The sequence below is a fragment of the Pseudomonas sp. B111 genome (assembly GCF_026428275.1).
Classification (GTDB): Bacteria; Pseudomonadota; Gammaproteobacteria; order Pseudomonadales; family Pseudomonadaceae; genus Pseudomonas; species Pseudomonas aeruginosa.
On the sequence record NZ_CP097857.1, the window covers coordinates 4958015 to 5167500 of the forward strand.

Annotated in this window: 193 protein-coding genes, 2 rRNA genes and 1 other RNA gene (2 of these 196 running past the window's edge); 81 read left to right on the forward strand and 115 right to left on the reverse strand. The window is 66.4% G+C overall.

The window, feature by feature from the left end:
• The 3 genes from M6E97_RS22950 to M6E97_RS22960 form a co-directional block, all read left to right on the forward strand.
• Nucleotides 1-1796, forward strand: the 3' portion of a protein-coding gene (locus M6E97_RS22950; RefSeq protein WP_033937898.1) for an FdhF/YdeP family oxidoreductase. It extends 526 nt beyond the left edge of the window; 1796 of the gene's 2322 nt are visible here — the last part of the coding sequence; its start codon lies beyond the left edge, outside the window; it ends in the stop codon at nt 1794-1796.
• Nucleotides 1797-2105: 309 nt separating this feature from the next.
• The gene (locus tag M6E97_RS22955) at nt 2106-2621 is read left to right on the forward strand and encodes a hypothetical protein (RefSeq protein WP_003096217.1); all 516 of its coding nucleotides are present in this window, start codon (nt 2106-2108) and stop codon (nt 2619-2621) included.
• 97 nt (nt 2622-2718) lie between these two features.
• Nucleotides 2719-3126, forward strand: a complete 408-nt coding sequence (locus tag M6E97_RS22960; protein ID WP_003096219.1) for a glycine zipper domain-containing protein — start codon at nt 2719-2721, stop codon at nt 3124-3126.
• A 68-nt stretch (nt 3127-3194) separates the two neighbouring features.
• Here the strand turns inward: M6E97_RS22960 and M6E97_RS22965 are convergent, their stop codons facing one another.
• The gene (locus M6E97_RS22965; protein ID WP_003096222.1) at nt 3195-3410 is read right to left on the reverse strand and encodes a carbon storage regulator; all 216 of its coding nucleotides are present in this window, start codon (nt 3408-3410) and stop codon (nt 3195-3197) included.
• A 223-nt stretch (nt 3411-3633) separates the two neighbouring features.
• Here M6E97_RS22965 and M6E97_RS22970 point away from each other — a divergent pair, with 223 nt between their 5' ends.
• Nucleotides 3634-4191, forward strand: coding sequence for a chorismate mutase (locus M6E97_RS22970; protein ID WP_003096224.1), 558 nt, complete (start codon nt 3634-3636; stop codon nt 4189-4191).
• On the opposite strand, the gene M6E97_RS22975 is transcribed toward M6E97_RS22970, so the two are convergent.
• The 4 genes from M6E97_RS22975 to M6E97_RS22990 are packed head-to-tail and all read right to left on the reverse strand — an operon-like array spanning nt 4173 to nt 8856.
• Nucleotides 4173-4616 carry an acyl-CoA thioesterase gene (locus M6E97_RS22975; RefSeq protein WP_003096230.1) on the reverse strand — a complete coding sequence of 148 codons (444 nt, stop codon included), beginning with the start codon at nt 4614-4616 and terminating at the stop codon, nt 4173-4175. The genes M6E97_RS22970 and M6E97_RS22975 overlap by 19 nt on opposite strands.
• Before the next feature lie 22 nt (nt 4617-4638).
• Nucleotides 4639-5802 (reverse strand): iron-containing alcohol dehydrogenase, encoded by a 1164-nt coding sequence (locus M6E97_RS22980; protein ID WP_033937901.1) that lies wholly within the window; start codon nt 5800-5802, stop codon nt 4639-4641.
• Nucleotides 5803-5828: 26 nt separating this feature from the next.
• Entirely contained in the window at nt 5829-7619 is a 1791-nt protein-coding gene (locus tag M6E97_RS22985) for an acyl-CoA dehydrogenase C-terminal domain-containing protein (RefSeq protein WP_023084671.1), read from the reverse strand.
• A 1-nt stretch (nt 7620) separates the two neighbouring features.
• Nucleotides 7621-8856 (reverse strand): 3-hydroxyacyl-CoA dehydrogenase, encoded by a 1236-nt coding sequence (locus M6E97_RS22990; protein ID WP_033937904.1) that lies wholly within the window; start codon nt 8854-8856, stop codon nt 7621-7623.
• 142 nt (nt 8857-8998) lie between these two features.
• Here M6E97_RS22990 and M6E97_RS22995 point away from each other — a divergent pair, with 142 nt between their 5' ends.
• Nucleotides 8999-9907 carry a LysR family transcriptional regulator gene (locus M6E97_RS22995; RefSeq protein WP_003109979.1) on the forward strand — a complete coding sequence of 303 codons (909 nt, stop codon included), beginning with the start codon at nt 8999-9001 and terminating at the stop codon, nt 9905-9907.
• 14 nt (nt 9908-9921) lie between these two features.
• Here M6E97_RS22995 and M6E97_RS23000 read toward each other — a convergent pair whose 3' ends face one another.
• On the reverse strand, nt 9922-10524 hold the full coding sequence (locus M6E97_RS23000; RefSeq protein WP_003109980.1) for a nitroreductase family protein: 603 nt from the start codon (nt 10522-10524) through the stop codon (nt 9922-9924).
• Nucleotides 10525-10777: 253 nt separating this feature from the next.
• Between M6E97_RS23000 and M6E97_RS23005 the strand changes: the two genes are divergently transcribed.
• The gene (locus M6E97_RS23005; protein WP_033937906.1) at nt 10778-11134 is read left to right on the forward strand and encodes a type 1 fimbrial protein; all 357 of its coding nucleotides are present in this window, start codon (nt 10778-10780) and stop codon (nt 11132-11134) included.
• 57 nt (nt 11135-11191) lie between these two features.
• Here M6E97_RS23005 and M6E97_RS23010 read toward each other — a convergent pair whose 3' ends face one another.
• Nucleotides 11192-12733, reverse strand: a complete 1542-nt coding sequence (locus M6E97_RS23010; protein WP_003109982.1) for a phosphoenolpyruvate carboxykinase — start codon at nt 12731-12733, stop codon at nt 11192-11194.
• A 115-nt stretch (nt 12734-12848) separates the two neighbouring features.
• Complete coding sequence (gene hslO / locus M6E97_RS23015; protein WP_003109983.1) at nt 12849-13742, reverse strand: Hsp33 family molecular chaperone HslO; 894 nt, start codon at nt 13740-13742, stop codon at nt 12849-12851.
• A 112-nt stretch (nt 13743-13854) separates the two neighbouring features.
• On the opposite strand from hslO, the gene M6E97_RS23020 reads away from it, so the two are divergent.
• Nucleotides 13855-14658, forward strand: coding sequence for a phosphatase PAP2 family protein (locus M6E97_RS23020; RefSeq protein ID WP_033937908.1), 804 nt, complete (start codon nt 13855-13857; stop codon nt 14656-14658).
• 37 nt (nt 14659-14695) lie between these two features.
• Here the strand turns inward: M6E97_RS23020 and M6E97_RS23025 are convergent, their stop codons facing one another.
• Nucleotides 14696-15091, reverse strand: coding sequence for an RNA-binding S4 domain-containing protein (locus M6E97_RS23025; RefSeq protein ID WP_003136003.1), 396 nt, complete (start codon nt 15089-15091; stop codon nt 14696-14698).
• A gap of 209 nt (nt 15092-15300) precedes the next feature.
• Here M6E97_RS23025 and M6E97_RS23030 point away from each other — a divergent pair, with 209 nt between their 5' ends.
• The 3 genes from M6E97_RS23030 to M6E97_RS23040 all read left to right on the forward strand — a co-directional run bounded on the left by M6E97_RS23030 (nt 15301) and on the right by M6E97_RS23040 (nt 17886).
• Nucleotides 15301-15735 (forward strand): ATP-dependent zinc protease, encoded by a 435-nt coding sequence (locus tag M6E97_RS23030; RefSeq protein WP_003123679.1) that lies wholly within the window; start codon nt 15301-15303, stop codon nt 15733-15735.
• Nucleotides 15736-15866: 131 nt separating this feature from the next.
• Nucleotides 15867-16772, forward strand: a complete 906-nt coding sequence (gene rimK, locus M6E97_RS23035; RefSeq protein WP_003096254.1) for a 30S ribosomal protein S6--L-glutamate ligase — start codon at nt 15867-15869, stop codon at nt 16770-16772.
• Nucleotides 16773-16962: 190 nt separating this feature from the next.
• A complete protein-coding gene (locus M6E97_RS23040) occupies nt 16963-17886 on the forward strand; it encodes an LD-carboxypeptidase (RefSeq protein ID WP_023876151.1) in 924 nt (307 codons plus the stop codon).
• A gap of 76 nt (nt 17887-17962) precedes the next feature.
• On the opposite strand, the gene amgS is transcribed toward M6E97_RS23040, so the two are convergent.
• Both amgS and amgR read right to left on the reverse strand, forming a co-directional pair.
• A complete protein-coding gene (gene amgS / locus M6E97_RS23045; RefSeq protein WP_003109988.1) occupies nt 17963-19282 on the reverse strand; it encodes a two-component system sensor histidine kinase AmgS in 1320 nt (439 codons plus the stop codon).
• Nucleotides 19283-19376: 94 nt separating this feature from the next.
• Nucleotides 19377-20120 (reverse strand): two-component system response regulator AmgR, encoded by a 744-nt coding sequence (gene amgR / locus M6E97_RS23050; RefSeq protein ID WP_003096259.1) that lies wholly within the window; start codon nt 20118-20120, stop codon nt 19377-19379.
• A 188-nt stretch (nt 20121-20308) separates the two neighbouring features.
• Between amgR and M6E97_RS23055 the strand changes: the two genes are divergently transcribed.
• The 3 genes from M6E97_RS23055 to gshA all read left to right on the forward strand — a co-directional run bounded on the left by M6E97_RS23055 (nt 20309) and on the right by gshA (nt 24839).
• A complete protein-coding gene (locus tag M6E97_RS23055; protein ID WP_003109989.1) occupies nt 20309-22648 on the forward strand; it encodes a Tex family protein in 2340 nt (779 codons plus the stop codon).
• Between the two features lie 38 nt (nt 22649-22686).
• Nucleotides 22687-23049 carry a PaaI family thioesterase gene (locus tag M6E97_RS23060; protein WP_042115369.1) on the forward strand — a complete coding sequence of 121 codons (363 nt, stop codon included), beginning with the start codon at nt 22687-22689 and terminating at the stop codon, nt 23047-23049.
• 206 nt (nt 23050-23255) lie between these two features.
• Nucleotides 23256-24839 (forward strand): glutamate--cysteine ligase, encoded by a 1584-nt coding sequence (gene gshA / locus M6E97_RS23065; protein WP_003141926.1) that lies wholly within the window; start codon nt 23256-23258, stop codon nt 24837-24839.
• A 42-nt stretch (nt 24840-24881) separates the two neighbouring features.
• On the opposite strand, the gene argA is transcribed toward gshA, so the two are convergent.
• Nucleotides 24882-26180 carry an amino-acid N-acetyltransferase gene (argA, locus tag M6E97_RS23070; protein ID WP_003096265.1) on the reverse strand — a complete coding sequence of 433 codons (1299 nt, stop codon included), beginning with the start codon at nt 26178-26180 and terminating at the stop codon, nt 24882-24884.
• A gap of 336 nt (nt 26181-26516) precedes the next feature.
• Here argA and M6E97_RS23075 point away from each other — a divergent pair, with 336 nt between their 5' ends.
• Nucleotides 26517-27218 carry a MarC family NAAT transporter gene (locus M6E97_RS23075; protein ID WP_003096266.1) on the forward strand — a complete coding sequence of 234 codons (702 nt, stop codon included), beginning with the start codon at nt 26517-26519 and terminating at the stop codon, nt 27216-27218.
• Here the strand turns inward: M6E97_RS23075 and argE are convergent.
• From argE to M6E97_RS23090, 3 genes are all read right to left on the reverse strand, one after another.
• Nucleotides 27191-28345: an acetylornithine deacetylase gene (gene argE / locus M6E97_RS23080; protein WP_033937909.1), complete on the reverse strand. Its 1155-nt coding sequence runs from the start codon at nt 28343-28345 to the stop codon at nt 27191-27193. The genes M6E97_RS23075 and argE overlap by 28 nt on opposite strands.
• Before the next feature lie 99 nt (nt 28346-28444).
• A complete protein-coding gene (locus M6E97_RS23085; RefSeq protein WP_003100079.1) occupies nt 28445-29713 on the reverse strand; it encodes an inorganic phosphate transporter in 1269 nt (422 codons plus the stop codon).
• A 46-nt stretch (nt 29714-29759) separates the two neighbouring features.
• Nucleotides 29760-30437 (reverse strand): TIGR00153 family protein, encoded by a 678-nt coding sequence (locus M6E97_RS23090; protein ID WP_003096272.1) that lies wholly within the window; start codon nt 30435-30437, stop codon nt 29760-29762.
• 113 nt (nt 30438-30550) lie between these two features.
• On the opposite strand from M6E97_RS23090, the gene M6E97_RS23095 reads away from it, so the two are divergent.
• From M6E97_RS23095 to M6E97_RS23110, 4 genes are all read left to right on the forward strand, one after another.
• Nucleotides 30551-31915 carry an inorganic triphosphatase gene (locus M6E97_RS23095; protein ID WP_009314472.1) on the forward strand — a complete coding sequence of 455 codons (1365 nt, stop codon included), beginning with the start codon at nt 30551-30553 and terminating at the stop codon, nt 31913-31915.
• Between the two features lie 37 nt (nt 31916-31952).
• On the forward strand, nt 31953-33737 hold the full coding sequence (locus M6E97_RS23100; RefSeq protein WP_003096276.1) for a GspE/PulE family protein: 1785 nt from the start codon (nt 31953-31955) through the stop codon (nt 33735-33737).
• Between the two features lie 221 nt (nt 33738-33958).
• Nucleotides 33959-34411: an NfeD family protein gene (locus tag M6E97_RS23105; protein WP_009314473.1), complete on the forward strand. Its 453-nt coding sequence runs from the start codon at nt 33959-33961 to the stop codon at nt 34409-34411.
• A gap of 131 nt (nt 34412-34542) precedes the next feature.
• Nucleotides 34543-34872, forward strand: coding sequence for a DUF2388 domain-containing protein (locus M6E97_RS23110; RefSeq protein ID WP_003096280.1), 330 nt, complete (start codon nt 34543-34545; stop codon nt 34870-34872).
• 34 nt (nt 34873-34906) lie between these two features.
• On the opposite strand, the gene gcvP is transcribed toward M6E97_RS23110, so the two are convergent.
• The 6 genes from gcvP to M6E97_RS23140 form a co-directional block, all read right to left on the reverse strand.
• Nucleotides 34907-37783 carry an aminomethyl-transferring glycine dehydrogenase gene (gcvP, locus tag M6E97_RS23115; RefSeq protein WP_031285798.1) on the reverse strand — a complete coding sequence of 959 codons (2877 nt, stop codon included), beginning with the start codon at nt 37781-37783 and terminating at the stop codon, nt 34907-34909.
• 173 nt (nt 37784-37956) lie between these two features.
• A complete protein-coding gene (gcvH, locus tag M6E97_RS23120; RefSeq protein WP_003107397.1) occupies nt 37957-38346 on the reverse strand; it encodes a glycine cleavage system protein GcvH in 390 nt (129 codons plus the stop codon).
• A gap of 46 nt (nt 38347-38392) precedes the next feature.
• Complete coding sequence (gene gcvT, locus M6E97_RS23125; protein WP_003136048.1) at nt 38393-39475, reverse strand: glycine cleavage system aminomethyltransferase GcvT; 1083 nt, start codon at nt 39473-39475, stop codon at nt 38393-38395.
• A gap of 150 nt (nt 39476-39625) precedes the next feature.
• Nucleotides 39626-41245: an ABC transporter permease gene (locus M6E97_RS23130; RefSeq protein WP_033937910.1), complete on the reverse strand. Its 1620-nt coding sequence runs from the start codon at nt 41243-41245 to the stop codon at nt 39626-39628.
• Nucleotides 41246-41312: 67 nt separating this feature from the next.
• Nucleotides 41313-42311 (reverse strand): extracellular solute-binding protein, encoded by a 999-nt coding sequence (locus M6E97_RS23135; protein ID WP_023111984.1) that lies wholly within the window; start codon nt 42309-42311, stop codon nt 41313-41315.
• A gap of 67 nt (nt 42312-42378) precedes the next feature.
• On the reverse strand, nt 42379-43293 hold the full coding sequence (locus M6E97_RS23140; RefSeq protein ID WP_003110664.1) for a LysR family transcriptional regulator: 915 nt from the start codon (nt 43291-43293) through the stop codon (nt 42379-42381).
• 96 nt (nt 43294-43389) lie between these two features.
• On the opposite strand from M6E97_RS23140, the gene M6E97_RS23145 reads away from it, so the two are divergent.
• Entirely contained in the window at nt 43390-44583 is a 1194-nt protein-coding gene (locus M6E97_RS23145) for an MFS transporter (RefSeq protein ID WP_003141948.1), read from the forward strand.
• A 38-nt stretch (nt 44584-44621) separates the two neighbouring features.
• On the forward strand, nt 44622-45443 hold the full coding sequence (locus M6E97_RS23150) for a hypothetical protein (RefSeq protein ID WP_003118038.1): 822 nt from the start codon (nt 44622-44624) through the stop codon (nt 45441-45443).
• 37 nt (nt 45444-45480) lie between these two features.
• Here M6E97_RS23150 and M6E97_RS23155 read toward each other — a convergent pair whose 3' ends face one another.
• From M6E97_RS23155 to M6E97_RS23175, 5 genes are read right to left on the reverse strand one after another with little or no spacing between them, the layout of a single operon-like run.
• The gene (locus tag M6E97_RS23155) at nt 45481-46698 is read right to left on the reverse strand and encodes a 2-octaprenyl-3-methyl-6-methoxy-1,4-benzoquinol hydroxylase (RefSeq protein ID WP_003110667.1); all 1218 of its coding nucleotides are present in this window, start codon (nt 46696-46698) and stop codon (nt 45481-45483) included.
• 28 nt (nt 46699-46726) lie between these two features.
• Entirely contained in the window at nt 46727-47209 is a 483-nt protein-coding gene (locus M6E97_RS23160; protein ID WP_003099189.1) for a hotdog fold domain-containing protein, read from the reverse strand.
• Nucleotides 47210-47213: 4 nt separating this feature from the next.
• Nucleotides 47214-48398: a 2-octaprenyl-6-methoxyphenyl hydroxylase gene (ubiH, locus tag M6E97_RS23165; RefSeq protein WP_003096305.1), complete on the reverse strand. Its 1185-nt coding sequence runs from the start codon at nt 48396-48398 to the stop codon at nt 47214-47216.
• 7 nt (nt 48399-48405) lie between these two features.
• Nucleotides 48406-49740 (reverse strand): Xaa-Pro aminopeptidase, encoded by a 1335-nt coding sequence (pepP, locus tag M6E97_RS23170; RefSeq protein ID WP_023876155.1) that lies wholly within the window; start codon nt 49738-49740, stop codon nt 48406-48408.
• A 9-nt stretch (nt 49741-49749) separates the two neighbouring features.
• Nucleotides 49750-50304: a YecA family protein gene (locus tag M6E97_RS23175; RefSeq protein WP_003099193.1), complete on the reverse strand. Its 555-nt coding sequence runs from the start codon at nt 50302-50304 to the stop codon at nt 49750-49752.
• Nucleotides 50305-50492: 188 nt separating this feature from the next.
• Between M6E97_RS23175 and M6E97_RS23180 the strand changes: the two genes are divergently transcribed.
• The 4 genes from M6E97_RS23180 (at nt 50493) to M6E97_RS23195 (ending at nt 51846) form a co-directional block, all read left to right on the forward strand.
• Nucleotides 50493-50702, forward strand: a complete 210-nt coding sequence (locus tag M6E97_RS23180; RefSeq protein WP_003096314.1) for a TIGR02449 family protein — start codon at nt 50493-50495, stop codon at nt 50700-50702.
• Complete coding sequence (locus M6E97_RS23185; protein WP_003096316.1) at nt 50699-51013, forward strand: cell division protein ZapA; 315 nt, start codon at nt 50699-50701, stop codon at nt 51011-51013. Before M6E97_RS23180 ends, M6E97_RS23185 begins: the two co-directional genes overlap by 4 nt.
• A 33-nt stretch (nt 51014-51046) precedes the next feature.
• Nucleotides 51047-51225, forward strand: a non-coding RNA gene (ssrS, locus tag M6E97_RS23190) — 6S RNA.
• 9 nt (nt 51226-51234) lie between these two features.
• Complete coding sequence (locus M6E97_RS23195; protein WP_003096321.1) at nt 51235-51846, forward strand: 5-formyltetrahydrofolate cyclo-ligase; 612 nt, start codon at nt 51235-51237, stop codon at nt 51844-51846.
• A 50-nt stretch (nt 51847-51896) separates the two neighbouring features.
• Here M6E97_RS23195 and M6E97_RS23200 read toward each other — a convergent pair whose 3' ends face one another.
• On the reverse strand, nt 51897-52028 hold the full coding sequence (locus M6E97_RS23200) for a hypothetical protein (RefSeq protein ID WP_003096323.1): 132 nt from the start codon (nt 52026-52028) through the stop codon (nt 51897-51899).
• 184 nt (nt 52029-52212) lie between these two features.
• Between M6E97_RS23200 and M6E97_RS23205 the strand changes: the two genes are divergently transcribed.
• Nucleotides 52213-52671: an EVE domain-containing protein gene (locus M6E97_RS23205; protein WP_003096326.1), complete on the forward strand. Its 459-nt coding sequence runs from the start codon at nt 52213-52215 to the stop codon at nt 52669-52671.
• Nucleotides 52672-52680: 9 nt separating this feature from the next.
• Here the strand turns inward: M6E97_RS23205 and M6E97_RS23210 are convergent, their stop codons facing one another.
• From M6E97_RS23210 to M6E97_RS23225, 4 genes are all read right to left on the reverse strand, one after another.
• A complete protein-coding gene (locus tag M6E97_RS23210) occupies nt 52681-53805 on the reverse strand; it encodes an ABC transporter permease (protein WP_003110669.1) in 1125 nt (374 codons plus the stop codon).
• Between the two features lie 3 nt (nt 53806-53808).
• On the reverse strand, nt 53809-56559 hold the full coding sequence (gene rbbA, locus M6E97_RS23215; RefSeq protein WP_003110670.1) for a ribosome-associated ATPase/putative transporter RbbA: 2751 nt from the start codon (nt 56557-56559) through the stop codon (nt 53809-53811).
• Nucleotides 56556-57629: an HlyD family secretion protein gene (locus M6E97_RS23220; RefSeq protein ID WP_003136086.1), complete on the reverse strand. Its 1074-nt coding sequence runs from the start codon at nt 57627-57629 to the stop codon at nt 56556-56558. Before M6E97_RS23220 ends, rbbA begins: the two co-directional genes overlap by 4 nt.
• Nucleotides 57630-57835: 206 nt before the next feature.
• On the reverse strand, nt 57836-58255 hold the full coding sequence (locus tag M6E97_RS23225) for a flagellar basal body-associated protein FliL (protein WP_003096328.1): 420 nt from the start codon (nt 58253-58255) through the stop codon (nt 57836-57838).
• A 154-nt stretch (nt 58256-58409) separates the two neighbouring features.
• Here M6E97_RS23225 and M6E97_RS23230 point away from each other — a divergent pair, with 154 nt between their 5' ends.
• Together M6E97_RS23230 and glpT are read left to right on the forward strand one after the other, a co-directional pair.
• Complete coding sequence (locus tag M6E97_RS23230) at nt 58410-59387, forward strand: NADPH:quinone oxidoreductase family protein (RefSeq protein ID WP_003096329.1); 978 nt, start codon at nt 58410-58412, stop codon at nt 59385-59387.
• A 249-nt stretch (nt 59388-59636) separates the two neighbouring features.
• Nucleotides 59637-60983: a glycerol-3-phosphate transporter gene (glpT, locus tag M6E97_RS23235; RefSeq protein ID WP_003096330.1), complete on the forward strand. Its 1347-nt coding sequence runs from the start codon at nt 59637-59639 to the stop codon at nt 60981-60983.
• 36 nt (nt 60984-61019) lie between these two features.
• Here glpT and M6E97_RS23240 read toward each other — a convergent pair whose 3' ends face one another.
• The 5 genes from M6E97_RS23240 to trxA all read right to left on the reverse strand — a co-directional run bounded on the left by M6E97_RS23240 (nt 61020) and on the right by trxA (nt 67421).
• A complete protein-coding gene (locus M6E97_RS23240) occupies nt 61020-61988 on the reverse strand; it encodes a CDP-6-deoxy-delta-3,4-glucoseen reductase (RefSeq protein ID WP_003096331.1) in 969 nt (322 codons plus the stop codon).
• Nucleotides 61988-63454 (reverse strand): 4-hydroxy-3-polyprenylbenzoate decarboxylase, encoded by a 1467-nt coding sequence (ubiD, locus tag M6E97_RS23245; protein ID WP_003096332.1) that lies wholly within the window; start codon nt 63452-63454, stop codon nt 61988-61990. The genes M6E97_RS23240 and ubiD overlap by 1 nt, the downstream gene beginning before the upstream one ends.
• 78 nt (nt 63455-63532) lie before the next feature.
• A complete protein-coding gene (locus M6E97_RS23250; protein ID WP_023094939.1) occupies nt 63533-65521 on the reverse strand; it encodes an acyltransferase family protein in 1989 nt (662 codons plus the stop codon).
• Between the two features lie 69 nt (nt 65522-65590).
• On the reverse strand, nt 65591-66850 hold the full coding sequence (gene rho, locus M6E97_RS23255; RefSeq protein ID WP_003096334.1) for a transcription termination factor Rho: 1260 nt from the start codon (nt 66848-66850) through the stop codon (nt 65591-65593).
• Between the two features lie 244 nt (nt 66851-67094).
• Complete coding sequence (gene trxA / locus M6E97_RS23260; RefSeq protein ID WP_003096336.1) at nt 67095-67421, reverse strand: thioredoxin TrxA; 327 nt, start codon at nt 67419-67421, stop codon at nt 67095-67097.
• 198 nt (nt 67422-67619) lie between these two features.
• On the opposite strand from trxA, the gene ppx reads away from it, so the two are divergent.
• Nucleotides 67620-69125 (forward strand): exopolyphosphatase, encoded by a 1506-nt coding sequence (gene ppx / locus M6E97_RS23265; RefSeq protein WP_033937938.1) that lies wholly within the window; start codon nt 67620-67622, stop codon nt 69123-69125.
• Here ppx and ppk1 read toward each other — a convergent pair.
• Nucleotides 69112-71322: a polyphosphate kinase 1 gene (gene ppk1 / locus M6E97_RS23270; RefSeq protein WP_003096343.1), complete on the reverse strand. Its 2211-nt coding sequence runs from the start codon at nt 71320-71322 to the stop codon at nt 69112-69114. The genes ppx and ppk1 overlap by 14 nt on opposite strands.
• Before the next feature lie 17 nt (nt 71323-71339).
• Nucleotides 71340-72353 carry a porphobilinogen synthase gene (gene hemB / locus M6E97_RS23275; RefSeq protein ID WP_003096352.1) on the reverse strand — a complete coding sequence of 338 codons (1014 nt, stop codon included), beginning with the start codon at nt 72351-72353 and terminating at the stop codon, nt 71340-71342.
• 243 nt (nt 72354-72596) lie between these two features.
• On the opposite strand from hemB, the gene M6E97_RS23280 reads away from it, so the two are divergent.
• From M6E97_RS23280 to M6E97_RS23290, 3 genes are all read left to right on the forward strand, one after another.
• Entirely contained in the window at nt 72597-73187 is a 591-nt protein-coding gene (locus M6E97_RS23280) for a DedA family protein (protein WP_003096354.1), read from the forward strand.
• Nucleotides 73188-73351: 164 nt separating this feature from the next.
• On the forward strand, nt 73352-74020 hold the full coding sequence (elbB, locus tag M6E97_RS23285; RefSeq protein WP_003099212.1) for an isoprenoid biosynthesis glyoxalase ElbB: 669 nt from the start codon (nt 73352-73354) through the stop codon (nt 74018-74020).
• A 95-nt stretch (nt 74021-74115) separates the two neighbouring features.
• Nucleotides 74116-74589, forward strand: a complete 474-nt coding sequence (locus M6E97_RS23290; protein WP_003096359.1) for a thioesterase family protein — start codon at nt 74116-74118, stop codon at nt 74587-74589.
• On the opposite strand, the gene M6E97_RS23295 is transcribed toward M6E97_RS23290, so the two are convergent.
• The 6 genes from M6E97_RS23295 to M6E97_RS23320 form a co-directional block, all read right to left on the reverse strand.
• Nucleotides 74574-75056: a YaiI/YqxD family protein gene (locus tag M6E97_RS23295; RefSeq protein ID WP_003136094.1), complete on the reverse strand. Its 483-nt coding sequence runs from the start codon at nt 75054-75056 to the stop codon at nt 74574-74576. The two genes, M6E97_RS23290 and M6E97_RS23295, sit on opposite strands and share 16 nt — an antisense overlap.
• A gap of 66 nt (nt 75057-75122) precedes the next feature.
• Nucleotides 75123-77024: a cytochrome c/FTR1 family iron permease gene (locus M6E97_RS23300; RefSeq protein WP_033937940.1), complete on the reverse strand. Its 1902-nt coding sequence runs from the start codon at nt 77022-77024 to the stop codon at nt 75123-75125.
• Nucleotides 77025-77128: 104 nt separating this feature from the next.
• Nucleotides 77129-77758, reverse strand: coding sequence for a LysE family transporter (locus M6E97_RS23305; RefSeq protein ID WP_003096365.1), 630 nt, complete (start codon nt 77756-77758; stop codon nt 77129-77131).
• 229 nt (nt 77759-77987) lie between these two features.
• Nucleotides 77988-78746 carry a TerC family protein gene (locus tag M6E97_RS23310; protein ID WP_003096367.1) on the reverse strand — a complete coding sequence of 253 codons (759 nt, stop codon included), beginning with the start codon at nt 78744-78746 and terminating at the stop codon, nt 77988-77990.
• Between the two features lie 6 nt (nt 78747-78752).
• A complete protein-coding gene (locus M6E97_RS23315; protein ID WP_003123700.1) occupies nt 78753-79331 on the reverse strand; it encodes a mechanosensitive ion channel family protein in 579 nt (192 codons plus the stop codon).
• A complete protein-coding gene (locus tag M6E97_RS23320) occupies nt 79331-81247 on the reverse strand; it encodes an ATP-binding cassette domain-containing protein (RefSeq protein WP_033937917.1) in 1917 nt (638 codons plus the stop codon). The genes M6E97_RS23315 and M6E97_RS23320 overlap by 1 nt, the downstream gene beginning before the upstream one ends.
• Nucleotides 81248-81292: 45 nt before the next feature.
• On the opposite strand from M6E97_RS23320, the gene M6E97_RS23325 reads away from it, so the two are divergent.
• Nucleotides 81293-81772, forward strand: a complete 480-nt coding sequence (locus M6E97_RS23325; protein WP_009314491.1) for a TIGR02444 family protein — start codon at nt 81293-81295, stop codon at nt 81770-81772.
• On the opposite strand, the gene algP is transcribed toward M6E97_RS23325, so the two are convergent.
• Entirely contained in the window at nt 81769-82815 is a 1047-nt protein-coding gene (gene algP / locus M6E97_RS23330) for an alginate regulator AlgP (protein ID WP_033989202.1), read from the reverse strand. The genes M6E97_RS23325 and algP overlap by 4 nt on opposite strands.
• Nucleotides 82816-82940: 125 nt before the next feature.
• Here algP and M6E97_RS23335 point away from each other — a divergent pair, with 125 nt between their 5' ends.
• Nucleotides 82941-83570: an FKBP-type peptidyl-prolyl cis-trans isomerase gene (locus M6E97_RS23335; protein ID WP_023092749.1), complete on the forward strand. Its 630-nt coding sequence runs from the start codon at nt 82941-82943 to the stop codon at nt 83568-83570.
• Nucleotides 83571-83631: 61 nt separating this feature from the next.
• On the opposite strand, the gene rsd is transcribed toward M6E97_RS23335, so the two are convergent.
• The 8 genes from rsd to algZ all read right to left on the reverse strand — a co-directional run bounded on the left by rsd (nt 83632) and on the right by algZ (nt 91086).
• Nucleotides 83632-84114 (reverse strand): sigma D regulator, encoded by a 483-nt coding sequence (gene rsd, locus M6E97_RS23340; RefSeq protein WP_003120370.1) that lies wholly within the window; start codon nt 84112-84114, stop codon nt 83632-83634.
• A 279-nt stretch (nt 84115-84393) separates the two neighbouring features.
• Nucleotides 84394-84885, reverse strand: coding sequence for a disulfide bond formation protein B (locus M6E97_RS23345; protein ID WP_003099230.1), 492 nt, complete (start codon nt 84883-84885; stop codon nt 84394-84396).
• A 179-nt stretch (nt 84886-85064) separates the two neighbouring features.
• Nucleotides 85065-86303: a heme biosynthesis protein HemY gene (locus tag M6E97_RS23350; protein WP_003096390.1), complete on the reverse strand. Its 1239-nt coding sequence runs from the start codon at nt 86301-86303 to the stop codon at nt 85065-85067.
• The gene (locus tag M6E97_RS23355) at nt 86300-87430 is read right to left on the reverse strand and encodes a uroporphyrinogen-III C-methyltransferase (protein WP_016254033.1); all 1131 of its coding nucleotides are present in this window, start codon (nt 87428-87430) and stop codon (nt 86300-86302) included. Before M6E97_RS23355 ends, M6E97_RS23350 begins: the two co-directional genes overlap by 4 nt.
• 26 nt (nt 87431-87456) lie before the next feature.
• A complete protein-coding gene (locus tag M6E97_RS23360) occupies nt 87457-88212 on the reverse strand; it encodes a uroporphyrinogen-III synthase (protein ID WP_033937923.1) in 756 nt (251 codons plus the stop codon).
• The gene (gene hemC, locus M6E97_RS23365) at nt 88209-89150 is read right to left on the reverse strand and encodes a hydroxymethylbilane synthase (RefSeq protein ID WP_003096396.1); all 942 of its coding nucleotides are present in this window, start codon (nt 89148-89150) and stop codon (nt 88209-88211) included. Before hemC ends, M6E97_RS23360 begins: the two co-directional genes overlap by 4 nt.
• A gap of 108 nt (nt 89151-89258) precedes the next feature.
• Nucleotides 89259-90005, reverse strand: coding sequence for an alginate biosynthesis regulator AlgR (algR, locus tag M6E97_RS23370; protein ID WP_003096397.1), 747 nt, complete (start codon nt 90003-90005; stop codon nt 89259-89261).
• Nucleotides 90006-90009: 4 nt separating this feature from the next.
• Nucleotides 90010-91086 carry an alginate biosynthesis two-component system sensor histidine kinase AlgZ gene (gene algZ, locus M6E97_RS23375; RefSeq protein ID WP_003096404.1) on the reverse strand — a complete coding sequence of 359 codons (1077 nt, stop codon included), beginning with the start codon at nt 91084-91086 and terminating at the stop codon, nt 90010-90012.
• A 224-nt stretch (nt 91087-91310) separates the two neighbouring features.
• On the opposite strand from algZ, the gene argH reads away from it, so the two are divergent.
• Complete coding sequence (gene argH, locus M6E97_RS23380; protein ID WP_033937925.1) at nt 91311-92705, forward strand: argininosuccinate lyase; 1395 nt, start codon at nt 91311-91313, stop codon at nt 92703-92705.
• 130 nt (nt 92706-92835) lie between these two features.
• Here argH and M6E97_RS23385 read toward each other — a convergent pair whose 3' ends face one another.
• The 6 genes from M6E97_RS23385 to M6E97_RS23410 all read right to left on the reverse strand — a co-directional run bounded on the left by M6E97_RS23385 (nt 92836) and on the right by M6E97_RS23410 (nt 102387).
• Nucleotides 92836-93978 (reverse strand): hypothetical protein, encoded by a 1143-nt coding sequence (locus tag M6E97_RS23385; RefSeq protein WP_223724265.1) that lies wholly within the window; start codon nt 93976-93978, stop codon nt 92836-92838.
• Nucleotides 93962-97486: a toxin VasX gene (locus M6E97_RS23390; RefSeq protein ID WP_033937927.1), complete on the reverse strand. Its 3525-nt coding sequence runs from the start codon at nt 97484-97486 to the stop codon at nt 93962-93964. Before M6E97_RS23390 ends, M6E97_RS23385 begins: the two co-directional genes overlap by 17 nt.
• Nucleotides 97483-98364: a DUF4123 domain-containing protein gene (locus M6E97_RS23395; protein ID WP_033937931.1), complete on the reverse strand. Its 882-nt coding sequence runs from the start codon at nt 98362-98364 to the stop codon at nt 97483-97485. The genes M6E97_RS23390 and M6E97_RS23395 overlap by 4 nt, the downstream gene beginning before the upstream one ends.
• Nucleotides 98354-100396 carry a type VI secretion system tip protein VgrG gene (locus M6E97_RS23400; RefSeq protein ID WP_087937111.1) on the reverse strand — a complete coding sequence of 681 codons (2043 nt, stop codon included), beginning with the start codon at nt 100394-100396 and terminating at the stop codon, nt 98354-98356. The genes M6E97_RS23395 and M6E97_RS23400 overlap by 11 nt, the downstream gene beginning before the upstream one ends.
• A 199-nt stretch (nt 100397-100595) precedes the next feature.
• Nucleotides 100596-101114: an Hcp family type VI secretion system effector gene (locus tag M6E97_RS23405; protein ID WP_003083317.1), complete on the reverse strand. Its 519-nt coding sequence runs from the start codon at nt 101112-101114 to the stop codon at nt 100596-100598.
• Nucleotides 101115-101406: 292 nt separating this feature from the next.
• A complete protein-coding gene (locus M6E97_RS23410) occupies nt 101407-102387 on the reverse strand; it encodes a magnesium transporter CorA family protein (RefSeq protein WP_003096411.1) in 981 nt (326 codons plus the stop codon).
• Nucleotides 102388-102488: 101 nt separating this feature from the next.
• On the opposite strand from M6E97_RS23410, the gene M6E97_RS23415 reads away from it, so the two are divergent.
• From M6E97_RS23415 to M6E97_RS23435, 5 genes are all read left to right on the forward strand, one after another.
• Nucleotides 102489-102764 (forward strand): hypothetical protein, encoded by a 276-nt coding sequence (locus tag M6E97_RS23415; protein ID WP_003114340.1) that lies wholly within the window; start codon nt 102489-102491, stop codon nt 102762-102764.
• Nucleotides 102765-102896: 132 nt separating this feature from the next.
• Nucleotides 102897-103664, forward strand: coding sequence for a substrate-binding periplasmic protein (locus M6E97_RS23420; protein ID WP_003096415.1), 768 nt, complete (start codon nt 102897-102899; stop codon nt 103662-103664).
• Nucleotides 103665-103706: 42 nt separating this feature from the next.
• The gene (locus M6E97_RS23425; protein WP_034005543.1) at nt 103707-103940 is read left to right on the forward strand and encodes a TIGR02647 family protein; all 234 of its coding nucleotides are present in this window, start codon (nt 103707-103709) and stop codon (nt 103938-103940) included.
• 148 nt (nt 103941-104088) lie between these two features.
• A complete protein-coding gene (locus M6E97_RS23430) occupies nt 104089-106941 on the forward strand; it encodes a class I adenylate cyclase (RefSeq protein ID WP_023127063.1) in 2853 nt (950 codons plus the stop codon).
• Between the two features lie 40 nt (nt 106942-106981).
• Nucleotides 106982-107680 carry a glycine-rich domain-containing protein gene (locus tag M6E97_RS23435; protein ID WP_003096422.1) on the forward strand — a complete coding sequence of 233 codons (699 nt, stop codon included), beginning with the start codon at nt 106982-106984 and terminating at the stop codon, nt 107678-107680.
• A 43-nt stretch (nt 107681-107723) separates the two neighbouring features.
• Here M6E97_RS23435 and rnk read toward each other — a convergent pair whose 3' ends face one another.
• From rnk to cyaY, 3 genes are all read right to left on the reverse strand, one after another.
• Entirely contained in the window at nt 107724-108128 is a 405-nt protein-coding gene (gene rnk / locus M6E97_RS23440; RefSeq protein ID WP_003096424.1) for a nucleoside diphosphate kinase regulator, read from the reverse strand.
• A 135-nt stretch (nt 108129-108263) separates the two neighbouring features.
• Nucleotides 108264-108473, reverse strand: coding sequence for a DUF1289 domain-containing protein (locus M6E97_RS23445; RefSeq protein ID WP_023910431.1), 210 nt, complete (start codon nt 108471-108473; stop codon nt 108264-108266).
• Nucleotides 108451-108786, reverse strand: a complete 336-nt coding sequence (gene cyaY / locus M6E97_RS23450) for an iron donor protein CyaY (RefSeq protein WP_003121284.1) — start codon at nt 108784-108786, stop codon at nt 108451-108453. Before cyaY ends, M6E97_RS23445 begins: the two co-directional genes overlap by 23 nt.
• Nucleotides 108787-109039: 253 nt before the next feature.
• On the opposite strand from cyaY, the gene lptM reads away from it, so the two are divergent.
• From lptM to M6E97_RS23480, 6 genes are read left to right on the forward strand one after another with little or no spacing between them, the layout of a single operon-like run.
• The gene (gene lptM / locus M6E97_RS23455) at nt 109040-109180 is read left to right on the forward strand and encodes an LPS translocon maturation chaperone LptM (RefSeq protein ID WP_003096430.1); all 141 of its coding nucleotides are present in this window, start codon (nt 109040-109042) and stop codon (nt 109178-109180) included.
• A 10-nt stretch (nt 109181-109190) separates the two neighbouring features.
• Entirely contained in the window at nt 109191-110438 is a 1248-nt protein-coding gene (gene lysA / locus M6E97_RS23460) for a diaminopimelate decarboxylase (protein ID WP_023876171.1), read from the forward strand.
• Nucleotides 110439-110448: 10 nt separating this feature from the next.
• The gene (dapF, locus tag M6E97_RS23465; protein ID WP_033939550.1) at nt 110449-111279 is read left to right on the forward strand and encodes a diaminopimelate epimerase; all 831 of its coding nucleotides are present in this window, start codon (nt 110449-110451) and stop codon (nt 111277-111279) included.
• A 30-nt stretch (nt 111280-111309) separates the two neighbouring features.
• Nucleotides 111310-112011: a DUF484 family protein gene (locus M6E97_RS23470; RefSeq protein WP_003096433.1), complete on the forward strand. Its 702-nt coding sequence runs from the start codon at nt 111310-111312 to the stop codon at nt 112009-112011.
• A gap of 19 nt (nt 112012-112030) precedes the next feature.
• Nucleotides 112031-112942 (forward strand): tyrosine recombinase XerC, encoded by a 912-nt coding sequence (gene xerC / locus M6E97_RS23475; protein WP_003096434.1) that lies wholly within the window; start codon nt 112031-112033, stop codon nt 112940-112942.
• Nucleotides 112939-113637, forward strand: coding sequence for an HAD family hydrolase (locus tag M6E97_RS23480; protein ID WP_003123715.1), 699 nt, complete (start codon nt 112939-112941; stop codon nt 113635-113637). The genes xerC and M6E97_RS23480 overlap by 4 nt, the downstream gene beginning before the upstream one ends.
• A 30-nt stretch (nt 113638-113667) precedes the next feature.
• On the opposite strand, the gene M6E97_RS23485 is transcribed toward M6E97_RS23480, so the two are convergent.
• Nucleotides 113668-114837: an MFS transporter gene (locus M6E97_RS23485; protein WP_033939548.1), complete on the reverse strand. Its 1170-nt coding sequence runs from the start codon at nt 114835-114837 to the stop codon at nt 113668-113670.
• Nucleotides 114838-114999: 162 nt separating this feature from the next.
• On the opposite strand from M6E97_RS23485, the gene M6E97_RS23490 reads away from it, so the two are divergent.
• Nucleotides 115000-116376, forward strand: coding sequence for a PLP-dependent aminotransferase family protein (locus M6E97_RS23490; RefSeq protein ID WP_023876172.1), 1377 nt, complete (start codon nt 115000-115002; stop codon nt 116374-116376).
• Nucleotides 116377-116400: 24 nt separating this feature from the next.
• Here M6E97_RS23490 and M6E97_RS23495 read toward each other — a convergent pair whose 3' ends face one another.
• From M6E97_RS23495 to glnK, 5 genes are all read right to left on the reverse strand, one after another.
• Complete coding sequence (locus M6E97_RS23495; RefSeq protein ID WP_033939546.1) at nt 116401-117315, reverse strand: fimbrial protein; 915 nt, start codon at nt 117313-117315, stop codon at nt 116401-116403.
• A 436-nt stretch (nt 117316-117751) separates the two neighbouring features.
• Nucleotides 117752-118069, reverse strand: coding sequence for a transcriptional regulator SutA (sutA, locus tag M6E97_RS23500; RefSeq protein WP_003096440.1), 318 nt, complete (start codon nt 118067-118069; stop codon nt 117752-117754).
• A gap of 77 nt (nt 118070-118146) precedes the next feature.
• Nucleotides 118147-118572 (reverse strand): secondary thiamine-phosphate synthase enzyme YjbQ, encoded by a 426-nt coding sequence (locus M6E97_RS23505; RefSeq protein ID WP_003096441.1) that lies wholly within the window; start codon nt 118570-118572, stop codon nt 118147-118149.
• A gap of 260 nt (nt 118573-118832) precedes the next feature.
• Nucleotides 118833-120161 carry an ammonium transporter gene (locus M6E97_RS23510; RefSeq protein ID WP_003109815.1) on the reverse strand — a complete coding sequence of 443 codons (1329 nt, stop codon included), beginning with the start codon at nt 120159-120161 and terminating at the stop codon, nt 118833-118835.
• A gap of 39 nt (nt 120162-120200) precedes the next feature.
• A complete protein-coding gene (gene glnK / locus M6E97_RS23515) occupies nt 120201-120539 on the reverse strand; it encodes a P-II family nitrogen regulator (RefSeq protein ID WP_003096476.1) in 339 nt (112 codons plus the stop codon).
• A gap of 439 nt (nt 120540-120978) precedes the next feature.
• Here glnK and M6E97_RS23520 point away from each other — a divergent pair, with 439 nt between their 5' ends.
• The 3 genes from M6E97_RS23520 (at nt 120979) to betT (ending at nt 124883) form a co-directional block, all read left to right on the forward strand.
• Nucleotides 120979-121239 (forward strand): accessory factor UbiK family protein, encoded by a 261-nt coding sequence (locus M6E97_RS23520; protein ID WP_003096478.1) that lies wholly within the window; start codon nt 120979-120981, stop codon nt 121237-121239.
• 40 nt (nt 121240-121279) lie between these two features.
• On the forward strand, nt 121280-122773 hold the full coding sequence (locus M6E97_RS23525; RefSeq protein ID WP_003457843.1) for a YifB family Mg chelatase-like AAA ATPase: 1494 nt from the start codon (nt 121280-121282) through the stop codon (nt 122771-122773).
• Between the two features lie 124 nt (nt 122774-122897).
• On the forward strand, nt 122898-124883 hold the full coding sequence (betT, locus tag M6E97_RS23530; RefSeq protein WP_003096496.1) for a choline BCCT transporter BetT: 1986 nt from the start codon (nt 122898-122900) through the stop codon (nt 124881-124883).
• 42 nt (nt 124884-124925) lie between these two features.
• Here the strand turns inward: betT and pchP are convergent, their stop codons facing one another.
• Nucleotides 124926-125975 (reverse strand): phosphorylcholine phosphatase, encoded by a 1050-nt coding sequence (pchP, locus tag M6E97_RS23535; RefSeq protein ID WP_003110458.1) that lies wholly within the window; start codon nt 125973-125975, stop codon nt 124926-124928.
• A gap of 150 nt (nt 125976-126125) precedes the next feature.
• Nucleotides 126126-127043, reverse strand: coding sequence for a LysR substrate-binding domain-containing protein (locus M6E97_RS23540; RefSeq protein ID WP_004352313.1), 918 nt, complete (start codon nt 127041-127043; stop codon nt 126126-126128).
• A gap of 148 nt (nt 127044-127191) precedes the next feature.
• On the opposite strand from M6E97_RS23540, the gene M6E97_RS23545 reads away from it, so the two are divergent.
• Nucleotides 127192-128658 carry a NorM family multidrug efflux MATE transporter gene (locus tag M6E97_RS23545; RefSeq protein WP_033939536.1) on the forward strand — a complete coding sequence of 489 codons (1467 nt, stop codon included), beginning with the start codon at nt 127192-127194 and terminating at the stop codon, nt 128656-128658.
• Here the strand turns inward: M6E97_RS23545 and M6E97_RS23550 are convergent.
• Nucleotides 128570-130246: a putative bifunctional diguanylate cyclase/phosphodiesterase gene (locus M6E97_RS23550; RefSeq protein ID WP_003121292.1), complete on the reverse strand. Its 1677-nt coding sequence runs from the start codon at nt 130244-130246 to the stop codon at nt 128570-128572. The two genes, M6E97_RS23545 and M6E97_RS23550, sit on opposite strands and share 89 nt — an antisense overlap.
• A 187-nt stretch (nt 130247-130433) precedes the next feature.
• Between M6E97_RS23550 and rep the strand changes: the two genes are divergently transcribed.
• The 3 genes from rep to M6E97_RS23565 all read left to right on the forward strand — a co-directional run bounded on the left by rep (nt 130434) and on the right by M6E97_RS23565 (nt 135031).
• Nucleotides 130434-132443 carry a DNA helicase Rep gene (gene rep, locus M6E97_RS23555; RefSeq protein ID WP_003110454.1) on the forward strand — a complete coding sequence of 670 codons (2010 nt, stop codon included), beginning with the start codon at nt 130434-130436 and terminating at the stop codon, nt 132441-132443.
• Nucleotides 132444-132576: 133 nt separating this feature from the next.
• Nucleotides 132577-134295 carry a ubiquinone-dependent pyruvate dehydrogenase gene (locus M6E97_RS23560; protein WP_003096506.1) on the forward strand — a complete coding sequence of 573 codons (1719 nt, stop codon included), beginning with the start codon at nt 132577-132579 and terminating at the stop codon, nt 134293-134295.
• A gap of 163 nt (nt 134296-134458) precedes the next feature.
• Complete coding sequence (locus M6E97_RS23565; protein ID WP_003110452.1) at nt 134459-135031, forward strand: xanthine phosphoribosyltransferase; 573 nt, start codon at nt 134459-134461, stop codon at nt 135029-135031.
• Nucleotides 135032-135038: 7 nt separating this feature from the next.
• On the opposite strand, the gene M6E97_RS23570 is transcribed toward M6E97_RS23565, so the two are convergent.
• The 9 genes from M6E97_RS23570 to M6E97_RS23610 form a co-directional block, all read right to left on the reverse strand.
• On the reverse strand, nt 135039-136898 hold the full coding sequence (locus tag M6E97_RS23570) for an acetyl-CoA hydrolase/transferase C-terminal domain-containing protein (protein WP_073654507.1): 1860 nt from the start codon (nt 136896-136898) through the stop codon (nt 135039-135041).
• Between the two features lie 209 nt (nt 136899-137107).
• Nucleotides 137108-137536 carry a c-type cytochrome gene (locus M6E97_RS23575; RefSeq protein WP_003096511.1) on the reverse strand — a complete coding sequence of 143 codons (429 nt, stop codon included), beginning with the start codon at nt 137534-137536 and terminating at the stop codon, nt 137108-137110.
• Nucleotides 137537-137739: 203 nt separating this feature from the next.
• Complete coding sequence (locus tag M6E97_RS23580; protein ID WP_003096513.1) at nt 137740-138288, reverse strand: cupin domain-containing protein; 549 nt, start codon at nt 138286-138288, stop codon at nt 137740-137742.
• 150 nt (nt 138289-138438) lie between these two features.
• A complete protein-coding gene (gene alr / locus M6E97_RS23585) occupies nt 138439-139512 on the reverse strand; it encodes an alanine racemase (RefSeq protein ID WP_033939533.1) in 1074 nt (357 codons plus the stop codon).
• A gap of 90 nt (nt 139513-139602) precedes the next feature.
• Complete coding sequence (locus M6E97_RS23590) at nt 139603-139956, reverse strand: RidA family protein (protein ID WP_003098273.1); 354 nt, start codon at nt 139954-139956, stop codon at nt 139603-139605.
• A complete protein-coding gene (gene dadA / locus M6E97_RS23595; RefSeq protein WP_003098274.1) occupies nt 139931-141229 on the reverse strand; it encodes a D-amino acid dehydrogenase in 1299 nt (432 codons plus the stop codon). Before dadA ends, M6E97_RS23590 begins: the two co-directional genes overlap by 26 nt.
• A 356-nt stretch (nt 141230-141585) precedes the next feature.
• Nucleotides 141586-141930, reverse strand: coding sequence for a YdbL family protein (locus M6E97_RS23600; protein ID WP_003096521.1), 345 nt, complete (start codon nt 141928-141930; stop codon nt 141586-141588).
• A 12-nt stretch (nt 141931-141942) separates the two neighbouring features.
• The gene (locus M6E97_RS23605; protein ID WP_003096523.1) at nt 141943-142134 is read right to left on the reverse strand and encodes a YnbE family lipoprotein; all 192 of its coding nucleotides are present in this window, start codon (nt 142132-142134) and stop codon (nt 141943-141945) included.
• A gap of 20 nt (nt 142135-142154) precedes the next feature.
• A complete protein-coding gene (locus M6E97_RS23610; protein ID WP_033939531.1) occupies nt 142155-144722 on the reverse strand; it encodes a YdbH domain-containing protein in 2568 nt (855 codons plus the stop codon).
• 153 nt (nt 144723-144875) lie between these two features.
• Between M6E97_RS23610 and dadR the strand changes: the two genes are divergently transcribed.
• The 3 genes from dadR to M6E97_RS23625 all read left to right on the forward strand — a co-directional run bounded on the left by dadR (nt 144876) and on the right by M6E97_RS23625 (nt 148535).
• Complete coding sequence (gene dadR / locus M6E97_RS23615) at nt 144876-145364, forward strand: transcriptional regulator DadR (RefSeq protein ID WP_003096535.1); 489 nt, start codon at nt 144876-144878, stop codon at nt 145362-145364.
• A gap of 176 nt (nt 145365-145540) precedes the next feature.
• On the forward strand, nt 145541-146860 hold the full coding sequence (locus M6E97_RS23620; RefSeq protein ID WP_004364667.1) for an NAD(P)/FAD-dependent oxidoreductase: 1320 nt from the start codon (nt 145541-145543) through the stop codon (nt 146858-146860).
• An 85-nt stretch (nt 146861-146945) separates the two neighbouring features.
• Entirely contained in the window at nt 146946-148535 is a 1590-nt protein-coding gene (locus tag M6E97_RS23625; protein ID WP_023092762.1) for a phospholipase D family protein, read from the forward strand.
• A gap of 3 nt (nt 148536-148538) precedes the next feature.
• Here M6E97_RS23625 and M6E97_RS23630 read toward each other — a convergent pair whose 3' ends face one another.
• Nucleotides 148539-149702, reverse strand: a complete 1164-nt coding sequence (locus M6E97_RS23630; RefSeq protein WP_003136250.1) for an MFS transporter — start codon at nt 149700-149702, stop codon at nt 148539-148541.
• Between the two features lie 146 nt (nt 149703-149848).
• Nucleotides 149849-151342 carry an aldehyde dehydrogenase gene (locus M6E97_RS23635; RefSeq protein WP_003098285.1) on the reverse strand — a complete coding sequence of 498 codons (1494 nt, stop codon included), beginning with the start codon at nt 151340-151342 and terminating at the stop codon, nt 149849-149851.
• Nucleotides 151343-151571: 229 nt separating this feature from the next.
• Between M6E97_RS23635 and M6E97_RS23640 the strand changes: the two genes are divergently transcribed.
• Nucleotides 151572-152906, forward strand: coding sequence for an aspartate aminotransferase family protein (locus M6E97_RS23640; protein WP_033939528.1), 1335 nt, complete (start codon nt 151572-151574; stop codon nt 152904-152906).
• A 65-nt stretch (nt 152907-152971) separates the two neighbouring features.
• Nucleotides 152972-153334, forward strand: a complete 363-nt coding sequence (locus tag M6E97_RS23645) for a cupin domain-containing protein (RefSeq protein ID WP_003096551.1) — start codon at nt 152972-152974, stop codon at nt 153332-153334.
• Between the two features lie 136 nt (nt 153335-153470).
• Here the strand turns inward: M6E97_RS23645 and rpmG are convergent, their stop codons facing one another.
• A complete protein-coding gene (gene rpmG / locus M6E97_RS23650; RefSeq protein ID WP_003096555.1) occupies nt 153471-153626 on the reverse strand; it encodes a 50S ribosomal protein L33 in 156 nt (51 codons plus the stop codon).
• Between the two features lie 11 nt (nt 153627-153637).
• Entirely contained in the window at nt 153638-153874 is a 237-nt protein-coding gene (gene rpmB, locus M6E97_RS23655) for a 50S ribosomal protein L28 (RefSeq protein WP_003096556.1), read from the reverse strand.
• A 355-nt stretch (nt 153875-154229) separates the two neighbouring features.
• Here rpmB and M6E97_RS23660 point away from each other — a divergent pair, with 355 nt between their 5' ends.
• A complete protein-coding gene (locus M6E97_RS23660; protein ID WP_003096557.1) occupies nt 154230-155810 on the forward strand; it encodes an ABC transporter substrate-binding protein in 1581 nt (526 codons plus the stop codon).
• Between the two features lie 262 nt (nt 155811-156072).
• Here M6E97_RS23660 and radC read toward each other — a convergent pair whose 3' ends face one another.
• A complete protein-coding gene (radC, locus tag M6E97_RS23665; RefSeq protein WP_003096559.1) occupies nt 156073-156747 on the reverse strand; it encodes a RadC family protein in 675 nt (224 codons plus the stop codon).
• A 139-nt stretch (nt 156748-156886) separates the two neighbouring features.
• Here radC and coaBC point away from each other — a divergent pair, with 139 nt between their 5' ends.
• The 4 genes from coaBC to argB are packed head-to-tail and all read left to right on the forward strand — an operon-like array spanning nt 156887 to nt 162123.
• Nucleotides 156887-158095, forward strand: a complete 1209-nt coding sequence (gene coaBC / locus M6E97_RS23670; protein ID WP_003098292.1) for a bifunctional phosphopantothenoylcysteine decarboxylase/phosphopantothenate--cysteine ligase CoaBC — start codon at nt 156887-156889, stop codon at nt 158093-158095.
• A gap of 7 nt (nt 158096-158102) precedes the next feature.
• Entirely contained in the window at nt 158103-158558 is a 456-nt protein-coding gene (dut, locus tag M6E97_RS23675) for a dUTP diphosphatase (RefSeq protein ID WP_003096567.1), read from the forward strand.
• 36 nt (nt 158559-158594) lie between these two features.
• Entirely contained in the window at nt 158595-161201 is a 2607-nt protein-coding gene (locus M6E97_RS23680; protein WP_033939527.1) for a phosphomannomutase/phosphoglucomutase, read from the forward strand.
• 16 nt (nt 161202-161217) lie between these two features.
• On the forward strand, nt 161218-162123 hold the full coding sequence (gene argB, locus M6E97_RS23685) for an acetylglutamate kinase (RefSeq protein WP_003096572.1): 906 nt from the start codon (nt 161218-161220) through the stop codon (nt 162121-162123).
• 44 nt (nt 162124-162167) lie between these two features.
• On the opposite strand, the gene sphR is transcribed toward argB, so the two are convergent.
• On the reverse strand, nt 162168-163238 hold the full coding sequence (sphR, locus tag M6E97_RS23690) for an AraC family transcriptional regulator SphR (RefSeq protein ID WP_003096573.1): 1071 nt from the start codon (nt 163236-163238) through the stop codon (nt 162168-162170).
• A 225-nt stretch (nt 163239-163463) separates the two neighbouring features.
• On the opposite strand from sphR, the gene M6E97_RS23695 reads away from it, so the two are divergent.
• Nucleotides 163464-164414: a SphA family protein gene (locus M6E97_RS23695; RefSeq protein ID WP_017001883.1), complete on the forward strand. Its 951-nt coding sequence runs from the start codon at nt 163464-163466 to the stop codon at nt 164412-164414.
• A 70-nt stretch (nt 164415-164484) separates the two neighbouring features.
• On the opposite strand, the gene M6E97_RS23700 is transcribed toward M6E97_RS23695, so the two are convergent.
• From M6E97_RS23700 to M6E97_RS23710, 3 genes are all read right to left on the reverse strand, one after another.
• Nucleotides 164485-165693 (reverse strand): DSD1 family PLP-dependent enzyme, encoded by a 1209-nt coding sequence (locus M6E97_RS23700; protein WP_003136259.1) that lies wholly within the window; start codon nt 165691-165693, stop codon nt 164485-164487.
• A gap of 82 nt (nt 165694-165775) precedes the next feature.
• Nucleotides 165776-167104 (reverse strand): D-arabinono-1,4-lactone oxidase, encoded by a 1329-nt coding sequence (locus tag M6E97_RS23705; RefSeq protein WP_079381507.1) that lies wholly within the window; start codon nt 167102-167104, stop codon nt 165776-165778.
• A gap of 77 nt (nt 167105-167181) precedes the next feature.
• Nucleotides 167182-167571 (reverse strand): c-type cytochrome, encoded by a 390-nt coding sequence (locus M6E97_RS23710; protein ID WP_003098306.1) that lies wholly within the window; start codon nt 167569-167571, stop codon nt 167182-167184.
• Between the two features lie 173 nt (nt 167572-167744).
• On the opposite strand from M6E97_RS23710, the gene M6E97_RS23715 reads away from it, so the two are divergent.
• Nucleotides 167745-168209, forward strand: a complete 465-nt coding sequence (locus M6E97_RS23715; protein WP_003096582.1) for an acyl-CoA thioesterase — start codon at nt 167745-167747, stop codon at nt 168207-168209.
• Here M6E97_RS23715 and M6E97_RS23720 read toward each other — a convergent pair.
• Both M6E97_RS23720 and pyrE read right to left on the reverse strand, forming a co-directional pair.
• Complete coding sequence (locus M6E97_RS23720; protein WP_003136264.1) at nt 168189-168806, reverse strand: hypothetical protein; 618 nt, start codon at nt 168804-168806, stop codon at nt 168189-168191. The genes M6E97_RS23715 and M6E97_RS23720 overlap by 21 nt on opposite strands.
• Nucleotides 168807-168826: 20 nt before the next feature.
• Complete coding sequence (pyrE, locus tag M6E97_RS23725; RefSeq protein WP_003096586.1) at nt 168827-169468, reverse strand: orotate phosphoribosyltransferase; 642 nt, start codon at nt 169466-169468, stop codon at nt 168827-168829.
• Nucleotides 169469-169548: 80 nt separating this feature from the next.
• On the opposite strand from pyrE, the gene M6E97_RS23730 reads away from it, so the two are divergent.
• Nucleotides 169549-170328: an exodeoxyribonuclease III gene (locus tag M6E97_RS23730; RefSeq protein ID WP_003098313.1), complete on the forward strand. Its 780-nt coding sequence runs from the start codon at nt 169549-169551 to the stop codon at nt 170326-170328.
• 58 nt (nt 170329-170386) lie between these two features.
• On the opposite strand, the gene M6E97_RS23735 is transcribed toward M6E97_RS23730, so the two are convergent.
• Together M6E97_RS23735 and rph are read right to left on the reverse strand one after the other, a co-directional pair.
• On the reverse strand, nt 170387-170758 hold the full coding sequence (locus M6E97_RS23735; protein ID WP_003096590.1) for a DUF4870 domain-containing protein: 372 nt from the start codon (nt 170756-170758) through the stop codon (nt 170387-170389).
• A gap of 46 nt (nt 170759-170804) precedes the next feature.
• On the reverse strand, nt 170805-171524 hold the full coding sequence (rph, locus tag M6E97_RS23740; RefSeq protein ID WP_003096595.1) for a ribonuclease PH: 720 nt from the start codon (nt 171522-171524) through the stop codon (nt 170805-170807).
• Between the two features lie 180 nt (nt 171525-171704).
• Between rph and M6E97_RS23745 the strand changes: the two genes are divergently transcribed.
• From M6E97_RS23745 to M6E97_RS23770, 6 genes are all read left to right on the forward strand, one after another.
• The gene (locus tag M6E97_RS23745) at nt 171705-172568 is read left to right on the forward strand and encodes a YicC/YloC family endoribonuclease (protein ID WP_003096599.1); all 864 of its coding nucleotides are present in this window, start codon (nt 171705-171707) and stop codon (nt 172566-172568) included.
• 58 nt (nt 172569-172626) lie between these two features.
• Nucleotides 172627-173238, forward strand: a complete 612-nt coding sequence (gene gmk / locus M6E97_RS23750) for a guanylate kinase (RefSeq protein WP_003098317.1) — start codon at nt 172627-172629, stop codon at nt 173236-173238.
• Between the two features lie 88 nt (nt 173239-173326).
• Nucleotides 173327-173593 carry a DNA-directed RNA polymerase subunit omega gene (gene rpoZ / locus M6E97_RS23755; protein WP_003096602.1) on the forward strand — a complete coding sequence of 89 codons (267 nt, stop codon included), beginning with the start codon at nt 173327-173329 and terminating at the stop codon, nt 173591-173593.
• A 65-nt stretch (nt 173594-173658) separates the two neighbouring features.
• Nucleotides 173659-175764: a bifunctional GTP diphosphokinase/guanosine-3',5'-bis pyrophosphate 3'-pyrophosphohydrolase gene (gene spoT, locus M6E97_RS23760; RefSeq protein WP_003096603.1), complete on the forward strand. Its 2106-nt coding sequence runs from the start codon at nt 173659-173661 to the stop codon at nt 175762-175764.
• A gap of 61 nt (nt 175765-175825) precedes the next feature.
• Nucleotides 175826-176206: a RidA family protein gene (locus M6E97_RS23765; protein ID WP_003096609.1), complete on the forward strand. Its 381-nt coding sequence runs from the start codon at nt 175826-175828 to the stop codon at nt 176204-176206.
• A 54-nt stretch (nt 176207-176260) separates the two neighbouring features.
• Complete coding sequence (locus M6E97_RS23770) at nt 176261-176992, forward strand: hypothetical protein (RefSeq protein ID WP_031757073.1); 732 nt, start codon at nt 176261-176263, stop codon at nt 176990-176992.
• A gap of 6 nt (nt 176993-176998) precedes the next feature.
• Here the strand turns inward: M6E97_RS23770 and M6E97_RS23775 are convergent, their stop codons facing one another.
• From M6E97_RS23775 to M6E97_RS23785, 3 genes are all read right to left on the reverse strand, one after another.
• Nucleotides 176999-177619: a LysE family translocator gene (locus tag M6E97_RS23775; RefSeq protein WP_003096613.1), complete on the reverse strand. Its 621-nt coding sequence runs from the start codon at nt 177617-177619 to the stop codon at nt 176999-177001.
• 66 nt (nt 177620-177685) lie between these two features.
• Nucleotides 177686-178486, reverse strand: a complete 801-nt coding sequence (locus M6E97_RS23780; RefSeq protein ID WP_003096615.1) for an AraC family transcriptional regulator — start codon at nt 178484-178486, stop codon at nt 177686-177688.
• On the reverse strand, nt 178486-179337 hold the full coding sequence (locus M6E97_RS23785) for an SDR family oxidoreductase (protein ID WP_003121310.1): 852 nt from the start codon (nt 179335-179337) through the stop codon (nt 178486-178488). The genes M6E97_RS23780 and M6E97_RS23785 overlap by 1 nt, the downstream gene beginning before the upstream one ends.
• Nucleotides 179338-179474: 137 nt before the next feature.
• On the opposite strand from M6E97_RS23785, the gene oxyR reads away from it, so the two are divergent.
• From oxyR to M6E97_RS23800, 3 genes are all read left to right on the forward strand, one after another.
• On the forward strand, nt 179475-180407 hold the full coding sequence (gene oxyR, locus M6E97_RS23790; protein WP_003096622.1) for an oxidative stress transcriptional regulator OxyR: 933 nt from the start codon (nt 179475-179477) through the stop codon (nt 180405-180407).
• Complete coding sequence (recG, locus tag M6E97_RS23795) at nt 180404-182479, forward strand: ATP-dependent DNA helicase RecG (RefSeq protein WP_033938975.1); 2076 nt, start codon at nt 180404-180406, stop codon at nt 182477-182479. Before oxyR ends, recG begins: the two co-directional genes overlap by 4 nt.
• Before the next feature lie 89 nt (nt 182480-182568).
• A complete protein-coding gene (locus M6E97_RS23800; protein ID WP_033938976.1) occupies nt 182569-183978 on the forward strand; it encodes an aminoacyl-tRNA deacylase and HDOD domain-containing protein in 1410 nt (469 codons plus the stop codon).
• Between the two features lie 71 nt (nt 183979-184049).
• Here M6E97_RS23800 and M6E97_RS23805 read toward each other — a convergent pair whose 3' ends face one another.
• The 9 genes from M6E97_RS23805 to glcD form a co-directional block, all read right to left on the reverse strand.
• Nucleotides 184050-184442 (reverse strand): hypothetical protein, encoded by a 393-nt coding sequence (locus M6E97_RS23805; protein ID WP_003096629.1) that lies wholly within the window; start codon nt 184440-184442, stop codon nt 184050-184052.
• A gap of 135 nt (nt 184443-184577) precedes the next feature.
• A complete protein-coding gene (locus M6E97_RS23810) occupies nt 184578-184850 on the reverse strand; it encodes an HU family DNA-binding protein (RefSeq protein WP_003096630.1) in 273 nt (90 codons plus the stop codon).
• A 201-nt stretch (nt 184851-185051) separates the two neighbouring features.
• The gene (gene alkT / locus M6E97_RS23815; RefSeq protein ID WP_003114369.1) at nt 185052-186206 is read right to left on the reverse strand and encodes a rubredoxin-NAD(+) reductase AlkT; all 1155 of its coding nucleotides are present in this window, start codon (nt 186204-186206) and stop codon (nt 185052-185054) included.
• 51 nt (nt 186207-186257) lie between these two features.
• A complete protein-coding gene (locus tag M6E97_RS23820; protein WP_003098329.1) occupies nt 186258-186425 on the reverse strand; it encodes a rubredoxin in 168 nt (55 codons plus the stop codon).
• A 183-nt stretch (nt 186426-186608) separates the two neighbouring features.
• Nucleotides 186609-186776, reverse strand: coding sequence for a rubredoxin (locus tag M6E97_RS23825; RefSeq protein WP_003098330.1), 168 nt, complete (start codon nt 186774-186776; stop codon nt 186609-186611).
• Between the two features lie 133 nt (nt 186777-186909).
• A complete protein-coding gene (locus M6E97_RS23830) occupies nt 186910-187311 on the reverse strand; it encodes a heme-binding protein (protein WP_003096637.1) in 402 nt (133 codons plus the stop codon).
• Between the two features lie 4 nt (nt 187312-187315).
• Nucleotides 187316-188542: a glycolate oxidase subunit GlcF gene (glcF, locus tag M6E97_RS23835; RefSeq protein ID WP_014604123.1), complete on the reverse strand. Its 1227-nt coding sequence runs from the start codon at nt 188540-188542 to the stop codon at nt 187316-187318.
• Between the two features lie 9 nt (nt 188543-188551).
• Complete coding sequence (gene glcE, locus M6E97_RS23840; RefSeq protein ID WP_003136272.1) at nt 188552-189631, reverse strand: glycolate oxidase subunit GlcE; 1080 nt, start codon at nt 189629-189631, stop codon at nt 188552-188554.
• On the reverse strand, nt 189631-191130 hold the full coding sequence (glcD, locus tag M6E97_RS23845) for a glycolate oxidase subunit GlcD (RefSeq protein WP_003136273.1): 1500 nt from the start codon (nt 191128-191130) through the stop codon (nt 189631-189633). The genes glcE and glcD overlap by 1 nt, the downstream gene beginning before the upstream one ends.
• A gap of 204 nt (nt 191131-191334) precedes the next feature.
• On the opposite strand from glcD, the gene glcC reads away from it, so the two are divergent.
• From glcC to ubiA, 3 genes are all read left to right on the forward strand, one after another.
• Nucleotides 191335-192090: a transcriptional regulator GlcC gene (gene glcC, locus M6E97_RS23850; protein WP_033938977.1), complete on the forward strand. Its 756-nt coding sequence runs from the start codon at nt 191335-191337 to the stop codon at nt 192088-192090.
• Between the two features lie 79 nt (nt 192091-192169).
• Nucleotides 192170-192706 carry a chorismate lyase gene (locus M6E97_RS23855; protein WP_015503856.1) on the forward strand — a complete coding sequence of 179 codons (537 nt, stop codon included), beginning with the start codon at nt 192170-192172 and terminating at the stop codon, nt 192704-192706.
• A 26-nt stretch (nt 192707-192732) separates the two neighbouring features.
• A complete protein-coding gene (gene ubiA, locus M6E97_RS23860) occupies nt 192733-193623 on the forward strand; it encodes a 4-hydroxybenzoate octaprenyltransferase (RefSeq protein WP_003096650.1) in 891 nt (296 codons plus the stop codon).
• Between the two features lie 23 nt (nt 193624-193646).
• Here ubiA and M6E97_RS23865 read toward each other — a convergent pair whose 3' ends face one another.
• Nucleotides 193647-194030, reverse strand: coding sequence for a hypothetical protein (locus M6E97_RS23865; protein ID WP_003096652.1), 384 nt, complete (start codon nt 194028-194030; stop codon nt 193647-193649).
• A gap of 176 nt (nt 194031-194206) precedes the next feature.
• Here M6E97_RS23865 and phoB point away from each other — a divergent pair, with 176 nt between their 5' ends.
• From phoB to M6E97_RS23880, 3 genes are all read left to right on the forward strand, one after another.
• On the forward strand, nt 194207-194896 hold the full coding sequence (gene phoB / locus M6E97_RS23870) for a phosphate regulon transcriptional regulator PhoB (protein ID WP_003096653.1): 690 nt from the start codon (nt 194207-194209) through the stop codon (nt 194894-194896).
• Between the two features lie 72 nt (nt 194897-194968).
• On the forward strand, nt 194969-196300 hold the full coding sequence (gene phoR, locus M6E97_RS23875) for a phosphate regulon sensor histidine kinase PhoR (protein WP_003136283.1): 1332 nt from the start codon (nt 194969-194971) through the stop codon (nt 196298-196300).
• Between the two features lie 102 nt (nt 196301-196402).
• A complete protein-coding gene (locus tag M6E97_RS23880; RefSeq protein WP_033938979.1) occupies nt 196403-197743 on the forward strand; it encodes a hemolysin family protein in 1341 nt (446 codons plus the stop codon).
• Between the two features lie 34 nt (nt 197744-197777).
• On the opposite strand, the gene M6E97_RS23885 is transcribed toward M6E97_RS23880, so the two are convergent.
• The 9 genes from M6E97_RS23885 to M6E97_RS23925 form a co-directional block, all read right to left on the reverse strand.
• Nucleotides 197778-198677 (reverse strand): peptidoglycan DD-metalloendopeptidase family protein, encoded by a 900-nt coding sequence (locus M6E97_RS23885; protein ID WP_003096656.1) that lies wholly within the window; start codon nt 198675-198677, stop codon nt 197778-197780.
• 116 nt (nt 198678-198793) lie between these two features.
• Nucleotides 198794-199696 carry a response regulator gene (locus tag M6E97_RS23890; RefSeq protein ID WP_003096657.1) on the reverse strand — a complete coding sequence of 301 codons (903 nt, stop codon included), beginning with the start codon at nt 199694-199696 and terminating at the stop codon, nt 198794-198796.
• Between the two features lie 118 nt (nt 199697-199814).
• Nucleotides 199815-200543, reverse strand: a complete 729-nt coding sequence (phoU, locus tag M6E97_RS23895; RefSeq protein ID WP_003142030.1) for a phosphate signaling complex protein PhoU — start codon at nt 200541-200543, stop codon at nt 199815-199817.
• A 95-nt stretch (nt 200544-200638) separates the two neighbouring features.
• Nucleotides 200639-201472: a phosphate ABC transporter ATP-binding protein PstB gene (pstB, locus tag M6E97_RS23900; protein WP_003096663.1), complete on the reverse strand. Its 834-nt coding sequence runs from the start codon at nt 201470-201472 to the stop codon at nt 200639-200641.
• A gap of 15 nt (nt 201473-201487) precedes the next feature.
• Complete coding sequence (pstA, locus tag M6E97_RS23905) at nt 201488-203164, reverse strand: phosphate ABC transporter permease PstA (RefSeq protein WP_003096667.1); 1677 nt, start codon at nt 203162-203164, stop codon at nt 201488-201490.
• Nucleotides 203165-203183: 19 nt separating this feature from the next.
• The gene (locus M6E97_RS23910; protein ID WP_079456542.1) at nt 203184-205217 is read right to left on the reverse strand and encodes an ABC transporter permease subunit; all 2034 of its coding nucleotides are present in this window, start codon (nt 205215-205217) and stop codon (nt 203184-203186) included.
• Between the two features lie 422 nt (nt 205218-205639).
• The gene (pstS, locus tag M6E97_RS23915; protein ID WP_003096673.1) at nt 205640-206611 is read right to left on the reverse strand and encodes a phosphate ABC transporter substrate-binding protein PstS; all 972 of its coding nucleotides are present in this window, start codon (nt 206609-206611) and stop codon (nt 205640-205642) included.
• Nucleotides 206612-207014: 403 nt separating this feature from the next.
• Nucleotides 207015-207130 (reverse strand): 5S ribosomal RNA (rrf, locus tag M6E97_RS23920).
• Between the two features lie 143 nt (nt 207131-207273).
• Nucleotides 207274-209486: ribosomal RNA gene (locus M6E97_RS23925) — 23S ribosomal RNA — on the reverse strand; it runs 678 nt beyond the window's last position.

Genomic DNA, 209486 nt, shown 5'->3' on the forward strand with positions numbered 1-209486 from the left:
GCACCAACAACTTCCCCGACTGCTCGAACATGTGCCACGAGGCCAGCGGCGTGGCACTGGGCCGCAGCGTCGGGGTCGGCAAGGGCAGCGTGACCTTCGACGACTTCGAACACGCCGACGCGATCTTCATCCTTGGGCAGAACCCCGGCACCAACCACCCGCGCATGCTCGAGCCGCTGCGCGAAGCAGTGAAGCGCGGCGCCCAGGTGGTCTGCTTCAACCCTCTCAAGGAGCGCGGCCTGGAGCGCTTCCAGCATCCGCAGAATGCGCTGGAAATGCTGACCAACGGCTCCTCGCCGCTGAACACCGCGTTCTTCCGTCCGGCACTGGGCGGCGACATGGCGGCGATCCGCGGGATCGCCAAGTTCCTCCTCGCCTGGGAGCGCGACGCCCAGGCCGAGGGCGGCGAGCCGGTATTCGACCACGCCTTCATCGCCGAGCACACCGACGGCCTCGAGGCCTACCTGGCCGAACTGGATGCCACCCCCTGGGAACACCTGGAGCGCCAGTCCGGGCTGAGCCTGGCGGAAATCGAACAGGCTGCGCGGATGTACCGGCGGGCGAACAGGGTCATCGTCTGCTGGGCGATGGGCATCACCCAACACCATCATTCGGTGGCGATCATCCAGGAAATCGTCAACCTGCAACTCCTGCGCGGCAACCTGGGCCGCCCGGGCGCCGGTCTCTGCCCGGTCCGCGGCCACAGCAACGTGCAGGGCGACCGCACCATGGGCATCAACGAGCGGCCGCCGGCGGCGCTGCTCGACGCACTGGAACGGCGCTTCGGCTTCGAAGTGCCACGCCACAACGGGCACAACGCCGTCGAGGCGATCGCCGCGATGCTCGCCGGCAAGTCGAAGGTCTTCATCGGCCTGGGCGGCAATTTCGCCCAGGCCACCCCGGACAGTCTGCGCACCCACGCCGCCCTGGCGTCATGCGACCTGACCGTGCACATCAGCACCAAGCTCAACCGCAGCCACCTGACCACCGGCCGCGACGCACTGATCCTGCCCTGCCTGGGGCGCACCGACATCGACCGCCAGGCCGAAGGCCCGCAGGCGGTCACGGTGGAAGACTCGTTCAGCATGATCCACGCGTCCTACGGGCAACTGGAGCCGCTCTCGCAGCAGATGCGTTCGGAGCCGGCGATCATCGCCGGCATCGCCAAGGCAACCCTGGGCAACCATCCGGTGGACTGGGACGCGCTGATCGCCAACTACGAGCGCATCCGCGAGCTGATCGCCGACACCATCCCCGGTTTCGCCGACTTCAACCGCCGCGTCCGGCATCCCGGCGGCTTCTACCTCGGCAACGCCGCCGGAGAACGGCGCTGGAACACCGCCAGCGGCAAGGCCAACTTCGTCGCCAACCCGCTGCCCCGCGACCTGTTGCCGGCACAGGTGCGCGACAGCGGCCTCGAACCCGACCTGATCCTGCAGACCCTGCGCTCCCATGACCAGTACAACACCACCATCTACGGCCTGGACGATCGCTATCGCGGAGTGAAGGGCCAGCGCGAAGTGGTATTCGCCAACGAGGCGGATATCCGCCGCCTGGGCTACCAGCCGGGCGACAAGGTCGACCTGGTCTCGCTGTGGAGCGATGGCATCGAACGCCGGGTACGCCGCTTCACCCTGCTCGCCTTCGACATCCCGGCCGGCCAGGCAGCCGCCTACTACCCGGAAACCAATCCCCTGGTGCCGCTGGAGAGCGTCGGCGTCGGCAGCCATACGCCGACTTCGAAGTTCATCGCGGTACGCCTGGAAAAGGCCACGGGCGACGGGCGCATTATCTGAAGCCCACGAAAAACGCCGCCTCCTGCAACAGGAGGCGGCGTCTTAAGGAAAAAGTCGATGAAAGGCCTTGAAGGCAGGCCGCTCGTCGGCGTTAGAATGGCCAGCATCCCGCCAGCAAAAATACCGATTTCGACCCTGAAATCGCGTTTCGCATTCGGTTTAAGACCGCCTCCGCCGAAGAAAGTTCCCCATAAAAAACAAGCACTTGGAATATTTCGAGTTTGTTCTACCAATCGTCGGCTGACGCTTGTCAGCGGTTTGGGCCAACCCCAGCATCGCAGCCGTCATCCCCACAGAGAGAAACTCTCTATGAAGTATTCCTCGATACTCCTGTTGTCCCTGAGTCTGGTCGGTGGTACCGCCTTCGCAGGCGACAACACCCGCGCGGCCATCGGCGGCGCCTTGGGCGGGGTGTTGGGTTCGGTCGTCGGCGATGCGGTCGGCGGCAGCACTGGCGCCGCGATCGGTAGCGGCATCGGTGGCGCTGCGGGCGGTGCAGTCGGCGCCGGACGCGGTAACAAGACCGAAGCGGCGATCGGCGGCGGCCTCGGTGCCGCAGGCGGCAACGTCATCGGCCGGCAGATCGGTGGCAGCACCGGTGGCCTGATCGGCGCGGCCCTCGGCGGCGCCGGCGGCGGCGCGCTGGGCAACCATTATGGCGACGGCAACCGCCGCTACGACGACGATGACGACTACCGCGACCGTCGCTACTACCGCCGCGCCGGCTATCGCGATGGCTATTACCGGCATGACAACGGCCATCACTATGGCCGGTACAAGAAGTGGAAGCGCCATAAGCATCATCGTCGCTACTACGACGACTGATTCCTCCGCTCCCCACGACGCAAAGGCCGGGCCTGATGGTCCGGCCTTTGTGCGAACGACCGTATTTCCCTCCTGATTCAACGATGAGGCACGCACGATGCGTAAATCTCTCCTGGTAATCGCGTTCGGCCTGCTGGGCGCACAAGCCGCGTTCGCCGGCGACTCCACCAAGACCGCCGTGGGCGGCGGCGTGGGCGGCGCCCTGGGCAACGTCGTGGGCAACGCCATCGGCGGTAGCACCGGTGCGGCCATAGGTGCCGGCCTAGGTGGCGCGGCCGGCGGCGCGATGACCGCCAAGGACGGGCGCAAGACCGAAGCAGCCCTGGGTGGCGGGCTAGGCGCGGCCGGCGGTTCGGTGATCGGCAACAAGCTGGGCGGCAGCACCGGCGCGACCATAGGTGCAGGCCTCGGCGGCGCAGCGGGTGGCGCGGTCGGTAACAACCTGGGCAAGGACAACGACAGCGGTCACCGCGGCAAGAAACACCGCAAGCACAAGCATCGTTGATCGGCATGCTTGCCGAAGCCGATGTGTAAAAGCCCCGCGACCGCGGGGCTTTTACTTTCTACCGTTCGTCAGCCTTTCGGTGCCGTCTTCAACTCGTCGCGAACGATCAGGACGCCACGCGGCGCCTCGATCCCGACCCGGGCCTGGTTGCCGATAATATCGGTGACCAGGATCCGGATGCCGCCTTCGCGCAATTGCCGAATCAGTTCCTCCGCCGGGTAGTCGGCCTTGAGGGACAGGGTGATGCCTTCGCCTTCTCGGCGGGAGAGTATCAGGAAACCCATGTTCCGCGTCCTTGCCAGTCATAGCAGGGGCAAACCGGCCCCTTTGGTGAATGAAATGGTGTGGAGGGATGGTCACAGAACATTGCTCCAGCGTCGAGACTGCAAACGTTCAATCAGAAATGTCCCATCCAGCGCTTCCTCATCGCCTCACGCCATGTCATGGATTGTCGCACCGGGCTCGCTTTGCTAGCGTGCCCGGCATCAATTCAATCGAGATTTCCAGATGCGCCCGTCGTTCGCCAGTTGGGGCCTGCTTGCCCTCCTGCTCCTGCAAGGCCCGCTGCTCCAGGCCCAGCCGCTGTCGCCGGCTCTCCAGCAACTGTTGAGCCTGAGCAGCCAGCGTTTGCAACTAGCCGATCAGGTAGCCCAGAGCAAGGCCCAGTCGGGCAAGGCGGTACAGGACAGCCCGCGGGAAGAACAACAGTTGCAGATGCTCGCCGGACAAGCCGGGAGCCACGGGGTCGGCGCCGAGCAGGTGCGCCTGCTGTTCGCCGCGCAGATCGAGGCGAACAAGCTGGTCCAGTACCGCCTGCTCAGCCGGCCGCTACCGGACGCTGGCCAGGCGGTCGACCTGGAGCGCATCCGCAACCGCCTCAATCAGCTCAACCTGGAGCTGCTGCGCGGCTACGCCCCGGCGCTCGCCGAACTGCGCGTCGACGACTGCCGGCCGAGGCTAAACCAGGCGCTGCAACGGCAGGTACGCGACGATCGCCTGGACGAACTGCACGCCATCGCCCTGTCACGGGCGGCGGGCGATCTCTGTCACTGGGCCGCGCTCTGAAGCGCGGCCAGCGCATCGCGTAGTCCCTGCGGAATGGCCACCGGGCGGCTGCTTCGGCGCTCCACGAAGACATGCACGAAACGCCCGGCCGCGCAGGCCTCCCGCTGCCCTTCGAGGAACAAGGCCAGTTCGTACTGCACCGAGCTGTTGCCCAGGCGCGCCACCCGCAAGCCCATCTCGATCCGCTGGGGGAAGGCCACCGGCGCGAAATAGTCGCAGCTGGAACTGACCACCAGGCCGATCACTTCGCCGCCCTGGATATCCAGGCCGCCGCGCTCGATCAGGTAGGTATTCACCGCCGTGTCGAAGAACGCATAGTAGGTCACGTTGTTCACGTGTCCGTAGATATCGTTGTCGTGCCAGCGCGTGGTGATCGGCTGGAAATGAAGGTACTGCTCGCGCAGCGGTCTCGGGGCGGTCGCCATGCCCGGTCCTCGTAGAAGGGATTCAGTATGCCGCGCGATAGATCGCCAGGGCGTCCGCCTCGCCGACCTCGCGCGGGTTGTTGACCAGCAGACGCTGCTGGAGCATCGCGTCGGCGGCCAGGCGCGGCAGCATCGCCTCGTCCACCCCGGCGTCGCGCAAGCGGCTCGGCAGGCCGTTGCGCGGACTGAGCTGGGCCAGTTCGTCGATCAGCTGCGCGGTAAGCGCGTCGCGATCGCCCGGACGCAAGCGGTCGCCCAGCAGCAGCGGCGCCAGCTCGGCATAGAGTCCAGCGGCAGCGGGAGCGTTGAAACGAATCACCTCCGGTAGCACCAGCGCATTGCTCAGGCCGTGGGGAATGTGGAAATGCCCTCCCAGCGGATAGGCCAGGGCATGCACCGCCGCCACCGGCGCATTGGCGAAGGCCTGCCCGGCCAGGCAGGCGCCCAGCAGCATGGCCTGGCGCGCCTCGCGGTCGCCGCCGTCGCCTACCGCGCGTTCCAGGTTGGCCGCCAGCAGGCGCAACGCCTCCCGCGCCAGCAGGTCGGACAGCGGGTTCTTCTTCAGCTTGCTGGTATAGCTCTCGATCGCATGCACCATCGCGTCGATACCGGTCGCCGCGGTGACCGCCGGCGGCAGCCCGAGGGTCAGGTCGGCATCGAGCAGCGCCAGATCGGGCAGCAGGTAGGGCGAGACCACACCCATCTTGGTGGTCTCGCCAGTGGTGACGATGGCGATCGGCGTCACCTCGGAGCCGGTCCCGGCGGTGGTCGGCACCTGGATCAGCGGCAGGCGCGGCCCGCGTGCGTTGCCGACCCCGAAGACCTCGCCGAGCCCCTGCCCTGCCTCTGCATGGGCGAGCAGCGCGACCAGCTTGGCCACGTCCATGGAACTGCCACCGCCGAAACCGACCACCAGCTCGGCAGCCATGCCCCGCGCCCGCCCGAGCGCGGCCTCGACCACCGATTCAGGCGGATCGGCGAGCACCTGGTCGTACACCTCGACGGCCAGGCCCAGGCGCGGGAAGCCGGGCAGGATCGCATCCAGCAAGCCGAGCCGGGTGATCCCCGGGTCGGTCACGATCAACACGCGGCGCGCCCTTCGCTCGCGGCAGAGTTCCGCCAGGCGGATGGCGGAGCCGGCCTCGCAGAGGATCTGCGCGGTAGTGGCGAAACTGAAAGCTTGCATATCGGTCTCCTTGGGCGAGACGCCCGTCAGAACGAGAAATGCTCCTCGGGCAGGGCCATCAGGCAGTCGGCGCCACCGAGCAAGGCTTCGCGGTGCATGCTAGCCCGCGGCAGGATGCGCCGCAGGTAGAAATCGGCGCTGCGCAGCTTGGCCCGATAGAAATCGCCCTCGCCGGAGCCGCCGTCCAGCGCTTCCTGGGCTCGTGCCGCGGCTTGCAACCAGAGGGCCGCGAGCAATACGTAGGCGCTGTACTGGAGGAAGTCCACCGAAGTGGCGCCGATCTCCTGGGGATCGCGCGCGCAGGCCTCGAGTACCTGGCCGGTGAGCTGCCGCCACTCCTCCAGGCGTTGCAGCACCGGCTCAGCCAGTGGCGCCAGCGCAGCACGCCCTTGCAGCGCCTCGCTGGCCACCGCCAGTTCGCCTTGCAGCGCCAGCAGTTCGCCGCCCTGGTCGCCGAGCAGCTTGCGGCGGACCAGATCGAGCGCCTGGATGCCATTGGTGCCTTCGTATATCTGGGTGATGCGACTGTCGCGCATCAATTGCTCCATGCCCCATTCGCGGATGAAACCGTGACCGCCATAGACCTGTACGCCGAGGCTGGCGACTTCCTGGCCGACATCGGTAAGGAAGGCCTTGACGATGGGGATCAGCAGCGCTGCACGGCGCGTCGCCGCGCGCCGGCCGTCGGCATCCGGATGGCCGTGTTCCAGGTCGAGTTGGCGTGCACAGCAGGCCGCCAGCATGCGGCAGCCTTCGACCAAGGTCTTCTGGGTCAGCAGCATGCGCCGTACGTCGGGGTGCACGATGATCGGGTCGGCGGCCTTGTCCGGTGCCTGCGGGCCGACCAGGGCGCGCGACTGCAGGCGCTCGCGGGCGTAGCCGAGGGCGCCCTGGAAGGCCCGTTCGGCGATACCCAGGCCCTGCAGGCCGACCTGGAAGCGCGCGTCGTTCATCATCGTGAACATGCAGGCCAGGCCCTGGTTCGCCTGGCCCAGCAGCCAGCCCCTGGCGCCGTCGAAGTTCATCACGCAGGTGGAAGCGCCCTTGATCCCCATCTTGTGCTCGATGGCGCCGCACCCCAGGCTATTGCGCTCGCCCAGGGAGCCATCGGGATTGGCGACGAACTTCGGCACCAGGAACAGACTGATGCCCTTCACCCCGGCCGGCGCGTCCGCCAGGCGCGCCAGCACCAGGTGGACGATGTTCTCGGTGAGGTCCTGCTCGCCACCGCTGATGAAGATCTTGCTGCCGCTGATCGCGTAGCTGCCGTCGGCCTGCGCCTCGGCGCGGGTGCGCAGGAGGGCGAGGTCGGTGCCGGCCTGGGGTTCGGTCAGGCACATGGTGCCGGCCCATTCGCCGCTCACCAGCTTGGCCAGGTAGTCGCGCCGCAACGCCTCGTCGCCATGCTTGTACAGGGCCAGCACGGCGCCCTCGGTCAGCCCCGAATAGACGCGGAAGGACAGGCTGGCGGCCATCAACATCTCGTGGAAACACGCGGAGACCATCTGCGGGAAGCCCTGGCCGCCGTACTCGGTGGGTCCGGTCATGCTCGCCCAGCCGTTCTCGCTGTACTGCCGGTAGGCTTCGCGAAAGCCGGTGGGGGTGGTCACCACGCCATCCTTCAGCTTCGCGCCTTCCTCGTCGCTGTTGCGATTGAGCGGCGCCACCACCTGGCCGGTGTAGCGCGCGCCTTCCTCGAGCACGCCGTCGATCAGTTCGCGATCGATGCCGTTGCCCAGCAGTTCGCAATGCGCGCCGACATCGAACAGTTCATGGAGAACGAAGCGCATGTCGCGCAAGGGGGCCTGGTAATCCATCTCAGCGCGCCTCCTGCAGGTCGGCGAAGGCTCCGCCCTCGGCGGCCAGGCGCTCGACCAGGGACGCCGGCTTCCAGCGCGCGCCGTGGCGCTGTTCGAGGAAACGCAGGCGTTGCAGCAGCTCGGCCGCGCCGAGGCGATCGGCCCAGGCCATGGGACCGCCCTCCGCGGCGGGGAAGCCGTAGCCGTTCAGGTAGACAGTGTCGATGTCGGCACTACGGGCGGCGATACCCTCGTCGAGGATCTTCGCGCCCTCGTTGACCAGCGCCAGCAGGCAACGCTCGAGGATTTCCTCGTCGGCGAAATCGCGCCGCGGGTAGCCCAGCGTCTCGGCAACCCGGAGCACCAGGGCATCCACCTCGGTATCGTGCTCCGCCTGGCGGCTGCCCGGCGCGTAGCGGTAGTAGCCGGCACCGCTCTTCTGGCCGAAGCGGCCCATCTCGCAAAGGCGTTTGTCCACCTGCACGGCCGGCTGGTCCTGGCCGACCCCGGCCAACTCGCGGGCGCGCCACTCCAGGTCGATACCGACCACGTCGTACATGCGGAACGGCCCCATGGCGAAACCGAACGCCTGGAGAGCCCGGTCCACCTGGTACGGCAGGGCGCCTTCCAGCAGCATCAGGCGGGCCTCGGTGGCGTAGGGGTCGAGCATGCGGTTGCCGATGAAGCCGTGGCAGTTGCCGGCCACTACGCTGACCTTGCCCATCCGCTCGCCCAGCGCCAGGGCCGCCTCCAGCACCGCCGGCGCGGTCTGCGCGCCGCGCACGATCTCCAGCAGCCGCATGATGTGCGCCGGGCTGAAGAAGTGCAGGCCGAGCACCTGACCCGGACGCGCGGTGACCGCGGCGATGGCGTCGATGTCCAGGTAGGAAGTATTGCTGGCCAGCACCGCGGAGGGCTTCAGCGCCGCGTCCAGCTCGCGGAAGATCGATTGCTTGAGTTCCAGGTTCTCGTAGACCGCCTCGATCACCAGGTCCGCCTCGCGCATCGCGGCGAGGTGCTGGACCGGCGTGATGCGGGCGCGGCGCGCGGCCGCTTCCTCTTCGCCGATGCGCCCCTGGCGCACGTTGTGCGCGTAGGTGTCGGCCACGGCGCCGAGCGCCTGGTTGAGCATCTGCGGGTTGCTGTCCAGCCACTGCACGTCGAGACCGGCGTTGGCCAGGCACATGACGATACCGCGACCCATGGTGCCGGCGCCGATCACCGCGGCCTGGCGGAAGGAAAAGTTCTGGCTCATGGTCTTGTCCTCGTTGTAGCGAGCGCAGGAGGAACGGTGGACGAAACCTGGGGCAGTCCGACCGCACAAAAAGCGACCACTACCTTAGGGGAAGGTCGTACTATTTTTGAAATTTAGTCTTGTGATAGCTGGAATTCAGGCAGTGAATATCCAAACCTTCGACCTCAACCTGCTACGCGTCCTCGACGCCCTGCTGCGCGAACGCAACGTCTCGCGCGCGGCGGAGCGCCTGGCGCTGAGCCAGCCGGCAGTAAGCAATGCGCTGAACCGCCTGCGCGAGCTGCTCGACGACCCGCTGCTGGTCCGCGCCGGTCGTGCGATGCAGCCGACGCCCCGGGCGCTGGCGCTGGAAGCGCCGATCCGCGCGGCGCTGCGGCAGATCGAACAGAGCCTGGGCGACGGCGAGGGCTTCGATCCCGGGCGCAGCCGGCAGCGCTTCACCGTAGCGGTGACCGACTACGTCGAACTGATCTGCATGCCCGCCCTGATGCGCCGCCTGAGCGAGCGTGCGCCGGGAATCTCCATCGCCATCCAGCACCTGACCCCGACCTTGCCGGCCGAGGCGCTGGACAAAGGCGAACTGGACCTGGTGCTAGGCCGCTTCGAAAACGTCCCGGCGCGCTTCCAGCGCCGCCATTGGGCCAGCGAGACCCTGCAACTGGTCGCCCGGCGTCAGCACCCGCTGCTGGCGCAGGCTCCCGACCTGGCCACCTTCCTGGAGCTGCAGCACCTGTGGGTGCACGGCGGGCAGACCAAGGGGATGGTCGACCAGTGGCTGGGCAGCCAGGGGCTCAAGCGGCAAGTGGCCTACACCACACCGAACTACCTGCAGGCAGCGCACATCGCCGCGTACAGCGACCTGGTCGGCGTCCTGCCGCGACAACTGGCGCACTACTTCAAACGATTGCTGCCCCTGCAATCGTTCGACCTGCCGTTCGACCTCGGCCCGTTCCACCTGGAACTGGTGTTCCTGGCCCAGCGCGAACGCGACATCGCCCTGCAATGGCTGGTCGAACAGATCCGCCAGGTCGGGGCCGCCGGACCGGACTAGGGGAATCCGGGCAGTCAGAAGCGGTCGCGGATGACCAGTTCTTCCCGCGGCAGCTTGCCGCTGCGCGGCCAGGGTTCAACGGCCTTTTTCCCGACCGCCACCATCAGGCCGATCACATGGTTGTCCGGCAGGTTGATCAGCCGGGCCACGGCATCGAAGTCGAAACCATCCATCGGACACGAATCCAGGCCCTGGCCGCGGGCGACCAGCATCAGGGTCTGCGCCAGCAGGCCGCAGCTGCGCATGGCTTCGTCGCGCTGTACCTGGGGCTTGCCGCGGTAGTAGGTGTCGATGGCGCCTGCCATGAACGCCTGTACCGCCTCGGGAGCACCGTCCCAGACCCGCTGCGCGTTGCGCTCCCAACTGTCGAGCTGGGCGCACACCACCACCAGCATCGCCGCGTCGGTGACCTGCGCCTGGTCCCAGGCCACTTCACGCAACTGCGCGCGCAATTGCGGATCGCTGACCTCGACCAGCCGCACGTGTTGCAGGTTGAAGGCGGAAGGCGCATGCAGCGCCAGGTCCAGGAGATGGTCCTTCTCTTCGCGAGTCAGGCTGAAGGATGAGTCGTAGCCCTTGATGGCACGGCGACTCCGAACGGCGTCTTCGATATGCATGGGGGAAATCCACTGCGAGGGAACAAAGGGGCGCCCACTCTAGGGCATTGGCGAGAAGATAAACCAGACTTCAATAAATCCGACGCAGCCCCACAGCAGCTACTTACAGAATCAGGACTAGGACTATTCCTAGGAAGGAATTTTCTTTAGGAATTGTCCTATATTCCACTCCAATGCCAGCGCCTGGGAGAGGGCCCCTCCCGGGACGCACGAACGCAGAAAAATAAGGATGAACTCACGTAGGAGTAAGCTCATGAACAGGATGGGCCAACTGGCTTTGTTCGGTCTTCTTGTAGGAACTTCCAGCAACCTGTTCGCCGCCCCCGGCAGCATCAGCGGCGTCATCCGCTTCACCGGCGCCATCGTCGAGCCGCCGTGCTCGATGAATGCCTCCAGGCAAGGCGAGGCCAAGGGCAGCTTCCACCTCAGTGGCTGTCCCATGCAGGCGCGCACCGCGGAAGTCAGCATCCGCTCGATGAAGACCGGCGAGGTGCAACACCTGCAACCCAGCGACCTGGTACTCGGGGAAAGGAATTTCTCGGCGCGCTATGAGCTGGCCGGAAGCGGTCGTCGCTCCGGCAACTACCTGATCACCGTCACCTACCCCTGACGTCCGGACATAAAAAAACCGCCCGAAGGCGGTTTTTTCATGGTGCCGAAACGTGGCTTACAGCTGCGGGCCGGCGGCCTTGATCGCATCGGAAACCTCGAATTTCTTGAAGTTTTCGATGAACTGCTTGGCCAGGCCCTTCGCCGCCTCGTCGTAGGCAGCCTTGTCGGCCCAGGTGTTGCGCGGGTTGAGCAGATTGGTCTCGACGCCCGGAACGGCCTTCGGCACGTCCAGGTTGATGATGTCCAGGTGCTCGGTTTCCGCGCCGATCAGCGCGCCGCTCTGGATCGCCGCGATCACGCCACGGGTGGTCGGGATGTTGAAGCGCTTGCCGACGCCGTAGCCACCGCCGGTCCAGCCGGTGTTGACCAGGTAGACCTTGGAGCCGAAGGCCTTGATACGCTTGATCAGCAGCTCGGCGTAGACACCGGCCGGACGCGGGAAGAAGGGAGCGCCGAAGCAGGTGGAGAAGGTCGACTTGATGCCGCCGCCGGAACCCATCTCGGTGGAGCCGACCAGCGCGGTGTAGCCGGACAGGAAGTGGTAGGCCGCCTGCTCGTTGTTCAGGATCGATACCGGCGGCAGTACGCCGGTCAGGTCGCAGGTCAGGAAGATCACCGCGTTGGGCTCGCCGCCGAGGTTCTTCTCCGAACGCTTCTCGACGTGCTCCAGCGGGTAGGCGGCGCGGCTGTTCTGGGTCAGGCTGTCATCGGCGTAGTTGGGCACGCGCTCTTCGTCGAGAACCACGTTCTCCAGCACGGCGCCGAACTTGATGGCTTTCCAGATGACCGGCTCGTTCTTCTCGGACAGGTCGATGCACTTGGCATAGCAACCGCCTTCGACGTTGAACACCACGCCCTCGCCCCAGCCGTGCTCGTCGTCACCGATCAGGTAACGGCTTTCATCAGCGGACAGGGTGGTCTTGCCGGTGCCGGACAGGCCGAAGAACAAGGTCACATCGCCCGCTTCGCCGATGTTGGCAGCGCAGTGCATCGGCAGCACGTCGCGCTCGGGCAGCAGGAAGTTCTGCACGGAGAACATGGCTTTCTTCATCTCGCCGGCATAGCGCATGCCTGCGATCAGCACTTTCTTCTGGGCGAAATTGAGGATCACGCAACCGTCGGAGTTGGTGCCGTCGCGCTCGGGCACGCATTCGAAGTTGGCGACATTGAGGACCTGCCACTCGTCCTTGCCGGCCGGGTTGTACTGCTCCGGCTCGATGAACAGGCAACGGCCGAACAGATTCTGCCAGGCGGTAGCGGTGGTCATCTTCACCGGCAGGTAGTAAGCCTCGGCGGAACCTACATGAACATGGGAAACGAAATGGTCCTGGGCGTTGTTGAACGCTTCCACGCGGGCCCACAGCGCATCGAACTTGTCGGCCGGGAACGGACGGTTGATGTTGCCCCAGGCGATCGCGTCCTTGGTGCTCGGCTCTTCGACGATGAAACGGTCGACCGGCGAACGGCCGGTGCGATGGCCGGTACGTACGACCAGCGAGCCGTTGGCGGCCAGTTCGCCCTCACCGCGGCGAATGGCTTCTTCTACCAGTTGGGCGGCGCTGATATCGGTGTACACGGCGTTGTTGGCTTGCGTCATGTGGTTCCCCGTCGGCCAGAGGCCGAGTCCTCCAAACTTCGTAGCGCTTCAAAAAACTCACTACAGGAAAAAAGTGGCGGGATTATGCCAGAAAAGCCCGCTGGATGAAAAATCGTCAGTGGCGGGTCTCGGAAGGCCCCTGGCTGCCAGCGCCAGCGAACAACTGGGCGACGTCGGAGGCGTCGAACAGGTAGCGCTGGTTGCAGAACTGGCAGTCGATGGTGATCGAGCCTTCCTCCTCCTCGAGCAGCCGCTCGCAGTCGGCCTGCCCGAGACTGACCAGGGCGTTGGCCGAACGTTCCCGCGAGCAACTGCAATGGAAGACCAGCGGTTGCGGCTCGAACAGGCGCACGGTTTCCTCGTGGTAGAGGCGGTGCAGGACGGTCTCGTTGTCCAGCGCCAGCAGCTCTTCGGCGGTCAGCGTGTCGGCCAGGGTGGTCAGGTGCTGCCAACTGGCCTCGCGGGCCTCGGGGTCCTTCAGGCGGTCGGCGGGAAGCTGCTGCAGCAGCAGGCCGCGGGCGCGGCGGCCGTTGGCGTTGAGCCAGAAACGGGTCGGCAGCTGTTCCGAGCTGGCGAAGTAGTTGGACAGGCATTCCGCCAGGTTCACCCCCTCCAGGGCGACGATCCCCTGGTAGCGCTGGCCCTTGACCGGGTCCACGGTGAGGGTCAGCACGCCTTCGGGCATCAGTTCCTGCATGCCGGCGTCGGCGCCGATGGACTCCGCCGAATAGCGGGCCAGGCCACGCACCTGGCGGTCGCTGGAACACTCCACCATCAACAGCGGCACCGCGCCGCTGGAACGCGCCTGCAATACCAGCAGGCCGTCGAACTTGAGCGTGCCGCAGAGCAGCGAGGCCGCCGCGAGCATCTCCCCGAGCAGTTGCGCGACCGGTTCCGGATAGGGATGTTTGGCCAGCACTTCGCTGTAGCTACGCTCGAGATCGACCATCTCGCCGCGCACGTCGGTATCGTCGAAAAGGAAACGCTGGCTCTGATCTGAATGGGACATGCGGGACACAACGCTACGAATGAGGGAATGACAAGTGAGTGACAAAGGCCTATAAAAGCGCGCTTCGTGACAGTCGTACGCCGACCCGGCGCCGATAGGGGGAAACGATTTTATGGATAATGCCTCTCCGTTCCAAGCGGCCTGGCAATGGCGCAAGTTCGCCACCTGTCATCTTCTGGCGCTCCTGCTGCTGATCCTGTGGCTCTGGGGCCCCACCCGCGAGCTGATGAACGGCTTCGACTTCTGGCTCTTCGACAAGCTCAACGGCTCCCTCGCCCTCAACGAAACCTGGCTGAAACTCTGGGGCCTGCTCAGTACCCGACCGTTCGACGCGGTGGTCGGGGTGATCCTGCTCTGCCTGCTGATTCGCGGCGACTGGCTGCTGCCAGCGAACCAGGTACGGCGGCTGACCTTCGGCTTCATCGTGACCCTGCTGATCCTGGTGGTGATCCGCGTGCTCTACGCCAAGATCGCCCACCACCTGCACTGGCAGCACGCCAGCCTGTCGATGCTGATGGACAAGGCCATCCACCTCAGCGACCACTTCCCTGACTGGGAACTCGTGTGGGAAATCAAGGACCGCTCCAAGCGCAGCTTCCCCGGCGACCACGCCTCGGTGCTGCTGGTCTGGGCGCTGTTCATGTCGCTGTTCGCCCGCCGCGCCGGGCAGTTCCTGCTGATCTGGGCCCTGGCCGTGCTGTTCATGCTGCCGCGCCTGGTAGCCGGCGCGCACTGGGGCCAGGACGACTACATCGGCGGCCTGCAGATGGCCCTGCTGGCCCTCGCCTGGGGCTGCTACACACCGCTGGCGGCGAAGGCCAGCGGCTGGCTGGTGCAGGTGACCGAACCGCTGTTCCGCCTGCTGGCGAAATTGCCGCTGATCGGCCGCCTCGGCGTGGTCCGCGACTCGGCCTGAGGCCATCCCGGTCTCCCCTGCGGGAGACCGGCGCTTCTCAGTCCTGGCCGCCGCGCAACTGGTGGATCTGCCGCCGCTGCTTCTTGCTCGGCCGCCCCTCGGTCTGTACGCCCAGCGCCCCGGCCTTGCGCATGGCCGCCGCGCGCTCGCGGCTTTCCACGCTGTCCGCGGTTTCCTCGTAGAGAGCCTGGGCCTCCGGCGCGCCACGACGGACTACGGAAAGCGCGCGAATCGTCACGGTTCGCTCGTCGAAGCCCGTACGAATGGTCAATTCCTCCCCTACCCTGGGTTCCTTGCTCGGCTTGCACCGCTCGCCCCGGCAATGCACCTTGCCGCCCTCTATCGCGGCCTTGGCCAGCGCCCGGGTCTTGAAGAAGCGCGCCGCCCAGAGCCACTTGTCCAGGCGCACCTTGTCGTCGTCTTTCTCGCTCACTGGCATTTCCCGTATCCGTTCCGCCGTTGTCTCGCGACTGTCATCGACAGCCGCTAGGTTCGTCTTCGGCATCCTCGGGCAGCCGTCTGGCGGCCGCCCATAGCCCTGCTAGAATGCCGGCAAAACGCCTGGAATGCCTACCCGTGAAGACATTCGACCAGCTTTCCGTCATCGGTCTGCGCGAGTGGATCGCCTTTCCCGAACTGGGCATGGTCGGGCTGCGCGCGAAGATCGACACCGGCGCCAGCACCTCCAGCCTGCATGCCTCGGACATCGTTCCCTTCGAGCGCGACGGCGAGAAGTGGGTGCGCTTCACCGCCCACCTCGGCACGCTGGTACAGCGCCGGCACCGTTGCGAAGCGCCGATGGTCGCGCGCAAGACCATTCGCAGCTCCAACGGCCAGGCCCAGACCCGCTACGTGATCCGCACCACCCTGGCGCTGGGCGATCGCATGTGGCCGGTAGAGTTCACCCTGGCCTGCCGCAAGTCCATGCGCTATCGCGTGCTGCTCGGCTCCAAGGCGCTGATCGCCGGGCAACTGGTGGTCAACCCGGCCCTGGCCTACGTCCAGGATCGTCCCGAGTCGCCGGCCGCCCTGCCCGCGGCGACGGGCATCAACCTACTCGACGGGAGTCCGGTTTGAGCCATTCGCCGGCAGCACCTGTCCAACCTCCATCCATTCCCGAAACGGCCGGTCCAATGCCTGCCGCGACGACAACCCACAGCCTCGCCGCCGCTGCCCGCCAGCCGGTCCAACCCATCCACAGGTGCTGAATGAAAATCGCCGTGCTGTCGCGCAATCCCCGGCTCTACTCGACTCGTCGCCTGGTGGAGGCCGGGCGGGAGCGCGGCCATGAAATGGTGGTCATCGATACGCTGCGCGCCTACATGAACATCGCCAGCCACAAGCCGCAGATCCACTACCGGGGACAACCGCTGGAGGGCTTCGACGCGGTGATCCCGCGCATCGGCGCCTCGGTGACCTTCTACGGCTGCGCGGTATTGCGCCAGTTCGAGATGATGGGCGTGTTCCCGCTCAACGAGTCGGTCGCCATCGCTCGCTCGCGGGACAAGCTGCGCTCGCTGCAACTGCTCTCGCGCAAAGGCATCGGCCTGCCGGTGACCGGCTTCGCCCACTCCCCGGACGATGTCCCGGACCTGATCGAGATGGTCGGTGGCGCACCGCTGGTGATCAAGCTGCTGGAGGGCACCCAGGGCATCGGCGTGGTCCTCTGCGAAACCGAGAAGGCCGCCGAATCGGTGCTCGAGGCTTTCATGGGGCTCAAGCACAACATCATGGTCCAGGAGTACATAAAGGAAGCCGGCGGCGCCGACATCCGCTGCTTCGTGGTCGGCGACAAGGTGATCGCCTCGATGAAGCGCCAGGCAGCGCCCGGCGAGTTCCGCTCCAACCTGCACCGCGGCGGCAGCGCCAGCCTGATCAAGATAACCCCGGAAGAACGCATGACCGCCATCCGCGCCGCTCGCGTGATGGGCCTGAACGTCGCCGGGGTGGACATCCTGCGCTCCAACCATGGTCCGCTGGTAATGGAGGTGAACTCCTCGCCGGGCCTGGAAGGTATCGAATCCACCACCGGCAAGGACATCGCCGGAATCATCATCCAGTACCTGGAAAAGAACGGCGGCCCCCACCTGGCCAGGACGAAGGGAAAGGGGTGAGCCGGACCAGACAACGCATGCGTTGTCCCAGCGCATCGGACGCACCGCATTACGCCGGCGATCCCGGCCTCGACAGAAGGTCCATGCCACGCTTGAATGAAGCACCGCCGCAACCGATGCCGGAAACCCCGCCGAACCCCGGGCTCTTCCGGCACTCGAATCCTTTCCTGACGCTTCATGGAATCGCCGCATGACCTCTCGTCCCTCCTCCGACCAGACCTGGCAGCCCATCGACGGCCGGGTGGCGCTGATCGCGCCAGCCTCGGCCATCGCCACCGACGTGCTGGAGGCGACCCTGCGGCAACTGGAAGTGCACGGTGTGGACTACCATCTCGGCCGCCACGTCGAAGCCCGCTACCGCTACCTCGCCGGGACGGTCGAGCAGCGCCTGGAAGACCTGCACAACGCCTTCGACATGCCGGACATCACCGCGGTCTGGTGCCTGCGCGGCGGCTACGGCTGCGGCCAGTTGCTGCCGGGCCTGGACTGGGGGCGCCTGCAGACGGCCTCGCCGCGGCCACTGATCGGTTTCTCCGACATCTCGGTGTTGCTCAGCGCTTTCCACCGCCACGGCCTGCCTGCGATCCACGGCCCGGTGGCAACCGGACTCGGTCTGTCGCCGCTGAGCGCCCCCCGCGAGCAGCAGGAGCGGCTAGCCTCTCTGGCCTCGGTCAGCCGCTTGCTGGCCGGAATCGACCATGAACTCCCGGTGCAGCACCTCGGCGGACACAAGCAACGCGTCGAAGGCGCGCTGATCGGCGGCAACCTCACCGCCCTGGCCTGCATGGCCGGCACCCTCGGCGGCCTGCACGCCCCGGCGGGGTCGATCCTGGTCCTGGAGGACGTCGGCGAACCCTACTACCGCCTGGAGCGCAGCCTCTGGCAATTGCTCGAAAGCATCGACGCGCGCCAGCTCGGCGCGATCTGCCTGGGCTCGTTCACCGATTGCCCGCGCAAGGAAGTCGCCCACAGCCTGGAGCGGATCTTCGGCGAATACGCCGCCGCCATCGAGGTGCCGCTCTACCACCACCTGCCCAGCGGGCATGGTGCGCAGAACCGGGCCTGGCCTTACGGGAAGACCGCGGTGCTCGAGGGAAACCGGTTGCGCTGGTAGGGACGGGGCGCGCCCCTCTCCGTAAGCGCGAGAGGGGTTGGGAAGTGCCGCTGGAACGGCACAAACCCGTCGAGTATCAGGCCGCGCCGCGCGGTAGCAGCAACCCCAGCGGCAGGCAGACCCGCGCTTCCAGGCCGCCGCCATCGCGGTTGCGCAGTTCGACGCTGCCGCCGTGCTGGGCGGCGATGCGCTTGACGATCGCCAGGCCGAGGCCGGTGCCCTTGCCGCCACGCGCCTTGTCGCCGCGGATGAAGGGATTGAAGATGCTGTCCACTTCCGCAGGATCGATGCCCTGGCCGCGATCGAGCACACTCAGCACCACGTAGGGCGCCGCGCTTTCGCCGGCCACGTAGCTGGCCACCTCAACCGAGCCGCCACCGTGGTTCAGGGCATTGTCGATCAGGTTGCCCAGCAGACGCTTCATCGACACCCGCCGCAACGGCATCGCCGGTACCGGCTGCAAGGCCATGCGCACCTGCTCGCGAGTCTGGTTGAACGGTGCCACCACCTCGCGCACCAGGTCGGTCAGGTCGCCCTCCTCCACCGGCTCGTCGCGGCCGTCGCGGATGAAGGCGAGGAACTGGTCGAGGATCGCATCCATGTCCTCGATGTCGCGGACCATGTCCTCGACCATCTCCCGTTCGCTCTCCGGCAGCAACTCCAGCGACAGGCGCAGGCGTGTCAGCGGGGTGCGCAGGTCGTGGGAGACACCGGCCAACATCAATTCGCGTTCGCGCCCGCCCTGCTCGATGTCCTCGGCCATCTGGTTGAAGGCGCGATACACCTCGGCCATTTCACTCGGCGTCTCCGGCCCCAGCGGCAGACGCACGCTGCGCCCCTGGCCGAACTGGCGGGCGGCGACCACCAGGCGCTTGAGCGGCTGGCTGAGCTGGCGGACGAAGATCCAGGCGGCAGCGGTGGAGAGCAGGCCGATGCCGAGGAACCAGCCGAGCACGCTCCAGATCCGTTGGCCACGCAAGGGATGCGGATACAGCGGCACCGCCAGCCAGCCTTCGCCGAGGCTCGGTGCGCGCACCCAGAGCTGCGACGGCTGGTGGATACGCAGGCGGGTCTCGGTGTCCGGCCCCAGCTCCATCTGCATCTGCCGCTGGAAGATTTCCGTGTACGGCCAGTGCTGCTCGCCGGGCTGGTCGGCGCTGCTCGGCACCCAGCGCAGGCCGGAAGCCTTGGCGATGGCCGCGCGCGACTCCTCGTCGGCAGCCCAGAACGCGCGGATGGTCAGCGCCGCGCCGTGGCTGTACTGGCGGTCGACGATCACGTCCTCGTTCATCAGCAGGTAGACCAGGGTCAGCGCCTTGGAGAACAGCACGACGATCAGCACCAGCCAGAGGGTGCGGGCGAAGAAGCTTTGCGGGAACCAGAGCGGCGTTTTCATCGATCGGACCGGTTGCGCGCCGGCGGACGGGGCCGACGCCTGTTGCGGGTAAGACGACGCGGCCGGTGCATCGCTGCACCGGCCGCGCGGAGACTCAGGCCTTGCGCGCGTTGCCATCCGGCACGAACACGTAGCCGACCCCCCAGACCGTCTGGATATAGCGCGGCTTGGACGGGTCCGGCTCGATCAGCCGGCGCAGGCGCGAGATCTGCACGTCGATGGAACGCTCCAGGGCATCCCACTCGCGGCCACGGGCGAGGTTCATCAGCTTGTCCCGGGTCAGCGGTTCGCGGGCGTGCTGCACCAGGGCCTTGAGCACGGCGAACTCGCCGGTGGTCAGCATGTGTACCTCGTCGCCCTTCTTCAGTTCGCGGGTGGCGAGGAACAGCTGGTAGTCGCCGAAGGTCACCACCTCGTCGGCACCGGCAGGCGCGCCGGGCACCAGCGGTGCCTGGCGGCGCAGCACGGCCTTGATCCGCGCCAGCAGTTCGCGCGGGTTGAACGGCTTGGCCAGGTAGTCGTCGGCGCCCAGTTCCAGGCCCTGGATGCGGCTGCCCTCGTCGCCCTTGGCGGTGAGCATGATGATCGGCACCTGGTTGTTCTGTTCGCGCAGGCGGCGGCAGGCAGTGAGGCCGTCCTCGCCGGGAAGCATCAGGTCGAGCACAACCAGCTGGAACAGTTCGCGGGATAGAAGGCGATCCATCTGCTCGGTGTTCTCCACCGCGCGGACGCGGTAGCCCTGCTCGTCGAGGAAACGTTCGAGCAGGCGGCGCAGGCGGGCGTCGTCGTCGACGACGAGGATCTTTTCACCTTCGGCCAGGGCGGCAGGGTTCGACATAGAAACTCCCAGAATGAGTCAGGCGGGCATTATCGCCCAGGTAGCGGCTGGGCCGGACTGTCCATTGTTAGCAGATTTTTCCCCGACCAGCCGCCCTCCAAGGCGAAACTTGGCAGGTATAATGCGGCGCTTTTGCGGCGGGGCGTTGTCTACACGGCCCGTTTTCGTTCGTTTTACCAGGTGGATCAATGGACAGCATCAACACCCGTATCGCCGAAGAGCTCTCCGCACTGCCCTCCGGCCGCGTTCAACCGCAGCAAGTCGCCGCTGCCGTCGCCCTGCTCGACGAAGGCTCCACCGTTCCCTTCATCGCCCGTTACCGCAAAGAGGTCACCGGCAGCCTCGACGATACCCAGTTGCGCATGCTGGAAGAGCGCCTGCGCTACCTGCGCGAACTGGAAGAACGCCGCGGCGCGATCCTCGCCAGCATCGAGGAACAGGGCAAGCTGACCCCCGAACTGGCCCGCGACATCAAGCTCGCCGACACCAAGACCCGTCTCGAAGACCTCTACCTGCCTTATAAGCAGAAGCGCCGCACCAAGGGCCAGATCGCCCTGGAAGCCGGCCTCGGCGCGCTGGCCGACGCACTGTTCGACGACCCGACCCTGGTCCCGGAAAGCGAGGCCGCGCGTTTCGTCGACGCCGAGAAAGGCTTCGCCGACGTCAAGGCGGTGCTGGAAGGCGCCAAGTACATCCTCATGGAGCGCTTCGCCGAAGACGCCACGCTGCTCGACAAGCTGCGCGTGTTCATGAAGAACGAAGCGACCCTGACCGCCCGCGTGGTCCCCGGCAAGGAACAGGAAGGCGCCAAGTTCAGCGACTACTTCGAACACGACGAGCCGCTGAAAAGCGCCCCGTCGCACCGCGCCCTGGCAATCTTCCGCGGACGCAACGAAGGCGTCCTCAGCGCCTCGCTGAAGGTCGGCGAGGAAGCGCCGGGCACCCTGCACCCATGCGAGGTCATGATCGCCGAGCGCTTCGGCCTGTCCAACCAGGGCCGCGCCGCCGACAAGTGGCTGGCCGAGGTGGTGCGCTGGACCTGGAAGGTCAAGCTCTATACCCACCTGGAAACCGACCTGTTCGGCGAGCTCCGCGACGGCGCCGAGGACGAGGCGATCAGCGTGTTCGCGCGCAACCTGCACGACCTGCTGCTGGCCGCCCCGGCCGGCCCGCGCGCCACCCTCGGCCTCGACCCGGGCCTGCGCACCGGGGTCAAGGTCGCGGTGGTCGACGCCACCGGCAAGCTGCTGGACACGGCCACCGTCTACCCGCATGCGCCGAAGAACCAGTGGGACCAGACCCTCGCCGTGCTCGCCGCGCTCTGCGCCAAGCACCAGGTCGAGCTGATCGCCATCGGCAACGGCACCGCCAGCCGCGAGACCGACAAGCTGGCCGGCGAACTGATCAAGAAATATCCGGGCATGAAGCTGACCAAGATCATGGTCAGCGAAGCCGGCGCATCGGTGTATTCCGCCTCCGAACTGGCGGCGAAGGAGTTCCCCGAGCTGGACGTGTCCCTGCGCGGCGCCGTGTCCATCGCCCGCCGCCTGCAGGACCCGCTGGCGGAGCTGGTGAAGATCGAGCCCAAGTCGATCGGCGTCGGCCAGTACCAGCACGACGTGTCCCAGCTGAAGCTGGCGCGTAGCCTGGACGCGGTGGTCGAGGATTGCGTGAACGCCGTCGGCGTCGACGTCAACACCGCCTCCGCCGCCCTGCTGGCACGCATCTCCGGCCTCAACTCGACGCTGGCGCAGAACATCGTCGCGCACCGCGACGCCAACGGCGCGTTCCGCACCCGCGACGAGCTGAAGAAGGTCAGCCGCCTGGGCGAGAAGACCTTCGAGCAAGCCGCCGGCTTCCTCCGCGTGATGAACGGCGACAACCCGCTGGACGCCTCGGCGGTGCACCCGGAAACCTATCCGCTGGTGCAGCGCATCGCCGCCGACACCGAGCGCGACATCCGCTCGCTGATCGGCGACTCGGCGTTCCTCAAGCGCCTCGACCCGAAGAAGTTCACCGACGAGACCTTCGGCCTGCCGACCGTCACCGACATCCTCAAGGAACTCGACAAGCCCGGCCGCGACCCGCGTCCGGAGTTCAAGACCGCAGAGTTCCAGGAAGGCGTCGAGAGCCTCAAGGACCTCAAGCCGGGCATGGTCCTGGAGGGTGTGGTGACCAACGTCACCAACTTCGGCGCGTTCGTCGACATCGGCGTCCACCAGGACGGCCTGGTGCACATCTCGGCGCTGTCCGAGAAGTTCGTCAAGGATCCGTACGAAGTGGTCAAGGCCGGCGACATCGTCAAGGTCAAGGTCATGGAAGTGGACATTCCGCGCAACCGTGTCGGCCTGTCCATGCGCATGAGCGACACCCCCGGCGAGAAGGTCGAAGGCCAGCGCGGCGGGCGTCCCGCCGGCGGCGGCCAGCCACGCCAGGAGCGTGGCGCCCCGCGCGGACAGAGCGCGCCGCCGGCGAACAACGCCATGGCCGCGCTGTTCGCCAACGCCAAGCAACTGAAGAAGAAGTGACGGAGCCGTCCATGAGCGAGATGCCCGCCCGCGAGCAGATGATCAGCGCCTACAGCGAACTGGTCGGCCTGGACCCGGTCAGCCTCGGCGACGGAGTCGCCGAGGTACGCCTGCCGATGGCCGCGCACCTGCGCAACCGCGGCGGGGTCATGCATGGCGGCGCGCTGTTCTCGCTGATGGACGTGACCATGGGGCTGGCCTGCTCCAGTTCCCATGGTTTCGACCGCCAGAGCGTCACCCTGGAATGCAAGATCAACTACATCCGCGCCGTCGCCGACGGCGAGGTGCGCTGCGTCGCCCGCGTCCTCCATGCCGGGCGCCGCAGCCTGGTGGTGGAAGCCGAGGTGCGGCAAGGCGACAAACTGGTCGCGAAAGGACAAGGTACCTTCGCCCAGTTGTAAACCGGCGAGGCCGCCATGCGGCAGAGTGGCGCGCAACGGCGATCCCGATCCGTGCCGGGCGCCCGCCTCGACGGCTCCCGCCGAAGGCGCGGCGACCGGCCCCCGGACGAAGCGAAAACGCATTTACGTCCTCCCTCTTGTAGACCGCTCGGTCCACCCTCATATTGGGGCGACCGATCTGGGACGCGATCACAAGGAATCCCGACTTGAGCGATCTTCTCTCCCGCCGCCTGGCTCTGCTCGGCGCCGCAGCCAACCTGCCCCTGCTGACCGAGTGCCTGCATGGCATCGAGCGCGAATGCCTGCGAGTCGATAGCGACGGCAAGCTGGCACTCACCCCCCACCCCCGGGCCCTGGGTTCGACCCTGACCCATCCGCAGATCACTACCGACTACTCCGAGGCCTTGCTGGAGTTCATCACGCCCACGGAAACCGACGTCGCCGACACCCTGGGCGATCTCGAGCGCATCCACCGCTTCGCCAGTTCGAAACTGGACGGCGAGTACCTGTGGAGTCCATCGATGCCCTGCGAGCTGCCGGACGAGGAGAGCATCCCGATCGCCCGCTACGGCAGCTCGCTGATCGGCCGCCTGAAGTACGTCTACCGCAAGGGCCTGGCGCTGCGCTACGGCAAGACCATGCAGTGCATCGCCGGCATCCACTACAACTTCTCCCTGCCGGAGAGGCTCTGGCCGCTGCTGCGCCAGGCCGAAGGCAGCGAGCTATCGGAACGCGACTACCAGTCCGCCGCCTACATCGCCCTGATTCGCAATTTCCGCCGCTACAGCTGGCTGCTGATGTACCTGTTCGGCGCCTCGCCGGCCCTCGACGCCGGCTTCCTGCGTGGCCGCCCGAGCCAGTTGGAGCGCCTCGACGAACACACGCTCTACCTGCCCTACGCCACCAGCCTGCGGATGAGCGACCTGGGCTACCAGAACAACGCCCAGGCCGGCCTGACGCCCTGCTACAACGACCTGCAGAGCTACATCGACAGCCTGCGCCAGGCGGTCAGCACGCCCTACCCGCCCTACGAGAAGGTCGGCACCAAGCAGGATGGCGAATGGGTGCAACTGAACACCAACATCCTGCAGATCGAGAACGAGTACTACTCGAGCATCCGGCCAAAGCGCGTCACCTACACCGGCGAGCGTCCGGTGCAGGCCTTGGCCGCTCGCGGCGTGCAGTACGTGGAAGTGCGCTGCCTGGACATCAACCCGTTCCTGCCGCTGGGCATCGACCTGGACGAGGCGCGCTTCCTCGACGCCTTCCTGCTGTTCTGCGCGTTCAGCGACAGCCCGCTGCTGAACGGCGAGTGCAGCGACGCCACCGACAACTTCCTCGCCGTGGTCAAGGAAGGCAGGCGGCCGGGCCTGCAATTGCAACGTCGCGGCCAGCCGGTGGAATTGAAGGTCTGGGCCAACGAGCTACTCGAACGAATCGCCGATACCGCGGCGCTGCTCGACCGCGCACGCGGCGGCGAAGCCCACGCGGCGGCGCTGGCAGCGCAGCGGGCTAAGGTGGCCGATGCGGAACTGACGCCTTCGGCGCAGGTGCTGAAGGTCATGCGCGAGCGCGGCGAGAGCTTCGAAGCGTTCTCCCTGCGCCAGAGCCGCGAACACGCGGAGTATTTCCGCCAGCATCCGCTGGCCGCCGAAGAGCAGGCACGCTTCGAGAAGATGGCCAGCGACTCCCTGGCCGAACAGACGGAGCTGGAACGCGACCAGGATGGCGACTTCGATACCTTCGTCGCCGCCTACCAGGCGAGCATCCTCGGCCTGATCAGCAACTGAGCGAAGCCGGCGCGCCCCTGCGCCCAGGGACGCGCCGGCGGATCACAGGCTCTTCTCGAATACCTGCGAATTGCGCTGGAAGTTGTACAGCGAGGCCCGCGCCGCCGGTAGCCGCTCTACGCTGCTGGGCTGGAAGCCGCGCTCGCGGAACCAGTGCGCGGTCCGCGTGGTGAGCACGAACAGGGTCTTCAGGCCGAGTCCGCGCGCGCGCTCCTCGATCCGCTCCAGCAGTTCGTCGCCACGCCCGCCGTGGCGGTACTCCGGGTTGACCGCCAGACAGGCCAGCTCGCCCGCCTCGGAATCGGCGATCGGGTAGAGCGCGGCGCAGGCGATGATCAGCCCTTCGCGCTCGACGATGCTGAACTGTTCGATCTCGCGTTCCAGCACCTCGCGGGAACGGCGTACCAGGATGCCCTGCTCTTCCAGCGGGCGGATCAGCTCGATCAGCCCGCCAACGTCCTCGATGCCCGCCTCGCGCAACTGTTCGAACTGCTCCTGGGCGACCAGGGTGCCGTTGCCGGTGCGGGTGAACAGCTCGCTGAGCAGCGCGCCGTCCTCGGTGTAGCTGACGATATGGCTGCGCTTGACCCCGGCCCGGCAGGCCTGCGCCGCGGCGTCCAGCAGCTCGGCCTGGTAGCTGTTGCCCAGCCGTTGCAGGTGCGCGGGCACCTGCTGCGGGCGCAGTTCGCGGACCAGCTTGCCGGATGCGTCCAGCAGGCCCTGTTCGGCGCCGTAGAGAATCAGCTTTTCCGCTTCCAGGTCGATGGCGGCGCGCATGGCCACGTCTTCGCAGGCCAGGTTGAAGATTTCCCCGGTCGGCGAGTAGCCCAGCGGCGAGAGCAGGACGATGCTGCGCTCGTCGAGAAGGCGGCCAATGCCCTTGCGGTCGATGCGACGGACCTCGCCGGTATGGTGGTAGTCGACACCCTCGACCACGCCGATCGGCCGCGCGGTGACCAGGTTGCCGCCAGCGACCCGCAGGCGCGCGCCCTGCATCGGCGAGGCGGCCATGTCCATCGACAGCCGCGCCTCGATGGCGATGCGCAGACTACCCACGGCGTCGATGACGCATTCCAGGGTCGGCGCATCGGTCACTCGCAGGTCGCGGTGATAGCGCGGAGCCAGGCCGCGCGCGGCCAGGCGCGCCTCGATCTGCGGGCGCGAACCGTGCACCAGCACCAGGCGCGCGCCGAGGCTGTGGAGAAGGACCAGGTCGTGGACGATATTGCCGAAATTGGGATGCTCCACCCCTTCGCCGGGGAGCATGACCACGAAGGTGCGGTCCCGGTGCGAGTTGATGTAGGGCGAAGCGTGACGTAACCAGTTGACGTAGTCGGGCATGGTGGGGAAAGCCTGTCGTTTCGTGAGCGAGAGCAAAGCGTGAGCGGCCGGGACGGCCCGAAGGGCGCCGTTATCGTCGTCGCAGCAACATCGACAGGCTTCTCCTCACTTTCTGGTTAACGAGACGGATGGATCACGCGCGAGTTTAAACCCTCGGCGGCCCCGCAGCGGCGGGATTCGACCATGGTACGGGGCCTGGGGCCGGAACGAACCGTTTTACCACTATTTCTGAAAAAAACTATCCGAAAACCCCGGTTAACTCGCGCAGCGCTTTTTCGCTAGGCTGCCTCGTTCGCCGTGCCGTCCGGCGCGCAACCACGCGAACGAGGAAAATCCATGAGCGAATACTTCCATCACGTCCTGGTCGGCCTGCTCGCCGTGCTCCCGGTAGCCAACCCGCTGACCAGCGTCTCGCTGCTGCTTGGCCTCGGCGGCAGCCTACCGCCGGCGGAGCGCAACCGGCAGATATTCAAGGCCAGCCTCTACGTGGCGCTGATCATGCTGGTCAGCTTCTACGGCGGCAGCCTGGTGATGCAGGTGTTCGGCATCTCCATTCCCGGCCTGCGCATCGCCGGCGGGCTGATCGTCGCCTATATCGGCTTCACCATGCTGTTCCCCGCCACCACGCCGGACGAGACCGAAGTCCAGCACGACCTGCTGTCGGACGAGGAAAAGATCACCCCGCACTTCCGCGACCTGTCCTTCGTTCCGCTGGCCCTGCCGGGTACTGCGGGGCCGGGGACCATCGCCCTGGTGGTCAGCTCGGCGTCGACGCTGCAATCCACCTACGGAAGCATTCCGCTGTTCATCCACCTCGCGGCGATCACCGTCACCCTGCTCACCGCGCTGATCTTCTGGATCGCCCTGCAAAGCTCCGGGCGCATCATGAAGTTCCTCGGCGAATCCGGGATCGACGCCATCTCGCGAGTGGTCGGCTTCCTGCTGGTGGCGATGGGCGTGCAGTTCGTCATCAACGGCGGCTTCGAGCTGGTCGCCGGCCACGCCGCGCTTCAGTCGGCGGCGGGCGTCAGGCAGTAATGCTGGATCAGCCGGCGCAGCACGCCGACCATCGGTTCGATACGCGCCAGTTCCAGGTGCTCGTCGGGCTGGTGGGCACAGGCGATGTCGCCGGCGCCGAGGACCAGGGTCTCGCTGCCCAGGCGCTGGAAGTACGGCGCCTCGGTACCGAACGCCACGGCCTCGGCGCGATGCCCGGTCAGGCGTTCGGCGACGCGTACCAGTTCGCTGTCCTGCGCCTGTTCGAACGGCGGCACGGCAGGGAACAGCGGCTGGTAGTCGATGCTCACCTTGTGCCGTTCGGCCAGCGACCGCAGGCGCTGGCGGATCGCCTCGCGCAACTGCTCGGGCTGCATGCCGGGTAGCGGGCGCAGGTCGAATTCCAGCGAACACTGGCCGCAGATGCGGTTGGGATTGTCGCCGCCGTGGATGCAACCGAAGTTCAGGGTCGGCTGGGGCACGCTGAACTGCGGGTTGTTCCAGGCCTGCTGCCATTCCCCGCGCAGCGCCATCAGCTCGCCGATGGTCGCGTGCATCGCCTCCAGGGCGCTGCGCCCGAGGTTCGGATCGGACGAATGGCCGCTCTGCCCGAGAATCTCGATGCGCTCCATCATCACCCCCTTGTGCAGGCGGATCGGCCGCAGGTTGGTCGGCTCGCCGATCACCGTGGCGCGCCCCAGCGGCCGCCCGCTTTCGGCGAGGGCACGGGCGCCGGCCATCGAGCTTTCCTCGTCGCAGGTGGCGAGGATCATCAGCGGCTGGCGGAACGGCTGGTCGAGCAGCGGCAGCAAGGCCTCGATGGCCAGCGGGAAGAAGCCCTTCATGTCGCAACTGCCGAGGCCGTACCAGCGGCCGTCGCGCTCGTCCAGGCGCAGCGGATCGCTGCTCCACAGCGCTTCGTCGTAGGGCACGGTATCGGTGTGGCCGGCCAGCACCAGCCCGCCGGGACCGCTGCCGTAGCTGGCCAGCAGGTTGAACTTGCCCGGCGAGACTTCCCGGATCTCGCAGCGGAAGCCTAGATCGCCCAGCCAGGAGGCCAGCAGGTCGACCACCGGGCGGTTGGTCTGGTCCAGCTCGGGCTGGGTGCAACTGACGGAAGACGCGGCGATCAGCGCGCCGAACTGGTCTTTCAGAGACGGCAACGGCATGGGACTCTCCACACGGATCGAGCCCCATCATGGCCTATCGCGGCGGTGGATAAAACCGTCCGTTCCGGTTCCGCCTGCGCCAGCCGACGAAGACCGCGCTCAGGCACCGAACAGCGCGCGCAGGACCAGGAAGAACAGGATCGCCAGCACCGCGCCGGCCGGCAGGGTCACTACCCAGGACAGGAAGATCGAGCCGATCACCCGCAGGTTGAGCGCGCCGATGCCGCGCGCCATGCCGATGCCGAGCACCGCGCCGACCAGGGTATGGGTAGTGGACACCGGCAGGCCGATGGCCGAGGCGCCAACCACCGTGGAGGCGGTCGCCAGCTCGGCGGCGAAGCCGCGGCTGGGGGTCAGCTCGGTGATCTCCCGGCCGATGGTCGCGATCACCCGGTAGCCATAGGTAGCCAGGCCGATGACGATGCCCACCGCGCCCAGCAGCAGTACCCAGGACGGCACCGGCGAACGGCTCACCAGATCCAGGTCGCCGCCGGCCTGGACCACCGCGACGACCGCCGCCACCGGGCCGATGGCGTTGGCCACGTCGTTGGCACCATGGGCGAAAGCCATGGAGCAGGCGGTGAAGATCATCAGCACCGCGAAGACCCGCTCGACGCTGGCGAAGCCGCCACGCGGATCGGCTCCGCCAGTGGGTCGGATACGCAACAGCAGGACGATACCCAGGCCCATCACCAGGCCGCCGGCGAGCAACGCCAGACCCAGCGTCTGGAGGCCGGAAAGCTCCAGGCCGACATGCTTCAGGCCCTTGCCGACGGTCATCAGCGCGACCATGAAGCCCGCCAGGAACATGTACAGCGGCACGTAGCGGCGCGCGCTGCGGAACGGGTCCTCGGCATGCAGTACCAGCCACTGCACGCTCCTGAACAGGGCGAAGGCGAGCAGCCCGGACAGCACCGGCGTCACCACCCAACTGGCGACGATCGGGCCGATCGCGCCCCAGTGCACCGCGTGCACCGAGACACCGACCGAGGCGAAGCCGATGATCGCGCCGACGATGGAGTGGGTGGTCGACACCGGCCAGCCCTTGATCGTCGCCAGCAACAGCCAGACCCCGGCGGCCAGCAAGGCCGAGAGCATGCCGAAGACCAGCAGGTCGGGGGTCATGTACTGCGGATCGACGATGCCGCTCCTGATCGTTTCGGTGACCTCGCCGCCGGCGAAGTAGGCACCGCAGAACTCGAAGACCATCGCCACCAGGATCGCCTGGCGGATGGTCAGCGCCCGTGAGCCCACCGAGGTGCCCATGGCGTTGGCGACGTCGTTGGCGCCGACGCCCCAGGCCATGAAGAAACCGAACAGGCAGGCGAGTACGAGGAAGGCGAAGCCGTGGTCGGCGATCAGGGACATGGGCGGGGATCCGTATGCGGGCAGAAGGCGGAAAGAAACCTGGCGCTCAACGCGCCAGCAATTGCTCCAGGCGGTTGCCGACCCGCTGGGCGCGGTCGGCGACATCGCCGATCCATTCGATGATCTGGTAGAGGAACATCACGTCCACCGGCGGCAGCTCGCTTTCCAGGCGGAACAGCTCGCGGCGCACCTCGACCTGGATGCGGTCGGTGTCGTTCTCGATCGCCTCGAGTTCCTCCACCATGCTCTCCACCAGACTGGTCTCGCGCCCGCCGAAGCCGGTCTCGAGCAGTTCGTTGAGTTCGTTGACTACCCGCAACGCCTGGGCGCTGGCGTCCACCGAGCGCTGCACGTAGGCGAGCATCTGGCCCTGCAGCGGCAGCGGGATGCGCATGCGCCGGCCGAGCATCAGCCCGGCGATGTCCTTGGCGCGATTGGCGACTTTGTCCTGTACACTGAGCAGCTCCAACAGATCGGAGCGCGGCACCGGAAGGAACAGGCTCTTGGGCAGGTGCATCCGGACGTTCTTCTTCAGCCGATCGGCTTCCTGCTCCAGTCGCACCATGTCCTGCTGAACCTGTTCGACCTGCGCCCAGTCCTCGGCGATCACCGCGCGGAAGAACGGCAACAGGCCGGCCGCGCATTCGTGGGCCTTGGCGATGTGCTGCTGCATCGGCCCGATCGGCGAACGGCCGAACAGGCTGATGAACGGATTGGTCGGCATGGAACGCCTCCCTGGTGGAAATGCCGAAAAGTATAGGCCACCCACCCCGCGCGCCTTTGATCTGGAACACCTTCACCCGCGGACGCCTGGCGTCCCGAGCCGGACATCGCCCCATGCAGAAAGAAACCGAAATCAAACTCCGCGTCAGCCGCGCCACCCTGGAAGCCTTGCAGGAGCACCCGTTGCTGAAGAAACGCAACAAATCGGGCTGGGAGCGCCGCGAACTGTACAACCAGTACTACGACACCCCCGGCCGCGAGCTGGCCCGGGCCAAGGTCGCGCTGCGCATGCGCCGCGACGGCGAGCAGTACATCCAGACGCTGAAGAGCCGCGGGCAGAGCGTGGCCGGGCTGTCCGAACGCAACGAGTGGGACTGGTACCTGGAAAAGAACAAGCTCGACCTGAAGAAACTCGACGACAAGTGCTGGCCGGCGGCCCTCAAGGACCTCGACAAGAAGCAGCTCAAGCCGATCTTCAGCACCGACTTCGTCCGCCAGCGCGCCGAGATCGCCTGGGGCCGCGGCAAGGCCAGGGTAGTCGTGGAGGCGGCGCTCGACCTGGGCAAGGTGGTCGCCGGCGACAACCAGGAGGAAATCTGCGAACTGGAGCTGGAACTGCGTCAGGGCGATGCCGCCGCGCTGCTCGAGCTGGCCGCGGAACTGGCCGCCGACCTGCCGCTGATGCCCTGCGACATCAGCAAGGCCGAGCGCGGCTACCGCCTGTTCGACCCGAACAGCTACGAGGTCGATCCCCCGGCGCAGAAACTGCTGGCGGAAACCCCGCTGGACGGTGCCTTCGCCGCCATCGCCTGGTACCTGCTCGGCAGCAGCCAGCGACTGGCCGAACAGTATCGCTTCAACGGCCACTGGCGCCTGCTGGAGGACTGGCTGCAACACCTGCAGGACCTGCGTACCCTGCTCGGCAGCCTCGGCCAGGCGGTGCCACGCGCCAGCAGTCGCGAGCTGCGCGAAGCGCTGGACGCTCTCCTCGCCGACTGGGCGCCGCGCATCGAGCGCGGCCGTGACGACGAGACGCTACGCCAGCAGGCGCCGCAACTGTTCCGCGGCGAACTCGACGAGACCCGCTGGGGCCTGTTCTCCCTGAATGCCTCGCGCTGGCTGCTGGCCAAGGCCTGGACCGAGTCGCGCAACGAGCGCGGCAACCGCCAGGGCGCCGCCGCGCTGGGCAAATGGCTGCTGCGCAGCCTTGCCGAAGAAGCCCAGGCCACGCCGCTGGCGCGCGCCCACCAGCATCCCGAGCTGCTTCCCGACCAAGCGCCGCGCCTGCAGCGCATGCTTACCTGGTTGCGCCTGGCGCGCGGCGTGCTCGACCTGCCGGAAGCCGACCGCCTCTACGGCGAACTGGCCAAGTTGCTGGAGCTGCTGCGGCAACCTGTCGATGCCGAGCGCCTGGCTGACCGCGCCACGCAGGCCCATACTGTGCTGACGCTCAAACCCTGGAAGGCGCTGATGAAATAAGCTTCGCCGCTACCGCCATCATCCGAAGGGAGTCTGCATGTCCGTGTTCGCCACCGCCGCCCAGGACCGCCTGCTGGACCTCGGCGACCTGCTCCGCGAGCTGGTCGCCCAGGGCCGGGTCGGGCAGGAGCAGGCCGAACAGTGCCTGGCGATCCGCCGCAGCGCGGTGCGCAACCAGCAGCATCCGCTGGAGTTCCTCGCCGCGCAGCAGGTCGAGGATCTCAAGCGCCCCGGACGCAAGCTCGACCTGGAGACCCTCACCCAGTGGCTGGCCGAGTACGCCGGCCAGCCCTACCTGCGCATCGACCCGCTGAAGATCGACGTCGCCGCGGTGACTCCGCTGATGTCCTACGCCTTCGCCCAGCGCCATGGCATCCTCGCCGTCGCGCTGAGTCCGGAGGAAGTCACCATCGCCAGCGCCCAGCCCTTCGTACAGGGCTGGGAAAGCAACCTGGTGCATGTGCTCAAGCGACCGATCAAGCGGGTGGTGGCGAACCCGGCGGACATCCAGCGCTACACCGTCGAGTTCTTCCGCCTGGCCCGCTCGGTCAGCGGCGCCACCTCGCCGGACCAGAAGATCAGCGGCGTCGGCAACTTCGAGCAGTTGCTCAACCTCGGCGCCGCCGACCAGGAGCCGGACGCCAACGACGCGCACATCGTCACCATCGTCGACTGGCTGTTCCAGTACGCCTTCCAGCAGCGCGCCAGCGACATCCACATCGAGCCGCGCCGCGAGCAGGGCACCGTGCGCTTCCGTATCGACGGCGTGCTGCACAACGTCTACCAGTTCCCGCCGCAGGTGACCATGGCGGTGGTCAGCCGCCTGAAGTCGCTGGGACGGATGAACGTGGCGGAGAAACGCAAGCCGCAGGACGGCCGGGTCAAGACCAAGACCCCGGACGGCGCCGAGGTGGAGCTGCGCCTGTCGACCCTGCCCACCGCCTTCGGCGAGAAGATGGTGATGCGCATCTTCGACCCCGAGGTGCTGCTCAAGAGCTTCGACCAGCTCGGCTTCTCCGCCGACGACCTGCGCCGCTGGCAGAGCATGACCAGCCAGCCCAACGGCATCATCCTGGTCACCGGCCCCACCGGCTCGGGCAAGACCACCACGCTCTACACCACGCTCAAGCAACTGGCCACTGACGAGGTGAACGTCTGCACCATCGAGGACCCGATCGAGATGATCGAGCCCTCGTTCAACCAGATGCAGGTCCAGCACAACATCGACCTGACCTTCGCCAGCGGCGTACGCGCCCTGCTGCGGCAGGACCCGGACATCATCATGGTCGGCGAGATCCGCGACCTGGAGACCGCCGAGATGGCGATCCAGGCGGCGCTCACCGGGCACCTGGTGCTCTCCACCCTGCACACCAACGACTCGCCCACGGCGATCACCCGCCTGCTCGAACTGGGCGTGCCCTACTACCTGATCCGCGCCACGGTGCTCGGGGTCATGGCCCAGCGCCTGGTGCGCACACTCTGCCCGCACTGCAAGGCGCCGATGCAACTGGCGGACAGCGACTGGCACGAACTGACCCGCCCCTGGAGCGCCCCGCCGCCCAGCGGCGCGCACCAGGCCGTGGGTTGCCTGGAGTGCCGCGACACCGGCTATCGCGGGCGCGCCGGCGTCTATGAAATCATGCTGCTCAGCGATAGCCTGAAAGAACTGATCACCGCCGACACCGACCTGGTCGCCCTGCGCCGCCAGGCCTACAAGGAAGGCACCCGCAGCCTGCGCCTGTCCGGCGCGCAGAAGGTCGCCGCAGGTATCAGTACGCTGGAGGAAGTACTGCGGGTGACCCCGCAGAGCGAACAGAAGTAGCGGCACATCCCGTCGGCGGAGTTCCGACGGTTGCACGGCACAACGCCGGACGGGCCTGCCAGGCCCACAGACAAGGATGTAGACGATGACGAGCGCTCCCCCCGCCGTCCCCGCGCCGACGCTCCCCAGCCCCGGCGCACCGCACCTGCGGCGAGCCGCGAGCGGCGTCCCTGGCCCGATGTGGCTCGGCCGGCCGCCGAGCCGGCGCTGAGGGCCGGCCGATGGAAATCCTGCTGCTACGCCTGGACTTCTGGGACTGGCTGGCCTTCGGTACCGTCCTCCTGCTCCTGGAAATCTTCGGTGCCGGCGGCTATCTGCTGCGGGTCGGCCTCACCGCCGCTTGTGTCGGTGCGCTCGGCGCGCTCCTGCCGGGACTGGCCTGGCCTTGGCAGGTAGGGCTGTTCGTCCTGCTCTCCGGGCTGGTCGCCGCCTTGCATCGACGCCGTCGCCGCAAGGCCGGTAGCGTCGAGGAAACGCCAGGGTTGCAGCGACGCGGCGACGACCTGTTCGGCCGCACCTTTCCCTTGCACCGGGCGATCGTCGGCGGGCTCGGCGAGCTGCGCGTCGAGGACGCGTTGTGGCTGGTCAGCGGTCCCGACCTGCCGCGCGGCGCCCTGGTCCGGGTCACCGGCCAGGACGGCGCCCTGCTGCACGTCGAGCCTGCCGTTCCCTGAATCGCTGTAGCTCCCGGCCGGCGGGGGCTGTACGGCAGCGGAAAAAGCGACCGGACGGTCATCCCCGCTGGAACTCCGGGACGGCAAACGCGATCTGATGTAACACGCAGCCCCCTATCAGGAGTTCCCCCATGCGTTCCGTCAAACTCGCCGCCGCCACCCTGGTCATCGCCGCCCTGCCGCTGGGCTCGGCCATGGCCGATACCTTCTGGCGCAACATCATTTCCTCGGGTGCCACCACGGCCTCCACCTACCTGACCTTCCGCCACGACCACAAGCTGATCGTCGCCGCGCAGGACGACGCCGGCAGCTACATCGCCAGCGACGGCGCGATCCGCGGGCCGTACCTGGAAGCCGCCCTGCAGAAGCTGCGCAACGACAACCCGGACCTGCAGGCCAGCGACATGGAACTGGCCAGCGCGATCCTCGCCGGCGGCGAGCAGTCCGCCGTCCAGCAGTAGGCCCCGGCGACCTCGCCTCCGCCCGGAGGCGAGGTCACTCGCGGTAGTCGTCCAGCGGCACGCAGGCGCAGAACAGGTTGCGGTCGCCGTAGACGTTGTCCACCCGGTTAACCGCCGGCCAGTACTTGAACGCCCGCGCATGTTCGCTCGGGGTCACCGCCTCGGCGATCTCGTAGGGTCTCTGCCAGATCCCGGTAACGTCGGCCAGGGTATGCGGCGCCCGTTTCAGCGGGTTGTCCTCCGCCGGCCAGTCGCCGCTTTCCACCTTGCCGATCTCGGCCCTGATGCTCAGCATCGCCTCGACGAAGCGATCCAGCTCCGCCTTCGACTCGCTCTCGGTCGGCTCCACCATCAGCGTGCCCGGCACCGGGAAGGACATGGTCGGGGCGTGGAAGCCGTAGTCCATCAGGCGCTTGGCCACGTCTTCCTCGGTGATCCCGGTCTGCGCCTTGAGCGGTCGCAGGTCGAGGATGCATTCGTGGGCGACGCGCTCGTTGCGCCCGCGGTAGAGCACCGGGAACGCCCCGTCCAGGCGGTTCGCCAGGTAGTTGGCGGAGAGGATCGCCACCTCGCTGGCGTCGGCCAACTGCGGGCCCATCATGGCGATGTACATCCAACTGATCGGCAGGATGCTGGCGCTGCCCCAGGGCGCCGCGCTGACCGCGTCGTTCAGCGGGTTCGGCCCTTCGACGCGGATCACCGGGTGGTTGGCGACGAACGGCGCCAGGTGCCGCTTGACCCCGATCGGCCCCATGCCCGGTCCGCCACCACCATGGGGGATGCAGAAGGTCTTGTGCAGGTTCATGTGCGAGACGTCCGCGCCGATGTCCGCCGGTCGCGCCAGGCCGACCTGGGCGTTGAGGTTGGCGCCGTCCATGTAGACCTGGCCGCCGTGGCGGTGGACCACTTCGCAGATCTCGCCTATCCCCTCCTCGTAGACGCCGTGGGTCGAGGGATAGGTGATCATCAGGCAGGACAGCCGGTCGCCCGCCTCGGCTGCCTTGAGGCGCAGGTCGTCGAGGTCGACGTTGCCGCGGGGATCGCACTCGACGATCACCACCCGCATGCTGGCCATGATCGCCGAGGCCGGGTTGGTGCCATGCGCCGATGCGGGAATCAGGCAGATGTCGCGCTGGCTATCGCCGCGGCTCTGGTGGTAGCGGCGGATCGCCAGCAACCCGGCATATTCGCCCTGTGCTCCCGAGTTCGGCTGCATGCAGATGGCGTCGAAGCCGGTGATCGCCCGCAGCCAGGCTTCCAGTTCGTCGATCATCCGGCGATAGCCCTCGGCCTGCTCGCGCGGCACGAACGGATGCAGTTCGGCGAATTCCGGCCAGGTGATGGGGATCATCTCGCTGCTGGCGTTGAGCTTCATGGTGCAGGAGCCGAGCGGGATCATCGCCTGGTTCAGCGCCAGGTCCTTGCCTTCAAGCTGGCGCAGGTAGCGAAGCATCTCGGTCTCGCTGTGGTGGGCGTTGAACACCGGATGCTGCAGGTAGGCCGAAGTGCGTTGCAGGACCGCCGGGATGCCGTCGGCCACCGCCCCGCCATCCAGGTGCGCGACATCCAGCCCGTGGCCGGCGCCGAGGAAGATCTCGAACAGGGTCGCCAGGGTCGCCGCGTCACAGGTTTCGTCGAGGCTCAGGGCCAGCCGCCGGTCGTCGACCACGCGCAGGTTGACCCGCGCCGCCCGCGCCCGCTCGAGGATCGCAGCCTGACGCTCGCCGACCTCGTAGGTCAGGGTGTCGAAGAAGTACCGGTTGAGCCGCCGCAGTCCCTTGCTTTCCAGGCCCGCCGCCAGCAGCGCGGTCAGGCGCTGGACGCGTTGGGCGATGCGTTTCAGCTCCTGCGGCCCATGGTAGACGGCATACAGCGAAGCAATGTTGGCCAGCAGCACCTGGGCGGTGCAGATGTTCGAGTTGGCCTTTTCCCGACGGATGTGCTGCTCGCGGGTTTGCAGGGCCATGCGCAACGCCGGGTTGCCGCGGGCGTCGCGGGAAACGCCGATGATCCGCCCCGGCATTGCCCGCTTGTACCCTTCGCGGGTGGCGAAGAACGCCGCGTGCGGCCCGCCGTAGCCCATCGGTACGCCAAAGCGCTGGGCGCTGCCGAGCACCACGTCGGCACCGAGTTCCCCCGGCGGGGTCAGCACCAACAGGGCGAGCAGGTCGCTGGCGACGCAAGCCAGCGCCTGTTGGCCGTGCAACGCCTCGATAAGCGGGCGCAGGTCGCGGATCTCGCCGCGACTGTCCGGGTATTGCAGCAAGGCGCCGAACACCGCGTGGGCGGCAAGATTGTCCGGCTCGTCGACGACCAGCTCGAAACCGAACGCCTCGGCGCGGGTACGCAACACCGAAACGGTCTGCGGATGGCAATGCGCATCGACGAAGAACCGGTTGCTCCTGGCCTTCGCCACCCGCCTGGCCAGGGCCATGGCCTCGGCGGCGGCGGTGGCTTCGTCGAGCAGCGAGGCGCTGGCCAGGTCGAGTCCGGTGAGGTCGATGGTCAGTTGCTGGAAATTCAGCAGCGCTTCCAGGCGGCCTTGGGCGATTTCCGGCTGGTAGGGCGTATAGGCGGTGTACCAGCCGGGATTCTCCAGCACGTTGCGGAGGATCACCGGCGGCGTCACGGTGCCGTAGTAGCCCATGCCGATCAGGCTGGTCCAGCGCTGGTTGAGCCCGGCGTAGCCGCGCAGGCGCGCCAGGGCGGCCTGTTCGTCGAGCGCGGCGGGCAGTTCCAGCGGCCGGTTGAGGCGGATCGCCGGCGGCACCGTCTGCACGATCAGTTCGGCGCGAGTGGAAACTCCGAGGAAATCCAGCATGGCCTGCTGTTCCGCCGGATCGGGGCCGAGGTGGCGGCGCAGGAAGGCATCGGCGGGCTGGAGCTGGGCGAGGGACGGCGTCTGCGACATGGCTTCGGTCTCGTTGAGGGCGGCATCGCCCTGCCAGCGATCGTCGCCGAACGGATATCGAATGAGAAAGCAACGACGGCGAAAACGCATTTCGCCGCTGCAAAAAGAACAAAGCCTCGAATGATCGAGGCCTTGTCCAAGGATAGCGGGTTTTGTCGCGACTACGCGGCGGCTCAGCCTTCCGCGTCGACGGCGGCCTGGTAGCCAGCGGCGTCGAGCAGCTTGTCCAGCTCGGCCGGATTGCTCGGCTTGAGCTTGAAGAACCAGGACGCGTACGGGTCGTTGTTGACGTCTTCCGGGGTGTCGGCCAGGGCTTCGTTGATAGCGATGACTTCGCCGCCGATCGGCGAATAGATGTCGGAGGCGGCCTTCACCGACTCGACCACGCCCGCTTCCTGGCCGGCGGCGAGGGTCTTGCCCAGCTCCGGCAGCTCGATGAAGACCACATCGCCAAGGGCTTCCTGGGCATGGTCGGAAATGCCCACGGTAACGCTGCCGTCGGCTTCCAGGCGAGCCCATTCGTGGCTCTGGGCGTAACGCAGTTCGGCGGGAATATTGCTCATCTTGTTTTCCTCGAAGTCGGGGGCGACGGCGGTCGCCATTGCCAGGTTAGATCAGGGGCTTGCCGTGACGCACGAAACTGGGCTGGACCACCCGTACCGGGTACCACTTGCCGCGGATTTCCACCTCGGCGCGATCGCCGGTGGCGGCCGGCACGCGGGCCAGCGCGATGGACTTGTTCAGGGTAGGCGAAAAGCTGCCGCTGGTGATCTCCCCCTCACCAATGCCAGCTACCCGCACCACCTGGTGGGCGCGCAGCACGCCGCGCTCCTCCAGAACCAGGCCGACCAGCTTCGGCTGGTCGCCGGCGGCCTTCTGCGCTTCCAGCGCGCGGCGGCCGACGAAGTCCCGCGCAACCGGCTCCCAGGCTACGGTCCAGCCCATGTTGGCGGCAAGCGGGGAAACGCTTTCGTCCATGTCCTGGCCGTAGAGATTGAGCCCGGCCTCCAGGCGCAGCGTATCGCGCGCACCCAGGCCCGCCGGGGAGATCCCGGCGCCAACCAGCTCGTTGAGGAAACCCGGCGCCTCGGCGGCCGGCAGCATGATTTCCAGGCCGTCCTCGCCGGTGTAGCCGGTGCGGGCGATGAACCAGTCGCCCTCGGCACGGCCCTGGAACGGCTTGAGTTCGCGTATCAGCGCGGCGCGTGCCGGGGATACCAGTTCGGAGCTGTGCACGCGGGCGTTGGGGCCCTGGATGGCGAGCATCGCCAGGTCGCCGCGTTCCTGCAGGTCGACCTTGAAGCCGGCGGCCTGCGCCTGCATCCAGGCGATGTCCTTGTCGCGGGTGGAGGCGTTGACCACCACCCGGTAGCCGTTCTCGGTCAGGTAGACGATCAGGTCGTCGACCACCCCGCCCTCTTCGTTGAGCATCGCGCTGTAGAGCGCCTTGCCGGTCTCGCCGAGGCGCGCCACGTCGTTCGCCAGGAGATGCTGCAGATAGGCCGTGGCCTGCTCGCCGGCGACGTCGACCACGGTCATGTGGGACACGTCGAAGACGCCGCAGTCACGCCGGACCTGATGGTGCTCCTCGACCTGCGAACCGTAGTGCAGCGGCATGTCCCAACCGCCGAAATCGACCATCTTGGCGCCGAGCGCGACGTGCAGCTCGTAAAGCGGGGTGCGCAATCCCATGGGTATTCTCCTTCCGGGCGTAGCGGGTGCCGTCGGCAGAGACCGCCGGCACGAAATCGCGCGCATTGTAGCCGCAAGCCCCGGAGCAGGACACCATGGAAGCGTGCCGCGATCTGTGCATAGACCCTACGGCCTGCATGGATACTAGGCTCAGCGATCGGAATGATGGGCAGAACGACGAATCAACCCGACCACCGGTAGCAGGCCGACCAGCACCAGGGTCAGGGCCGGCAGCGAGGCGCGCGCCCATTCGCCCTCGCTGGTCATCTCGAAGATCCGTACGGCCAGGGTGTCCCAACCGAAGGGACGCATCAGCAGGGTCGCCGGCATCTCCTTGAGCACGTCGACGAAGACCAGCAGCGCGGCGCTCAGCGAGGCCGGCAGCAACAGCGGCAGGTAGACCCGCAGGAACAGCAGCGGGCCGCCCACGCCGAGGCTGCGCGAGGCTTCCGGCAGCGACGGGCGGATCCGCGTCAGCCCGCTTTCCAGCGGCCCGTAGGCCACCGCCATGAAACGGATCAGGTAGGCCAGCAGCAGGGCGAACAGACTGCCCAGCAGCAGCGGCTTGCCGGCGCCGCCGAGGGCGCTGGAAAGCGGGATCACCCAGTGATTGTCCAGCCAACTGAAGGCCAGCATGATCGAAACCGCCAGGACCGAGCCCGGCAGCGCATAACCGAGGTTGCCCAGGCCCACCGCGCCGCGGATAGCGCGGGTCGGCGCCAGGCGCACGGCGAAGGCCAGCAGCAGGGCCACGGCGACCGTCGCCAGTGCGGCGATGCCGCCCAGCGTCAGGGTATGGCCGATCAGGTCCCAGTAGCGCTCGTCGAGGTCGAAACGGCCCTGGCGCCAGAACCAGACAACCAGTTGCGCCACGGGAATCACGAAGGCGCAGAGGAACACCAGCCCGCACCAGGCGCTCGCCGCCAGCGCCCTGGCGCCGCGCAGGCGGTACAGCGGCGCGCCGCGCGGACGCTCGCTGGCGGCCTTGGCCCGGCCTCGCGTGTGGCGCTCGCCGAGCAGCACCAGGCATACCCCGAGCAACAACAGGCTGGCCAGCTGGGCGGCGCTGGAGAGGCTGTAGAAGCCGTACCAGGTCTTGTAGATAGCGGTGGTGAAGGTATCGAAGTTGAACACCGATACCGCGCCGAAGTCGGCCAGGGTTTCCATCACCGCCAGCGCCAGGCCGGCGCCGATCGCCGGCCGCGCCATCGGCAGGGCGACCCGCAGGAACGCCTGCCAGGGCGACAGGCCGAGGACCCGCGCGGCTTCCATCAGGCCCTTGCCCTGGGCGATGAAGGCGCTGCGCGCGAGCAGGTAGACATAGGGATAGAACACCAGCACCAGGACCAGGATCACCCCGCCGGTGGAGCGTACGCGCGGCAACCGCAGGCCGCTGCCGAACCACTCGCGCAGCAGGCTCTGCACCGGTCCGGCGAAATCCAGCAGGCCGACGAAGACGAACGCCAGGACGTAGGCCGGGATCGCGAACGGCAACATCAGCGCCCAGTCCAGCCAGCGCCGCCCGGGGAATTCGCAGAGGCTGGTGAGCCAGGCCAGGCTGACCCCGAGCAGAGTCACGCCGATGCCGACGCCGAGCACCAGGGTCAGGGTGTTGCCGAGCAGGCGCGGCAACTGGGTATCCCACAGGTGGCTCCAGATTTCCCGGTCGATCTCCAGCCAGCTCAGCAGCAGCACGCTGAGCGGCAGCAGCACCAGCGCGGCAACGGTGAAGGTGATGGGGTACCAGCGGCGGGGAGCGGGATGGGCCACGAAATCCTCGGTGCGGAACGAACGACGCCCCGCTCGGACGAGCCGGGGCGCCGAGTATAACCGGCGGTCAGTTCCAGCCGGCGCGGTCCATCAGGCGAATCGCCTCGGCCTGGCGCTTGCCGGCGACTTCCACCGGGATGCTGTCGGCCTTGAAGCGGCCCCAGCTGGCGACTTCGGCTGACGGCGCGACCTGCGGGTTGGCCGGGAATTCCTGGTTGATCCCGGCGAACAGCGCCTGGGCGTCGGGCCCGGTCATCCATTCCACCAGCGCCTTGGCTGCCTCGGGATGCGGCGCGTGGCGAGTCAGGCCGATGCCCGACAGGTTGACGTGGACGCCGCGGTCGGCCTGGTTCGGCCAGAACAGCTTGACCCGCAGGTTCGGGTTCTGCTTGTGCAGGCGTCCGTAGTAGTAGGTATTGACGATGCCGACGTCGCACTGGCCGGCGTCCACCGCCTGGATCACCGCGTTGTCGTCGGCGAATACGTCGGTGGCCAGGTTGTTCACCCAGCCCTGGAGGATTTCCTCGGTCTTCTGCGCCCCGTGGGTCTCGATCAGGGTCCCGGTCAGCGACTGGTTGTAGACCTTCTTCGCCGTGCGCAGGCACAGGCGGCCTTCCCATTGCTTGTCGGCCAGGGCTTCGTAGGTGCTCAGTTCTTCCGGCTTGACCCGCTCGGTGGAGTAGACGATGGTCCGCGCGCGCAGCGACAGTCCGGTCCAGCTATCGGTGCTGGAACGATACTGCGAGGGAATGTTCCGTTCGATGGTGGCCGACTTGAACGGTTGCAGCAGGCCCATCTGCTCGGCCTGCCAGAGGTTGCCGGCGTCCACGGTGAGCAGCAGGTCGGCCGGGGTGTTCGCGCCTTCGGCCTTGATCCGCGCCATCAGCGGCGCTTCCTTGTCGGTGATGAACTTGACCTTCACGCCGGTCTTGCTGGTGTAGGCATCGAACACCGGCTTGATCAGCTCGTCGATGCGCGAGGAATACACCACCACTTCGTCGGCGGCCTGGGCCAGGCCGGTGATGCCCAGGGCCAGGGCGGCGAGTAGAGCTTTGCTTGCCTGCATGAAGAACAGCCTCGTCAGCGGAACGTAGGCACGAATGATAAGAAATCTCGCTTGCGAACCCGCGCGACTAAATGTGTCGGGGTGTTTCGCCTGCGTCCAGGCCGCCGAGGATGGCGAGAAACGCCTCCACCGCGGCGCTGCGGCCATGGCGGCGGGTGAAGACGAGGAAATCGGCCAGCGCCTCGGGCTCGGCCAGCGGGCGATAGACGACTCCGGCCCGGGCCAGCGCGGTGCTGCAACGCGGCACCAGGGCAACGCCCTGGCCGGCCGCGACCAGGGCGATGATCGAGGTGATCTGGCGTCCGGCCGGTCCCCTCGTCAGCGCCAGCCCGGCCTTCCGGTAGAGGCGCTCGATCAGTTCGTTGAGGCCGGAGCCGTAGTCCAGTGGAAACAGGATCAGCGGCCGATCACGCAGATCGTACAGGTCGATCCGCTCTTGCCGCGCCAGCGGATCGCCGTTGGGCACCGCCACCACCAGCGGCTCGCCGCCCAAGGCCAGCACCTCGATGCCAACCTGGCCTTCCGGCGGCGGCAGGCGCCCCAGCCCCACATCGATGCCGCCTTCGGCGATCTGCGCCCATTGCGCTGCCGAAGCGCCTTCGAGCAGCTCCAGTTGCACCTCCGGATGGCGCTCGCGGAACAGTCGGATCGCCTCGGTGAACAGGTCCGACAGGGCGATGGAGCTGGCGTAGCCCAGGGTCAGGTGGCCGGCCAGCCCCTGCGCCAGCTTGCGGGCGAAGCCGGCGGTGCGCTCCAGTTGGTCCAGCAGGCCGCGTGCATAAGGCAGGAACAGGCTGCCCTCGGCGGTGAGGGTCACCGCCCGGCTGGAGCGGTCGAACAGGCGAAAGCCCAGCTCTTCCTCCAGCGCGGATATCTGCCGGGTCAAGGGCGGCTGCGCCATGTGCAGGCGCTGGGCGGCGCGGCCGAAATGCAGGGTTTCGGCAACGGCTGCGAAGCAGCGCAGGCGGCGTAGGTCGAGCATGCGGTTCCTCGGTATCGATCGGTCCTGAATCGGTATTGGCCAGCCCGTCGGGAGCGCCCCTATAACAGGGGGTTTCTCGTCCAGGCAGAGCGTTCCATGAATTCGTCCCAGGGTTTCCCCCGCCTCGCGCTGTTTCTCTGCGGTTGCGCTGCGTTCCTCAATCTCTATACCACCCAGGGCATCTTCGACGAACTGGCGGCGAGCTTCCACATCAGCGCCCATCAATCGAACTGGAGCATCACCGCCACCACCCTGGCGGTGGCCCTCGCCGCGCCCTTCGTCGGCCGGCTCAGCGGCGGCCGCGAGCGCAGCCGGGTGATCGCCTTCGCCGCCAGCCTGCTCTGCGTGCCCATGCTGCTGGCCGCCCATGCCGGCAGCTTCGCCGCCTTCCTGCTCTGGCGCTTCGCCGAGGGGATGCTGATTCCCCTGCTGTTCGCCAGCAGCGTGGCCTACATCGGCGAGCGCTGGAGCGGCGGCGCGGTCATCGAGCTGACCAGCCTCTATGTCGCCGGGACCATCCTCGGCGGCTTCGCCGGACGCTTCCTCACCGGCCTGCTGACCGAGGAGTGGGATTGGCGCGTCGCCTTCCGGATCCTCGCCGGGCTGACCCTGCTCATCGCCGTCGCCATCCGCGCGCTGCTCCCTGCCAATTCTGGCAGGCACTCGCCCGCACCCGGGAAACGCCCCTTAGTATCCCGTGAACTGTTCCGGGCTCCGCTGCTGTCGTCCTACGCGGTGGGGTTCTGTGTCCTCTTTTCCCAGGTCGCCATGTTCACCTATATCGGCATCCATCTCAGCCGTCCGCCGTACAGCCTGGACACCGCTCAGCTCGGCTCGATCTACGCGGTGTTCCTCCTCGCCCTGCTGGTGATTCCCGCCAGCGGCCGCCTGGCCCGCGCCCGCCCGCACCGCCAGTTGCTGCTGGGCGCATCGCTGCTGGGCGTCTGCGGCTCGCTGCTGACCCTGGCGCCGGGCCTGCCGACGATTCTCGTCGGCCTGGCTCTCAGCGCCACCGGCGTGTTCCTCGCACAGTCCACGGTCAACGCTTTCACCGCCAGCAACGCCGGGACCGACAAGGCCGGCGCCGTCGGCCTCTACCTGACCTGCTACTACGCCGGCGGCAGCCTCGGCGCGGTGCTGCCGGCGCCATTCTGGGACCGCTGGGGCTGGCCGGGCTGCCTGGGCCTGATCCTCCTGGCCCAGTTGCTGCCGTTGCTGCTGACCCGCTACGGCTGGTCCGCACCACAGGCCGAACGCGCGGCCCTGCGCGCGTCGCAAGGAAGACCGTAACCATCGCAAGAACAACAAGAACCGACAGGAGGTTAGCCATGAACCATGTCATCACCCCCCACAGCAAGCTGCTCGGCGTCATCGAGCCAGTCCTCAACGACATGCCCGCCGGAACCCTGCGCCATGCGCTGTTCCGGGCCTTCTGGGACGAAACGGCGTCGTTGCTGGACATCGAGGACGCCTTCGCCCGGGTCACCGCCCGGCGCCAGGCGGTCGAGCCGCTGCGCAAGTTCTTCGCCAGTTGGTCGAAGACCAACAACTCGGCGGCCAGCGTTTCCGGGCTGGCCAATCGCCTGACCCTGCTGGCCCGTTCGGAACAGGGTTCGGCAGCGGCAGACCAGCTCTATCGAGCCTGCGGCAGCCTGCAACGGATCACCGACGAAGACCTCGGCGCCCTCGGCAACACCGTGCATGCCGATCTTTTCTACACCATGGCCACCACCCTTTGCGGCGACGACCGCTGGCTGCTGCGCGAGAACTGCCTGCCTTCGGCGCAGGCGTTCAAGGACTGGACCGACCGCCAGCGCCTACGCGAGCGCGACCTGATGCAGGGACTGCTGACCACGCTGGTACACGAGGTCTATACCCACGGCGAGGTGGAGTACATCCACCCGCTGTACAAGGAATGGTTCAGCCGCGACATGGGCGTACCCGCCGAACGCGCCCGCGCCACCGTGGCCTGGGTAACGGTGCACACCGGCGGCACCGAGAGCAATCACTTCGCCCACGCCACGGCGGCGGTGAACGCCTTCGTCGAGGCGATGGAAATCGAGGTGAACGAAGAAGCCGCGCGCAACCTGTTCGGGCTCTACCTGCGCAACAAGGCGCAGGTCATGCGTGACTGCGCGGCGCTGTTCTGAGGACTGGCGGCCCTCCCGTCAGGGGGGGCCGCCCCGCTCAGACTCGTGCCAGCGCCGGCAGGTCGCCGCTGAGGCCAAGCGCCTGGCGGACAAACAGCGCCTTCGCCTCGTGATGGCCGTCGACCAGGCGCAGGCCGGCGTTGCGCAGCCAGCGCAGCGGCAACCGGTCGGCCTGGAACAAGCGTTCGAAGCCTTCCATTGCCGTCATCATGCCCAGGTTGTGCGGCATCCGCCGCCGCTCGAAGCGACTCAGCACGCGTTCGTCGGCAAGCCGTTCGCCGCGCTCCAGGGCATGCAACAGGACCTCGGACAGCACCGCCGCATCGAGGAAACCCAGGTTCACGCCCTGTCCGGCCAGCGGGTGGATGGTGTGCGCAGCGTCGCCGACCAGCGCCAGGCCCGGCTCGACGTAACGCTTGGCGTGCCGCTGGCGCAGCGGGATGCACAGGCGCCGGTCGGCATGCAGGATGGCGCCCAGGCGCCGTTCGAAAGCTTCGCCGAGGGCAGCGCGGAAGCCATCCTCGTCCAGCGCCATCAGCCGTTCTGCCTGTTCCGGGGTGGTCGACCAGACGATCGAGCACCAGTGTTCGTCGCCGCGGTCCGGCAGGGGCAGGAAGGCCAGCGGGCCGTCGTCGGTGAAGCGCTGCCAGGCGGTTGCGCGGTGCGCGTTCTCGCAGCGCACGCTGGTGACGATGGCGTGGTGCAGGTAATCCCATTCGCGGGTGGCGCAGCCGGCCAGGCGGCGTACCGCCGAGTTGGCGCCGTCGGCGGCGACCACCAGCGGCGCGCGCAACTGACGGCCGTCGGCCAGGGTCAGCAGCCAGTCGTCACCGGAGTGGCGCATCTGTTCCAGGCGCGCGTTGGCCAGCAGGCCGGTGGTGGAATCGTGCAGGCGTTCCAGCAGGGCGTCCTGCACCACCCGGTTCTCGACGATATGGCCGAGCACCTCGGCGTGCACGCTGGCGGCGCTGAAGCCGATCCGCCCGGTGCCGGAGCCATCCCACACCTGCATCTCGCGATAGGGCTCGGCGCGGCGCGCGACGATGCCGTCCCAGGCGTGCAGGCGCTGGAGAATCCGCCGGCTGGCTTCGGACAGCGCGCTGACCCGCGGCTCGTAGGGCGCCTCCGGCTTGAACGGCGCCACGTCGAGCGAGCCGCCGTCCACCAGCAGCACCTCCAGGCCGCTGCCCTCCAGGGCCAGGGCCAGGGCGCTACCGACCATGCCGGCGCCGACGATGACCAGATCCGCGTGCATATCCTCGTTCTCCACTCGTGGGCCCTCTTCAGGCCGCGTTCCGCAGGCGCGGCTTGAGCCGCACGTACAGGGTTTTCTGAACCCGCGCCACCAGGGTGCCGGCGTCGTCGCGCACTTCGGCGTGCAGCCGGGGCAGGTACTTCTCGCCGCCGGCGGTCCGCTCACGGACCTCGTCGAGCAGCTTCTGGTCGATGCTGAAATGCGCATGCACCGGGCCCTTGCCCGGGCTGACGAACTCGATGTTGGCCGCCTTGTCCCAGACCACGTAGTCGCGGCCCAGGTTCTCCATCAGCATCAGCATGAAGAACGGGTCGGTCATCGCGTAGAGGCTGCCACCGAACTGGGTGCCTACATAGTTGCGATTGAGCCGGTTCAGGCCCATGCGCACCCGAACCTCGCGGAAATCGCCGGCGATGTGCCGCACACGGATGCCCGCCCCCAGGAAGGGCGGGTAGAGGTTCATGGCGAAGCGCAGCAGGCGGGCCTTGCGCGCCCTCGACCAGACCGGCATGGCGCTACAGCGGCCGCGCGCCGAGGCCCATGGCCTGACGGGCGAACCAGCGCTTGGCCGGCGGCAGCAGGTCGAGCCCGAGCAGGCCGAGGTTGCGCCCGGCGCCGAGCAGCGCGCGGTCGTTGGAGAACAGCCGGGTCACCCGGTCGGAGAAGCCGACGGTCATCTGCTGGTCCAGGCGCTGCCCATCGAGGTAGCGCTGCAGCACGGCGAACTCGCCCAGCGGGGCGTCGTCGTGGAGCAGGGCGTCGACCAGCGCCAGGGTGTCGCGCAACGACAGGTTGAAGCCCTGGCCGGCGATGGGGTGCAGACTGTGCGCAGCGTTGCCCAGCACCACCAGGTGCGGACGCACCTGCTCGCGGGCCTCGACCAGGTGCAAGGGGTAGCAGTGCCGTGCGCCGACCTGGCGGAAGGCGCCGAGGCGGTAGCCGAAGGCAGCCTGCAGCTCGCCGAGGAAGGCCGCGTCATCGAGGCCACGCAGACGTTCGGCGTCCTTGCCTGGGCGGGTCCAGATCAGCGCGCAACGGTTCTCCGGCAACGGCAGCAGGGCCATCGGACCGCTGGGGGTGAAGCGCTCGAAGGCCTGCCCGAGGTGCGCCTCGGAGGGCGATACGTTGGCGATCAGCGCAGTCTGCCGGTACGGCGTCTGCTCCACGGCGATGCCGAGTTGTTCGCGCAGCCCGGAACGACCGCCATCGGCGAGGATCGCCAGCTCGCAATCGAGTTGCGTCTCGTCGTCGAGGGTAAGCCGGTAACCGCCCTCCCGGGCTTCCAGGGTCTTCACTTCGGCCGGGCAGTGCCAGCGCACCACCTCGGGGTCGAGCGCCTTCCACAGGCACTGGCCGAGCCAGGCGTTCTCCACCACGTAGCCCAGCGCCGGCACGCCTTCCTCGATGGCGGTCAGGCGGGTGGCGCCGAAGCGGCCGCGGTCGGAAACATGGATATGCAGGATCGGCTCGGCGCGCTCGGCGATCGCCGGCCACAGGCCGAGTCGCTCGTAGATCTGCCGGCTGCCGTAAGACAGCGCCGAAGAGCGGGCGTCGTAGCTGGGCTGGTAGGCATTGCCGGGGGCGAAGGGTTCGATCAGCACGATCGACCAGCCGCGCTCCCGAGCGCCGGCCTGCAGGGCCAGCGCCAGCGAGGCGCCGACCAGGCCCCCGCCGATGATCGCCAGGTTGACCTTGCTCATCGTCACCTCAGGCTGCCTCGCTCTTGGCCGCGGCCATCAGCGCCTCGATCTCGGCGACGGTCTTCGGCACGCCGTTGGTCAGCACTTCGCAGCCATTGCGGGTGACCACCACATCGTCCTCGATGCGTACGCCGATACCGCGCCACTTCTTCGCCACCGAGGTATTGTCCGGGGCGATGTAGATGCCCGGCTCGACGGTCATCGCCATGCCCGGTTCGAGCACCCGCCATTCGCCGCCGACGCGGTACTCGCCGACGTCGTGCACGTCCATCCCCAGCCAGTGGCCAGCGCGGTGCATGTAGAAAGCCTTGTAGGCCTCGTGGGCGATCAGCTCGTCGACGTCGCCCTCCAGCAGGCCCAGGCGCACCAGCCCGGCGGTGATGACCCGTACGGTGGCCTCATGGGCCTCGTTCCAGTGGCGACCGGGGGCGATGTAGTCGAACGCCGCCATGTTGGCTTCCAGCACCAGTTCGTAGATCGCCTTCTGCTCGGCGCTGAAGCGGCCATTGGCGGGGAAGGTACGGGTGATGTCGCTGGCGTAGCAGTCGATCTCGCAGCCGGCATCGATCAGGATCAGGTCGCCGTCCTTGATCGCCGCATCGTTCTCGCGGTAGTGCAGGATGCAGGCGTTGCGTCCGGCGGCGACGATCGAGCCGTAGGCCGGCATCTTCGCCCCGCCCTTGCGGAACTCGTATTCCAGCTCGGCTTCCAGGTGGTACTCGAACAGCCCCGGCCGGCACACCTCCATCGCCCGGATGTGCGCCCGGGCGGAGACCTCGGCGGCGTAGCGCATGACCTTCACTTCGTTGGCGCTCTTGTACAGCCGCTGGTCGTGCAGCAGGTGGTCGAGGGCAACGAACTCGTTCGGCGGCTGCGCGCCCTGGCGGGCCTTGGAGCGGATCACGTTGATCCAGTCCATCAGCCGGCGGTCGAAGTCGGGATTGGCGCCAAGGGCGTAGTAGACCCGGTCGCGGCCTTCGATCAGGCCGGGCAGGATGTCGTCGATATCGCCGATGGGAAAGGCGTCGTCGGCGCCGTACTGGCCGATCGCACCGTCCTGGCCGGCGCGCAGGCCGTCCCACAGTTCACGCTCCGGATCCCGCTCGCGGCAGAAAAGCACGTATTCGCCGTGGGCACGGCCGGGAATCAGCGCCATCACCGCCTCCGGCTCGGGGAAGCCGGTGAGGTACTGGAAGTCGCTGTCCTGGCGGTAGACATGCTCGACGTCGCGATTGCGGATGTACATCGGCGCCGCCGGCAGGATGGCGATGCTGTTGGGTTCCATCTGCGCCATCAGCGCCTTGCGCCGACGGGCGTACTCCGACTTGGGGATACGGATCATGCAGAAACCTCAGTGCAGTGAAGGCTTGGGAGCGGGCTCCAGCGGCTTGCCGCACTCGGCGAACAGCAGCAGCGGAGCGACCCGCAGGTATTCCATGACTTCCATATAGTCCGTCTCGCCATCCTCGCTGTCTTCCAGCTGGCCCTGGACCTGGGCGATGGCGGCCATGTCCTGCAGCACTTCCTCGGCCTCGCCGGTCAGGCTGCCTTCGCGGGCGGTGAGGCCGAAGCCGGCGAGGAAACCCTGGCACCATTGGCCGAGCGCCTCGGTGCGCTGGGCGAGCGGGGTTTCGTCGTCGGGCAGGAGCATGACGACGGCGACCTCGCCGGCGGAAAAGTCCTGCCGGACCATGCCGAGCAGGCCGGACAACGCGGCCTTGAGTCGTTCGCCCGGCGCGCCGCCGAGCAGTTCGGCGGCAGCGTGTTGCCAGGCGGCCTCGTCGAAGCCGGCGCCGGCGCAGACCCGACCCAGCAGATGGCCGTGCAGTTCGGCCGGCGAGACCGGCATGGCCGCCTCGGCGAGAAGGGAGGAAAAGGCGCTGTAGGCGGAATTCTGAGTGGACATCTCGGGACCCTGACGGCTGGGCGCCATTGGGGCGCTACACGTGAAATGAAGATGGTTATCCTAGCACCGCCCGCCCCGGCAAGACCATGCGACCGGTTGCCGGCGCGCCGGCCCGGCCGGGGCATTGGCCCCGACCGGGGACGATCCTATATAGTTGTCCAATCACCCCAATTCCCAAGCGAGAGCCCATGGAAGACGCCGATCTGCAATTGTTGACGGCCAAGTTCGACCAGCTGCTCCAGAAGCTGGAACAGCTCAAGGCGGAGAACCGGCTGCTGCGGGCGAACGAAAAGTCCTGGCGCGAAGAGCGCGCTCATCTGATCGAAAAGAACGAAATGGCGAGACACAAGGTCGAAGCGATGATTTTGCGTCTGAAAGCCTTGGAGCAGGACACATGAGCCAGTCGAATACCCTCACCGTGCAGATTCTCGACAAGGAATACTGCATCAATTGCCCGGACGACGAGCGCGCCAACCTGGAAAGCGCCGCCCGTTACCTGGACGGCAAGATGCGCGAGATCCGCTCCAGCGGCAAAGTCATCGGCGCCGACCGGGTTGCCGTGATGGCCGCCCTCAACATCACCCACGACCTGCTGCACCGCAAGGAGCGCCTGGACCAGGAAAGCAGCTCGACCCGCGAGCGCGTGCGCGAACTGCTCGATCGCGTCGACCGCGCCCTGGCGAATCCGGCCGATGCCGGCGAAGCCTGACCCGGGCACGGCCAATTCGGGTATACTGGCCTCCGCTCCCTGGTGTGTTGGCCAGTCGGTGATGTCCCTGAGCCGATAACTGCAACAACGGAGGTTGCCAGTTGGACCGGTGTGCATGTCCGCACGACGGAAAGCCTTAAGGTCTACTGCAACCGCCACCTTGAACTTTCGGGTTCAAGGGCTAACCCGACAGCGGCACGACCGGGGAGCTACCTTTCCACATGATCGAATCGCAAGACCTCAGCCGCCCGGCCCTGCGCCGCAAGCTCCGCCAGGCGCGCCGCGCGCTCTCCCCCCTGCAGCAACGCCTCGCCGCCCGCGCCCTCTATCGACAACTGGCGCAGCATCCCCTTTTTCGCCGTGCCCGCCATATCGCCCTGTACCTGCCCAACGACGGCGAGATCGACCCGCGTCCGCTGCTGCGTGCGGCGCAGAAGCGCGGCAAGGCCACCTACCTGCCGGTGCTGGCGCCCTGGCCGCGGACGCGCATGGTGTTCCAGCGGGTCGGCAGCGGCGAACGCTGGACCCGCAACCGCTTCCGCATCAGCGAACCGCTGGCCGACGCCGGCCGCCAGCGCAAGGCCTGGGCGCTGGACCTGGTACTGCTGCCGCTGGTGGGGTTCGACGAACAGGGCGGGCGCCTGGGCATGGGCGGCGGCTTCTACGACCGCAGCCTGGCCTACCTGGCGAGGCGCAAAAATGGTCACAAACCGACGCTGATCGGCCTGGCCCATGAATGTCAGAAGGTGGATCGACTGGCGCTGGCCAGCTGGGACATTCCCCTGGCGGGAACGGTGACCGATGCGGGCTGGTACGTGGCAGGGAAACGCTAGGAAGGAGGGAGAACCCTGGGTACCGCGTTCCATGCGATACCCGGCGAGTCTTACGGCTGTTGCGTCACCTGGGCGGGCGTACTGGCCTGTCGTTCCCAGAGGCTCTGGGTATAACCGGTGGTGACGACCCCAAGTCCGAAGATGATGACCAAAACCCACAGCAAGTCTGGCTTGCGCTTCATCGATTGCCTCCCCCTTCCAGGCAATTTTCGAGGCCGGTCCTTGCGATTATCTTATCGCCTGAGCACCCTGCCCCGCTGAAAAACGGCATTTTCCGATAAGCTGAAGTCATACGCAATTACACCGGCGACCGGTGGTCACGCGCAGACGTTTCCTACGTACATCTACGAAAGAGGAGCAAAGTTCATGCCTGCCTACTGGCTGATGAAATCCGAGCCGGACGAACTCTCGATCCGCGACCTGCAGCGCCTCGGAACCGCCCGCTGGGATGGCGTGCGCAACTACCAGGCGCGCAACTTCATCCGCAGCATGAACCCCGGCGACCTGTTCTTCTTCTACCACTCCAGTTGCCCGCAGCCCGGCATCGCCGGTATCGCCCGCATCGAGGGCGAAGCCTATCCCGATCCCACGGCCCTGGATCCCGCCAGCCCTTACCACGACCCCAAGGCCAGCGCCGAGAAGAATCCCTGGAGCGCCCGCGACGTCAGCTTCGTCGAAGCCTTCGCCGAGGTCGTTCCACTGGCCCGGCTGAAGGCGCAGGACGCCCTGGCCAACCTCGCCCTGGTGCAGAAGGGCAGCCGTCTCTCGGTGATGCCGGTCAGCGCCGAGGAATGGCAGGCGATCCTGCCGCTGGCGAAACGCTGAAGCCATCGCTCAGGCCATCTGCGAGATGGTCCGGCGGAAACGCCAGAGCGCGCCGAAGAAGAACGCCGAACCGATCGCCACGATGCCGGCGAACTGCGGCCAGACGATGTCGAAACCGGCGCCGCGGAACAGGATCGCCTGGGCCAGGCTGACGAAATGCGTGGTCGGAGCCGCCAGCATGATGTTCTGCACCAGTTCCGGCATGCTTTCCCGTGGCGTGCTGCCGCCCGAAAGGATGTTCAGCGGCAGCAGCACGAGGATGGTCAACAGTCCGAGCTGCGGCATCGAACGCGCCACCGTGCCGAGGAATATGCCCATGGAGGTGGTGGCGAACAGATGCAATCCGGCGCCGAGCAGGAACAGCCCCACCGAGCCGCTGATCGGCACGTCCAGCCAGCCACGCACCACCCACTGCAACGAGAGCCCCGCCGCCACCAGCACCACCAACCCCATCGACCAGACCTTGGCCATCATGATCTCGAAGGCCGACAGCGGCATCACCAGCAGGTGCTCGACGGTGCCGTGCTCGCGCTCGCGGATCAGCGCGGCGCCGGTGAGGATGATCGACAGCATGGTGATCTGGTTGATCACTTCCATCACCCCGCCGAACCAGGCCTGGGTCAGGTTCGGGTTGAACTCCATGCGCACCTCGATCTGCGCCGGCATGCTCGGCTCCGCGCGGTAGCGGCTGACGAACTCGCGCACCTCGGTGGCGACGATGTTCTGGATGTAGCCCGCGCCGGAGAACGCCTGCCCGGTCTGGGTCGCGTCGACGTTGACCTGGATCGAGGGCTTGCGCCCGGCCAACACGTCGCGCTGGAAGTCCGGCGGGATATCGAGGGTGAAGGTATACAGGCCGACGTCCATGCCGCGATCCATCTCGGCATGCCCGATCATTTCCGGCGGCCGGAAGTACGGGGGCTGGAAGGCATTGACGATACGCGACGAGAGTTGCGAGCGGTCCTCGTCGACCACCGCGATCGGCGCGTGATGCAAGGTTTCCGGAATACCGGTAGCGGAACTGTAGACGCCCAGGGTGAAGGCCCAGACGATCAGTGCCAGCATCGCGTAGTCGCGGCCGAGGCTGCGGAACTCCTTGATGCCCAGGTTGAAGATGTTGGCCAGGCTGCGCATCGCTCAGTCCTCCTGCTTCTTCAGGCAGGCCACGCTGAGCAGGGTCAGCACCACGATGGAAGCGGCAAGCGGCAGGTAGTAGGCCCAGAGATCGGGCAGGCCCAGCGATTTGGAAAAGGCGCCGCGGCTGACCACCAGGAAATGCGAGGTCGGATAGAGCTTGCCGATCCAGGCCGCCGCACCTTCCAGCGAGGACACCGGGTGGATCAGCCCGGAGAACTGGATCGCCGGGATCATGGTGGCGATCGCCACGCCGAATACAGCGGCGATCTGGCTGCGCATGAACGTCGAGAGGAACAGCCCGAGGCCGGTGCTGGTGACCACATAGAGGAAAGCGCCGATGGTCAACGCCAGGAAGCTGCCCTTGAGCGGCACGCGAAATACCACGATGGCCAGGACCAGCATCAGCAGGAAGTTGATCATGCCCATGGCGACGTAAGGCAACTGCTTGCCGACCAGGAACTCCAGGCGCGTCACCGGGGTGACATAGAGGTTGGTGATCGAGCCCAGTTCCTTTTCGCGCACCACGCCGAGGGCGGTGAGCATGGCCGGGATCATGATCAGCAGCAGCGGGATCACCGCCGGCACCATCGCCTTCAGGCTTTCCACGTCGGGGTTGTAGCGATAGCGCACCTCGGTGCTGGCCGCCGCGCTGGCCTCGGCCCCACCCACCTGCCGCGAGAGGTCCGCCAGGTAGCTGGTGTGCAGGCCCTGCACGTAGCCGAGCACGGTGTTGGCACGGGTCGGCATCGCTCCGTCGATCCACACGCCGATGGCAGGATCGGAGCCACGCTTGAGATCGCGCCCGAAGTTCGGCGGGATCTCCACCGCCAGGCTCAGCTCGCCGCTGCGCAGGCGCCGGTCGAGGTCGTCCGGGTCGGTGATCGGCGCATGTTCGACGAAATAGCGCGAGCCGGCGATATTCAGCGCGTAGGCCTGGCTGGTGGTGGTCTGGTCACGGTCGAGGACCGCCCAGGAGAGGTCCTCGACGTCCATGTTGATGCCGTAGCCGATGATGAACATCAGCAGCGCGGTGCCGAGCAGGGCCAGGGTCAGGCGGATCGGGTCGCGGCGCAGTTCCATGGCTTCGCGGCGCGCATAGCTGAACAGCCGCAGGGGGCTGAAGCGTTGGCGTTGCGCCTGGCGCCCCTGGCCATCGCCGGGCTGCTCCGCGACGGCCGGCGCCTCGGCCGGTTGCGCTGGCGCGGCGGCACCGGCGGCTTCTTCCAGGTACGCGATGAAGGTCGCTTCCAGGGTCGGCAGGCCACGCTGGCGCACCAGCTCATCGGGAGTATCGCTGGCCAGTACCTTGCCGGCATGCATCAGCGAGATGCGATCGCAGCGCTGGGCCTCGTTCATGAAGTGGGTGGAAATGAAGATGGTCACCCCGTCGCGGCGCGACAGCTCGACCATCAGTTCCCAGAAGCCGTCGCGAGCCACCGGGTCGACCCCCGAAGTGGGCTCGTCGAGGATCAGGATCTCCGGCTTGTGGATCACCGCCACCGCCAGCGACAGACGCTGGCGGATGCCCAGCGGCAGGTCGTCGGGCAGCTCGTCGGCCACCTTCTCCAGGTCGAAGCGCCGGAGCATTTCGCCGACCCGTGCCGGGATACCATCCGCCGGTAGGTGGAACAGCCGGGCGTGCAGCACCAGGTTCTGCCGCACGCTCAGCTCGGCATACAGGGAAAAGGCCTGGGACATGTAGCCGACCCGGCGACGGGTCGCCATGTCGCTGGCGTCCACCGCCTGGCCGAACAGCGCGCACGTGCCTTCGCTCGCCGGCAGCAGGCCGGTGAGCATCTTCATGGTGGTGGACTTGCCGCAGCCGTTGGAGCCGAGGAAGCCGAAGATTTCCCCACGCTCGATACGGAAGCTGACGTGATCGACCGCGACGAAGTCGCCGAAACGACAGGTCAGGCCCTCGGCCTCGATGGCGATCCGCGGCGCGCCTTCGCTCTGCGGTCGCGGCGGGATCACCAATCGATGGTGGCCGGCGCGCTTGCTTTCCGGCAGCAGGGCGATGAACGCCGACTCGAGGCTCTGCGTCCCGGTACGCTCGCGCAGCTCCTGCGGCGTACCGGTGGCCAGGACCTTTCCGTCATCCATCGCCACCAGCCAGTCGAAGCGCTCGGCTTCCTCCATGTAGGCGGTGGCGACCAGCACGCTCATGCCTTCGCGGCCCGCGCGGATACGGCCGATCAGCTCCCAGAACTGGTTGCGCGACAGCGGGTCGACGCCGGTGGTCGGCTCGTCGAGGATCAGCAGGTCGGGATCGTGGATCAGCGCGCAGCACAGCCCGAGCTTCTGCTTCATGCCGCCGGACAGCTTGCCCGCAGGACGCTCGGCGAACGGCGCCAATCCGGTGCTTTGCAGCAGATCGGCGATGCGCCGCTCGCGCTCGGCCTTGTCGTGGCCGAACAGCCGACCGAAGAAGTCGACGTTCTCGAACACCGAGAGCGTCGGGTAGAGGTTCTTGCCCAGCCCCTGGGGCATGTAGGCGATGCGCGGGCAGACCGCCCGGCGGTGGCGGCGGTCGCGCATGTCGCCATCGAGCACGCGGATCTCGCCATCCTGCATCTTCCGTGCGCCGGCCAGCAGCGCCAGCAGGCTGGACTTGCCGACCCCGTCCGGACCGATCAGGCCGACCATGCGGTTGGCCGGGATCTCCAGGCTGACGTCGTCCACCGCGCGCGTCTCGCCGTAGCGCAGCGAAACGCCCCGGAGGCTCGCCACGCCGCTCCCGCCAGCGGTCATTGCGGAACCTTGATCTGCAGGTTGGCCGGCCACTCGACCTCAGGGTCCAGTCGCAGGTAGGCCATTCCGGGCACGCCGGTCTTGACGTAGGTGATGTATTTTTCCAGCAGCGCCGGATCGAGCCGCGCCTTGACCCGGAACATCAGCTTCTCCCGCTCGTTGGCGGTTTCCACCGTTTTCGGGGTGAACTGGGCGACGCTGGCGACATAGGAAACCTTGGCCGGGATCACGTAGTCCGGCACCGCGTCGATCACCAAGCGCACTTCCTGGCCCAGTCCGACCCTGCCGGCCTGCATGGATGGCAGGAAGAAAGTCATGTAGACGTCGGCCAGGTCGACCATGTTGAGCAGCTTGCCACCGGCCGGCAGCACTTCCCCCGGCTGTGCCACGCGGTACTGCACGCGGCCGTTGCGCGGCGCCTTGAGCAGGCTGTCGTCGATATCCGCCTGGAGCCGGGCGACGCTGGCCTTGGCCGCCTCGATGGCCGACTGCGCCTCGATTACCTGGGAACGCCCGGCCTCGATCGCCGCCTGCGCCGAAATCACTTGCGAGCGTGCCGCGGACAACGCCGCCTGGGCGCTCTGCAGGGTCGCCCGATCGTCGTCGAGTTGCTGTTGCGGCAGGGCATTGCGCTTGACCAGCGCCTCGGTACGGGTGAAGCGCTTCTGCGCCGCTGTCAGCTCGGCCTGGCGCTGCGCCACCACGGCCTGGGCGGTGCTCTTCTCGCTCTCGCGCTGGGCCACCAGCGAGGTCGCGGTGAGCTTGGCGTTCTCCGCCTGGCGCACCTGGGCCTGGGCCTGGGCCAACTGCGCCTCGAGCACCTGGGTATCCATCCGCGCGACGATTTCGCCGGCCTTGACGAAGTCGCCCTCGTCGACCTTGATCTCGGCGACCCGCCCGGGAAGCTTGGCCGCCACGTCCACCTCGGTGGCCTCGATGCGTCCGTTGCCGCTGGCGAATCCCTCGCCCAGGCCGGTCGGTCGCGATACCTGCCAGACCAGCACGCCTACGCCGAGCAGCGCCGCCACGACCAGGGCACGGCTCAGCCACCGTTTGCTTTCCTGTTTCATCCCTTCTCCTCGCACGTTCGGCCAGGCCGCGGCGATGACGCTCACGCTGGAAAGCGCGGCCGCCGCGGACTTCACTGGCTCGATTGTCCCTCCAGGGCGGCGCGCAGGTGTTGATGCACGTCAGACGCGCCCGACCGAACCTCACAGGAAAGCAGAATCCCCGGAGCCTCGCATCCGGGAGCGCGGGACAGAACGGATAGTTGACCTCAGGGCTGGACGATGAGGTTGTTGAACAGCAGGTCGGTCACCAGCGGCTTGCCCTCTTCCTGCTCGAGGGTCTGCTGGACCTGCTTCAGCGCCTCCTGGCGCAGGCTTTCCTTGGCCTCGACCGTACCCAGGCTCTGGTCGGTCTGCTGGGCGAACAGCATGATCAACTGGTTGCGGATCAAGGGCTCGTGATGCTCGACCTTGGTCGCCGCGTCCTTGTCGGCCACCTGCAGAGCGATGTCGGCCTTGTAGTACTGCAGGCGCGGCCCGCTGCCGTAGTTGCCGACCAGCGCCGGGGTCAGGTCGACGTAGACCGGCTTGTTCGCGCCCTCGCCTTCCGGCGCGGCCTCCTCGGCCGAGGCGAACGACGGGAACAGACTCAGGCACAGGGCCAGCGACAGGGCAATGGGGGTTCTCACGGGCGCATCTCCTCGACGAATGCCGGCAAGCATAGCCAGACTCTCGGCCGGGCCCAAGCCCGGGGTTTATGGACAACCATCAGTTGCGGCGATGCTGATTGACCCCCGGCGTCTCCCTCCTACACTGGCCGGACCGCAAACTGGAGCGTCCCCGATGAAAGCCGTCCTCTGCAAAGCCTTCGGCCCGGCCAGCAGCCTGGTCCTGGAAGAAATCGCCAGCCCGAGCCCGGCGAAGAACGAAATCCTCCTCGATGTGCACGCCGCCGGGGTCAACTTCCCAGACACCCTGATCATCGAGGGCAAGTACCAGTTCAAACCGCCCTTCCCCTTCTCCCCGGGCGGCGAGGCGGCCGGAGTGGTCGCCGCGGTCGGCGAAAAGGTCGCCCACGTCAGGCCCGGCGACCGGGTCATGGCCCTGACCGGCTGGGGCAGCTTCGCCGAGCAGGTCAAGGTGCCCGGCTATAACGTGATGCCGATACCCGAAGGCATGGACTTCGCCAGCGCCGCCGCCTTCGGCATGACCTACGGCACCTCGATGCACGCCCTGAAACAGCGCGCCAACCTGCAACCCGGCGAGACCCTGCTGGTGCTCGGCGCTTCCGGCGGGGTCGGGCTGGCTGCCGTGGAGATCGGCAAGGCCATGGGCGCCCGGGTGATCGCTGCCGCCAGTACCCCCGACAAGCTCGCCGTGGCCAAGGCCGCCGGCGCCGACGAACTGATCAACTACAGCGAAGGTAGCCTGCGCGAGCAGCTCAAGGCCTTGACCGGCGGCCAGGGCGTCGATGTGATCTACGATCCGGTGGGCGGCGAACTGTTCGAGGAGGCCTTCCGCAGCATCGCCTGGAACGGACGGATGCTGGTGGTCGGCTTCGCCAGCGGCAGCATCCCTTCGCTGCCGGCCAACCTGACCCTGCTCAAGGGCGCCTCGCTGGTCGGCGTGTTCTGGGGATCGTTCGCCCAACGCCAGCCGCAGGACAACGCTGACAACTTCCGCCAGCTGTTCGCCTGGCACGCCGAAGGCAAGCTGAAACCGCTGGTGTCGCAGCGCTTCCCGCTGGAACGGGCCGGTGACGCCATCGACGCCCTCGGCCAGCGCAAGGCGGTCGGCAAGGTGGTGGTGGAGGTTCGCTGAGCCACGAAGGCGGCGAGTATTGCCTCCCGCCCCTGCGGAGAAAGGCATGGCGGGCCGGAGCGATACACCGGCCGAGGCCCACGCTGTCAGATGTTTTTCCCCTATGAAGGCCCCGGTTTCCGACCGGGGCTTTCTTATTTCCGACCAATGCACTCAACCTGTAACATTTCCGCTATTTTTTCATTTACGAAAAATGTAGTGTTCGCAACCGCGTAAAAAGGCGCGACACAACAACAAGCGGAGCTCGCGATGTTCGGAATCTTTCGTCCCGCGCCACACCAGGCGCCACTGCCCGATGCCGAGGTGGACAGCACCTACCGGCGCCTGCGCTGGCAGATCTTCGCCGGTATCTTCATCGGCTACGCGGGTTACTACCTGCTGCGCAAGAACTTCTCCCTGGCCATGCCCTACCTCATCGAGGACGGCTACAGTCGCGGCCAGCTGGGCGTCGCGATGTCGGCCATCGCCATCGCCTACGGCCTGTCGAAATTCATCATGGGCCTGGTCTCGGACCGTTCCAACCCACGGGTCTTCCTGCCGTTCGGCCTGTTGGTGTCGGCGGCGGTGATGTTCATTTTCGGATTCGCGCACTGGGCTACCTCCAGCGTCGCCATCATGTTCGTCCTGCTCTTCATCAACGGCTGGGCCCAGGGCATGGGCTGGCCGCCGAGCGGACGGACCATGGTCCACTGGTGGTCGCAGAAGGAGCGCGGCAGCGTGGTCTCGGTGTGGAACGTCGCCCACAATGTCGGCGGCGGCCTGATCGGCCCGCTGTTCCTGCTCGGCCTGGCGCTGTTCGGCGACTGGCGCTCGGCCTTCTACGTGCCGGCCATCGTCGCCGTGGGCGTAGCCGTGTTCGCCTATTTCGCCATGCGCGACACCCCGCAATCCTGCGGCCTGCCGCCGATCGAGAAGCACAAGGACGACTACCCCGAAGGCTACGACGAACACCACGAGCGCGAGCTGTCGACCAAGGAGATCTTCGTCACCTACGTGCTGCGCAACAAGCTGCTCTGGTACATCGCCCTGGCCAACGTGTTCGTCTACCTGCTGCGCTACGGTGTGCTCGACTGGGCGCCGACCTACCTCAAGGAGGCCAAGCACTTCAACGTCGACAAGTCGTCCTGGGCGTACTTCTTCTACGAATGGGCGGGGATTCCCGGCACCCTGCTCTGCGGCTGGCTGTCGGACAAGCTGTTCAAGGGCAATCGCGGCGCCACCGGCGTGGTGTTCATGATCCTGGTGACCGTCGGCACCCTGATCTACTGGCTGAACCCGGCCGGCAACCCGGCGATCGACATGGCCGCGCTGATCATGATCGGCTTCCTGATCTACGGCCCGGTGATGCTGATCGGCTTGCAGGCCCTGGAGCTGGCGCCGAAGAAAGCGGCCGGCACCGCCGCCGGCTTCACCGGTCTGTTCGGCTACCTCGGCGGCTCGGTGGCGGCCAACGCCCTGGTCGGCTACACGGTGGACCACTTCGGCTGGGACGGTGGCTTCAAGCTGCTGATCGGCGCCTGCCTGCTGGCCATCCTGTTCCTCTGCCTGACCCTGCGCAAACCCGCGGTCCAGGCCGCGCCGCAGCAAGCCGGCTGATGACGCGGCGGCTCCGGCGCCAGGCCGGAGCCGCGTTCAGTCCCGCGGCGCGTAGGCGAACACGTCGGCGCGCATCTGGTGCGCGTCCATCCCTGCTTCGACCAGGGCATCCAGGGTCGCGTAGACCATCGCCGGCGAGCCGCTGGCATACACATGCAGGCTCGACAGGTCGGCGAAATCCTCACGCACCGCCTCGTGCAGCAAGCCGCAACGCCCCTCCCAGCCACAGAGGTCGCTGACCACCCGGTGCAGGAACAGGTTCGGCAGGCCTTCCCACTCCGTCCAGTGCGGCAGTCGGTAGAAATCCTCCGGACGCCGAACGCCCCAGTAGAGATGTACAGGATGGGCGAAGCCGGCGGCGCGACAGTGCTCGATCAGGCTGTGCATCTGCGACATGCCGGTTCCCGCGGCGATCAGCACCAGCGGACCGTCGGGCAGTTCCGCCAGGTGCGCGTCGCCGAACGGCAGCTGGATCCGTGCCAGGCGCTCGCGCTGCAACTGCGCGATCAGCGCGACGGCACTGTCTTCCTTGGCCAGGATGTGCAACTCCAGGTCGCGTCCCGCATGCGGTGCGGAGGCCAGGGAAAACGCCGCGCTGTCGCCGCCGTCACGCTCCAGCAACAGGTACTGCCCGGCGTGATAGCGTGGCGGCTTGCCGGCCGGCGCGCGCAGGCCGACCCGGTAGACGTCGCCGCCGACCTCTTCGCAGAAGCTCAACTGGCAGGTCAGCTTGCGCAGAGGCAGTTCACCCGGCGCCAGCACCCCGTCCCAATGCAGCACGCAGTCTTCCAGCGGCTCGGCGAGGCAGGTGAAGAGTTCGCCATGATCGCGTACCTCGCCGTTCTGGCGTACCCGCCCCTCCACCAGCAGCGCCGCGCAGATATGGCAGTTGCCGTTGCGGCAGCTCTGCGGACAATCGTAGCCGAGCCGCCGGGCGCCATCGAGGATGCGTTCCCCCGGCAGCAGCTCGAGGCAGGCGCCGGACGGTTGCAGGACGATACGCATCAGTCGATCCCGAGGCTCGACCAGAGCGCGTCGATGCGCCGTGTCACCGCTTCGTCCTTGACGATGGCGCGCCCCCATTCGCGGCTGGTCTCGCCCGGCCACTTGTGGGTGGCATCAAGCCCCATCTTCGAGCCGAGGCCGGAGACCGGCGAGGCGAAGTCGAGGTAGTCGATGGGCGTGTTGTCGATCATCACCGTGTCGCGCTTGGGGTCCATCCGCGTGGTGATGGCCCAGATCACATCGTTCCAGTCGCGCGCATCGATGTCATCGTCGGTGACGATGACGAACTTGGTGTACATGAACTGCCGCAGGAACGACCAGACCCCGAGCATCACGCGCTTGGCGTGCCCTGGGTACTGCTTCTTCATGGTCACCACCGCCATCCGGTAGGAACAACCTTCCGGCGGCAGGTAGAAATCGACGATTTCCGGGAACTGCTTCTGCAGGATCGGCACGAACACTTCGTTCAGTGCCACCCCGAGGATCGCCGGCTCGTCCGGCGGACGCCCGGTGTAGGTGCTGTGGTAGATCGGTTTCTGCCGGCGGGTGACGCGCTCGACGGTGAACACCGGGAAGCGATCGACCTCGTTGTAGTAGCCGGTGTGATCGCCATAGGGACCTTCGTCGGCCATCTCGCCGGGGTGGATCACCCCTTCGAGGACGATCTCGGCGCTGGCCGGCACCTGCAAGTCGCTGCCGCGACACTTGACCAGCTCGGTACGATGCCCGCGCAACAGGCCGGCGAAAGCGTATTCGGAAAGGGTGTCCGGCACCGGCGTCACCGCACCGAGGATGGTCGCCGGATCGGCGCCCAGCGCCACGGCTACCGGATAGGGCTGGCCCGGATGCTTCTGGCACCACTCGCGGTAGTCCAGTGCGCCGCCGCGATGGCTGAGCCAGCGCATGATCACCTTGTTGCGGCCGATCACCTGCTGGCGGTAGATGCCCAGGTTCTGCCGTTCCTTGTTCGGCCCGCGGGTAACGGTCAGGCCCCAGGTGATCAGCGGCCCGACATCGCCCGGCCAGCAGGTCTGGACCGGCAGCCGGCCGAGGTCGACATCCTCGCCCTCCTCGACCACTTCCTGGCAGGGGGCGTCCTTGAGCACCTTCGGCGCCATGGACAGGACCTTCCTGTACATCGGCAGCTTGGCCCAGGCGTCCTTGAGACCCTTCGGCGGCTCGGGCTCCTTGAGTTGCGCCAGCAGCTTGCCGATCTCGCGCAGCGCGCCGACGTCCTCGGCGCCCATGCCCAGCGCCACGCGCTCCGGCGTACCGAACAGGTTGCCGAGTACCGGCATGTCGAAGCCGGTCGGCTTTTCGAACAGCAATGCCGGGCCCTTGGCGCGCAACGTGCGGTCGCACACCTCGGTCATCTCGAGCACGGGGGAAATCGGCACCTGGATGCGCTTCAACGCACCGCGCTGCTCCAGCTGGGCGATGAAATCGCGGAGATCCTTGAACGTCATTGGCCTAACCATTCACTGCAAGACCCCACATCCTACCTGCTCCCGGCCCATCCGGCAGCAGGCAAACGCGGCATTCGGTCACTGCTGGCTGGCGATCCGCGAGTCGTCGAGGCTCTGTAGCATCGGCTCGAACAAAGGCCCGAGTTCATGGGCCCCCTGGGTCGAAAGGTGGTTGTTATCCATGTACAGCGACCAGCCATCACGTTCGGCGAAACAATCCCGGCCATCGCAGAGCACGCTGGAGGGGTCGATCACGCTCACCCGCGGGTTGCCTTCGGCCAGCGCATCGAACAGCGCATTCACGTAGGCGACGCGCGCAGTGTGCTCAGCGAAGGGAAAACGTGCGCGCCCGACATCCTCCCCGCTCAGACTCAGCCGCACCAGCCGCGCCGGTGCCTTGAATGGCAGCAGCGGTACGTCCTTGACCAGCCAGACATGTACGTCGGCCGCGTTCAGCCTTTCGATCATCCCGCTCAGGCGTTGCCGCAGCAGCGCCTCGGCGATCGAGCTGTCCGGCGTGTCGTCCGGCTCGCGGAGAATGTTGCGGGTACCGTCCTGCGAGTCGCCGTATATATACATGTCCCAGCGCCCGGCGAGGATCACCCCGCCCGGCCGCTGCTGTTCGACGAACTCGAGCATCTGCTGGTTGAAACGCAGGCAAGTGTCCTTTTCCAACATCCCCAGCAACGGCGGACAGCCCGCCAGCGAAGCCTGCCAGATCGGCAGTCGGCGACTGGTAGCCAGTTCGCGCAGCAGCGGGCTCAACGCCGCGGAATGGCTGTCGCCCCAACTGACCAGCAGCGGTCGTTCGGCAGCCAGTTCCGCCGGGAAGCGGCAGATGCTTTCCTGACTGAGCGCCTTCTTGTCGAACATGCAGTCGGTCTGCCCATCGCGCCATTTGGACGCCTTGGCATAACGCAAGGCTTCCTCGGAAAGACGCGACGGCACGCCGTCGTAATGCCGCACCAACTGGCCGACGACTCCCAGCAGCAGCAAGCTGCACAGCGCCGCGCCAAGCATCTGCCGGCGCCCGGCGAACAGCTTGCGCTCGCGGAACGGTGCCTCGACGTAGTACAGCGACAGTGCCGCCAGGCCGATGCTCGCCGCCAGCAACCCCAGGCGTGCCGGCAGGCCCAGGGTCTCCAGTGCGTGGTACTGGACGAAGACGTACAACGGCCAGTGCCAGAGGTACAGCGAATAGGAGATCAGACCGAACCAGACCAGCGGTTGCCAGCCCAGCAGGCGGCGAGCCCAGGTGTCGCCGGCGCCGTTGGCCCAGATCAGCAGGGCGGTGCCAAGCACCGCCGGCAGCGCCGCGAGGCCGGGGAAAGGAGTGTCGCTGTCGTAGAAGAACACCGGCAGGAGAATCGCCGCTATCCCGAGGGTGGCCGCCAGTTGCAGGGACCACTGCGAATGACCGCGGCTACCGCCCGGCAGCAATGCCAGCGCGGCACCCGCCAGGAGTTCCCAGGCGCGCATCGGCAGGAGGAAGAATGCACTGCCAGGTCGCTGGTTCACCGCCCAGACGCTGGCCGCCAGCGATAGCGCCAGGACCGCGAGGAGGATGGCGAGCCGCCAGCGCAGCAGACGCCCGGAGACCGCGGCCAGCAGTAGAGGGAAGAGAATGTAGAACTGCTCTTCCACCGACAACGACCAGGTATGCAATAGCGGCTTGAATTCGGACGCGGCGTCGAAATAGCCATCCTGCTTCCAGAACAGGATGTTCGAGGCGAACATCGTCTGGTAGCGAACCGAACGCCCTAACTCTTCGTAGTCGCGCGGCGCCATGAGGAACCAGCCGATCACCAGGCTCGCCGCCATCATCACGAACAGCGCGGGGAGAATGCGGCGTGCCCGGCGCGCCCAGAAGTCGACGAAGCTGAAACGTCCGGCCTGCTGCTCGCGCCGGATGATCGAAGTGATCAGGTAGCCGGAAATGACCAGGAAAACATCGACGCCCACATAGCCGCCGGTGATGCCCCCCAAGCCAAGGTGGTAGAACACCACCGGCAGAATGGCCAACGCTCGCAAACCATCGATGTCCCTTCGATAGGCCAGGCTCGACATCCACGTCCCTCCAGATATGCAAAAGGCGCCCCGGTCAACCGGAGCGCCTTTGTTTGGTACTCTCGAAGACTACTTTCGTTTCATCGAATCGAAGAACTCATCGTTGGTCTTGGTCTGCTTGAGCTTGTCGATGAGGAATTCGATCGCGGAGATCTCGTCCATCGGGTGCAGGATCTTGCGCAGGATCCACATGCGCTGGAGCTCGTCCTCGCTGGTCAGCAGCTCTTCGCGGCGGGTACCCGAACGGTTGATGTTGATGGCCGGGAACACGCGCTTCTCGGCGATCTTGCGATCCAATGGGAGTTCCATGTTGCCGGTACCCTTGAATTCCTCGTAGATCACCTCGTCCATCTTCGAGCCGGTTTCCACCAACGCCGTGGCGAGAATCGTAAGAGAACCGCCCTCTTCGATGTTCCGCGCGGCGCCGAAGAAGCGCTTCGGCTTCTCCAGGGCATGGGCGTCGACACCGCCGGTGAGCACCTTGCCGGAGCTGGGGATCACGGTGTTGTAGGCCCGCGCCAGACGGGTGATGGAGTCGAGCAGGATGACCACGTCCTTCTTGTGCTCGACCAGGCGCTTGGCCTTCTCGATCACCATCTCGGCGACCTGTACGTGACGGGTCGGCGGTTCGTCAAAGGTCGAGGCGACCACTTCGCCGCGCACGGTGCGCTGCATTTCGGTCACTTCCTCAGGGCGCTCGTCGATCAGCAGGACGATCAGGTGGCATTCGGGGTTGTTGCGGGTGATGTTGCTGGCGATGTTCTGCAGCATGATGGTCTTGCCCGCCTTCGGCGGCGCCACGATCAGGCCGCGCTGGCCCTTGCCGATCGGCGCGCAGAGGTCGATGACGCGGCCGGTCAGGTCTTCGGTGGAGCCGTTGCCGGCTTCCATCTTCATCCGCTCGTTGGGGAACAGCGGCGTCAGGTTCTCGAAGAGAATCTTGTTCTTCGCATTCTCCGGACGATCGAAGTTGATCGAGTCGACCTTGAGCAGGGCGAAGTAGCGTTCGCCCTCTTTCGGCGGCCGGATCTTGCCGATGATGGTGTCGCCCGTGCGCAGGTTGAAGCGCCGGATCTGGCTCGGCGAGACATAGATGTCGTCGGGGCCGGCCAGGTAGGAAGAGTCGGCGGAGCGCAGGAAGCCGAAGCCGTCCTGAAGAATCTCCAGCACGCCATCGCCGGAGATCTCTTCACCACTTTTCGCGTGCTTCTTCAGCAGGGCGAAGATGATGTCCTGCTTGCGCGAACGGGCCATGTTTTCCAGGCCCATGGCATCGGACATTTCCAGCAGTTCGGCAATCGGCTTTTGCTTGAGTTCGGTCAGATTCATAGGAAAGAGATAGGTACGCAGAAAGAGGAATTGGAGAAAGCGTCGAGCTTGGGAAAGCCGTGTCGCAAGGGGGCGACAGGAGCGCTAGAAAGTTCGAGTAGGAAGTGCGTCCGGGACGGCATGCAGAAGGCGACGGAAAAAACGTCGCGAACCCGAATTTAACACCGTGGCCGCGTGGCGTCTATAGAAACGCAAAAAAAAGCCCCGCGAATCGCGGGGCTTTCCAGCGAGGCCTGGGCCCGGCTCAGATATTGGCGTCGAGGAAGGCCGCCAGCTGCGACTTGGACAGTGCGCCGACCTTGGTCGCCTCGACATTGCCGTCCTTGAACAGCATCAGGGTAGGGATGCCACGCACGCCGTACTTCGGCGGGGTGTCCTGGTTCTCGTCGATGTTCAGCTTGCAGACCTTCAGCTTGCCCTGATAGTCCCTGGCGACTTCGTCCAGCACCGGCGCGATCATCTTGCACGGACCGCACCACTCGGCCCAGTAGTCCACCAGCACAGGGCCGTCGGCCTTCAGCACGTCCTGCTCGAAGCTGGCATCAGTAACGTTGACGATATGTTCGCTCATGAAATCTCTCCGTAGTCGGACGCGAATTGAAACGCGAAAGTGCCGACCATCATATCCCGCCTTGACCCTCGCCGGAAGGCGCAGCCGATTGAGAGTCTCTATCGTTGGTCGGCTGATTCCCGATTGATCGGCTGCCGCATTGGCGACCCTCGCCCTATCGTGGCAGGATGGCGCAGTTTTCCAATGGACTTGCAAAGCATGCCGCAAAAACCTGCCGAGGCATTCCCGCTGATTGCCGCCCTGGACCTGGGTTCCAACAGTTTCCACCTCTGTCTGGCCAAGGCCAATATCCACGGCGAAGTCCGCATCCTCGAACGGCTGGGCGAGAAGGTCCAACTGGCCGCCGGCCTCGACGAGGAGCGCAATCTCAGCGAGGAGGCCACCCAGCGTGGCCTCGACTGCCTACGCCGCTTCGCCCAGTTCATCAGCGGCATGCCCCAGGGTTCCGTACGCGTGGTCGCGACCAACGCCTTGCGCGAGGCGCGCAACCGCAGCGATTTCATCCGTCGTGCGGAAGAGGTTCTCGGCCATCCCGTGGAAGTCATCTCCGGCCGCGAGGAAGCCCGCCTGATCTACCTCGGCGTCGCCAACAGCATGCCCGACAGCGGCGGTCGCCGGCTGGTCAGCGACATCGGCGGCGGCAGCACCGAGTTCATCATCGGCCAGGGTTTCGAGTCCGAGCTGCGGGAAAGCCTGCAGATGGGTTGCGTCAGCTACACCCAACGCTACTTCCGCGACGGCAAGATCACCCCGGCCCGCTACGCCCAGGCGTACACCGCCGCACGCCTGGAACTGATGGGCATCGAGAACAGCCTGCGGCGCCTCGGCTGGCAACAGGCGGTCGGCGCCTCCGGCACCATCCGCGCAGTGGCGCTGGCGATCAAGGCCGGCGGCCACGGCAACGGCGAGATCAGCCCGGACGGACTGGCCTGGCTGAAGCGCAAGGTGCTCAAGCTCGGCGACGTGGAGAAGCTCGATCTGGAGGGGATCAAGCCGGACCGCCGGACCATCTTCCCGGCCGGACTGGCCATTCTCGAAGCGATCTTCGACGCGCTGGAACTGGAGCAGATGGTTCACTCCGAGGGCGCCCTGCGCGAAGGCGTTCTCTACGACCTGGTCGGCCGTCACCAGCACGAGGACGTGCGCGAACGCACCATCAGTTCGCTGATGCAGCGCTACCACGTCGATCCGGGGCAGGCTTCGCGGGTGGAGGCCAAGGCCCTCAAGGTGCTTGCCGAAGTCGGCGACGCCTGGGAGCTGAACGACGAACTGCACCGCGACCTGCTGAGCTGGGGCGCACGGGTCCACGAGATCGGCCTGGACATCGCCCATTACCACTACCACAAGCACGGCGCCTACCTGATCGAGCACTCCGACCTGGCTGGCTTCTCGCGCCAGGACCAGCAGATGCTGTCGCTACTGGTACGCGGCCACCGCCGCAACATTCCGGCGGATAAGCTGGCGGAGTTCGCCGCGGAAGGCGACAAGTTGGTGCGCCTGTGCATCGTGCTGCGCTTCGCGATCCTCTTCCACCACATTCGCGGCACCCAGGAAATGCCCTCGGTGCGCCTGAAGGCAGAGCCCAAGAGCCTTTCGGTGACCTTCCCCGAGGGCTGGCTGGAAGCCAACCCGCTGACCCAGGCCGACTTCGCCCAGGAAGCCGAATGGCTCAAGCGGGTCGGCTACAGCCTCAACGTGCGGTAAGCACCGGCGCGGCCAGCTTCTCCAGCAGGGTCGCCTGGGTATTGCGGGGGTTCTGGTTACCGGTGGGGCTGAGCCGCTGGTAGCTACCGTCGGCCTGCAACACCCAGGCCTGGGTGTTGTCGGTCAGATACGTTTCCAGTTCCTTCTTGACCCGCTGCACCAGCTTCTTGCCTTCCACCGGGAAGCAGGTCTCGACGCGCATGTCGAGGTTGCGCTCCATCCAGTCGGCGCTGGATAGATAGAGCTTCTCGTCGCCGCCGTTGAGGAAGTAGTAGATGCGGCTGTGCTCGAGGAAGCGTCCGATGATCGAGCGCACGTGGATATTGTGCGAGACCCCCGGGATGCCTGGCCGCAGGCAGCACATGCCACGCACCACCAGGTCGATCCTGACCCCGGCCTGGCTGGCCTTGTACAGGGCGCGGATGACCTTCGGATCGGTCAGCGAGTTGACCTTGGCCATGATGTGCGCCGGCTGGCCGAGCGCCGCCTGGGCCGCCTCGCGGTTGATCATTTCCAGCAGGTTCTTCTTCAGGGTGAACGGCGCATGCAACAGCTTCTTCATGCGCAGCGTCTTGCCCATCCCGATCAGCTGGTTGAACAGCTTGTGCAGGTCCTCGCAGAGCGCCACGTCGGCGGTCAGCAGGCTGTAGTCGGTGTACAGGCGAGCGTTGCCGGCATGGTAGTTGCCGGTGCCCAGGTGCGCGTAGCGGCGCAGTTCGCCGTCCTCGCGACGGAGGATCAGCATCATCTTGGCGTGGGTCTTGAAGCCGACCACGCCGTAGATCACTACCGCGCCGGCCTGTTGCAGGCGGCTGGCCAGTTGCAGGTTGGACTCTTCGTCGAAGCGGGCGCGCAGCTCGATCACCGCGGTGACCTCCTTGCCGTTGCGTGCCGCCTCGACCAGGGCGTCGACGATCTCCGAGTTGGCGCCGCTGCGGTACAGGGTCTGCTTGATCGCCAGCACGTTCGGATCCTTGGCGGCCTGGCGCAGCAGGTCGATCACCGGGGTGAAGGATTCGAACGGGTGCATCAGCAACACATCGAGCTTGCTGAGGACGTTGAAGAGGTTTTCCTTCTTCTGCAAAAGACGCGGGATCGCCGGGGTGAAGGGCGGGTACTGCAGCTCCGGATGGCTTTCCAGGCCGGTGACGCTGAACAGGCGGGTCAGGTTGACCGGGCCGCTGACCTTGTACAACTCGCTTTCGGACAGGCCGAACTGCTTGAGCAGGTAGTTGGTCAGGTTCTGCGGGCAGGTATCCACCACCTCCAGGCGTACCGCATCCCCGTAGCGACGCGAGAACAGCTCGCCGCGCAGCGCGCGGGCCAGGTCCTCGACATCCTCGGTGTCCACCGACAGGTCGGCGTTGCGGGTCAGGCGGAACTGGTAGCAGCCCTTCACCTTCATGCCGGGGAACAGGTCGTCGGCGTGGGCGTGGATCATCGACGACAGGAACACGTAGTTGTCGCCCTCGCCGCCAACGTCTTCCGGCAGCTTGATGATCCGTGGCAGCAGGCGCGGCGCCGGGATGATCGCCAGGCCGGAGTCGCGGCCGAAGGCATCCATCCCCTCCAGCTCGACGATGAAGTTGAGGCTCTTGTTCACCAGCAGCGGGAACGGGTGGGTCGGGTCGAGGCCGATCGGGGTGATGATCGGCGCGATCTCGTCGCGGAAGAAGCGCCGCACCCAGGTCTTGATCTTCAGCGTCCAGTGACGCCGGCGGATGAAGCGGATCTGGTGCTTGGCCAGCTCCGGCAACAGGGTCTCGTTAAGGATCCGGTACTGCCGCGATACCTGCTCGTGGACCAGCTCGCTGATCCGCGCCAGGGCCTGGTGCGGCAGCAGGCCGTCGGCGCCGGCCTGCTCGCGGGCGAAGGTGATCTGCTTCTTCAGGCCGGCGATGCGGATCTCGAAGAACTCGTCGAGGTTGCTCGAGAAGATGAGGAGGAACTTCAGCCGCTCCAGGAGCGGGTAGGACTCGTCCAGCGCCTGTTCCAGCACGCGGATGTTGAACTGCAACTGGGAGAGCTCGCGATGAATGTACAGGCTGCTGTCATCCACGCTGGGAACCACCGCAGGTGGCGTTTCCACCGGGATCGTTTCGGCCATCTTCACTTCTGCTTCGCTTTCCACGTTCGCCACTACGGTTTCGTCGGCGGCGATACGTTCGATCTCATCAAGTCCTTGCTGCGTATTCATTCATCTTCCCGAGGGGGTCAACGCCCCCGTCTTAATTGTTCTGCGGCCTGCTTGGCGAAGTAGGTCAGAATGCCATCGGCGCCGGCACGTTTGAAGGCGGTAAGGGATTCGAGGATCACCGATTCGGCCAGCCAGCCGTTCTGGATGGCGCCCATGTGCATCGCATACTCGCCGCTGACCTGGTAGACAAAGGTCGGGGCGCGGAATTCATCCTTCACCCGACGCACGATGTCGAGGTAGGGCATGCCCGGCTTGACCATCACCATGTCGGCGCCTTCGGCCAGGTCGGCGGCCACTTCGTGAAGTGCCTCGTCGCTGTTCGCCGGATCCATCTGGTAGGTGGCCTTGTTGCCCTTGCCGAGGTTCGAAGCCGAGCCGACCGCATCGCGGAACGGACCGTAGTAGGCGCTGGCGTACTTGGCCGAGTAGGCCATGATCCGCACATTGGTGTGACCGGCAGACTCCAGGGCCTCGCGGATCGCACCGATGCGACCGTCCATCATGTCCGAGGGCGCTACCACCTGGGCGCCGGCCTCGGCGTGGGACAGCGCCTGCCGTACCAGCACGTCGATGCTGACGTCGTTGAGGACGTAACCATCGTCATCCAGGATGCCGTCCTGGCCATGGGTGGTGAACGGGTCGAGCGCCACGTCGGTGATGATGCCCAGCTCCGGAAAGCGCTCGCGCAGGGCGCGGGTGGCGCGCTGGGCGATGCCTTCCGGGTTGTATGCCTCGGCGGCGTCCAGGGACTTCTTCTCCACCGGGGTCACCGGGAACAGCGCCAGCGCCGGAATGCCCAGGGCCACCCACTCTTCCGCCTCGATCAGCAACTGGTCGATGGACAGGCGCTCGACGCCGGGCATCGACGGAATGCTTTCACGCTGGTTGACCCCATCGAGGACGAACACCGGCAGGATCAGGTCGTCGACGGTGAGGACATTCTCGCGGACCAGGCGGCGGGAGAAGTCATCGCGGCGATTGCGCCGCAGGCGGGTGTAGGGATAGGCGCGGTTGGCGGGAGTGAAGCTCACGGTTTACTCCAGGGCCCAGATAACGGGCACAGTGTGACAGTTATAGTCCCTGATTATGACGGATTGGCAACAAGCGACGACAGTGACTCAAGGTCGCGGCATCCTGCCGCACCGCCAATCATCGCAAAAAGCCAGCGGCAAAGGCCATTCATTGCACAATCAATGACCTGGGCCGTGACGATCGCGCTTTCCCCGCGCCCTCAACCGAGTTAGGCTGCGCGTTCATTTCGCTTCGCTGCCCCGATGATGCTCCAACAATTCCTGCAGGACTTCGGCTATTTCGCCCTTTTTCTCGGTACTTTCTTCGAGGGCGAAACCATTCTCGTGCTGGCCGGGTTCCTTGCCTTCCGCGGCTACATGCAGCTGGATACCGTGATTCTCACCGCCTTCCTCGGCAGCTACGCCGGTGACCAACTCTGGTACTTCCTCGGACGCCGCCACGGCCGCCGGTTGCTGGCGCGCAAGCCGCGCTGGCAGAAGCTCGGCGACAAGGCGCTGGACCATGTGCGCCGCCATCCTGACCTGTGGGTGCTGAGTTTCCGCTTCGTCTACGGCCTGCGTACGGTGATGCCGGTGGCCATCGGCCTGTCCGGCTATCCACCGGCCCGCTATCTTCTTCTCAACGGCATCGGCGCCATCGTCTGGGCCGCCGCGCTGGGCTCCGCCGCCTACTATTTCGGCAGCGTACTGGAAGGCATGCTCGGCAACATCAAGAAATACGAACTCATGGTCCTCGGCGGCCTGATCGTGCTGGGCCTGCTGCTCTGGCTATGGCGGCGTTTCAAGACACCGCGAGGCAACGGCGCGGGCGGCAACGCCGACAAATCCGAGTGAACCCGCGCCGGCGCGACTGAACAGCCGGCCCCTTCGCACACTCCAACTCCTTGTACCCTCCGCTCCGGCTGGCCGCCGGGGCCGGCGGCTCGCTATGCTTGCGCGATACCGACCCCGGCCAGGCCCGTCCGGTCCGGATCCTGCGTTCCCAAGGAGTAAGCCTCATGCACAAGAAAGTTGCCGTCATCCTCTCCGGTTGTGGCGTCTACGATGGCGCGGAAATCCACGAAAGCGTGATCACCCTGCTCCGCCTCAGCCAGCGCGGCGCCGAGGCACAATGCTTCGCGCCGAACATCGCCCAGCACCATGTGGTCAACCACCTGACCGGCGAGGAAATGCCGGAAAGCCGCAATGTCCTGGTCGAGTCCGCGCGTATCGCCCGCGGCGAAGTCAAGGACCTGCGCGAAGCCCGCGCCGAGGACTACGACGCGCTGATCGTGCCCGGTGGCTTCGGCGCTGCGAAGAACCTCAGCGACTTTGCCATCAACGGCGCGCAATGCCAGGTGCAGCCGGACGTGCTGGCGCTGGCCAAGGCTTTCGCCGAAGCCGGCAAGCCAGTCGGGCTGATCTGCATCGCTCCGGCGATGGCGGCGAAGATCTACGGCGCCGGCGTCCAATGCACCATCGGCAACGACGCCGACACCGCCGACGCGCTGAAGCAGATGGGTGCCGAGCACATCGACGCGCCGGTGGACGAGATCGTCGAAGACAGCGCGCGCAAGCTGGTGACCACCCCGGCCTACATGCTCGCCCAGTCGATCGCCGAAGCCGCTTCCGGGATCAACAAGCTGGTCGACCGGGTGCTCGAACTGGTGGACCAGGACAAGGCCTGATCGGCCAAGCACGAGGGCGGTCGCGCCGCCGCCCTTTTCAAATCCGTGCCGCTACGCCAGCGTGCGTCTCGAAACCATCGAATCGAGACGCCGCGATGAGCGAAACGCCCTCCCCCGCCCTGCCTGACGACGTCCACCAACTGGTGGCGGATTTCTTCCAGCGCATCCCCTTCAACCGCATGCTCGGGATCCGCGTGGCGAGCCTCGGCCGCGAGCGGGTAGTCCTCGACCTGCCGATGAAGGACGAACTGATCGGCAACTTCGTCCAGGGCATTCTCCACGGCGGGGTGATCTCCAGCCTGCTCGACGTCACCGGCGGTGCGATGGCCCTGATCGGCGCCCTCGAACGGCATCGCGAACTGCCAGGCCACGAGCGCATGGCGCGGCTGTCGAAGCTCGGCACCATCGACTTGCGCGTCGACTACCTGCGCCCGGGACGCGGCCGGACGTTCACCGCCCATGCGGTGCCGCTTCGCTCGGGCAACAAGGTCGCAGTGGTGCGCTCGGAACTGCATAGCGACGACGGCACGCTGGTCGCCGTCGGTACCGGTACCTATCTGTGCGGCTGACTCGCGCGTAGATCGGCTTCCCGCTGCAGGCGGGTGAGCAGGCGGTCCAGAGCGTTGGCGAACGCCTGGCGGTCACGCTCAGCGTAGGGCGCCTGGCCGCCGCCCATCTGCCCCTGGTCACGCAGGTCGGCCATCAGGTTGCGCATGGCCAGCTTATCGCCCATGTTCCGCGCGTCGAACTCGCGGCCGCGAGGATCGAGGGCGGCAACCTGTTTCTTGATCAGCCGATCGGCCAGCGGTACGTCGCTGCAGATCGCCAGGTCGCCCGGCTCGGCCTGCTCCACCAGGTAATCGTCAGCCGCATCCATCCCGCTTTCCACCACCACCAGACGCACGCAGGCGAACGGCGGCTTGACCTGCGGCTGGCCGGCGACCATCCAGACTTCCAGCTTGCGCTTGAGGGCGAACTTGCAGACCAGTTCCTTGGCCGCCTTGGGGCAGGCGTCGGCATCGATCCAGATACGCATGAACGGACTTCCGTAGAAATGACGACGGCCAGTATCGCACTGGCCGTCGTGGTTGCGCGATCCCGCTCAGTCGGCGGCGTTGGCCGCCGCACGCCGGCGCTCGACGATCCGGCTACGCCCGTAGAGCAGCGCGATGGCCACCAGCGCCATGGCCTGGGCCGACAGCGAATAGGCGTCGGCCTTGATCCCCAGCCAGTCGAAGTCGAAGAACGGCACCGGACGGGTGCCGATCACCCCGGCTTCCTGCAAGGCGATGACGCCATGTCCGGCAAACACCACCGAGAGCACACAGAGCAACGCCGCGTTGATGCTGAAGAACAACCCCAGCGGCAGTTTCGCCGAGCCACGCAGGATCACCCAGGCCAGGCCGATCAGCAGGACCACGGCGGTCGCCGCGCCGCCGATCACGGCATTGTGCCCGGCCGGTCCGGCCTGCAACCAGAGGGTTTCGTAGAACAGGATGACCTCGAACAACTCGCGGTAGACCGAGAAGAACGCCAGCACTGCGAAGCCGAAGCGTCCGCCACCGCCCACCAGGCTGCTGCGGATGTAGTCCTGCCAGGCTGCCGCGTGGCGGCGGTCGTGCATCCAGACGCCGAGCCAGAGCACCATCACGCAGGCGAACAGCGAGGTGAAGCCCTCCATCAGCTCGCGCTGGGCACCGCCGATATCGATCACATAGGCGGCCAACGCCCAGGTGGCGAAGCCGGCGACGAAGGCCAGCCCCCAGCCGACGTGCACGCCACGCACGGCACTTTCCTGCCCGGTATTGCGCAGGAAGGCGAGGATGGCGGCAAGCACCAGGATTGCCTCTACCCCTTCGCGCAACAGGATCAACAGGGCGGAAACGAAACTGATGGAGAAACTCAGCGAGTCGCCGCCAAGCTGCTTGGCGGCCTCCGCCAGCTTGCCCTTGGCCAGCTCCAGCTGTTGCGCCACCTGGGTTTCCGGGAGGCCATCGCGCAACGCCTGGCGGTAGGCCATCAGCTGCTTCTCGGTGGAGCGGCGCAAATCGGCGTCGACGTTGTCCAGCGAGCTTTCCACCAGCTCGAAGCCTTCCAGGTAGGCCGCCACCGACAGGTCGTAGGCCTGGTCGCGGTCACCTTCGCGATAGACCGCGAAACTCTTGTCCAGGGTGGCGGCGGTATAGTCGATCAACTGCCCAGGACCGCGCTGCTCCAGCGGCGGATGCGCACGCAAGGCGCGGAAGCTCTCCGCAGCGGCCTCGCCGTCGTGCTCGGCGACTTCGGCCGGAGTCTGCGTGGCCAGGGTCGCCAGCGGGTAGGCATGGGCCTTGTCCGGCTGCGCACTGCCGGCGCTCAGGCCGGCCACATAGCTGGCCAGGTCCCAGCGCTGGCGTTCGTCGAGCTGGTCGGCGAACGCCGGCATGTCGGTGCCGGCCACGCCCAGGCCGATGACGTTACGCAGGTCGTAGAGGCTCAGGTGGTCGAGGCGCTGGCGATCGGTGAGGTTCGCCGGCGGCGGTTCCAAGCCGATGCCGGCGGGGCCGTCGCCCTTGCCCGCATCGCCATGGCAGATCGCGCACTGCTGGGCATAGATCGGCGCTGCGCGGCTCGGGTCGGGGGTGATCGCGGGGGTCTGCACCACCTGGTAGATATCCGCCACCCGTGCCTCGAGGTTGCGCGCCTGGAGGGCCACGTCCCTTCCCGGCAAGCGCTGCTCGATGGCCTGGCGCAGGCTGGCGACGCCCCTCTCCAGCTCGGCGCGCTCAGGGCACATCGGCAGGGTCAGGACCAATGCCTGCAGGTTGCCGACGAATTCCACCTGTTCCTGGTATTCGCTGGGGTCGACGATCTTGCCGTCAGCCACGGTCGGCGGATAGTCGGCCGCCAGGTAACTCAACAGATGCAAGGCTTGGGAGGGGTCGACGGCCGTGTCGGCAATAGCTCCAAGGCTGAACGCGCAGACCAGCGGCAGCAGCCACAGCAGGATTTTCGGAGGGTGCATGGCGAAGACGAAGTGAGAATGGAAGAGATTAAATTGTCCCTTCGCCTTCCCGCCCATGCAAGAAATACTCTGTAACAATCACGCCCGTCGGCGTGTCGGGCGGCTCAGAGCGGCGCTCGGCGTACCGTCGCCAGCAGCCCCGCGGCGCCGACGAACAGGCTGGCGAAGGTACGGTTCACCAGCTTCTGCTGGCGCGGCGAACGCAGTACGCGTAGCACGCGCGCAGCCAGTCCGGTGTAGCCGGCCATGACGATCAGGTCGACGACGATCATGGTGCCGCCCATGATCAGGTACTGCGCCAGCAGCGGCTGGTGCGGGTCGATGAACTGCGGCAGCACCGCGAGCATGAAGATCACCGCCTTGGGATTGCTGGCGTTGACCAGGAAACCACGCAGCACCAGGGTCAACGGTCGCCCCAGAGGCCGTTCGCCATCGGTGCTCAAGGCCTGTGGCGGCGCCTGCCACTGGCGCACCGCCAGGTACACCAGGTAGGCCACGCCGAACCACTTGATCAGGCTGAAAGCCAGTGCCGAGGTCGCCAGCAACGCACCGACGCCGGCGGCGACGATGGCGATCTGCAGGGCCAGGCCGATCTGCAGGCCCAGCGCGTTCCAGTAGCCTCGCGCAAAGCCGTACTGCAACCCGCAGGACATCGAGGCGATGGCTCCGGCGCCCGGCGACAGGCTGATGGCCCAGCAGGCGAGAAAGAAGGCGAACCAGGTACTGACGAGCATTGCACACCTCGGAAAGCGAACGCGGCTGGCGGCGGGAACGAAAAAGCCAGTGTGCACCAAGGCGGAGCAGCCGCACAGGTTTTCCGACCACGCGCCTCGCTCAACCTTTGCGGGCGCAACCTGGCGGACAGAAAAAACCCGGCAGATGCCGGGCTTTCCCGAGGATACGCGCTCAGCCATGTTGGGCGGACCACCGCGATGCGGCTATTCGCCCTGGCCCCGAACGCTCTCAGTCCGGCGAACCCTTGCGCAGCTTCACCGGCTCTTCGCCGCGCTTGCGCGCCATGGCCCCGCGCAAGCGGATGTTCAGCGCCTCCACCGCCAGGGAGAAGGCCATGGCGAAGTAGACGTAGCCTTTCGGCACGTGCACTTCGAAGGACTCGGCCACCAGCACGGTTCCGACCACGATGAGGAACGACAGGGCGAGCATCTTCAGCGATGGGTGTTTCTCGATGAAGTCGCTGATGGTGCCTGCCGCCAGCATCATCACGCCGACCGAGATGACGATCGCCGCGACCATCACCGGCACGTTCTGCACCAGACCGACGGCGGTGATCACCGAGTCCAGGGAGAAGATGATGTCGATGATCGCGATCTGGACGATGATGCCCATGAAGCCGTGGGCCTTGCCGCCGCTCTTCTGCTCTTCTTCCGCGCCTTCCAGGCTGTGGTAGATCTCCATGGTGCTCTTGAACAGCAGGAACAGGCCGCCGAAGAAGAGGATCAGGTCACGCCCGGAGATGCCCTGGCCGAACAGGTGGAACAGGTCGGTGGTCAGGCGCATGACCCAGGTGATCGAGAGCAACAGCAGGATCCGCGTGCCCATGGCCAGGGCCAGGCCGAAGAAGCGCGCCTTCGGTTGCTGGGCCGGCGGCAGGCGCCCGACCAGGATCGAGATGAAGATGATGTTGTCGATGCCGAGGACGATTTCCAGGGCGGTCAGGGTCAGGAACGCGACCCAGATTTCAGGACTGGCGAGCCATTCCATAGATGGTTATTTCCCGTTTTTTGTTGGAGTTGAAAAACCTGGCCCACGCCAGCGACGCACGGCTTTCTGGAAGAACAGGCTGTTGGGAACCTGCAGCAGCGGGCCCGGCGAGCCATCCTCGAGGGTTTCTTCCAGTGTCGTATACAAGAGATTGATGGCAACCACGCGTCCGGTGACGCCCGGTTTGTCGGCGCTATCGATCAGCTCCACGCGGTCGCCGATGCGGAACGGCCCGACGGTGAAGATCAGCAACGCACAGAACAGGTTGGAGAGCACGCTCCAGATGGCGAAGAAGGCTACCGCCGCCACCGCGGCGAAACCGGTCAGCGCGGTCCACAGCACTTCGGCGGACACGCCCAGGCGCTCCAGCACCATGATCAGTGCGCTGACCATGATCAGCCAGCGCAGGCCGCCACGCAGCGGCAGGAGCAGCTCCGGCGGCACCGGATAACGCTCGCCGATACGGGTCACCGTGCGTCGGACCAGGCGCTGGAGCAGCCAGGCGACCAGCAGGATGAGCAGGATCTGCAGCGCCACCACCAACGGCCCGCTCCAGGTCTGCGTCAACATCTGCAGGTTATCCATCACTCACTGGCCTCCAGTTCTTTCTGCAAGGCTTCGAGGGTTTCCAGGGCCTCCAGCCAACGTTCCTCCAGCTCGCCTTCGCGAACCTTCAGGCTCGATTGTTCGGACAGCAACTCGCGCAATTCGTCCTTTCGCGATACGTCGTACAGGGCGCTGTCGCCCAGCCGCGCCTCGATAGCGGCTAGCTTTTCGTGCAGGCCGCCGAGTTCGCGCTCCAGCTTGTCGGCCTCGCGCTTGTGCGGCGCCAGCTGCTGGCGCAGCGCGGCCGCTGCCTGGCGCTGGGCGCGCTTGTCGGTGCGTTCGGACGGCGCGCCCGGCGCGGTCTCGGCCTGCGGCGCCTTGCGCGCGCGATAGTCGACCAGCCAGCGGGCGTAATCGTCGAGATCGCCATCGAACGGCACCACGCGCCCATCGGCGACCAGGAGGAATTCGTCGGTGGTGCTTTTGAGCAGGTGCCGGTCGTGGGAAACCACCAGGACCGCCCCGGAAAACTCCTGTAGAGCCAAGGTCAGGGCCAGGCGCATTTCCAGGTCGAGGTGGTTGGTCGGCTCGTCGAGCAGCAGCAGGTTGGGCTTCTGCCAGGCAATCAGCGCCAGGGCCAGGCGCGCTTTCTCGCCACCGGAGAAGTTCAATACCGGCTCGTCCACCCGAACGCCGCGGAAGTCGAAGCCGCCGAGGAAGTCCTTGAGGGTCTGTTCGCGCTCGCCGGGGGCGATACGCTGCAGATGCAGCAACGGGCTGGCCTGTGGGTCCAGCGAATCGAGCTGGTGCTGGGCGAAGTATCCGATGGCCAGGTTCTCGCCGCGCAGCAGGCGGCCGCCCAATTCGGGCAGGTCCCCGGCCAGGGTCTTGATCAGGGTCGACTTGCCGGCGCCGTTGGGACCGAGCAGGCCGATCCGCGCACCGGGCACCAGTTGCAGCTTGACCTTCTCCAGCACCGCCTTGTCGCCATAGCCGAGACGGCCTTCGCCGAGATCCAGCAACGGCCGGGAGATCTTGTCCGACTCGCGGAAACTGAAATTGAACGGCGAATCGACATGTGCCGGCGCCAGTTCCTCGAGACGCTCCAGCGCCTTGATCCGGCTCTGCGCCTGGCGCGCCTTGGTGGCCTTGGCCTTGAAGCGGGCGATGAAGCTTTCCATGTGCGCACGCTGCGCCTGCTGTTTCTCGTAGGCCTGCTGTTGCTGAGCCAGCCGCTCGGCGCGGGTCCGCTCGAAAGCGGAATAGCCGCCGCGATAGAGGGTCAGCTTGCGGTTTTCCAGATGCACCACATGGTCCACCACCGCATCGAGGAAGTCGCGGTCGTGGGAGATCAGCACCAGAGTGCCGGGATAACCCTTGAGCCACTCTTCCAGCCAGAGGATGGCGTCCAGGTCGAGGTGGTTGGTCGGTTCGTCGAGCAACAGCAGGTCGGACGGGCACATCAGCGCCTGCGCCAGGTTCAGGCGCATCCTCCAACCGCCGGAGAAATCACTGACCCGGCGCTCCATCTGCTCGCTGCTGAAGCCGAGTCCGGCCAGCAGCTTGCGCGCCCGTGCATCGGCGGTGTAACCGTCGGCGTTGTCCAGTTCGGTATGCAGGCGCGCCAGGGCAGAACCGTCGTGCGCCGCTTCGGCGGCGGCCAGTGCCGCCTGGATCTCGCGCAGGCGACTGTCGCCGTCGAGCACGTAATCCACCGCCAGGCGATCCAGGGTATCGACCTCCTGGCGCATGTGCGCGATGCGCCAGTCGGCGGGCAACAGGCAGTCGCCGGCATCCTGGCCGAGCTGGCCGCGCAACAGCGCGAACAAGCTGGACTTGCCAGCGCCATTGGCCCCGATGAGACCGGCTTTCTGGCCGGCGTGCAGGGTCAGTTCAGCAGCTTCCAGGAGGCGCTGCGGCCCGCGCTGTAGCGTAAGATTGAGGAGTCGGATCATGGCGGCGGAGTTTATCAGTTTCGCCCTTGCGGAGCGTGAGGCTGTATGACTGGAAATGTCTGGAAATTCGCGGTGGACGTCTATGCCCGGCCGGGCGTGGAAACGGCTTGCCTCGCGCTTCAGGAGCAAGGTGCGGACGTCTGCCTGTTGCTGGTCGCCGCCTGGCTTGGCAGGCGCGGTGTGAGCTGCTCGAAAGAACGCGCCCAGATCCTGGAGAACGCCGCGCGCCCCTGGCGCGAAACGGTCATCGAACCCCTGCGCAGATTGCGTTGCGCCTGGCGCGAAGCGGCAACCCACGATGCCTGCCTGGCCGAACTCCGCGAGGAAATGAAGGCCCAGGAACTACGAGCGGAACGGGAACACCTGCAACGCCTGGCCGACCTGGCCACAGCCTGGCTGGAGGGCCAGGAGGCGAATCGTAATGCGGATGCCTGGCTGCAAGCCTGCAGCCGGGACATCTGCACGGAAGCAGAGCGCCGGGCTTTGCTGGTGCTTGGCTCGGCGGCTTTGCAGACAGCGCCTTAGGAGGCGCTGGTCGGGGCGGCGCCGTTGCTGCCCGCGGCAGGCGTTGCCGAAGCAGCGCTGGAGGCGGCTGCCGGGGCGCTGGGAGTCGCCGCAGGCTTCGCAGCAGGAGCGGTGGCGGGCTTGGCTGCGGCAGGTTTCGCGGCTACGGGTTTCGCCGCAGGCTTGGCCGCCGGTTTTGCCGCAGGCTTCGCAGCCGGCTTGGCTGCAGGCTTCGCGGCCGCGGGTTTCGCCACAGGCTTGGCCGCCGGTTTCGCAACAGGCTTCGCCGCCGGCTTGGCTGCGGGCTTCGCGGCTGCGGTTTTCGCCGCGGGCTTGGCCGCCGGTTTCGCAACAGGCTTCGCCGCCGGCTTGGCTGCGGGCTTCGCGGCTGCGGTTTTCGCCGCAGGCTTGGCCGCCGGTTTCGCAACAGGCTTCGCCGCCGGCTTGGCTGCGGGCTTCGCGGCTGCGGTTTTCGCCGCGGGCTTCGCCGCCGGTTTCGCAGCAGGCTTCGCCGCCGGCTTGGCTGCGGGCTTCGCTGCCGCGGTTTTCGCCGCAGGCTTGGCCGCCGGTTTCGCAGCCGGCTTGGCCGCAGGCTTCGCCGCTACGGTTTTCACCGCAGGCTTGGCTGCCGCCTTCGCAGCAGGTTTGGTCGCGGGTTTCGCCTTGCGGCTCTCCAGAGCCTTGCCAGCAGCTTCCTTCACCTTGCCGACACCCTGCGCCAGCTTGAGGCTTTCCTGTACGTCACGCTTGAGGCCGACGATGTAGGTACGGGTGTCCGCCTGCCGGGCCTTCAGGGTATCCAACGCTTCTTCCAGGTCGCTGATGGTCTCGCGCGCCTTGGCCTGTGCCTTGGTCTTGCCGGCCTTGGCAGCATCCTGCAGCTTGGTGCGAGCCTTGTGCAGTTTTTCCTGGGCTTTGCCACGTTGCTTTTCAAGTTTGGCCAGGAGCTTTTCCGAATCGACCAGCGCTTGTTTGCACGCACCTTCCAGGTGCTCGACAAGGCTGTGGGAAAGTTGCTGCAACAGGTGCAAGGGGGTGGTGACGGGCTTCTTGTTGGCCGACATGACGTGCCTCCAGGCGGACGTGGTTGCGCCCATACTAGACCCGCACACCCCCTCTCGCCAACGGGTTCGATGTGCTACAAGCGACGTGCGCCAGGATTGCCCGCCGATTCGTCTGGAGAAACCGCATGCCGCGCCGCCTTTTCATCGGTCTTTTTCTACTGCCGCTGCCGCTTTTCGCCGCGCCCCCCAAGGACGAACTGGCCTATGCCGTAGGCGCCCGCCTGGGCACGCGCCTACAGCAGGAAATGCCCGACCTAGAGCTATCCGAACTACTTCTCGGACTGCGCCAGGCCTATCGCGGCGAGGCACTTGAAATCCCCCCCGAACGCATCGAACAACTTCTGCTGCAACACGAGAACGCCACGACGGAAACACCGCGGATCACACCCGCCGAGGCCCGCTTCCTGGCCAACGAAAAAGCCCGCTTCGGCGTCCGCGAATTGACCGGCGGCGTCCTCGTCAGCGAATTACGTCGTGGCCAAGGTAACGGCATCGGCGCGGCAACCCAGGTACACGTCCGTTACCGCGGCCTGCTCGCCGACGGTCAAGTGTTCGACCAGAGCGAAAGCGCCGAGTGGTTCGCCCTGGACAGTGTGATAGAGGGATGGCGCACAGCATTGCGAGCGATGCCTGTCGGCGCGCGCTGGCGAGTGGTGATTCCTTCGGCGCAAGCCTATGGCCACGAAGGCGCTGGCGACCTGATCCCGCCCGACGCTCCGCTGGTCTTCGAGATCGACCTGCTGGGCGTCCGCTGAAATGCAAAAACGGCGCTCTCCCGCATGGAGACGCGCCGTTTCGTAACGACTCGCCGGTGAATCAGACCGGTACTGCCGAACCCTCTGCGCCGCTCTGGCTGTGGGCGTTGTGCAGGACTTCGATGAGGCAGTCCTCCAGCTCGAAGCGTTCGTGCAACTGTTGCCGCAGGACCTTCAGCTCCGCGATGAGGCAGGCTCCTTCACGGCAATCGCCGTTGTCGCAGCGATCGTTGAAGTTCAGCGCGGATTCGGTGATGGCTTCCAGCCGGGGGAAGATCTGCTTGGCCAGCTCCAGGCCACGCTGATCGCCGAAGGCCTTGCCTTCCGCCGTCAGTTGCTCGTAGACCTCGAAGTGTCCGGCAGATACGTAGTCCAGCAGCAATTGGCAGAAATGCTGGAGTTCTTCGGCGTTGGGCGCCGGTGCCTGAATACCGCTCAGGGCATCGAAGGCCTGCACCAGTTGCTGGCGCTCATGCAGCCAGCGATCGATCAGTTGGTGCACGCCCCCCCACCGCTCTTGGGCATTACGGCAGCTTTCGAGCATGTTGTCCTCGCTTCCCTCTTCGGACGTCCCGGAGAATCATCGTCCGCTCCGAGACGCATTGCTGACGCACTCTCTGCGCTCTGTGGGAGAACGCCTGTGCAAGGGGCGGACTCCGGCGCTACGGAAAGCCAGATTATGCCCCCGGGATGACCCCATCAAGACGCCCGTACAGAAAAATTCATACGGATGTTTGATCGGTATCCCGCATCCGCTCTGGTTTTCGCCAAATCGATACGGCCGACGCTCGAGAGCTGACGAAAGGCCACGGGACAGCCCGCGTCAGGCACGTCGGAGGAACTGCACGATGGAGAAACCGAGATAGGCAACGAACGCCAGCAAGCTCCATTCCGGAATGCTCAGGGTGAACAGCGTCCAGCTCACCTGGGCACAATCCGCGGTGCCATGCAGGACCAGGCGGATCACTTCCTGGAAGGGAAGCGCCTGCATCATGTAGTCGAGGCTGGGCAGGCAGGCCGGCAGTTGGTCCAGCGGAACGGTCTGCAACCATACCTGGCGGGCGGCCGTGGCCCCGCCGCCGAGAGCGAGCAGGAACACCAGCACGGAGTAGATACGCCGCCCACGCAGGCCGGGCCCCTGGATCGCGCCAGCGAGGCAGGTCAGGCCGATCAGGATGAAGAAGATCCGCTGCACGACGCACAGCGGGCAGGCCTCCAGGCCAACCACATGTTCCAGGTACAGCGCCCCGCCCATGATGGCGACGCAGGCCAGGAACGCGAGAAGGAAAAGCTGACGGGGGCTGGCCAGGGGCATGGCGGATCCACAGGTACACAGGGGAAAGGCCGCCTACGGTAGTGGAAAGCCTCCGGCCGTTTCAAGCCGCAAGGCAGCTCTGCGGCAAGACATCCCGAATCATTCCGGGCGCCCGCGACAAGCCGCCACAGTCCTGCCGATGGAGCCGAACGGGGAACGCCGGGTGGCGTTCCCCATGCTCAAATGCCCGCCACCACCACGGGCAGCCCCGGAGTACGCCGATCGAGCAGGACCAGGCCCTCCTGGAACAACTGGTTGCTGCGCTCGACCTCGCCGAGCTGCGCCAGCAGGCGTCCCAGCTCGGCGCAGGTCTCGGCACTGCGCTGGAAGCTCAGGCTGGCCTCCAGGTATTCCCGGGCCTTGCCCCAGAGCTTGTTGATCAGGCACAGGCGCCCCAGGGTCAGCAGCAGGCCGGGATCGTTCGGATGTTCCTTGAGCCAACCTTCCGCGGCCTGCAATTGCTTGCCCGGATCGCGCCCGCGCACTTGCCCGTAGAGTTGCACCAGGGTCGCGTCGAAGCCTTGCTTGAGCGCATGGCGGAGGACTTCTTCAGCCTCTTCCTCGGCGCCCAGGCGAAGCAGTTGGGCGGCATAGCCCGCGACGATCGCCGGGTCTGCACGCAGCGCCGAAGGCACGTTCTGCCAGCGCTGGGTCAGCGGCTGCAACGCCGTCTCGCCCTCGTTCAGTCCACGCTCGCCGGCTTCCTGCAAGGAAGCCACCCAGGCACGGCGTTCGAGGTCGCGCAGTTCGGAATCCTTCAGCACACGCTCCTTGCGCAGCTCCGGCAGCAGGACGCAAAGGGCCTGCCAGTCGTGCTGGGTGACGTACAGCTGCTGCATCAGCCGCAATACCGTGCGGTGCTGCGGCTGGAGCCCGTGCAGCTCTTCGAGGGTATTGCGTGCCTGCGGGTAGTCGCCGCGATTGATCAGCAGTTGCGCACGGGTCAGGCCGACCAGCAATTGGGCGTCCGGCTCGCGCTCGCGAGCCCGGTTCAGCAGGTCGTCGGCCTCGTCGTAGCGTTCGAGTTCGTTGGCGGCCCGCGCCGCGCCGAGGTAATGCATCAGCGGCCGCTCGCCCATCTCCGCCGCCCGCCGCAAGTGACGCAGTGCCTGCGGCCAGTTGCCTTCGCCGAGATCGCGCAGGCCGCTGTGCTCGGCCATCTGCACGCGACGCCGGCGGTTGTAGCGCGACCAGGGGTTGACCACCCGCCCCGAGCTGCCGAGCAGGCGCAGGACCAGTCGCACCAGCACCACCAGCAGCCAGACCACCGCCAGCAGGGCGAGGAACGACCACAGGCTGGATTCGTAACGGAAGCTCTTGTAGGCGATCAGCACATAGCCGGCCTGCTCGGAGATCGCCAGCCCAACCAGCGTGGCGACCAGCACCACCGCCAGAACCAGGAGGTAGATGCGTCTCATGGACGGCCCTCCGTGGCCGGAGCCGCCTGCGCCTCGGGCACCAGGTTGCCAGCGGCCTCGCGGCGCGACACGTAGGCCTGCAAGGCGCTCAGGGCCGGTGCGAGGTCAGGGACCTGCACGGTGACCGGCTGCTTCGCCAACTCATCGATACGCAACTTCAACGCGCGGCTGTCGGCCAGCTCTACGTTGAAATAGCCGTCCAGCACGTCCTGGGCCTGCTTCAGCGCCTGCTCGTAGACTTCCTGCTTGCCATTCAGCGCCGCCCACTGGGCTTGCTCCAGGGCCAGGCCGATGGTCAGGCGCACCTGCGCCAATTGCTCGCCGGCCAGCAGCGGACGAATGTCCTGGCCGGCATTGAAATCGATGCGGATGTAGCGCGAGATCTTCTCCCACCACAGCTCCCAGGTGCTGTTGCCGTCGCCCCAGGCGACATTGCTGGCACCGCTTTCGCCTTCCTTGAAGGTCGGCGTGAGCGGTTGCAACTGGTTGACCTGCTCGCGCAACGCCGCCAGTTGCACGAACAGCCCGGTACGGTCCGGCTCCGGCAACGCGCGCAGGGCCTCGAGGCTGGCCGCCAGCTTGGCGCGGGCGGCATAGGCGCCGGGATCGTTCTGCGCGCGCAGGATGTCATCGGCGCCCTGCACCAGTTCGGTGGCGCTGCCCACGTCCTGCAAGGCGGACAGGCGCAGACTGGCCAGACGCAGCAGGTGTTCGGCCTCGGCCAGTCGCCATTGCTGGCGGCTCTGGCCGAGGATCTTCTTCAGTTGCTCGCTAAGATGCTGCTGGTCGCCCTGCAGCTCCACCACAAGGCGTCGCCGGGCCTCCAGTTCGTCCGCGGTGGGCAAAGCGTCCAGGCGGGCAGCCAGTTGCTGGTTGCGCTGGGCCAGGGATTCGGTCTTGCCACGGGCATCTTCCAGCTGCGCCAGCTGGTCGCGCTCGGTGCCCTGCAACTGCTGGACCTGCCAGAAGCTCCAGCCACCCGCGCCAAGTCCCGCCACGCCAACCAGCAGGGCGAGCAACGCCAGGCCGGTGGCGGTACCGGAACGCCTGGATGCATCGGGTGCAACGGGAGAAGGGGTGGAAGTGGAAGTTCTTGCGTCGTCTTGGGGAGTGACTGCTTCGCTCACAGGTCCATCCTTTGGTCAAGAAAGTTCTAGGCGGCGCTCGTCAGGGCCGCCAGCAAGGCCGGCGCGCTCGCGCCCCGGCAATCAATCACCCGTTGCGCACCCAGTTCGCGCGCCATCTCGGCGACCCGCGGGCTGGGTACGAACAGCGGCAACCGGCCTATCTCGGGCCAATCGGCTGCCGCCAACTGATACAGATTTTGCAAACCCTGTCCACTGCTGACCACCAGGCCGTTCAGGCGTTCCGCCCGCACCCTTGCCAGCAGCTCTCCGGCCGGATAGTCCGGAGCCCGGCGCCGGTAGAGTGGCAGGTAGTCCACCTGCACGCCTTGGCCGCGCAGGCGCTCGGCGAGGAATTCTCGGCCACCTTCGCCGCGCATGATCAGCACTTTCGGATCGTGCACGCGCAGGGAATCCTGGAACGTCGGCAGCGCCAGCAACGCTTCGCTGTCGTCGCCCTGTTCAGGGTAGGTTACGTCGAGGCCGTAGGCCTCGAGGATCGCCGCGGTCGCCGCGCCGACGCTGCACCAGGTCTGCTGCGGCGGCTGCGGCCAGTAGCGGTCGAGCCGCTCCAGTCCCAGGCGCGCCGCCGGCTTGCTGACCACCACCACCGCGCAGTAGCGGTCCAGGTCGAGCATCAGCGTACGCTGCTCCGGGGTTTCTTCCAGCGGATCGATCGCCAACAGCGGCAGGCTGCTGCTATGGACGCCCGCCTCGCCGAGGCTGGCGGCCAGCGCCGCGCACTCCTCGTCGGGGCGCGTCAGCAGGAGCCGCCAGCCGATCACGGATGTCCGGCCTCGCCGTAGACGGCTTCGAGAATCGCTTCGGCGCCCTGTTCCAGCAGGTCCTCGGCCACCCGCACGCCCAGCGCCTCGGCTTCCGCCAGTGGCGCCCGCCCCTCGGCGCGCAGCAACTGGGTGCCATCAGGCTGGCCGACCAGGCCGCGCAGCCACAGCTGGTCGCCCTCGCGGATGGCGTAGCAGGCGATCGGCACCTGGCAACCGCCGTTGAGTCGCTTGTTCAGCGCGCGCTCGGCAGTGACCCGCAGAGCCGTATCGGTATGGTGCAAGGGTTCCAGCAAGGCATGCAGGTCGCTGTCGGCCGTACGGCATTCGATGCCGACGGCGCCTTGTCCGCCGGCGGGCAGGCTGTCGTCGACATTGATCGAGGAGCGGATGCGCGACTCGAAGCCGAGGCGGATCAGGCCGGCGGCGGCGAGGATGATCGCGTCGTATTCGCCGGCATCCAGCTTGGCCAGGCGGGTATTGACGTTGCCCCGCAGGAAACGGATCTGCAGGTCCGGCCGGCGCGCCAGCAGCTGCGCCTGGCGGCGCAGGCTGGAGGTGCCGACCACGCTGCCGGCGGGCAGTTGCTCGAGGCTGGCGTAGGTGTTCGAGACGAAAGCGTCACGCGGGTCTTCGCGCTCGCAGATGGTGTAGAGGCCGAGCCCCTCGGGAAAGTCCATCGGCACGTCCTTCATCGAATGCACCGCGATGTCGGCGGCGCCTTCGAGCAGGGCGGTTTCCAGTTCCTTGACGAACAGGCCCTTGCCGCCGATCTTCGCCAGCGGTGCGTCGAGCAGCTTGTCGCCGCGACTGGTCATCGGCAGCAGGGTGACGGTCAGGCCAGGATGAGCCTGCTCCAGGCGCGCCTTGACGTATTCGGCCTGCCACAAGGCGAGGGCGCTCTGGCGAGTGGCGATGCGGATTTCGCGGGACGACATGGGATATTCCGTGCACAGGGATGCGCCCATGATAACAGTTCGAACCCGAGTGCGCGGACGCTGGGCCCGATAGCCGCACCCGGGTCGCTGGCGAACCGCCGACCGCCGTCAGAGCTGATGCATCAGACGCCTGACCCCGGCCACGTGCCGCCGGCTGACGGTCAGTGCATCGCCGTCGAGGCCTTTCAGGTAGAGCTGGAAATGCCCCAGCGGCGTACGCTGCAAGCGTTCGATCCGTTCGCGGGCGACCAGCGCGTTGCGGTGGATGCGCACGAAGCGCTCGCCGAACTCGTCTTCCAGCGCCTTCAACGGCTCGTCCAGCAGCACCTCGCCCTGCGCATGGCGCAAGGTCACGTACTTGTGGTCGGCAATGAAGAAGATCACCTCTTCCAGCGGGATCAGCTCGATCCCCTTGCGGGTCCGTGCACTGATGTGGCTGCGCGGACCGCTGCCGCCGGAGGCCGGGGGCTTGGTCAGCGCGGCCAGTTGCACGCGGTTCGGTCGCGAGGCTTTCTTCAACGCCTCGGCCAGGTCTTCGCTGCGCACCGGCTTGACCAGGTAGCCCACGGCGCTGACCTGGAAGGCTTCCAGGGCGAATTCGTCATGGGCCGTGCAGAAGATCACAGCCGGCGGCGCTTCCCGCTCGCAGAGTCTGGCCGCGACCTGGAGGCCGTCCAGACCGGGCATGCGGATATCCAGCAGGACGATATCGGGCTTGAGGCTGTCGATCAGCGTCAGCGCTTCTTCGCCATTGCTGGCCGAGGGCTCGAGGACGCGATAGCCGTCCAGTTGCCCTACCAATCGGGCCAGGCGCTCTCGCGCCAGAGGTTCGTCATCGACAATCAGGACATTCATAAGCTCAGGCTTCCTGCATGAGTCGCGCACATGGATAGCGTAGACAGGTGTAGTGCCGTCCGTCACGGCGCTCGACGCTGAGACTCGCTTTAGGCCCGAAAAGTGCCCCAAGTCGTGCATCGATATTGTGTAACGCCTGTCGCGTGCCTTTCGACGGGGGCGACTCGAGCGCCTCGTCGTAGGGGTTGCTCACACATAGCTGGAACACTCCTTCACGATAAACCGCCTCGACCTGCACCAGGCCACCTTCGACCCGCGGCTGGATGCCATAGATAAGCGCATTTTCCAGCAGCGGCTGCAAGGTCAGTTGGGGGATCGGCAGGTTGGCCGGCACCCCGTGCACCTGCCAGTCCAGTTGCAGGCGATCGCCAAGACGATACTGCTCAATGGAAAGATAGCGCCTTGCCAGCGCCAGTTCCTCCTCCCAGGAAACTAAAGTGCCGGGCTTCGCCAGGCTGGCCCGGAACAGGTCGGACAGGTCCAGCACCGCATGCTCGGCCTTCAGCGGGTCCAGCTCGATCAGGCTGGCGATGCTGTTCAGGCTGTTGAACAGGAAGTGCGGGCGAATCCGCGCCTGCAGCGATTCCAGGCGCGCCTGCAACTCGGCCTGCTGCTGCCGGCGCCACTGGCTCTGCAGGTAAAAGTAGCGCAGCACCAGGGCGGACATGATCAGCGCGATCAGCGCGTGCCGCAGATACAGATTGACCTCGCCGGCACGCGTCAGTTCTCCGCCCAGTTGATAGTGCTCGGCGACCGCCGTGCAGCCCAGGGTGAGGGCCACCACCAACAGGCAGCAGGCACTCCCCGCCAGCGCCACCGGCAGGCGCGCGAGCAATGGCCGCAGGCGGCAGAACAGCGCCGCCGAGAGCAGTACGATCCACTGCACGAACAGCGACGCCAGGGCCAGGCGCACCCAGTTGAAGCTCGGCGTCATCGGCTCCGCCAGCACCAGCACCAGCACCAGCAGCTCCGCCAGCAGCACCAGGGTGAACAGGGCTTCGGCTTCGCAGAGCTCGGGAATGAAGAAGTCGTCTTGGACGGCCGGCCGGGTCGAGCGGCCGGGCTTGAATCGGATAGGCATCGACAGAGTTTCCGCAAGGCCCGGGGCGCCCGCAAGACAGCCGCGGGCGTACGGGCGAAATAAAGCACCGAAATGCCATCTGCCGCAAAAAACCGCGAAACAGCGCTCGTTCCGGCTTCGTCGACGAGCCGCCGGTTTTTCCTCCCGGCCTGCTATCATCGTCGCACTTTGCCCGTCACGCAGGCCGCGCGGCCTGTCCGTTTCTTGTTGCAGCGAGAGATACCATGAGCGTAGAGAAGACCAACCAGTCCTGGGGCGGCCGCTTCAGCGAGCCCGTCGACGCCTTCGTCGCCCGTTTCACCGCCTCCGTCGACTTCGACAAGCGTCTCTACCGCCACGACATCATGGGTTCCATCGCCCACGCCACGATGCTGGCCAAGGTCGGCGTGCTGAGCGACGCCGAGCGCGATGCGATCGTCGACGGCCTGCAACAGATCCAGGCGGAAATCGAAGCCGGCAGCTTCGACTGGCGCGTCGACCTGGAAGACGTGCACATGAACATCGAGGCGCGCCTGACCGACCGCATCGGCGTCACCGGCAAGAAGCTCCACACCGGCCGCTCGCGCAACGACCAGGTGGCCACCGACATCCGCCTCTGGCTACGCGACGAGATCGACACCATCCTCGCCGAGATCACCCGCCTGCAGGAGGGCCTGCTGGGCCTGGCCGAAGCGGAAGCCGACACCATCATGCCCGGTTTCACCCACCTGCAGACCGCCCAGCCGGTGACCTTCGGCCACCACCTGCTGGCCTGGTTCGAGATGCTCGGCCGCGACTACGAGCGCCTGGTCGACTGCCGCAAGCGGGTCAACCGCATGCCGCTCGGCTCGGCGGCCCTGGCCGGCACCACCTACCCGATCCAGCGCGAGATCACCTGCCAGTTGCTGGGCTTCGACGCGGTTGGCGGCAACTCCCTGGACGGCGTCTCCGACCGCGACTTCGCCATCGAATTCTGCGCCACCGCCAGCCTGGCGATGATGCACCTGTCGCGCTTCTCGGAAGAGCTGGTGCTGTGGACCAGCGCGCAGTTCCAGTTCATCGACCTGCCCGACCGCTTCTGCACCGGCTCCTCGATCATGCCGCAGAAGAAGAACCCCGACGTGCCGGAGCTGGTACGCGGCAAGTCCGGCCGGGTGTTCGGCGCCCTCACCGGCTTGCTGACCCTGATGAAGGGCCAGCCGCTGGCCTACAACAAGGACAACCAGGAAGACAAGGAACCGCTGTTCGACGCCGCCGACACCCTGCGCGACAGCCTGCGCGCCTTCGCCGACATGGTCCCGGCGATCCGGCCCCGGCGCGAGATCATGCGCGAGGCGGCACGCCGCGGTTTCTCCACCGCCACCGACCTGGCCGACTACCTGGTGCGCAAGGGCCTGCCGTTCCGCGACTGCCACGAGATCGTCGGCCACGCAGTGAAGTACGGCGTGGACAGCGGAAAGGACCTCGCCGAGATGAGCCTCGACGAACTGCGCCGCTTCAGCGAGCAGATCGACGCCGACGTCTTCGACGTGCTGACCCTGGAAGGCTCGGTCAACGCCCGCGACCATATCGGCGGCACCGCGCCGAACCAGGTCCGTGCCGCCGTCGCCCACGGCCGGCAGTTGCTCGCCCAGCGCTGAGGCTTGCGACAATCCGACCTCGCACCCAGCAGGGTCGGGCGACACGCGGAGCGCAGCCTTAGCGCTCCGTATCCCCCACCTCCGCAGCCGACGACGCTCCGCCAGCTATGCTTCCGGAAACGACGGGCGCTCAGCGCACGCCAGTCGCCGAAGCCTCTCGCCGTACCTCGGTAAATATCTCGATGATCGAGCGTTGCGGATCACGCTGTCGCAAGGCCCTCACCCGTTGACTCTGACGTTGCAGCTCCTCGCTGGGCCTGACCCACTGTTCGGATGGCAGGGGCTGTGACCAGGCACGCATGGCCTCGGGCAACTCCTGGCGCTGCATGCGCTTGACCCGGCGGATTTCCCATTCGACTAGATGGAATGGCAGCGTCCATAAATCCATTGCGTGGTAGAGATACCAACCGACCATATACCAACGCCCTACTTCACCCTCCCGGTAGCGACGATGAGCACGAGCGCGGGCATTGCGGAAGGTGTGCAGCCCCTCGTGAGGCGGGTCGTCCGGGCCTTGCAGGTCGAGTGGGTCCTGGATTTCCTTGAGGCTGTGCACCTCATGCTCCATATAGGCTCGGACGGCCTCCCAGTTGGCGATGGCCAGAGGCAGGCCGGCACAAGGGAACTCCAGGGAGAAGTCCTCGCCGCTGGCGGCATGATGGAAGCCCACACCCATGCCGTATTGGCGCTGGATGCCGTACTGGGTGGCACCCTGGGCCTGGATCACCCAGGCCGATAGGGACTCCCAGGGGACGAAGATGGGGGCGGAGTGGCTTTCTGGGACGAAGCAAACTTCGCGGCGCTGGCGATTGAAGCGAGTAGGGATGACCTTTTTATACTTTATATGACTGGACCACCATGCACTTAACAAGATAAGAAAGCCAAACAGCGCACACCCCGAGCCATATGTTATCCCTATATCAAACAACCCTACAGCCAACTGTTTAGCCGTGCTTATATCACCACCTAACAAAGGCGTGCCAACCATCATTAGGGTTGGAATTAAAAAAACAGATATTATCCAGAGAGTAAATGGGCCACCTAATCTGACCTGCCAGGCAAATGCATTGGGCAGCCCTGTCCCGAAGTCAAGATAAGTATCATTCATTTCCCCCACGGCATGAGAATAGTCCTGTGCGGGCTGGACTGTAGGTAGAGGTAAAGGCGCGAGATAACTGACCAGCCCGCTTGAAAAGGGAACCACATCACCTGCTCGGTGGCTCTCCATCAGTCGCAACGGCGGCACATCCATGGGCTTATCGTTCTGGAGCATCGGCAAAATCCGGCAGCAAACGGGGGTCAATTAGCATCCAGGATGCTTCCTGCCCCTGGATACGTTGTGGCGAAGCAGGATAGTCTCCTTCGCTGTGTGGCGACAGGCGAACCATGTGCCGATCGGCATGATATTGACCCTGCGGGTTCAGTCGTTCGATCTGTACAGCCAGTAATAGATCCTCCGTGACCGAGCCCCCGGTCACACCCTCCAGCGGCGCTAGCCGCGGCACCAGCAACACCAACGGTTCGGCGGACGCGACCTGTAGACTGTCGCCGACAACTTCGGTGACGGGGAACCAACGCACCATGGGCGAACCTCTTTCGTATTTCACACTACGAATGCGGTAGGCCGCCAGGCTCAAGCGTACTTCAGGGCGCCCGGCCAAGGTCTGCTGCAGTGCTCCCAGACTGATACCAGGCAAGGCTAGGCTGATCTCCGCAGTGGCAGGTGAGGAGAGCAGGTCTCGCCACCAACTGCCATGACTCGCGTGCTTGACCTCACCTCTTGGCGTCTGGACGATCCCCAGAAGTCGTTGCTGATAGATTTCCAGGGACTGGTTCAGGCGCCCTCCGATGTCGCGGCTCCAGGGTGTACTGAGCAACCAATCGTCATGGGGCGTGGTATTACTGCGGTTATACCAATAGGTTCCTACCAGTTCGAGGGCGGTGAAAATGGCACCGGCGATATTGAATCGAGCAAATATGCTCGAAAGTCGCGTGCCAGCCAATGCCCAGGCTGTACGCTCGGCAGCAGGTGTTGCAGCCCTGAGCACACCTTTTAAAGCATACCCCGTATGCCATACCCCGTAGGCGCTGCTGGCCAGCATTCCGCTGGAGCCAACCATAGCTAAAGCGGCACCTTGCTGAGCTTGAGCATTTCCGCTGCGTATAGCACCAAGCCACTCGCCATAGTGGGTTTGAGTAGCAACAGCTGCTGCAAAAAAACCTGCCGCATATCCCACAAACCCTAGGCGTAAGTGCAGTTTTCCCATTTGTACATGAGCAACTTCCACAGCGTGGTTCTGCAGCCCCTGTGCCAACTGAGCACTTCTGGCCTGAAGAGCTGTATCGGCAATGGCCTGAGCTGCCGCTACGCCCGCAGATATTGTGGTGAAAATAGAACCAGCCAGCGGCATTAGCTCACGCTTATCCGGCGAAGTCGCGATAACCCCCCGCCATACCTGCACCATATTGACAAACTGCGCCACAAACACAGCCAGACCAATTCCATCCCCCACCTTATTGAACGCGGCTGCACTGCTATAGCCATTGCGCAGGTTACGGATACCACTGGCAACTTCCTGCAACTGTGCAGACGGCAGGATCAAGGTGATTCCGGCGCGGCCTGGTGTCGCACCGGCGAGACGGATGCTGTTGTCCGGAAGCTCGGCGATCGGGCTGAGGGCGGCGGCCAGGCGCGGCTCCAGGGCGTTGAGCTGGAGGCGGACACGCTGGATGTCGGCGAGCAGGGCGCGGGCGTCCGTCGACTTGTGTCCGGCCTGGCTCTTCACCTGCTTGCGCTGGCGGACCAGCCGGCGCAGTTCCGCGCGCTGTTCGAGCACTTCCTTCAGGTCGGCCTGGAGGAAGGCCTTTTCCGCTTCGCTGGCAATGGTGAAGGTCACCCCTTCGCGGACCGCGGCGTCGAGCAGTCGACCAGGAAGGGCCTTGGGCAGCTTGCGAAACAGCGCGTCGAGATCCGGCGCCTGCTGCTGGCCTACGCTCTTGAAGAAGCCCTCCATGGTCCGGCTGATGCCCAGGGTCAACGCCGGGTTGAGCGTGGCCTGGGCGCTGTCGGCAAGCGCTCGGGTGGCCTCCGGCAAGCCGTCGAGAGCGGGCAGCTTGCCCAGCTCCAGCGAGTCGCGCTGCTGCGCCCACTCTTTCAGCTTGGAGAGCCAGAGATGGCCGGGCGGCCCGAGCTGCGCGTATTGCGCGATCAGTTCAGCCTGGGTGTTCAACGGCAGAGTCTGGAACAATGGGCGATCGTATTGCGGATTTTCCTCCAGGAAGGCGAGCACGGCCTCGCTGGCCTCGTCGCTGCGGCAGATATCCTTCAGGCAGGCGTACTGGGTGGCGAAGGCCAGTCCCAATTGCTCGGCCTGCTGGAAATCGTAGTACCAGGCGGCGCGATGGAATCGCTGCTCGGTAAGCATCTGCGTGCGGTCTGCGCTGATCTGCTCGAGCAGGGCGTTCCAGCGCGCCAGGTTGGGCCTGTTGGCGGCGAGGAAGGCATCCATGGCGGGACGGTCGATCAGGTCGTCGATGCCACGCTGGCCGAATTTGGCGCCATGCAGCGCGTCATCGACCTTTTCGCCGTGGCTCTTCTTCAGGCGGATCAGGGCGTCCAGGTTGCGTTCGACGAAGGCCGGATCGGCAGCCGCCATTTTCCGCTTGGTGAAGTGTCGCTCCACAGGTCTGTGCAACGGCTCCGGCATGGCTGGGTCCATCGGCTTCGGCAACGGCTCGCCGTTGAGGTAGTCCAGCAAGGCCTGGCGCGATCGCTCCCGCTCGGGAGGTGGCAGCCGGTCGAGATCGTCGAACAGCGGCTGGTCACCCTCGTCGGCCAGCTTGGGCAGTTCCGCGGCGCGGATCTGGGTCAACGACTCGATGTAGCAGGCGATCACGTAGTCGCGCTCGTTGGCCCCGGCCTGGGCGCCGCCCTGCAGCCACTCCTCGAGCCAGCCGACCACTTCGTCCTGGTAGGCGGCTAGGTCGCGCATCACACCGATGTCGTCGCGCAGCGCCAGGAACAGGGCATCATGCTCGTACTGCGGGAGTACCTGCGCAGTCAACTCGCCGAGCTGGGTATCGCGGAACAGCGGCGGATCCTCCCAGACGTAGTCGCGTCGTTCGTCCGGATGGGCGGCGGGTGGACTGGCCGGGCGCTGCTGGTGGGGCGGGAAGCGCTGCTGGCCCTGCTCGTCGCGATGCACCTTGTTCTGCACCACTTCGGCCAGCCAGGTTTCCGCCTGCCGTCGGGTCAGCAGATGCGGCCCCCCCTGCTGCGGGTCGGCGCGGCGCAGATCGACGGCCTGCATGAAGTGCTCGCGGTCCTTCGGACTGGCGAGCACCTGCATGCACTTGCGCGCGGTCCATTGCAGCTCCGAATAGGCCACGTACAGGATGCTGGTACGGGGAAAGACCAGTTGGGGCTCGCCGACCGCGCGGCTGCGTATGTCGGCGCGAACCTCGGCGTCCTGCCACAGCAGCTTGTCGATAGCGCCCTTGTCGATGCCGTATTCGTGCAGCTTTCCGGTTCCGCCGTCGATCACGTAGAGATAGCCATTGCGCACCAGCCGCAGACCCAGCGGCCGGCTTTTCAGGGCGAAAGGCATCGCCAGCTCGGCGCTCGGATCGACTCCTTCGGTCAAACCGTAGCGCAGCGGCAACAGCTGCACCTTGGCGTTCATCAACGGACAGGTGCCGCTCGGCGAACGACTATCGCTGGACGAGGCTTCGTTTGCCGCCAGGTTGGCGCTGTCTCGCCGGGGTGTGGCCTGCGCAGTCATGAATGCATCCTTTCTGTCTCGGCGGCGCGACGCTCCGCCAGCTCGGCCGCAGCGGCCACCCGCTGCGCCGGGGATTGGCTGGAGGGACCATCGAGCAGCACGGCGATGTCCGCATGCGCGTCCAGCGCATCCTCGCCCAGGTAGCCGAAGATATTGGCGTAGAGCAGGATGTCCCGCGCCGAGCACATCCCACGACGGTAGGCCTGCTCGGCCAGCATACGCAGGTGCTGGAAGCGCTCTCGGCCGCACAGGGCCGGGCGATAGCCGGGGAAATACAGATTCATGTGGCGATCCATGTCCATGAGGGTCTGGCGGAAGCTGACTTCGCCAAGTGCATCGAATTCGGCCTCGCTCAGACGGTAGGGCTGCGTGCGGTCGCGAGCGATCGCCGAACCGCTTCGCCGGTGTTGCCACCAGCGGATTTCCAGGGCATCTGGAGCACATGCCTGCTCGATCGGACCGAACAGTTCCATGCGTTCATGTTCCAGCAGGCTATGCATCACTGCCGGGTCGGCCAGGCGCAGCAGCACCGGCTCGCCATGGGGAGGTTGGACGCACAGAAGGCCCCGCAGGTGCTGCGACAGGGTCGGCAAGCTGACCTGGGCGAAGAGCAGGTAGCCCCATTCCTGTGCGGCGTTGTCGAGGAACGCCTGCAGGATAGGGTCCTGGCGGCCGTCGAGGGCGACCAGGCAGGGCGACAGGTCCAGCAGTTCCTGCCAGCGGCTGTCGTGGTACAGCGGCTCGAAGGTCGGAGTATCGCTCCATTGGTAGAGCTTGTGCGGCAGTTCCATGACGCTGACGCCATCGAGCAGCAGGTAGGCATTCAGCGTCCAGGGCAGGTCGGCGGGCAAGGCGGGCAGCATCGGTTCAGTGCGCATCGGTTTTCGCCCTGGCCGCTTCGCAGATGGCGCAGATCGGTTTCTTCTGCAGCAATGCCTGGCGCTGCGCGCGGATCAGCAGGGCGCCGGCCTTGTCGCTATCGGCCTGCCGCAGCGCCCCCGGCAACAGCGGCGCCGCGCCGCTGCCGTTGCCCGGGCTGCCGCCGGAGTTGACCCGGACGTTGGCCCCGGAGAGGGTCACGCCGCTGGCGTCGAGCTTGAGGAAGCTGCCGCCGCCCTTGAGGGTCAGTTCGGCGCCGGCCTCCAGCACCACCTTCAGGCCGCTGCTCAGGTGGATCTCCTGGCCGGCCTCGACGAACTGGCCGCTGGCGATCTTCAGGTGCTGGTCGTTGGCTACGGTGAGGTGGTCGCTGGCGCGGACCTCCACCTTGCGCTCGGCGTGGGTGGTGCGGTGTTCCTCGGCCTTGAACTCGCTGTAGCTGTTCGCCTCCACGGTGTCGTGGCGTTGGTGACCGACGCGGATCTTCTGGTCGTGCTCGATGTTTTCGTCCCAGTCGCGCTGGGCATGGACGAAGATCTGCTCCTGGCCCTTGCGGTCCTCGATGCGCAGCTCGTTGTAGCCACCGCCGCCAGGACTGCTGAGGCTCTTGAAGACGCTGCGGGTCTTGTGCGCCGGCAGTTCGTAGGGCACCGGATGTTCCCTGTGGAACAGGCAGCCGGTGACCAGCGGCTGGTCGGGGTCGCCTTCGAGGAAGGTCACCAGCACCTCCATGCCGACCCGCGGGATGGCGATGGCGCCGTAGTTCCTTCCCGCCCAGCCGGAGGCAACGCGTAACCAGCAACTGCTGCTGTCGTCGGCCTGGCCCTCGCGATCCCAGTGGAATTGCACCTTCACCCGACCGTAGCGGTCGCAGTGGATTTCCTCGCCCTTCGGACCGGTCACCACCGCGCTCTGCGTGCCGAGGATGCGCGGCTTCGGCGGTGTCAGCGGAGGACGGAAGAACGCCTCCCAGGGCGTGGCCTGGAAGCGGTTGCGGTAACCCTGCCGGAAGTCGTCCGGGCTCGCCGAGGTGTCGGAGACGATGCTTTCTTCCAGCACCTGCGGCTGCCGCCCCTCGTGAATCACCTCGGTGAGCAGCCAGAGGTCGTTCCAGCCCGCCTGGGGATGGGCGGCCAGCGGCAGGAAGTGGCCGCTGAGCAGCAACGGTTGGTCGCTGCGGCCCTCGGCCAGGCGGTAGTCGCTGCGCTGCCGTTCGAGGGCACGCCTGGCCAGGTGCTTGCCGCGCTCGCGGTCGACGAAGCGACCGGGATAGTCGTAGTCCTCGAGGTCCGGCCGGGCTTCGCCGCGGGCGGCGCTTTCCAGCGTCAGGCGCGGTTTCTCGAAGTCGTAGTCGCGGCGGGTGACGCGGCTGGTGCGGGTTTCCAGGCGTACGCCGAAGCGCTTGACCGCCGGCCGGTCGGCGACCAGGCCGGAGTCCTGCTGGTAGGCCACCGGCGCGAGCCGCGGGAACACCGTCTGGTCGTCGCCGAACACCAGCAGGTGCGCCGTGGCGCTGTGCTGGAAATGAAAGTGGATGCCCTCCTCGCAGCACAGGCGCTGGACGAACTGCAGGTCGCTCTCGTCGTACTGCACGCAGTATTCGCGCTCGGGGTAGCGGGTGCCGAGCTGGAAGCGGTAGGCGTCGGCGAGGATGCCGTGTTCCTCCAGCACCCGGCCGACGATCTGCGGCACCGTGAGGTGCTGGAAGATGCGCTGGTTGGTGCGTTGGGCGAGGTAGGCCAGTTGCGGGACGAGGGTGATGCGGTAGCGGGTCAGGCGCTTGCCCGAGTCGCCCTGTCCGGCGCTGCGCACCAGGCCGTGGATACCGTTGCCGGCGGGCCCGAGGGTAAGGAAGGCGGGTTTGTGCAGCAGGCTTTCGAGGTCCGGCACGGGGCGTTCGCCGACCAGCTCCAGGTCGAAGGCGAACGGCTGGCTGATGGCTTCGCGGCCGCTGAAGGAGAGCACCTGCAGGTCGAGGGCGAGGCCGTCGATGGCGAGGCTGAAATGGGTCTGGTTGGCTGCTGCGAACATCCGTTGTCCCTCACTGGCGCAGGCGACCGATTCGATTGTCCTGCCTGGCGCGGGCGAGACAAGGGCGCGCAGGCTCGATCGGAAGCTGCCTACAACAAACAAAGCGGCATCGACCCGGCGCGGGCTTTCCTGGCCACGGCGCTATGGGTCATCGAGGGCACGACGGCCAGCGAGGCTGGCCGCGTGCGGCGGCCGCGGCTCAGCCGGCGACCGGGGAGCGCCAGTCGTCGGAGCCGGAGGTGCCGGAGACTTCGTGGGTCCAGGTGATCTTGCGGTAGGTGAAGTGCACGTCTTCCAGGTGGGTGAAGTGGGCGTTGCCCGGGTCCTGGCAGTTGTGCATGTAGTCCTTGATGTCGACGATGATCGCGTCTTCCAGGACGGTGGTGTAGTAGTGCTCCTGGGTGCCGGCGGCGGAGGTGCGGTACCACTGGATCTCGACCTTGGTCAGGCGCTCGCCGGAGGTCAGGGCGGCCAGCAGCAGCGGCGAGGCCTTGTCGAAGACCTTGGTGATGACCACCGGCTTGTGCACGCGCTGGCCGGTCGGCTGGCCGGACTGCGGGTCGCGCGGGATGATCACTTCGTGGTTGAAGCCCTGGACCATCACCTGGTCCTCGTGGCCTTCCTGGTAGGTGTTGCCGACCGAATCCTCGGTGAAGGCGCCGGCGGTGATCAGGCCCTGCTTGGTGCCGGTGATGGACATATAGGCGGGTGTTGCCATGGATGCATTCCTTGTCAGTGGTAGCCGGGACGACATGTCCTGGTGCGGCAGCTACCCAACAAGCTTCGTGCCAATAAAATATTTACCTTTTAAATCAATTTGTTGAAGACTTTCCCGGCCCGCACGAACGTTTTTCCCCGGGTTTATCCCGAAAAAGTGAGCAAGTTGTTGCACAGTGCTATGCAAGAACTTGCTCACTTCATCGAAGACCCCGCCAGACCTTGGCCCCGGCGTTGTATCCACAGCTTTTCCCGAAGTTATCCAGCAAAAAGTTGCACACCTGCCGAGTGCCTCAGAGCCAGTTCTTGAACTTGAACCAGAGGTACGGAAGGATCGCCGATACCACCATCATCCCCAGCGCCATCGGATAGCCGATGGACCAGTCCAGCTCGGGCATGTCCTTGAAGTTCATGCCGTAGACCGTGCCCACCAGGGTCGGCGGCAGGAACAGTACGGCAGCGATGGAGAACACCTTGATGATGCTGTTCTGCTCGATGTTGATCAGGCCAAGGGTCGCGTCGAGGAGGAAGTTGATCTCGGTGGACATCTTCGCCAGGTACTCGTCCAGCGAGCGCACGTCGCGCTCCACGGTCTTCGCCAGCACCTTGGCCGGCTCGGAAAGCCAGCCGTTGCAACCCTGGCGGAAATAGCTGTTCATCCGATTGATGCTGAGCAGGCTGTCGTTGAGCTTGGACAGCAGCGAGCTGCTGCGCCCGAGGTGCTTGATGATCTGCTGCAGGTCGGTCTTCGGCTTGCGGGTCTGGGCGGTGGACTCGGCGAAGATCTCCCGCGACATGCTGCTCAGTTGCCCCTGTACGGCCTCCAACACGTCGGCGATGCGGTCCACCAGGCTGTCCATCATCAGGGCGAACAACTGGGTGCTGCTGCGGTTGGCGTCGAGCTGGCGGATGCAACGGTTCTCGAACTCGCGGAACGAACGCAGGTCGGCGTAGCGCACGGTAATCAGCCATTTCTCGCTGAGTACGAAGGTCACTTCCTCTGTGCTCGGCCGGTGCTCGGTGATCCCGCCGACCACCGAAGTGGTCATGTAGAGGACGTTGCCGTCCTCGTAGAAGCGCGACGAATCCTCGATCTCGGCCATCTCCTCGCGGGTCGGGATGTTCACCTGCAGGTGGGATTCGAGCAGGCGCTCCTCTTCGGGGGTCGGGTGATGCAGGTCGATCCACAGGGTGCCCGGCGGCAACCCCCGCTGGGCATCGTCGTGCTGGCGTCGCTCCAGGCGGTCGCCGGAAAGGATGTAATAGGTGATCATGTCGGGTATCGCTACCTTCGCGGCCATCCGTTGGCCAAGCAGGGTGGACAACTTCCCGCCGCCGCACAAGCGGTACTTTGCGCCAGAACGAGGAACGCCCGATGAGCGAACAGGACGACAACCAGGAAGACGGCTTCGCCGAGGAAAAACTGATCCAGGCCATCGAGAACCAGATCGAAAGCGAGAATCCGCCGGCGGCGCGCGCCGTGTTCAACAAGCTGACCCTGGTCGGCTACGAGCGCGACGAGGCACTGGGCATGATGGCCTACGTGCTGGCCCACGAGATCAACGCCATGCTCGCCGCCGACCGCGCTTTCGACAGCGCCGGCTACGAGCATGCGCTGCGTGCCCTGCCGACGTTGCCGGACGACGAATGAGCGGAGCCGGGCCGACTGGTGCCGGCGAATGCCCCTCGTATCCATACGGTTTTGTTTCGCCAAACGCCTGCCGCTCTGGTAGAAAGGTGGCGCCCACTCTCCGTGCCACCTGCTTTCGCGGAGCGATACCGGATGCGATCCTGGTTCCACTTCCTGCCCATCTGCCTGCTGCTGGCCCTTTCCGGCCCGGCAGCGGCCGTCCCGACAGAACCCCTGGTGCTCGGCGCCGAAGACGACTGGTATCCCTATACCGCCTACAAGGACGGCCGCATCCAGGGCATGAGCGCGGACATCGTGCGGGCCGCCTTCAGGGCTGCGGACACGCCGGTCCAGCTCAATCCCTACCCCTACTCCCGCTGCATGAAGCTGGCCCTGAAAGGCTTGATCGCCGGCTGCTTCAACACCTCGCCGAACCCACACATCCTCGCCGACTACCGTCTGCCCCGGCATCCGTTGTTCCGCGCGGAGATCCAGCTCTGGGCGCGACGCGACGAAGCGCGGCCGGTGAATGCGGAGCAGGCGCTGAGCGGACGGAAAGTCGCGGTGACCCTCGGCTATGAATACGGCGACGGCTTCGATCGCCGCCACGACCTGGTGCGCATCCCGGTGCGCAAGGACTACTACGGTTTCCTCATGCTCCAGCGCGGCCGCGTCGACTACGCCCTGGCCTACCGCAATACGGCTCGCCAGTTGTTCAGCGAACATCCCGAACTGGAAGGCCAGTTCCAGCCGGTGGCCACGGTCCACCGCCCGGAGCTGTACCTGTCGTTCTCGCGCCGCCACCCGCAGGCCGAGCATCTGCTCGAACGCTTCGACCTCGGTATGCAGCGCATCCTCGCCAGCGGCGAGTACCAGAAGATCCTCGACGGCTGGAGCCAGGCCGCCGACGCTACGCCCTAGTCCAACTACACTCACCGGTGCTCAACACCGCAAGGAGCCGACATGGCCTTCACTCCCGAGCTGATCGACGAACTGGAACTGCTGGCGCTCTTCAACCTGAACAACACCCAGGAAGGACTCAAGGTCCATCACACCGCCGACGGCAAGGCCATCGCCGCCGCCCGACGCCTGCACGACAAGGGGCTGATCGACCAGCCCGACGGCGGCTACCTGACCAGTCTCGGGCTGGATGCCGCGGAGCAGGCACAGGGCCTGCTGACCATCCTCAAGGGTTGACGGAAGCGGCCATCGCGACCTGCTCCCGACAGGCCGCGACGGTTGCCCCGGTTCGCGGTGCGGCGCTCAAGCCGCCGCGCTTCCGGGCGATACAATGGCATGACCGGAGCCAGGCACGGCGCCTGGCCTTGCCTGTGCCCGGACGCCCATGAACCGACACCCCGCACTCAGCCTCGATCTCGACGATGGCATCGACCGCAAGGTCCTCGGCCAGTTGCGCCAACGCTTCCTGGCGGTCAACGCCGGTCGCCTGCAACGCGCCCGACAGGCGTTGTCCAGCCGCCAGGAGCGGGTCCTGCGCCTGCTACCGCTGCTGTTCCACATCAACCATCCGCTGCTGCCGGGCTACCTGTCGGCCAGCACGCCGGCGGGCCTGAGCGGTTTCGAGGCGGACGACGAAGTACTCGCCGAAGCCCAGCGCCTGGCCCGTTCGTTTGTCTACAAGCCACGCAGGCAGGAACCCGCACAACAGCCGATCCACGGCCTGTTCCTGATGGGCAGCCTGGGGAGCCTGGCCCAGGAGGAACAGAGCGATCTCGACCTCTGGGTCTGCCATGCCCCAGAACTGGAGCCCGGCGCGCGCCAGGAGCTGCGCCGCAAGTGCGCGTTGATCGAGGACTGGGCGCGCAGCCAGGGCAGCGAGGTGCACTGTTTCCTGATCGACGTCGCCCGCTTCGGCCAGGACGAACGCGAAGACCGGAAGGAGCCCGGCGGCGACGGCAATACCCAGCACTTCCTGCTGCTCGACGAGTTCTACCGCAGCGCGATCTGGCTCGGCGGACGCACCCCTCTGTGGTGGCTGGTGCCGCCGGCCCATGAACGGCGCTACGACGAATACTGTCGGACCCTGCTCGGCAAACGCTTCATCCGCGCCGAAGAGGTGCTCGACCTCGGCCACCTGGCCCTCATCCCCGCCCGGGAGTTCATCGGCGCCGGCCTTTGGCAGTTGTCCAAGGCCATCGATTCGCCCTACAAGTCGCTGCTCAAGCTGCTGCTCACCGAGGCCTACGCCAGCGAGCACCCGCGGGTCCGCTGCGTCGCCCTGCGCTTCAAGGAGCAGGTATTCGCCGGCCAGCTCGATCTCGACGAACTGGACCCCTACGTCCTGGTCTATCGCCATCTCGAACGCTACCTGCGGGAACAGCAGGCGCCGGAACGCCTGGAACTCGTGCGGCGCTGCCTGTACCTCAAGGTCGGGCGCAAGCTCGGCGGTCGCCAGCGCCAGGCGCAGAAGGGCTGGCAGCACCTGTCGATGGAGCGGCTCGTCGCGGAATGGCAATGGGAGCCTCGCCGCTTGGCCCTGCTCGACAGCCGCAGCCAGTGGAAGATGCGCCAGGTGATGGAAGAGCGTCGCACGGTGGTCAACGAACTGACCTACAGCTACCGCCTGCTGTTCCAGATCGCCCGCCAGCAAGGCGCTGACAGCGGCATCGACAGCCGCGACCTGGGCCTGCTCGGCCGCCGCCTGTATGCCGCCTTCGAGCGCAAGGCAGGCAAGGTGGAGAACATCAACCCGGGGATCGCCCCGGATCTCGGCGAAGACGTCCTGACCCTGGTCCAGCTGCCCGCCGACGACGACCGCGAGCAGGCGCAGTGGGCGATCTTCCCCGGTGCCCTGGGCGCTCACCAGTGGCCTGACTACGCGCCGCTGAAACGCAGCCTCAGGCTGGTCGAGCTGCTCGCCTGGTGCCATCGCAACGGCGTCATCGACAGCGCCACCCGGCTGTCCCTGCATCCCGGCCAGAGCGACCTCGGCGATGCCGAACTGGACAATCTCCTGGGCAGCCTGCGGCAGTTCCTGCCGGTCCCCCTGGCGACCGTGGACGACGCCGACCTGCTGCAACCGCGTCGGCTCAAGAGCGTCCTGCTGCTGGTCAACGTCGGTGTCGACCCGCTGCGCCACCACAGCCAGATGAACCTGCACATGGCTACCGGGCGTACCGACGTGCTCGGTTATGCCGGGGTGCGCGACAACCTGGTGCTGACCCTCGACCAGCTCAGCCTCAACAGCTGGAACGAACTGACGGTGCGCCATTACGCAGGCCCCCAGGCGCTGCCCGAGTGCCTTGCCGAGTTCCTCGACGCCGTCCGCGAAAAGCCCGGAAGCCTGCCGCAGCCGCCCGAACTGATGGTGCGCTGCTTCTGTCGCAACCGGGCCGCCGCCATCGCCGTGCGGGTCGAAGAGCTGTTCCGCGAAACCTACGGGCAACTGCTTGGCGGCCAGCCGAGCCGCTACCTGCTGCAGATCCGCCAGCAGTACCACCTGCTGGAAATGTCGCCGGAAGCGGTCAGCCACGAGAGCCTGCCCGACCTGCCGAGCCTGCTCCAGCACCTGGGCCGCGAGCGCGATGGCTACAGCGCCCTGAAGCTGGATCGCCACGCCCTGGAAGGCGAGGACCTCGGGCTGATCCTGTCCATGGGGCGGCCGGACTGCATCCAGGTGTTCTACCGGCGCGACTTCGACAGCGCCGAGATCAGCCTGCTCGACGAACGCAACGCGCTCTGGCGCCAGCGCCAGGCGTTGCGTGACGAACGCAGCCTGCTCGCACCGCTGCAGCGCTTCCTGCAATCGCTGCTGTACCGGCGCAACGCCCTGTCGCTGGCGGAACAGGTGCCGGCCTCGCTGGATATCCGCTACTACGAGTTGCTCTCCAACGACGGCAGATTGCACGTCGAGCCTCGCGAAGCGCCGGAGGCCCTGGCCGGACCCGCGTTGTACGAGCTACAGGCGCTACTCGAACGCGGCGAACGCAAGCGCGTGCAGGTCACCCTGTACTGCGACCACCAGGAGTTTTCCGAACTGGAGTACGGCGCCGGCCTGTTCAAGGCGGTCGCCCGGCATATCCTGGCGCATCGCGCGGAAAGCGAACCCTACCCCTGCTACCTGACCGACCTCGACCTGTCGCGGCTGTTCGCCGACGAACAGCCGCAAACGCTGCACTATCTGCGTTATAAAAGCGTCCTGGAAACGGCGCTGAACCAGGCGCTGCTGGAACAATGACCCAGCGCCGCACCGCGCGGGGCTCGACAAGGACGTACGGATGGCACTTCTCGGTATTACCCTGCTCGCTGGCGCCGCATTCGTGGGCGGCTATCTCTACCGCCGCGGCCTGGATCGCCGGCGCTACCGCTTCATCCAGCAATTCCGCCTGCCGCCGCGGGTCGCCCAGGCGGTCCGCGAGCGCTATCCGCAGCTCAGCGAGGAACAGGTCCAACGGGTGCTCGGCGGCCTGCGCGAATACCTGCTGCTATGCCGCGCCGCCGGCAAGCGGATGGTCGCGATGCCGTCCCAGGTGGTGGATGTCGCCTGGCACGAGTTGATCCTGCACACCCGGCTCTACCAGCACGTCTGCCGCAAGGGACTCGGGCGCTTCCTCCACCATACGCCGGCGCAGGCGATGCGCAGCCCCCGACAGGCCCAGGAAGGCATTCGGCGCGCCTGGAAGCTGGCTTGTCGCCGCGAAGGCATCGACCCCCAGAACCCCACGCGCCTACCGCTGCTGTTCGCTCTCGACACGGAACTGGCGATCGCCGACGGCTTCCGCTACACCCTGAACTGCGCGCAGCGGCAAGACGGCGGCGCAGCGGTGTATTGCGCCAGCCATATCGGTTGCAGCAGTGGCTGCGCCAGCGATAGCGGTAGTACCTTCGGTTCGGACGGACAGGATTCGCGCCACGGCTGCGGCGGCGATAGCGGTGGGGACGGCGGCAGCGGTTGCGGGGGCGGTGGGGGCGACTGAGGGTCGCGAAGCCCGTCGCCGGGAGGCGACGGGCGAAAACCGATCAGCGCGCGTAGTCGCCGGCGGCTTCCGGCTGGTATTCGATTTCCAGCAGGGTCAGCTTCAGCGTCTTGCCGCTCGGCGCCGGCCAGTCGATGGTCTGGCCGATGGTCAGGCCCAGCAGCGCGGTGCCCACCGGCGCGAGGATCGAGACCTTGCCTTCGCCGGCGACGTCTTCGGGATAGACCAGGGTCAGGGTGTACTCCTTGCCGCTGCTTTCCTCGCGGCAACGCACGGTGGAGTTCATGGTCACGACGCCCGGCGGAATCTCGTCATGCCCCACCACCTGGGCGCGCGACAGTTCGGCCTCCAGCGCCTCGGCGGCGGGTCCGAATTCGTCCAGGCCATCCAGCAGGCGCTCCAGGCGCTGCAGGTCCAGACGAGTGATGGTGATCGGCGGCGTGCTCATGATCGCAGGCGTGCTCCTTGGTCCGGTTCGGTTGATCGATGAAAAGCAGGAATCGCAAAAAAGCAAAAACCCCGCCCGAAGGCGGGGTTTTCCCGGACACTAACACAGTCGCAGGAATTAGCAACATCCCCCCTATCAGGAGAGACGGCCCGCCAGCGACTGGCGTCGAGCGGCCTGTGACCTGATCTGCAAGCGGCGGGAATCGTCGGCCTTGCCCCACTCGCGGATTTCCGCCAGGGAACGTCCGCAGCCGACGCAAACGTCCGCATCGTCGAGGCAGCACAGGCGCCGGCAAGGCGAGGCCACCACCGGCGGCGAAGCCTCAGAGGCCGGGGAACTCGACATCCTCGCCCCCCTGCTCCAGGGTCGCCCGGTTGAGCAGCGCGCCCAGCGGTTCCTGGCTGCCATCGTGGCGCCAGAGACCGCTGGCCTCGTCGTAATCGAAGTGGAAGCCGCCCGACTTCGCCGCCACCCACAACTGGCGCAACGGCGCCTGGCGGCTGAGGATCAGCTGCGAGCCGTTCTCGAAGCGTACGGTGAGCACGCCGCCGGCGTTCTCCAGGTCGAGGTCCAGGTCGCTGTCATCGAAGGCGTCTTCCACCTGCTGCTGGAGCGCATCGACCAGGTCGTGGAAACGCGCTTCATTCATCGTACTCATGCATTGCCTCGGCATTCGCTAACGGGAAAAAAGGCGGGCGACTACCTTCGTCTTGCCCTATTCCGACAATTCTACGCTGGTATTGCCGTAGTCCGCGCTGTTTTGCCGCGACGCTCGCGGAAAACGCCGGCGCCCCCTCTGCCTCAGGCCATTCCCCTGCAAGCCCCGGCACACCTGATCCGGCTCGCATAGGCAAGGCGCCGGGGGGTCGGTATACTCCGGAACAATTCACGTTTTCTACAAGGATTCCGTCATGAAGCGGCTGTTCCTGTCCTTCGTCGCGCTCGCCCTCCTCGCCGGCTCCATCGCCGCCTGCGGCCAGAAAGGCCCGCTGTACCTGCCGGACGACGAAAAAGCCAAGAAAGAACACAGCAAAGACCGCTACGGTTTCTGAGAGAGCGCCCATGGACACATTCAGTTACCGCGACGGTGAGCTGTTCGCGGAAGGGGTGGCGCTTTCCCGCATCGCCGAGCGTTTCGGCACGCCCACCTACGTCTACTCCCGCGCGCACATCGAGGCCCAGTACCGCGCCTATGCCGACGCCCTCGCCGGCATGCCGCACCTGGTCTGCTTCGCGGTCAAGGCCAACTCCAACCTCGGGGTGCTGAATGTGCTGGCGCGCCTCGGCGCCGGTTTCGACATCGTTTCCCGCGGTGAGTTGGAGCGTGTCCTGGCCGCCGGCGGCGATCCGGCCAAGGTGGTGTTCTCCGGCGTCGGCAAGACCCGCGACGACATGCGCCGCGCCCTGGAAGTCGGCGTGCACTGCTTCAACGTCGAGTCCGGCGAAGAGTTGGAGCGCCTGCAACGGGTGGCCGCGGAACTCGGCGTGAAAGCGCCGGTGTCGCTGCGGGTCAACCCGGACGTGGACGCCCAGACCCACCCCTATATCTCCACCGGCCTGAAAGAGAACAAGTTCGGCATCGCCATCGACGAAGCCGAGGCGGTCTACGCCCGCGCCGCCGAGCTTGACCACCTGGAGGTGATCGGCGTCGACTGCCACATCGGCTCGCAGTTGACCCAGCTGGAGCCCTTCCTCGACGCCCTCGAGCGCCTGCTCGGGCTGGTCGACCGCCTGGCCGGCAAAGGCATCGGCATTCGCCACCTGGACCTCGGCGGCGGCCTCGGGGTGCGCTACCGCGACGAACAGCCGCCGCTGGCCGGCGACTACATCCGCGCCATCCGCGAGCGCCTGCATGGCCGCGACCTGACCCTGGTGTTCGAGCCGGGCCGGTCCATCGTCGCCAACGCCGGCGTGCTGCTGACCCGCGTCGAGTACCTCAAGCACACCGAGCACAAGGATTTCGCCATCGTCGACGCGGCGATGAACGACCTGATCCGCCCGGCTCTCTACCAGGCCTGGATGGACGTGCAGGCGGTACGCCCGCGCGATGCCGTGCCGCGCCGCTACGACCTGGTCGGGCCGATCTGCGAGACCGGCGACTTCCTCGCCAAGGATCGCGACCTGGCGCTCGCCGAAGGCGACCTCCTGGCGGTGCGCTCGGCCGGCGCCTACGGCTTCGTCATGAGCTCGAACTACAACACCCGCGGCCGCTCCGCCGAGGTGCTGGTGGATGGCGAGCAGACCCACGAGGTCCGTCGCCGCGAGACCGTCCAAGAGCTCTACGCCGGCGAAAGCCTGCTGCCGCAGTGAGGCCCAGACCATGCTTTTGCGCTTCACCAAGATGCATGGCCTGGGCAACGACTTCATGGTCCTCGACCTGGTCAGCCAGCACGCCCATGTGCAGCCCAAGCACGTCAAGCTCTGGGGCGACCGCAACACCGGAGTCGGCTTCGACCAGTTGCTGATCGTCGAAGCCCCGAGCAGCCCCGACGTCGACTTCCGCTACCGGATCTTCAACGCCGACGGCTCCGAGGTCGAGCAGTGCGGCAACGGCGCCCGCTGCTTCGCCCGCTTCGTTCAGGACAAGCGCCTGACGGTGAAGAAGAGCATCCGCGTAGAAACCAAGGGCGGCATCATCGAGCTGAATATCCGCCCGGACGGCCAGGTCACGGTGGACATGGGTCCGCCGCGCCTGGCCCCGGCCGAGATACCGTTCCAGGCCGAGCGCGAAGCCTTGTCCTATGAGATAGAGGTGAATGGCCAGCGCATCGAACTGGCCGTGGTATCCATGGGCAATCCCCATGGCGTGCTGCGCGTCGAGAACGTCGACAGCGCGCCGGTACACAGCCTCGGTCCGCAACTGGAAGTCCATCCGCGCTTCCCGAAGAAGGCCAACATCGGCTTCCTCCAGGTGCTCGATCCGCACCATGCGCGCCTGCGCGTCTGGGAGCGCGGCGTCGGCGAGACCCAGGCCTGCGGCACCGGCGCCTGCGCCGCGGCGGTTGCCGGGATTCGCCAGGGCTGGCTGCAATCGCCGGTGCAGATCGACCTCCCCGGCGGCCGCCTGCACATCGAGTGGGCAGGTTCCGGCCAGCCCGTTATGATGACCGGGCCTGCCGTCCGCGTGTATGAAGGCCAGGTCCGCCTGTAAGGGCCGTCGCCCGCGAGAACCGAGACGCTTATGACCGAGAAAAGCCAGGAACCGACAGCAGCGCTGGACGCCGAGCAGGTGGCCGCCTATCTGAGCCAGCACCCGGAGTTCTTCGTCGAGCACGACGAGCTGATCCCCGAGCTGCGCATCCCGCACCAGCCCGGCGACGCCGTGTCGCTGGTGGAGCGCCAGGTACGCCTGCTGCGCGAGCGCAACATCGAGATGCGCCACCGGCTCTCGCAACTGATGGACGTGGCCCGCGAGAACGACCGCCTGTTCGACAAGACCCGCCGCCTGGTCCTCGACCTGCTCGACGCCACCAGCCTGGAAGACGTGGTCAGTACCGTCGAGGACAGCCTGCGCCACGAGTTCCAGGTGCCCTACGTGAGCCTGATCCTGTTCAGCGACAGTAGCGTCTCGGTGGGCCGCTCGGTGAGCAGCGCGGAGGCGCACCAGGCCATCGGCGGCCTGCTCTCCGGCGGCAAGACCGTCTGCGGCGTGCTGCGTCCACACGAACTGGCGTTCCTCTTCGGCGAGAGCGACCGCGACGAGATCGGCTCCGCAGCGGTGGTCTCCCTGAGTTTCCAGGGCCTGCACGGCGTGCTCGCCATCGGCAGTCCCGATCCGCAGCATTACAAGAGTTCCCTCGGCACCCTGTTCCTCGGCTACGTCGCCGAGGTCCTGGCCCGCGTGCTGCCGCGCTTCTCCTCGCCGCTGCGCTCGGTCCGCTGAGCGCGGCGGGCGGTCCGAGATGCGCGCCGACCTGGATGCCTTCCTCGAACATCTGCGCAGCGAGCGCCAGGTCTCCGCGCACACCCTCGACGGCTACCGGCGCGACCTGCTGAAGATCCTCGCCCTCGCCGAAAAGGCCGGGCTCTCCGACTGGAACGCCCTCGACACCCGCAGCCTGCGCACCTTCGTCGCCCGCCTGCACCAGCAGGGCCAATCCAGCCGCAGCCTGGCACGGCTGCTCTCGGCGACGCGCGGCCTCTACCAGTACCTGCTACGCGAAGGGCGCTGCCGGCACGACCCTGCCAACGGCCTGAGCGCGCCGAAGAGTCCGCGCAAGCTGCCCAGGACCCTCGACGCCGACCGCGCCCTGCAATTGCTCGACGGTGCCGTGGAGGATGACTTCATCGCCCGCCGCGACCAGGCCCTGCTGGAGCTGTTCTATTCCTCCGGGCTGCGCCTCTCGGAACTGGTCGGCCTTGATCTCGAATGGCTGGACCTCAAGGAAGGCCTGGTGCGAGTGCGCGGCAAGGGCAACAAGGTCCGCGAGCTGCCGGTCGGCAAGGCCGCGCGCCAGGCGCTCGAAGCCTGGCTGCCGCTGCGCGCCCAGGCCGCTCCGGAAGACGGAGCGGTGTTCATCGGCCGCGGCGGCAAGCGCCTGACGCCAAGGGCGATCCAACTGCGAGTGCGCCAGGCCGGCGTCCGCGAGCTGGGCCAGCACCTGCACCCGCACATGCTGCGGCACTCCTTCGCCAGCCATCTGCTGGAGTCGTCCGGCGACCTGCGCGCCGTGCAGGAACTGCTCGGCCACGCCGACATCGCCACGACCCAGATCTATACCCACCTGGACTTCCAGCACCTGGCCTCGGTCTACGACCGCGCCCATCCCCGCGCCAAGCGCAAGGGCAACGCCGATGGAGGCAACGACCCATGAGCAGCCTGCGACTGATCACCTTCGACCTCGACGACACCCTGTGGGACGTCGCCCCGGTGATGAACAACGCCGAGGCCCTGCTCCGCGAATGGCTGGCGAGCAACGCGGCGCGCCTGGGTCCGGTGCCCATCGAGCACCTGTGGGCGATCCGCACCCGCCTGCTGGATCGCGAACCGATGCTGCGCCACCGTCTCAGCGAGCTGCGCCGGCGCATCCTGTTCCATGCCCTGCTCGACGCCGGTTATCCACAGGCGGAGGCGGAAAGCCTGGCCGAGGCCGGTTTCCAGGTATTCCTCGAAGCGCGCCACCGGGTCACCCTGTTTCCCGAAGTCCACCCGACCCTGGAGATCCTCGCCGACCGCTTCACCCTCGGCGTGCTCACCAACGGCAACGCCGACGTGCGCCGCCTGGGCCTGGCCGACTACTTCCGGTTCGCCCTCTGCGCCGAGGAACTGGGCGTCGGCAAGCCCGACCCGACGCCATTCCGCGAAGCCCTGAAGCGCGCCGGCGTCGAGGCCTCGGCAGCGGTACACATCGGCGACCACCCCAGCGACGACATCGCCGGAGCGCGCCGCGCCGGCATGCGTGCCATCTGGTTCAACCCAAACGGCAAGCCCTGGGCCGGGGAGGAAGAGCCGAGCGCGGAGATCCGCAGCCTCGCCGAGCTGCCGGCCCTGCTCGCCCGCCTGCAATGACGAACCGGGCCCCCGGTCGCGGGTAGCGCCCTAGGCACGCGAAGCGCTGGCCTTGAAGCGCCCTACCCCGCGCAAGATGGAAAGCGCCACCGCAACGGCAGCCAACGTCAGCGACACGCCGAAAAGCAGCAACGCCGTCGACGCACCGAAGCGATCCGCGATCAGTCCGGTGAAGATCACCGGCAGGCTGAAGCCGAGGTAGGCCAACAGGAAGTAGCCCGCGCTGGCCCGCGGCTTTTCCGCACCGGCCAGGACATTCACCGCCGACAGCCCGCCCAGGTAGGTGAAGCCGTAGCAGGAACTGCTCGCGCCCAGCGCGCCGAACAGCACCGCAGCCAGCGAGCCGTGGATCGCGCCCCAGGCCAGCAGGGCATAGCTCGGCGGCAGGATCACCAGCCCCAGGCAGGTCGCCGAGGCCGGCGCCATCCGCCGCGCCAGCGGCTGGAACAGCAGGCCGCAGCTGATCACGGTGAAGGTCGAGAAGCCCGACCAGCGCGCCAGCCCGTGGGCCGCCAGCAGCGAAGGCAGGACCGCGATGACCAGGCCCACAGTGGCCCATGCCAGCAGGATCGAGAAGCCGTACGGCAGGCTGCCGGCGGGAAAGAACGGCAGCCGCAGCATCGGCGTATCGCGCCCGCGCGGCGCCTCGTCCGGCAGGCCCGCCACCGCCGCCAGGGCCACGCAGGCCAGTCCCAGCTGGACCCAGAAGCTGCCGGGCACCAGGCTCTCCCGGGACAGCAGGAACAGACTGGTCAGTGCCGCGCCGAGGCCGAAGCCGAGCGAGGTGCTGGCGGTCACCCAGTTGGCCGAGGTGCGGGAATCCCCGCCCGCCATCAGTTCGCTCATGTAGGCCGTCCCGGTGGCCGATGCCAGGGCCGTGCCGACGCCGAGCAACAGGCGCGCCACGCCGAGCGCCTCCAGGCGCGGCCAGAGCGCCATCACCAGGGTGGCCACCATCGACAGCAGCAACGCGACGACGATCGGCGGCTTGCGCCCGATCCGATCGGACAACCCGCCGAGTACCAGCAGCACCGGCAGTACGCCGAGCACATAGCCGGAGAAAGCGCTGGCGGTGGCCGCCGCGCCGTAGCCGGAAAGCTCCGCGTAGGCGGTGTACAGCGGCGCCTGGAGGTTCACCGCCAAGGTGATCAGGCACAGGCCGAAGGCCAGGCATGCGGCGTGGCGACGGGTATTGCTCATGCGTTTCTCCGTACAAGGGCCTGCCGCGGCAGAGCGGTGGGCATTGGCTAGCCCGCGAGAAGAGGCGTCGACTATCCGGCGCGGCGGCGCTACGGAACAAGTAACAGCTGTTCGGATTTGTGCTTAACTGTTCGCCTGAAAAGACCGAACAGTGAGTCAGGCATGCACCTCCGGATCGACCGCAATGCCAGCGAGCCGCTGGTGCAGCAGATCGTCGCAGGGGTCAGCGGCTGGATCCGCGGCAATCGCGTCCGCGCCGGCACGCGGATTCCGTCGATACGCCAGTTGGCCAGGGAAAACCAGCTCAGCCAGTCCAGCGTGATCGAGGCCTACGACCGCCTGGTCGCCCTGGGGATGCTGGAATCGCGGCACGGCTCGGGGTTCTTCGTCGCCGAGGCACCCGCCGCCGCTACCGAACTCGACAGCGAGTGGCACGAAGGCGCGGAAAACGCATGGGGCCAGTTCAGCGGCAGCTCGACGAAACTCAAGCTCGGCTGCGGCTGGATTCCGGACAGTTGGCGGGAAGTCGAGGAACTCAGCTACGCGATCCGCCAGGTCGCCCGCAGCGAACTCGCCGGGCTGTTCGACTACAGCACTCCGCTGGGCCTGCCGGCGCTGCGCCAGCACATCCAGAAACGTCTGCGGCTGATCGATATCCATGTCGACCCGGAGCAGATCCTCACCACCACCGGCGCCAGCCATGCCCTCGACCTGTTGGTACGCACGCTGCTCAAGCCGGGCGACGTGGTGGTGGTGGAGAACCCCGGCTACTACAACCTGTTCAACCTGCTGAAATTCCACGGGGTGAAGATGCTCGGCGTGCCGCGCACCCGCCACGGCCCGGACACCGCCGCGCTGGAGGCGATCCTCCTCGCGCACAAGCCGAAGTTCCTCTTCACCAACAGCATGTACCACAACCCCACCGGCACCAGCCTCAGCCCCTCGGTGGCCCACCGCGTGCTGCAACTGGCCGAGCAGCATGATTTCCACATCGTCGAGGATGACATCTATGCCGACTTCCAGAACGGCCCCAGCACCCGCCTGGCAACCCTCGATTCGCTGCGCCGGGTGATCTACCTGGCGAGCTTTTCGAAGACCCTCAGTTGCTCGCTGCGGGTCGGCTACCTGATCGCCGGCCCCGAGCTGATCCGGCGCCTGGCGGATGTGAAGATGTACACCAGCATCGGCAGCCAGCGCTTCGCCGAATGCGTGGTCTCGACCATGCTCGCCAACGGCAGTTACCGCAAGCTGGTGCAACGCCTGCGCCAGCGCCTGACCCGGCAGATGGCGGCGACCCTGCGGGTGCTTGGGGACAACGGCTGGGAGGTGTTCGCCGAACCGGTCGGCGGGATGTTCGTCTGGGCCCGTATCGGCGACTACCCGTTCGCCGAATTGCAGGCCGTGGCGACACGCCTGGACGTGCTGCTGTCGCCGGGCAGCGGCTTCAGCCCGGAAGGCGAGGAGAGCGACTGGCTGCGTATCAACATCGCCTATGCCAGCGACCCGCGGGCCCTGGCGTTCTTCGAGGCGTTCGGGTGAGGCGCGCTCTTGCCCTCCCCTGCCTCACTGGTAGTCGAGCAGGATCACCATCGCGGCCAGGACCGAGCCGGGCGTGATTTTCTCGGCAGTCTGTACGTATGCCGCATTCATCGGGATCCAGTACGCCCCACCAGTGTTCTTCTCGTAAGCGGTCACGGGCAAAGAGGTGCCCATCCGTAGCGGCGCACCTACCTCATCGGTGACCCGGACCGATACGCCGGTCGCGGTGCTGCCCGCCAGGCGCGGCAGCACACCCGAGCCTTCGGCCACCGCGCCCCCCACCGGCTGGACGCTGTAGCCGACGCGGTTGTAGCCGCGAGGACACCCGGCGACTACGAGATTGAACGGGGTAACGGCCGCATAGGTGCCGACGCCGTTCAACTGGGCGGAAGCGATCGGCTGCAGCTTCACCGTCTGGTCGGCGACCTGGCAGGTCGCATTGATCGTGGTGACGCTCCCGGTCAACCTGACGGAAGAGGTGCCAGACGCGACAAGCCCGTCCTTGTAGGTAATGAGGAAGTACGAGTTGAACGCTCCGCTCGCGAACTGGCCGTCGGAGAGCGGCGTCGAGTTGCGGAACAACTGGACCTCCGCGATTTGCGAGAAAGTGCCCTTGAAACGGCTGCTCGCCGGTATGCCATCCAGCAGCAGGCGCACCGAAAGGCCCGGCACGTTGGTATTCAGGTCCGGACCATCGACCGGGTCCCAGACACTTCCCTTGTTGTACAGAGCGACGCCGATGAGATCGCAGCTGGGCTTGCCGCACAGTTGCATGGGAGTGAACGTGTAGCGCGACGTGACGTTTCCCTCGGGAAGGATCGAGGGGACGGCGATATCGCGGCCGCCGAAAGCGTACAGATTGGCAGCCATGCTGGTGCCGGCGGGAACGAACAGGACTGCCGCGATCAGCAGGGTTCGACGGAACGTCTTGAACTCCATGGGATGACAACCGATGTGTCCGGCATGTCCGGGAAAATCCGGCGGAACCGGCGCGAACTTGATGGGTGGCGAATCTTTTCAGAACGCCTGGAAAAGAGCCATAAGACAGGACCTACACGGCTCCGCGAATCCACCTAAGAATCGCTAGGAAAATTCTTAATCAAGCTCTACAGCTCGCTCTCCGGCAAGTGCAGGATCGGCCCCGGACGCCGCTTGGAGCGCCTGGATGGCAAGCAGCTTCGGTTGACGATGTGGAACGGTAGCGCTGCCACCGGAAAGGAAAAGGCCTTGGCCCGTCGCCAGCCGTGCCTGAACAGGCGAAAGATCGGCTCGCCAACCGGGATGCGGCGGGGCGGGATGCCCGTCAAGATAGCAGGCGCCATAGCACAAGGCCCGCCACTCCCTCACGGGTGGCGGGCCTTGGGATGACGCGAAATCAGATGGGGCGGCTGCCGTACTTGCTGTCCGGCTTCTTCGGCGGATCGGCCACCACGTTGGGTTCGATCTCCTGCACCTTTCCACCGCGGGAAAGGAATTCCTCCATCGCCTTGGCGAGGGCGTCACGCTCTTTCTGCTTGGCTTCGACCGAGGGCAGTTCCTCTTCCACCACGGCGGCTTTCGCCTTCTTGCCGGGGGCGGGGGCCTCGTCGCCGTCACTGCTGTCCGCTTCGCCGTCGTCGGCCGCGGCCAGCTCTTCGCCGTCGTCCTCGTCAGCGCCGTCCAGCTCGTCCTGTTCCAGTTCTTCTTCGCTCATGGTCAACCTCTCGGTGCTGCAAAAGCAGGTTAGTTATAGCCCAGCCGCGCGTTTTGATGAGCGCCGCCGGAAAAAATTCATACTGACTCGCCCTGCCAGGTGGCGAGCACGCGCCGTGCCCCGCCCCTGTCCCGGTGTTCACCGAGATAGATCCCCTGCCAGGTGCCCAGTGCCAACCCTCCCGACTGTATCGGCAGGGTCAGTTGGCAGCCCAGCAGGCTGGCCTTGAAATGCGCCGGAAGGTCGTCCGGACCTTCGTCGTTGTGTTCATAGCCGACTTCGCCGCGTGGCGCCAGCCGCTCGAAAAAACGCTCGAAATCCCGGCGTACGGCAGGATCGGCATTTTCATTCAGGGTCAGTGAAGCCGACGTATGTTGCAAAAGCAGGTGCAGCAGGCCGACCCGGCACCGCCGAAGCTCCGGCAAGGCGTCGAGTATCTCCTCGGTGACGAGGTGAAAGCCCCGCGGACGCGGGCGCAAGGTGATCAGGGTCTGCTGCCACATGCTGCTGTTCCAAATCGGCTCCGATCCGTCGCGCCGCGCATTCTAGCGCGGCATTTGAAAAAGCAAAGAGCGTAAGAGACAGACCTGTGAAAGCTGAGGGTTGCGCAGTCCGCCGGCAGTCGCTGCAAGACCGGTTGCGGAGAGGTCGTGGCGGTCGCGGGAAACACCCAGGACTTTCGACGCACAAGGGCATGGCGTTCGGCGAAGGCGAGCGCGGGAGGCAAGCCGACGCCCGGCGGAAAGCCGGGCGCCGGCAGGTATTACAGGTTGTAGCCGCGCTCGTTGTGCAGCGCCAGGTCGAGGCCGACCGCTTCCTCTTCCTCGGTGACCCGCAGGCCCATGACCAGGTCCAGCACCTTGAGGATCACGAAGGTCACCACGGCGGTGTAGACCACGGTGAAGGCCACGCCCTTGAACTGCACGAAGAACTGCGCGCCGATGTCCTCCACGCTGCCGAAGCCGCCCAGCGACGGCGCCGCGAAGATCCCGGTGAGCAGCGCGCCGACGATACCGCCGACCGCATGTACGCCGAAGGCGTCGAGGGAATCGTCGTATTTCAGCGCGCGCTTGAGACTGGTGGCGGCGAAGAAGCAGATCACCCCGGAGGCCAGGCCAATCACCAGCGCGCCCATCGGACCGGCGGTGCCGGCGGCCGGGGTGATCGCCACCAGACCGGCGACCACGCCGGACGCGATGCCCAGGGCGCTCGGCTTGCCGTGGGTGATCCACTCGGCGAACATCCAGGCCAGGGCCGCGGCGGCGGTAGCGATCTGGGTCACCAGCATGGCCATCCCGGCGGTGCCGTTGGCGGCGGCGGCGGAACCGGCGTTGAAACCGAACCAGCCGATCCACAGCATGGCCGCCCCGACCAGGGTGTAGCCGAGGTTGTGCGGCGCCATCGGCGTGGTCGGGTAGCCCTTGCGCTTGCCCAGCACCAGGCAGGCGACCAGGCCGGCGATACCGGCGTTGATGTGCACCACGGTGCCGCCGGCGAAGTCCAGCACGCCCCAGTCCCACATCAGGGCGCCGTCGCCACTCCAGACCATGTGCGCGATCGGCGCGTAGACCACGGTGAACCAGACCGCCATGAAGATCAGCATCGCCGAGAACTTCATGCGCTCGGCGAAGGCGCCGACGATCAGCGCCGGAGTGATGATCGCGAAGGTCATCTGGAAGGTGATGAACACGCTTTCCGGGAACAGCGCGGTGGCGGAAGTCAGGCCGTCGGCGGTGAGACCGCTGAGGAAGGCCTTGTCCAGCCCGCCGACGAAGGAATTGAAGTTGAGGACGCCCTTCTCCATCCCGGCGGTATCGAACGCCAGGCTGTAGCCATAGACCACCCAAAGAATGGTGATCAGGCCGGTGATGGCGAAGCACTGCATCATGATCGACAGCACGTTCTTCGCTCGCACCATGCCGCCGTAGAACAGCGCCAGGCCGGGGATGGTCATGAGCAGGACGAGCGCAGTGGAGATCAGCATCCAGGCGGTGTCGCCGCTGTTCAGGACGGGCTCCTCGGCGGCCAGGGCGACGCCCGGCAAAGCGAGGGACAATAGGGCTCCTAGCCCTGCGATCTTACGCAGAGTCATGTTGGTATTCTCCTGGGGCTTTTGGGGGTTCGGTTGGGCTTAGATCGCGTCGGTATCGGTTTCGCCGGTACGGATGCGGATGGCCTGTTCCAGGTTCACCACGAAGATCTTGCCGTCACCGATCTTGCCGGTATTGGCCGCCTTGGTGATCGCCTCGATGACGCGGTCCAGCTGGTCGTCGGCGATCGCCACGTCGATCTTCACCTTGGGCAGGAAGTCGACGACGTACTCGGCGCCGCGATACAGCTCGGTGTGGCCCTTTTGCCGGCCGAAACCCTTGACCTCGGTCACCGTGATGCCCTGCACACCGATCTCGGACAACGACTCGCGGACGTCGTCCAACTTGAACGGCTTGATGATGGCAGTGACTAGCTTCATGAAACTCTCTCCCGTGTTTGGTGGACTCGCCCCAGGAAAACGAACCCGAGGACAGTCTAAGCGCAGTGTCTGGCTTTGTAACGCGCCGGTCCCTCTGGGAAGCATGATCGGGACCCTCCGCCCCGACCTGGCCCTGCTGCGGCCGTTCGATGCCGCAACCTGCCGGCCTCCCGCAACCGCCTCATCTGCCGCACCGGTACTGCTTCAGTGCACGCCTCACCCCGGCCAAAGCAGAAAGCTTGCCAGCTCCGGCAAATCCGCCGGATTTCAAGCCCTTAGCCGCCAACCCGGGGATAGTGCGGAACGCCGGCCTCCGGGCGGCGCACCAAATAGGCGCAGACGCGCTCCGACAGTTGCGCAAAAAGTGTGCAATGGCCCTCCCGCGAGCGCCGCCGACATCGTGCTAGACTGCCGCCCACTCGTTACCGGAACCCTCGCCATGCTGCCGCCCAAAGCCGTCTTCGAAGCCCTCAGCCAACAAGCCAGCCGCCTGTTCGCCGGCGAATCGCCGTTGCCCAAGGCCGAGCTGGAGTCGCAGTTCCGCGCCCTGATGCAGAGCGCTTTCAGCAAGCTCGACCTGGTCAGCCGCGAGGAATTCGACAGCCAGATGCTGGTCCTCGCCCGCACCCGCGCACGGCTGGAAGCCCTGGAGGCCAAGGTGGCGGAACTCGAAAGCAAGCTGACGCCGCCCGCCGACTGATCCTTCCCCCTGCGAGCGGCGTGAGATCAAGGAGCGATCCATGTCCCTGGCGATTGTCCACAGCCGAGCCCAGGTCGGCGTCGAAGCCCCCTGCGTCAGCGTCGAGGCGCACCTGGCCAACGGCCTGCCTTCGCTGACCCTGGTCGGCCTGCCGGAAACCGCGGTGCGCGAGAGCAAGGACCGCGTGCGCAGCGCCCTGCTCAATGCCGGTTTCGACTTCCCCGCGCGGCGCATCACCCTCAACCTCGCCCCCGCCGACCTGCCCAAGGACGGCGGTCGCTTCGACCTGGCCATCGCACTCGGCATCCTCGCCGCCAGCGGCCAGTTGCCCGGCACCGCCCTCGACGGTCTGGAGTGCCTTGGCGAACTGGCCCTGTCCGGGGCGATCCGGCCAGTGCGAGGCGTATTGCCGGCCGCGCTGGCGGCGCGCGACGCAAGGCGCGTTCTGGTGGTACCGAAGGAAAATGCCGAAGAGGCCAGCCTGGCCAGCGGGCTGACGGTGTTCGCCGTGGACCACCTGCTGGAGATCGCCGGACACCTCTCCGGCCAGGCCCCGCTGCTGCCCTACCAGGCCCGCGGCCTGCTCCGCGCGCCCTTCCCTTATCCAGACCTGGCCGAGGTCCAGGGCCAGGCCGCCGCCAAGCGCGCCCTGCTGGTGGCCGCCGCCGGCGCGCACAACCTGTTGCTCAGCGGCCCGCCGGGCACCGGCAAGACCCTCCTGGCCAGCCGCCTGCCCGGCCTGCTGCCGGCGCTCGACGAGGACGAGGCCCTGGAGGTCGCAGCGATCCATTCGGTGGCCAGCCACGTCCCCCTCAGGCACTGGCCGCAGCGACCGTTCCGCCAGCCGCACCACTCCGCCTCCGCGCCGGCCCTGGTCGGCGGCGGCAGCCGCCCGCAGCCGGGCGAGATCACCCTGGCGCACCAGGGCGTGCTGTTCCTCGACGAACTGCCGGAGTTCGAGCGCAAGGTCCTGGAGGTCCTGCGCGAGCCGCTGGAAAGCGGCGAGATCGTCATTGCCCGGGCCAACGGCCGGGTACGTTTCCCGGCGCGCTTCCAACTGGTGGCGGCGATGAATCCCTGTCCCTGTGGCTACCTCGGCGATCCCAGCGGCCGCTGCCGCTGCACCCCGGAACAGGTCCAGCGCTACCGGGGCAAGCTGTCCGGACCGCTGCTCGATCGCATCGACCTGCACGTCAGCGTGCTCCGCGAAAGCACCAGCCTGCAGCCAGGACACGGCGAAACCGCTACCGCCGAGATCAGCGAACGGGTTGGCGCCGCACGGCAACGGCAACTGGCCCGCCAGGGCTGCGCCAATGCCCATCTCGACCTCCAGGCGATGCACCGCAATTGTGCACTCGCCGAAGCGGACCGCCGCTGGCTGGAGGCTGCCGGAGAGCGCCTGGAACTTTCCTTGCGCGCCTTGCATCGCATACTCAAGGTGGCCCGGACGCTGGCCGACCTGGAGCGCATCGATGCCATCGAACGCCGGCACCTGGCGGAAGCCCTGCAGTATCGGGCAACGACCTCCACGTGAAGCGTAATAATTCAGCAAAGCTATCGATTAAGGCTTTCCGAATCAAATTAGCTATCACGATGTGTTAGGCTGTTTCGTCTTCCGCCTTCGGCGGGCAATCCGATCACAAGGAGAGCTAGCTTACATGGAGACACCCACTACCCCCCGGAGCACCCTGAATCCTCCGGTCTTCTATACCTCCGCCGCCCTGATCCTGGCCCTGGTGCTGTTCACCGTGCTCCTCCAGGAAGAAGCGCAATCGCTGTTCAACCACGTCCAGCAATGGATCATCACCAACGCCAGCTGGTTCTACGTACTGGCCGTGGCGCTGATCCTGATCAGCGTGGTGTTCCTCGCCGTCAGCCGCTACGGCGACATCAAACTCGGCCCCGACCACAGTCGTCCCGACTACCGCAACACCACCTGGTTCGCCATGCTGTTCTCCGCCGGCATGGGCATCGGTCTGATGTTCTTCGGCGTTGCCGAACCGGTGATGCACTTCACCACCCCACCGGTAGGCGAGCCGAACACCGTGCAGGCGGCGAAGGAAGCGATGAAGCTGACCTTCTTCCACTGGGGCCTGCATGCCTGGGCGATCTACGCCATCGTCGCGCTGATCCTGGCCTTCTTCAGCTATCGCCACGGCCTGCCGCTGACCCTGCGCTCGGCGCTGTATCCGCTGATCGGCGAACGTATCTACGGCCCCATCGGCCACGCGGTGGATATCTTCGCGATCATCGGCACCGTGTTCGGCGTGGCGACTTCGCTCGGCTACGGCGTGCTGCAGATCAACAGCGGCCTGCACCACCTGTTCGGCTGGCCGGTGAACCAGACCGTGCAGATCGCCCTGATCGCCGCCACCTGCGGCCTCGCCACGCTCTCGGTGGCCAGCGGACTGGACCGCGGCATCCGCATCCTGTCCGAGCTGAACCTGAGCCTGGCGGTGATCCTGCTGCTCTTCGTGCTGGTCCTCGGGCCGACCGTGTTCCTCCTGCAAACCTACGTGCAGAACACCGGGGCCTACCTGTCCGACATCGTCAACAAGACCTTCAACCTGTACGCCTACGAGCCCACCGACTGGATCGGCGGCTGGACCCTGCTGTACTGGGGCTGGTGGCTGTCCTGGTCGCCCTTCGTCGGCCTGTTCATCGCCCGTATCTCGCGCGGCCGCACGATCCGCGAGTTCGTCTGCGGCGTGCTGTTCGTCCCGGCCGGCTTCACCCTGCTGTGGATGACGGTGTTCGGCGATACCGCCATCCACATGGTCCTGCAGGAGGGCTTCACCCAGTTGGCCGAAGTGGTCAACCAGGACAGTTCGGTGGCGCTGTTCGCCTTCCTCGAGCACTTCCCGCTGGGCAGCGTGATCTCGCTGGTGGCGGTGCTGATGGTGGTGGTGTTCTTCGTCACCTCGGCCGACTCCGGCGCGCTGGTGGTGGACATGCTGGCCTCCAGCGGCAAGGACCACTCGCCGCTCTGGCAGCGGATATTCTGGTCGGTGCTGATGGGCGTGGTGGCCATCGCCCTGCTCCTCGCCGATGGCCTCAAGGCGCTGCAAACCGCGACCATCGCCAGCGCGCTGCCATTCTCCATCGTGCTCCTGGCGTCGATCTGGGGCCTGTTCAAGGCGCTGCACCTGGATGCCACCAAGCGCGGCATCCGCTACCAGGCGCTGACCTTCTCCCGCCCCACCACGCGCAGCGGCGCAAGCGAGGGCGACGGTTGGCAGCGCCGCCTGCGCAACATCGCCATGTTCCCGAGGCGCAGCCACGTCAACCGCTTCATCACCGATGTGGCGCGACCGGCCTGCGAGGACGTCGCCGCCGAACTGCGCAAGCAGGGCTACGAAGTCCAGGTGCAGGACGGCGAGGACGGCCGGGTTCGGCTGGAAGTCAGCCACGGCGGCGAGGTCGATTTCATCTACGAGGTGCGTCCGCGCGCCTTCACCACGCCGAGCTTCGTGATGCGCGACACCGAGGACAGCAGCGAGTCGCGCAAGTATTTCCGCGCCGAGGTCCATCTCCAGGAAGGCGGCCAGGACTACGACATCATGGGCTGGAGCCGCGACGGCGTGATCGGCGACATCCTCGATCAGTACGAGCGGCACATGCACTTCCTGCACGTGGTGCGCTGAGGGATGCGGGGGCCGGCCAATGCCGGCCCCTCGCCGTTTCGCTTACTGGATCTGCTCCGGGGTGACGATCACCCAGTTCCTGTCCGCCGTCACCGGCAGGCCGGCCTTGGCCTGGGCGGCGGAATGCTGCTTGATCATGCCGTTGATCTGCTCCATGTACTTGGCCTTGCGGTTGACCCACAGGTGCACGCCGTTTTCCGCGGTGCCGTTGAACAGCATGTAACCGTCGCTGTCCGGGGTATCGCCGGCGACCAGGATCGGCCGCTTCCAACGGTCGATGTAGGTGAGGATCGCAGCCTGCTTGCCGGCCATCCAGGTCGCCGGGGTCCACAGGTAGGGGGTCACCTCCAGGTCGAGGTTGGCCTTGGGATCGTACTTGCCCTCGGCGATCTGCTTGCGCGCGGTGGTCAGCTCGCCGGTCTTGCGGTTCTTCAGCAGGGTGGTGACGCCGATGACGTTCTCCGGCTTGGCGTTGTAGCCATACCTGGGGTCCGCCGCGACCATCCGCACCAGTTCCTCGTGGGCCGCGCTGATCACGTAGACCTCGATGCCGTTTTCCATCAGCTTGTTGTACAGCTCGCGCTGGCCGCTGAACACGCGCGGCGGCTCGACGTCGAGCGTGGCGAGCTTGTCGCCGTCGTAATAGGTGGCGGGGATCGGCTTGCCGTAGGCCATCAGTTCGTCGACATAGCCCTTCAGTTCCCTGAGGGTGAAGCCTGAGAACACCTGGGCGACCCAGGGATAGCAGACCATGTCGTCGATCTCGCAAAGCCGGTAGTAGTAGCTGAACAGGCTCTCCTTGTGCCCGGCCTGGTCCTTGAACGGGATCAGTTTCAGCGAAGGGTCGAGCCTGTCGCGGGTCAGCACGCCCTTCATTTCCAGATAGGGCAGCAGCGATTCTTCCAGGTCGTAGCGATAGCTGGTGTTGTCCATGTCGAACACGGCGTAGGCGCCCTTGTTCGCGTTGGCCTCGATCAGCGCATTCAGTTGCCTGGCGGCAGGGGCCGGCCAGTGCTCGAGTTCGGTGGCGCTGGCCTGGCCGACTGCGGCGGCGAGCGCCAGCGCGGCGAGTATTCCTTTGGCGAAGGTCATGGCGGGTTCCTTTGGGCGGTTGGAAGGAAGCTCCGTCCCCTGCCGCTCCCGACAGGCAACGACCAACGACCCTAGCGCAAACCCTGCGCCCGGCCCAGCGACGGCAGCGACCTGTAACGTCGCGTCAGCGCCAGGAGTTGTCCGGCGGCGTCACGCCAGCCGCTCGACGACGGGCAGACGCATCGCCGCCACCTCCGCGAGGAGGAAGTCGCGCAATCGCTGGAAGCGTTCCTGTCCCCTGCGGGCGCGAGGCCAGACCAGGTGATAGCTTTCGCCGCTGGCCACCGCCACCGGCCAGGGCAGGCCGATGCGGCCCTGGGCAACATCCTCGGCGACCATCACCAGGTCGCCGATGGACACGCCATAGCCTCGTGCGGCGGCGACGATACCCAGTTCCAGCGTGTCGAACACCTGGCCGCCCTTGAGCGACACCTCGTCCCCCAGCCCAGTCCGCTGCAGCCAGCGTCGCCAGTCGCGACGATCCGGCGTGGGGTGCAGCAGCTCGCTGTCACGCAGGCGTTGGAGGGTCCAGGGCTCCACGGCCTCGTCGGGATCGCAGACCGGCACCAGCCATTCGGCGAACAGCGCTGCCGTTTCCCATTCCGGGCTGAACTGGCCGCTGCCCAGCAACACCGCGCAGTCGAAAGGCTCGCGCTGGAAATCCACCGAGTCCACATCCATCCAGGCACTGGTGAGCTGCACCTCGATATCCGGGTTCAGGTGGCGGAAGCGGCTCAGGCGCGGTAGCAGCCAGCGCAGGGTAAGGGTGGAAGGCGCCTTCAGGCGCAGGGTGGCGTCGTCCACGCGCAGGGCGGTGCAGGCCCGTTCCAGCGCATCGAAGCCGTCGCGCAGCCCGGGCAGTAGCAGGCGTGCCGGCTCGGTCAGCTGCAACTGGCGGCCATGGCGCTCGAACAGACGACAACCGAAGTGCTCCTCCAGGGTACGGATGTGCCGGCTCACCGCGCTCTGGGTTATCGCCAGTTCCTCGCCGGCGCGGGTGAAAGAGGCGTGCCGGGCGGCAGCCTCGAAGGCGCGCAGGGCATACAGCGGGGGCAGGCGACGGGTCATTGGGGAATTACCTCTTTCATGACTTTTACTCATGCCTGGCATCTTGTTTTTCCTTTTGTGGAGCCATGCCAGCCGCACCGAGAATAGCCGCATTCTCAACGCCGACAGGCCATCGCGGCAACCATCTCCTCCTGAGCCTTACTCATCCATGTCCTCACCATCCCTCGTCGAACTCAAAGCCATCCTGCGCCTGGCGGGCCCGTTGATCGCCGCCCAGCTGGCCTATGTCGCCATGGTCTTCACCGACACCGTGATGATGGGCAAGCTCGGCCCCGACGCGCTGGCCGCCGGCGGCCTGGGCGCGGTCAGCTACGCCTTCGTCTCGACGTTCTGTGTCGGCGTGGTGGCAGCGGTCGGCAACCTGGTGGCGATCCGTCACGGCTGCGACGACGCCGCTGGCGCCGCCGCGGCCGCTCGCTCCGGACTCTGGGTCGGCGCCGCGCTGGCCCTGGCCGCCGGCCTGCTGCTATGGAACCTGCGGCCGCTGCTGCTGCTCTTCGGCCAGGCGCCGCAGACGGTGGACGGCGCCATGCAGTTCCTCCACAGCCTGACATTCGCCCTGCCCGGCTACATGGCCTTCATGGTCCTGCGCGGCTTCACCAGCGCCATCGACCGCGCCGGCCCGGTGATGGCGATCAGCGTGCTCGGCGCGCTGGCCAACCTGGCTCTCAACTATTCCTTCATAGAAGGCCTGTTCGGCCTGCCGCGCCTGGGCCTGGCCGGTATCGGCCTGGTCACCGCCCTCGTCATGAACTGCATGCCGCTGCTGCTGGCCCTGTATATCCGCCTGCAGCCGGCCTATGCCGAGTACTCGCTGCTGCGCGGACTGGGACGGCCGCAGCGGGCGATGGTCGAGGAGATACTGCGCCTGGGGCTGCCCATCGGTGGCACCTACGCGGTGGAGTCGGGGATGTTCACGGTCGCCACCCTGTGTATGGGCATCATCGGCGATCACGCCCTGGCCGCGCACCAGATCGCCATCCAGGCGGTATACGTGGCGTTCATGGTGCCGGTGGGGTTGTCGTACGCCACCACCTACCGCATCGGCCAGCATTTCGGCGCCGGCCGCCTGCTCGAAGCACGCCGCGCCGGGCGTGTCGGCATCGGCTTCGGCGCGCTGTGCATGCTGCTCTTCGCCGGGCTCTTCTGGTGGATGCCGGAGGCCATCATCGGCCTGTTCCTCGACCGCGACGCCCCGGCCAACCGGGAGGTGGCCGCGATGGCCGTCTCGCTGCTGGCGATCGCCGCCTGGTTCGAGCTGTTCGACGGCACCCAGAACGTCGCCATGGGCGCGATCCGCGGTCTCAAGGACGCCCGCACCACCTTCCTGGTCGGCCTGGCCTGCTACTGGCTGGTCGGCGTGCCGCTGGCCTGCCTGCTGGCGTTCGCGGCCGGCTGGGGCGCCGCGGGCGTCTGGTGGGGGCTGGCCGGCGGCCTGGCCTGCGCGGCCATTGGCCTGACCCTGGCCTTCGAGTGGAAGACCGCGCGGTTGCTGCCGAAAGCCACGGCCAGCGAGGCGTCGGCGCTCAATTGCCGAGCGGCTGGCCGCGGTGCGCCGAGCGCTCGCCTATGCCCAGGAAACGCGCCAGTTCCGCCAACGGCAGCGGCGGACTGATCCAGTAGCCCTGCACCTGGTCGCAACCGAAATCGCGCAACTGCTCCTGCTGGCGCAGGGTCTCCACGCCTTCGGCAACCACTTCCAGGTTGAGGTTGTGCGCCAGGTTGATCATCGCCCGCACCAGTTGGAAGTTTTCCGCCCGCTGGTCCATGCCGCCGACGAAGCTGCGGTCGATCTTCAACAGGGTGATCGGCAGGCTATTGAGGTGGACGAAGGACGAGAAACCGGTGCCGAAGTCGTCCAGCGAAAAGCGCACGCCCAGTTGGCCGAGCGCCTGCATGGTCTGCAGCACCTGGTCGCTGCGCCGCATCACGGCGGTCTCGGTCAGTTCGAACTCGAGCCAGCGCGCGTCGACGCCGTGCTCTTCGATCAACCGTTGCAGGGTCGGCAGCAACTGGCTGTCCTGGAACTGGCGGAACGACAGGTTCACCGCCATGTGCAACGGCTCCAGGCCGCGCCCGTTGAGCCACTGCATGTCGCGCAGGGCGCGGGCGATGACCCAGTAGCCGAGCGGCACGATCAGCCCGCTCTCCTCGGCCAGCGGGACGAACTCGCTGGGCGTGAGCAGGCCCCGCTCGCCGTGGCGCCAGCGCACCAGCGCCTCCAGGCCGACGATGCGCCCGCTGTCCAGGCACAGTCGCGGCTGGTAGTGCAGCTCCAGCTCGTCGCGACGCAGCGCCCGGCGCAGTTCGGCTTCGAGGTCGGCGAGGCTGCGCACGCCACGGTTGATGCGTTCGTCGAAGACATGGAAGGTGCAACCCTGGCGGCTCTTGGCCTGCTGCATGGCGATGTGCGCATGCCACATCAGCGGGTCGGCACCTTCGTCGGCACGGGCATGGGCGAGTCCCAGGCTGCAACCCAGCAACAGGCTCTCGCCATCGATCCAGTAGGGCTCGCCGAGGCATTCGACGATGCGTTCGGCGACCCGCTCGGCGCGTTGCGGATCGCGACGGGTGTCCAGTAGCAGGGCGAACTCGTCGCTGCCCAGGCGCGCCAGGCTGTCACCGTTCTCCATGAAGCCGCGCAGGCGGTTGACCACCTGCAGGATCAGGCGGTCGCCGCCCTGGTGGCCGAGGGAATCGTTGACGTGACGGAAGTTGTCCAGGTCGAGGTGGCCGAGCACCAGGCCACGCCCGTCGAATTCGCTGAGGCGCGCCGCGAGCAGGGTCTGGAAGCCCTGGCGGTTGGCGATGCCGGTCAGCGGATCCTGCTCGGCGAGCAGTTGCAGGGTCGCCTGCAAGCCCAGGCGCTCGCGCGCGTAGCGCAGGCAGCGGCGCAGGCTGTCCTCGGAGAGCTGTTCGGCGGCCAGCCAGTCGACCACCCCGACCGGCGCCTGCGCCGGCTCCTGCTGCAACAGCAGGATCACCGGCCAGGGACAGGGAGTCCCCAGCGGCAGGCAGGCCGGCGTGGCCAGGAGCAGCCCGCGGGGCTCGGCGGCGAACAGGGTGGCCGCGCCCTCCCAGGTGGTGACGATGCTCAGCGAAAAGGCAGGCCCCAGCGCTCTCAGGCGTTCACCTAGCAGTGGCGCCCAGTCCGGCGTATCCGCCAGAAGGAGCAGGCGCAAGGGTTCTGCGGGCGCTGACAAGCAACCTCCAAAGTTTTAAGAATCTTCGTAAAGAACGAACGGCATCATCCTAATGCGGTAGGGAATCTACAGCAAAATGGCGTGAACGATCTCGGGATCGGTCACAGCTTGCACGCTAATTCTCGCGGATGCCAGCCAGCCTGTTAGAATACGCCCCCGCTTCAACCCTCTCTTCCGGCCTGTTCCTATGTCCCGACTCAATCCCCGGCAGCAAGAAGCCGTGAACTACGTCGGCGGTCCCCTGCTGGTCCTGGCTGGCGCCGGCTCCGGCAAGACCAGCGTGATCACCCGCAAGATCGCCTATCTCGTCCAGCAGTGCGGTATCCGCGCCCAGTACATCGTCGCCGTGACCTTCACCAACAAGGCCGCGCGGGAGATGAAGGAGCGCGTCGGCACCCTGCTGCGCGGCGGCGAGGGCAAGGGCCTGACCGTCTCGACCTTCCACAACCTCGGCCTGAACATCATCCGCAAGGAACACGAGCGGCTCGGCTACAAGCCCGGTTTCTCGATCTTCGACGAGTCGGACATCAAGGCGCTGCTGACCGACATCATGCAGAAGGAGTATTCCGGGGACGACGGCGTCGACGAGATCAAGAACTACATCGGCGCCTGGAAGAACGACCTGATCCTTCCGGAGGAGGCGCTGGAAAAGGCCCGCAACCCCAAGGAGCAGACCGCCGCGATCGTCTACCTGCATTACCAGCGCACCCTGCGTGCCTACAACGCGGTGGACTTCGACGACCTGATCCTGCAACCGGTGAAGCTGTTCCAGGAACATCCGGACGTCCTCCAGAAGTGGCAGAACAAGGTGCGCTACATGCTGGTGGACGAGTACCAGGACACCAACGCCAGCCAGTACCTGCTGGTCAAGCTGCTGGTGAAGGACCGCGCCCAGTTCACCGTGGTCGGCGACGACGACCAGTCGATCTACGCCTGGCGCGGCGCGCGCCCGGAAAACCTGATGCAGCTGAAGGAAGACTTCCCTTCGCTGAAGGTGGTGATGCTGGAGCAGAACTACCGCTCCACCAGCCGCATCCTCAAGTGCGCGAACGTCCTCATCGCCAACAACCCGCACGTATTCGAGAAGCAGTTGTGGAGCGAGATGGGCCACGGCGATCCGATCCGGGTGATCCGCTGCCGCAACGAGGACGCCGAAGCCGAGCGCATCGCCATGGAGATCCTCACCCTGCACCTGCGCACCGAGCGGCCGTACAGCGAGTTCGCCATCCTCTACCGTGGCAACCACCAGGCCAAGCTGATGGAGCTGAAGCTCCAGCACCACCAGATTCCCTATCGGCTCTCTGGCGGCACCAGCTTCTTCGGGCGCCAGGAAGTGAAGGACCTGATGTCCTACTTCCGCCTGCTGGTGAACCCCGACGACGACAACGCCTTCCTCAGGGTGATCAACGTGCCGCGCCGGGAAATCGGTTCGGCGACCCTGGAGAAGCTCGGCAACTACGCCACCCAGCGCAAGATCTCGATGTACGCCGCCTGCGACGAGATGGGCCTGGCCGAGCACCTCGACAGCCGTTTCCACGAACGCCTGCAACGCTTCAAGCGCTGGATGGACGGTATCCGCCGACAGTGCGCGGAGAACGAGCCGATCGCCGTGCTGCGCAGCATGGTGATGGACATCGACTACGAGAACTGGCTGCGGCAGAACGCCTCCAGCGACAAGGTCGCCGAATTCCGCATGAGCAACGTCTGGTTCCTCATCGAGGCACTGAAGAACACCCTCGAGCGCGACGAGGAAGGCGACATGACCATCGAGCAGGCCATCGCCAAGCTGGTCCTGCGCGACATGCTGGAGCGCCAGCAGGAAGAAGAGGAAGGCGCCGAAGGCGTGCAGATGATGACCCTGCACGCGTCGAAGGGGCTGGAGTTCCCCTACGTGTTCATCATGGGCATGGAGGAAGAGATCCTGCCCCACCGTTCCAGCATCGAGGCCGACACGGTGGAAGAGGAGCGCCGCCTGGCCTACGTCGGCATCACCCGCGCGCGGCAGAACCTGGCGATGACCTTCGCCGCCAAGCGCAAGCAATACGGCGAGATCATCGACTGCTCGCCGAGCCGCTTCCTCGACGAACTGCCCCCCGAAGACCTCGAATGGGAAGGCATGGAAGACGCCCCGCAAGAGGTCAAGGCGGCCAAGGGCAACGCCGCCCTCGCCGACATCCGCGCCATGCTCAAGCGCTGAGCCCGCCGCGCCTCGACTGTCTCGATTTTCACAAAAGTGTCTTGCCCGATGCCTAGCCTCGGGCGAGGAACTTTTGCCGCTCCACGCGCGACCAAAATTAGCTAGCTAACGAATTCCATTCGAGGACAGCTTCATGTCGAGCAAGAAAGTCGCCGAGATCGTCGTGGAAACCCTGGAAGCCGCCGGCGTCCGCCATTGCTATGGCATCGTCGGCGACACCCTCAACCATGTCACCGACGCCATCCATCGCAGCCAGATCCAGTGGGTCCACGTGCGCCACGAAGAGGCGGCGGCCTTCGCCGCGGGCGCCGAGTCCTACATCAGCGGACGCCTGACCGCCTGCGCCGGCTCCTGCGGACCGGGCAGCCTGCACTTCATCAACGGCGTCTACGAGGCCCAGCGCAACCGCGCGCCGATGGTGCTGATCGCCAGCCAGATCGTCACCCCGCAACTGGGCATGGAGTTTCCCCAGGAGGTCGACTTCAAGGCGGTCTACGCCAGTTGCTCGGTGTTCTGCGAGCAGGTGCACAGCCCGGAACAGGCGCGCCGGGTGGTGGCCCTGGCCTGCCAGGCGGCGCTCAACCGGCGCGGCGTGGCGGTGGTGATCCTGCCGGCCGACATCAGCCAGGCCACGGTGAAGGACGACCTGCCGTTCTCGGTGCATTTCCCGCAACCGGTGCTGCGCCCCAGCGACGCCGAACTGCAGGACATCGCCCGCCTGCTGGCCCACGGCAAGAAGATCGGCATCTACGCCGGCTCCGGCTGCCAGGGCGCCCACGACCTGCTGGTGGCCCTCGCCGACCGCCTCAAGGCGCCCATCGCGCACACGTCGCGGGCCAAGGACTTCGTCGAGTACGACAACCCCTTCAACATGGGCATGACCGGTATGCTCGGGATCGAGTCCGGCTTCCACATGATGACCGAGTGCGACACCCTCCTGCTGCTCGGCGCCGACTTCGCCTGGGCGCAGTTCTATCCGCAGAAGGCCACCCTGATCCAGGTCGACCGCGACGGCAGCCACCTGGGTCGCCGCCACCCCGTCGATCTCGGCGTGGTCGGCGACGTGATCCCCACCCTCGAGGCGCTCCTGCCGCTGCTCGAAGTCCGCGAGGAACGCAGCTTCCTCGACGAATGCCTGGAGCACCGCGAGCGCTCGCTGCGGACGCTGGAAAAAGAGGAGCAAGCCGGCAAGGGCGAGCTGATCCACCCCCAGCACCTGGTCAGCCTGCTCGACCAGCACGCCAGCGAGGACGCCCTGTTCACCGCCGACGGCGGCTCGGCGATGGTCTGGCTGTTGCGTCACATCCACAGCAACGGCAAGCGCCGCACCCTCACCAGCCTGGTCCACGGCACCATGGCCAACGCCATGCCCCAGGCGCTGGGACTGAAGAAGGCCTACCCCGAGCGCCAGGTGATCTCGATCTCCGGCGACGGCGGCCTGGCCATGCTGCTCGGCGACCTGCTGACGGCCATCCAGGAAAAACTGCCGATCAAGGTAGTGGTGCTGAACAATGCCTCGCTGAACTTCGTCGAGCTGGAACAGAAGGTCGAGGGCCTGCTGGACAACTACACCGACCTGCTCAACCCGGACTTCGCCCGGCTCGCCGAGGTGATCGGCTTCCACGGACGCAAGGTGACGCGCTCCGAGGATCTCGAGGCGGCGGTGCAGGAGTTCCTCGCCCAGCCCGGTCCGGCGCTGCTGGACGTGCATACCAACCCTGCGGAGCTGGTGATGCCGCCGAAGATCGAGTTCGGCCAGGTCGCCGACACCGCCCTCTACGCCGCCAAGGCCGTGCTCAGCGGGCGCTTCAAGGACGTCGAGACGCTACTGGTGAACAACCTGCTGAAATGAGCCGGCAGCGGCGCGGCCCGCCTGCCACGGGGCCGCGCCGGGCAGGCGCGGATTCCTGACCGCTCGATCATGTTCGCTCGTCCGAGAGAACGTCGCGCGCGGCGCCGGCTGGCGGTACAATGCCGCGCTTCATCAGCGACAGCCGCTTCGCAGGAAGCCACCCGTGGACATTCTCAAAGACAAAATCCGCTCGGAAGGCATCGTCCTTTCCGAGCATGTACTCAAGGTCGACGCCTTTCTCAACCACCAGATCGACCCGCAGCTGATGCAGCAGGTCGGTCACGCGTTCGCCACGCGCTTCCGCGACCAGGGCATCACCAAGATCGTCACCATCGAGGCTTCCGGCATCGCCCCGGCGGTCATGGCCGGCCTGGAGCTGGGCGTCCCGGTGATCTTCGCCCGCAAGTACCAGTCGCTGACCCTGAAGGACAACCTGTACATCTCCAAGGTGTTCTCCTTCACCAAGCAGACCGAGAGCACCATCGCCATCTCGGCCAAGCACCTGAACGCCCACGACCACGTGCTGGTGATCGACGACTTCCTCGCCAACGGCCATGCCGCCAAGGCGCTGATCGACCTGATCGGCCAGGCCGGCGCGAGCATCGCCGGGCTCGGCATCGTCATCGAGAAATCCTTCCAGGATGGCCGCGCCCTGCTGGAAAGCGAAGGCTACCGGGTCGAGTCCCTGGCCCGGGTGAAATCGCTGGCAGGCGGCCAGGTCGAGTTCCTCGACTGAGCGCCACTCAGCCCCGCTCTTCCTGGCTGGCCCGCAGGCCGGCCAGCAACAAGCGCTGGTAGAGTTCCTCGCGAAGCCCCTGCGGATCGTCCAGATCCATGCGCCGCAGATGCGCCGGGTAGGCTTCTGGCTCCGGCGCGTCCAGGGTCGCCTTGCCCAGTTCGAGGATCTCGCTCAGCTTCAGCTTGCGCTTGAGCCAACCCAACGCCCGCAGCAGGTCCTGCTCGACCTCGTCGAAATCGCTGCCCAGGGGAAACTCCGGCAGCGCCGCTGCGTGGGCCTGGTGCAAGGCCTGCAGGCGCTCCGGGGTATTGTTGCGATAGCGTTCGGGCAGGACGAAATCCTTCGGCAGCTTGCCGGCCGACTGGGCCTGCTCGGCCAGCGCCTGCTGGAAGCGCGAGTCGGCGATGGCCAGCAGCGCGGCGATCACTTCCGCGTCATTCTTGCCGCGCAGGTCGGCGATCCCATACTCGGTCACCACCATGTCACGCAAGTGCCGGGGAATGGTGGTGTGGGCGTACTGCCAGACGATGTTCGAACTGACTTCCCCGCCGGATTCGCGCCAGCTACGCAGCATCAGGATCGAACGTGCGCCCTCCAGCTCGTGGGCCTGGGCGACGAAGTTGTACTGCCCGCCGACGCCACTGAGCACCCGGCCGTCCTCCAGCTGGTCGGCGACCCCGGCGCCGAGCAAGGTCACGGTGAAGGCGCTGTTGATGAAGCGCGCGTCGCGCCGCTGCAGGCGCTTCAGCTCTTCCTGGCGGTACAGGTTGTTGACGAAGCCGATGCCGGTCATGCCGATCCCGGCGCGCTCTTCCAGCGACATCTCGCGCAGGCGCCGGTAGAACGCCAACGGACCGAGGAAGAAGCCGCCGTGCAACCACACCCCGCCCTCCACCGGCGCCTCACCGCGCTCGGCGGCACGCTGTCGCGCTTCGTCGGGGTAGACCCGGCGGCTCAGCACGCCGGCCTCGGCCAGCGCCAGCAGACCCGGCACGAACATCTCGCTGCAACCGTAGAGCCCCCGGCGGAACGGCTCCAGGCCGCCGTCGCGCTCGACCGTCTCGGCCCAGCGCGCACGCACCCCCAGCTCGTCGATCAACGCCCGGTAGGTGGCGTTGTCGCGCTGGCGCAGCAGCAAGGCGGCGGTCAGCGCGTCGCCCATCGAGCCGATGCCGATCTGCAGGGTCCCGCCGTCGCGCACCAGCGCGCTGGCGTGGAGGCCGATGCAGTGGTCCTGCAGGTTGACCGGCATGTTCGGCGTGGAGAACAGCCGGCTGCTTTCCGCCGGCGCGTCGATCAGCAGGTCGAATACCGACTCCTCGACCTCGGCGTCGCCCGGCAGGTAGGGCAGGTCATCGTGGACCACGCCGATGGCGACGATGGTCTCGCCGGCGGCGCGACGCTTCTCCAGCATCGGCAGGAGGTCCAGGGTGATATCCGGGTTGCAGGCCAGGCTCAGCTTGCCCGGCCGCTCGGGATGCCGCGCCACCAGTTGGGCCACCGCGTTGACGCCCTTGGCGTTGATGTCGCGGGCGACGTGGCTGTAGTTGCAACTGATGTAGTGCTGCTGCGCCGGCGCGCTGTCCAGCAGACTGCCGGGCTGCAGGTAGAACTCCTCGACGCGGATGTTCGCCGGCAGTTCGTCGCGGCGCAGGGCGTGCAGGTAATCCAGCTCCGGGTAGTCGGCGAAGACCCGTTCGGCGAAAGGCTCGAGGAAGCGCCGCTGCAGGTCGCCGCCAGCGGCGGGACGCCCCAGGGAAAGCGCGGTATACAGCGTCAGCTGGCGCTCCGGCAGGGTCCGCAGGCGCTGGTACAACGCATTGACCAGTCGGTTGGGCTTACCCAGCCCGAGGGGCAGGCCCATGCGGATCGGGCCCTCAATGGTCTGCAGCAAGTGATCGACTGCGGCGTCGATGGAACAGGTTCGGCTCAAGACGATGCCCTCCGGCGAATGGGTAGCCGGAAGTTTGGACCCTGTTTGCCGGCGGGACGATCCGCCAGCGGGAAAAACCCGCACCGCGGATACGAAAAAGCCGCCAGGAGGCGGCTTTTCGCGACACTGTCCCGGCGTTGTTACAGACCGGACATATGCTTGATCGCGGCTTTCAGCTCGTCGTCCGAGCAATCGGCGCAGGTGCCTTTCGGCGGCATGGCGTTGATACCGGAAATCGCCTTGGCCAGCAGGCCATCGAGGCCGCCCTGCTCCTTGGCGCGCTTGCCCCACTCGGCCTTGTCGCCAACCTTCGGCGCGCCCAGCAGGCCAGTGCCGTGGCAGGTGTTGCAGGTCTTGCCGACGATGTCTTCGCCGGAACGCGCACCGCCGCCACCGGCGGCTGCCGCGACGGCGCCGACGCCTTCGCATTCCTTGCCTTGTACGCAGACCTTGCCTACCGGCTCGAGGCGCTTGGCGATCGCATCGTCAGTGGTCGTAGCCTGAGCGCTTACAGCCCACAGGGCCAACACGGCAGCTTGGGCCGCCAGCATTTTTTTAATCAGGTTCACCCTTACACCCTCATCGTGGCTTATCACACCCGGGCACGATACCGATCACTGCGGGCCGCGCGGGCGGGCGCAAGTATAACGGCAAAGAAAGCCCGGCAGAAACAATTGCACACCCTCGCAAAGCCTTGCGGCATTAGGTCGCAGCCCCGCATGCCCCTTGTCGGCCGGCGCCCTTCGGGCCCGGCGGGGTCTTGTGCTTCAGGTCAGAAATTTGCGGGCGTGGTGGCGCTGATCAAGCGTGCCGGCACATCGTAGGGATTGCGAAAACGGTGCGGCTTGTTGCTCTCGAAATAGTAGCTGTCGCCGCGCTCGAGCACATAGGTCTCGCTGCCAACGGTCAGTTCCAGGCGCCCGTCGACCAGCACCCCAGCCTCCTCGCCTTCGTGGTTGAGCATTTCCTCGCCGGTGTCGGAGCCCGGCGGGTAGGTTTCGTCGAGGAAGGCGATCGCCCGGCTCGGGTGCGCCTTACCCACCAGGCGCATGGACACCGCGCCGCTGGAAATGTCGATCAGTTCGTCTGCCTTGTAGACAACCTGGGTATGGCTGTCCTGCTCCAGGTCCAGGGAGAAGAACTCCACCAGGGACATGGGGATACCGCCCAGCACCTTCTTCAGCGAACTGATGGAAGGGCTCACGCTGTTTTTCTCGATCATCGAGATAGTGCTGTTGGTGACACCCGCCCGTTTGGCGAGTTCGCGCTGGGAAAGACCTTTGAGCTTTCGGATGGTTTGCAGACGAGCACCGACGTCCAAGGGTGGAGTCCTCCTTATTCTTCTGGCAGGCAAGGCAAAACGAGGCCACACACGGCTGGCGACCCCAAGTCGGCCGTATCATGGCAACACTGTTCAGTATTTACAACAGATCGGTCGACATGCCTGCGCAAAGAATTCGGAAAGTTTTTTTCAAGCCCCGGAATAGACGCGCGGCACCCTTTTCAGGTTGCACAGCAGTTGGTAGGGAATGCTGCCGAACTGCGCCGCCAGGGCGCCGACCGGCACGTTCGGGCCCCATAGTTCGACCCGGCTGCCCAGCCCGGCCTGGGGATGGTCGGTAAGGTCGACGGTGAGCATGTCCATCGATACCCGGCCAACCAGGCGCCCCGGCTTGCCGTCGATGAACACCAGGGTGCCGTCGGCGGCGTGCCGCGGGTAGCCATCGGCGTAGCCCATGGCGACCACGCCGATGCGCTGGCTACGCTCGGTGCTGTAGCGCGCGCCGTAGCCGACCGGTTCGCCGGCCGGCAGGTCGCGGACGCTGATCACCTTCGATTCCAGGGTCATCACCGGGCGCAAGCGGTCGGCCAGCGGATGTGCGCGCTCGAACGGCGTGGCTCCGTAGAGCAGGATGCCCGGACGTACCCAATCGCTGGGCACCTTCGGCCAGCCGAGCACGGCTGGCGAATTGCGCAGGCTGATCTCGCCTTCCAGGCCCTGGCTCGCGGTCGCGAAGGCGGCGAGCTGTTCCTCGGTGCGCGGGCAATCCAGTTCGTCGGCGCGGGAGAAGTGACTCATCATCACGATCTTCGCCACCTTGCCGCTGGCCCGCAGGCGCTCGTGGGCGGCGCGGAAGTCCTCGGGGAAGAAGCCGACGCGGTGCATGCCCGAATCCATCTTCAGCCAGACGTTCAGCGGGCGGTCCAGGCTGGCGCGTTCGATCGCCTCCAATTGCCAGGCGCAATGCACCACGCACCAGAAGTCGTGGGCGACGATCAGCTCCAGCTCGGACGCCTCGAAGAAGCCCTCCAGCAGCAGGATCGGCTGGCGGATACCGGCCTCGCGCAGCTCCAGGCCCTCCTCGATGCAGGCCACGGCGAAGCCATCGGCCTCGGCCGCCAGCGCTTCGGCACAGCGCACCGCGCCGTGGCCGTATGCGTCCGCCTTGATCACCGCGAGCGCACGGGCGCCGGTGGCCTCGCGGGCCAGCCGATAGTTGTGACGAAGGGCTTGCAGGTCGATCAGGGCACGGGCGGGGCGCATGGCGACGGGTCTCTCTTCAGCGAGGTGCGGCATCGCGCACCTTTCATCAGGCGAAAAAAAGCCCGGCTCTCCGGCCGGGCCAGACAAAACTCAGGGCAGCGCAGCGACCACCGACATCTCTACCAGGATCTCCGGCTCGCAGAGCTTGGCTTCGACGGTGGCGCGCGCCGGCGCGACGCCGCGCGGCAGCCACTGGTCCCAGACGCGGTTCATGCCTTCGAAGTCGGCGTCGATGTCCTTCAGGTAGATGGTCACCGAGAGGATCCGGGTCTTGTCGGTGCCGGCCTCTTCCAGCAGACGCTCGATGGCCGCCAGGGTCTCGCGGGTCTGCTGCTCGACGCCCGCGGACATGTCCTCGCCCACCTGGCCCGCCAGGTAGACGGTGCCGTTGTGGACGACGATCTGGCTCATACGTTCGTTAGTGTGCTGGCGCTGGATGGGCATTCTTGGCGTTCTCCGGGGAATTGCTGTAGCGGGAAATATCCAGGCCTTCGGTGCTGATCTGCGGGCGCTTCTTCGCCATCAGGTCGGCCAGGTAGCGACCCGACCCGCAGGCCATGGTCCAACCCAGGGTGCCGTGGCCGGTATTGAGGAACAGGTTGCGGTAGCGGGTGGCGCCGACGATCGGGGTGCCATCCGGGGTCGCCGGGCGCAGGCCGGTCCAGAAGGTCGCCTGGCTGATGTCGCCGCCCTCGGGATAGAGGTCGGTGGTGATCATTTCCAGGGTTTCGCGGCGGCGCGGGTTCAGCGACAGGTCGAAGCCGGCGATTTCCGCCATGCCGCCGACGCGGATGCGCTGGTCGAAGCGGGTGATCGCCACCTTGTAGGTCTCGTCGAGGATGGTCGAGGTCGGCGCCATCTCCGGGTTGGTGATCGGCACGGTCAGCGAGTAGCCCTTCAGCGGATAGACCGGAGCCTTGATACCCAGCGGCTTGAGCAGTTGCGGCGAGTAGCTGCCCAGGGCCAGCACGTAGTGGTCGGCGGTGAGCAATTCGCCGTTGACCAGCACGCCGTTGATGCGGTCGCCGGCGAAGTCCAGGCGTTCGATGTTCTGGCCGAAGCGGAACTCCACGCCCAGGCCCTTGGCCATTTCCGCCAGGCGGGTGGTGAACAGCTGGCAGTCGCCAGTCTGGTCGTTGGGCAGGCGCAGGGCGCCGACCAGCTTGTCGGCGACCTTGGCCAGGGCCGGCTCGACGCGGGCGATGCCGTCGCGGTCGAGAACCTCGTAGGGCACGCCGGAGCGCTCGAGCACGGCGATGTCCTTGCCGGCGGCGTCCAGCTGCGCCTGGGTGCGGAACAGTTGGGTGGTGCCGAGGGTGCGGCCCTCGTAGGCGATGCCGGTCTCGGCGCGCAGTTCGTCGAGGCAATCGCGGCTGTACTCGGACAGGCGGACCATGCGCTCCTTGTTCACCGCGTAGCGCTCGGCGGTGCAGTTGCGCAGCATCTGCAGCATCCAGGCGTACTGGCTGGGATCGGAGGTGAGCTTGATGGCCAGCGGCGCGTGCTTTTCCAGCAGCCACTTCATGGCCTTCAGAGGAATGCCCGGGGCTGCCCAGGGCGAAGCGTAGCCGGGAGACACCTGGCCGGCGTTGGCGAAGCTGGTTTCCAGCGCGGGACCGTCCTGACGGTCGACCACCACCACCTCGAACCCGGCTCGGGCCAGGTAATACGCACTGGCGGTACCGATGACACCGCTGCCAAGGACCAGAACTCGCATTGTCGCCTCCCACGTCGCGGAGGAACCGCGGACGTTTGTTATTTTGAGCGTGTAGATGCGCGCAGTATAGGAAGAGGCAGGCAGAAATAATCACCAATTTTAGGCGGTTACTCAGGTAAAAAACCGGTCAAGTAGGGGTTTTACCGAGGCGCATCCACCATAAAACTGGAAAAATACCGCATATTTAAATGATCGAACTCAGGCCGGGAGCCGCTTTTTCGGGAAAGCCTGTCGCAGAACCCATGGAAAACGGCAGGAGTCCCTGGGGGAAGCACTCGCGACAGGAAAAATCCCGCGGACGCTGCCCGGCCCTTGCGATCGGAGCAGCGTCCCAGAGCGCTCGCAGAGCCTTCGCGCTATTTCTTCACCCACTTGCCGCCAACCTGGACGTACTGCCCGGCAGGGGTTTTCTCCATCGCCTTCTTGCCGGCCATGGCCTCCACGTCGGCCAGCGAAGCGCCGCTGCTGTTGGCCACCTTCTGGTATTCGGCGCGCCGCGCGGCATTGATCTGCGCGGCGATGTCCGCCGCCTGGCCGCTGTTGCTGACCACGCCAAGGTAACCGTCCGCCTGCTCGCCGACCAGGCCCTGGGCCTTGGCGCCGCCAAGGGCCGACATGGCCTGGCCGAGGTCCATCGCCATGGCGGAAAGGCTGATGCCGAGGGCCAGCAGGGCGATACCGAGTTTGCTACGGGTTGTCATGGATCCGCTCCTTTAGAACAGGCCGCTGTTCTCGTTGATGATGCCGTCCAGAGCCTTGTCGACCTTGATGTAGATCTCGTGCTCGATTTTCACGTTGAGATTGATGTTGATCGGCTCGCTGGGAGCCGCCAGCTGCACGGTGGGCGTGCAGGCCATCGTCAGGCTGCCCAGCAGCAGGACAGCGAATAGAGCGCAGAGGCGCATCGGGGGTTCTCCTGTATGGCTCATGGCGCCGAAGCCTTGCGTTTCTGCATGCGCTCCTGCACACGTTGGCGAATGGTTTCGCTGACCCGGTCGCTCAGTTGCAGGCTGGTCAGCAGTGCCGGGATATCCTCCTCCAGGTTGACGTTGAGGTTGACCGGGCGCCCCTTCTCCAGGTCCGGGTTGCTGCCCTGCAAGCGCAGGCCGAGCAACAGCTTGCCGTTCTCATGATAATCGACGCTGCTTTGCAGGACGTCGTAGTGGAAATCGTCGAGGGCATCGGCGACCAGCTTCATCCCCGGGTTGCTGCGCCCCAGCGCCTCGATTTTCGCCGAGCGGAAGCGCAGGTAGCCGGGCTCGCGGGCCTTGACCTGGCCGCCGGAGACGCTGGGCTTCCAGCGGTTCAGCATCAGCGGCAGTTCGCCGTCCAGGGTGCCTTCGCCGGCCAGGCCCTCCGCCGGATAGACCCGGAAAATCTCGCCGAGTTGTATGCCCTGGATACGCAAGGCGAACTTCTGCTCGGCCTGACCCAGGCGGATGCTCCCCGCGGGAACCGAGGCCTGCCCGCCGAACAGGCCGCTCTGCAACGTCTGCCAGCTCAAACGGCCGCTGCCCGGCGCGGAAAGCGGGGCCTCGTAGCGCCCGCGGAAACTCACCGGCCCCAGCGGCAGGCCGGGATTGGCCTCGGCCAGGCTCAGGCCGGGGCTGTCCAGGCTCAACTGACCGCCGCGCAGGCGCAAGGCCAGGCTGCCGCCCAGCCCCTTCAGCTCGCTGCGGTCGTAGATACCGTCGAGGCCTTTCAGGGTCAGGTCCAGGTCGAGGGACGAGCCACCCGCCGCGTCGAGCTTCCAGCCGGCCGCGGCGGTCGCGCGCCCATTGCCCAGTTCGAGCAGCCCCGGCCAGTCGGCGAGGGTCGCGGCCAGCGGATTGCCGGTACGGAAGAACACCTCGGCCAGCTTGGCGGAGAGTGCCAGGGGCGTCTTCGCATCGCGCTGCAGCTGGATGTCCGCCGCCAGCCCCGCACCGTTGCTCAGCCGTCCCTTCAGGCTGGTGCGCTCGAGGGTGGTGTCGAGCGGCCCCTCGAAGGTCCAGGCCAACGGCTTGAGGTTGGCCTGGCGGAGTTGTCCGACCTGCGCCTGCAGCGGCCCGGCGAAATGCAGCGCCAGCGGCTGGTAGGCCAGTTCGAGAGCGGTCCCGGCGAGATTGAGGCGGGGCTGGCCAAGGTGCAGCGTCGACGGCTCGGCCAGGGACGCCGCCTGCAGTCGCGCGCCCCTGCCGAAGGAGAGGTTGGCGCGCTGCCCGTCCAGCCGGCCCTCCAGGGGAATCTCCGCGACCAGTCGCTCGGCTTTCCAGCCCTGGTATTGCAGGTGCGGCGCGTCCACCTGCAAGCGCCCCTCCACCAGCCTGGCGGCCCACGGCGAGATGCCCAGCAGGTCGAGACGCGCCTCCAGCTTCAGCGTACTCGCGCCCTCGCTGGCGAACGCCAGGCGCAACGCGGTGACGCTATCGGCATCGCGCTCCAGCGGCTCGCTGCGCAAGCCCAGCGCGCTCGGCCGCAACTCGGCCGGCAGCGCCTGCAACCACTCGCCGTGCAACTGGCTCAGGCGCAAGTCGCTGCGCAGCTGGCGTGGCAACCAGGCGCCCTCGTCTCCATCCAGTTGGACTTGCAGTTCGCCCTGTACATTACCCAGACCGGGCAGCGGCCAGGCTTGCGGAGCCTGCACCAGCAGCGCCGCCGAGCCACCGCCGTCGAGCACCCGGCGCGGCTCCAGCCAGTCGCTGCCAGGCGCCAGGCGGATCGTCCAGTCCGCTTGCAGACGCAGGGCTTGCGGTGCGTCGGGCAGGCGCTGCGCTTCCGGCAGCCAGCGATTGAGCCAGACCACCAGGCCACGGGTGTCGGGCAGGCCGGGCGCCTCCAGGCGCCCCTGCCAGAGGCCGTCGCCATCGGACGGCGCGAGCTGGCTGTCCAGCGTCAGCAGCGCCTGCCGGTCGAGTTGCGCGCGCGCACGCAGGCGCCAGCCGGTAGGCTCCTCGAAGAGCTGGGCGTCGAGCTGGGCCTGCTGCGCCTCCTGTTGCAGGCGCAGTTGCGCAGCCAGCGGAAACAGCGCTCCCGACGGGCGGCCGATATCCAGTCCGCCTTCCTGCTCGCAGCGGCCGGCGGGACAAGGCAGGTCGAGATGGAAGCGTTCGAGGTGGATCTGTTCCGGCAGCCAGGCGAGGGTCTCCCGCAGGGACGTCCAGTCCAGCGCAGCGGAGTCGTCGTCGGAACTCGCGGCAGCCGGTTGCCAGGCGAGCGCCACTTGCTCCACGCGCAGGCCGGGTAGACGCGGACGCCAACCCGACAGCCCGGGCCAGCGCAGCAGCGCGTGCTCCACGTCCAGTCGCAGTCTGGCGCCATCCGCGCCGCGCCGCTCCAGCGCCAGCCGTCGCAGCCCGATGCCTTCGGCGGACAGGCCCAGGCCTTGCCACTCCAGGCGCTCGACACCCTGCTCGCGCAACAGGCTGCGCCAGGCATGCCAGCCGTAGCCGAACGCCAGCAGCAACAGCACTGCAAATACCAGCAGCAACGTCGTCCTTCTGCGCAAACGCATGTCCTACCTCTGTCCGTTGCCGACCCGGCCAAGGGTGGCGGGGCCCTCGTGCAAGATCAAGGCGTTTTCCCTGGCCAGTGTTTTTCCCTGCTTTCGACGTTATATTGGCGGAAAATTTCCGGATTTTCCGAGCCAGACGGGGAGCCTCCATCCATGCGTACCCAGCATCAGAGCAAACGCGAGCTGGACAAGATCGACCGCAACATCCTCCGCATCCTGCAGGAGGAAGGTCGCATTTCCTTCACCGAGCTGGGCGAACGCGTCGGCCTCTCGACCACACCCTGCACCGAACGCGTGCGCCGCCTGGAGCGCGAAGGCCTGATCATGGGCTACCACGCCCGGCTCAATCCGCAGCATCTGAAGGCCAGCCTGCTGGTGTTCGTCGAGATCAGCCTGGACTACAAGTCCGGCGATACCTTCGAAGAGTTTCGCCGGGCGGTGCTCAAGCTGCCCCATGTGCTGGAATGCCACCTGGTGTCCGGCCACTTCGACTACCTGGTGAAGGCTCGCATCTCGGAAATGGCGTCCTACCGCAAGCTGCTCGGCGACATCCTGCTGAAACTGCCGCACGTTCGCGAGTCGAAGAGCTATATCGTCATGGAAGAGGTCAAGGAGTCGCTCGACCTACCGGTTCCGGATTGACATGACACGCTCCGGGAGTCCGCCAGGACTCCCGGCATAGACGGGAAACACCGTCGTTTCCGCACACGATCCCCGCAACACCTCGCAGTTTTTTTCCTTTTTCGCCCTTGGCGAGCGCCTCGACTGACGTTTATGCTCCGTCAAATTTTCCACACATAATAATCAGGATTTCACACATGAACGCCCGCGTTCACCAGCCGGTGCATACCGCCCAACACGCCCCCTCCTACTACGCCGCCACGCTCAACCGACGCATCGAGTGCCCACCCCTGGCCGGCGAAGAGCAGGCCGACGTGTGCGTCGTCGGCGGCGGTTTCTCGGGGGTGAACACGGCGTTGGAACTGGCCCAGCGCGGCTTCTCCGTGGTCCTGCTGGAAGCGCACCGGATCGGCTGGGGCGCCAGTGGGCGCAATGGCGGCCAGTTGATCCGCGGCGTCGGCCATGACGTCGAGCAGTTCCTCCCGGTGATCGGCGCCGACGGCGTGAAGGCACTCAAGCTGATGGGCCTGGAGGCGGTGGAGATCGTCCGTCGCCGGGTCGAGCAATACGCCATCGACTGCGATCTGCGCTGGGGCTACTGCGATCTGGCGAACAAGCCCGGCGACTACCAGGGCTTCCGCGAGGACATGGAGGAACTCCAGGCCCTCGGCTATCGCCACGAGATGCGCCTGGTGCCGGCCGCGGAGATGCGCAGCGTGGTCGGCTCCGATCGCTACGTCGGCGGCCTGGTGGACATGGGCTCCGGCCACCTGCACCCGCTCAACCTGGTCCTCGGCGAAGCCGCCGCTGCCCAGTCGCTGGGCGTCCGCCTGTTCGAGCGCTCGCCGGTGACGCGCATCGACTACGGCACGGAAGTCCAGGTGCATACCGCCGCCGGCAAGGTGCGGGCGAAGACCCTGGTGCTGGGCTGCAACGCCTACATGAACGACCTCAACCCGCTGCTCGGCGGCAAGGTACTGCCGGCCGGTAGCTACGTGATCGCCACCGAGCCGCTGGACGAGAAACTGGCCCGCCAACTGCTGCCGCAGAACATGGCAGTGTGCGACCAGCGCGTGGCCCTCGACTACTACCGGCTCTCCGCCGACAACCGCCTGCTGTTCGGTGGCGCCTGCCATTATTCCGGCCGCGACCCCAGCGACATCGCCGCCTACATGCGTCCGAAGATGCTGGAGGTATTCCCGCAACTGGCGAACGTCCGCATCGACTACCAATGGGGCGGCATGATCGGCATCGGTGCCAATCGCCTGCCACAGATCGGCCGCCTGCCGGGGCAGCCCAACGTGTACTTCGCCCAGGCCTATTCCGGACACGGGGTGAACGCCACGCACCTCGCCGGGCAGTTGCTCGCCGAAGCCATCGGCGGCCAGCAGAGCGACGGCTTCGACCTGTTCGCCAAGGTGCCGCACATCACCTTCCCCGGCGGCAAGCTGCTGCGCTCGCCACTGCTGGCGCTGGGCATGGCCTGGTACCGGCTGAAGGAAAAACTCGGTAGCTGAGCCCATCCGAGGCTCGGCGGATTCTGAAAAAATCAGGCGGGGCATCGCTCTTCCGAGGAAAACTCCTAGAATTCGCACGACCGGGATGAGCCGGTCGTTCGAGTTTCCACGGGAGATGTCCTTGCTTCGCCGATTCCTCCTGCTGGCCCTCCTGGCCCTCTCCGGCTGCGCCAGCACTCCTCCGCCGCAACCGTCGTCGGCACTGCCCGCCGAGGGTACCTGGCTGGCCAGGCAGGCCGAAGTCCAGGGGCGCGACCACCCCGGCCAGTCCGGCTTCCACCTGCTGGGCGCCAGCGAGGATGCCTTCGTCGCCCGCGCGGCGCTGATTCGCGCAGCCCAGCGCAGCCTCGACATCCAGTACTACATCGTCCACGACGGACTGACCACGCGCGCCCTCGCCTACGAGTTGCTCAAAGCAGCCGACCGTGGCGTGCGGGTACGCATCCTCATCGACGACACCGCCAGCGATGGCTGGGACTACGAGATCGGTGTGCTCTCCGCCCATCCGAACATCCAGGTGCGCCTGTTCAACCCGTTGCACCTGGGCCGCGCCACCGGCATCACGCGAGGCGTCGGCCGCCTGTTCAACCTGTCCCAGCAGCACCGGCGCATGCACAACAAGCTGTGGCTGGCCGACGGCACGGCGGCCATCGTCGGCGGACGCAACCTCGGCGACGAGTATTTCAACGCCAAACCGGAGATGAACTTCACCGACCTCGACCTGCTCGGCGTCGGCCCCATCGCCAACCAGCTCTCGCACAGCTTCGACCAGTACTGGAACAGCGCCATCAGCCGGCCGATCGAGGATTTCCTCTGGCGCGCGCCCTATCCCGGCGAACTGGAGTCGGCCCGACGTAAGTTGCAGCGCTACCTGCGCAAGGAGTCGGTGAAGGAGTCCGGCTACATCCGCCACCTGTTCGACCGCGGCGACCAGCCACGCCTGGGCAACTGGCTGGAGAATCTCACCTGGGCACGCGCCGAGGCGATCTGGGATGCGCCGCTGAAGGTATTGAGCCGCGGCGAGCCCGACCCGCACCTATTGCTCAGTCCGCACCTGGCGGGCCTGTTCAAGGGCGTGCAGAAGGAACTGATCCTGGTCTCGGCGTATTTCGTTCCGGCCAAGGACGGTCTCAACTACCTCACCGGCAAGGCCGACAGCGGCGTCCGCGTGCGCCTGCTGACCAACTCCCTGGAAGCCACCGACGTGCCCGCCGTGCATGCCGGCTACGCGCCCTATCGGATGGCGCTGCTTGAGCATGGCGTTAAGCTCTACGAGCTGCGCGCCAATCCCGACCAGCCGCTGAGCGGCGCGCCCTGGCGCCTGCACGGATCGAGCAGCGCCAGCCTGCACAGCAAGGCGATGGTCTTCGACCGGCGCAAGGTATTCATCGGTTCGTTCAACTTCGATCCGCGCTCGATCCTGTGGAACACCGAAGTCGGGGTCATCGTCGACAGTCCGCTGCTGGCCGAGCAGGTCCGCCAACTGGCGCTGGAGGGCATGGCGCCGAGCGTCAGCTACCAGGTTCGCATCGACCGCAGCGGCAGCCGGCCGAAGCTGGTCTGGATCGACGAACGCGACGGCCGGGCCCAGGTCCTGCGCCACGAGCCGGGTAGCCTGTGGCGACGCCTGAACGCCTGGGTCGCGGGAATGATCGGACTGGAAAAGATGCTCTGAGGGTCACTCGGAGGCTTCCAGGCCGGTTGCCTCCTCGTCCGCCGGAATCGCCCCGCGCAGCCGCACCAGCACCACGAAGCCCGCCGCGCCGAGCGCCATCATCAACGGCAGGGCGTGACCGCTGATCCACTGGCTGGCGGCGCCGGTGGCCAGCGGGCCGAGCAGGCAGCCGATGCCCCATAGCTGCGCGACATGGGCATTGGCCCGGACCAGGGCATCGTCTCGGTAGCGCTCGCCGATCAGGATCAGCGCCAGGGTGAACAACCCGCCGGCGCTGGCCCCGAACAGCACCAGCAGCGGCCAGATCAACGGCGTCTGCAGCAGCAGGGGAATCGCCAGGCTGCTCAGCAGCAGCACCAGGCCGCAGCCGCCGAACAGGCCGCTGCGCGAGACCCGGTCGGCGAGCCAGCCGATCGGCAACTGCAACAATGCATCGCCCACCACCACGGTACTGACCATGGCCAGCGCCACCGCTTGCGGAAAGCCCTGGCGCAACCCGTAGATCGGCAGCAGGGTGAGGATCATCGCCTCGAAGGCAGCGAACAACACCACCGCCCAGGCGATCGCCGGCAGGCCCCGGCAGAAGGCCCACAAACCGCGCCCGGAGGCGCTGTGCGGATCGACCCTGGGCGCACCGCCGCGGCCCAGCAGCAGCAACGAGCCAGCAATCAGCAGGCAGACGCCGAACCAGAAGCCACGGTCGTCGGCGGTACCGATGAAGGTCAGCAGTACCGGCCCGGACAGTTGGCTGAGGGCGTAGCCGGTGCCGTACAGCGCGACCAGCCGGCCACGCCACTTCTCCACCGCCAACTGGTTGATCCAGCTTTCCCCGAGGATGAACACCACGGTGAGCTGCACGCCGATCAGCAGGCGCAGCAACAGCCATACCGGGTAGCTCTGCAGCAGTGCCAGCAGGCCGATGGAGGCTGCCCCGGTGAGCAGGCACAACTGCATCAGCCGCGGCGTACCGACGCGCGCGGCGAGGCGCCCGGCGATCATCGCGCCGAGCAGCACGCCCACTGCCGGCGTGCTGGCCATCACGCCGATGGCGAAACTGCCGTAGCCCCAGCTCTCCAGGCGCAACGAGACCAGCGGCATGGTCAGGCCAAGGGCGAGGCCGATACTAATGACTGCGGAACAGACGGCGAAATAGCTTCCCCAACGCATTGCGATTCTCCCGTTGGCACCCCGGAAGCCTTGCCGGGGCGAGCGGATATATCCGGCGCACGAAGCACAGCGGCCGGGCTTCCAGAAGGAAACCCGGCCGCGGGTGTGGCTCGAGAGAGCCGGCCCGGAAGGGCCGACCTAGGCGATCAGAGCTTGATCCAGGTCGCCTTCAGCTCGGTGTACTTGTCGAAGGCGTGCAGCGACTTGTCGCGACCGTTGCCCGACTGCTTGAAGCCGCCGAACGGAGCGGTCATGTCGCCACCGTCGTACTGGTTGACCCAGACGCTGCCGGCGCGCAGGGCCTTGGCAGTCAGGTGCGCCTTGGACAGGTTGCTGGTCCAGACCGCCGCCGCCAGCCCATAGGGCGTGTCGTTGGCGATGCGCACGGCCTCCTCGGCATCCTCGAACTCGATCACCGAGAGCACCGGGCCGAAGATTTCCTCACGGGCGATCTTCATTGCATTGGTCACGCCGTCGAAGATGGTCGGCTCGACGTAGGTGCCGCCGGTTTCTTCCAGGGTCCGCTTGCCGCCGGCAACCAGCTTGGCACCGTCGTTGTGACCGGCCTCGATGTAGGACAGCACGGTGTTCATCTGCTGGGTGTCCACCAGCGCGCCGACGTTGGTTTCCGGATCCAGCGGGTTGCCCGGCTTCCAGCCCTTGAGGGCCTCGATCACCAGGGGCAGGAACTTGTCCTTGATGGAGCGCTCCACCAGCAGGCGCGAACCGGCGGTGCAGACTTCGCCCTGGTTGAAGGCGATGGCGCCGGCAGCGGCTTCGGCGGCGGCCTTCAGGTCCGGGGCGTCGGCGAAGACGATGTTCGGGCTCTTGCCGCCAGCCTCCAGCCAGACGCGTTTCATGTTCGACTCGCCGGCATAGACCATCAGTTGCTTGGCGATCTTGGTCGAACCGGTGAACACCAGGGTGTCGACATCCATGTGCAGTGCCAGCGCCTTGCCTACCGTGTGGCCGTAGCCCGGCAGCACGTTGAACACGCCTTTCGGAATGCCGGCCTCGACGGCCAGCTGGGCGATGCGGATGGCGGTCAGCGGCGACTTCTCGGAGGGCTTGAGGATCACCGAGTTGCCGGTGGCCAGGGCCGGACCGAGTTTCCAGCAGGACATCAGCAGCGGGAAGTTCCACGGCACGATGGCGGCGACCACGCCGACCGGCTCGCGGGTCACCAGGCCCAGCTCGGCATGGGGAGTGGCGGCGACTTCGTCATAGATCTTGTCGATCGCCTCGGCGCTCCAGCGCAGGCTGTTGGCGGCGCTGGCGACATCGATGTGCAGCGAGTCGCTGATCGGCTTGCCCATGTCCAGGGTTTCCAGCAGGGCCAGCTCCTCGGCGTTCTCCAGCAGCAGATCGGCGAAGCGGATCATCGTCTGCTTGCGCTTGGCCGGCGCCAGGCGCGACCAGGCGCCGGAATCGAAGGCATTGCGAGCGACCTTGACCGCCTGCTCGGCATCGGCCAGGTCGCAACTGGCGACCTTGGCCAGGAAGCGGCCATCCACCGGGCTCAGGCAATCGAAGGTCTCGCCGGAGGCGGCGTTGCTGTATTCGCCGTTGACGAAGGCGCGGCCTTCGATCTTCAGGTCTTTGGCGCGGGCTTCCCAGTCGGCGCGGGTCAGGGTGGTCATGACAACGTGTCCTCTTATTGGTGTTCTGGGCGCCTGGGAGACAGGCGCGCTGTCAGATTCTGCAAGGCGGGCGCGCGGCCCGTGGTGTCCGCCACCCTAAACCAGAGCAGCGCCTGTTTTCAATATATTTGACAGGAACCCCTCTAACTCCCTTGTCACGTTCATTATTTTAAACATAGACTCGCCCGGACTAGCGTCTTCATCCCTCGCGTGCAACCTGGGTGGCCCTATGACAATGAATAACGAGCCGCAGTCGAGCAGCCTCGACAACTTCTGGATGCCCTTCACCGCCAACCGCCAGTTCAAGGCGCGGCCGCGCCTGCTGGAAAGCGCCGAAGGCATCCACTATATCGCCCAGGGCGGGCGCCGCATCCTCGACGGCACCGCCGGCCTCTGGTGCTGCAATGCCGGCCACGGCCGGCGCGAGATCAGCGAAGCGGTGGCCCGGCAGATCGCCACCCTCGACTACGCCCCGCCGTTCCAGATGGGTCACCCGCTGCCGTTCGAACTCGCCGCGCGGCTGGCGGAAATCGCCCCGCCGGGCCTGAACAAAGTGTTCTTCACCAACTCCGGCTCGGAATCGGCGGACACCGCGCTGAAGATCGCCCTTGCCTACCAGCGCGCCATCGGCCAGGGCACCCGCACCCGCCTGATCGGCCGCGAACTGGGCTACCACGGGGTCGGCTTCGGCGGCCTGTCGGTAGGCGGCATGGTCAACAACCGCAAGGCCTTCTCCGCCAACCTGCTGCCGGGGGTCGACCACCTGCCGCACACCCTGGACGTCGCCCGCAACGCCTTCACCGTCGGCCTGCCCGAGCATGGCGCGGAAAAGGCCGAGGAGCTGGAACGCCTGGTGACCCTGCACGGCGCCGAGAATATCGCCGCGGTGATCGTCGAGCCGATGTCCGGCTCGGCCGGCGTGGTGCTGCCGCCCAAGGGCTACCTTCAGCGGCTGCGCGAGATCACCCGCAAGCATGGCATCCTGCTGATCTTCGACGAAGTGATCACCGGTTTCGGCCGCGTCGGCGAAGCCTTCGCCGCGCAGCGCTGGGGCGTCGTCCCGGACCTGCTGACCTGCGCCAAGGGGCTGACCAACGGCAGCATCCCGATGGGCGCCGTATTCGTCGACGAGAAGATCCACGCCGCCTTCATGCAAGGCCCGCAGGGCGCCATCGAGTTCTTCCACGGCTATACCTATTCCGGCCATCCGGTAGCCTGCGCCGCCGCCCTGGCGACCCTGGACATCTACCGTCGCGACGACCTGTTCCAGCGGGCCGTCGAACTGGAAGGCTACTGGCAGGACGCGCTGTTCAGCCTGCGCGACCTGCCCAACGTGGTCGACATCCGCGCCGTCGGCCTGGTCGGCGGCGTGCAACTGGCGCCGCACGCGAACGGCCCCGGCAAGCGCGGCTACGACGTCTTCGAGCGCTGCTTCTGGGAGCACGACCTGATGGTCCGGGTGACCGGCGACATCATCGCCATGTCGCCGCCGCTGATCATCGACAAGCCCCACATCGACCAGATCGTCGAGCGCCTGGCCCAGGCCATCCGCGCCAGCGTCTGATCCAGGCGGGCGGCTGGCGCCGCCCTGCCTCCAACTGGCCAGAACCACAAGAACCGAGAGTCAGCATGAACATCGAACAGATCGTCGACTTCGCCCAGGCCAACAGCGCTCCGGAACACTACAGCCCGGCGCCGGAGAAAATCCTCAAGGGCGACCCGAAACAGAGCGTGCGCAACCACTACGGCAGCCCCTGCGGGCAGTTCAACGCCGGTATCTGGGAAGGCGCCGTGGGCCAGTGGACGGTGAACTACACCGAACACGAGTACTGCGAGATCATCCAGGGCGTCTCGGTGCTGCGCGACCGGCACGGCAACGCCAAGACCGTGCGCGCCGGCGACCGCTTCGTGATCCCCGCCGGCTTCCAGGGCACCTGGGAAGTGCTCGAAGCCTGTCGCAAGGTCTATGTGATCTTCGAAGCCAAGGCCTGAGCCCCGGCTTCATCCCGAATGCTTGTTACCCTTGCCCGCCACCTGGCGGGCTTTTTTGTGCGCCAGCCCGGGAGTTCGTACGCCGGAAATGAAAAAGCCCGCCGGATGGCGGGCTTTTCGCAAGGTGCCGGATCAATTACTTGATCTTGGCTTCCTTGTAGATCACGTGCTGACGAACGACCGGATCGTACTTCTTGATCTCGATCTTCTCAGGCTTGGTACGCTTGTTCTTGTCGGTGGTGTAGAAGTGGCCGGTACCGGCGCTGGACACCAGACGAATCAATTCACGCATGATTCAGCTCCTTAGAATTTTTCGCCGCGGGCACGCAGGTCAGCCAGGACGGCCTCGATGCCACGCTTGTCGATGATACGCATGCCCTTGGCGGAAACGCGCAGACGTACGAAGCGCTTCTCGGACTCGACCCAGAAACGGTGGTGCTGCAGGTTCGGCAGGAAACGGCGGCGGGTTTTGTTGTGTGCGTGGGAAATGTTATTCCCGGTAACCGGACCCTTACCGGTTACTTGACAGACTCTAGACATGCCTCAGCCCTCTATAACCTCATGCCCAACCCGGCATGGGTTGGCTGCTTTAACTCAAGTTCGATACTCAGTTTCACCGGGGTCTTACCCGCTGCATCCCGACGAAGGAGAGCGTGGCCCCAGAAAAGAGCGCAGCTTTATATCAGAAAGGCGCCCCGCGCCGCAAGGGCGAAGGCCCATGGCGCAGCCGCGGCCCGCCTCGCTGCGGGCTTCGCACCGCGGCCGTTCGTCGCCTTGCCTCGTTGTCGCTGCCCGCCGCATGGTCTAGGGTAGCGATTCAAGGCCGCCAACGGCCTTGCATGACTGCGCCCAACCGCTGCGGATGGGCATGTTAACCGTTCGAATGGAGCCCGTCATGCGCCTCGCCGCTTTCTCCCTGTTCCTCGCCCCCCTGCTGCTCGCCCAGCCCGCCGCCGCTGCCACCTTGAGTGTGTGTACCGAGGCCAGCCCCGAGGGCTTCGACGTGGTCCAGTACAACTCGCTGACCACCACCAACGCCTCGGCCGATGTGCTGATGAATCGCCTGGTCGAGTTCGACGCCGGCAAGGGGACGGTGGTGCCCTCGCTGGCCGAGCGCTGGTCGGTGTCCGACGACGGCCTGAGCTATCGCTTCGACCTGCGCCAGGGCGTGCACTTCCACAGCACCGCCTACTTCAAGCCGAGCCGTACGCTCGACGCCGACGACGTGGTGTTCAGCTTCCAGCGCATGCTCGATCCGGCCAATCCCTGGCACAAGGTGGCGCAGAACGGCTTCCCGCACGCCCAGTCGATGCAACTGCCGGAGCTGATCAAGCGGGTGGAGAAAAGCGGCGACCACCAGGTGCTGATCGTTCTCGACCACCCCGACGCGACCTTCCTGCCGATGCTGAGCATGGGCTTCGCCTCCATCTATTCGGCGGAGTACGCCGACCAGTTGATGAAGGCCGGAACCCCGGAAAAGCTCAACACCGCGCCGATCGGCAGCGGGCCGTTCGTGTTCAAGCGCTTCCAGAAGGACGCGGTGGTGCGCTACGCCGCCAACCCCGAGTACTTCGCCGGCAAGCCGGCGGTCGACGCGCTGATCTTCGCCATTACCCCGGACGCCAACGTGCGCCTGCAGAAGTTGCGCCGCGGCGAATGCCAGATCGCCCTGTCGCCGAAGCCGCTGGACGTGGAGAGCGCGCGCAAGGACGCCAGCCTGAAGGTCGAGCAGACGCCGGCCTTCATGACCGCCTTCGTCGCCCTCAATACCCAGCATCCGCCGCTGGACGATCCCAAGGTGCGCCAGGCGATCAACCTGGCCTTCGACCGCACCAGCTACCTGCAGGCGGTATTCGAAGGCAGCGCCAGTGCCGCCACCGGCATCTATCCGCCAAACACCTGGAGCTATGCCAGGGATATTCCCGCCTACCCGCACGACCCCGAACAGGCGCGCAAGCTGCTGGCTGGCAAGCAACTTCCCGAGCTGAACATCTGGACCCGCCCGTCCGGCAGCCTGCTCAACCCCAACCCGAGCCTCGGCGCCCAACTGCTCCAGGCCGACCTGGCGGAGGCCGGGATCAAGGCCAACATCCGCGTCATCGAATGGGGCGAGTTGATCCGTCGCGCCAAGAATGGCGAACACGACCTGCTGTTCATGGGTTGGGCCGGCGACAACGGCGATCCGGACAACTTCCTCACTCCGCAATTCAGCTGCGCCAGCGTCAAGTCGGGGCTCAACTTCGCGCGCTATTGCGATCCCGGCCTGGACAAGCTGATTGCCGACGGCAAGGCCGCCAGCAGCCAGGAACAACGCACCGGCCTGTACCACCAGGCGCAGAAACTGATCCACGAACAGGCGCTCTGGCTGCCCCTGGCCCACCCGACCGCCTTCGCCCTGACCCGCCAGGAGGTGCAGGGCTACCAGGTCAATCCGTTCGGTCGCCAGGATTTCTCGCGGGTCGCCGTGAAACGCTGAAGGCCACGCCCGGGAGAACCCGGCGATGGATCTCGACCGCCTCTACCTGCCGCATTGGCAGTTCAGCGAGCGCCATCAGCGGCTGATCGACGCGCCGGCGCTACCCTGCTGCACACGGAAACCCGGGTGTTCTGCCCCGATCGCGCCAGCCGCCTGCGCTTCACCCCCTACTGGTTGGCGATCCGCCCGGTCAGCGGGCTGACCCGCCGGCGCCTGCTGGCGGGCATCGAGCGGCGCCTGGGCTGGGCCCTTCGCCGAACGCTCACAGCCAACCGTATTCGGCCAGCGACAGAGGCTCGCCGTCGCCGATGATGAAGTGGTCGAGCACCCGCACATCGATGAGCGCCAGGGCTTCCTTGAGGCGCGCAGTGAGCTGGCGGTCGGCGAGACTCGGACGGGCGTCGCCGGAAGGGTGGTTATGGGTCAGGATCAGCGCCGCCGCGTTGTGCGCCAGGGTGCGCTTGACCACCTGGCGCGGGTAGACGCTGGCGCCATCGATGCTGCCCTGGAACAGCACCTCGAACGCCAGGACCCGGTGCCTCGTGTCGAGGAACAGGCAGGCGAACACCTCGTGCTGCTCGTGGCGCAGGCGCGCCTTGAGATAGTCGCGCACCGCCTGCGGGCTCTCCAGTATCGAATCGCGACGCAGGCGCTCGGCCAGGTGGCGCCGGCCCATCTCCAGCACGGCCTGCAATTGCGCATACTTGGCCACGCCGAGCCCGAGATGGCCGCAGAACGAGGCGAGGTCCGCCTCGAGCAGGGCACGCAGCCCGCCGAACTCGCTCAACAGCCGCCGCGACAGCTCGACCGCACTGCAACCGGTCACTCCCGTGCGCAGGAAGATCGCCAACAGCTCGGCATCGGAAAGGGCCGCCGCGCCCTGCTCCAGAAGCTTCTCCCGAGGCCGTTCGGCTTCGGGCCAATCGCGGATGCTCATTCGCTTTCCCCATCGAGCCCGCCCGCTGTTCCCGTGCGGACGCTGTGCTATCTTAGCCCATCCTTTTTGCGCGGCAGACGACCTGGGGAGGCGCGTTTGCCGAAGCGCATGTCATCCATTTCCTTATTAAGGCAAGCCTATGCAGCGGCTCTATCGGAAACGCATCGTCCTCGGCGTGGGCGGCGGCATTGCCGCCTACAAGAGCGCCGAACTGGTCCGCCGCCTGCGCGACCAGGGCGCTGAAGTCCGAGTGGTGATGACCCAGGGCGGCCGCGAGTTCATCACGCCCCTGACCCTCCAGGCGTTGTCCGGCCATCCGGTGCACACCGATCTGCTGGACCCGGCGGCGGAAGCCGCGATGGGCCACATCGAACTGGCCCGCTGGGCCGATCTGGTGCTGATCGCACCGGCTACCGCCGACCTCATGGCGCGCCTGGTCCAGGGCGTGGCCAACGACCTGCTGACCACCCTGGTGCTGGCCACCGACGCGCAAATCGCCCTGGCACCGGCGATGAACCAGGCCATGTGGCGCGACACCGCGACCCAGGCCAACGCCGAGCTGCTGCGCCAGCGCGGCTTCCACCTGTTCGGTCCGGCAGCGGGCAGCCAGGCCTGCGGCGACGTCGGCCTCGGGCGCATGCTCGAAGCCGAGGAACTGGCGCAGCGCGCCGCCGACTGCTTCCAGCGCCAGGCGCTGACCGGCGTGCATGTGCTGATTACCGCCGGCCCGACCCAGGAAAACATCGACCCGGTGCGCTACATCACCAACCACAGTTCCGGAAAGATGGGCTTCGCCCTCGCCGAGGCGGCGGTGGAAGCCGGCGCACGAGTGACCCTGGTCACCGGCCCGGTGCACCTGCCGACGCCCGACCGGGTGCAGCGCGTCGACGTGGTCAGCGCCCGCGACATGCTGGCCGCCTGCGAGGCGGCGATGCCCTGCGACCTGCTGATCGCCTCCGCGGCGGTCGCCGACTACCGCCCGGAAGTGGTCGCCGCGCACAAACTGAAGAAAGACCCTACCAGTGGCGAGGGCTTGCTCTTGCAGCTGGTGCGCAATCCCGACATTCTCGCCACCCTCGCACAGCGCGAGGATCGTCCCTTCAGCGTGGGCTTCGCCGCAGAAACCGAAAACCTGCTGGACTATGCTGCACGCAAGCTGAAGGACAAGAACCTCGACCTGATCGTCGCCAACGACGTGGCCAACCCCTCGATCGGCTTCAACAGCGACGAGAACGCGATCACGGTGATCGACCGCGACCTGCATCCGAGCACCTTCGCCCAGACCAGCAAGGGCAAGATCGCTCGCCAGCTGATCGCCTTCATCGCCGACCGCCTCAACCAGCAATGAGTTACTGATGCACTCTCTCCAAGCCAAGATCCTCGACCCCCGCCTGGGCTCCGACTTCCCGCTCCCGCAGTACGCCACGCCGGGCTCGGCCGGCCTCGACCTGCGCGCCATGCTCAAGGAAGACACCGTCCTCGGCCCGGGCCAGACCCTGCTGATTCCCACCGGCCTGTCCATCTACATCGCCGATCCCGGCCTCGCCGCCCTGGTTCTGCCGCGCTCCGGCCTGGGCCACAAGCACGGCATCGTGCTGGGCAACCTGGTCGGCCTGATCGACTCGGACTACCAGGGCGAGCTGATGGTGTCCTGCTGGAACCGCGGCGAGTCGCCGTTCACCATCGCCGTCGGCGAGCGCATCGCGCAGTTGGTACTGGTGCCGGTGGTGCAGGCGCATTTCGAGCTGGTCGAGCAGTTCGACGAAAGCCAGCGCGGCGCCGGCGGCTTCGGCCATTCCGGCAGCCACTGACCCCGAACACAGGACGAGACGCCGAGGAGACGCGGCATGAAGCTTTTCCAGCGCACCGCCAAGGATGGGAACGAGTTGGGCGACCTGCTCGAACCGGAAAAGAAGCCGCGCAAGGCAGCGTCCGAACGCGCTGACGGCAAGGACCTGCTGCCCGGCATAGGCGCCAGCCTGCTGGGCGTGGCGGCCGCCGGCGCCCTGCTCTGGTTCGGCGTCTTCGGCGGCGCCGGTGAGGCGCAGCAGCGCCAGTTGGACTCGGCCTGGGCCGAAGGCCAGGCCGGCGCCTTGCGCCAGGCCTTGCAGCAACTCGCCGCCGACACCCGCGCCGCCGCGGCCAGCCCCCTCGCCCTCGAAGCCCTGCAAAGCGGCGACGCCGCCCGCATCGAGGCCGCCCAGCGCAGCTTGCTGGCCTGGGACGGCGTGGTCGATGCCCACCTGAACGCGCCCGGTCAGGCCACCCAGGACAACGACAGCCCCGGCCCGGTCAGCTTCGCCGCCCTGGATATCCTGCACCGGGTGGAAAGTGGCCAGAACGTCGCCGCCGAAGCCTACAAGGTCGGCCAGCGCTGGCTGCTGTACAGCGCCGCGCCGGTGCGCGGCGCCGACCAGAGCCTGCAAGGCACGCTGCTGCTGGCGGTCGACCTGCAACGGCTGCTGCGCGCCCTGCCGCCCTTGCCGGGCGATGCCGGCCAGGTGCAACTGGTCCAGCAGTTCTCCGGCGCACCGGCCCAGGTGCTGCTGCAACGCGGTACGCCGGCGCCGGGCAAGGGTGCGCAAGCGCTGGACAGCGGCAATCCGAACTGGAAACTGAACTACACGCCCGGCAGCGTCGCCTCGACCCAGGCCTCGCCGCTGCTGCTGGCACTCGCGGCGCTGCTGGCCCTGCTCGGCGGCATCCTCGGCGCCTACCTCACCCGTTCGTCGCTGTTGCGCCGCCTGCACCAGGATGTCCTGACCCTCGGTCAGTATCTTCAGGAACTCGGCGGGCAACGCACTGCCAAACCCCCTGTGCCTAGCCTGCCGGGCTTCGCCCCGCTGATCCAGGCATTGGCCCGCCAGCCGCGGCGCAAGCCGGAGCCGACCAGCGCGCCCAGCCCTGCCAAGGCAGCGCCGGTGGCGCCGGTGGCGGTGGCGAAAGCGCCTCCTCGCGAGGAGCCGGCATTGGCAGATCCGTTGTTCCAGAACACCGACATTCTGGATATCGACATTCTCGATGAAGACCAGGACCTCCTGGGATTGGAGCAAACCCCCATCATGAGCACTGCAAAAGCACCGACGCTGCCCGCCAGCATCTTCCGCGCCTACGACATCCGCGGCGTGGTAGGCGATACCCTCACCGCCGAGACCGCCTACTGGATCGGTCGCGCCATCGGCTCGGAAAGCCTCGCCCGCGGCGAACCGTGCGTCGCTGTCGGCCGCGATGGCCGCCTGTCCGGTCCCGAACTGGTCAAGCAGCTGATCCAGGGCCTGGTGGACTGCGGTTGCCAGGTCAGCGACGTGGGCATGGTGCCTACCCCGGTGCTGTACTACGCGGCCAACGTGCTTGAGGGCAAGTCCGGGGTGATGCTGACCGGCAGCCACAACCCGCCGGACTACAACGGCTTCAAGATCGTGGTCGCCGGCGAGACCCTGGCCAACGAGCAGATCCAGGGCCTGCGCGAGCGCATCGAGAAAAACGACCTGGCATCCGGCGTCGGCAGCGTAGAGCAGGTCGACATCCTGCCGCGCTACTTCAAGCAGATCCGCGACGACATCGCCATGGCCAAGCCGATGAAGGTGGTGGTCGACTGCGGCAACGGCGTGGCCGGGGTGATCGCCCCGCAGCTGATCGAGGCCCTGGGCTGCAGCGTGATCCCGCTGTACTGCGAGGTCGACGGCAACTTCCCGAACCACCATCCGGACCCGGGCAAGCCGGAGAACCTGAAGGACCTGATCGCCAAGGTCAAGGCCGAGAACGCCGACCTGGGCCTGGCCTTCGACGGCGACGGCGATCGCGTCGGCGTGGTCACCAATACCGGTACCATCATCTATCCGGACCGTCTGCTGATGCTGTTCGCCAAGGACGTGGTCTCGCGCAACCCGGGGGCCGACATCATCTTCGACGTCAAGTGCACCCGCCGCCTGATCGCCCTGATCAGCGGCTACGGCGGCCGTCCGGTGATGTGGAAGACCGGCCACTCGCTGATCAAGAGGAAGATGAAGGAAACCGGCGCCCTGCTGGCCGGCGAGATGAGCGGCCACGTGTTCTTCAAGGAGCGCTGGTTCGGCTTCGACGATGGCATCTACAGCGCCGCCCGCCTGCTGGAAATCCTCAGCCAGGACCAGCGTGACAGCGAGCACGTGTTCTCGGCCTTCCCGAGTGACATTTCCACCCCGGAAATCAACATCACCGTCACCGAGGACAGCAAGTTCGCCATCATCGAGGCGCTGCAACGCGACGCCCAATGGGGCGAAGGCAACATCACCACCCTCGACGGCGTGCGGGTCGACTACCCCAAAGGCTGGGGCCTGGTACGCGCCTCCAACACCACTCCCGTGCTGGTCCTGCGCTTCGAAGCGGACACCGAGGAAGAGCTGGAGCGCATCAAGACCGTCTTCCGTAACCAACTGAAGGCAGTGGATTCCTCGCTGCCCGTGCCCTTCTGACATGTCGGAGCTCCCCATGACCCTGAGTCGCGATGACGCCGCCCAGGTTGCCAAGGTCCTTTCCGAGGCCCTGCCCTACATCCGCCGCTTCGTCGGCAAGACGCTGGTGATCAAGTACGGCGGCAACGCCATGGAGAGCGAGGAGCTGAAGGCCGGCTTCGCCCGCGACGTGGTGCTGATGAAAGCGGTCGGCATCAACCCGGTGGTGGTGCATGGCGGCGGCCCGCAGATCGGCGACCTGCTCAAGCGCCTGTCGATCGAGAGCCACTTCATCGACGGCATGCGCGTCACCGACGCGGCGACCATGGACGTGGTGGAGATGGTCCTCGGCGGCCAGGTGAACAAGGACATCGTCAACCTGATCAACCGCCACGGCGGCAGCGCCATCGGCCTGACCGGCAAGGACGCCGAGCTGATCCGTGCGAAGAAGCTCACCGTGACCCGCCAGACCCCGGAGATGACCAAGCCGGAGATCATCGACATCGGCCATGTGGGCGAAGTCACCGGGGTCAACGTCGGGCTGCTGAACATGCTGGTCAAGGGCGACTTCATTCCGGTGATCGCGCCGATCGGCGTGGGCAGCAACGGCGAGTCCTACAACATCAACGCCGACCTGGTGGCCGGCAAGGTGGCGGAAGCGCTGAAGGCCGAGAAACTGATGCTGCTGACCAACATCGCCGGCCTGATGGACAAGCAGGGCCAGGTGCTGACTGGGCTGTCCACCGAACAGGTCAACGAGCTGATCGCCGACGGCACCATCTACGGCGGCATGCTGCCGAAGATCCGCTGCGCCCTGGAAGCGGTACAGGGCGGCGTGACCAGCGCGCACATCATCGATGGCCGGGTGCCGAATGCCGTGCTGCTGGAAATCTTCACCGACAGCGGCGTCGGCACCCTGATCAGCAACCGCAAGCGTCACTGATCGTCCGGCCATGGCGCGCTCCGGCGCGCCATGGCGGTTCTCCCTTAGCGTCGCGCGGCCAGCGCGAAGGCCTGCTCCAGCGGGCTCGCACCCTCGCTGCGGAAGGTCGCCGGGCTCACTCCCGTCCAGCGCTTGAACGCGCGCCTGAAACTGCGGATGTCACGGTATCCCACTTCCTCGGTGATGCGTTCGATGGACATCCCGGGGTTGCCCAGCAGGCTCATCGCCCGCCCTCGTCGCACCTGTTCCAGCAACGCCTCGAAGGTCAGCCCGTGTTCGGCCAGCCGGCGCCGCAGGGTGCGGCTGCTCATGTTCAGTTCGGCGGAAATCCTTTCGATCTGGCTGCCCAGGCTGAGGTCGCGGGCGATGGCCCGTTCCACCGCCTGGACCAGGTCGAGTTTCCGGTGCACCTGGGTGCTTTCCTGCTCCAGCAGGGCCAGCGCCTGGCGCAACGCCGGCAGGTTGTGGTTGGGCAGGCGCATGTCCAGCCAGTGGCTGGCGATCGCCATGCGGTTGTGCAGGCAGCCGAAGCGTACCTGGGGGCCCAGCAGGCGCAGGTACTCGCCCGCGTAGGGCGGAGCGGCATGGATGAGTTCGATGCCCAGCGGTTCGAACGCCGGGCTGACCAGGGCACGCCCATACACCAGCAGGCTGGCGAAGAACTCCTCGATGGCGAACACCTGCACCTCACTGCTGGGCAGGTGGCATTCGACCTCGACGAAGAAGGTTTCGCCCTGCTGGTAGACGCTGGAGGTGACGATCCCGCCCGAGCTGTGCTGGTAGCGCACGCCGATGTCGAACGCGTCGCGCAGGGTCCGGCACAGCGACAGCACATGGCCCAGCAGGCCAAGGGTGCCGAGCACGTTCTGGTGTCCGACCCACAGCCCCAGTCCCCGCTCCGGCAGGGCCTGGAGGGCACGCTGGATCATGCTCACGGCCTGGCGGTAGGAGATGCGCTGGGTAGGGTCCTGCAGGTCTTCGACGGTGAAGCCCAGGCCCCGGCACAGCCGCGCGGGATCGACACCATGGCCTTCGACCACCTCGGCCAGCGTCTGCAGCAGGAAGGTGGATACCTGGGCGAGTTCGTAGCGCGCATCGGCGGCATTGTTGTGCATGGGCGAAATCCTGAGCCGGTCTCGGCTTCGTTCTTGTTCTGGCGGTGGATCGCGACATGGGATGAGCGTCCCATCATATAGCGTTCCGCACAGATGTAACAAAGCATTGCACGGTGTCCGCAAATCCCCCCCTCGCTGACCGTCAATGCCCTGCCTCGGCCTGTCGATAGGGCTTATTCCTATGCCGTACCCCGAGCCACGCCAAACAATAATAAGAGCCCGCCCATGAACCCGACCCACCCCCGCAGGCCCCTGCGCCTGGCCGCCTGCGTCACCCTCGCCTTCAGCTGCTGCACCCATGCCAGCGAAGGCGGCGTGGACAACATAGGTCCAGGAACCGACGGTTTCTTCACCCTGCCATTGGACGTCGACAACCTCCCGGACCACATGTTCGCCTTCAACGTCTACTACAACCACTACGAAGCCAGGAAGCTGAACATCAGCTCCTTCGGCGGCAAGGTGTCCGACGTGAAGATCAGCTCGGATGCGATCATCCCTCGCCTGGACTACCTGAGCCCGCTGCGGATCTTCGGCGGGCGCCTGGGCGGCTACATCGCCCAGCCCTATCTCCGCCAACGGGTGGCCGCGTTCGGCCTGAGCGACGAACGGGAAAGCATGGGCGACACCACCTTCGCGCCAATCATCCTCTGGGACATGGGCAAGGACCTGACCCTGGCCGCCGCCGTGGAGGTCACCGTGCCCACCGGCAAGTACGATGCCGAGCGGCTGGCCAACACCAGCAACAACTTCTACACCTACAAGCCGCTGTTCTCCTTCACCTGGCTGCCCACCGAACGCACCGAGCTGTCGCTGAAGGCCACCTACAGCTTCAACATGGAAAACCACGACACCGACTATCGCTCGGGGCAGATCTTCCATTTCGACTATTCCGCCAGCTATCGGGTGACCGACAACCTGCGCCTCGGCCTGAACGGCTACTACCTCAAGCAGACCACCGACGACAAACAGAACGGCGAGACCGTACGGGTGTTCGGTTTCGGCGAGGAAGTCGACGATGGCGTACGCGGCCAGGTCTTCGCCATCGGCCCGGCCGTGCACCTGACCTTCCTCAAGTACGCCAGCGCGGAGATCCGCTGGGCCAAGGAATTCGACGTGGAGAACCGCCCCGAGGGCGACATGCTCTGGGCCAAGCTGACCATTCCGTTCGAACTCTGAGGCATCGGAACGAAGCGGCAGCCCGGTATCCGCGGGCTGCCGCCATCGACGAGGAAAAGCGCCAGGCGTCCTAGGCGTAAACCGGCCAGCGCTCGACGATCCGCCCGCCGCGCAGCGCCAGCAGGTCGCCGAATTGCAGCAGCACCGACTCGCTCTGGGTCGGCCGCAGGAAGACCTGGTCGTCCACCTCCAGGCCCACCGAAGGCGAGCCGTTGACCATTTCCTGGTTCGAGCTGCGCCCGTAGATGCCGTTGCTGCGCAGTCCCTCGGGCGAGGCGAAGTCGGCCATCCAGTTGCCGCCGTAGATGAAGAAGGTGCCGCGCTGGTTGGGGTCCCACCAGGAAAACAGCCGCGACTTGCCGTCCAGCGCCGGGATCTGCACCGCGCCGGTGCTCTTGAGTACCGGCGTGGCGATGTAGACGGCCGGCACATGCTCGGCCAGGGACGCCAGGTCGTAGTGGCTCGGCTTGAGCATGGCGGTGCCCACCGAGACCTCGCTGCTCAGCGTTTCCTTCTCGTGCATGCGATAGCTGGGGCTGCCGGCGGTATTCAAGGTCAGCTGTGGCGTCCACAGCGCGGCGAAGCGCTGGCGGGCGAAGTCGACATGTCCCTGGTAGAGCGCCATGACCTTGGCGAACAGCTCTTCGGGCGAACCGAGGATGCCCGGCACACCCATTCCGACGAAGGGGTCGTAGCCCATGAAGCCGGCGAACTCCAGGTGCTGCGGATGCGCCGCGATCAGCGCCAGCAATTCACCCAGCGCGGCCTGGTCGGCCACCCCGCCGCGATGCAGGCCGACGTCCAGTTCGATGTTGACGCGCATCCGGGTCCCCAGCCCCTGGGCCAGCGCCAGGTACTGACGCAAGCGCTGCGGCGTATCGATCAGCCATTGCAGCTGCCGCGCCGGGTCGAACGCGCCCTTGTGCTCGCGGTAGAACAGTTCCGCCGAACGCACCGGCAACGGCTTGCCGAGGAGGATGTCGGCATCCGGAAAAGCGACCGCGTCGTGGTTGAGGAACGGTTGGTGGAAGGACATCAGCCGCCGGGTGCCGGCGCGCCTGGCGATGTACGCCAGCAGGCCGGGCGAGGGCAGCGACTTCTCCACCAGCCGCAGATGCTTGCCGCCGCGGCGGACCGAACGCATCACCACATCGATGTTGTGGTCCAGGCGATCGAGGTCGATGAGCAGCACCGGGCACATCGGGCCATTGGCCTTGAGTTCGCGGTTCAGCGCGCGGAAATAGTCGTCGTACGGCCCGCCACGGTCGGCGGGACGCATCCAGGCGGCAGTTCCCGCCAGCAGCGCGCCGGCCCCGAGGCCGGCGAACATGAACTTGCGTCGATTCACGGCGTCGCTCCTTTCAGGTCACGCCCAGGATGGAAGAGAGGTGCGCATTGAGGAACCGCCCGCGGGGATCCAGCGCCTGGCGCACCTCGGCGAACGCCTTCCAGCGCGGATAGAGCCCCTGCAACTGGTGCGCGTTGAGGCCATGCAGCTTGCCCCAGTGCGGACGCCCGGCGTATTTCCAGAAGATCGGTTCCACCGCGGCGAAGAAGTTGTGGTGGTCCATGCTGTAGTGCTGATGCACGGAAATGGAACAACTGTCGCGGCCCTCGAACATGCTCAGGGGAATGTCGTCGGCCTTCACGTAGCGGTACTCGATGGGAAACCAGGTGCGCAGGTCCTTGTCGCGGATCAGCGCGAGGATTTCCCGCAGGCAGGCGGGGCCATGCTCGGCGGGGACCGAATACTCCATCTCGTTGAAGCGCACGTTGCGCACGTTGGCGTAGACCGCATAGGAATCGTCGACCCGCTCGTCGAAGCGGGCGAAATGGCGCAGGCTGTTGAGCAGGGTGCGGCGGGTCTCCGGGAAGTCGCTGAGGTACTTGTCGAGACCTTCGATCAGGCCGACGAACTCGTTGCCGCCTTCCTTCGCCGGGTCCAGGGGCGGGGTCTTCGGCTCGTCGGTCTCGTTAAGGGCGACCGACAGGGCGTAGTCGGAGTGGGTCACCACCAGCATCTCCCAGTGCTGGTTCTCGCGCGTGTTCTTCTCCACGTCCTCCAGCAACTCCTCGGTCCGGGCGATCCACTGCCGTTCACGCAGGCGGTAGGCCGCGCGGTTCTGCAGGCGCACCCGGGTCACGACGCCCAGCGCCCCCAGCGAGACCCGCGCGGCATCGAACACCTCCACGTTGCGCTTGGCGTCGCACTCGAGCACCTCGCCGCTCGCGGTGACCAGTTGCAAACCGCGAACCTGGGCGGAATAGGAACCGAAGCCGACCCCGGTGCCATGGGTGGAAGTAGCGATGGCGCCGGCCAGGGTCTGGTAATCGATGTCGGCCATGTTCACCAGCGCCTGGCCGATCTCCCTGAGCGGAGCGCCCATCTGCGACATCGGCGTACCACCGCCGAACTCGGCCTGGAGGGTCGCGCTGTCGTGGCTGAGCAAGCCGCTGAAGTAGGCGAGTGAGAGCAGGGTGCCGTCGGTCGGGACCAACGCGCTGAACGAATGGCCGGAGCCCACCGGGCGGATCCTGCCGGACGCCTGGCGGATGACCCGGACCAGTTCGTCGAGGTCTTTCGGTGCCTCCCGCGCCAGGGGCAGGCAGCTTTGCGCGCCGGACCAGTTGCGCCAGGGAATCAGGCGCGGTGCGCGGAGCAACTCCGCCAGCGCGGGGTTTCCCACCATGGCGGCGAACGCACCGAGCGCTCCCGCCCGTTGCAGGAGCTGGCGTCGCGACAGATGACTTGGCATGCCGGTATCCCCTATCGGTCCTGCGCTGCGGACATGAAATCGATCAAAGCCCGGAACTGCTCTTCCGAGCACTGCATGCACATGCCCATGGGCGGCATGCCCTTGTAGCCGTTGATGCTGTGGTCCAGCAGGGTGTCGATGCCCTGCGCCAGGCGTGGCGCCCAGGCAGCGGCATCGCCGGTCAGCGGCGCGCCGGAGGCGGGATTGGCGTGACAGAGCTTGCAACTGGCGGAATACACCTGCGCCAACGCAGGGTCCGCAGGGACACGCTGGGAATCGGCGGCCCGCGCCGGCGGCTCCGTGGATTCTCCGCAGGCCACCAGCATCAGGCCCAGGGCAAGCAGCAACCCCGGGCGGCAAAGGCGCGAGTTGCCCGGTCCGGGGCGGAGCGTGGACGACATGGTGTTCCTCTCTCGTTGCGCACGGCGTGCGTTCTCGTCGAACAACACTAAGGCCGCGACGCCCCGAGGATGAGGGCAATGCGGGCCAGCGACGGGGGGTTCTGCGGCCAGCCCTTTCGCACCGCGCGATGGCGGTCTAGAGTCGATGTCTGCAGCAGCGTCGAGGAGCCGGCATGAGCAGCGCAGCACAGCGCCAGAACTACACCTTCTTCCATTCCCTGCGGGTTCGCTGGGCGGAGGTCGATCCGCAGGGCATCGTCTTCAACGGCAACTACCTGACCTATCTAGACGTCGCCACCACCGAGTACTACCGCCAGCTCGGCATGTCCTACCCGGCCGACCTGCTGCGCGGCGGAGGCGACCTGTTCGCGGTGAAGAGCACCCTGGAATACCGCGCCCCGGCGCATTTCGACGACTGGCTGGACATCGGCACCCGCGTGGCGCGGCTGGGGCGCAGCAGCCTGGTTTTCGAGCTGGGCATCTGGCGCGACGAGCAGCTGCTCACCGTCGGCGAGCTGGTCTACGTCTATGCGGATGCGAACGAGCGACAGAGCCAGCCCGTACCGGACTGGCTGCGCGAGAAGATCAGGGCGTTCGAGCGACAGTCGCCAGTGGAGTCAGGGACTCACGCCGAGTAGCTGGGAGAGCCGCGCGCGGTCGGCGGCATAGGTTCTTTCCGCCTCTTCGCGGGCCTTCTGGAAGCGCCCGATCTCACCCTGCAGGCGCTTTTCCTCCTGCTTGAGATCGTCCAGCTGGTCCACCAGCGCCTGCGCCACCGGACGTCCGGCACGCTCCTGGTTGGCCGCCTGGCCTTGCAGGTTGGCCTGTTGCAGCTTGAGCGACTGCAGGTTGCCGCGCGCCACGCTGCTCAGCCCGTCCAGTTCCGCCAGGCGCCGTTCGCGAGCGCGGTCGACGTCCTCGAGGCTGGAATACAGGCGCAGCAACTGCGCATCGGAACTGGCCTGGGCCTGGGCCGCCTTGCGCTGCCGCAGCTCCTCGGCGGTCGGCGCCGGCGGTACGGTGCGGATCACCCGGCCCTGGTCGTTGAGGACCTGGTAGCCCTTGCCGATGTACTGCGGCGGCACACCCTGGCGGTCGAGCACCACCACGCCCTTGTCGTTGACGTAGCGGTAAAGCTCCACCGCTCCGCCCGGCGCCGCCTGGGCGCCGAAGGAAAGCCCCTGGAGCACCAGCCCCAGGGCCATCAGGCAACGCATTACATCCTGTCCGACCATGCCAGTCCCTTGTGAAAGGTTCAGATACCGTATTGGGCGCGATAGGCCTCTACCGCCGGCAGATGCTTCTTCAGTTCAGCATCTTCGGCAAGATATTCCAGCACCTGCTCCAGGGAAACGATGCTCACCACCGGCATGCCGAAGTCGCGCTCGACCTCCTGGATCGCCGACAGCTCGCCCTTGCCGCGCTCCTGGCGGTTCAGCGCGATCAGCACGCCCGCGGCCCTGGCGCCCTGGGCGTCGATGATCTGCATCACTTCGCGGATCGCGGTGCCGGCGGTGATCACGTCGTCGATGATCAGCACCCGGCCGCTCAGCGGCGCGCCGACCAGCGTGCCGCCTTCGCCGTGGTCCTTGGCTTCCTTGCGGTTGAAGCACCAGGGCAGGTCGCGCTGGTGCTGCTCGGCGAGGGCCACCGCGGTGGTGGCGGCCAGGGGAATGCCCTTGTAGGCCGGGCCGAACAGGACGTCGAAGTCGATTCCGCTGTCGATCACCGCCTCGGCGTAGAAGCGTCCCAGGCGGGCCAGCGCCAGGCCGCTGTCGAACAGGCCGGCATTGAAGAAATAGGGGCTGGTGCGCCCGGACTTGAGGGTGAACTCACCGAAGCGCAGAACCCCGCGCTCGATGGCGAAACGAATGAAATCGCGCTGATACGCCTGCATGAATGACACCAAGCCGCATGAATTTAGCTAAACCGTTTGAGCTCGGGTATCATACACGCACGTGATTTTGGGGGCCATTTATGCGGATCATCAGTGTGAACGTGAATGGTATTCAGGCTGCGGCCGAGCGCGGTTTGCTCAGTTGGCTGCAAGCACAGAATGCCGACGTGATCTGCTTGCAGGACACCCGAGCCTCCGCCTTCGATCTGGATGACCCGTCCTTCCAACTGGACGGCTACTTCCTTTATGCCTGCGATGCCGAGCTACCCGAACAGGGCGGTGTCGCACTCTACAGCCGTTTGCAGCCCAAAGCTGTGATCAGCGGCTTAGGTTTCGAAACGGCCGATCGTTACGGGCGCTACCTGCAAGCCGACTTCGACAAGGTGAGTATCGCCACCCTGCTGCTGCCTTCCGGGCAGAGCGGAGACGAGAGCTTGAACCAGAAATTCAAGTTCATGGACGACTTCACCCATTACTTGAGCAAGCAGCGTCGCAAGCGCCGCGAATACATCTATTGCGGCTCGCTGTACGTCGCCCATCAGAAGATGGACGTGAAGAACTGGCGCGAATGCCAGCAGATGCCGGGCTTCCTCGCGCCCGAACGGGCCTGGCTGGACGAAGTGTTCGGCAACCTCGGCTATGCCGACGCCCTGCGCGAAGTCAGCCGCGAAGGCGACCAGTTCAGCTGGTGGCCGGACAGCGAACAGGCCGAGATGCTCAACCTCGGCTGGCGCTTCGACTACCAGGTGCTGACCCCCGGCCTGCGCCGCTTCGTGCGCAACGCCAAGCTGCCGCGCCAGCCGCGCTTCTCCCAGCATGCGCCGCTGATCGTCGACTACGACTGGCAATTGAGCATCTGAGCCCTGTCAGACACGAAAAAGCCGGCGCATGCGCCGGCTTTTCTATTCCACGTGCGACCTACTTGATCAGCCGCAGGCAGAACGGATAGCGATAGGCCTTGCCTTCGTTGGCCTTGATGCCGGCGATGATGGTCAACACCAGCGCCGCCAGGCAGACCAGGCCGAGCAGGAAGAAGCCGATCACCACCAGCATCAGCAGGAAGCTGACGAACATCGCCAGCGCCACGGTGATCTGGAAGTTCAGCGCTTCCTTGCCCTGGGCGTCGACGAACGGATCGCTCTCGCGCTTGAGTTGCCAGACGATCAGCGGCCCGAGCAGGCTGCCGAAGGGAAACACCAGGCCGATGAACGCCGCGAAATGGCAGAACATCGCCCATTGCCGGGCTTCCTGGCCGGGGGTCGCGGCGACCTCTTCGGATACATCGTTCATGTAGCGCTCCTTCTCCGGGGCCCGGCAGGCAGTGCCGGGCGTCTGCTCATTCGGCCAGCGCGGCGCGCTGAAGTTCGAACAGCTCCTGCATGCCCTGCTGGGCCAGTTCGAGCATGGCGTTCAGCTCGGCGGGACGGAACGGCGCGCCTTCGGCGGTTCCCTGCACCTCGATGAAGCCGCCGGCATCGGTCATCACTACGTTCAGGTCGGTTTCCGCGGCGGAATCCTCCAGGTAGTCCAGGTCGAGGACCGGCACGCCCTGGTAGATGCCCACGGAAACGGCGGCGACCATCTGCTTCAGCGGGTTGCCCTTGAGCGCGCCACGCTTCTTCAGCACCGCCAGGGCGTCGATCAACGCCACGGTGGCGCCGGTGATCGAGGCGGTGCGGGTGCCGCCGTCGGCCTGGATCACGTCGCAGTCGATGTACAGGGTGTTCTCGCCGAGCTTGCTGAGGTCCAGCGCCGCTCGCAGGGAACGGCCGATCAGGCGCTGGATCTCCAGGGTACGACCGCCCTGCTTGCCGCGGCTGGCCTCGCGCTGGTTACGCTCGCCGGTGGAGCGCGGCAGCATGCCGTACTCGGCGGTCAGCCAACCCTGGCCCTGGCCCTTGAGGAAGCGCGGCACCCCGGACTCTGCGCTGACGGTGCAGATCACCTTGGTATCGCCGAACTCGACCAGCACCGAACCTTCTGCGTGCTTGGTGTAATGGCGGGTGATGCGGATCGGGCGCAGCTGGTCGGCGGCACGGCCACTGGGACGATTCATCGTGGATATCCTGTACTGAGAAAGCGGAATTGGCCGCCATTATAGAGGCCAGCCCGGGCTCTCAACCACCGTCGGCGTGCGGGCCCCGCCGGACGTGGGTTACAATGCCCGGCTCGAATCACGGCAGCCGCGCGCGTCCGGCGCCGAACGCACTCCCCACACGACTATCGAGGTAGACCCATGGTGCACAGCATGACCGCCTTCGCCCGCGTCGAGCAGGCCGGTACCCACGGCACCCTGAGCTGGGAGCTGCGCTCGGTCAACCACCGTTACCTGGAGCCCCACCTGCGCCTGCCCGACGCCTTCCGCGACCTCGAAGGCGCGGTGCGCGAGGCGCTGCGCCAGGGCCTGTCGCGTGGCAAGGTGGAATGCACCCTGCGCTTCGCCGAGGAAACCGCCGGCAAGAGCCTGCAGGTCGACCAGGAGCGCGCCCGCCAACTGGTCGCCGCCGCCGAAGGCGTAGCCGCCCTGATCCGCCAGCCGGCGCCTCTCGATCCGCTCGCCGTGCTGGCCTGGCCCGGCGTACTGGTGGCCGACTCGGCCGATCCGCAGGCGCTCAACGCCGCCGCCCTGGAAGCCTTCGGCCAGGCCCTGGAGCAACTCAAGGCCGGCCGCTCGCGCGAAGGCCAGGAGCTGGCGAAGCTGCTCAACGATCGGCTCGACGCGATGCTGGTGGAAGTCGGCAACCTGCGCGAACTGGTGCCAACCATGCTGGCCAACCAGCGGCAGAAGATCCTCGACCGCTTCGCCGAACTCAAGGCCGAACTCGATCCGCAGCGCCTGGAGCAGGAACTGGTCCTGCTGGCGCAGAAGAGCGATGTCGCCGAGGAACTGGACCGCCTCGCCACCCACGTCGGCGAGGTCCGCCGGGTCCTCAAGGCCGGCGGCGCCGCCGGTCGGCGCCTGGACTTCCTGATGCAGGAACTCAACCGGGAAGCCAACACTCTAGGCTCCAAGGCGTTCGACCCGCGCTCGACCCAGGCGGCGGTCAACCTCAAGGTCCTGATCGAGCAGATGCGCGAGCAGGTCCAGAACATCGAATGACCGGCGGGCGCCTCCGCCCGATCTCTTTCCAACCCGTACGAAGCACCAGGAACACCTCATGTCCGGCACCCTGTACATCGTTTCCGCTCCCTCCGGCGCCGGCAAGACCAGCCTGGTGAAGGCCCTGCTCGACGCCGCCCCCGAGGTCCGCGTGTCCGTCTCCCATACCACCCGCGGCATGCGTCCGGGCGAGGTGGACGGGGTCAACTACCACTTCACCAGCCGCGAGGAATTCCTCGCCATGCTCGAACGCAACGAGTTCCTCGAGCACGCCGAAGTCTTCGGCAACCTCTACGGCACCTCGCAGCGCTGGGTCGAGAAAACCCTCGCCGAAGGCCTCGACCTGATCCTCGAGATCGACTGGCAGGGCGCCCAGCAGGTGCGCCGGCTGATGCCCGAGGCCCAATCGATCTTCATCCTCCCGCCGAGCCAGGAAGCCCTGCGCCAGCGCCTGACCAACCGCGGCCAGGACAGCGACGAGGTGATCGAGCGGCGCATGCGCGAAGCCGTCAGCGAAATGAGCCACTACGTGGAGTACGATCACCTGGTGATCAACGACGATTTCGCCCACGCCCTGGACGACCTCAAGGCGATCTTCCGCGCCCGCCAGTTGCGCCAGGACGCCCAGCAGCAACGCCACGCCGAACTGCTCGGTCGTCTGCTCGCCTAAATCGGCTCTTCCATAAAGATTGGCGATTTTTTAGACTATTCAGTCCGCCCGGCAAACGTCGGGCTCACTTTTCGTTACGAGGAACACCATGGCCCGCGTCACCGTTGAAGACTGCCTGGACAACGTCGATAACCGTTTCGAGCTGGTCATGCTCGCCACCAAGCGCGCCCGTCAGCTGGCTACCGGCGGCAAGGAGCCGAAAGTGGCCTGGGAAAACGACAAGCCGACCGTCGTCGCCCTGCGCGAGATCGCTTCCGGCCTGGTCGATGAGAACGTCGTCCAGCAGGAAGACATCGTCGAGGACGAACCGCTGTTCGCAGCGTTCGACGACGAGGCCAACACCGAGGCCCTGTAAGCCATGGCCTCGGCTCGACGTCGCCTGCGAGCGCCGCAACCCGCCTACGGGCAGGGGGTGAACCCTTGCCGGGCATAGACGCCTTCGCCGACAGACTGTCGAGCTACCTCGGGCCGGACCAGGTCAACCTGGTCCGCCGCGCCTACTACTACGCCGAGCAGGCCCACGACGGGCAACGCCGCCGCAGCGGCGAGCCGTACGTGACCCACCCGCTGGCGGTCTCCAACATCCTCGCCGACATGCACATGGACCATCAGAGCCTGATGGCCGCGATGCTGCACGACGTGATCGAGGACACCGGCATCGCCAAGGAAGCGCTCACCGCGCAGTTCGGCGAGACGGTTTCGGAACTGGTCGACGGGGTCAGCAAGCTGACCCAGATGAACTTCGAGACCAAGGCCGAGGCCCAGGCCGAGAACTTCCAGAAGATGGCCATGGCCATGGCCCGCGATATCCGCGTGATCCTGGTCAAGCTGGCCGACCGCCTGCACAACATGCGCACCCTCGAGGTGCTGTCCGGCGAGAAGCGCCGGCGCATCGCCAAGGAAACCCTGGAAATCTACGCGCCCATCGCCAACCGCCTGGGCATGCACACCATGCGCGTGGAGTTCGAGGACCTCGGTTTCAAGGCCATGCACCCGATGCGCGCCGAGCGCATCCGCCAGGCGGTGAAGAAGGCCCGCGGCAACCGCCGCGAGATCGTCGGCAAGATCCAGGAGTCGCTGGTCAACTGCCTCGCCCGCGAAGGCATGGAAGGCCAGGTGATCGGCCGCGAGAAGCACCTCTACAGCATCTACCAGAAGATGCGCGGCAAGCGTAAGGCGTTCAACGAGATCATGGACGTCTACGCCTTCCGCATCATCGTCGACAAGGTCGATACCTGCTATCGCGTACTGGGCGCCGTGCACAGCCTGTACAAGCCGTTCCCCGGACGCTTCAAGGACTACATCGCGATTCCCAAGGCCAACGGCTACCAGTCGCTGCATACCACCCTGTTCGGCATGCACGGGGTGCCCATCGAGATCCAGATCCGTACCCGCGAGATGGAGGAGATGGCCAACCACGGGATCGCCGCGCACTGGCTGTACAAGTCCAACGACGAGACGCCCAAGGGCACCCATGCCCGCGCCCGGCAATGGGTGAAGGGCGTGCTGGAACTGCAGCAGCGCGCCGGCAACTCGCTGGAATTCATCGAGAACGTGAAGATCGACCTGTTCCCGGACGAGGTCTACGTGTTCACGCCCAAGGGCCGCATCATGGAACTGCCCAAGGGTTCCACCGCGGTCGACTTCGCCTACGCGGTGCACACCGACGTCGGCAACAGTTGCATCGCCTGCCGCATCAACCGCCGCCTGGCGCCGCTCTCCGAGCCGTTGCAGAGCGGCCAGACGGTGGAAATCGTCACCGCCCCGGGCGCCCGGCCGAACCCGGCCTGGCTGAGCTTCGTGGTCACCGGCAAGGCGCGCACCCATATCCGCCATGCGCTCAAGCTGCAACGCCGCTCCGAGTCGATCAACCTCGGCGAGCGCCTGCTGAACAAGACCCTCACCGGCTTCGACAGCCACCTCGAGAAGATTCCCCAGGAACGCATCCAGGCCGTGCTCGCCGAGTACCGCATGGAAGTCTTCGAGGACCTGCTGGAAGAGATCGGCCTGGGCAACCGCATGGCCTACGTGGTCGCCCGCCGCCTGCTGTCCAGCGAGGGCGAGGAAGCGCCGAGCGCCGAGGGTCCGCTGGCGATCCGCGGCACCGAAGGCCTGGTCCTGAGCTACGCCAAGTGCTGCACGCCGATTCCCGGCGACCCGATCGTCGGCCACCTGTCCGCCGGCAAGGGCATGGTGGTGCACCTGGAAAGCTGCAAGAACATCAGCGAAGTACGCCACAACCCGGAAAAATGCATCCAGCTCAGCTGGGCCAAGGATGTCACCGGCGAATTCAATGTCGAACTGCGCGTCGAGCTGGAGCACCAGCGTGGCCTGATCGCCCTGCTCGCCACCAGCGTCAACGCGGCCGACGGCAACATCGAGAAGATCAGCATGGACGAGCGCGACGGTCGCATCAGCGTGGTCCAGCTGGTCGTCAGCGTGCACGATCGCGTCCACCTGGCCCGCGTCATCAAGAAGCTGCGCGCCCTCAAGGGAGTGATCCGGATCACCCGCCTGCGCAGCTGACCCGCTTTTTCCTGTGTCATCCGGCGCCCCCGCGCCCACTCGATTTCAGCAAGGAGTTCCCATGACCAAGACCGTTATCCACACCGACAACGCCCCGGCCGCCATCGGCACCTACTCCCAGGCCATCAAGGCCGGCAATACCGTCTACGTGTCCGGGCAGATCCCGCTGGACCCGAAGACCATGGAACTGGTGGAGGGCTTCGAGGAGCAGACCGTCCAGGTGTTCGAGAACCTCAAGGCGGTGATCGAGGCTTCCGGCGGCTACCTGCACGACGTCGCCAAGCTGAACATCTTCCTCACCGACCTGTCGCACTTCGCCAAGGTCAACGAGATCATGGGCCGCTACTTCACCCAGCCCTACCCGGCGCGCGCCGCCATCGGCGTGGCCGCCCTGCCGAAGGGCGCACAGGTGGAAATGGACGCCATCGTCGTCCTCGAGTAAGCCGGATGTTCGCGACGGGGCCCAAGGCCCCGTCGCTCTGCATGGAGTAGCACGATGCGCCGCGTGATTTTCCTCGCCGCAACCGCCACCCTGCTGGCCGGCTGCGCCGGCACGGCCGATCCGTCCGGCACCTGGATCAACCAGGCCGCGATCGACGCCGCGAGCAAGGACGGCAAGCTGCGCGAGGCCCTGCTCGCCTATGGCCCGAACCTGGAGTGGAAGCTCGACAGCAAGGCAGGCGAAGCCACCTTCAGCAACGGCTTCGAACTGGGCGAAGGGACCCTGAGCAAGAGCGATGACGAGCACTGGAAGGTTGCCTTCTATGGCGACGACAACCAGGAGAGCCTCGAACTGGACGGCAAGGAGCTGATCCAGCAGGCCAGCGCCAACGGCCCGGAACAGCGTTTCCGCCGTCTCGACCCGCAACCCGCGGCCAACAGCCCTGCCGGCAGCGGTTTCGAGCAGGCCTTGTACGGCAGCTATCTGAAGGGCAGCTGGAAGATCCGCGAAGGCCAGGGCCAGGGCGGCAAGGTCGAGTTCCAGGCCAATGGCCTGGTCAGCGGTCTGCCCGGCGCCGAACGCTACGCGTTGTGCCTGGCCGGCGATTGCGCGGCGATGAGCGGCGACAACGACAGCATCTGGCTGCAACAAGGCAACCGCGGCCGCGAATTGCTGTTCAGCCTCGACGACGACGAGCTGCAACTGTTCGAAGCGGTCAATACCGCCGGCGCCAACGAGATGCCCAGCTACGTGCCCGGCAAGCGCGTCTGGCTGCTGGAGCGCTGACGCCTCTCAGAGGGCGGCCAGCACCAGCCAGCCGCCCAGCGCCAGCAGCAGGACGCCGCACAGCCGGTCCAGCGCACCTACCCGCCGTTGCAACCAGCCGCGCCAGCGCGGCCTGTCCAGCAGGCGCACCAGCGCCATGTCCCAGCACAGCACCGCCAGGCTCATCCACGCCAGGCACAGGGCCAGTGCCCAGCCCGGCAGGCTGAAGCGCGCCAGCACGCCGAACAGCCCCGCATAGAAGATCGGCAGCTTGGGATTCAGGCTGCTCGCCAGCAGGCCGTCGCGCAGCCCGCGCAGATAGCCGCCGCGGGACGGGACGTCGCGCTGCGCCGGCATTTCCAGTCGCCTCTGCGCAAGCAGCGCCTGGCCCGCCAGCCAGAGGAAGTACAGTCCGCCGAGCGCCTGCAGCCAGCGCAAGGCGCTGTGCGCCGAGTCCGGCACGCTGGCCAGCAGGCCGAGCACCAGCAGCATGCTCAGGAGGTTGGCCAGGGCGATGCCGGCGGCCACCCCGTCGGCCTGGCGCCGGCCGCGCAGCAGGGCGGCGCGCACCAACAGGAAGAAGTCCGGCCCCGGCGACAGCAGGGCGGCGAAATGGGTACTGGCGACAAGGACGAACGCGGCGAACATGAAGGCCCCTCGAAACGCGAAGGCCTCCAGTCTGTGCAGCGCGGCGGGCGCCGTATTGGAAAAAACTCAGGTCTTGGCGCTGCGCCGGAACTGCCCCGGAGTGACCCCGGTGAAACGCCGGAAGGTCGTGGAGAAGTGCGCCTGGTCGTAGAAGCCGAGGTGCTGGGCGAGTTCCGCCAGCGGCCGTTCTTCCAGCAACAGGCGCTTGGCCTGGCGCACCCGGCATTGCAGTTGGTAGGTATGCGGCGGCACGCCGTAGGCACGCCGGAAAGCCTCGATCAGGTGGCGCGGATGGCGCTGCAGCAACTGCGCCAGTTGGTCCAGACCGAGCGCCTCGGTGGCATGCGCTTCCAGGTAATCGCGCAGGCGTGCGGTGGTTCCGCCGTCGCGGGGCGCCGCGGCCGCCGGGCGCAAGCCGCCGTGGCGCACGAAGACCTGTTCGAGCAAGGCCAGCAGGCGGCTTTCCAACCCCAATGCGTCGCTGCGCTGGAAGTCCTCGGCCAGTCGCGCCAGGCCAACCGCCACGCTGCCGTCGTCGGCCGGGTTCAGTTCGCCGAAGCCGCGCGGCAACTGTTTGCGGCCGAGCAGGCCGAGCAGGCGCGTTTCCTCGACATAGAGCATCCGGTAGACCAGCCGCTCGGATTCGGCGTGCCCGGTATGCGGCTCTTCCGGGTTCATCAGCGACAGGGTGCCGGCCGGCAGCGCATGGCGCCGCCCGCGGCACTGGTAGCCGCCGACGCCGTGGAGGATCGAGCCGATGGCGAAGGCCGAATGGCTGTGGCGGCCGAACGCCTGGCCGGAGAAGTCCGCATGGAACAGCTCCACGCCAGGCAGCCAGGGACGCGCCAACAACCGGTTGGCAGCCATCAGGCGTCCCCGAGCACCGCCGCATAGCCCTCGCGGTAGCTGGGATAGCGCGGCACCCAGCCGAGCGCCCGGGCGCGGCGGTTGCTGCAACGCTTGCTGCCGGCGCGGCGTACCGAATGTTCGTCGGCCCATTGGCTGACGCCCAGGCGCTGGCGCAGGTAGTCGACCACCTCGTGCATCGCCACGGGCGCGTCGTCGACACCGATGTAGCAGTCCTCCAGCGCCTGGCCGCCGGCATCGGCGCGCAACAGGAAGGCCAGCAGCCCGGCCGCATCGTCGGCGTGGATCCGGTTGGCATACAGCGGCGGCTCGCTGACCACCCGGTAACCCTGGCGCACCTGGTTGAGCAGCCACTCCCGCCCCGGACCGTAGATGCCGGCCAGGCGCACGCGGGTAGCCGGTATCCCGCTGTCCAGCGCGACCTGCTCGGCGTCGAGCATGATCCGTCCGGAATAGGCCTGGGAAAGCGCCGGCGACTCCTCGTCGATCCAGCCGCCATCGGTCTGCGCGTAGACCCCGGTGCTGGAGACGAACAGCAGGCGCCTGGGCCGCTGGCCGCGGGCCTGCAACCAGCCCAGCACATGGCGCAGGCCGTCGACGTAGGCGGCACGGTAGCCAGCCTCGTCGTGCTGACTGGCGGCGGCGCTGTACACCAGGTAGTCGAGCGGCTCGCTCGGCCACTGCGCGGGACACTCCGGAGCCTGCAGATCGCCAGCCACCGGCAGGATTCCCTGCGGCAAGGCGTCCACCGAGCGACGCAGGCCATGGACCCGCCAGCCATCGGCCAGCAGCGCCTCGCCGAGGCGCCCGCCGACATCGCCGCAGCCGGCGATCATCACTGTTTGCGACATGAAGCCGTCTCCTTCCTACAACAAGGCGGGCAGTGTAGGCGTCGAATCGTCTGCAATGCACGCCCGATCATGCCCCCGGAGGTTGGTTCGCGGCGGTGCAGCCGCTATGCTTGGCCGATCTTAACGGATGAGCAGCCATGACCCTCACCGAACTGCGCTACATCGTCACCCTCGCCCAGGAACAACACTTCGGCCGCGCCGCCGAGCGTTGCCACGTCAGCCAACCGACCCTCTCGGTCGGCGTGAAGAAGCTCGAGGACGAGCTGGGGGTGCTGATCTTCGAGCGCAGCAAGAGCGCCGTGCGCCTGACGCCAGTGGGCGAAGGCATCGTCGCCCAGGCGCAGAAGGTCCTCGAACAGGCCCAGGGCATCCGCGAGCTGGCCCAGGCTGGCAAGAACCAGCTGGCCGCGCCGCTGAAGGTCGGCGCCATCTACACCATCGGACCGTACCTGTTCCCGCACCTGATTCCCCAGCTGCACCGGGTCGCGCCGCAGATGCCGCTGTACATCGAGGAGAACTTCACCCATATCCTCCGCGACAAGCTGCGCACCGGCGAACTCGACGCGATCATCATCGCCCTGCCGTTCCAGGAAGCCGACGTCCTGACCAAGCCGCTGTTCGACGAGCCTTTCTATGTGCTGATGCCGGCCGACCACCCCTGGACCGCCAAGGCCAGCATCGATTCCGAGCTGCTCAACGACAAGAGCCTGCTCCTGCTCGGCGAAGGCCACTGCTTCCGCGACCAGGTGCTGGAAGCCTGCCCGACCGTGCGCAAGGGCGACGAGAACAAGCACACCACGGTGGAGTCCTCGTCGCTGGAGACCATCCGCCACATGGTCGCCTCCGGACTGGGCGTCTCGGTGCTGCCGTTCTCCGCGGTGGACAGCCACCACTACGCCCCGGGCGTCATCGAAGTGCGCCCGTTCAGCGCGCCGGTGCCGTTCCGTACCGTTGCCATCGCCTGGCGCGCCAGTTTCCCGCGTCCACGCGCCATCGAAGTGCTGGCCGACTCGATCCGCCTGTGCTCGGTGGCCCGCCCGCAAACCCAGGAACAACCGCAAATCGCATGACCGAGCTGTCCAGGGTCCCGGTCACCGCGCTAAAGGGCGTAGGCGCCGCGCTGGCGGAGAAGCTCGCTCGGGTAGGCCTGGAAACCCTGCAGGACATCCTGTTCCACCTGCCCCTGCGCTACCAGGACCGTACCCGCGTCACCGCCATCGGCGCACTGCGGCCAGGGGCCGACGCGGTGGTCGGGGGCGTGGTGGCCGGCGCCGACGTGGTGATGGGGCGCCGCCGCAGCCTGCTGGTGCGCCTACAGGACGGCAGCGGCACCCTGAGCCTGCGCTTCTACCATTTCAGCCAGGCGCAGAAGGACGGCCTCAAGCGCGGCACCCACCTGCGCTGCTACGGCGAAGTCCGGCCGGGTGCATCGGGCCTGGAGATCTACCATCCGGAATACCGCGCGCTGAACGGCGACGAACCGATTCCGGTGGAGCAGACCCTGACGCCGATCTACCCGACTACCGAAGGACTCACCCAGCAGCGCCTGCGCCAGTTGAGCCAACAGGCCCTGGCCATGCTCGGTCCCAGCAGCCTGCCCGACTGGCTGCCGGCGGAACTGGCCCGCGATTACCAACTTGGCCCGCTCGACCAGGCGATCCGCTACCTGCACCGGCCGCCGCCGGATGCCGACATCGAGGAACTGGCCGAAGGCCGGCACTGGGCGCAGTTGCGCCTGGCCTTCGAAGAACTGCTGACCCACCAGTTATCCCTGCAGCGCCTGCGCGAAGCCGTGCGTTCGCAGGCAGCGCCGCGCTTGCCGGCGGCCAGCCGCTTGCCGAAACGCTTCCTTGCCAACCTCGGCTTCCAGCCGACCGGCGCGCAACGCCGGGTCGGCGCGGAGATCGCCTACGACCTGGCCCAGGACGAACCGATGCTGCGCCTGGTGCAAGGCGACGTCGGCGCCGGCAAGACCGTGGTCGCCGCCCTCGCCGCCCTGCAAGCCATAGAGGCCGGCTACCAGGTGGCGCTGATGGCGCCGACCGAGATCCTCGCCGAGCAGCATTTCCTCAACTTCAGCAAGTGGCTCCAGCCGCTGGACATCGAAGTCGCCTGGCTGGCCGGCAAGCTCAAGGGCAAGGCCCGCGCGGCGGCACTGGAACGCATCGGCGACGGCGCGCCGATGGTGGTCGGCACCCACGCGCTGTTCCAGGATGAAGTGAAATTCAAGCGCCTTGCACTGGCGATCATCGACGAACAGCACCGCTTCGGCGTGCAGCAGCGCCTGGCCCTGCGCCAGAAGGGCGTGGACGGCAGGCTCTGCCCGCACCAGTTGATCATGACCGCCACGCCGATCCCGCGGACCCTGGCGATGAGCGCCTATGCCGACCTCGACACCTCGATCCTCGACGAGCTGCCGCCCGGGCGTACCCCGGTGAATACCGTGCTGGTGGCCGACAGCCGCCGTATCGAGGTGATCGAGCGAGTCCGCGCGGCTTGCCGCGAAGGGCGCCAGGCCTACTGGGTGTGTACCCTGATCGAAGAGTCCGAGGAACTTACCTGCCAGGCCGCCGAGACCACCTACGAAGAGCTTTCCTCGGCGCTGGGCGAACTGCGCGTCGGCCTGATCCACGGGCGCATGAAGCCGGCGGACAAGGCTGTGGTGATGGAGGCCTTCAAGGAAGGCATGTTGCAACTGCTGGTGGCGACCACGGTGATCGAGGTCGGCGTCGACGTGCCCAACGCCAGCCTGATGATCATCGAGAACCCTGAGCGCCTTGGCCTGGCCCAACTGCACCAGTTGCGCGGCCGGGTTGGCCGGGGCAGCGCCGCCAGCCACTGCGTGCTGCTCTACCACCCACCGCTGTCGCAGATCGGCCGCGAGCGGCTGGGCATCATGCGCGAAACCAGCGACGGCTTCGTCATCGCCGAGAAGGACCTGGAATTGCGCGGCCCCGGCGAAATGCTCGGCACCCGCCAGACCGGCCTGCTGCAATTCAAGGTCGCCGACCTGATGCGCGACGCAGATCTGCTGCCGGCGGTCCGCGATGCCGCCCAATCCCTCCTGGCGCACTGGCCGCAGCATGTCAGCCCGCTGCTCGAACGGTGGTTGCGCCACGGCCAGCAATACGGTCAAGTGTGATCTATTTCGCTCTCGCTGACCGGCGTAGGTCTCAGTCTTGAAGCAGCTCTGGTTATACTGAGGGAAAATCCAGCTCGCATGGTCTCGTCATGACAGAAGCCGCCCTGGCCTCCGCCGATGCTCCTCACGCCCCCCAGGTCATCCTCCAGCTGCTCGCCAAGCTAGGCATCGCCTGCCGCGAGGTCAGCGACAGCACGGAGCTGCCTGCCGCCCGCCGGGTCCAGGCGGTGCTGCTGGACGACGCCGTCGGCACCCTGCTGGTGCTGTTCCCGCAGAGCCAGTTGCTGGACCTCGCCCGGCTCACCGAACTGACCGGCCGCAAGCTGCTGGCGATCGAGCCCGAGCGCCTGGAACGAATGCTCGGCAAGCACGAGTTGCACCGCCTGCCGGCGTTGCCGCCCCTGACCAGTTCGCCCTGCCTGTACGACGAGCGCCTGTTGCAGGAACCGCGCCTGCTGATCGAGTCCGGCCAGCCCGGCATCCTCCTGGAGATCGCCAGCAACGACTTCCGCGGCCTGCTGGGCAAGGCCAGCGCCGCGCGCTTCGGCGAACCGCTGGAAAACATCAACCTGAACCTTGACCGCCCGGACGATGACCGCGCGGAAATCAGCCAGGCCGTGCAGGCCTTCACCGCCCGGCGCATCCAGCAGCGCCTGGAGCAGACCATCGAGATTCCACCGCTGCCGCAGACGGCGCAGAAGATCATCAAGCTGCGGGTCGACCCCAACGCCAGCGTCGACGACATCACCGGCCTGGTGGAAACCGATCCGGCGCTCGCCGCCCAGGTGGTCAGTTGGGCGGCCTCGCCCTACTACGCCGCGCCGGGCAAGATCCGCTCGGTGGAAGACGCGATCGTCCGCGTCCTCGGTTTCGACCTGGTGATCAACCTGGCCCTCGGCCTCGCCCTGGGCAAGAGCCTGAGCCTGCCCAAGGACCAGCCGCAGCAGGCCACGCCCTACTGGCAGCAGGCGATCTACACCGCCGCGGTGATCGAGGGCCTGACCCGCGCCATGCCACGCGAACTGCGCCCGGAGTCCGGCCTGAGCTACCTGGGCGGCCTGCTGCACAATTTCGGTTACCTGGTCCTGGCGCATGTCTTCCCGCCGCATTTCTCGCTGATCTGCCGGCACCTGGAGGTCAACCCGCACCTCGGCCATGCCTACATCGAACAGCACCTGCTGGGGATCACCCGCGAGCAGATCGGCGCCTGGCTGATGCGCGTCTGGGACATGCCTGACGACCTCTATTGCGCCCTGCGCTTCCAGCAGGACCCCAGCTACACCGGGCCGAACGCGGTCTACGCCAACCTGATCTGCCTGACCAACCGGTTGCTGCGCAACAGCGGCATCGGCGATGGCCCGCAGCAAGCGATTCCGGCGGCATTGTACGAGCGCCTGGGGATCACCCCGGAGAAGGCCGGGGACGCCGTGAAAAAGGTGCTGGAAGCGGAAGCGGCCCTGCGCGAACTGGCGGCCCAGTTCAATCGCTTGCCGGGATGACCGGGTAGTCCGCCGCGAAACGCACTACCGAAAGGCTGCGGCCGCAGCCCGGATGAGATCGAAAGCCGCCCTCAGGCGGCTTTCTTCTCCGGAGCCTTCTTCTTCGGCTTGAGGTACTTCACCAGACCCTGGAACCAGATCACCAGCGCCGGATTGCCCTGTATCTGGATGTCCTTGTTCTGGATGCCCTGCATGAAGGCCAACTGCGGGTTCTTCGAAGTCATCGCGGCGAAACCGTAGGCTCCGTCCTTGAACCCCAGGGAAAATGCCGGTTGCGGATGGGTACCGCGCTTGCTGCTGACGCGCAGGTCCCTGACCAGGTAGTGGCGCGCCACCTTGCCATCGAGGGTATGCAACTGGAACACCAGGTCCTTGCCCTCGAGCTGCTTCTGGAAAGCGGGATTGTCGCGGCTGGCCTTGGCCATCAGGCGACCAAGCATCCACAGGAGAAGACGAAATTTCATGCACGCGCCTCGATATCCGGGGAGATGAGCGGCGCATTGTAGCTGTTCGCGAGGAGGACTACAGCTGTCCTTTCGATGAGCGCGGAAGCGTCTTCGACGAAGCCCGGAGCCGCTCTGACTCCGGGCTCTCGGCGGTCAGTTGACCGCGTCGCGCAGGGCCTTGCCCGGCTTGAAGGCGACGGTGTTGCTGGCCTTGATCTTCACCGGCTGGCCGGTCTGCGGGTTCTTCCCCGTGCGGGCTCCGCGATGGCGTTGCAGGAAGGTGCCGAAACCGACCAGGGTCACGCTGTCCTTGCGGTTCAGCGCGCCGGTGATTTCATCCAACAGGGCGTTGAGAACGCGATTGGCCTGTTCCTTGGTGAGATCGGCCTTTTCGGCGATAGCGGCGGCTAGTTCTGGTTTACGCATAGTTGCCTCTTTGACGGTTTGTTGTTTTTGTGTCCGTGCTGTCTTCCCAGCAGCGCTCAAAGGCACCGCAGTCCACCGGAACCATAGGCTCTAGACTGCGGTAGACGCGATGGAGGATGGCATGCTCCCGAGGACTGCGCCAGTATCGTCCGACAATTTTGCCGCAAGTCTCGACGGCATAACGGCCGGAACCAATGGCATTCAAGCCATGAGGCCGGGTAACTCTTTGTTCAGGGCCAATTTTTCGTTCACCGCCGCTCCGGTCAGGGCATAACCGATCACTCGACCAGCGGTATCCCGGCACAGGACCTTGAGGTCCGTTCCAGAGCCTTCCACTAGCCATTGGCCATCCATTCCGCGCGGCGGCGGCGACACCACCAGCGGGCAGGCCGGGGTCTTCACCGTCACCGGCATGGGACCGTAGGCCACCTGGCTGGGGTTGCCGGCGAGGGTCTGCGCCAGCGCGCGTGCGCAAGCCATCAGCGGCATCACATAGAGCAGGTTGAGGCCGTCCACTTCGGCGCAGTCGCCCAGCGCGTAGATGTTGGCGTGGGAGGTGCGCAGCGAGCGGTCGACGACGATCCCGCGGTTGACCGCCAGCCCGGCGGCGAAGGCCAGTTCGGTGCGCGGACGCAGGCCGACGGCGGAGACCACCAGGTCGCAGGGAATCACCTCGCCATCCGAAAGATGCGCTTCCAGCCCCTCGCCGGCCTTCTTCAGGCTGGCCAGCACCGGCCCCAGGTGGAAGCGCACGCCAAGGCCTTCCAGGCCGGCCTGCACGGCCTTTGCCGCGGCCGGGTGGAGCAGGCCCGGCATGACCTGCTCGCAAGGCGCCACCACGTCGAGCTGGTAGCCGCCGCTGGAGAGGTCGTTGGCGAATTCGCAACCGATCAGCCCCGCACCGAGCAGCAGTACCCGGCGCTTGCCGGCAGCCGCCTGGCGGAAGCGCGCGTAGTCTTCCAGGTCGTTGATCGGGTAGAGCGCGTCCTGGGCATCGCCCTCGACCGGCACCCGGATCGGCTCCGCGCCCCAGGCCAGGACCAGGTCGCGATAACGCACCTCTTCCTCGCCGATCCAGATCCGCTGATGGCCCGGATCGATACCGGTGACCCGGGTATGGGTCAGGATGCGCGCGTTCAGTTGCTCGGCCATGGCGCCCGGTTCGGCCATGGCCAGGCCGTCGGCGTCCTTGTTCTTCGAGAAGCCGGTAGAGAGCATCGGCTTGGAATAGGAACGGCCGTCGTCGGCGGTGATCATCAGCAGCGGCGTCTCGCCGTCCAGCTTGCGCCACTCGCGGGCCAGGTTGTAGCCCGCCAGGCCGGTTCCGATGATTACCAGGGGCGCACGCTCGCTCATTTCCGTTCCTCTGTGATTGCCGGCGCCGGGCGCCGCTTCTGTGGATTTCGCTCAGGCGATCTCGATCATCTCGAAATCGATCTTGCCGACACCGCAGTCCGGGCAGACCCAGTCCGCCGGGATGTCCTCCCAACGGGTTCCCGCCGGAATGCCTTCTTCGGGCAGGCCCAGGGCTTCGTCGTAGATGAAGCCGCAGACCACGCATTGCCACTTGCGCATAGCCACCCTCCTCGTTCGTCGAACCTAGCTCAGCGTCGGTGGCCGGCCAACGGCAAGGCTGCCGAGCGTTCCCGGCAGGACAGTCAATGACCGGACCCAAGCCCCAAGGATAACCCCTGGACGGCCGCTGGCCAGGCATGAAAAAAGGCGGCCAGGGCCGCCTTCTTCGCCGGCGAGCGGGGCTCAGCCGATTTCGATCATCTCGAAGTCCAGCTTGCCGACGCCGCAGTCGGGGCACAGCCAGTCTTCAGGCACGTCTTCCCAGCGCGTTCCCGCCTCGATGCCTTCTTCCGGCCAGCCTTTGGCCTCGTCATAGATCAGTCCACACACCACGCATTGCCACTTCTTCATTGTTTACCTCGGGCGGGTTACCACGGTTCAGCGCCGGCAACCTATAACAAATCCACCCTGTCCGCCAACCTGCCCGAAAGGCAAGGTGGTGCCGAACGGGCCAACCAAAGATGGGTGGTGCCCACCGGTCGCCTCACAGCCCCTCGGCTCCGATCCGCGCCACCTGGGCGTCCTCTTCGGCGCGTACGCCGGAAACCCCGACCGCGCCGACCACCTGTCCGTCCACCAGGATCGGCACGCCGCCCTCCAGGGTGGCCTGCAGCAGCGGCACCGAGAGGAAGGCACTGCGTCCGCCGTTGATCATGTCCTCGTAGCGCTTCGTTTCCCGGCGCCCGAGGGCGGCGCTGCGGGCCTTTTCCGTCGCGATGTAGGCACCGATCGGCGCGCAGCCGTCGAGGCGCTCCAGCGCCAGCGGGTGGCCGCCGTCGTCGACCACCGCGATGCTCACCGCCCAGCCTTGGCGCTGTGCCTCCTCGCGGGCCGCGCCAAGGACGCGGGCGACCTCCTCGCGGCCGAGTACCGGCTTGCTGTGCATGGTTTCACTCTCCTCCGGGCAAGGCCTGGTCGAGCAGCTCGATCCAGTGGCGTACCGGGGTCCGTCCGGCCCCGTCGAGATGGGCCTGGCAACCGACGTTGGCCGTGGCGATGACATCCGGCGCGCCGCTTTCCAGGGCGTCCAGGCGGTTGTCGCGCAGACGCCGGGACAGCGCCGGCTGGGTCAGCGAGTAGGTGCCGGCGGACCCGCAGCAGAGATGACCGTCGGCCACCTCGGTGAGATGGAAGCCCAGTCGCCGCAGCACCGCCTCCACGGCCCCGCCCAGTCGTTGCGCGTGCTGCAGTGTGCAGGGGCAGTGGAATGCCAGGCGCTGGTCGCAGCGCAGGCCGAGGGACTCCAGCGGCTCGTCGCGAAGCACTTCCACCAGGTCGCGGGCAGCGGCGGCGACCTCGCGCGCCTTGTCCGCGTACCGTGGGTCGTCGCGCAGCAGGTAGGCGTAGTCCTTGACGAAGGCGCCGCAGCCGCTGGCGGTCTGCACGATGGCCTCGGCACCCTCGCGCAGCAACGGCCACCAGGCGTCGATATTGCGCCGCGCGCGCTGGCGGCCGCGCTCCTGCGCATCCAGGTGGAAATCCAGCGCGCCGCAGCAGCCGGCCGCGGCCGCCGGCGTCACGCTGATTCCCAGGCGGTCCAGAACCCGCGCGGCGGCGGCGTTGGTATTCGGCGACAGCGCCGGCTGCACGCAACCTTCGAGCAGCAGCACGCGCCGCGCATGCCGGGGCTGCGGCCGCCTGCCCGGCGCCGCGACCCGACGTGGCAGCTTGCCCTGCATCGCCTCAGGCAGCAGAGGCCTCAGCCGCCCGGCAGCGCCGGCCAGCACGCCGAACAACCCCGGGCGCGGGGCCAGCAGGCGCAGCCCGTCGCGCAGCAGGCGTTGCCGGAAGCCGCGCGGCAGGCGTTCGGCGAGGAGGTCGCGGCCGATATCCAGCAGCTTGTGGTACTCGACTCCGGACGGGCAGGTGGTTTCGCAGTTGCGGCAGCTCAGGCAGCGATCGAGGTGCAGGCGGGTGCGCTCGCTGGCCTCGTCGCGCTCGAGGAACTGCTTGATCAGGTAGATCCGTCCGCGCGGGCCGTCGAGTTCGTCGCCCAGCTCCTGGTAGGTCGGGCAGGTGGCGTTGCAGAAACCGCAGTGCACGCAGCTGCGCAGGATGCGCTCGGCTTCGGCGGCCTCGGCGCGTTGCCGGGCGGAATCGCAGAGGTTGGTTTGCATCGCGCCTCCTCAGAGTTCGGCGTACATCCGCCCGGGATTGAAGATGCCCTGCGGGTCGAGCTGGCGTTTGAGTGCCCGGTGCAGACCGAGCAGTCCAGGCGGTAGCGGCTGGAACGGCGCATCGAGATGGCCGGCGCGGTAGCAGGTGGCGTGACCGCCATGGGCGGCGGCCCACGCGCGGATGTCCGCGGCCGGCGCGTCGCTCTTCAGCCAGCGCAGCGCCCCGCCCCAGTCCAGCAACTGACGACCGGGCAACGGCGTCTCCGGCGCCAGCGCCGGCAGCGACAGGCGCCAGAGCGGTCGCGGGTCGTCGAAGAACGGCAGGCGCTGCTCGCGCAGGTCGGCCCAGAAGCCGTCCTCGAGCGCTTCGCCACCGAGGCGGTCGCGCGCCGAGCGTACCGAGCCCTCGCCGCCCTCCAGGCGCAGGCGCAGGGCTTCGCCGTCGTGGCAGGCCGCACTGATCGGCAATGGCTGGCCTCCCCACTCGGCCAGCTTGCGCAACGCCGTCGCCACCGGCAGGTCCAGGCTCAGGCCGGCCTGGCAGCGCGGCATGGGCAGCACCTTGAAGGACACTTCGGTGACCACCCCGAGGCAACCGAAGCTGCCCGCCAGCAACCGCGACAGGTCGTAGCCGGCGACGTTCTTCATCACCTCGCCGCCGAAGCGCAGGTGGGTGCCCAGGCCACTGATCAGCCGCGTGCCGAGGACGAAATCGCGTACCGCTCCCGCCCAGGGCCGGCGCGGTCCGGACAGGCCGCTGGCGAGCACCCCGCCGACCGTCGCCCGGCCGCCGAAACCCGGCGCCTCGCAGGCAAGCATCTGCCCGCCGCGCGCCAGCACGGCCTGTAGCTCGTCCAGCGGCGTACCGGCGCGGGCGGTGATCACCAGTTCGCAGGGATCGTAGGCGACGATCCCGCGGTGTTCGGCGAGCGCCAGCGGTTCGCCCGCGACCGGCCTGCCGAGGAACGCCTTGCTATCGCCGCCGACGATGCGCAGCGGCGCGCGCCGCGCCAGGGCGTCGCGGACCCGCTCGAGCAGCGCGCCGGCATGGTCGGCGCCAGCGTCCGGATCGAAATACGGCTGGCTCATCAGAAACGCTCCAGTTCGGGGAACGGCAGTCGACCGTGGTGGACGTGCATGGCGCCGAACTCGGCGCAGCGATGCAGGGTGGGCACGTTCTTGCCGGGATTGAGCAGCCCGGCCGGGTCGAACGCCGCCTTCACGGCGTGGAACAGGGTCAGCTCGTCGGCATTGAACTGAGCGCACATCTGGTTGATCTTCTCGCGGCCGACGCCATGTTCGCCGGTGATGCTGCCGCCTACCGCCACGCACAACTCGAGGATCCTGCCGCCCAGCGCTTCGGCGCGCTCCAGCTCGCCCGGCAGGTTGGCGTCGAAGAGGATCAGCGGGTGCATGTTGCCGTCGCCGGCGTGGAATACGTTGGCCACCCGCAGGCCGTATTCGCGCGAAAGCTCGGCGATGCCATGCAGCACCCGCGGCAGCTCGCGGCGCGGGATGCTGCCGTCCATGCAGTAGTAATCGGGGGAAATCCGCCCGACCGCCGGAAACGCATTCTTGCGCCCGGCCCAGAAGCGCTGGCGCTCGGCCTCGTCTTGGGCCTGTCGCACCGAGGTGGCGCCAGCCGCCTCGAACAGCTCGCGGACCCGCTCGCAATCCTCGTGCACGTCGGCTTCCACGCCATCCAGTTCGCAGAGCAGGATCGCCGCCGCGTCGACCGGATAGCCGGCATGGATGAAGTCCTCGGCGGCGCGGATCGACAGGTTGTCCATCATTTCCAGCCCGGCCGGGACGATGCCGGCACCGATCAGGTCGGCCACCGCCCGCCCGGCGCTTTCCACATCGTCGAAGCTGGCCAGCAGGACCTTCGCCACCGGCGGGCGCGGCAACAGCCTGACGGTGACCTCCACCACCACGCCGAGCAGCCCTTCGGAGCCGGTGAACAGAGCCAGCAGGTCGAAGCCGGCGCTGTCCAGGGCGCTGGACCCCAGGCTCAGGCGCTCGCCTTCCAGGGTCACGATGTCCACCTGCAACAGGTTGTGCACGGTCAGGCCGTACTTCAGGCAATGCACGCCGCCGGCGTTCTCCGCGACATTGCCGCCGATGGAGCAGGCGATCTGCGAGGACGGGTCCGGTGCGTAGTACAGACCATGAGGGGCAGCGGCCTGGGAGATCGCCAGGTTGCGCACGCCAGGCTGGACCCGGGCGAAACGACCCAGCGGATCGATCTCGAGGATCCGCCGGAAACGCGCCATCACCAGCAGCACGCCGTTCTCCAGCGGCAGCGCGCCGCCGGACAGGCCGGTGCCGGCACCGCGCGCCACGACCGGCACCTTCAGCCGATGGCAGAGGGCGAGCAGGCCCTGAACCTGTTCGATGCGTTCCGGCAATGCCACCAGCAACGGCGTGCAGCGATACGCCGAGAGTCCGTCGCACTCGTAGGGACGCAGGTCTTCCGCGGCGTGCAGCAGTTCGAGGTCGGGCAGGCGGAGGCGCAACTCGGCCAGCAGGCCATCCTTGTCCACCTGCGGCAGCGGACCGTCCAGACGCTCGTCGTAGAGGATGTTCATGGCGGCTGTCCTTGTTGTGGTTGTCGGCGGGATCAGCAAGCGTCCACAGCCTGTACCGCGCGGACGCCGGGGTCCAGCAGGCGTCTAACTGGTCCTACCAGTATCACCAGGAGCCATGGGCATGAGGCGCATGCTAGAAAGTCCCTGAGCTTCTATAGTGAGTAACGACAGCCAACTGGTCCTACCAGTGCAACGGGAGCTTCCATGCAGAAACAGCGGGTGGCCGACCAGGTCGCAGAGCGTATCGAGCGGCTGATCGTCGACGGCGTGCTCAAGGTCGGCCAGGCACTGCCGTCCGAGCGGCGCCTGGTGGCCAAGCTCGGCTGCTCGCGCTCGGCCCTGCGCGAGGGCCTGCGGGCGCTGCGCGGGCGCGGCATCATCGATACCGAGCATGGCCGTGGGTCGTTCGTCGCCGATCTCGACCGCAACGCCGACGCCAGCCCGCTGATGCACCTGTTCGGCTCCCAGCCGCGCACCCTCTACGACCTGCTCGAAGTCCGCGCCCTGCTGGAGGGCGAGGCGGCCCGCCTGGCAGCGCTACGCGGCACCGAGGCAGACTTCGTCCTGCTCGCCCGGCGCTACGAAGAAATGCTCGCCAGCCATCAGGAAACCCAGCCGATCGATCCCCGCGAGCACGCCCGCCGCGACCACGCGTTCCACCGGGCGATCAGCGAGGCATCGCACAATCCGGTGCTGGTGCATACCCTGCAATCGCTCAACGAACTGCTGCTGAGCACGGTGTTCGCCTCAGTGAACAACCTCTATCACCGGCCGCCGCAGAAACGCCAGATCGACCGCCAGCACGCGCGCCTCTACGCGGCCCTCCGCGAGCGCCAGCCGGACCAGGCGCAACGGGCGGCGCGTGAACATATCCACAGCATCCGCGACAACCTGCGGGAGATCGAGCAGGAAGAACAGCGCCTGGTCCGCGCCACCCTGCGCCTGAACGGCTGGGGGTGACGCGCCACCGCGTCGCAGACCGGCCGCCGACCGAACGTGCTACCCTCGCCGCCTTCTGCCGCCGTCTCGTAGTCCCGTCATGCCCAGCAATGCGCTCTGGCTTCGCGCCGACCAACTGTCCAGCGTCTCCCCCACCGTCCTCGACTGGCTGTTCGACGAAGGGTCGCTGACCCGGCGCCTGACCGCCCTCGCCGACGGCGCGTTCCGCGTCGAACCCCTGCTGGAAGGCTGGCAGACCCTGCGCGACGACGAATGCCAGGGGCTCGACGTCCCTCCCGGCAGTAGCGGCTGGGTCCGCGAGGTCTACCTGCATGGCCACGACCGTCCCTGGGTGTTCGCCCGCAGCGTGGCGGCGCGCAGCGCCCTGGAAGGCTCGGGCTTCGACCTGGCGCTGCTCGGCACCCGCTCGCTGGGCGAGTTGCTGTTCAGCGACAGCGCCTTCGAGCGCGGGCCCATCGAAGTCTGCCGCTATCCGGCGGCCGGTCTGCCCGCCGAGGTCCGCGCCGAGGGTCTCTGGGGCCGTCGCTCACGGTTTTCCCGCGGCGCGCTCGGGGTGCTGGTGGCGGAGGTGTTCCTACCGCGCCTGTGGGACCAGGCGGGAATCGCCGACGTATAATCCCCCGGTCGACTCCGGAGGTCCCCATGTTCGTCACCCTGATCAAGCCGCTGGCCCGCCTGCACCCCCGCGCCTGGGACTTCGTCCAACTGGTGCGGCTGGACCGGCCGATCGGCATCTACCTGCTGCTCTGGCCGACCCTCTGGTCGCTGTGGATCGCCGCGGACGGCGTGCCGGAGCTGAAGAACCTGCTGATCTTCGTCCTCGGCGTCATCCTGATGCGCGCCGCCGGCTGCGTGATCAACGATTTCGCCGACCGCAATTTCGACGGCCATGTCGCACGCACCAAGGCGCGCCCGCTGGCCACCGGCAAGATCAGCGTGCGCGAGGCCTGGATCACCTTCGCCGTCCTGGTCGCGCTGAGCTTCGGCCTGGTCCTGCTGACCAACGCAACGACCGTCTGGCTGTCGTTCGGCGCGGTAGCCGTGGCCTCGCTCTACCCCTTCATGAAGCGCTACACCTACTATCCGCAGGTGGTGCTGGGCGCCGCCTATTCCTGGGGCATCCTGATGGCCTTCACCGCCGAGCGCGGTGAACTGCCGGCCAGCGCCTGGCTGCTGTTCCTGGCCAACGTGCTGTGGACGGTCGCCTATGACTCCTACTACGCGATGACCGACCGCGAGGACGACCTGAAGATCGGCATCAAGTCCACCGCAATCCTCTTCGGCGATGCCGACCGCCTGATCATCGGCAGCCTGCAGGGCCTGACCTTGCTCCTGCTGGCGCTGGCCGGCAACCGCTTCGAACTGGGCCTGTGCTTCTACCTCGGCCTGGCGGTGGCGGCGGCCTGCTTCGTCTGGGAAGCCTGGTCGACCCGCGACCGCGACCCGCAGGCCTGCTTCCGCGCCTTCCTGCACAACCACTGGGCTGGCCTGGCGATCTTCCTCGGCACGGTCGCCGACTACGCGCTGCGTTGAGCGGCGCGCAGGCCGGCGACCGTCTAGTCCATGTCCGGCTGGGCGACGTGCCAGGCGCCCATCTTGCCGTCACCGTTCTTGTCGCCAGGCTTCTTGTCCTGGATGAAGGTATAAAGGGGCTTGCCGTAGTAGGCCCACTGCTGGGTGCCGTCCTCGCGAGCGACCAGGCTCCAGTCGCCGCTGGCCTGCGCTCCCTGGGCCGCTGCCAGCGGCGGCCAGTTCTTCGCGCACTGCCCGGAACAGGCGGATTGCCCTTCGCTGTCCTTGTCGTAGGTATAGAGCGTCATGCCCTTGCCATCGACCAGCACGCCGTCCTTCTCGGTGGCCGGCGCCACCGTTTCCTGGGCCAGCGCGGCGAACGCCGGCAGGGCCAGCGCCAGACCCAGCGCCAGGTGGATTCTGTTCATCGCGTCTCTCTCCTGTGTCTTCAGGTGGAGCGTTCGCCGCCCGCAGGGACGGCACCGGAACCTGTTGAGCATAGCCCCGCCGCGGGCAGTCGGCGGAAACTACGCCGTTGTGTCACATACCTGACACAATTTCGTTATCTAATGCGGCGCAAGACAGATCGACCCGAGGCAAGACCATGGTTGGCAAGACAATCCTCATCGTTGATGACGAAGCACCGATTCGCGAGATGATCGCCGTGGCCCTGGAGATGGCCGGCTACGAGTGCCTGGAGGCGGAAAATACCCAGCAGGCGCACGCGGTGATCGTCGACCGCAAGCCGGACCTGATCCTGCTCGACTGGATGCTCCCCGGCACTTCCGGCATCGAACTGGCGCGACGCCTGAAGCGTGACGAACTGACCGTCGACATCCCGATCATCATGCTCACCGCCAAGGGCGAGGAGGACAACAAGATCCAGGGCCTGGAGGTCGGCGCCGACGACTACATCACCAAGCCGTTCTCGCCCCGCGAGCTGGTCGCCCGCCTGAAGGCCGTACTGCGCCGCACCGGGCCTGGCGACAGCGAGGCGCCGATCGAGGTTGGCGGCCTGCTGCTGGACCCGATCAGCCACCGCGTGACCATCGACGGCAAGCCGGCCGAGATGGGCCCCACCGAGTACCGCCTGCTGCAGTTCTTCATGACTCACCAGGAACGCGCCTATACCCGCGGCCAACTGCTGGACCAGGTCTGGGGCGGCAACGTCTATGTCGAGGAGCGCACCGTCGACGTGCATATCCGCCGCCTGCGCAAGGCGCTCGGCGAGGTCTACGAAAATCTGGTTCAGACTGTCCGCGGGACCGGCTATCGTTTCTCCACCAAGAGCTGACCCCGCGCCCGGCCGCCCGGCGGCCGGAGTCGTTTCCCCTGGACGGTCCGTGACGGACCGCCACTGGACAGGATGCAATCCGTCGTGAACCAAGACTGGCGTGGAGCGCTGATCCGCCACCTGCTTCTCGTGCTGGCCGCCAGCCTCGTGCTCGGCGTGGTCAGCGGCCATTACGGCTGGGCCCTGGCCCTCGGCCTGGCTCTCTACCTCGGCTGGACCCTCTGGCAGCTACTGCGCCTGCACCAGTGGCTGCGCAACCACCAGCCAGACGAGCCACCGCCGGACAGCTACGGCCTCTGGGGCGAAGTCTTCGACAATATCTACCACCTGCAACGCCGCAACCAGCGCGCCCGTGGCCGCCTGCAGGCGGTGATCGACCGGATCCAGGAGTCCACCGCGGCGCTGCGTGACGCGGTGATCATGCTCGACAGCGACGGCAATCTGGAATGGTGGAACCTCGCCGCGGAAAACCTGCTCGGCCTGAAGACCCCGCAGGACGGTGGCCAGCCGGTGAGCAACCTGATCCGCCATCCGCGCTTCAAGGAATACTTCGACCAGGAGGATTACCGCGAGCCGCTGGAAATCCCCTCGCCGATCAACGAGCGCCTGCGCCTGCAGTTCCACATCACCCTCTACGGCAACCGCGAGCACCTGATGCTGGTCCGCGACGTCACCCGCGTCCACCAGCTGGAGCAGATGCGCAAGGACTTCGTGGCCAACGTCTCCCACGAGCTGCGCACGCCGCTGACGGTGATCGCCGGCTACCTGGAGACCCTCCTCGACAACGTCGAGGATGTGAACCCGCGCTGGCTGCGCGCCCTGCAACAGATGCAGCAGCAGGCCGGACGCATGCAGAACCTGCTCAACGACCTGCTCCTGCTGGCCAAGCTGGAGGCCACCGAATACCCCGGCGACAACAAGCCGGTGGCGGTGGACGCTCTCCTCGCCAGCATCCGCAACGACGCCCAGGCCCTGTCCGCCGGGCGCAACCACCGCATCAGCCTGGACGCCACACCCGCGGTGCAGCTCAAGGGCAGCGAGGCGGAACTGCGCAGCGCCTTCTCCAACCTGGTATTCAACGCGGTGAAGTACACCCCCGACGAGGGCGAGATCCGCATCCGCTGGTGGGCCGACGAACAGGGCGCGCACCTGTCGGTGCAGGACACCGGTATCGGCGTCGATCCCAAGCACCTGCCGCGCCTGACCGAGCGCTTCTACCGGGTGGACTCCAGCCGCGCCTCCAACACCGGCGGCACCGGCCTCGGCCTGGCCATCGTCAAGCACGTGCTGATCCGCCACCGCGCGCGCCTGGAAATCAGCAGCGTGCCCGGCAAGGGCAGCACCTTCACCTGCCATTTCGCCCCGGCGCAGGTCGCCGAGGCCGAGCGCAAGGCGTCGAAGTGAGCCTCGTCGCGGTGCCGCGCCGCCGGCGTCGGCACGGCCAAGGCTTGCAAGCGACGACACAGCCCCTCATTCTTAAGGGCCTTTTGGCTACCGCACACCCCCATGGACCCTTCTCCTAGTACCAGCATCGCCACCTATTTCGCCGATGCCGGCCTGATCCTCTTTGCGCTTTTCCTCGTCCTGCTCAACGGCTTCTTCGTCGCCGCCGAGTTCGCCATGGTCAAGCTCCGCGCCACCCGAGTGGAAACCATCGCCAAGCAGCACGGCTGGCGCGGCGCCATCCTGCGCAAGGTACACAACCAGTTGGACGCCTACCTGTCCGCCTGCCAGCTGGGCATCACCCTGGCCTCCCTGGGCCTGGGCTGGGTCGGTGAGCCGGCCTTCGCCGAACTCCTGGAACCGCTGCTGGCGATGATCGGCGTGCACTCCGACGAACTGATCCGCGGTATCTCCTTCTTCACCGCGTTCTTCATCATTTCCTACCTGCACATCGTGGTCGGCGAGCTGGCGCCCAAGTCCTGGGCGATCCGCAAGCCGGAACTGCTGTCGCTGTGGACGGCGGTGCCGCTGTACCTCTTCTACTGGCTGATGTACCCGGCGATCTGGCTGCTCAACGCCAGCGCCAACGCCATCCTCAAGATCGCCGGCCAGGGCGAGCCCGGCCCGCACCACGAGCATCACTACAGCCGCGACGAACTGAAGCTGATTCTCCACTCCAGCCGCGCCCAGGACCCCAGCGACCAGGGCATGCGCGTGCTGGCCTCGGCGGTGGAGCTGGGCGAGCTGGAGGTGGTCGACTGGGCCAACTCCCGCGAAGACCTGGTCTACCTCGAGCACGATGCGCCGCTGGCGGACATCCTCGCGGTGATCCGCCGCCACAAGTACAGCCGCTACCCGGTCTGGGACAGCTACAAGGGCGAGTTCATCGGCCTGCTGCACATCAAGGACCTGCTGCTGGCACTGTCCGCCCTGGACAGCCTGCCGGAGACCTTCGACCTCGACGAACTGGTGCGCCCGCTGGAGATCGTCACCAAGCACACCCCGCTGTCGCGCCTGCTGGAGCAGTTCCGCAAGGGCGGCGCGCACTTCGCCGTGGTGGAAGAGGCCGATCACAAGGTGGTCGGCTTCCTGACCATGGAGGACGTGCTGGAAGTGCTGGTCGGCGACATCCAGGACGAACACCGCAAGACCGAGCGCGGCATCCTCGCCTACCAGCCGGGCAAGCTGCTGGTGCGCGGCGACACACCGCTGTTCAAGCTCGAGCGCCTGCTCGGCATCGACCTCGATCATGTCGAGGCGGACACTCTCGCCGGGCTGGTCTACGACACCCTGAAGCGGGTGCCGGAGGAAGAGGAAGTCCTCGACACCGAGGGCCTGCGGATCATCGTGAAGAAGATGCGCGGTCCGAAGATCGTCCTGGCCAAGGTGGTCAAGCTCGACTGAGACGAGCCGGCGCCGCCACGGCGCCGGCGACTTTTCAAGGCTCGCGGACGATGGCGAAGTTCGGCAGGCTGTCGACCGGCTGGGCGAAGTCGTAGGGAATCGACTCCAGCGCCAGGCCGACGTTGCGCTGGATCACGAAGTGCAGGTGCGGCCCGCTGCTGTTGCCGGTGTTGCCGGAGCGCGCCAGCGGCGTGCCGACCTGGACCCGCTGGCCCTCGGCGACCAGCACCGAATGGCGCATCAGGTGCAGGTAGACGCCCATGGTGCCGTCGTCGTGCAGGATGCGGACGAAGTTGCCCGAGGGATTGTTGCCGCGCCCACTCTGGTTGTTCTCGATCTTCACCACGGTGCCGCCGCGGGCGGCGATGATCGGCGTGCCCTCGGGCATGGCGATGTCCATCGCGTAGCGGCCCTTGGGGGTGAAGTGGCTGTACTTGCCATTGGCGCCCTGGGACAGGCGGAACGGCCCGCCGCGCCAGGGCAGCGGATAGCGATAGAGCAGCGGCTGCTGGCGCGGGTCGCCGAGCGCGTAGCGCAGCTTCGGCGTGTAGCTCATCGGCTTGCCGGCCTTGCGCGGCGCCAGGGTCGCCAGGCGCACCTGGCTGCGCGCCGGGACCACCCAGCGAATCGGCCCGTCGGGCACCCCGACGGCATTGCGCGGGTTGCGGATCCGCAACTCGACCTCGACCGGCGCGTAGAGGTCGTTGCGCACCTGCAGGGTCTCGCCACCCGCGTGCTTCTTCGTCTCCAGCTTCACTTCCCGTTCCAGGTGCTCGACCATCCGGTCGCGGAAGACGAACACCTGCGCCCCGGCCACGGCGCGGTCGGAGTAGGTCACCACGCCATTGGCGTCGGTGTACTTGTAGATGGTCAGGGCCGCAGCCGGAGCTGCCGCGGCGAACAGGCCACAGAGAAGGAGAAGGCGCCCTAGCATGACTGCACGGATCGTGTCGTTCTGGTTATCCCGAATCGGCAAGACTAGCAGCGCTTTATTGCCAGGGCGAGACGACAGCGAGCGGGCTGTGAACGGATCGTCGGGAAAAAAACCGCTCAGGCGCCGGGAACGTAGTGCTTCTGGGTACTTCCCCGGGCGATCAGGCGCGACAGGTAGTCGAGCTTCTGCGGGTCGCGGTCGACGAAACGCAGGGTCAACAGCAGCCAATCGCTATCCGGCTTCGGCTCCAGCGCGGCGATGGCGTGCAGGTAGCCGTTCAGGCGCGCCACGTCGCTGTTTTCCTCGAGGTCCAGCACCGCGCTTTCCAGCACCTGCGGCAGCGGGTCGGCGCGCTTCACCACCAGTTGCGCTTCCTTCAGGCTGACCGCCTTGATCACGCAGGGCATGCTGCTCTGCGGCAGGCGCAATTGCGCCTGGCCCAGCGGGTTGCCGCTGCCGGCGGGACGCGCGCTGGCCTGGGGAGCCGAAGCCGGCTTCGGCGCGGGGGCCGGTTTTGCCGGACTGGCGGCGGGCTTGATCACCTCGGCGCGACCGCCGGTCAGAGCGGCCAGCGAATCGTTGGCCATGCCGCTGGCGATCTCCCGACGCGGCGCGTGGGCCGCCAGGGCTTCCAGCTTGCCGCTGCGGCTCAGGGCCTTCTTGATCTTGGCCACCAGCTGGTCATTGGAGAATGGCTTGCCGATGTAGTCCGACACCCCGGCCTGGATCGCCTGAACCACGTTCTCCTTGTCGCCGCGACTGGTGACCATGATGAACGGGGTAGTCTTGAGGTTTTCCTGGGCACGGCACCAGGTCAGCAGTTCGAGGCCGGACATCTCCGGCATCTCCCAGTCGCAGAGGATCAGGTCGACGTTCTGCCGACTGAGCAGTTGCTGGGCCTTGCGGCCGTTCACGGCCTCCTCGATATGAAGGCCGGGGAAGTTGTCGCGCAACCCTTTCTTCATCAGATCTCGGATGAAGGGGGCGTCATCCACCACTAGCGCGCTGACTTTGCTCATCGACTTCTCCTGGACAGGTTCGCCTAGGATAGCCTCCCCTGCTGGCAGGATGCCAAGCCTTGCTGCAGTCGCGCGAAGAAACAAGGCTCCAGGTCAAGGGAGCCTTGCCTGCGGAAGATCACTCGCCGCGGTTGTTCTCGACCTCTTCCTTCATGCGGGTCAGGCCGATGTGACGAACGTCGGTGCCGCGAACCAGGTAGATCACCAGCTCGGCGATGTTGCGCGCATGGTCGCCGATACGCTCCAGCGAGCGCAGGGCCCAGATGATGTTGAGCACGCGGGATATCGCCCGCGGGTCTTCCATCATGTAGGTGACCAGCTCGCGCAGGGCGGTCTTGTATTCGCGATCGACGGTCTTGTCGTACTGCGCCACGGACAGCGCCAGGTCGGCATCGAAGCGGGCGAAGGCGTCCAGTGCCTCCTGCACCATCCTCTGCACCTGGCTGCCGATGTGCCGAACCTCGACGTAGCCGCGCGGCGACTCGCCTTCCTCGCACAGCTGGATGGCGCGGCGGGCGACCTTGGAGGCCTCGTCGCCGATCCGCTCGAGGTCGATCACCGACTTCGAGATGCTGATGATCAGGCGCAGGTCGGAGGCCGCCGGCTGACGCCGGGCGAGGATACGCACGCACTCCTCGTCGATGTTGCGCTCCATCTGGTTGATCTGGTCGTCGATCTCGCGGACCTGCTGGGCGAGGCCGGAGTCGGCGTCGATCAGCGCGTTGACCGCGTCGTTGACCTGCTTTTCCACCAGCCCGCCCATGGCCAGGAGGTGGCTGCGCACATCCTCCAGCTCGGCGTTGAACTGCTGGGAGATGTGATGGGTGAGACTGTCTTTGTTGATCATGTGGGGAATCCTTCTGGAGCCGCTGCGACCGGTGACATCAACGAGCTACGGAGAGCGCCGGAGGCAGCGGTATCGCCGCGCCTCCGGACGCGCCGCTAGCCGTAGCGGCCGGTGATGTAGTCTTCGGTCTGCTTCTTCGCCGGGTTGGTGAACAGCGTATCGGTGTCGCCGAACTCGATCAGCTTGCCCATGTACATGAACGCCGTATAGTCGGAAACCCGCGCGGCCTGCTGCATGTTGTGGGTAACGATGACGATGGTGAACTTCGACTTCAACTCGTAGATCAGCTCTTCGATCTTCAGCGTGGAGATCGGGTCCAGCGCCGAGCACGGCTCGTCGAGCAGCAGCACTTCCGGTTCCACCGCGATGGTCCGGGCGATCACCAGGCGCTGCTGCTGGCCACCGGACAGGCCGAGGGCGGACTCGTGCAGGCGATCCTTCACCTCCTCCCACAGCGCAGCCCCCTTCAGCGCCCACTCGACGGCCTCGTCAAGTACGCGCTTCTTGTTGATGCCCTGGATACGCAGGCCGTAGACCACGTTCTCGTAGATGCTCTTGGGGAACGGGTTGGGCTTCTGGAACACCATGCCGACGCGACGGCGCAGCTCGGCGACGTCGACGCCCTTGGCGAAGATGTTGTGACCATCGAGGCGGATCTCACCTTCGACGCGGCAGCCATCCACCAGATCGTTCATCCGGTTGAAGCAGCGCAGCAGGGTCGACTTGCCGCAGCCGGACGGGCCGATGAAGGCGGTCACGCGCTGCTTCGGAATGTTCATCCGGACGTCAAACAGGGCCTGCTTGGCGCCGTAGAACAGGTTCAGCCCGGGCACTTCCAGTTCGACGCTTTCGGAAGCCAGGTCGAGGCTCTGGCGGTCGCGGCCGAGCGCATCGAAGTTGATGCCGTGGCTGGCGGTCTCGTTTTGCATGGGAAGCTCCCTCAATCAGTTTTCCAGGGCCTTGTACTTCTCGCGCAGGCGATTGCGGATCGCGATGGCGGAGAAGTTCAGCAGGGCGATCACCACGACCAGCAGCAACGCCGTAGCGTATACCAGCGGCCGTGCGGCCTCGACGTTGGGGCTCTGGAAACCGACGTCGTAGATATGGAAACCGAGGTGCATGATCTTCTGGTCGAGATGCACGTACGGATAGTTACCGTCGACCGGCAGCGACGGTGCCAGCTTCACCACGCCGACCAGCATCAGCGGCGCCACTTCGCCGGCGGCACGAGCCACGGCGAGGATCAGGCCGGTCATCATCGCCGGGCTGGCCATCGGCAGGACGATCTTCCACAGCGTTTCCGCCTTGGTCGCGCCGAGCGCCAGGGAGCCTTCGCGGACCGCGCGCGGAATCCGCGCCAGGCCTTCCTCGGTGGCGACGATCACCACCGGCACGGCGAGGATCGCCAGGGTCAGCGAGGCCCAGAACAGTCCGGGGGTACCGAAGGTCGGCGCCGGCAGGGCCTCGGGGAAGAACAGCCGGTCGATGGAACCGCCCAGCACGTAGACGAAGAAGCCCAGGCCGAACACGCCGTAGACGATCGCCGGTACGCCGGCGAGGTTGTTCACGGCGATGCGGATCACCCGGGTCAGCGGCCCCTGCTTGGCGTACTCGCGCAGGTAGACCGCAGCGATCACGCCGAACGGGGTGACGATCAGCGCCATCACCAGGGTCATCATCACGGTGCCGAAGATCGCCGGGAAGATACCGCCCTCGGTATTGGCCTCGCGCGGATCGTCGCTGAGGAACTCCCAGAGCTTCTTGAAGTACACCGTCATCTTGGTGCCCAGGCCCATGGCGTTGGGCTGGTAGGCATGCACCAGCTTGCCAAGGGTGATTTCGCTCTCGCGGCCGCTGGCGTCGCGCATTACCACGCTGTCGCGGTTGAACTCCTGGTGCAGGCCGTTGAGCTGCTCTTCCAGGACCTTGTAGCGCGCCTGCAACTCGCTGCGCTCGGCGGCCAGGTCGGCCTGGGCGGCGGCGTCCAGCTTGCCGTCCAACTGCAACTTGCGCTCTTTCAGGCGCAGGCGCTCGAGACCGTGGTTGATCCCGCCGATGTCGCCCTTCTCCAGCTTGTAGAGCTTGGCGTAGAGGTCATCCACCCGCTGCATGCGCTTCTGCAGTTCGCCTACCGCGGCGTCGCCTTCGGCGACCACCTGGCCGTTCTCCTTGACGCTCAGCAGGTAGCCGTAGAAGTTGCCCCACTCGCGGCGTTCGAGAACCATCAGCGCTTCGGGACGCTTGATGTCCTGCAGCCACTCGCCGACGACCCAGGAGAAATCGCTGCCGTAAAGCTCGCGGTTGCCCAGCTTGAGCAGCTCGCGGGTCATGAATTCGGGGCCGGCCTCCGGGACCGGCATGCCGGCGCTGCGCAGGCGCGCGCGCGGCACTTCCTCGGCCTGGACCACCTCGCCGATCACGGTCTTGGCGGCTTCGCCAGGGATCTGGTAAGTCGCCTCGATGACGTTCGCCGGCCAGAAGTGGCCGAGGCCGCGTACCGCGATCACCGCCAGCAGGCCGATGGTCATGATCACCGCGATCGACACCGCGCCGGCGTTCATCCACACCCAGGGCGAGCCGCTGCCGAACCAGGCTTTGACGGTTTCCTGTTTCTGTTTCACAGAGCTATACCTCCGCCGCTTACAACGACGCGTATTTCTTGCGCAGACGCTGACGGATCAGCTCTGCCAGGGTGTTCATCACGAAGGTGAACGTCAGCAGTACCAGCGCCGAGAGGAACAGCACGCGGTAGTGGCTGCCGCCGACCTCCGACTCGGGCATCTCCACCGCGACGTTGGCCGCCAGGGTGCGCATGCCTTCGAAGATGTTCAGTTCCATCACCGGGGTATTGCCGGTCGCCATCAGCACGATCATGGTCTCGCCGACGGCGCGGCCCATGCCGATCATCAGCGCCGAGAAGATGCCTGGGCTGGCGGTCAGGATCACCACGCGGGTCAGCGTCTGCCAGGGCGTGGCGCCCAGGGCCAGGGAGCCGTAGGTAAGGCTGCGCGGCACGCTGAAGATGGCGTCCTCGGCGATCGAGAAGATATTCGGGATCACCGCGAAGCCCATTGCCAGCCCGACGATCAGGGCATTGCGCTGGTCGTAGGTGATGCCCAGGTCGTGGCTCAGCCAGAGGCGCATGTCGCCGCCGAAGAAGGTGGTCTCCAGGTGCGGGCTCAGCCACAGGGCGAAGGCGCCGACGGCGAGCACCACCGGGATCAGCAGCGCGGCTTCCCAGCCGGCCGGCAGGCTCAGGCGGATACGCTCGGGCAGGCGGCTCCAGAGCAGGCCGGCGAGAAGGATGCCCAGCGGCGTCAGCAACAGCAGGCTGAACACCCCTGGCAGGTGGCCTTCGACGTAGGGCGCCAGGAACAGGCCGGCGAAGAAGCCGAGGATCACCGTCGGCAGCGCCTCCATCAGCTCGATCACCGGCTTGACCTTGCGGCGCATCGCCGGAGCCATGAAATAGGCGGTGTAGACGGCGGCCGCGATGGCCAGCGGAGCTGCCAGGATCATCGCGTAGAAGGCGGCCTTGAGCGTGCCGAAGGTCAGCGGCGAGAGGCTCAGCTTCGGTTCGAAGTCGGTGGTCGCGGCGGTGGACTGCCAGACGTAGGCCGGCTTGTCGTAGCTCTCGTACCAGACCTTGCCCCAGAGCGCGCTCCAGGAGATTTCCGGGTGCGGGTTGCTCAGGGCGAAGCGGTGGATCTTGCCACCCTGCTCCAGCAGCAGGCGGTTGGCCCGCGGCGACAGGGTGATGACCCCGGAAGAGTCGGCGACCGGCTGGACCAGCAGGGTACGGTGCGCCGTGCTGTGGAAGACGCCGAGGTTGCCCTTCTCGTCCAGGGCGATGAAGCCCTTGCGCCGTTGTTCCGGAGCGATGGCGCTGATCGGCGCGCCATCCAGGTTGAAGTCGCGAACGTGCGACAGGCGCGGTTCGCCGTCGGTATCGCGAGCCATGAACCACTGGGCGATGCCACCCTTGGAATCGCCCACCAGCAGCGAGATGCCGCCCAACAGCTGGGTGCTCGCGGTGACCTCGGCGTTGGGGTCTTCCAGCAGCTTGTAGCGACCGTTCAACTGGCGGCTGTGCAGGTCGAACACATCGGCGGTGGCACGTCCGTTGATCACGTACAGCCACTGCTTGCGCGGGTCGAGGTAGATGGCTTTCACCGGTTCGGCGATCTGCGGGAGTTCGATGCGCTCCTCGTCCAGCGTGCTTTCGCCGGTCAGCATGTTCTCTTCGCGAGTCATGCTCAACAGCAGCAGTTGCTTGTCGACGGAGCCAGCCAGCAGCAGGCTGTCGTCGCCGGCATTGATGCTCACATGCTCCAGCGGGCGGCCCTGCGGATCGAGACCGATCGGGGTCTCGCCGTAGGGGAAGGCGATCTCCGGGGTGATGGTCTTCTTGTTGTCCGGGTAGGTGACCTTGTAGGTGTGCTGGAACACCAGCACCTGTCCGTTGGACAAGCCCAGGGCGACCGTCGGGCTGCCCGGCCGGTCCTGGGCGATCGAGCGGATCTCGCTGCCCGCCGGAAGCGGCAGAGCGACACGCTTCAGTTCGACACCGGTCTTGGCGTTGAAGAAGAGGATCTCGCCCTGGCCGCCAACGCGCATGGCCACCTGGTTCTGCTCCTCGATGCTGAGCAGCAGGGGCACCTGCGCCTGCTGCATCCAGGCCGGAGTCAGCGCTTCGCGGGTCTCCAGGTCGGCGCCGCGGAACAGCGGGAGCACGACGTAGGCCAGGTAGAAGAAGATCAGGGTGATCGCCGCCAGCACGGCCAGGCCGCCGACCAGCACGTACCAGCGGGTCAGGCGGTCCTTGAGGGCACGGATGCGGCGCTTGCGTTGCAGGGCTGGCGTATTGAAGTCAATCCGCTCGGGAGCAAGGGAGGAGTTCATCGGGGAGTTGGCCATGTCGTTCATGGGGTGACACCCTAAAGGCTCTGTATGACAGACAGATGACAGCAACATGACGCAACAAAGCCCGCCAGCAGAGCCTCGCTGGCGGGAAAGGCCGGCGGGTCCTAGCGCCCGCCGGCAGAGCCTTCATGCCTGGACGGCCCATCGCTGGGCCATCCGCTCAAGTCACTGGATTACAGGCCCAGTTCCTTGATCGCCTTCTCGGCCACCTTGGCCGGCAGCGGGATGTAGCCGTCCTTGACCACGACCTGCTGGCCGGTCTTGGACAGAACCAGCTTGAGGAACTGAGCCTCCAGCGGATCCAGCGGCTTGTTCGGCGCCTTGTTCACGTAGACGTAGAGGAAGCGCGACAGCGGGTAGGTGCCGTTCAGGGCGTTCTGCTCGTTGTCCTCGACGAAGGCAGCGCCTTCCTTCTTGGCCAGGGCCACGGTCTTCACGCTGGCGGTCTTGTAGCCGATACCGGAGTAGCCGATGCCGTTCAGCGACTGGCTGACCGACTGCACCACGGAAGCCGAACCCGGCTGCTCGTTGACGTTCGGACGGAAGTCGCCTTTGCACAGGGCTTCTTCCTTGAAGTAGCCGTAGGTGCCGGAAACCGAGTTGCGGCCGAACAGTTGCACCGGCTTCTTCGCCCAGTCGCCGGTCAGGCCCAGGTCGCCCCAGGTCTTCACGTCCTGCTTGCTGCCGCACAGGCGGGTAGCGGAGAAGATCGCATCGACCTGCTGCATGGTCAGGCCTTTGATCGGGTTGTCCTTGTGCACGAAGATCGCCAGGGCGTCGACAGCGACCGGGACGGCGGTCGGCTTATAGCCGTACTTCTGCTCGAAAGCCTGCAGCTCGACGTCCTTCATCTTGCGGCTCATCGGGCCCAGGTTGGCGGTGCCTTCGGTCAGGGCCGGCGGCGCGGTAGAAGAGCCGGCAGCCTGGATCTGGATGTTCACGTTCGGATAGAGGCGCTTGTACTCCTCGGCCCACATGGTCATCAGGTTGGCCAGAGTGTCGGAGCCGACGCTCGACAGGTTGCCCGACACACCGCTGGCTTTCTGATATTCCGGCAGCGCCGGGTCGATCGCGGCTACCGCGGAAGCGGCGCCTACGCCTGCGGCGACGAACGTCAGGGCCGCCATCAAACGCTTGAGTTTCATGCCTTGCTCCTTGGACAGGATGGGGTTGGATGGAACGGGGGCCAGTATCGTCAGGCCGCATGAAGACTCTATGAAAGGAATGTGACAGTTGGATGAAATGCCATCAGCCTTCCGACATTTTTCCGCAAGCCTTGGGAGAAGCCCTGCCACACCCCTGAAAGCCTGGAAACACAAGGGCTCCAGCCTTTCACGGAGGGGACTGGGAGGCCCTCTGGAGCGCGTTTTCGATCCGCCTGGGGGAGGTAGCCGTCCATCCGTTTCATGCAGGATGGGTAGTTTCCAGGGCAATTGTGACAGTCGCCGCCGGCATTCGCAGTCGAGAAAAGAAGCGAGGAAGCACGCCTTTTTCCGCGCGCAAAAGCAAAACCCCTGGTCATCACTGACCAGGGGTTTTGGGATAGGAGCTTGACGATGACCTACTCTCACATGGGGAGACCCCACACTACCATCGGCGATGCGTCGTTTCACTTCTGAGTTCGGGAAGGGATCAGGTGGTTCCAACGCTCTATGATCGTCAAGCAATTCGGTTGGATATCCGTTCGCTTGGGCTTACGTCTATCCGGATTCAGGTATGTGATTTCAAGGTGTTTGCGGTTCATGCGAACTTTCGGTTCGTCGACTTCACCTTACAACACACAATCATCAGATTGTTTGGGTGTTATATGGTCAAGCCTCACGGGCAATTAGTACTGGTTAGCTCAACGCCTCACAACGCTTACACACCCAGCCTATCAACGTCGTAGTCTTCGACGGCCCTTCAGGGGAATCAAGTTCCCAGTGAGATCTCATCTTGAGGCAAGTTTCCCGCTTAGATGCTTTCAGCGGTTATCTTTTCCGAACATAGCTACCCGGCAATGCCACTGGCGTGACAACCGGAACACCAGAGGTTCGTCCACTCCGGTCCTCTCGTACTAGGAGCAGCCCCTCTCAAATCTCAAACGTCCACGGCAGATAGGGACCGAACTGTCTCACGACGTTCTAAACCCAGCTCGCGTACCACTTTAAATGGCGAACAGCCATACCCTTGGGACCGGCTTCAGCCCCAGGATGTGATGAGCCGACATCGAGGTGCCAAACACCGCCGTCGATATGAACTCTTGGGCGGTATCAGCCTGTTATCCCCGGAGTACCTTTTATCCGTTGAGCGATGGCCCTTCCATACAGAACCACCGGATCACTAAGACCTACTTTCGTACCTGCTCGACGTGTCTGTCTCGCAGTCAAGCGCGCTTTTGCCTTTATACTCTGCGACCGATTTCCGACCGGTCTGAGCGCACCTTCGTACTCCTCCGTTACTCTTTAGGAGGAGACCGCCCCAGTCAAACTGCCCACCATACACTGTCCTCGATCCGGATTACGGACCAGAGTTAGAACCTCAAGCATGCCAGGGTGGTATTTCAAGGATGGCTCCACGCGAACTGGCGTCCACGCTTCAAAGCCTCCCACCTATCCTACACAAGCAGGCTCAAAGTCCAGTGCAAAGCTACAGTAAAGGTTCACGGGGTCTTTCCGTCTAGCCGCGGATACACTGCATCTTCACAGCGATTTCAATTTCACTGAGTCTCGGGTGGAGACAGCGCCGCCATCGTTACGCCATTCGTGCAGGTCGGAACTTACCCGACAAGGAATTTCGCTACCTTAGGACCGTTATAGTTACGGCCGCCGTTTACCGGGGCTTCGATCAAGAGCTTCGCTTGCGCTAACCCCATCAATTAACCTTCCGGCACCGGGCAGGCGTCACACCCTATACGTCCACTTTCGTGTTTGCAGAGTGCTGTGTTTTTAATAAACAGTCGCAGCGGCCTGGTATCTTCGACCAGCCAGAGCTTACGGAGTAAATCCTTCACCCTAGCCGGCGCACCTTCTCCCGAAGTTACGGTGCCATTTTGCCTAGTTCCTTCACCCGAGTTCTCTCAAGCGCCTTGGTATTCTCTACCCGACCACCTGTGTCGGTTTGGGGTACGGTTCCTGGTTACCTGAAGCTTAGAAGCTTTTCTTGGAAGCATGGCATCAACCACTTCGTCATCTAAAAGACGACTCGTCATCAGCTCTCGGCCTTGAAACCCCGGATTTACCTAAGATTTCAGCCTACCACCTTAAACTTGGACAACCAACGCCAAGCTGGCCTAGCCTTCTCCGTCCCTCCATCGCAGTAACCAGAAGTACAGGAATATTAACCTGTTTCCCATCGACTACGCTTTTCAGCCTCGCCTTAGGAACCGACTAACCCTGCGTCGATTAACGTTGCGCAGGAACCCTTGGTCTTTCGGCGTGGGTGTTTTTCACACCCATTGTCGTTACTCATGTCAGCATTCGCACTTCTGATACCTCCAGCAAGCTTCTCAACTCACCTTCACAGGCTTACAGAACGCTCCTCTACCGCGTCACTTACGTGACACCCGCAGCTTCGGTGTGTGGTTTGAGCCCCGTTACATCTTCCGCGCAGGCCGACTCGACTAGTGAGCTATTACGCTTTCTTTAAAGGGTGGCTGCTTCTAAGCCAACCTCCTAGCTGTCTAAGCCTTCCCACATCGTTTACCACTTAACCACAACTTTGGGACCTTAGCTGGCGGTCTGGGTTGTTTCCCTTTTCACGACGGACGTTAGCACCCGCCGTGTGTCTCCCATGCTCGGCACTTCTGGGTATTCGGAGTTTGCATCGGTTTGGTAAGTCGGGATGACCCCCTAGCCGAAACAGTGCTCTACCCCCCAGAGTGATACATGAGGCGCTACCTAAATAGCTTTCGAGGAGAACCAGCTATCTCCGAGCTTGATTAGCCTTTCACTCCGATCCACAAGTCATCCCCTACCTTTTCAACGGGAGTGGGTTCGGTCCTCCAGTCAGTGTTACCTAACCTTCAACCTGCTCATGGAT

Coding starts and splice junctions, on each gene's coding strand:
- M6E97_RS23770 (WP_031757073.1), top strand. CDS start 176,261: ATGCGCCGCGTGATTTTCCTCGCCGCAACCGCCACCCTGCTGGCCGGC.
- M6E97_RS23325 (WP_009314491.1), top strand. CDS start 81,293: ATGACTGGAAATGTCTGGAAATTCGCGGTGGACGTCTATGCCCGGCCG.
- M6E97_RS23320 (WP_033937917.1), bottom strand. CDS start 81,247: ATGATCCGACTCCTCAATCTTACGCTACAGCGCGGGCCGCAGCGCCTC.
- phoR (WP_003136283.1), top strand. CDS start 194,969: ATGCAATCCGTCGTGAACCAAGACTGGCGTGGAGCGCTGATCCGCCAC.
- trxA (WP_003096336.1), bottom strand. CDS start 67,421: ATGAGCGAACATATCGTCAACGTTACTGATGCCAGCTTCGAGCAGGAC.
- M6E97_RS23600 (WP_003096521.1), bottom strand. CDS start 141,930: ATGACAACCCGTAGCAAACTCGGTATCGCCCTGCTGGCCCTCGGCATC.
- M6E97_RS23470 (WP_003096433.1), top strand. CDS start 111,310: ATGACCGAGAAAAGCCAGGAACCGACAGCAGCGCTGGACGCCGAGCAG.
- M6E97_RS23800 (WP_033938976.1), top strand. CDS start 182,569: ATGACAGAAGCCGCCCTGGCCTCCGCCGATGCTCCTCACGCCCCCCAG.
- M6E97_RS23110 (WP_003096280.1), top strand. CDS start 34,543: ATGCGTTCCGTCAAACTCGCCGCCGCCACCCTGGTCATCGCCGCCCTG.
- dut (WP_003096567.1), top strand. CDS start 158,103: ATGCACTCTCTCCAAGCCAAGATCCTCGACCCCCGCCTGGGCTCCGAC.
- M6E97_RS23335 (WP_023092749.1), top strand. CDS start 82,941: ATGCCGCGCCGCCTTTTCATCGGTCTTTTTCTACTGCCGCTGCCGCTT.
- glcC (WP_033938977.1), top strand. CDS start 191,335: ATGCAGAAACAGCGGGTGGCCGACCAGGTCGCAGAGCGTATCGAGCGG.
- M6E97_RS23105 (WP_009314473.1), top strand. CDS start 33,959: ATGGAAATCCTGCTGCTACGCCTGGACTTCTGGGACTGGCTGGCCTTC.
- dadA (WP_003098274.1), bottom strand. CDS start 141,229: ATGCGAGTTCTGGTCCTTGGCAGCGGTGTCATCGGTACCGCCAGTGCG.
- M6E97_RS23435 (WP_003096422.1), top strand. CDS start 106,982: ATGGCACTTCTCGGTATTACCCTGCTCGCTGGCGCCGCATTCGTGGGC.
- sphR (WP_003096573.1), bottom strand. CDS start 163,238: ATGCACAACAATGCCGCCGATGCGCGCTACGAACTCGCCCAGGTATCC.
- M6E97_RS23385 (WP_223724265.1), bottom strand. CDS start 93,978: ATGCTCCAGAACGATAAGCCCATGGATGTGCCGCCGTTGCGACTGATG.
- M6E97_RS23610 (WP_033939531.1), bottom strand. CDS start 144,722: ATGCGTTTGCGCAGAAGGACGACGTTGCTGCTGGTATTTGCAGTGCTG.
- ubiD (WP_003096332.1), bottom strand. CDS start 63,454: ATGACGTTCAAGGATCTCCGCGATTTCATCGCCCAGCTGGAGCAGCGC.
- cyaY (WP_003121284.1), bottom strand. CDS start 108,786: ATGAGTACGATGAATGAAGCGCGTTTCCACGACCTGGTCGATGCGCTC.
- M6E97_RS23315 (WP_003123700.1), bottom strand. CDS start 79,331: ATGGATAACCTGCAGATGTTGACGCAGACCTGGAGCGGGCCGTTGGTG.
- glcE (WP_003136272.1), bottom strand. CDS start 189,631: ATGAGCCAGCCGTATTTCGATCCGGACGCTGGCGCCGACCATGCCGGC.
- coaBC (WP_003098292.1), top strand. CDS start 156,887: ATGCAGCGGCTCTATCGGAAACGCATCGTCCTCGGCGTGGGCGGCGGC.
- M6E97_RS22965 (WP_003096222.1), bottom strand. CDS start 3,410: ATGGGTTTCCTGATACTCTCCCGCCGAGAAGGCGAAGGCATCACCCTG.
- M6E97_RS22990 (WP_033937904.1), bottom strand. CDS start 8,856: ATGAGCCAGAACTTTTCCTTCCGCCAGGCCGCGGTGATCGGCGCCGGC.
- M6E97_RS23660 (WP_003096557.1), top strand. CDS start 154,230: ATGCGCCTCGCCGCTTTCTCCCTGTTCCTCGCCCCCCTGCTGCTCGCC.
- alkT (WP_003114369.1), bottom strand. CDS start 186,206: ATGAGCGAGCGTGCGCCCCTGGTAATCATCGGAACCGGCCTGGCGGGC.
- rho (WP_003096334.1), bottom strand. CDS start 66,850: ATGAATCTGACCGAACTCAAGCAAAAGCCGATTGCCGAACTGCTGGAA.
- M6E97_RS23290 (WP_003096359.1), top strand. CDS start 74,116: ATGAGCGAAACGCCCTCCCCCGCCCTGCCTGACGACGTCCACCAACTG.
- M6E97_RS23135 (WP_023111984.1), bottom strand. CDS start 42,311: ATGCAGGCAAGCAAAGCTCTACTCGCCGCCCTGGCCCTGGGCATCACC.
- M6E97_RS22955 (WP_003096217.1), top strand. CDS start 2,106: ATGAAGTATTCCTCGATACTCCTGTTGTCCCTGAGTCTGGTCGGTGGT.
- M6E97_RS23635 (WP_003098285.1), bottom strand. CDS start 151,342: ATGACCACCCTGACCCGCGCCGACTGGGAAGCCCGCGCCAAAGACCTG.
- M6E97_RS23150 (WP_003118038.1), top strand. CDS start 44,622: ATGAACCATGTCATCACCCCCCACAGCAAGCTGCTCGGCGTCATCGAG.
- gmk (WP_003098317.1), top strand. CDS start 172,627: ATGTCCGGCACCCTGTACATCGTTTCCGCTCCCTCCGGCGCCGGCAAG.
- M6E97_RS23890 (WP_003096657.1), bottom strand. CDS start 199,696: ATGAGCAAAGTCAGCGCGCTAGTGGTGGATGACGCCCCCTTCATCCGA.
- rpmG (WP_003096555.1), bottom strand. CDS start 153,626: ATGCGTGAATTGATTCGTCTGGTGTCCAGCGCCGGTACCGGCCACTTC.
- algP (WP_033989202.1), bottom strand. CDS start 82,815: ATGTCGGCCAACAAGAAGCCCGTCACCACCCCCTTGCACCTGTTGCAG.
- M6E97_RS23745 (WP_003096599.1), top strand. CDS start 171,705: ATGGTGCACAGCATGACCGCCTTCGCCCGCGTCGAGCAGGCCGGTACC.
- M6E97_RS23140 (WP_003110664.1), bottom strand. CDS start 43,293: ATGCTCGACCTACGCCGCCTGCGCTGCTTCGCAGCCGTTGCCGAAACC.
- dadR (WP_003096535.1), top strand. CDS start 144,876: ATGCGTACCCAGCATCAGAGCAAACGCGAGCTGGACAAGATCGACCGC.
- algZ (WP_003096404.1), bottom strand. CDS start 91,086: ATGCCTATCCGATTCAAGCCCGGCCGCTCGACCCGGCCGGCCGTCCAA.
- M6E97_RS23250 (WP_023094939.1), bottom strand. CDS start 65,521: ATGTCGAGCCTGGCCTATCGAAGGGACATCGATGGTTTGCGAGCGTTG.
- M6E97_RS23765 (WP_003096609.1), top strand. CDS start 175,826: ATGACCAAGACCGTTATCCACACCGACAACGCCCCGGCCGCCATCGGC.
- M6E97_RS23730 (WP_003098313.1), top strand. CDS start 169,549: ATGCGGATCATCAGTGTGAACGTGAATGGTATTCAGGCTGCGGCCGAG.
- M6E97_RS23390 (WP_033937927.1), bottom strand. CDS start 97,486: ATGACTGCGCAGGCCACACCCCGGCGAGACAGCGCCAACCTGGCGGCA.
- M6E97_RS23295 (WP_003136094.1), bottom strand. CDS start 75,056: ATGCGTATCTGGATCGATGCCGACGCCTGCCCCAAGGCGGCCAAGGAA.
- ppk1 (WP_003096343.1), bottom strand. CDS start 71,322: ATGAATACGCAGCAAGGACTTGATGAGATCGAACGTATCGCCGCCGAC.
- argE (WP_033937909.1), bottom strand. CDS start 28,345: ATGCCGTTGCCGTCTCTGAAAGACCAGTTCGGCGCGCTGATCGCCGCG.
- M6E97_RS23420 (WP_003096415.1), top strand. CDS start 102,897: ATGCGATCCTGGTTCCACTTCCTGCCCATCTGCCTGCTGCTGGCCCTT.
- M6E97_RS23445 (WP_023910431.1), bottom strand. CDS start 108,473: ATGTCGAGTTCCCCGGCCTCTGAGGCTTCGCCGCCGGTGGTGGCCTCG.
- M6E97_RS23155 (WP_003110667.1), bottom strand. CDS start 46,698: ATGCACGCGGATCTGGTCATCGTCGGCGCCGGCATGGTCGGTAGCGCC.
- M6E97_RS23590 (WP_003098273.1), bottom strand. CDS start 139,956: ATGCCCATCCAGCGCCAGCACACTAACGAACGTATGAGCCAGATCGTC.
- M6E97_RS23825 (WP_003098330.1), bottom strand. CDS start 186,776: ATGAAGAAGTGGCAATGCGTGGTGTGTGGACTGATCTATGACGAGGCC.
- algR (WP_003096397.1), bottom strand. CDS start 90,005: ATGAATGTCCTGATTGTCGATGACGAACCTCTGGCGCGAGAGCGCCTG.
- M6E97_RS23220 (WP_003136086.1), bottom strand. CDS start 57,629: ATGAAACAGGAAAGCAAACGGTGGCTGAGCCGTGCCCTGGTCGTGGCG.
- M6E97_RS23880 (WP_033938979.1), top strand. CDS start 196,403: ATGGACCCTTCTCCTAGTACCAGCATCGCCACCTATTTCGCCGATGCC.
- argH (WP_033937925.1), top strand. CDS start 91,311: ATGAGCGTAGAGAAGACCAACCAGTCCTGGGGCGGCCGCTTCAGCGAG.
- M6E97_RS23200 (WP_003096323.1), bottom strand. CDS start 52,028: ATGAAGCGCAAGCCAGACTTGCTGTGGGTTTTGGTCATCATCTTCGGA.
- M6E97_RS23090 (WP_003096272.1), bottom strand. CDS start 30,437: ATGCCGACCAATCCGTTCATCAGCCTGTTCGGCCGTTCGCCGATCGGG.
- recG (WP_033938975.1), top strand. CDS start 180,404: ATGACCGAGCTGTCCAGGGTCCCGGTCACCGCGCTAAAGGGCGTAGGC.
- M6E97_RS23005 (WP_033937906.1), top strand. CDS start 10,778: ATGAACAGGATGGGCCAACTGGCTTTGTTCGGTCTTCTTGTAGGAACT.
- sutA (WP_003096440.1), bottom strand. CDS start 118,069: ATGAGCGAAGAAGAACTGGAACAGGACGAGCTGGACGGCGCTGACGAG.
- rnk (WP_003096424.1), bottom strand. CDS start 108,128: ATGAGCACGCCGCCGATCACCATCACTCGTCTGGACCTGCAGCGCCTG.
- rep (WP_003110454.1), top strand. CDS start 130,434: ATGTCCCGACTCAATCCCCGGCAGCAAGAAGCCGTGAACTACGTCGGC.
- M6E97_RS23180 (WP_003096314.1), top strand. CDS start 50,493: ATGGAAGACGCCGATCTGCAATTGTTGACGGCCAAGTTCGACCAGCTG.
- M6E97_RS23830 (WP_003096637.1), bottom strand. CDS start 187,311: ATGCACAGCAAGCCGGTACTCGGCCGCGAGGAGGTCGCCCGCGTCCTT.
- M6E97_RS22975 (WP_003096230.1), bottom strand. CDS start 4,616: ATGGCGACCGCCCCGAGACCGCTGCGCGAGCAGTACCTTCATTTCCAG.
- pyrE (WP_003096586.1), bottom strand. CDS start 169,468: ATGCAGGCGTATCAGCGCGATTTCATTCGTTTCGCCATCGAGCGCGGG.
- M6E97_RS23040 (WP_023876151.1), top strand. CDS start 16,963: ATGACCTCTCGTCCCTCCTCCGACCAGACCTGGCAGCCCATCGACGGC.
- M6E97_RS23430 (WP_023127063.1), top strand. CDS start 104,089: ATGAACCGACACCCCGCACTCAGCCTCGATCTCGACGATGGCATCGAC.
- gcvH (WP_003107397.1), bottom strand. CDS start 38,346: ATGAGCAATATTCCCGCCGAACTGCGTTACGCCCAGAGCCACGAATGG.
- M6E97_RS23095 (WP_009314472.1), top strand. CDS start 30,551: ATGCAGAAAGAAACCGAAATCAAACTCCGCGTCAGCCGCGCCACCCTG.
- M6E97_RS23715 (WP_003096582.1), top strand. CDS start 167,745: ATGAGCAGCGCAGCACAGCGCCAGAACTACACCTTCTTCCATTCCCTG.
- rph (WP_003096595.1), bottom strand. CDS start 171,524: ATGAATCGTCCCAGTGGCCGTGCCGCCGACCAGCTGCGCCCGATCCGC.
- lptM (WP_003096430.1), top strand. CDS start 109,040: ATGAAGCGGCTGTTCCTGTCCTTCGTCGCGCTCGCCCTCCTCGCCGGC.
- M6E97_RS23405 (WP_003083317.1), bottom strand. CDS start 101,114: ATGGCAACACCCGCCTATATGTCCATCACCGGCACCAAGCAGGGCCTG.
- M6E97_RS23100 (WP_003096276.1), top strand. CDS start 31,953: ATGTCCGTGTTCGCCACCGCCGCCCAGGACCGCCTGCTGGACCTCGGC.
- radC (WP_003096559.1), bottom strand. CDS start 156,747: ATGAGCATCCGCGATTGGCCCGAAGCCGAACGGCCTCGGGAGAAGCTT.
- M6E97_RS23425 (WP_034005543.1), top strand. CDS start 103,707: ATGGCCTTCACTCCCGAGCTGATCGACGAACTGGAACTGCTGGCGCTC.
- M6E97_RS22970 (WP_003096224.1), top strand. CDS start 3,634: ATGCGCCCGTCGTTCGCCAGTTGGGGCCTGCTTGCCCTCCTGCTCCTG.
- alr (WP_033939533.1), bottom strand. CDS start 139,512: ATGCGCCCCGCCCGTGCCCTGATCGACCTGCAAGCCCTTCGTCACAAC.
- M6E97_RS23540 (WP_004352313.1), bottom strand. CDS start 127,043: ATGACCCGTCGCCTGCCCCCGCTGTATGCCCTGCGCGCCTTCGAGGCT.
- pstB (WP_003096663.1), bottom strand. CDS start 201,472: ATGCAAAACGAGACCGCCAGCCACGGCATCAACTTCGATGCGCTCGGC.
- ubiH (WP_003096305.1), bottom strand. CDS start 48,398: ATGAGCAAGGTCAACCTGGCGATCATCGGCGGGGGCCTGGTCGGCGCC.
- M6E97_RS23010 (WP_003109982.1), bottom strand. CDS start 12,733: ATGACGCAAGCCAACAACGCCGTGTACACCGATATCAGCGCCGCCCAA.
- M6E97_RS23085 (WP_003100079.1), bottom strand. CDS start 29,713: ATGTCCCTGATCGCCGACCACGGCTTCGCCTTCCTCGTACTCGCCTGC.
- glnK (WP_003096476.1), bottom strand. CDS start 120,539: ATGAAGCTAGTCACTGCCATCATCAAGCCGTTCAAGTTGGACGACGTC.
- M6E97_RS23855 (WP_015503856.1), top strand. CDS start 192,170: ATGCCCAGCAATGCGCTCTGGCTTCGCGCCGACCAACTGTCCAGCGTC.
- M6E97_RS23705 (WP_079381507.1), bottom strand. CDS start 167,104: ATGGTGGGAAACCCCGCGCTGGCGGAGTTGCTCCGCGCACCGCGCCTG.
- M6E97_RS23570 (WP_073654507.1), bottom strand. CDS start 136,898: ATGGGCCTGCCCCTCGGGCTGGGTAAGCCCAACCGACTGGTCAATGCG.
- M6E97_RS23910 (WP_079456542.1), bottom strand. CDS start 205,217: ATGCAGCAGGCGCAGGTGCCCCTGCTGCTCAGCATCGAGGAGCAGAAC.
- amgR (WP_003096259.1), bottom strand. CDS start 20,120: ATGTCGAACCCTGCCGCCCTGGCCGAAGGTGAAAAGATCCTCGTCGTC.
- elbB (WP_003099212.1), top strand. CDS start 73,352: ATGCACAAGAAAGTTGCCGTCATCCTCTCCGGTTGTGGCGTCTACGAT.
- M6E97_RS23310 (WP_003096367.1), bottom strand. CDS start 78,746: ATGGAATGGCTCGCCAGTCCTGAAATCTGGGTCGCGTTCCTGACCCTG.
- amgS (WP_003109988.1), bottom strand. CDS start 19,282: ATGAAAACGCCGCTCTGGTTCCCGCAAAGCTTCTTCGCCCGCACCCTC.
- M6E97_RS23480 (WP_003123715.1), top strand. CDS start 112,939: ATGAGCAGCCTGCGACTGATCACCTTCGACCTCGACGACACCCTGTGG.
- M6E97_RS23490 (WP_023876172.1), top strand. CDS start 115,000: ATGCACCTCCGGATCGACCGCAATGCCAGCGAGCCGCTGGTGCAGCAG.
- M6E97_RS23710 (WP_003098306.1), bottom strand. CDS start 167,571: ATGTCGTCCACGCTCCGCCCCGGACCGGGCAACTCGCGCCTTTGCCGC.
- M6E97_RS23545 (WP_033939536.1), top strand. CDS start 127,192: ATGTCCTCACCATCCCTCGTCGAACTCAAAGCCATCCTGCGCCTGGCG.
- M6E97_RS23695 (WP_017001883.1), top strand. CDS start 163,464: ATGAACCCGACCCACCCCCGCAGGCCCCTGCGCCTGGCCGCCTGCGTC.
- M6E97_RS23645 (WP_003096551.1), top strand. CDS start 152,972: ATGAACATCGAACAGATCGTCGACTTCGCCCAGGCCAACAGCGCTCCG.
- M6E97_RS23030 (WP_003123679.1), top strand. CDS start 15,301: ATGGTCGGGCTGCGCGCGAAGATCGACACCGGCGCCAGCACCTCCAGC.
- pepP (WP_023876155.1), bottom strand. CDS start 49,740: ATGATCCGTATCCCCAAGTCGGAGTACGCCCGTCGGCGCAAGGCGCTG.
- M6E97_RS23345 (WP_003099230.1), bottom strand. CDS start 84,885: ATGCCCCTGGCCAGCCCCCGTCAGCTTTTCCTTCTCGCGTTCCTGGCC.
- M6E97_RS23160 (WP_003099189.1), bottom strand. CDS start 47,209: ATGCCGGTCTGGTCGAGGGCGCGCAAGGCCCGCCTGCTGCGCTTCGCC.
- M6E97_RS23700 (WP_003136259.1), bottom strand. CDS start 165,693: ATGCGTCCCGCCGACCGTGGCGGGCCGTACGACGACTATTTCCGCGCG.
- M6E97_RS22960 (WP_003096219.1), top strand. CDS start 2,719: ATGCGTAAATCTCTCCTGGTAATCGCGTTCGGCCTGCTGGGCGCACAA.
- glpT (WP_003096330.1), top strand. CDS start 59,637: ATGTTCGGAATCTTTCGTCCCGCGCCACACCAGGCGCCACTGCCCGAT.
- pstS (WP_003096673.1), bottom strand. CDS start 206,611: ATGAAACTCAAGCGTTTGATGGCGGCCCTGACGTTCGTCGCCGCAGGC.
- M6E97_RS23400 (WP_087937111.1), bottom strand. CDS start 100,396: ATGTTCGCAGCAGCCAACCAGACCCATTTCAGCCTCGCCATCGACGGC.
- M6E97_RS23280 (WP_003096354.1), top strand. CDS start 72,597: ATGATGCTCCAACAATTCCTGCAGGACTTCGGCTATTTCGCCCTTTTT.
- M6E97_RS23885 (WP_003096656.1), bottom strand. CDS start 198,677: ATGCTAGGGCGCCTTCTCCTTCTCTGTGGCCTGTTCGCCGCGGCAGCT.
- M6E97_RS23775 (WP_003096613.1), bottom strand. CDS start 177,619: ATGTTCGCCGCGTTCGTCCTTGTCGCCAGTACCCATTTCGCCGCCCTG.
- M6E97_RS23020 (WP_033937908.1), top strand. CDS start 13,855: ATGGATAATGCCTCTCCGTTCCAAGCGGCCTGGCAATGGCGCAAGTTC.
- M6E97_RS23630 (WP_003136250.1), bottom strand. CDS start 149,702: ATGCGTTGGGGAAGCTATTTCGCCGTCTGTTCCGCAGTCATTAGTATC.
- M6E97_RS23865 (WP_003096652.1), bottom strand. CDS start 194,030: ATGAACAGAATCCACCTGGCGCTGGGTCTGGCGCTGGCCCTGCCGGCG.
- M6E97_RS23505 (WP_003096441.1), bottom strand. CDS start 118,572: ATGTGGCAGCAGACCCTGATCACCTTGCGCCCGCGTCCGCGGGGCTTT.
- M6E97_RS23625 (WP_023092762.1), top strand. CDS start 146,946: ATGAGCCGGTCGTTCGAGTTTCCACGGGAGATGTCCTTGCTTCGCCGA.
- lysA (WP_023876171.1), top strand. CDS start 109,191: ATGGACACATTCAGTTACCGCGACGGTGAGCTGTTCGCGGAAGGGGTG.
- M6E97_RS23175 (WP_003099193.1), bottom strand. CDS start 50,304: ATGTCCACTCAGAATTCCGCCTACAGCGCCTTTTCCTCCCTTCTCGCC.
- M6E97_RS23605 (WP_003096523.1), bottom strand. CDS start 142,134: ATGCGCCTCTGCGCTCTATTCGCTGTCCTGCTGCTGGGCAGCCTGACG.
- M6E97_RS23410 (WP_003096411.1), bottom strand. CDS start 102,387: ATGATCACCTATTACATCCTTTCCGGCGACCGCCTGGAGCGACGCCAG.
- M6E97_RS23805 (WP_003096629.1), bottom strand. CDS start 184,442: ATGAAATTTCGTCTTCTCCTGTGGATGCTTGGTCGCCTGATGGCCAAG.
- M6E97_RS23810 (WP_003096630.1), bottom strand. CDS start 184,850: ATGCGTAAACCAGAACTAGCCGCCGCTATCGCCGAAAAGGCCGATCTC.
- glcF (WP_014604123.1), bottom strand. CDS start 188,542: ATGCAAACCAACCTCTGCGATTCCGCCCGGCAACGCGCCGAGGCCGCC.
- oxyR (WP_003096622.1), top strand. CDS start 179,475: ATGACCCTCACCGAACTGCGCTACATCGTCACCCTCGCCCAGGAACAA.
- M6E97_RS23195 (WP_003096321.1), top strand. CDS start 51,235: ATGATCGAATCGCAAGACCTCAGCCGCCCGGCCCTGCGCCGCAAGCTC.
- rsd (WP_003120370.1), bottom strand. CDS start 84,114: ATGCTCGAAAGCTGCCGTAATGCCCAAGAGCGGTGGGGGGGCGTGCAC.
- M6E97_RS23300 (WP_033937940.1), bottom strand. CDS start 77,024: ATGCACCCTCCGAAAATCCTGCTGTGGCTGCTGCCGCTGGTCTGCGCG.
- M6E97_RS23510 (WP_003109815.1), bottom strand. CDS start 120,161: ATGACTCTGCGTAAGATCGCAGGGCTAGGAGCCCTATTGTCCCTCGCT.
- M6E97_RS23000 (WP_003109980.1), bottom strand. CDS start 10,524: ATGCATATCGAAGACGCCGTTCGGAGTCGCCGTGCCATCAAGGGCTAC.
- rbbA (WP_003110670.1), bottom strand. CDS start 56,559: ATGACCGCTGGCGGGAGCGGCGTGGCGAGCCTCCGGGGCGTTTCGCTG.
- M6E97_RS23640 (WP_033939528.1), top strand. CDS start 151,572: ATGACAATGAATAACGAGCCGCAGTCGAGCAGCCTCGACAACTTCTGG.
- M6E97_RS23350 (WP_003096390.1), bottom strand. CDS start 86,303: ATGAGACGCATCTACCTCCTGGTTCTGGCGGTGGTGCTGGTCGCCACG.
- M6E97_RS23620 (WP_004364667.1), top strand. CDS start 145,541: ATGAACGCCCGCGTTCACCAGCCGGTGCATACCGCCCAACACGCCCCC.
- M6E97_RS23780 (WP_003096615.1), bottom strand. CDS start 178,486: ATGGCTGCCAACCGGTTGTTGGCGCGTCCCTGGCTGCCTGGCGTGGAG.
- M6E97_RS23210 (WP_003110669.1), bottom strand. CDS start 53,805: ATGCGCAGCCTGGCCAACATCTTCAACCTGGGCATCAAGGAGTTCCGC.
- M6E97_RS23680 (WP_033939527.1), top strand. CDS start 158,595: ATGAAGCTTTTCCAGCGCACCGCCAAGGATGGGAACGAGTTGGGCGAC.
- M6E97_RS23240 (WP_003096331.1), bottom strand. CDS start 61,988: ATGCGTATCGTCCTGCAACCGTCCGGCGCCTGCCTCGAGCTGCTGCCG.
- M6E97_RS23230 (WP_003096329.1), top strand. CDS start 58,410: ATGAAAGCCGTCCTCTGCAAAGCCTTCGGCCCGGCCAGCAGCCTGGTC.
- dapF (WP_033939550.1), top strand. CDS start 110,449: ATGCTTTTGCGCTTCACCAAGATGCATGGCCTGGGCAACGACTTCATG.
- xerC (WP_003096434.1), top strand. CDS start 112,031: ATGCGCGCCGACCTGGATGCCTTCCTCGAACATCTGCGCAGCGAGCGC.
- ubiA (WP_003096650.1), top strand. CDS start 192,733: ATGTTCGTCACCCTGATCAAGCCGCTGGCCCGCCTGCACCCCCGCGCC.
- M6E97_RS23395 (WP_033937931.1), bottom strand. CDS start 98,364: ATGCGCACTGAACCGATGCTGCCCGCCTTGCCCGCCGACCTGCCCTGG.
- hemC (WP_003096396.1), bottom strand. CDS start 89,150: ATGTCGTCCCGCGAAATCCGCATCGCCACTCGCCAGAGCGCCCTCGCC.
- rpoZ (WP_003096602.1), top strand. CDS start 173,327: ATGGCCCGCGTCACCGTTGAAGACTGCCTGGACAACGTCGATAACCGT.
- M6E97_RS23785 (WP_003121310.1), bottom strand. CDS start 179,337: ATGTCGCAAACAGTGATGATCGCCGGCTGCGGCGATGTCGGCGGGCGC.
- M6E97_RS23145 (WP_003141948.1), top strand. CDS start 43,390: ATGAATTCGTCCCAGGGTTTCCCCCGCCTCGCGCTGTTTCTCTGCGGT.
- M6E97_RS23560 (WP_003096506.1), top strand. CDS start 132,577: ATGTCGAGCAAGAAAGTCGCCGAGATCGTCGTGGAAACCCTGGAAGCC.
- M6E97_RS23720 (WP_003136264.1), bottom strand. CDS start 168,806: ATGGTCGGACAGGATGTAATGCGTTGCCTGATGGCCCTGGGGCTGGTG.
- M6E97_RS23735 (WP_003096590.1), bottom strand. CDS start 170,758: ATGAACGATGTATCCGAAGAGGTCGCCGCGACCCCCGGCCAGGAAGCC.
- argB (WP_003096572.1), top strand. CDS start 161,218: ATGACCCTGAGTCGCGATGACGCCGCCCAGGTTGCCAAGGTCCTTTCC.
- M6E97_RS23485 (WP_033939548.1), bottom strand. CDS start 114,837: ATGAGCAATACCCGTCGCCACGCCGCATGCCTGGCCTTCGGCCTGTGC.
- rimK (WP_003096254.1), top strand. CDS start 15,867: ATGAAAATCGCCGTGCTGTCGCGCAATCCCCGGCTCTACTCGACTCGT.
- M6E97_RS23055 (WP_003109989.1), top strand. CDS start 20,309: ATGGACAGCATCAACACCCGTATCGCCGAAGAGCTCTCCGCACTGCCC.
- gcvT (WP_003136048.1), bottom strand. CDS start 39,475: ATGGGATTGCGCACCCCGCTTTACGAGCTGCACGTCGCGCTCGGCGCC.
- rpmB (WP_003096556.1), bottom strand. CDS start 153,874: ATGTCTAGAGTCTGTCAAGTAACCGGTAAGGGTCCGGTTACCGGGAAT.
- M6E97_RS23415 (WP_003114340.1), top strand. CDS start 102,489: ATGAGCGAACAGGACGACAACCAGGAAGACGGCTTCGCCGAGGAAAAA.
- hslO (WP_003109983.1), bottom strand. CDS start 13,742: ATGTCCCATTCAGATCAGAGCCAGCGTTTCCTTTTCGACGATACCGAC.
- M6E97_RS23525 (WP_003457843.1), top strand. CDS start 121,280: ATGTCCCTGGCGATTGTCCACAGCCGAGCCCAGGTCGGCGTCGAAGCC.
- phoB (WP_003096653.1), top strand. CDS start 194,207: ATGGTTGGCAAGACAATCCTCATCGTTGATGACGAAGCACCGATTCGC.
- M6E97_RS22985 (WP_023084671.1), bottom strand. CDS start 7,619: ATGGATTACCAGGCCCCCTTGCGCGACATGCGCTTCGTTCTCCATGAA.
- glcD (WP_003136273.1), bottom strand. CDS start 191,130: ATGAACATCCTCTACGACGAGCGTCTGGACGGTCCGCTGCCGCAGGTG.
- betT (WP_003096496.1), top strand. CDS start 122,898: ATGGAGACACCCACTACCCCCCGGAGCACCCTGAATCCTCCGGTCTTC.
- ppx (WP_033937938.1), top strand. CDS start 67,620: ATGCCGCAAAAACCTGCCGAGGCATTCCCGCTGATTGCCGCCCTGGAC.
- M6E97_RS23060 (WP_042115369.1), top strand. CDS start 22,687: ATGATCAGCGCCTACAGCGAACTGGTCGGCCTGGACCCGGTCAGCCTC.
- M6E97_RS23520 (WP_003096478.1), top strand. CDS start 120,979: ATGCTGCCGCCCAAAGCCGTCTTCGAAGCCCTCAGCCAACAAGCCAGC.
- M6E97_RS23305 (WP_003096365.1), bottom strand. CDS start 77,758: ATGCTCGTCAGTACCTGGTTCGCCTTCTTTCTCGCCTGCTGGGCCATC.
- M6E97_RS23495 (WP_033939546.1), bottom strand. CDS start 117,315: ATGGAGTTCAAGACGTTCCGTCGAACCCTGCTGATCGCGGCAGTCCTG.
- M6E97_RS23205 (WP_003096326.1), top strand. CDS start 52,213: ATGCCTGCCTACTGGCTGATGAAATCCGAGCCGGACGAACTCTCGATC.
- M6E97_RS22980 (WP_033937901.1), bottom strand. CDS start 5,802: ATGCAAGCTTTCAGTTTCGCCACTACCGCGCAGATCCTCTGCGAGGCC.
- argA (WP_003096265.1), bottom strand. CDS start 26,180: ATGCCCGACTACGTCAACTGGTTACGTCACGCTTCGCCCTACATCAAC.
- M6E97_RS23185 (WP_003096316.1), top strand. CDS start 50,699: ATGAGCCAGTCGAATACCCTCACCGTGCAGATTCTCGACAAGGAATAC.
- M6E97_RS23820 (WP_003098329.1), bottom strand. CDS start 186,425: ATGCGCAAGTGGCAATGCGTGGTCTGCGGCTTCATCTACGACGAAGCC.
- pchP (WP_003110458.1), bottom strand. CDS start 125,975: ATGACCTTCGCCAAAGGAATACTCGCCGCGCTGGCGCTCGCCGCCGCA.
- phoU (WP_003142030.1), bottom strand. CDS start 200,543: ATGATCAACAAAGACAGTCTCACCCATCACATCTCCCAGCAGTTCAAC.
- M6E97_RS23075 (WP_003096266.1), top strand. CDS start 26,517: ATGAGCGAATACTTCCATCACGTCCTGGTCGGCCTGCTCGCCGTGCTC.
- gcvP (WP_031285798.1), bottom strand. CDS start 37,783: ATGTCGCAGACGCCGTCCCTCGCCCAGCTCCAGCCCGCCGATGCCTTC.